Consider the following 230,686-nt stretch of genomic DNA (forward strand, 5'->3'; position numbering starts at 1 on the left):
GAATCCATGTCACTTTGAGTGCCCACACAGATTGTCTGATAAATTGTTAAAGAGCAGTGCAACGCGGCTTTCGCTCAGCGTTGCGAGGTGGCGTATATTACGCTTTCCTCTTTCAGAGTCAACCCTTAATTTCAGGATTCTTTTCTCTTCAACCGAACCGGCCATCTGGTGTGAAGTGATTCACATCCGCCGTGTCGATGGAGGCGCATTATAGGGAGCCCGCCGGGAATGACAAGCGGAAAAATACAATTTTATTTCAACCGCTCATCTTTTATACGCAACGCTTATTTTTGCTGCTTTTTGATGGCTGCCGGCAGGTCTGCCAGGCTATTAAGCACCCAGTCAGCGGCATTTTCCGCATCCGCCGTGACCGGCTTGCCGGTACGCACCAGCACTTTCGTGCCAATATCCGCCGCCAGAGCTGCCTGCATATCTTCAACTTTGTCGCCTACCATATAAGAAGCGGCCATATCTATATTAAGGTAGTCACGCGCGGAGATGAGCATCCCCGGATGCGGCTTACGGCAATCACAGGTCTGACGGTATTCTTCAACGGTGCCCTGCGGGTGATGCGGACAATAGTAGATACCGTCCAGATCGACGCCGCGGTCGGCCAGCGACCAGTCCATCCATTCGGTCAGCGTTTCAAACTGCGCTTCGCTAAACTTACCGCGAGCGATACCGGACTGGTTGGTGACCACCACCAGCGCGAAGCCCATCTCCTTTAATTGACGCATCGCGTCAATTACGCCATCGATAAACTCAAAATTATCGATTTCGTGGACATAGCCGTGATCGACATTAATAGTGCCATCACGGTCGAGAAAAATTGCGGGTACTGACTTTGCCACCGGTTTACTCCTGATAAAGGCTAGTCTGATTAGTATCGCATGTTTCCTGATGCAAGAAAGTGCTCATTATACAGAGCCGGATTGATTTAGACGTCTGGATGCCTTAACATCCATTTCATTGACAGGCATCGCCTGGACACGGCAGAAGAAAATGCCACGGCAAACGGCTAAACGATAATAAATAACTGATGATTAAACTTTCGAATATCACCAAAGTGTTCCAGCAGGGGAACCACACCATACAGGCGCTGAACGACGTCAGCCTGCATGTTCCTGCCGGGCAGATTTACGGCGTTATCGGCGCATCCGGCGCCGGTAAGAGTACACTGATTCGTTGCGTAAACCTCCTCGAGCGCCCCACCCAGGGCAGCGTACAGGTGGGTGGGCAGGAGCTTACCGCGCTTTCTGAAAAAGAGCTCACCCGCGCACGCCGCCAGATAGGCATGATTTTCCAGCACTTTAACCTGCTGTCATCGCGTACCGTTTTCGGCAACGTGGCGCTCCCTCTCGAGCTCGACAATACCCCGCAGGCGGAAATTAAACGCCGCGTGACCGAGCTGCTGGATCTTGTCGGCCTGGCCGATAAGCATGATAGCTACCCGGCTAACCTCTCGGGCGGACAGAAGCAGCGCGTGGCGATTGCCCGCGCTCTGGCCAGTAACCCGAAGGTTCTGCTGTGTGACGAAGCCACCAGCGCCCTTGATCCGGCGACCACCCGCTCCATTCTGGAGCTGCTGAAGGATATCAACCGCCGCCTCGGCCTGACGATTCTGCTGATCACTCACGAAATGGACGTCGTCAAACGCATCTGTGATTGCGTCGCGGTCATCAGCAACGGGCAGCTAATCGAGCAGGATACGGTGAGCGAAGTCTTCTCTCATCCGAAAACCCCGCTGGCACAGCAGTTTATTCAATCAACGCTGCATCTGGATATTCCGGATGACTATCAGGCGCGCCTCAAGCCAACCGCACTCCCGGATAGCGTACCAATGCTACGCATGGAGTTTACCGGCCACTCCGTCGATGCTCCGCTGCTCTCTGAAACCGCCCGTCGCTTTAATGTGAATAACAACATTATCAGCGCGCAGATGGATTACGCCGGCGGCGTGAAGTTCGGCATTATGCTGACCGAGATGCACGGCACGCAGGAAGATACCCAGGCGGCAATCGCCTGGCTGCAGGAAAACCATGTAAAAATAGAGGTACTGGGATATGTCTGAGGCAATGATCTGGCTGCTGTTGCGCGGCGTGTGGGAAACGCTGGCAATGACCTTTGTCTCCGGCTTTTTCGGTTTTGTCCTCGGTCTGCCGGTGGGCGTGCTGCTGTACGTCACCCGCCCAGGACAGATTGCCGCGAACGCGAAGCTCTACCGGACCCTGTCGGCGCTGGTTAATATCTTCCGCTCGATACCTTTTATTATCCTGCTGGTGTGGATGATTCCATTTACCCGCGTGATTGTCGGTACGTCCATCGGCCTGCAGGCAGCCATTGTGCCGCTGACGGTTGGCGCCGCTCCGTTTATCGCCCGCATGGTGGAGAACGCGCTGCTTGAGATCCCAACGGGTCTGATTGAAGCGTCCCGCGCGATGGGGGCCACGCCGATGCAGATCGTACGTAAGGTCCTGCTGCCTGAAGCGCTGCCGGGTCTGGTAAACGCCGCGACGATTACGCTCATTACCCTGGTCGGCTATTCCGCCATGGGCGGCGCGGTCGGCGCCGGTGGTCTGGGGCAGATTGGCTATCAGTACGGCTACATCGGCTACAACGCCACGGTAATGAATACCGTGCTGGTATTACTGGTTATTCTGGTTTATTTAATTCAATTCTCTGGCGACCGTATCGTCCGGGCTGTGACTCACAAATAACATTATCGACACAACATCGTTCAGGGCGCTTCAGCGCAGCCTGAACGACGCGTGTACACACAGACTCTTACAGGAAGGAAATAGCATGGCCTTTAATTTTAAAACCTTTGCGGCAGTAGGTGCGTTGATCGGCTCTCTGGCTCTGGTGGGCTGCGGCCAGGATGAAAAAGATCCGAACCATATTAAAGTCGGCGTCATTGTGGGTGCTGAACAGCAGGTTGCTGAAGTCGCGCAGAAAGTCGCTAAAGAGAAATATGGTCTCGACGTTGAGCTGGTGACTTTCAACGATTACGTTCTGCCGAACGAAGCGCTGAGCAAAGGCGATATCGACGTTAACGCCTTCCAGCACAAACCTTACCTCGATCAGCAAATTAAGGACCGTGGCTACAAGCTGGTTGCCGTCGGTAACTCCTTTGTTTATCCGATTGCCGGCTACTCCAAGAAAATTAAAACCCTCGACGAACTGCAGCCGGGTTCCCAGATTGCCATTCCTAACGACCCGACTAACCTCGGTCGCTCCCTGCTGCTGCTGCAGCAAGCGGGCCTGATCAAGCTGAAAGAAGGCGTTGGCCTGCTGCCGACCGCTCTGGATATTATTGATAACCCGAAAAACCTGAAGATTGTTGAGCTGGAAGCACCGCAGCTGCCGCGCTCCCTCGACGATGCGCAGATTGCCCTGGCGGTTATCAATACCACCTATGCGAGCCAGATTGGCCTGACCCCGGCAAAAGACGGTATTTTTGTCGAAGATAAAGATTCTCCGTACGTAAACCTGATTGTTGCTCGCGAAGACAACAAAGACGCGGAAAATGTTAAGAAATTTGTTCAGGCTTACCAGAGCGATGAAGTTTACGAAGCCGCGAATAAAATCTTTAACGGCGGTGCAGTGAAAGGCTGGTAATCTTTTTTCACCGTAATATCATTCAGGACGGGCTTTATGCCCGTCTTGTCATTTATGCAGGCACCTGATTCAATAGCGCCCTGTTTTATTATTCATTGAGGAAATACTATGCGTGCTTTACCGGTCTGTTTGTTAGCACTCATGTTAAGCGGTTGCTCTATGCTAAGCAGATCTCCCGTCGAACCTGTACAAAGCACGGCAACGGCACCTGTCAAATCGGAACCGGCAAAACCCAAAGCCGTGCGCCCGGCACCGGTAAGAATCTATACCGATGCGTCAGCGCTGGTCGGCAAGCCTTTCCGCGATCTGGGTGAAGTCACCGGTGAGTCATGCCAGGCCTCAAATCAGGATTCGCCGCCGAACATCCCTACCGCGCGTAAGCGTCTGCAAATTAATGCCGCGAAAATGAAAGCTAACGCGGTCCTGCTGCACAGCTGCGAAGTCACCAGCGGCACGCCAGGATGCTATCGCCAGGCCGTTTGCCTTGGCTCTGCGCTTAACGTTTCGGCGCAATGAGTTCTTTTCAGTTTGCGCAGATAGGTGTTATTCGCTCGCCGTATAAAGAAAAATTTGCCGTACCTCGCCAGCCGGGTCTGGTCAAAAACGGCGGCGGCGAACTGCATCTGCTGCCCCCCTATAACCAGGCCGACGCCGTGCGCGGCCTGGGAAACTTCAGCCATCTGTGGGTATTGTTTGTTTTTCATCAAACCATGGCCGGCGGCTGGCGGCCTACCGTGCGCCCTCCCCGCCTTGGCGGCAATGCGCGAATGGGCGTTTTCGCCACGCGCTCAACCTTCCGGCCAAACCCAATCGGCATGTCGCTGGTCGAGCTCAAGGGCGTTAGCTGCCAGAAAGATCGGGTGATACTCCAGCTCGGCAGCCTCGACCTGGTGGACGGTACGCCGGTCGTTGATATCAAACCCTATCTCCCGTTTGCCGAAGCGCTCCCGGATGCCAGCGCCAGCTACGCCCAGCAGGCACCGCTGGCTGAAATGACGGTTAGCTTTACGCCTGAGATAGACACGCAGCTTGCGCTGCTGGAAAAACGCTATCCGCAGCTTAAAGCGTTTATTCGCGAAGTTCTGGCGCAGGACCCGCGCCCGGCCTATCGTAAAGAGGAAGAAGCAGGAAAAACTTATGCCGTCTGGCTGCTCGATTTTAACGTGCGCTGGCGCGTGATTGCGTCTGGTTTTGAAGTCTTTTCTCTGGAACCACGCTAATTTTATTTTCCTCTCTTTTGGCATCTTTGCCACACTGGTAAACTAAACCACTTTTTTTGTTTCAGGCTGGCCCTCCAGCCTGTTCCGATCGTCCAAATGGAACCGTAACAACATGCGTACTAGCCAATATCTGCTCTCCACACAAAAGGAGACACCTGCCGACGCCGAAGTCATCAGCCATCAGCTGATGCTGCGCGCCGGGATGATCCGCAAGCTGGCCTCCGGATTATACATCTGGCTGCCAACCGGCCTGCGCGTTCTGAAAAAAGTCGAAAACATCGTGCGTGAAGAGATGAACAACGCCGGTGCTATCGAGGTGTCTATGCCGGTCGTTCAGCCGGCAGACCTGTGGCAGGAGAGCGGACGCTGGGAGCAATACGGTCCGGAGCTGCTGCGCTTCGTCGATCGCGGCGATCGTCCGTTCGTCCTCGGCCCAACGCATGAAGAGGTGATCACCGACCTGATCCGCAACGAGCTGAACTCTTATAAGCAGCTGCCGCTGAACTTCTTCCAGATTCAGACCAAGTTCCGCGATGAAGTTCGCCCGCGCTTTGGCGTGATGCGTTCGCGCGAGTTCCTGATGAAAGACGCCTACTCTTTCCATACGACTCAGGAATCGCTGCAGGAAACCTACGATGCGATGTATGCCGCCTACAGCAAAATCTTCTCCCGCATGGGTCTCGATTTCCGCGCGGTACAGGCTGACACCGGCTCAATCGGCGGTAGCGCATCGCACGAGTTCCAGGTTCTGGCGCAGAGCGGCGAAGATGACGTGATCTTCTCCGACAGCTCTGACTTTGCCGCCAATATCGAATTTGCCGAAGCCATTGCGCCGAAAGAGCCGCGCGCTGCCGCCGCTCAGGAAATGACGCTGGTCGATACGCCGAACGCAAAAACCATCGCCGAGCTGGTTGAACAGTTCAATCTGCCGGTTGAGAAGACCGTGAAAACGCTGCTGGTTAAAGCGGTGGAAGGCAGCGCTTATCCTCTGGTTGCCCTGCTGGTTCGCGGCGACCACGAGCTGAACGAAGTCAAAGCTGAGAAACTGCCGCAGGTTGCCAGCCCGCTGACTTTCGCCAGCGAAGAAGAGATCCGCGCGATCGTCAAAGCGGGCCCCGGCTCCCTGGGTCCGGTCAACATGCCGGTTCCGGTCGTTATCGACCGTACCGTTGCGGTCATGAGCGATTTCGCCGCTGGCGCTAACGTTGACGGCAAACACTACTTCGGCATCAACTGGGATCGCGATGTCGCCACCCCGGAAGTTGCCGACATCCGTAACGTTGTCGCCGGTGACCCGAGCCCGGATGGTCAGGGTACGCTGCTGATCAAACGCGGCATTGAAGTCGGCCACATCTTCCAGCTGGGCACCAAGTACTCGCAGGCGCTGAACGCGTCGGTGCAGGGTGAAGATGGCCGCAACCAGGTGCTGACGATGGGCTGTTACGGCATCGGGGTAACCCGCGTGGTTGCCGCGGCTATCGAGCAGAACTTTGACGATCGCGGCATCATCTGGCCGGAAGCTATCGCGCCTTTCCAGGTGGCGATTCTGCCGATGAACATGCACAAATCCTACCGCGTGCAGGAGCTGGCTGAGAAGCTGTATAGCGAACTGCGCGCCCAGGGTATTGAAGTCCTGATGGACGACCGTAAAGAGCGTCCGGGCGTGATGTTTGCCGATATGGAGCTGATCGGTATTCCGCACACCATCGTGCTGGGCGACCGCAACCTCGATAACGACGATATCGAATATAAGCATCGTCGCGTCGGTGAAAAACAGCTGATTAAAACTGGCGATATCGTCAATTACCTGGTTAACGCCATTAAAGGTTAATTCCGCGCCTGAATGCAAAAAGGCCTCGCATCTGCGAGGCCTTTTTTTATCGGAGCGATTCTTTTACTGGCTGCAATCTTTGCCGGGAATAAATTTCACGTCCTTATCCGCCATCAGCGTTTTCACCATTTCACCGCTGTCAGGATTAGGCTCGAGGGTAAAGTGCCCTTCCACCACCAGCAGCACCGGACGCGTATCCGTTCCGCGCGCGGCGGCATAATCACGCTCAAGCTGGGCGTTATTGGCAACCGCAATGCGTTTGCCGGTGGCGCAATCGGTAAAGGTCGCCGCATCCGCCATATAGAAATACATCCCGCGCATCGCCATCGGCGTGGTCGGCAGGCTGGCTTTCACCGACTCGAGGGTATAGTTCAGCGTTGACTCAATCGGATTGCCTTCGCGATCGAGCATCTCCAGCTTGTCCCCTTTCGCCCGATAGTAGGATTTCTCCCCTTTGCTATCGGTCAATACCAGCTTATCTGCGGTTCGGGCCCAGGTACCGTACGACGCGAACGATGACGGCTCGCGGGTCACGCCCTGATAGCGTTCATTCATCACCCAGCTGCCGTCTTTTTCGAGAAACAGCGAGGTTTCGATACCTTCGCAATCGGCGCACGGCAATATCCCGCGCCAGCTCTGCTGCATCGGCTTCAGCTCCGTCATCGCCGCCGGCTGCAGCGTCTCAACTTCTGCACGATGATTGCAGCCAAACAGCGCAAAGAGCGAACAGGCCGCCGCCACTGAGAATATGATTTTCTTCACTGTAAATTCCTTATAATCCATGCCACCCGTTCGTCGCATCGCCTACTGACGAACTTTCCCACGCAGCGCTTTGACCGATGACTTTTGCGACTTAGAAGCAAGCCGACGCTCTTTTGATGCTCGGGTCGGCCGCGTTTCCCGGCGACTTTTTTGCGCTACGGTTAATTCTTTTATAAGCGCAATCAGGCGAGCAATCGCGGCTTCGCGATTCATCTCCTGGCTACGGTATTCCTGAGCCTTAATGATAACCACACCGTCGGCAGAAATTAAGTGGTGGCTGGCGCTGAGCAAACGCTCCTTGTAGTACTCAGGCAGGCTTGAAGCCTTAATATCAAAACGCAGGTGGATCGCGGTTGACGCTTTATTCACGTGCTGACCGCCCGCGCCCTGCGCGCGGATCCCCGTGAGGGAGATTTCATCATCCGCAATAGAGACGCTGCGGCTAAGGGTAATCATGCCGACGGCTGCCAGGCCGTTAAATGAATTTCCAGATTATTCTTAGCGTCGGATAACCAGATGCTGCCGTCCTGAATTGTCGCCTGCAATATCATCGTGCGATCGGCAAATGCGCTAAGCTGCGCGAGCTGCGCATCGTCCAGATACCAGACCGTCAGTTTGCTGAACTGCGCCATTTTACTCTTATTCTGCTGCCACCAAACCTCGGCCGCCCGGCTATTGTAGGCAAATAACGCCACTTCCTGCGAACGCGAGCAGGCTTTTTTAATCCGCTTGTCGTCCGGTAATCCGAGCTCAATCCACAGATCGACGCCCAGATGATCGTTGAGCAGCCACAGCTCGGCCTCGTCATCCGAGGAGAGACCGCGGGTAAACTGCAGCCGCTCATCGGCATATTTAATCCATGCCAGCAGGCGCAGCATCATGCGCTCCTGGGTTTCAGACGGATGCTGCGCCAGCGTCAGGCTGGCATCAATAAACCGGTTGCGATCCAAATCGGCTACATTTACCGTCGCTTTATAAATCGTCGCTTTCAGCGCCATGAAAAAACTCCTGAAAAAAATGGCGTACATTGTAGCGAAACTGGCGACAAAAGGCTGTCGACAATCGAGGGGTCCCTTTTCATCCTGCTGATATTGCTTAAATGACTATGGTATAGTCACCTTGCTAAACAGAGTTTATCTTCGTAGGCTTAAACTTGCATCCCACGGTTGAGTCAGAATACTGACAGGAGGGCATGTGGACCAATATTGTGAGTTAATACGCAAGCGGTATGCGGAAATAGCCAGCGGAGACCTGGGGTATATCCCGAATGCGCTGGGTTGCGTGTTGAAAGTATTGAATGAAATTGCGGCGGATGAGGCCCTTTCGGAGTCAGTCAGGGAAAAGGCCGCCTATGCGGCAGCAAACTTACTGGTGAGCGATTATGTCAATGAATGATACTTATCAACCCATCAACTGCGATGATTATGACAATCTCGAACTTGCCTGCCAGCATCATCTGGTGCTGGCGCTGGCGCTCAAAGATGGTGAGCAGCTGCAGGCGAAGGCAAACGATCTTATCTCGCGCAAAAATATCGAGTATCTGGTGGTGGAACTTGGCGAAAATAGTCGCGAGCTACGCCTGGATACCATCGCCAGCTTCAGCCATCCGGAAATTGGTACCGTGGTGGTGAGCGAGTCCTGAATAAAAACGGGTGGCTTAGCCGCCCGTTTTCCTCCATGCCAGCCGTACGCCCTCGCTATCCTGCGCTTCTCCATCACGGGTTATAAACAGCAAATCCGCGGCGGCAATTAGCGTTTCGCCGTAAAACAGCAGCGGCGTGGTATCCCGGCGCCAGGGCGCAACCCCCAGCTCTTGCCAGATTTTCTTCAGCTTGCGCCCGCCGTGGCGCCCGACGATATGCAGATTCCCGCTGGCGCGAAAGCGCACCGTCACCGCTTCGCCGGCGAGGGGAGCGCGCAGTGGCCCTCCGGCAAGCAGCGCCAGCTCCCCCATCCCCTCCGGCAGCCGCAGCGGCTGCCGGCTATCGGGCCATGACAGCACCGCCTCCGCCTGGCCGGGAAGATATTTCACCCACCACAGCCGCTGCCGGTAGCGCCGCACGGTAAAATCGCCGAGACGCAGGCATGGAAACGCATCCTCCCGCGCCTGAGCAACCTCACGCCAGATCCGTTCCGGCATCTCGCGCGATGGCATCGGCGCGTTGTGCCAAGCCAGCCAGCGGCGCAGCAGAGCGGCGCGGCGCCCGGCGCTCACTTCAGCCAGGGGGTCAATCGCTAAGGTACCCTCATCCGCCATCAGCGACGCCAGCTCTTCTGCCAGCATCTCATCCAGCAGGCTCTCCTGCTCAGCGCAGAGGTCCGCGCTGCGGGCTACCGCCTCGGCGAAGTGGGGCCAGCGGGCGCTAAGTCGAGGAATAATCTGCAAGCGCAAAAAGTTGCGATCGTAGGCATCGTCCTGGTTGCTCTCATCTTCAATCCAGCTGAGCTGATGACGAAGCGCCCACTGGCGTAACGCTTCCCGGCGGGTATTGAGCAGCGGGCGCAGCAGCAGGGTATCAGCAAAGGCGGAACAGGCGGCCATCGCCGACAGCCCGGTCGGGCCGCTGCCGCGCTTGAGCGCCAGCAGGAAGGTTTCACACTGATCGTCGAGATGCTGGGCCGTCACCAGCACCTCCCCCGGCTCAAGCGCCGTTCGGAAGGCCTGGTAGCGCGCCTGCCTGGCGTGCGCCTCGACCCCCAGGCCGGCATCCGCCAGCACCACGCGCTCGACCACCAGCGGAACCTGCCACTGCTGGCACAGCTGCTGGCAGTGCGCCACCCAATCGTCGGCATTCGCGCTCAGGCCATGATGAATATGGATAGCGCGCAGCCTTAACGTCGGCTCCCGCTCGCGCCAGCAGACCAGCTGGTGTAGCAGAACCGTTGAATCGAGGCCACCGCTGAAGGCCACTAAAAACTGGCGGTGCGGCTGAAGGTTTTGCGCAATATCTGGGGTCATCTTCATGATAATGCTGGCTGAGGAGAGATAGCCCGGCACGTTACCGGCCAGGGCCATCTCTGGCAAGGGTTACTGCTGATAAATTTCCAGCGGCAGGCCGTCCGGGTCGTTAAAGAAGGTAAAACGCTTATCGGTGAAGGGATCGATACGTATCGCTTCACACTTCACGCCGTGGGCCTCAAGGTGGACCACCGACGCGTCAATATCATCCACGCTGAAGGCCAGGTGACGAAGGCCGCAGGCCTCGGGCCGCGACGGGCGGGACGGAGGAAAAGGGAAGGAGAACAGTTCAATGACGTACTCCCCGTTCAGCGCCAGATCGCCCTTCCACGAGTCGCGCTCTTCGCGGTAGAACTCGCTCTGCAGCGTAAACCCGAGAATATCGCAGTAGAAGGCTTTGCTCTGCGCGTAGCTGCTCGCAATGATGGCAATATGGTGAACCCGTTTTAGACCCAACATGGTATACATCCTCGTATTGATATCAGCCAGGTTACCCGCACCGCCCGCCGCGGCGCAAGCACCTAATCATTTTTTAAGACCCGTACCCGATAGACGCCATCCTCGTCGCGCTTCGCTCCGTGAATGTCGGTTTCAAAGCCCGGATAATGGCGCCCGATGGAGCACAGCATCAGCAGGAAATCGAGCACCGCCCGGCTCTCCTCGGTAATCATCTCCCCGGGCATCAGCAGCGGCACGCCCGGCGGATACGGCAGGATCATGTTAGCGGATATGCGCCCGACCAGATTTTCCAGCTCAATGGTTTCCACCTCACCTTTGATTTGCCGCTGCCAGGCCTGGTGCGGCGTCATCTTCATTTCCGGCAGGACATCGAAGGCGCTCAGCATCAGCTGCGAAAGCTGGTGCTGACGAATCAGGCGATGGATCCCCTGAGCCAGATCCTGAATCCGCATATTGCGGTAGAAATCCGGGTCTTCGGCATAGAGATCCGGGAGCATGTTTTTCACCCGCAGATTAAGATCGTAGGCGCGCTTGAACTCCGTCAGGCCGCGCAGCAGGCCCATCGCCCGGGTCTTGTCGATGCCGATGCTGAAAAGAAACAGCAGGTTGTAGGGCCCGGTTTTTTCCACCACCACGCCGCGCTCATCGAGGAATTTCGCCACCAGCGCGGCCGGGATGCCTTCGTCATCCATATTGCCCTGCTCATCCATACCCGGCGTCAGGATCGTCACCTTAACCGGATCGAGGAACATATGGTCGTCATCGGCATCCTGAAAACCGTGCCAATCCTCGCCGGCGGCGACCGGCCAGCATCGGGTCTCGGCGATATCTTCCGGCTGCCAGATATCAAAGAACCAGCCGTCCGCCTCTTCGCGTAAGCGCTGTACCTCTTTGCGGAAATCCAGCGCCCGCTCTACCGATCGCTGGATCAGACGCTTGCCTGAGTTCCCGCGCAGCATTGCCGCGGCGGTTTCAATCGAGGCGACGATGGGATAGCTCGGCGAGGTAGAGGTATGCATCATAAAGGCTTCATTAAAGGTCTCTTCGTCATAGCTGCCTTTAATATGAATCAGCGAAGCCTGCGACAGCGCCGCCAGCATCTTGTGCGTTGACTGGGTCTCAAAGATAACCTTGCCCGGGACGCGATCGCCGCTCATTCCGCTCTTCCCCTGATAGATCGGGTGGAAATGGGTATAGGGCACCCACGCGGAGTCAAAGTGGATAGAGGGCACGTCGAGCGTCTCTTTTATCCAGGTGGTGTTGTACAGCAGCCCGTCGTAGGTGGAGTTGGTGATCACCGCATGTACCGGCCACTGCGCCCCGCCCGTCGTGCTCACCTTCTGCTGAATGCTGTCGCGGGTAAATTCACGCTTCGGGATGCCGCCGAGGATCCCCAACGCATTACGCGTCGGCTTCAGCCACAGCGGGACGACGTCGCTCATCATCAGCAGATGCGCCAGCGACTTATGGCAGTTGCGATCGATAAGCAGCGTGCTCCCCGCCGGGGCGGAGTACATGCCGACAATTTTGTTCGACGTTGAGGTGCCGTTAGTCACCATGTAGCTCTGTTCCGCCCCAAAGGCGCGGGCGATATACTCTTCGGCCTCCAGGTGCGGGCCGGAGTGATCGAGCAGCGAGCCCAGCTCCGTCACGGAAATGGAGACGTCGGCCTTGAGCGTATTGCCGCCAAAGAAATCATAAAACAGGCAGCCGACCGGGCTTTTCTGGTATGCGCTCCCGCCCATATGCCCCGGCGTGCAGAAGGTATATTTTCCCTCCTGCACATAGTTGAACAGCGCTTTGGTAAACGGCGGCGTGATGTTGTCCAGATACTCGCGGGTGTACTGGCCGATGCGGGTGGCAATCTCCTGCGCCAGGCCGAGAGCATACTCGAAGAACCACAGCGTCATGCGCAGATCCTGGCTGCTGACGTCCATCGTCGAATGCGCGTTGATAAATGCGTACAGCGGCAGATATTCGTTGAGCTGATTAATATCGCTACACAGATCGACGTTATACTCATCCCAGTCAAAAATGACGCCGCAGATGCGCGGGTTGTGTTCGATAAACTGCAGCAGGTCGGCGCTATTTTGCGGCCAGATGGTCTGAAAGCCTTGCTGTTGCAGGGCGACTTCCAGTTCTTTAATCGGTTCGTCTTTGTGATAGACGCCGTGGGGACCCATGATGGCAATGATATTCACGCTTTCCTCCTGGAATTAACCTAAGGCAGGCATCATAGCAATCGCGCCAGCGTATCGCACATAAAAAAGGGCCGGAAAATCCGGCCCTTTTTACGGCATAACGTAAGGAATAATCAGGCGTAGCCGTAGTTCATCAGACGCTGATAGCGACGGTTCAACAGCTCTTCTTTGCTCAGGATATCGAGGTCCGCCAGATCGGCCAGCAACTGCGCTTTCAGGCTTGCGGCGATGGCTTCCGGATTGCGGTGCGCGCCGCCCAGCGGCTCCGGAATAATGGAGTCGATAAGCTTCAGCTCTTTCAGGCGCGGGGCAACGATCCCCATAGCTTCAGCCGCCAGCGGGGCTTTGTCCGCGCTTTTCCACAGAATGGACGCGCAGCCTTCCGGCGAAATAACGGAATAGGTGCTGTACTGCAGCATATTCACTTTGTCGCCGACGCCAATCGCCAGCGCGCCGCCGGAACCGCCTTCGCCGATAACGGTACAGATGACCGGAACGCTCAGACGCGACATTTCACGCAGGTTACGGGCAATCGCTTCCGACTGGCCGCGCTCTTCCGCGCCCACGCCCGGGTAGGCACCAGGGGTGTCGATAAAGGTGATGATCGGCATTTTAAAGCGCTCGGCCATCTCCATCAGACGCAGCGCCTTACGGTAGCCTTCCGGTGCCGGCATGCCAAAGTTGCGACGAATTTTTTCTTTCGTCTCGCGCCCTTTCTGGTGGCCGATAATCATCACCGGACGCCCGTCCAGACGCGCAATACCGCCGACGATAGCTTTATCATCAGCGTAAGCGCGGTCGCCGGCCAGTTCGTCAAACTCGTCGAACGCCAGGCGGACATAATCCAGGGTGTATGGGCGACGTGGATGGCGTGCCAGCTGAGCAACCTGCCATGCGCCGAGATCGGCGAAGATTTTACGCGTCAGCTCTACGCTTTTTTCACGCAGACGATGCACTTCTTCATCGATGTTAATATCGAGTTTCTCATCCTGACGGCTTACTGCAGTCAGGGAATCGATTTTCGCTTCCAGCTCTGCAATCGGCTGTTCAAAATCAAGGAAATTCAGACTCATAGTATTCCTGTATTAGTCAAACTCCAGTTCCACCTGCTCCGAGCCGATAAGGCCACGCAGATCGTTGAGTAAACGATCGCTCGGAGAGACGCGCCATGTTGCGCCGAAGCGCAACCGCGCGCGCGCATCCGCCCTCTGATAATAGAGGTGCACTGGAATAGTTCCCGAACGGTGGGGTTCCAGAGACTGACGGAGTCGGTTTAAAAGCTGGTCATCAATTTGCCTGTCCGTCAGCGAGATAGCAAGCCCGCGAGCATATTTTTCCCGGGCTTCGTCAATGTCCATCACTTCGCGGGCGGTCATTTTAAGCCCCCCGCTGAAGTCATCAAAGCTGACCTGTCCGCTGACGATAAGTATGCGGTCTTTTTCCAGCAATTGCTGATATTTATCCAGGGCGTCGGTGAATAACATCACCTCCAGACGCCCGGAACGGTCATCCAGAGTACAGATGCCAATACGATTGCCGCGCTTGGTGACCATTACCCGCGCAGCAATAACGAGCCCCGCCGCCGTGGTCACTTTACCACGATCGGTCGGATGCATGTCTTTGAGCCTTACGCCGCCTACGTAGCGCTCGATCTCTTTCAAATACTGGTTGATCGGGTGACCGGTCAGATACAGCCCCAGGGTCTCCCTTTCGCCATCAAGCACCACCTGCTCCGGCCACGGCTGGCAGTTAGCATAGGATTGCTCAATTTGCTCCGGCTCTTCCGCCAGCACGCCGAACATGTCAGCCTGGCCAATGGCCTCGGCTTTGGCGTGCTGATCGGCGGCCTTCAGCGCATCGCCCAACGAATTCATCAGCGCCGCGCGATGCGGCCCGAGGCGGTCAAACGCCCCGGACATAATCAGTTTTTCCAGCACCCGGCGATTAAGCTTTTTGGTATCGGTACGGGCACAAAGGTCGAAGAGCTCGCGGAAATAGCCGCCTTCGTTACGCGCTTCGATAATCGCTTCGATCGGACCTTCGCCGACGCCTTTTATTGCCCCGATGCCGTAGACGATTTCGCCATCGTCATTAACGTGGAAATGGTACAGGCCGGAGTTAATGTCCGGCGGCAGGATTTTCAGCCCCATCCGCCAGCACTCATCCACCAGCCCGACAACCTTCTCGGTGTTGTCCATATCCGCCGTCATCACCGCGGCCATAAACTCTGCCGGGTAGTGCGCCTTCAGCCACAGCGTCTGGTAGGAAACCAGCGCATAGGCCGCGGAGTGCGATTTGTTAAATCCGTAACCGGCGAATTTCTCCACCAGGTCGAAGATTTTCATCGCCAGTTCGCCATCAACGCCGTTTTTCTTTGCCCCTTCCTCGAAGGTGCCGCGCTGCTTGGCCATCTCCTCCGGCTTTTTCTTACCCATCGCACGACGCAGCATATCCGCGCCGCCGAGCGTATAGCCAGAAAGCTCCTGCGCGATCTGCATGACCTGTTCCTGGTACAGGATGATGCCGTAGGTCGGCTCAAGTACCGGTTTCAGACACTCATGCTGCCACTGCACGTCCGGATAGGAAATCTCCTCCCGGCCGTGCTTACGGTCGATAAAGTTATCAACCATCCCCGATTGCAGCGGGCCCGGACGGAACAGCGCCACGAGAGCGATCATATCTTCGAAGCAGTCCGGCTGCAGACGTTTGATCAGGTCTTTCATGCCGCGCGATTCAAGCTGGAAAACCGCGGTGGTTTCCGAGCGCTGCAGCATATCAAAGCTTTTCTTATCTTCCAGCGGAATGGCGGCGATATCCAGCGGCTCTTCGCCGTTCTTCTCGCGCCGCTTGTTGATCATCTCCAGCGCCCAGTTGATGATCGTCAGCGTACGCAGGCCGAGGAAGTCAAACTTCACCAGGCCCGCGTATTCCACGTCGTTCTTATCAAACTGGGTCACCGGATGCTGCCCGGCCTCATCGCAGTATAGCGGGGCAAAATCGGTGATTTTGGTCGGGGCGATAACCACCCCGCCCGCGTGCTTGCCGGCGTTACGCGTGACGCCTTCCAGCTTGCGCGCCATATCGATCAGCGCCTTGACCTCTTCGTCAGCTTCGTAGATCTCCGGCAGCTGCGGTTCGGCTTCAAACGCTTTCGCCAGGGTCATACCCGGATCCGGCGGCACCAGCTTTGAGATGCGATCGACAAAGCCATACGGATGGCCCAGCACGCGGCCGACGTCGCGGATAACCGCTTTCGCCGCCATCGTACCGAAGGTAATAATCTGCGATACCGCATCGCGACCGTACATGTCCGCGACGTGTTCGATAACCTGATCGCGCTTCTCCATACAGAAGTCGACGTCAAAGTCGGGCATCGACACGCGCTCCGGGTTCAGGAAGCGTTCGAACAGCAGATCGAACTCCAGCGGATCGAGATCGGTAATTTTCAGCGCATACGCAACCAGCGAGCCGGCGCCGGAGCCGCGGCCTGGGCCGACCGGCACGCCGTTATCCTTCGACCACTGGATAAATTCCATTACGATCAGGAAGTAGCCAGGGAAGCCCATCTGGTTGATAACCTGCAGCTCGATATCCAGACGTTCATCATATTCCGGGCGCTTCTCTTTGCGCTCGGCTTCGTCCGGGAACAGGAACGCCAGGCGCTCTTCCAGACCTTCTTTCGATTTCAATACCAGGAAATCTTCAGTCGTCATTTCACCGGTCGGGAACTGCGGCAGGAAGTATTCACCAAGACGCACGGTGACGTTACAGCGTTTGGCTATTTCTACGCTATTTTCCAGCGCCTCGGGGAGATCGGAGAACAGCTCGCACATCTCATCTTCGCTGCGCATATACTGCTGCGGCGAATAGTTACGCGGGCGCTTCGGATCGTCGAGGGTAAAACCGTCATGGATCGCCACGCGGATTTCATGCGCGTCGAAGTCGCCGGTTTCCAGGAAGCGCACGTCGTTCGTCGCCACCACCGGCAGCCCACGCTCTTCCGCCAGCTGTACGGCGGCGTGCAGATAGGTCTCTTCATCCGCCCGACCGGTGCGGATCAGTTCAAGATAGTAGCGATTGGCGAAATGCTCTTCGTAGAAGGCGACGCACTGTTCAACCAGCGCCGCATTCCCGCGCGTCATGCAGACGCCGACGTCGCCTTTGCGCGCGCCGGAGAGCAGAATCAGCCCTTCCTGATGCTCAACCAGCCAGTCTCTATCGATCCACGGCCCGAGAGCGCCGTAGCCGCGCTGATAGGCGCGGGAAATCAGCAGGGTGAGGTTCTGATAGCCGGCGTTATCGGCCGCCAGTACGGTTAGTTCGGTCAGCTCATCGCCTAGCAGATCGCACTGGACATGAAAATCGGCGCCGACGATCGGTTTGATCCCGGCCCCGTGTCCCGCTCCGTAGAACTTCACCAGCCCGCACAGGTTGGTAAAATCGGTGATCGCCAGCGCCGGCATGCCTAACGCGGCCGCCTTTTTCACCAGCGGCCCGGTTTTCGCCAGCCCATCGATCATGGAATAGTCGCTATGCACCCTGAGGTGTACGAAACGTGGTTCAGCCATCTTCAGATTCCGCGTTACTTGATTGCGTATTGATTCAGGACGCGAGGCCCAGCGCGCGTTTTACCGGGCCGAAACTGCGCCGATGATGCTCTGTTGCGCCATGCTCTATCAGCTTTTCCAGATGGAAAGCGGTGGGATAGCCTTTATGCTGCGCAAAGCCGTATTGAGGAAATTCCAGATCCAGCGTAACCATCTCGGCATCGCGCGTGACTTTAGCCAGAATAGACGCTGCGCTGATTTCCGCCACCCGGCTATCGCCTTTAACAACCGCCAGCGTGGGAACCGGCAGCGACGGACAGCGGTTACCGTCAATCAGCACGAACTCCGGCGCAATGTGTAAACCGGCGACCGCACGCTGCATTGCCAGCATCGTTGCGTGCAGGATATTCAGCTCGTCAATCTCGTACGGTTCCGCGCGGCCAAGGCTCCAGGACAGGGCCTTCTCTTTGATTTCAGCGAACAGCGCCAGGCGACGCTTTTCGCTTAATTTTTTGGAATCATTCAGGCCAGTAATCGGCTTTGCCGGATCGAGGATCACCGCCGCGGTGACGACCGCGCCAACCAGCGGCCCGCGTCCAACTTCATCAACGCCGGCAACGAGGTGGGTATGCGGATAGACAAACTCAATCATTTTACTAACTCCAGTACCGCGTCCGCCGCCTGCTCATCAGCATTACAGCGAATTTGTTGATGCAGCGCGCGGAAGGTGTCGTGCATTTCATGGCTGGTTTTCCCGTCGGCCAGCAGCGGTCGCAGCGCATCGGCAAGCAGCTGCGGCTGACACTCATCCTGCAACAGCTCTTTAACCAGCTCGCGCCCGGCCAGCAGGTTAGGTAGCGAGACGTAATCGGTTTTCACCAGCCGCTTCGCCAGCCAGAAGGTAAAAGGCTTCATGCGGTAGCCAACGACCATCGGGCACTTGGCCAGCATGCACTCCAGCGCCGCCGTCCCGGAGGCGAGCAGCGCGGCATCGCTGGCAATCATCGCATCACGCGCCTGACCATCCAGCAGATGAACCGGGAGATCCGGCGCCGTTTCGGCTTTAATGCGTTCAAACTGTTCGCGCCTTTTGGCGTTCACCAGCGGGACTAATACTTCCAGGCCGGGATAGTGGCCACGCAAAATCTGCGCGGTTTTGAGGAAGTCTGCGCTGAGCATTTCAACCTCTGCCCCGCGGCTCCCCGGCAGCAGCGCCAGGCAGTGCGCGTCCCGGGCGATGCCCAGACGATCGCGCGCGGCGCCTTTATCCGGATCCAGCGGCATCGCATCCGCCATAGTGTGGCCGATAAAACGGCAGGGAACGTTAAATTTATCGTAAAACGCCTTTTCGAAAGGCAGAAATGCCAGCACCAGATCGGTCGATCTGCCAATTTTGAAAACACGTTTTTGTCGCCACGCCCAAACGGATGGGCTGACGTAATGAATCGTCCTGATGCCCTGCTTCTTGAGATTGCCTTCAAGGGTGATATTGAAGTCCGGCGCGTCGATGCCGACAAAAACATCGGGACGCAGCACGCCGAAGCGGCGGGTGAGATCGGCGCGAATATGCAGCAGGCGGCGCAAACGGCCGAGCACCTCAACAATGCCCATCACCGCCAGCTCTTCCATTTCATACCAGGCTTCGCAGCCCTCTGCCTGCATTAGCGGCCCCGCCACGCCAACAAAGCGCGCATCGGGAATACGAGCCTTAAGCGCGCGGATCAGACCTGCACCAAGAATATCGCCGGAGGTTTCTCCGGCGACCAGGGCAATCGTCAGGGGACGCTGTGCAGCCATTAACGAATCAGGCCGCGGGTTGAGCGGGCAAAGAAGTCGGAAAACGGCTGAACTTCAGGATACTGAACCGCCAGCTCGGCGATTTCCGGCTTGGCTTCGTCCAGCGTTTTGCCGCTGCGGTACAGTAGCTTATAGGCGTTACGAATTGCGGTGATCGCTTCGCGGCTGAAGCCGCGGCGTTTCAGCCCTTCGATATTGACGCCGTACGGCGTCGCGTGGTTGCCCTGGGCAATAACGAACGGCGGTACGTCCTGCGCAACGCCGGAGCAGCCGCCAACCATCACGTGGGCACCGATGATGCAGAACTGATGCACTGCGGTCATACCGCCGATGATAACGTAATCATCCAGCGAGACGTGCCCGGCAAGGGTCGCGTTATTGGCCAGAATACAGCGGTCACCGACCGTACAATCATGCGCCACGTGAGCGTTGATCATCAGCAGGTTATCGCTGCCCACCTTCGTTAATCCACCGCCCTGTACTGTACCGCGATGAATGGTGACGCTTTCGCGGATGCGGTTGCGATCGCCAATTTCCACGCGAGTCGGTTCACCAGCATATTTCAGATCCTGGTTAACTTCGCCGATGGAAGCGAACTGATAGATCTCATTATCGCGGCCAATCGTAGTATGACCGTTAACCACAACATGAGATTTCAGTACGGTACCTTCGCCAATCTCGACGTTAGCACCAACAATACAAAACGGACCAATGTGGGCGTTAGCACCGATCACGGCGCCATCTTCCACAATGGCTGAAGGATGAATAAAGGCGGTTTTATCAATCACGTATCAGGCCTCCCGGCTACGCGCACACATCATCGTTGCTTCGCAAACCACTTTTCCGTCCACCAGCGCGACGCCTTTAAAACGGGTCAGGCCGCGGCGGGTTTTCTCAAAAGTGACTTCCATAATCATCTGATCGCCTGGCACTACCGGACGTTTGAAACGCGCTTCATCAATCCCGGCAAAATAGTACAGTTCGCCCGGCTCGAGCTTGCCCACGCTTTTGAATGCCAGAATGCCGGTGGCCTGCGCCATGGCTTCCAGAATCAATACGCCGGGTAAAATCGGTTTACCAGGGAAATGCCCCTGGAAAAACGGCTCGTTAACAGAAACATTTTTTACTGCGCGCAGAAAACGACCTTCTTCAAAATCCAGCACGCGGTCTACCAGCAGGAACGGGTAACGGTGAGGCAGAAGTTCCAGAATCTCTTCAATGTGCAGAGTATGAGTGTCAGTAGTCAAAATACTCTTCCTGTCTAAATATACTAAAAGGCAATAATAACACGGCCTGCGGCAATCTTATGAATGCAACAGGCCGAAAATTTTAACGCGCTATCCGCCAGGCGGCCGCTTTATCAGCTACGTGGCATGATTTCGCGTCTGGCTGGGTGCGCTAATCTTGCTGATTAACCTTGCGCTCAACTGCTTTGAGGCGCTTGCTTATATCATCAATATTCATCACCAGCGCGGCTGTTTTACGCCAAACCTTATTCGGTTGCAGCGGGATACCTGAAGAGTACACGCCAGGTTCTGTAATAGGACGCATAACCATCCCCATCCCCGTGACGGTAACTTTGTCGCAGATTTCCATATGACCGTTGATAACGCTGGCGCCGCCAATCATACAGTAGCGGCCGATTTTCAGGCTACCCGCCATGATCACACCGCCAGCAACGGCGGTATTGTCGCCAATCACGACGTTGTGCGCAATCTGGCACTGGTTGTCGATAATGACGCCATTGCCGATCGAGGTGTCATCCAGCGCACCGCGGTCGATAGTGGTACAGGCGCCGATCTCCACGCGATCGCCGATAATGACGCGACCTAGCTGCGGGATCTTCACCCAGTTACCGCGATCGTTGGCGTAACCGAAACCGTCTGCACCAATCACGGTGCCGGACTGGATCAGGCAATTTTCGCCGATCTCAATCTCGTGATAAACGGTGACGTTGGCCCATAAACGCGAGCCTGCGCCAATTTTGGTCTTTTTACCAACGAAGCATCCGGCGCCGATAACCACGTTATCGCCGAGCTCTACGTCGGATTCGATAACGGCGTTAGGGCCGATCGCTACGTTATTACCCAGCTTCGCCGTGGCATCGATGACCGCGCTGGCCGCGACATTCTGCGCCGGCTGCGGCGTGGTATCAAGTATTTGAGCCATGCGCGCGTAGGTCAGGTAGGGATTACGCACTACCAGCGCGGCGCCGTGGGCAAAAGGTAAATCATCCTGCGTCATGACAACGGCAGAAGCCTGGCAAGCGGCCAGGTGATCACGGTATTTAGGATTTACCATGAACGTAATATGGCCCGCTTTTGCAGTCTGCATGGATGCAACGCCGGTGATGACGATATCGCCATCACCGTGTAATTCTGCATCCAACTGCTGCGCAAGATCAGCCAGTCGAATTGAAGGCATTACTTAGTTAACCTGTTTCAGCACATCAGCGGTGATGTCTTTTACATCGCTGCTGTTGTATGCAACGGCATTAGAATCTACGACCAGATCGATGCTCTGGCTGTTCGCTACGCTTTTCACAGCGGTCTGGATACGGGTAACCAGCTTGCCACGTTCTTCGTTAGAACGACGTGCACGATCCTGCTCAAAAGACTGCGCCTTCTGAGAGAAAGTCTGGCGCTGAGCCATTACGTCTTTTTCCAGCTTGGTACGGTCGGCGCCCGGCTTCATGGACTGCAGACGCTGCATTTTAGACTGCAGGTCACCTTCCATACGCTGCAGCTCGCTCGCGCGGCCTTTGAACTCGTTTTCCAGCGTATTAGAAACGCCTGTTTTCTGGGCAACCTGTTGGAACAGGCTGTTCATGTTTACCATTGCAATTTTATCTGCCGCCTGTGCGGAAGTTACCATTGCTAAACCCAGACCTGCAGCTAATAACCACTTTTTCACAATTAACTCCTTACCATCCCATGAGTACCCAGGGGTACCGTTATTTGCGTGGCCAGGCGACAACCGAGGTTATCGCCTAAAGTCAGCGCGATACTGCACTTACATTCCTTTGTCGCCCTACAGTTACCAGGTTTTACCAATGTTAAACTGGAACTGCTCGGCCTTGTCTCCCTCGTACTTTTTAAACGGTTGGGCGTAGGAGAATACCAACGGCCCCAACGGCGACATCCACTGTACCGCAATACCTGCGGACATACGGATGTTGCTCGGATCGCCATAATCCGGATAGCCACCGTACGCGCTCGAATCCCAGTGCGTATCCCACACGGTACCCATATCCCAGAAGAAGGAGGTACGGACCGAGTTAGCATACTTATCGCTGATAAACGGCGTCGGCGTAATCATCTCCAGGCTGGCGACCGCCATGGCGTTACCGCCCACTGCATCATCAGATTCGCATGGCGCGGATGCGGTGCTCTTACAGTCGTTAGTGTAGCCGCTGTCATCATCATGACGGCTGCTGGCCGGGAAATAGACCGCTTTCGGACCAATGGTGTTCGACTGGAACCCGCGCACGGTGCTTGAACCACCGGCGTAGAAGTTCTCGTAGAACGGCATCTCTTTGCCGCCCAGGCCATCGCCGTAGCCAAAGCGGGTACGTCCCAGAACCACCCACTTGTGATCGTCATCGATCGGCACGTAGGTCGCCGTATCCAGCGTGGCTTTGTAATATTCGTTATCTGAGCCCGGAATGGTCACTTTACCATTCAGGTTAACGCGCGAACCTTCCGTCGGGAAGAAACCGCGGTCCAGCTTGTTGTACGTCCAACCGTAGTTGAAAGTGAAGTCGTTAGCGCTAAAGCCGTTGCTATCGTTCGTCGTACTTGGGTACTGCCCCAGAGAGTTCAGATAACGCCACATCGCTACCTGCGGCTTCATGCTGGACAAGGAGTTATGTACATACCCCAGCCCCGCTCGCAACGTGTTGTATTCATTAACCGGGAAGCCCAGCGTCACGTCCGAACCATAGCTTTTATTGGTATAGTCGGACAGATCCGCATCGCTTGCATCGAAGTCGTTATAGAAGAGACGACCACCGAGGCTGACGCCATCAACGGTGAAATACGGGTTAGTGACCGACAGTTCAGTATAGGTCTGGTAATCGTTTTTGGTGCCGCTAATTCCGACGGAATAGCCGGTACCCAACCAGTTGTCCTGCTGAACGCCCGCCTGGAAGCTCACGCCGCTTTCAGTACCGTAGCCGATACCAAAGTTGAAGCTGCCGGTGTTACGCTCTTTGACCTTATAGACCACGTCTACCTGGTCCGGGCTGCCAGGAACGCGCTGCGTATCGGTATCAACGGTTTCGAAATAGCCTAAACGGTTCAGACGATCTTTACCCTGGTCAACCAGGTCGCTGCCCAGCCACGCTCCTTCCATCTGGCGCATTTCGCGACGCAGAACGGAATCTTTAGAGGTGTCGTTGCCTTCAAAGCGAATTTTACGGACGTAGTAACGGTTCCCCGCATCGACGTTGACGTGCAGCTTCACGGTCTTGTCGGAATCGTTGATTTCCGGCTGCGACTGAACGCGCGGATAGGCGTAACCGTAGCGACCGAGGAGTTTCTTAATGTCATTCTCCATTTTGGTCACTTTGGCGCCGTTATACAGCTCGCCCGGCTCGACTTTGGTCAGCGCTTCGATTTCCGCCGAGTGCCCCGCCAGATCGCCCGTCACCTGCACACCCGATAGCTTGTACTGATCGCCTTCGGTAATGTTCACGGTGATATAGATGCCTTTTTTATCCGGCGTCAGGCTCACCTGAGTGGAGTCGATGTTGAAACGCGCGTAGCCGCGATCCAAGTAGTAGCTGCGCAGAGTTTCGAGATCCCCTGCCAGTTTCTGCTTCTGGTATTTGCGATCGCCGACCACGTTCCACCACGGCACTTCGTCGCGCAGCTGGAAGGTTGAAATCAGTTCATCGGTGCTGAATGCATGGTTACCGACAATGTTGATCTGCTGGATTTTCGCCGAGACGCCTTCCTGGAACACCAGCTTCAGGTCGACGCGGTTACGCGGCAGCGGCGTGACGACAGCTTTTACGCTGGCGCTGTACTTACCGACGCTATAGTAGAAATCTTCCAGCCCTTTCTCGATATCAGCGAGCGTCGTACGGTCAAGGGACTCCCCAACGCGTACGCCGGATGCCTCAAGGTTTTGCTTGAGCATGTCATCCTTCACCGACTTGTTACCGGAGAAAGTGATGCTGGCAATCGTTGGGCGCTCTTTCACCTGCACCAGCAGGGTATCACCATCGCGCAGGACGCGAACGTCCTCAAAGTTGCCGGTGGCAAACAGAGCACGAATGGTGTTACTGATATCATCATCGGTCACCGTATCGCCAGGACGCACTGGCATACTGAGGAGGGCCGCACCAACAGCGACACGCTGCAAGCCTTCGAAATGAATGTCCTTCACCACGAACCCTTCAGCACCGTATACGGTTGCGCTGCTAAACAGCAGCGACGCTATGAGCAACTTTTTCATCGCCATCGTTATTATGCGTTCTTCCTAACAAACTCTCTTACAACCGAGAGAAATCATTGAAAAGTGCAAGCCCCATTAACAACACCAGCAGTATTGAGCCAATGCGATAACTAAAGTCTTGAACTCGCTCGGATACCGGCCCGCCTTTTAGCTTTTCAATCGCTAAAAACAGCAGGTGCCCCCCGTCCAGGACGGGAAGCGGGAACAGGTTGATTATCCCGAGGTTCACGCTTATCAGCGCAAGGAACATCAGATAGTAAATCAACCCAAACTCCGCTGACATTCCAGCCCCCTGGGCGATAGAGATCGGCCCGCTGAGGTTGTTCAGTTTGACATCACCGGTTATCAATTTACCCAGCATCCTGACCGTTAACGACATCAGTTGCCAGGTTTTATCCGTGGCTTCAGCGATGGCGGCAAACGGCCCGTACTGACGAACTGTCTTATATTCATCGGGCAGCGGGATGACCTTAGGCACAACCCCTGCAAATCCCTCAGACTGACCTTTACTACCGGACTTCGAATCTGGTGTCAGCGTCACGGACAGAGGACTCCCCTGTCGTTCGATGTCCAGAACCAGCGCCTTACCGGGATTATCACGCACCAGATTAACAAACGTCATCCACTGCGTTAACGGTTGACCATCGACTTTAACGATCCTGTCGCCCGCTTGCAAACCCGCCTTCTGCGCTGCCGAATTCGATTGTACTTCTGCCAGAGCGGTATCAACCTGCGCGCTCCGGGGCTGAATGCCCAGCGATGTCACCGGATCCTGCTTGTCCGGCTCGAACGCCCAGTGGCGTAAATCGAGGATTTTATCCTGGCGTTGGCTTGTCCCGAAAGGGGCGACCGAAACTATTGTTTGCTGGTCTCCAATCTTCGTTACCAGCGCCATACGCACAGCATCCCAATCAGGCGTTTCGATGCCATCTATCGCTTTAAGTTCCGTTCCTTTTGCAATTTGTGCGTGTGCGGCAATCGAATCGGGTACTATTTCGCCAACAACCGGACGAACGCCAGGGACGCCGATGATAAACACCAGCCAGTAGGCAAAAATGGCAAAAATAAAGTTCGCGATCGGTCCCGCGGCGATTATCGCGGCGCGCTGACCGACGGTTTTGTTATTGAAAGCGCAGTGGCGAATCTCAGGCGCCACCGGCTCGACGCGTTCGTCGAGCATCTTGACGTAACCGCCGAGTGGGATAAGGGCGATAACGAATTCCGTCCCCTGCTTGTCAGAGCGCCGCCATAGCGCTTTGCCAAAGCCGATGGAGAAGCGTTCAACGCGAACGCCGCAGCGACGAGCCACCCAGAAATGGCCAAACTCATGCACGGTGATCAATACGCCCAGCGCAATGATAAAGGCGGCCAAATTCCAGAGAACGCTTAGCATAAAACCTTCCGTCAAATCGTCCTGAAGACCAACAATAGCAGACACGCGAATACCGGTACCGCCGCCGTCAGGCTATCGATACGATCCAGAATTCCGCCGTGTCCGGGAATCAGATGCCCGCTATCCTTGATGCCGGCCTCTCGCTTAAACATACTTTCCGTCAGGTCGCCGAGCACCGAAGCCAGCGCCGCAACGATAGAGCAAATGAGCAGTACCGCCGGCGTAACATCGAGATTCGCCCACAGGCCGTATGCCCAGGAAATAACCGCTGCGGTGACCAGTCCGCCAAAAAAGCCCTGCCAGGTTTTGCCCGGTGAAACCTTCGGCGCCAGCTTATGCTTACCGAACATTTTGCCAAACATATAGGCACCGGAGTCCGCGCCCCAAACCAGAATCATCACGTACAGTAACCACAGCGCGCCGCTGTAATGGTTATCCGCGTAGTGCCAGGCGCGCAGCGTCAGCATGCCCCAGAAGAACGGAATAATGGTCAGAATGCCAAAAACCAGGCGCAGCGTTTTAGAGTTCCGCCAGAAGGCAGCAGAAGCCGGGTAGGAAAGCACCAGCAGCAGGGCCGCAATCCACCAGCCCAGCGATGCCCATAGCGCCCCCTCAACCACCGGCTGATGGACGTCGTAGTGATACTCAGGCATCAGGAAAAGCATCAACGCCAGCAGCAGGCCGCAGAGCAGCGCCAGCCAGACGCGTTGGGTCGTTGAAGTGAAGCCGCTTAGCTGCCCCCACTCCCACGCGGCGAGCATACAAACGACCAGCGTGACGATGGCAAAACCCGCAGGCGGCAACAGGAACAGCGCCGCAATCACCACGGGGATTAAAACAAAAGCCGATATCAGGCGATACTTCAGCAAAAGCGACCCCCATCAGGCATTGCTGCCACCCGGCTCAGTGCCGCCGAAACGACGCTCTCGATTAACAAAGGCATGGAGTGCACCTTCAAAGTCCTGTTCAGCAAAATCGGGCCAAAGAACATCGGTAAAGTAAAGTTCGGCATAGGCAATTTGCCAAATCAAAAAATTACTGATTCGATGCTCTCCCCCGGTCCTAATAACTAAATCTACAGGTGCCAGTTCATGCATACAGACCTGCTGACTTAGCATGTCTTCCGTGATCTGTTCGGGCTGAAGTAACCCGTTTTTTACCTGTTCGGCCAGATTGCGGACGCCCTGAACGATATCCCAGCGTCCACCGTAGTTAGCCGCAATATTCAGCGTTAAGCCCGTGTTGTTCTCAGTGAGCGCTTCCGCTTTGCGGATCCGCTCCTGCAGGCGAGCATTAAAACGCGTGGTTTCGCCGATGATACGCAGGCGAACGTTATGCCGGTGCAGGCTTTTGACTTCGCTATCCAGCGCCCAGACGAACAGCTCCATCAGCGCGCTGACTTCCTGCGCCGGACGGTTCCAGTTCTCGCTGCTGAATGCGTATAACGTCAACGCTTCAATACCATTGTTCGCCGCGAAGGAAACTGCGCGACGGACTGACTTCGCTCCGGCTTTATGGCCGAATGCGCGAATTTTCCCTTGCTGTTTCGCCCAGCGTCCATTGCCATCCATAATGATGGCGACATGACGGCAGCCATGTACAGGTGATATTTCGCTGACAGTTTGATTAGCAGACAACATAACGCGTTTTAAGTCCATAATAAGGATTAGCCACGCCACTAAACGCAAGCAACCGGTCAGCGCTATATACGCATTTTTATCCAGTGCCGAAGCTGCGGCTAATCGCAGAGAACAACCAAAAGCTTTACGCAAAAAAGCCGTGTCATGCCACGGCCACCGCAATCTTAGACAACGATCGGGTGGCGCAGACTATATCACTGAAGCCCAGCGCCCACAAATATCACAACGTATTGCGTCGGTCAGCCCCGCGCCGCCAGATGTTTCAGCTGCTGATGAGCAGCAACTCTCGCCTGAGCATCGATAATCAGAACTTCTTCAATGCTTTGCGGCTCATCCAGCGCCAGCTGCTCCAGCACACCCAGGTTAACCGCCGCAATATCGGTGAAGCGGATCTCCTCGGCGAGGAACGCGGCTACCGAAATTTCATTGGCGGCATTCAGCGCCGTCGTCGCCGCCTGACCGACATCAAATGCCTCCATCGCCAGCTTCAGGCACGGATAGCGTCCGTAATCCGGAGCGGCAAAGCTCAGATTGCTCAGGCGGCAGAAATCCAGCGCTTCAGCCCCGGAGTTCAGACGCTGCGGCCATCCCATGGTGTGGGCGATCGGCGTACGCATATCCGGCTCACCGAGCTGTGCGAGAACGCTGCCATCGCGATAGCGCACCATTGAATGGATAACGGATTGCGGGTGGATCAGCACTTCCATCTGTTGGGCCGAGGCGTTGAACAGCCAGCGGGCTTCGATATACTCCAGTCCCTTATTCATCATAGTGGCGGAATCGACAGAAATTTTGCGTCCCATTGACCAGTTAGGATGGCGGCAGGCCTGATCCGGCGTCATCGCCGCCAGCTCAGAGATTGCTGTTTCCCGGAAAGGACCACCGGAACCGGTCAGCAGAATCGACGAGACGCCGTTCTGCGTTAAGTCAGCGTATCCCAGATTGTGTTGAATTGTTTCCGGCATACTCTGAAAAATAGCGTTATGTTCGCTATCGACGGGCAACAGGCGCGCGCCAGACTGCTGCACGGCGTCCATAAACAGACGACCGCAGGTCACCAGCGCCTCTTTGTTGGCCAGCAGCACCGTTTTACCGGCGCGAATGGCCGCGAGCGTAGGAACCAGACCTGCGGCACCGACAATCGCCGCCATGACCTGGTCAACGTCATCCAGCGCGGCAACTTCCGCCGCGGCTTGCTGGCCGCTCAGGACTTCGGTACGGCTCGCGCTTTCGCGCAGCGCGATACGCAGAGATTCGGCGCTTTTCGCATCATCCATGACCGCGTAGCGGGGGGTGAATTCCAGACATTGTTCAACCATACGGTCGACATTTTTCCCCGCGACCAGCGCGGCGACGGAAAAGCGATCGGGGTTATGGCGCACGACATCCAACGTGCTGCAGCCAATTGAACCGGTCGAACCGAGAACGGTTAAGTGCTTCATGAGGCGTCCAGAAGAAATAAGACAGGATAAAAAGAAAAACGCCGCCAGCAAGCCCTCGCACATCAACAATCAGGAGGCGGGTAGGCGGTATATAGCCTTCAACAAGAGTGCCAAAGGCTACAGAGCCGACCTTTTCAACGCAATCCCTGGAGCTGAGCGTTCGGTCTTCTGTACGGCGTTTCAGACTGTACGCCCGTCCCGTTCATCAAACGGCAATTGAGGACGGACATAACGGCAGGAAATCAGAACTGCATCAGTTCCGCTTCTTTATCTGCCAGCGCCGCATCCACTTTCTTGATGGCGGCGTCAGTCATTTTCTGCACGTCGTCCTGAGAGCGGCGATCGTCATCTTCGCTGATCTCTTTATCTTTCAGCAGCGCTTTTACTTTGTCGTTAGCGTCGCGACGAACGTTACGTACCGACACGCGAGCCTGTTCGGCTTCTGCGCGCACGATCTTGGTCAGATCTTTACGACGTTCTTCGGTCAGCGGAGGCAGCGGAACGCGGATATCGCTACCCGCAGAGCTTGGGTTCAGACCGAGGTCGGAAGCCATGATCGCTTTTTCAACGGCCGGGCTCAGGGAGCGGTCGAACACGTTGATTTTCAGAGTACGGGAGTCTTCTACCGTTACGCTTGCCAGCTGACGCAGCGGCGTAGGCGTGCCGTAATATTGCACGACGATGCCATCCAGCAGGCTGGGGGAAGCACGACCCGTGCGTATTTTGCTGATTTGGTTTTTGAACGCTTCAACGCATTTTTCCATGCGTACTTCAGCATCTTTTCTGATGTCGTTAATCACGTTACTAATCCTTGGAAACTTGTCTCAGGCAGACTAAACGCCGCACAGCTGCTATCAGGTGAGCTAAGTATAGTCCCGTTTAATTCATGACGACGCCCTGGGCGCGTCTGAGTAAAAAACCGCTACTAAGGTAGAGCGGAATCTTACCTGCATTTCTACACAAAATCATTCAAGTTGTATCAAGGCGACAGCTGGGCAAATTCCCCGGCGGCTTACTGAAGTCAGCGGCTGGGGTGAGCAAAGGCAGCCAACGCAGAGACAGCCTGAAAAATGAAGCGTATTACGGAAATTACTCCGTAATTAACGTCCCTTCTTTTTCGCCCATCACCACGCGGCGCAGCGCGCCGGGTTTGTTCATGTTGAATACGCGAATCGGCAATTTATGGTCACGCGCCAGGGTAAAGGCTGCCAGATCCATAACTTTCAGCTCTTTATCGAGCACTTCGCTGTAGCTCAGCTGATCGTACATGGTTGCAGACGGATCTTTAGCCGGGTCGGCGGTAAATACGCCGTCGACTTTGGTCGCTTTCAGCACCACGTCAGCTTCAATTTCAATACCGCGCAGGCAGGCTGCGGAGTCGGTCGTGAAGAACGGGTTGCCGGTGCCGGCAGCCAGAATAACGACGCGATTATTACGCAGCAGGCTGATCGCCTCTGCCCAGCTGTAGTTATCACAAACGCCGTTCAGCGGAATCGCTGACATCAAGCGAGCGTTCACATAGGCGCGATGGAGGGAGTCACGCATTGCAAGGCCGTTCATAACCGTTGCCAGCATGCCCATGTGGTCGCCCACGACGCGGTTCATACCCGCTTTCGCCAGACCAGCACCACGGAACAGGTTACCGCCACCAATCACTACGCCAACCTGAATACCCAGTTCAACCAGTTCTTTGATTTCCTGAGCCATACGGTCAAGTATGCTTGCATCAATACCGAAGCCTTCCGAACCCTGCAGAGCTTCGCCACTTAACTTAAGCAGAATACGTTTGTAGACGGGTTTTGCATTGGTAGCCATGTTTCTTTCCTGAGACTGTCAACGAGTGAGATGAGTTAATTCTGGCGACATTGTATGTCGCTTTTCAGCGCAGCCACTATAAGTGGTTGGCTGAATTTACAAAATGGGCACAAAAAGAAGCCGCCCTCAGGCGGCTCCTTTTAAAAAATTAAGACTGCTTGGACATCGCAGCAACTTCTGCTGCAAAGTCAGTCTCAACTTTTTCGATGCCTTCGCCCACTTCAAAGCGGATGAAGCCAGTCACATCTGCGTTGTGCTCTTTCAGCAGCTGAGCAACAGATTTGCTTGGGTCCATAACGAAAGGCTGGCCAGTCAGAGAAACTTCGCCGGTGAATTTCTTCATGCGGCCTTCAACCATTTTCTCTGCGATTTCTTTCGGCTTACCGGACTGCATCGCGATGTCCAGCTGAACCTGGTACTCTTTCTCTACCACATCAGCAGAAACGTCTTCCGGCTTAACGAATTCTGGCTTGCTTGCAGCGATGTGCATAGCCAGCTGTTTAACCAGCTCCTGGTCTGCGCCTTTAGCGGCAACCAGAACGCCGATACGTGCGCCGTGCTGGTATGAACCCAGAACTTCGCCTTCCAGGGCAGCAACGCGACGGATGTTGATGTTTTCACCGATTTTAGCAACCAGCGCAACGCGCTCTTCTTCGAACTGTGCTTTCAGCACTTCAACATCAGTGATTTTGCCAGCAACCGCTGCGTCCAGTACTTTGTTAGCAAAAGCCTGGAAACCGCCATCTTTCGCTACGAAGTCAGTCTGGCAGTTAACTTCCAGAATGATGCCGTAGGTACCGTCGATCTTGGTGATGATCACGCCGTCAGCAGCAACGTTACCTGCTTTTTTCGCCGCTTTGATCGCGCCGGATTTACGCATGTTTTCGATTGCCAGCTCGATGTCGCCGTTAGCTTCAGTCAGTGCTTTTTTGCAATCCATCATGCCTGCGCCAGTACGTTCGCGCAGCTCTTTTACCAGGGATGCGGTAATTTCAGCCATTCTTTAATCCTCGGGAGAGATATGACCTGCCTGGTTCCAGGAACCAAACAGGTTTAAAAGTGAAAAAGGGGCCAAATATAGGCCCCTATTTATACACGGTACTAAATAAGGGCTAGACCTTATTATTCAGCTTCTACGAAGCTTTCTTCCGCTTGAGAAGCCAGATCCTGAGAACGACCTTCACGCACGGTTGCAGCTACTGCACCCAGGTACAGGCTAACAGCGCGGATTGCATCGTCGTTACCCGGGATAACGAAATCTACGCCGTCCGGATCGGAGTTAGTATCAACGATAGCAAATACCGGGATACCCAGGTTGTTTGCTTCTTTGATAGCGATGTGTTCGTGGTCTGCATCGATAACAAACAGTGCGTCCGGCAGGCCGCCCATGTCTTTGATACCGCCCAGGCTGTTTTCCAGCTTGGCCAGTTCACGAGTACGCATCAGCGCTTCTTTCTTGGTCAGCTTCTCGAAAGTACCGTCCTGGGACTGAGTTTCCAGGTCTTTCAGACGTTTGATGGACTGACGAACGGTTTTCCAGTTAGTCAGCATGCCGCCCAACCAGCGATGGTTCACGAAGAACTGATCGCAGCTGTTAGCAGCGTCTTTTACCGCTTCGCTTGCAGCGCGTTTAGTACCAACGATCAGGATCTTGCCTTTACGAGCAGAGATCTTGTTCAGTTCAGCCAGAGCTTCGTTGAACATCGGTACAGTTTTCTCAAGGTTGATGATGTGAACTTTGTTACGCGCGCCGAAGATGAAAGGCTTCATTTTCGGGTTCCAGTAACGGGTCTGGTGACCAAAGTGAACACCAGCCTTGAGCATGTCGCGCATGGAAACAGTTGCCATGTTTAAAAACCTCTATAGATAAAGTTGGGGTTATGCCTCCACGTATCCCATATTACCGACCCCAAAGGGCACCCCGGAATATGTGTCGATACGTGTGTGTTATATACACAAAGTGAGATTTGTCGCTTCAGTCCATCCTGTGTAGTACGAAATGGAACGGAAGTCCGGCGCGCTTTATACCACAAAACAGGACTGGACACCAACTCTTGTTGACGCTGAGTGCTGTTAATGATTCTCAATTTGGCACCAGGTCGCCCGGACTGTTAACATTGGCGGGACTTACTCTATTATTGTCGAAAAAACCGACACAGCTGGACACAATCCATGGCTATTTCTATCAAGACATCTGAAGACATCGAAAAAATGCGCGTCGCAGGCCGCCTGGCCGCCGAAGTGCTCGAAATGATTGAACCCTATGTAAAACCGGGCGTCAGCACCGGCGAGCTGGACCGCATCTGCAACGATTACATCGTCAATGAACAGAAAGCGATCTCCGCCTGCCTCGGCTACCACGGCTTCCCTAAATCGGTGTGTATCTCGATTAACGAAGTGGTGTGCCACGGTATCCCGGACGATGAAAAACTGCTGAAAGACGGCGATATCGTCAACGTTGACGTCACGGTCATTAAGGATGAGTTCCACGGCGACACCTCCAAAATGTTTATCGTCGGCAAACCGACGATCCTCGGCGAGCGTCTGTGCCGCGTTACTCAGGAAAGCCTCTATCTGGCGCTGAAGATGGTCAAACCCGGCATCAACCTGCGGGCAATCGGTGCGGCCATCCAGAAATTTGTCGAAGCGGAAGGTTTTTCCGTGGTGCGTGAATACTGCGGGCACGGCATTGGCCGCGGCTTCCATGAAGAGCCGCAGGTGCTGCACTACGACTCGGCGGAGACCAACGTGGTGCTCAAGCCGGGCATGACCTTTACCATCGAGCCGATGGTCAACGCCGGTAAGAAAGAGATCCGCAGCATGAAAGACGGCTGGACGGTGAAAACTAAAGACCGGAGCTTGTCTGCCCAGTACGAGCATACTATTGTAGTGACGGATAACGGCTGCGAAATTCTGACGTTACGCAAGGATGACACCATCCCGGCGATAATCTCGCACAGCGAATAACGAAAAGCCGGCGCCCGCCGGCTTTTTTATGACGGGCATCCTGCGGGCCGCCGCGGGCGACGTTAAAAATCGCTCCCGGCGATTTTTTATGACGGGCGTCCTGCCCGTCACCCTTCGGGCCGCCGTGGGCGACGTTAAAAATCGCTCCCGGCGATTTTTTATGGGCGATAGTCTTTTCTTATGGTGACGCGATGAGCAACTCTTTACCTGACACTGTCCCCCCTGCCCTCTCGGGCCAACCTGAGAATCCGGGCGCCTGGCCGCAGGATGATTTGAACTGCGCGGCGATTAAGACCCATCTCGAGCTTTTCCAGCGCTGGCTGGGTGAGGCTTTCGATGCCGGCACCGCCGCTGAGCGGCTGATTGAAGCCCGTACCGAGTTTATCGACCAGCTGCTGCAGCGCCTCTGGGTGGACTACGGCTTCGGGTCGGTTTGCGACATGGCTCTGGTGGCGGTAGGCGGATACGGTCGCGGTGAACTGCACCCGCTCTCCGACGTCGACCTGCTGATCCTAAGCCGAAAAAAACTCTCCGATGAACAGGCGCAGAAGGTAGGCGAGCTGCTGACGCTGCTGTGGGACGTCAAGCTGGAGGTCGGGCACAGCGTTCGCACCCTCGAAGAGTGCCTGCTGGAAGGATTGTCCGATCTTACCGTCGCCACCAACCTGATCGAATCGCGCCTGCTGATTGGCGACGTTGCGCTGTTTCTTGAGCTGCAAAAACACATTTTTAGCGACGGCTTCTGGCCGTCGGAGAAATTCTTTGCCGCCAAGGTAGAGGAACAGAACGAACGCCATCAGCGCTATCACGGCACCAGCTATAACCTTGAGCCGGATGTCAAAAGCAGCCCCGGCGGCCTGCGGGATATTCATACCCTGCAGTGGGTCGCGCGTCGCCACTTCGGCGCCACCTCGATGGATGAAATGGTTGGTTTCGGTTTCCTGACGGAGGCGGAACGCAACGAGCTCAACGAATGCCTGCATCAGCTGTGGCGAATTCGGTTCGCGCTGCACCTGGAGCTAACCCGCTACGATAACCGATTACTCTTCGACCGCCAGCTCAGCGTCGCCCGTCGCTTAGGCTATGAAGGCGAAAGAAACCAGCCCATCGAGCACATGATGAAGGATTTCTTCCGCGTCACCCGCCGGGTAAGCGAGCTGAACCACATGCTGCTGCAGCTGTTTGATGAAGCCATCCTTGCGCTGACCGAAGATGAAAAGCCGCGGCCGATTGACGATGATTTTCAGCTGCGCGGCACGCTGATCGATCTGCGCGACGATACGCTGTTCATCCGCGAGCCGCAGGCTATTCTGCGCATGTTCTATATTATGGTGCGCAACAGCAGCATCACCGGCATCTACTCCACGACGCTGCGCCACCTGCGCCACGCGCGCCGCCATCTGACGCAGCCGCTGTGCTATATCCCGGAAGCGCGAACCATTTTTCTCAGCATGCTGCGCCACCAGGGTGCGGTAAGCCGCGGGCTGCTGCCGATGCATCGCCACAGCGTGCTGTGGGCATACATGCCGCAGTGGTCGCATATCGTCGGCCAGATGCAGTTCGATCTGTTCCACGCCTACACGGTGGACGAGCACACAATCCGCGTGCTGCTGAAGCTGGAGAGTTTTGCCAAAGAGGAAACCCGCAGCCGCCACCCGCTGTGCGTTGAGCTGTGGCCGCGCCTGACCCATCCTGAGCTGATTCTGATTGCCGCCCTGTTCCACGACATTGCTAAAGGCCGCGGCGGCGATCACTCGGTGCTGGGTGCCCAGGACGTCCTGAAGTTTGCCGAACTGCACGGCCTGAACTCGCGAGAAACTCAGATGGTCGCCTGGCTGGTTCGCCATCATCTGTTAATGTCCGTCACCGCCCAGCGCCGTGATATTCAGGATCCCGAGGTCATCAAGCAGTTCGCGGAAGAAGTGCAGACGGAAAACCGCCTGCGCTATCTGGTCTGCCTGACCGTAGCCGACATCTGCGCCACCAACGAAACCTTGTGGAACAGCTGGAAGCAGAGCCTGCTGCGTGAGCTCTATTTTGCGACCGAAAAACAGCTGCGTCGTGGAATGCAAAGCACGCCGGATATGCGCGAACGGGTTCGCCATCATCAGCTGCAGGCGCTGGCGCTGCTGCGGATGGAAAACATTAATGAAGAGGCCCTGCATCAAATCTGGAACCGCTGCCGGGCCAACTACTTCGTGCGCCACACGCCAAATCAGCTCGCCTGGCATGCGCGTAATTTGCTCCGGCACGATCTCAATAAACCGATGATCCTGCTCAGCTCGCAGGCCACGCGCGGCGGCACCGAAATCTTTATCTGGAGCCCGGATCGACCGTATCTGTTCGCCGCCGTCTGCGGTGAACTTGACCGCCGAAATCTGAGCGTTCACGACGCCCAGGTCTTTACCACCCGCGACGGGATGGCGATGGACACCTTTATTGTGCTCGAACCGGACGGCAGCCCGCTGTCCGCCGATCGCCATGAGATGATCCGTCTTGGGCTGGAGCAGACCATTACTCAGCGCAGCTGGCAGCCGCCGGCCCCGCGTCGGCAGGCGGCAAAATTACGCCACTTTTCCGTCGCCACCGAGGTCAATTTCCTGCCCACGCATACCGACCGAAAATCGTTTCTTGAGCTGATTGCGCTCGATCAGCCTGGCCTGCTGGCCCGGGTCGGCCAGGTCTTCGCCGACCTCAATATTTCCCTTCACGGGGCCAGAATTACGACAATTGGTGAGCGAGTAGAAGATTTATTTATAATCGCCACGGCAGACCGGCGTGCGCTTAATAATGCGCTGCAACAAGAAGTACAACAACGGTTGACAGAGGCCCTCAATCCAAACGATAAAGGGTAACGAACTTTTATGTGTAATAGAGAAAGAGTAAACAATGCAGCAATTACAGAATGTTATTGAGTCCGCCTTTGAGCGCCGCGCCGACATCACGCCGGCAAATGTGGATACCGTAACCCGCGAAGCGGTTAACCAGGTCATTTCCCTGCTTGATTCCGGCGCTCTGCGTGTCGCTGAAAAGATCGATGGCCAGTGGGTCACCCACCAGTGGCTGAAGAAAGCGGTTCTGCTCTCTTTCCGTATTAACGATAACCAGGTTATCGACGGTGCGGAAAGCCGCTACTTCGATAAAGTACCGATGAAATTCGCCGACTACGATGAAGCGCGTTTCCAGAAAGAGGGCTTCCGCGTGGTTCCGCCGGCAGCCGTTCGCCAGGGCGCGTTCATTGCCCGCAACACCGTGCTGATGCCGTCCTACGTCAACATCGGCGCCTACGTTGACGAAGGCAGCATGGTTGATACCTGGGCTACCGTCGGCTCCTGCGCGCAGATCGGTAAAAACGTTCACCTCTCCGGCGGCGTGGGTATCGGCGGCGTGCTGGAACCGCTGCAGGCTAACCCAACCATCATCGAAGATAACTGCTTTATCGGCGCGCGTTCTGAAGTTGTCGAAGGCGTTATCGTCGAAGAGGGCTCCGTTATCTCCATGGGCGTGTACCTGGGCCAGAGCACCAAAATCTACGACCGCGAAACCGGCGAAGTGTTCTATGGCCGCGTACCGGCTGGCTCGGTGGTGGTTTCAGGCAACCTGCCGTCGAAAGATGGCAAGTACAGCCTGTACTGCGCGGTGATCGTGAAGAAGGTTGATGCGAAAACTCGCGGCAAGGTCGGCATTAACGAACTGCTGCGTACCATCGACTAAGCAGTATAAAAAGCGGGAGATATCCCGCTTTTTTTATATTTGACGCTGGCGAAGATTGGTTTTTTCGTTAATTATTCAAAGGTTATGATGATATCAAAGGTACCGTTATGTACGATAATCTGAAAAGTCTTGGCATTACCAATCCTGATGAGATCGATCGCTATAGCCTGCGCCAGGAAGCTAACAACGACATTCTGAAAATCTATTTTCAGAAGGACAAAGGCGAGTTCTTCGCCAAAAGCGTTAAGTTTAAGTATCCGCGTCAGCGTAAGACCGTTGTCGCCGATGGCGTAGGCCAGGGCTATAAGGAAGTGCAGGAGATCAGTCCAAACCTGCGCTACGTTATCGATGAACTCGATCAGATCTGCCAGCGCGATCGCACTGAAGTCGATCTGAAGCGTAAGATCCTTGACGATCTGCGTCATCTGGAAAGCGTCGTCACCCATAAGATCAGCGAAATTGAAGCCGATCTGGAAAAACTGACCCGCAACAAGTAAGTCTGCCCCCTTCCCTGGCCGGCGATGCCCGTCGGGGCTATGTGTACAGCCGCCCGGATAAGGCGCTCGCGCCACGATCCGGGATTATTCCCTATCTCTGTTCATCCAGCTGCAGCGCAATATACAGCAGCAGCCGATCGTCAAAACTGCCCAGATCCAGCCCCGTCAGCTCTGAAATACGATTCAGCCGATACTCCAGCGTATTACGATGAATAAACAGCGCCTTCGAGGTCGCCAGCGGCTGAACGTTATGGCGAAACCAGGCCTGCAGCGTGCGTCTCAGCAGGCCGTTATTGTCCATCGCCTTCAGGCGAACCAGCGGACGGGCCAGCTCGTTGGCCTGCCAGCCGCCGCGCAGACTATCGAGCAGCACCGGCAGCATCAAATCCTGATAAAAATAGCTCCGGCTCTCCGGCATGCGCTCCTTGCCGACCATCATGGTGGTGCGAGCGGTACGATACGAGCGCGCAATGCTGCCGGGCCCGGTAAAGAAGTTGCCTAACGCCACGCGGAACCGCAGCTGGCCGTTTTCCTTCATTCTGGCGATAAGCTGGTCGACCCGTTTGCAGTGGTCTTCCGCTTCCCAGCGGCCAAAGGCGTTCAGCGCGGGCTTAAGAACCACCATCTCAGTTAATGAGACAATCGCCACCAGGTTATTACGGTCGGGGGTGGTCAGAGCCGCCTGCAGCTGCTGCAGCTCCGCCATAGCGCTATCCACGCCCAGCTGGCCGCTGTCGACTTCAATCATGGCCACCACCCGCGGCTGATTCAGGTCGATTCCCAGGCGCTGCGCCCATTCGGTTAGCGCCGGGGTGTTCTCTTCCGCCTGAATCAAATTCATCACCAGCTCTTCACGCAGGCGGCTATCCTGAGCCAGCAGGTGCATCAGCCGGGACTGTTCCAGCATCATTTCTGCGGTCATGCACACCAGCTCGCCATACTTGCGCAGCGTTTCTGGCTCTCCGGTCAGGCCGATGACGCCGACGATTTCCCCTTCCAGGCGCAGGGGCAGGTTGATCCCCTGACGTACGCCGTGCAGGTGACGGGCTACCGCATCATCGATATCGACAATACGTCCCTGCGAGAGAACCAGCAGCGCGCCTTCGTGCAATTCACCAATACGCTCGCGATCGCCGCTGCCGATAATGCGCCCACGGGCATCCATTACGTTGATATTGGTATCAATGATGCGCATGGTACGCGCCACAATATCCTGCGCCATTTTGGTATCAAGATGCCAGCCAGCCATGTAACCCTCCCCTGAGCAGGGCATCAGCATAAAAGAGTTAGGTTAGCCGCGCATTGTGCGTATGCACAAAGCACGGGAGAGAAGTATGGAGTTGTGGAAGGAATCACAGAATGAAAGATCGGGCCCGGTGCAGGGTAAAAAAAAGCCCCTTCCCTCAGGCGAGGAGAAGGGGCCGGTTTAGCCGACAGAGATTACTGCATCAACAGGTAGATAGTGCTATCACCGCGCTGAATATTCAGCGCCAGCACCGACGGTTTAGCGTCAAAGATTTTGCGCAGGTCGGCAATATTTTTCACCGGCTGCTGGTTAGCGCCGACGATAATATCGCCTTTCTTCAGGCCAATCTGCGCCGCAGGAGTCCCGGCCTTGACGTTATTGACCGTCACGCCTTTATCCTGGCCCTTGTTGCTCATTTCAGCCCCTTCGATACCGTTGAAGATGGTGCTGGAATCAACCTGAGTCTGGTTGCTCTGCTGCAGTTCGACGGTCGCGGTTACCGGTTTGCCATCGCGCACCAGGCCAAGCTCGACCTTGCTGCCGATAGGCATCGTTCCGACCTGCGCGCGCAGTGCGGCAAAGCTGCTGATCGGTTTACCGTTCAGCGAGGTGATCACGTCCCCGGCTTTGATTCCGGCCTTCGCCGCGGCAGAACCCGGCATCACCTGGCTAACGAAGGCGCCGCGCTGGGCATCGACCTTCATCGCTTTTGCCAGCTCGGAGTTCAGCTCGGTCCCCATGATCCCCAGCTCACCGCGTTTCACCTGGCCATATTTGACCATCTGCTCGGTCAGGTTTTTCACCATATTGCTCGGGATGGCAAAACCGATGCCGATGTTGCCGCCGTCCGGCGCCAGGATCGCGGTATTGATACCAATCAGCTCGCCGTTCAGGTTCACCAGCGCGCCGCCGGAGTTACCGCGGTTAATCGCCGCATCCGTCTGGATAAAGTTTTCGTAGTTTTCCACGTTCAGGCCGCTGCGGCCGAGAGCGGAAACAATACCGGAAGTCACGGTTTCACCCAGGCCAAACGGGTTGCCAATCGCCACGGTGTAGTCGCCTACGCGCAGGGCATCAGAATCAGCCAGCTTGATTGCCGACAGGTTTTTCGGATCCTGAATCTGAATCAGCGCAATATCGGAACGCGGGTCTTTACCCACCACTTTGGCGTCAAACTTGCGGCCGTCGCTGAGCTGAACTTTGATGGTCGTCGCATTGTCCACTACGTGGTTGTTGGTGACGACATAGCCTTTCGCCGCATCAATAATCACCCCGGAGCCCAGCGCCATGAATTTCTGCTGCTGGCCGCCGTCAGCCGGCGCGCCGCCGCCCTGCCCGCCGCCTTGACAGAACGGAGAGCTCTGGAACGGAGAACCGTCCTGGCAGAACGGCGAGTTGTCGCCGAAGAACTGCTGGAAGTTGCGCGGCATCCGCGGAGTATTCACGGTCGTGCTGCCTTCAACGTTAATGCTGACGACCGACGGCATGACTTTTTCCAGCATCGGGGCCAGACTTGGCATCTGCTGCGCATTGGTCGCCGAAGAAGCTGTTTCTGCCGCGCTCGCAGAGAGCGGGGATAACGCCAGACCTAAACTCAGAGCCAGTGCACTCATTGCTAACGTGGTTTTTTTCATATGTCTCAATCTCGATTTTAGATAACGCAGAATTGCTATGTAAGTGACTATCAGAGTCATTTTATCGCGCTAAGTTCCGGAATTAAGCACTGCCAAAAAGTAAAAAATTATTGTCCGTCTTTACAAAACCTGTACCTATTCTACCGCCATCAGCCGCCGATATTCATCCCATGCATACAGGTCCGTCATCCCGCTAATATAGTCCTGGATCAGGCGGCAGCGATAATAGTATTCCATCAGCGGAAACTCTGCGGAATCTCCCGGAATTTTGTTTACCGCCTCAACGTAGGCCAGCCGATGTCGTGTTGAAAGTTTCTGAAATAGTCGCGAAGCGATAGGCAAACTTCTCACTCTCTCTTTTTCTACTAATAAGCTGAATTCCTCCAGCGACAATTTCAGCAGCGGCTGATAGATATCTAACAGGCCGCTAATAACGCGATAGCCCTGCAATTCCAGCTGCTCAACATCCGGATGGCTAAACACATGTTTTATCGCCACGTTTTTATATAGCTCCAGCAGCTGACTGCAGTCGCTATCATCCTCAAGCAGCGCGTGATTAAAATCACCGCTAAAAATCTTCGCGATGTTATCTATAAAACGCCGGGCCGCATATGGCACCAGTTTATTCAGCGTATTCACCCGCAAATACATAAAGAACTGATCTTCCGTGCTCCGGCTTAGAGAATTAGAACGTGATTTTTCCCACGCATTTTCTACGACCTGAGAAAATAGCGAACCTTTTTCATGCTGCCCCCACGCATCGTAAAGGTGCTGATATAGTTGCTCCACGCTGAAAATTCTCTTTTCTACCGCATCTTCCAGATCGGCAACACAATATGAGATATCGTCCGCCGCTTCCATAATCCATGTTAAAGGGAAGCGATTGTAAGGAGCCAGATCAAGTTCTTTACGTAACCTCGCAATATAGCCTTCTTCGGCTAAATAATAACCAGGTTTCTTCATTAAATAGCTGTGGCTGGCGGGCGTTTCGCCGCGCCACCAGGCCGGGCGGGTATATTTAAGAATACAGCCAACCTGCGCCCAGGTAAGATTCATTCGCATTAACGTATGTACTAAACGAATACCCTGGGCGTTTCCCTCAAACCAGCATAGATCCTGGCGGATCTTGCCGCGCAGCGCGTTCAGCGACTCCTCGCCCGGCCGCAGGCGCAGCACCTCCACCGTGCAGGGATCGTTAGGCAGCGGTTCGTTAGCCGCATCGTCGGGCGCCAGGCGCTGGCTGAACCAGTCATTAATTGCCGCCTCGCCAAAATGGCCGAACGGCGGGTTGCCGATGTCGTGCATCAGGCACGCCATCTCGACGATGCTCTCAAACGGTCCGCCGAGTTCATCCAGGCCGTAGGCCGTCAGCAGTTTCTGCTCTTTCAGCCGGCTGAGGACCTCTTTTGCTATGTAGCGCCCGACCTGCTGCACTTCGAGGGAATGGGTTAGCCGGGTACGCACCGCCGCGTTGCGTTCCAGCGGAAAGACCTGGGTTTTCTGCTGTAAACGGCGAATGGCCGGGGAGTTAATAATGCGCCCGCGGTCGCTTTCGAAAATACGCAGGATTTCACGTTCCGTTTCGACGCCCTGCGGCGAGCGATAGCGTCGGTGCCAGTTAATCTTGTTGCGAAAATCAATCTTTGCCATAGCCTCTCCCGCTCGCGAGCAATAACGTTTCCCTTTGAGTGCATGATAGACTATGCAACTAAACCTGACACATCGCGAGTAAATCTATGAAAATCGGCATTATTGGCGCTATGGAAGAAGAAGTTACCCTTCTGCGCGACAAAATCGAAAACCGCCAGACTATCACCCTCGGCGGCAGCGAAATCTACACCGGCCAGCTTCACGGTACCGACATCGCCCTGTTGAAATCGGGGATCGGCAAAGTTGCCGCGGCAATGGGCGCGGCGCTGCTGCTGGAAATCTGCAAGCCGGACGTGATTATCAACACCGGTTCCGCGGGCGGTCTCGAGCCAACGCTAAAAGTCGGCGATATCGTGATCTCCGACGAAACGCGCTACCACGACGCCGATGTGACCGCATTCGGCTACGAATACGGCCAGCTGCCGGGCTGCCCGGCAGGCTTCAAAGCCGACGACAAGCTGATTGCCGCCGCGCAAACCAGCATCGAAGCGCTGAATCTTAACGCGGTACGCGGTCTGATCGTCAGCGGCGACGCTTTCATCAACGGCTCCGTCGGGCTGGCGAAAATCCGCCATAACTTCCCGCAGGCCGTGGCGGTCGAAATGGAAGCCACCGCCATTGCGCACGTTTGCCATAACTTTGGCGTTCCGTTCGTGGTGGTTCGCGCCATCTCCGACGTTGCCGATCAGCAGTCCCATCTGAGCTTCGACGAGTTCCTCGCCGTCGCCGCCAGGCAGTCCACTCTGATGGTGGAAAATCTGGTGCAGAACCTGACGCGTGGCTAAATCGCTAAAACAGGCGCTTGCCGCCCTGCTGCTGCTGGCCCCGGCGTGGCTGTTTGCCGCGCCGCGGGTGATTACGCTATCCCCGGCCAATACCGAGCTGGCGTTTGCGGCCGGCATCACGCCGGTGGGCGTCAGCAGCTATTCCGACTACCCGCCGGAAGCCGCCGGCATCGAGCAGGTTTCCAGCTGGCAGGGGATGAATCTGGAACGCATTGTCGCCCTCAAGCCCGACCTGGTCCTGGCGTGGCGCGGAGGCAACGCCGAGCGCCAGGTTAATCAGCTAAGCGCCCTCGGTATCAAGGTCATCTGGGTCGATACCGCCACCATCGAAGAGATTATCACCACCCTGCGGCAGCTGGCGCAGTGGAGCCCTCAGCCGGAAAAGGCCCGTCAGGCGGCGCAGCAGATGCTGGACGACTATAGCGCGCTGAAAGCCCGCTACGCTCACCTCCCGAAGAAGCGCGTCTTTCTCCAGTTTGGCAGCAACCCTCTTTTTACCAGCAGTCAGGGATCGATTCAGGATCAGGTGCTGACGCTGTGCGGCGGCGAGAATATTTTCGCTGCCAGTAAAGCGCCCTGGCCCCAGGTCAGCCGCGAGCAGGTTCTCGCCAGGCAGCCGCAGGCCATTGTCATTACCGGCGATGCCCGCAAAATTCCCGAAGTCGAACGCTACTGGCATAATCAGTTAAAAATTTCGCTGATTGCGTTGCATAGCGACTGGTTTGAACGCGCGAGCCCACGTATTATCCTCGCCGCAAAACAACTCTGTACTGCGCTCGAGCAGGTAAAATAATCGCCTGTTAAGCAGGCGCTAAGCGGGAACTGACGATGCTAGTCTATTGGCTGGATATTATTGGCACAGCCGTATTTGCGATCTCCGGCGTGTTGCTGGCTGGCAAACTGCGTATGGACCCTTTCGGCGTGCTGGTGCTGGGGGTCGTTACCGCCGTGGGCGGCGGGACGATCCGCGATATGGCGCTCGCCAACGGCCCGGTGTTCTGGGTTAAAGACCCAACGGACCTGGTGGTGGCAATGGTGACCAGCATGCTGACGATCCTGCTGGTACGCCAACCGCGCCGGCTGCCTAAATGGATACTGCCGGTGCTCGACGCCGTCGGCCTGGCGGTATTTGTCGGCATCGGCGTCAATAAGGCCTTTATCGCCCACAGCGGTCCGCTGGTTGCGGTCTGCATGGGGGTAGTTACCGGCGTCGGCGGCGGCATTATTCGCGACGTGCTGGCGCGTGAAATCCCGATGATTTTACGTACCGAAATCTATGCGACGGCCTGCATTGTCGGCGGTATCGTGCACGCAACGGCCTACGATACTTTTCACGTGTCGCTGCAAAATTCGGCGATGATGGGCATGGCCGTGACGCTGCTCATTCGGCTGGCGGCAATCCGCTGGCACCTGAAGCTGCCGACGTTTGCGCTGGATGATAACGGGCGTTAGAAAGCGGCTTCATGGCGTAAACCAGCGTCCTGCAGGCCGCAGTCGGACAAGTTGCGCCGGCTGCGCGGCCCGTCCCTGGGCCTTACTTCGGCGGGATAAATCAGACGCTGAATGAAGATCCACAGCCGCAGGTGCTTTTCGCATTCGGGTTGGTCACGATAAACCGTGAGCCTTCGAGGCCTTCAGTGTAATCGACGGCACCGCCGACCAGATACTGCAGGCTCATTGGATCAACCACCAGGCCTACGCCCTGTTTCTCGATGGTCATATCCCCTTCGTTAACCTGATCGTCGAAGGTGAAGCCGTACTGGAAACCGCTGCAGCCGCCGCCGGTGATATAAACGCGCAGCTTCAGGTTCGGATTGTCTTCATCAGCAATCAGGAATTTTACTTTTTTGGCTGCGGCTTCGGTAAACTCCAGCGGCAACACGACATCATCACTCATTTTATGCTCCCATTGATACTGCCGATCCGGTTAAAGAATAACCGGACCTTTTGAGCCATTATCTAATACCCTGGTAAATCGTTCAAGTATTCTCCCCGGCAACCGCACGCGCTTTTGCCGCCTGTTCAGCGGCCTGTTTCGCCAGCGTTCGTTCAAGGATAGTTGAATACAAGGGCTTACCCCCCAGAAATTGAGCCAGTAGTGTTGCGCCGAGGCAGGTAATAATCATTGGCAAAATGAGCTGATAGTTATCGGTCATCTCCAGCACCAGCACAATTCCGGTCAGCGGCGCGCGCACCGACGCGGCGAGGAGCGCCCCCATTCCGGCGATGGCAAAGGTGCCGGGATCCAGATGATAGGCCGGAAACAGCGGCGTCGCCGCCATACCGAATGCCGTTCCCAGCAAGGTTCCCAGCGCCAGCATGGGCGCAAAAATCCCGCCGGGCGCGCCGGAAGAGAAGCACAGCAGCGTGGTTATCACCCTGGCGATAAAAATAAACAGCAGCAGGCCAACGGAGAAGTTACCCGCCGCGGCAATCGGAATGAGGTTAAACCCGCCTCCCGCCGCCGCGGGCTGAAGCAGCCCGAGAATACCGCAGCCGCCGCCGATTAGGCCGCCAATCAGCACCCATTTTTTGAGATCGCCGCCGTGGAGACGCTGGAACATATCCTGCGTACGCAGCACCAGGGTGTTAAACAGCGGGCCAATCGCGCCGAAAATCATCCCCAGAATCAGATACAGCCACAGGGTATTGACCGGCGCATTGCTCAGCTTACCGACCTCGATAATCGCCCCTTCCCCGTTAAAAATGCGAAATACGATGCTCGACATAATCACGCCGGTAAAAACGGCTTTAATGGAGATCAGGTTGTAGCGAAACTGCGGGCGCATCTCTTCAATAATAAACAGGATCCCCGCCAGCGGCGCGTTGAACGCGGCGGAGAGGCCCGCGGCGGCGCCGGTTGCCAGCAGCGTATGGCGCGCTTCGGGGCTGCGCATGCGGAAAATATCCACCACCATGCGCCCAAGATTCCCGCCGAGCTGCACCATCGGCCCTTCCCGGCCCAGCACCATGCCGGCCCCCAGCGTCCCCATCCCGCCGATAAACTTCACCGGCAGCACCCGCCACCAGCGAACCGGGCGCAGCTCTTCCAGCGCCCCTTCTATTTCGGGGATCCCTGAGCCGCCCGCTTCCGGCGCAAACCGACGCACCAGAAAGTAGCCGACCATCGCCAGCAGCGCGGAGGTGATAAAGGCCAGCGGCCAGACCAGCAGCTCGTGGTCCGCCACCTGCGCCAGGGTTTCGATGCGCAGGTTCTGCACCCAATTGACGCTCTTTTCAAAAGCGACCCCCACCAGCCCGGCCAGGGTTCCGACGACGGCGGCCATTAGCAGCACTGCCAGCGGCGTTTTGTCTCGCTGAACTAAGCGGCGAACCACGTCGCCGCGACGCAAGCGCACGATTTGTTTTGCTTCAAAAGAGGAGGCTTCTGCTTTCATACTCTCGTCGGTTAATAGTCATACAAATAGCACCAAGGGCATTTTAACTGCCAGCCGGCCCCCCGTCGCGGAAAATATTCACCGTTCGCGCTTTGTTTCAATTGGGCAAAACTTTCATAACTATCCTGGAATAACTTAGAATAACCAGCAAAACATTTTTCACGAACCAGGAACCAGGCAATGAGCAAATCTGAAACTCTCTTTAGCGCCGCGCGTGAACTTATCCCCGGCGGCGTTAACTCGCCGGTACGAGCCTTCAGCGGCGTTGGCGGCACGCCGCTGTTTATCGAACGTGCGGACGGCGCCTATCTGTACGACGTCGACGGTAAAGCCTATATCGATTATGTCGGTTCCTGGGGCCCAATGGTACTCGGTCATAACCACCCGGCCATTCGCAATGCGGTGATTGAAGCGGCGCAGCGCGGCCTGAGCTTTGGCGCGCCGACGGAAATGGAAGTGAAAATGGCGGCGCTGGTGACGGAGCTGGTACCGACGATGGATATGGTGCGGATGGTTAACTCCGGCACCGAGGCCACCATGAGCGCCATTCGCCTGGCGCGCGGTTTTACCGGCCGTGACAAAATCATCAAATTTGAAGGCTGCTACCACGGCCACGCCGACTGTCTGCTGGTCAAAGCGGGCTCCGGCGCTCTGACCCTCGGCCAGCCGAATTCTCCGGGCGTGCCGGCCGATTTCGCCAAACACACGCTGACCTGCACCTATAACGACCTGGCTTCGGTCCGTGCCGCGTTCGAGCTGTATCCGCACGACGTTGCCTGCATTATCGTTGAACCGGTAGCCGGAAATATGAACTGCATCCCGCCGCAGCCGGAGTTCCTGCCGGGCCTGCGCGCGCTGTGCGACGAATTTGGCGCCCTGCTGATTATTGATGAAGTGATGACCGGCTTCCGCGTTGCCCTGGCCGGAGCCCAGTCCTACTACGATGTGGTCCCTGACCTGACCTGTCTGGGCAAAATCATCGGCGGCGGCATGCCGGTGGGCGCCTTCGGCGGCCGTCGCGAAGTGATGGATGCGCTGGCGCCGACCGGCCCGGTCTATCAGGCGGGCACCCTGTCCGGCAACCCGATCGCCATGGCGGCGGGCTTCGCCTGCTTAAGCGAAGTGGCGCAGCCGGGAGTTCACGAGACGCTGACGGATTTAACCAACCAGCTGGCCCAGGGGCTGCTGGACGCCGCGCGCGACGCGGGCGTTCCGCTGGTAGTGAATAACGTTGGCGGCATGTTCGGCATCTTCTTTACCGACGCCGAAACCGTCACCTGCTATCAGGACGTGGTGAAGTGCGACGTTGAGCGCTTTAAGCGCTTCTTCCACCTGATGCTGGAAGAGGGCGTTTACCTGGCGCCTTCAGCGTTTGAAGCCGGATTTATGTCCGTTGCCCACAGCGAAGAAGATATCAACCATACCATCGCCGCCGCGCGCAGCGCCTTCGCCAAACTGTAGTCCACGCGCTCCCGGGCGAGCATCACGCCTCGCCCGGAATAACGGCCCATCGCCGCGACAGGCTAGCGGCTCTGCTTCCTCAGCAAATAGATAAAGTACGGCGCGCCGATAAAGGTCGACAGCAGGCCCGCCGGGATCTGATACGGGAACATAATCATTCGCCCGCACCAGTCGGCAAAGACCAGCAGCAGGCCGCCAATCAGCCCGGACATCACCATATGCGGTATCGTACGGCGGAAGCCCATCATGCGCGCAATATGCGGCGCCATCAGACCGACAAAGCTTAACGGGCCGATGGTCAACGTTGCCGTGGCCGTCAGGCAGGCGGCCAGCAGCAGCAGGCCGATGCGCGACGGCGTCAGCGCAACGCCTACCGCACGAGCAGCCTCGCCGCCGAGCGGCAGGATCGTCAGCCAGCGGCGGCACAGCGGCGCCAGGGCCAACAGCACCAGCATCACGCTGCCGCTATACGCCACCATCTCCGGCGTCGCGCCGTAGGTCGACCCGGAGATCCACGTCAGAATCTGCGCCATCCGCGGATCGCCGCTGGCCTGCAGCATCATCAGCAGCATGGTAAACGCGGTGCTCAAGGCCATGCCCGCCAGCAGCATCCGGTGCGGCGAAAAGCCGCCGCGTCCGGCAGCAACCAGAATCACCAGCAGCGTCGCCGCCGCGCCCAGGCTGCCGGCTGGCAGCAGCCAGCCAAAGGCGTTGCCGGGGACGAAGAACAGCATCACAACCACGCCAAACGCCGCGCCGGAGCTGATCCCCAGCACTTCCGGGCTGGCCATCGGGTTGCCGGTCAGGCGCTGAATAATACAGCCCGCCACCGCCAGCATCACCCCGGCGAACAGCGCCGCCAGAATCCGCGGCCAGCGCCACGGCATCAGCTGATCCAGCAGCGTACCGCTGGCCCAGTGCCAGCTCTGGGCGTCGCGGCCAAAGGCCAGCGCCGCCGTCAGCGCCAGCAGCAGAATCAGTAAACCGCCGAGCGCAAACCACTGCACGTTGTGTCGCTCAGCCGGCACCTTATCGCCCGCGTTCATCACCGGAGCGCTAATACTGCGCAGGCGCGGCAGCAGCCACAGCAGCAGCGGCGCGCCGACCAGCGCCGTCACCGATCCGGTTGACACCTCCATCCAGACGCGGGCAAGCCACAGAATGATTTGATCGGAGAGCCAGAGGATCAGCGCGCCAATCAGCGCCGCCAGCAGCAGGCGCGAGAGCAGGCGGCGGGCGCCGAGCATTTTTGCCAGCAGCGGGGCAAACAGGCCGATAAAGCCGATAATCCCCACCGCATTCACCAGCATCGCGCTGAGAACAATAGCCAGCGTCAGCGCCCCAAGACGCGCCAGGGAGAGCGCCAGGCCGAGGTTGCGCGCAACGCCGTCGTCCAGCCCCATCAGGGTGAGAGGTCGCAGCAGCAGCAGCGTCAGCATCGCCCCGCCGAGCAGCTGCGGCCACAGCCGCTGCACCACGCTCCAGTCGGTCTGCGTCAGGGTGCCGGTACTCCACAGGAACATGCTCTGCAGCTGGTCGTGATGGAAAATGACCATCAGCTGATTAAGCGCCCCGCAGTAAAGGCTGACCACCAGGCCGGCGAGAATCAAGGTCACCGGCGACAATCGTTTACCCCAGGAGACGCCAAACACCAGCGCGCCCACCAGGCACGCGCCCGCCAGGGCGGCAAACTGCGATGCCAGCACGCCGTGGATCGCCCACAGCACGGTGACCGTCATCCCCAGCTGGGCGCCGGTCGCGACGCCAAGGGTCGTCGGTTCCGCCAGCGGGTTGCGCAGCACCTGCTGAAACAGGACGCCGACCAGCCCCAGGCCAGCGCCCACCAGCAGCGACACCGCCAGCCTCGGCAGCAGGCTGTAGTGAAACAGCATCTGGGCGATATTATCGATATCCGGCTGCCACAGCGCCTGACGCCACTCGTTCTGCGGCAGCGCGATCCGGAGATTGAAAAGGCTGAGCGCGAAGGCGGCAATCAGCAGTATGGCCAGCAGCAGAGCCGCCAGAGGGGAAATTCGCGATCTCACGCCGGACCTCCCTGAGCGTCGGCCAGCACGCGGGCAAAGTGCATCGCCGATAGCGTAGCACCGTAAAACCACACCGCCGGAACGCGCTGGAAGCGCCCTTCGCGGACAAACGGCATTGCCCGCCACAGCGGGGTGTTCATCAGCTGCGCCATTTCGCTATCGTTGCCGTGGTCAAAGCAGATCACGTCCACATCCCTGTAGGCCGCCAGCCGGTCGATACCGACGGTCACGCTGCCCCAGAAGGTGCTCTCACCGCGCCAGGCATTTTTGATATCAAAGCGTTCGAGGATTTCCTGAAACAGGCAGTTATTACCAAAAACCAGGACATGACGCGGGTCAAGCAGGCTAATCATCAGCAGCGGCCGATCGCCTCGGCGGGCGAAACGCGGGCGCAGTTCGTCCATCAGCGCATCGAACTCCGCCAGATGGCGCTTCGCGGCCTGCTGCTTGCCGATAAGCTCGGCCATCTCATTCAGCGATTGTTGCGCCATCATCAGCGGCCGCTTGCCGTCGCTGAAGGTAAATCCGCGCCCCGGCGCAATACGCGCCAGCTTCTCAGACGACGGGCCATAGCCTGCCGACCAGACGATATATGAAGGTTTCATCTGCGTCAGCAGTTCAAGATTGGGTTCCGTGCGCAGCCCGACGTCAATGACCGAAGCCGGCAGCGCCGGTTCATTAACCCACAGGCGATAGTTCGGGATATCAGCGACGCCATACGGCACGACGCCCAGCGCCAGCAGAAGCTCTACCGGCAGCCACTCCAGCGCCACGATGCGCTGCGGATCGACGGCCGCCGCCCGCGCGCCGCGCATCTGCCACAGCAGCGGCGATAGCGCCATCGCCGTCAGTAAACGCCGACGGGTGATCACGTTGTTTTTATCCATTAATAGACGAAGCTTACCGGCGCACTGCCCGCCGGATGCGGCAGAATTCCCATCGGGATACCGTAAATTTGTTCCAGCGTTTCGCTACGCATCAGCTCAGCCGACGTGCCCTGAGCAATCATCTCGCCGCCGCGAAGGGCCACCAGATAGTCGCAGTAGCGGGCCGCCATATTGATATCATGCAGCACGGCAATCACCGTCAGGCCGCGCTGCTGGCTCAGGCGATGCACCAGCGCCAGCACGTCAACCTGGTGGGCGATATCCAGCGCCGAGGTTGGCTCATCCAGCAGCAGACAGCGGCTGTCCTGGGCCACCAGCATGGCAATCCACGCGCGCTGGCGCTCGCCGCCGGAGAGGCTATCGACCAGCCGATGCGCCAAGGGTTTCAGTCCGACCAGCGCAATGGCCTCCTCGACCTTCTGTCGATCGGTCGCGCCAAAGCGCCCCAGCGCCCCGTGCCACGGATAGCGTCCAATCGCCACCAGCTCACGCACCGTCATCCCCTCTGCCGGGGGCAGCTGCTGCGGCAGATAGGCCACTTTGCGGGCAAACGCCTTGCTGCTCCAGCTATCGAGAGGCTGACCGTCGAGCAGCACCTCGCCGTCTGACGGCGGCTGATGGCGACCGAGCATTTTCAGCAGCGTCGATTTACCGGAACCGTTATGACCAATCAGGCCGGTCACTTTTCCAGCCGGGAAGGTTAACGAAAGCGGATGCAGCAGCGTACGGCCAGGCACGCGAAAGGTAACGCGATTCAACGAAAACGTGGTATCGGATTGCGGAGTGTTTTCCTGCATAGCGGCCAACTTGTTTAACGGCGCGGCGAACCGCGCCCATTGAGTGATTAGAAACGGAAGGTTCCGGTCGCAATGACCTGACGCCCTGCGCCCCAGTAGCACGCATATTCGCTATAGCAGCTGGAAACGTACTCGCGATCGAACAGATTATTGACGTTGATACCCACCGACGAGCCCGGTAAACCAAAGCGCGCCAGATCGTATTTCACCGTCGCATCCATCAACGCGTAGCCCGCTACGCCGAAGGAATCATTTTGCTTCGCATCGGCGGTATCGTTTTTGTAGTAGCTAACCGTAGAGCCAACGTAGCGCGCACCGGCGCCTACCGTCAGGCCGCTCAGCGCGGTTTCGTGGAAGGTGTAATCTGCCCACAGCGACGCCATATTACGCGGAACTTCCGCCGGACGTTTGCCGTTAAATATGGTGTCGTGCTGGTACTCAGCATCGGTGTAGGTATAGGCTGCGGTAAGGTTGATATTGGCGTTCACCGCCGCTTTCGCTTCCAGCTCCACGCCGCGAGCGCGGATCTCGCCGGTTTGAATGCTAAACGTCGTATTACGCGGATCTGCCGTCAGGTTTTTATCCTTGGTCAGCTGGTACACCGCCGCCGTGACCACCACCGGCATATCTTTCGGTACGTATTTCACGCCCGCTTCATACTGCTCGCCGCGCGACGGATCGAACGGTTTGCCGTCCAGGCCCGATCCTGAAACCGGCTCAAACGATTGGCTGTAGCTGAAGTATGGAGAAATACCGTTGTCGAACAGGTAGTTAATACCACCGCGCCAGGTAAACTGCTGGTCGTGATTTTCGGCCAGGGTGTTAGTGGAGCGCGTCAGCGTAGAGGTCGTGGCGTAGTCATAGCGTCCGCCCAGCGTCATCACCCACTTATCCCATTCCATCTGATCCTGGGCATAGAGGCCGGTCTGCTCCATCCGGTTAAGCACCGCGTACGGGAAGTACACCGAGACGTTTGGATTACCGTACTGCGGATTGGACATCCCGATCGGGTCTGCAGAACCATAGTCGGCATTGACGTCGTTACGCATACGCGAATAGTCCACGCCGGTCAGCAGCTTATGGTCGACCGCGCCGGTGGCAAAGTCGGACTGCAGCTGGGTATCAACGGTGAACGTGTTGAGATGTTCATCAGAGCGCACGTAGGCGCGGTTGATTTGTCCCGGCGCCGTGTAACCGTTGCCGTAAACGGAGCGATACAGCGTATTGACGTCGGCGTAGCGCAGGTTCTGGCGAACGGTGAAGGTATCGTCAAACTGGTGTGAGAAGCTGTAGCCCACCATCTGCTGACGGCGCGACATCTTATTGTCCGGCTCACCTTCGTTGAAATCGGTCGGCAGCTTATGTGCCTTGCCGTTGGCGTCATAGTACGGCACCACGGTCCCTTCACGCGGGAGCCAGCCGTAGTAACCCGCATAAGGATCGCTCTGGAAGTTGCTCAGGAAGGTGAAATCGGTTTTATCATCCGGGCGCCAGCTAAAGGACGGCGCCACCGCGTAGCGGGTCGATTTCGCCATCTGCTGCTGCGCGTCCTGGCTGCGGCCCAGGCCGGTCAGGCGATAGGACCATACGCCGCTATCATCAATTGCATCGCTAAAATCAAAACCAGTCTGCCACAGGTTATCGGTACCCATTTTGAACTGAATTTCTCTCAGCGGCTCGGTCGTCGGGCGCTTGCTGACCATGCTGACGATGCCGCCGGGGTTGCTGTTGCCATACAGCACGGAGGTTGGCCCGCGCATCACTTCCACACGCTCCAGGAAGTAAGGGTCCATCGACACTTCAGAGTAGTTATTCCCCTGCAGCTTCATGCCATCCAGATACTGGTTGGTATTGACCGTTGTCGACGTCGTAAAGCCGCGAATCGTCACCACGTCATAGGTCGTCGAGCTGCCGCGAGTGGAGAAAACGCCCGGCGTATAGGCCAGCGCTTCTTTCACCGTTGTCGGCTGCTTCATCTCCATTTCCTGGCGGGTAACCACGGAAATCGACTGCGGCGTTTTTTCAATAGGGGTATCGGTTTTGGTGGCAGTTGCGGAGCGCTTTGCCGCGATAGTCGGGGCCGGTCCCCAGGCATTTTCCTGGCTGACGGGAGCCGCAGTCACGGTAATGGTTTCTTCTTTTTTCGGTTCAACTGCCGCCTGTGCATAGACAGACATGCCGCTAACCGCCGTGGCTACTACGACTGCAATTTTACGCAGTGAGTGATTTGGCTGAGCAGTTTTTAGACGCGCCATTGGTAGATCTCTGATAAAGGTGAATGATAACGTAAACGAGAATTATTATTATGACGGCTGACATAATAGGCGAAACGCGAAATGCAAGGCAAGCGATATGCCATCGCGAAGATATCAAAGGCTGAATAAATAACCAGACGGTAATTGTGGGGTTAAGTGGCTGTTAAGTAATCTACATAAATGAAAAAGCCCCCTGATACTGAAGTATCAGAGGGCCAGTGTTGTAACAACCTGTTCGCACCATCATGCAAGCTGCAGCGAGGCGGCTTGAAGAATCAAGCGGATAGTTAATTGCTGCCGAACATATCCTTAATCCAGCCCGCTACGCCGTCGCTTTTTTCCTGCTTCGGCGGCTGCTGCTGAGTCGCTGGCTGCTGCTGAGGCTGCTGATTAAACGGATTGTTCTGCTGCTGCTGCTCCAGCTGCTGCTGCTGCATCTGTTCACCCTGGCGACAGAGCGCATCCGGCGCGGTGGTCCATACCGGCAGCGTACGCATCCCTCCGCTACAGACGAAGTTGCCGCTGCTGTCTACGCCCATGTCCACCACATCTTCCGGCGCCGTCAGCACCAGCGGCGTTGGCGTCTGGTTGGCCAGATAGCGCTGATAAATAGACATCGCGCCGCTGGCACCGTACAGCTTCGTCGGCTGGTTGTTATCGCGACCAACCCAGGTAATCGTCACCTGGCTTCCGTCAATACCGGCGAACCATGTATCAACGTTGTTGTTGGTGGTCCCGGTTTTACCCGCCAGATGCAGGCCAGGATATTTAGCCCCAAGCTGACGACCGGTCCCGCGCTGCACAACCTGCTGCATGGTCCACAGCGTCATGTATGCGGCCTGCGCAGGAACCGCCCGCTCCGCCTGCGGATAGCTCTGATACAGAACGGTGCCATCTTCGGCGATCACCGAACGCAGCGCCGACAGCGTGGCGCGGTTACCGCCGCTGGCGATGGTCTGGAACGCCTGCGCCACTTCAATCGGCGTCAGGTTCAACGCCCCGAGGATCATCGCCGGTACCGGACTGAGCTGGTCTTTCGGCGCCCCCAGTTTGACCCAGGTATCGATGACCGCCGGCAGGCCCAGCGCCATCCCGAGGTTGACGGTCGGCACGTTCATCGAACGCGTCAGCGCGTCAACCAGCATCACCTGGCCGCTAAAGCGACGATCGTCGTTCTGCGGGGACCAGGTCTGGCCGTTGGAGAGACGGATCGTCACCGGTGCATCGGCAATCGAAGTATTCAGGCGGTACTGGTTCGGCTGGCTTAACGCGGTCAGATAGGTCGCCGGCTTAGCCAGAGAACCAATCGAACGACGGGCCTGCATCGCGCGGTTATAGCCGGCAAACTGCGGCTCCGCGCCGCCGACCATTGCCCGCACCTCGCCGGTATAGCGGTCAACGACCACCATCGCGGTTTCCAGATCCGGCAGCTTACGCTGCTTCTTCAGCGCCGGGATCCCCTCGGTGGCCGCCTTTTCCGCCGCATCCTGGGCAACGGAATCGAAGGTCGTAAAGATCTTCACGCCGGAGAGATCCTTCACCTTATCGCCCAGTTTAGCCTGCAGCTCCTGGCGCACCATCTGCATAAACGCCGGCTGCGGAGAAATTACGCCGCCGCGCGGCTGCACGCCCAGAGGACGGGCGCTCAGCATGTCGTACAGCTCCTGGTCGATGACGTTCTGCTGCTGCAGCAGACGCAGAACCAGGTTACGACGCTCCAGCGACAGCTTCGGATTACGCCACGGGTTATAAATCGATGCGCCTTTTACCATCCCCACCAGCAGAGCCTGCTGGTCAAGGCTCAGCTCTTCCACCGGGCGGCCAAAGTAGTAAAGGCTTGCCAGCGGGAAGCCGCGAATTTCGTTATCGCCGCTTTGACCGAGGTACACCTCGTTCATATACAGCTCAAGGATGCGATCCTTGCTGTAACGGGCATCAACGATCAGCGCCATATAGGCTTCGTTGGCTTTACGCCAGTAGGAGCGCTCGCTGGAGAGGAACAGGTTTTTCACCAGTTGCTGGGTCAGGGTACTGGCGCCCTGCACCGTGCGCCCCGCCGTCAGGTTTGCCAGCACCGCACGACCAATCGAGTACAGGCTGATACCGTCATGCTCGTAGAAGTGGCGGTCTTCGGTCGCCAGCAGGGTATCAACCAGCAGATCCGGGAAGCCGCTGCGCTTAACAAACAGGCGCTGCTCGCCGTTGGCCGACTGCAGCATGGTGATCAGCCGCGGATCGAGGCGGAAGAAGCCAAACTGGCGGTTATTCTCCATGTTCTCGATCGTTTCCAGGCGATCGCCATCAAAGGTCAGGCGCGCGCGCACCTGCCCTTCTTTACTATCCGGGAAATCAAACGGACGGCGGATCATCTCAATGCTGTTGGCCTGCACGGTATATTCGCCCGGGCGCGTCATCGCGCTCACCTGACGATACTGCGTGGCGTTCAGCAGGCGCACCATTTCGTTTTTGCTGACCTGCATATCGGGTTCGAGGTTGACCATCCGGCCATATACCGCCGCCGGAAGCTCCCAAACCTTGCCGTCAATGCGGCTGCGGATCTTCTGATCGAGGTAGACGCCGTAAGCGGCAACCAGCACCGCGACAACAATCCCCAGCTTGACTAACAGCCACAGCCAGGTACGTTTACGCCGGGGCTTCTTACCTTTGCCATTCGCTTTCTTCGGCATCGGCTCTTCGTCCTCATAATCGTCGTCGTAATCATCGTCGTAGTCCTCGTCCCGAACCCGACGACGAGTCACTTTTTGTTTAGCCGGACGCGAGGGTTTACCCTTACGTCCGATAGGCTCGCGGTCATCTCCCGCCATGCTCTTTCTCCGCAACTTTCAGGCGTAAAAGCCTGATTCTCAATGCTTCCCCCTGCCAGAGGAAGAAGATATCTCTCAAATTCACGCCCGTGGGGTCTTATCCTGCAGGCGACCATCTATTGTCTGTACTTCGCGCGCTCAGCGTCTCAGGGCGCAGTTATGATCGATTTGCTCATGAGTTTAGTTAAAAAAATCATAAAACAAATCATAATCTTACATACTTCACCTGCAGAGAATTTTGGGACATAGCACTAATAGTCCAGGGAACACAGGATAGCACTAAACCAGGATATGCTTAACCAGCATTTTACTCCCTCGAGGCGTAACAAAAGGGAAAATATTATGTTTTTTAATAACATAAAAAATGTTCACCGCGTCTCCGTGCGCTTCAGAATTTTCGCCCCTCGCGCCGACGATAAAAACTAAAACTTCCCGGCGCATGAAATATTATATTCGGACTGTGACAATAAATATTTTTCCGGAAGTAAAGATAAACCTTAAACCATCCGCGGATAAAAGTGGGAGCCGCTTAACAATTATATATAATAATATTTACTGATGACACCGTGGAAATATTTGTTAAACTACCCTTCAGTTAACCATTCCAGCTTAATATTATGCGAACTTTCGTTATATTTCCGCTTATCATGATTACCGCTCTTGCAGGGTGCCAGCAGAATCGCTCCTCAACCTTAAGCCCTGCCGTCAGCAGCGAGGCGCAGCTTGAGCAGCTCTCATCCGTGGCCGCAGGCGCCCGCTATCTGAAGAACAGATGCAATCGCAGCGATCTGCCCGCAGACGAAGCCCTTACCCAGGCCGCGTGGAATGTCGGGAAAAAAAGAGGATGGGGAAATATCGATTACGCTACCCTGGCTCAGCGCAGCGCGCAGATGTATCAACAGCTGCAGCAGGACAGTACTCCGGAAACAACCAAATGCAGTCAGTTTAATCGCCAGCTGGCGCCATTTATTGCTGGCTTAGGTCGTCAATAAAATGTCGCAGCCGGTTATTTTGCGTTTTATTGCCCCTGCGGACTATCCGCAATAATACCTCCCGGCCAGTCATCCAGCGCCGCCAGAGTAAACGTATTGCCCTTAAAGCTAAACACGGTTAAATCCTGCTGAATCTGCTCAATCACCAGATTCGGCAGCGGTGATTGCCCTTCCTGCCAGGACTGGCCGTTGATAACAATAGTGCGCTTATCCTCGCGCGAGGCGTAGATATGCGCGCTGTAGCGCAGTGCCGGTAAATAATCCTCCTCTGAACTCTCCTCCTCCACGCTGGCCTGCCCCTTTTCCTTTGTCGGAGCCTTTGCCGGAGCCGGAGTGGGGGCCGATGCAGAATGGCTAAGCGGCACCAGCGCCGCGTGCGCCACCGGCACCATCGACGTTTGCGCGACCGGCGCATTTCGCCACTGCTCGCCGCTAAACCAGCCCAGCGCGATAAATAGCGCGGCGTAGAGCGGGACGGTCAGCCAGGGAACCTGCACCATTCCGCCGACCATCACCGGCGCTCCCGCATCCCGGATGTCCGCCGCGGGCATCGGGCACTCTTCATCATGGCGAATCATCACACCCTCTCTCCTGATACCGGAAAAACCGCAGCCCGGCGCTGAGCGCCGGGCTGCCTGACCCCTTTCATGCGGGTCAGCTAAAGAGACGCTTTACTTACTGCTTACCGGCAGGCCCGCGCCCTGCGCGTCGCCCTGCGGTTTTTCCAGCACCGCAACGGACCAGGCAGGCAGCGTAATCGCGCCGTCGGCAGCGATCTCGACGCCGTTCGCCAGCGACCCCTCTCCCGCCGCCTGCTGAACGGAACTCAGCTGCAGGTTTTCACCATTGAAATCATGGAGGGTCCGGCTCTCAGGCGCCGCGTTGATCGCCACGACCAGGCCATCCACCCGGCCGTCGAGGCTCGCTCCCGCCTGGACGCCATCATCGATGGTCATGATCAGCAGGCCAGCCAGCGCGTCGGCTCCGGTATTGCGGAAATCGACGCGCTTCATCACCGCGCTGCCGTCACCTAAGGTGAAGAGCGGGGATGATTTGCGCAGCTGGGTCAGCTCCTGATAGAACGCGGTCATCTGCTGCAGCTCCGGCTCGCCGGGAGTCGCCACCATCTCCTTAACGCGGGAAATCAGATCGTAATTGCTGCCGTCATCGCTACTGCGCGGCATCCCGACGTTAAAGTTATTGTCCTGCATGGCGTAGTCGACGCGGTTAAACCAGTCGCCGGAGTCATAGGAGTCGCGGGTGAAGGATTTAGAGCGCAGCAGCTCCGAACCCTGCTGATCGAAGGCGATCCCCTGACCCAGCATCACCGTCGCCAGCGATACCGCCTGCATCCGCACGCGGGTATTGAGATCGGCCTCCCGCGCGGCTTTGTAGCTAATCATGTCCCACAGCGTTTGGTTATCGTGCTTCGAGACGTAGTTAACGACCTCCGTTGGGTCAGCCGCATAGCCGCCCGGCGCGCCGTTGTAGTCAATCTCGCTGCCTTTTTTCACCGCGCCGTCTTTATCAACCATCACAAAGTCGGCCAGGTTTCCGGCCATTCCCAGACGCGTCAGATCGGCAAGATGGCGCACCGTATCTTCGTTCTGGCTGGCGATCTCGTTAGGCAATACCCCGGCACCGCTGCCGATCCCCTGGTTCTGACGCAGCGCATCGCCGGAGTCAAACGGACCGCCGCCGCGCACCGAGTCACGCAAACGATCGGAGAACGTCCCGATACCGCTGCCTTTGAGATTGATCTGCGAAGCGATTTCGAAACGGTCGCTCTGCCCGGAATCCCAGCCTTCACCGAAGAAGTAGATATCCGGATTTAGGGCCTTCACCCGCTCCCACGCCGACAGGATCTGCGCTTTCGGGTGATAGCCCATCAGATCGAAACGGAAGGCGTCAATTTTGTAATCGGTGGTCCATACCGCCAGCGAGTCGGCGATAAGCTTGGCGAACATCCGATGCTCCGGCGCGGAGTCCGAGCAGCAGGTCGCCGATTCAACGCTTCCGGTAGTTTCGTTCAGACGCTGATAGTACCAGGGGACGATTTTATCCAGCACCGAAGTCCGGTCAGTTGGCCCGGCGGCATTGGTGTGGTTGTACACCACGTCCATGATCACATTCATTCCCAGATCCTGCTTAATCGCCTGGATCATGGTACGGAACTCTTTGATCCGCGCGGTCCCTTCCGGGTTGGTGGCGTAAGAGCCTTCCGGCACCGTGTAGTGGAACGGATCGTAGCCCCAGTTATAGGAATCGGTCTGCGCGACCAGGCTGTTCAGCGCCTGAACCTGCGGGTTATCCTGGCTATCGCTTTGCTTCAGCTGATTAAGCACCTCTTCCACCGTCGACCCGCTGGCGCAATAAGCGGCAAATTCGCTGCTCTTCACCGCGCTGTTGACTTCGCAGAGGCGGCTGAACGGCTGCTGGATGTCGGCCACTTTGTCGCTGAACTCGTTGACCGTCGCCAGATCGAAGACCGGCAGCAGCTCAACGTGGGTCACTCCGGAAGCGGAGAGCTTTTTCAGATGCTGCACCATGTTGCTGTCCTGAGCGGTGAGCGCCAGATATTTACCGCGCAGCTCGGCCGGAACGGTGCTGTCCCAGGCAGAAAGATCGCGAATATGCGATTCATGAATCGTCATCTTCGCCAGATCGGCTTTGGTTTTCTGCGCATGAGGCATCGCCAGGCTATCCCAGCCGTCGGGCTTGAGCGCGCTGTCGTTCAGATCGACAACCTGGCTGTACTCCGAATTGGTGGAGAGGCTATGGGCGTAAGGGTCGGTCACCTCGTACTGTTCAATCTTGCGCGACTGCGGGTGATAAACCGTCAGCGCATAGCGATAGAAGGCCCCCTCCAGGTCGCTTCCGCCCTGCCATGCCCAGGCGCCCGAGGCCGCGTCGCGGGTCATCGGATGGCTGGCCTGCACCTTTTTATCAGCGCTATACAGCACCAGGTCGACCTGCTGCGCGGTAGGTGCCCAAAGGCGGAAATTAACCCCGCCATCGCTCACCTGCGCCCCGTAGCTGAGGGCTTCCGCCGGCTGCGCATAGACATCGTCCAGCACGCCCGCCGTCTGCACCTGGGTGGCGGAGATCAGAATGCCGTCTTTCTCCGCGGCGATCGCCACCGTCTCGCCCTGCAGCAGTTCATCAACCGGCGCATTATCCGGGAGCTTAAACGCGGCATAGCTGGAGAGCTGCGGGAAGCGCATGCTCACCTGCTGGCTGACGGTGGTGGGGGTCAGGTTCAGATAGCGATCGGTAAATTTCCCTTCGCTATCGGCGGCCACTTTACTGCTGTGGCTGTAGTAAAGGCGGACGATTGGTTTGTCCTGTCCGCCCGGCCACAGCAGAGTGGTCTTGTCAACCCAGTGGGCCTCGGCAAGCGCCACGCCAAACGCGGCGCGAAACGCATCCGCGCGGGTATCATATAGCGAGCCGCTGCCGGCGATAACCGAGACCGTGCGGTCGGTAAAGTCGCCGAACGACACGCGCAGATCGCTATCGATCAGCTTGTTGGTGCCATCTCTGACGATGACGTTAATACAGCCGCTCTCTTTATTGAGCGGAATCACCCAGTACGGGCCGTATTTATCGCTGCCGCTCGGGGTGGTGCTGACGTCATTCCAGTCCGCCACCGGCGCGCTTAACGCATCGCAGGTTTCATTATTCCAGAGATAGAGGTTCCGGGTGCTGTAATCCGCGGCGGTGGTGCCGGTAATGCCAGCAATATCAACCAGATGAATGACCGCCTGCTGAGAGGAAGCCGTGGCAGCTTCACCGGGAACCGCCACATCGGGTAAACGAACAACGACATCCTGATTATCGGGAGTGTCAGGTGAGCCAGAGGAAGAAGATGAAGAACTATTATCGCAGCCGCTAAGTAAAACCAACGAGCCAAGGAATAGGGCATTACAGGTATATCTGAGCATTCGATAGTCCCTAATATGCTTAATAAATTATGAAAGGTAAGAGAAGATGTTTATCTGTAAAGCGCCGGCAATTAGATATTTTTGCTTTCAGCGATTCAATCATCCATTAACAATTAATGGGGGGGCGTAGGCGGCCGGGGGAGTAAAAATAAAAAGGGAATGACGACCCGGATAGCGAAACTCATTATGCTTTGCGGCGACTAACCAAGAATTTCGCAATAAAAGATCTAAATATAAAAAGCCACCCACCAATACAGGTAGGGAAGCGATGCCGCCCCGGGGAAAACAGGATGAGAAAAAGAATTAAAATACCTTTTTCTGTGATGAGGTTAACACTAACAAATAAAACAATAATTAACAATACTCCTCATATTGTGATGTTCGTCATATTATTACTTATCGCTCAGCAGCTCGCCAAATTAAGCTGGCGGATTATATTCCCTGTAGATCCTGCGGCTATGGCGATTAACGCCGCGACGGTTTTCGCTCCCCCGATCGCTATTCGACAAACGGAATTAGCGCCGTTTACGCTATTTGGCAGCGCGGAAAAAACGCCTCCGGCACCGGGCGTATCCACCGACGGTAAGAGCCTGGCCCAGGCGCCGCTTTCCGCCCTGAAGCTGCGGATCACCGGCCTGCTCGTCAGCAGCGATGCCGCGCGGTCGATTGCCATCGTGGCAAAAGGGAATCAACAGGTTAGCCTGGGCGTTGGCGACAGCACGCCGGGTAACGAAGCCAAAATAGTCGCTATTCTCAACGATCGCCTGATCGTTAACTACCGGGGCAGAAACGAAGCGATACCGCTCTTTGACGACGCCGCCGCGGGCGTGAAACCCGCCCTGACGCCGCCCGCGAAAGAGTGGGTTAAACAGCTGCGCGAACAGCCGCAAAATATTCTCAACTATCTCAATATTTCCCCGATTATGGTTAATGAGCAGCTCAGCGGATATCGACTCAATCCGGGAAAAGACCCCACTCTTTTTCGTCAGTCCGGCTTACATGAAAACGATCTGGCGGTCGCCATGAATGGCCTCGATCTTCGCGATCGGCAGCAGGCTCAGCAAGCATTAAAACAGCTCCCCGAGCTCAGCGAAATAATGCTAACCGTCGAACGCGATGGTCAGCGGCAGGATATCTATTTAGCCTTGAGGGATGAATAATTGCGCAGAACCATAAATTTCCGTCTGCTTTTCACGCTGCTGATGATATTCAGCACGCTGTTATTCAAACCCGCCGGCGCAGAAGAATTCTCTGCCAGCTTCAAGGGCACCGATATTCAGGAATTTATTAATACCGTCAGCAAAAACCTCAATAAGACGGTCATTATCGACCCCAGCGTACGCGGCACAATTACCGTTCGCAGCTACGATATGCTCAATGAAGAACAATATTATCAGTTCTTCCTCAGCGTCCTCGACGTCTACGGTTTTGCGGTTATCAATATGAATAATGGCGTACTGAAGGTCGTGCGTTCAAAAGATGCCAAAACCGCGGCGGTCCCGGTCGCCAGCGACGCCTCGCCGGGCGAGGGCGATGAGGTGGTTACCCGGGTGGTACCGCTGACCAACGTGGCCGCCCGCGATCTCGCGCCGCTGCTGCGACAGCTCAATGACAACGCCGGGGCCGGCAGTGTGGTGCACTACGAGCCGTCCAACGTGCTGCTGATGACCGGGCGCGCGGCGGTGATTAAGCGCCTGCTGACCATCGTCGAGCGCGTTGATAACGCCGGCGATCGCAGCGTGGTGACGGTCCCGCTCTCCTGGGCCTCCGCCGCCGACGTGGTCAAGCTGGTGAATGAGCTGAACAAAGACACCAGCAAATCCGCGCTCCCCGGTTCGATGGTGGCGAACGTGGTCGCCGACGAGCGGACCAATTCGGTGCTGGTGAGCGGCGAACCGAACTCCCGCCAGCGCATCATCACCATGATAAGGCAGCTCGACCGCCAGCAGGCGGTACAGGGAAACACCAAGGTTATCTACCTCAAGTATGCCAAAGCCGCCGATCTGGTGGAGGTGCTAACCGGCATCAGCAGCAGCATGCAGAGCGAAAAGCAGAGCGCGAAGCCGGTGGCGGCGCTGGATAAAAACATCATCATCAAAGCCCACGGCCAGACCAACGCGCTGATCGTGACCGCCGCCCCGGACGTCATGAACGACCTCGAGCGGGTCATCGCTCAGCTGGATATTCGCCGTCCGCAGGTGCTGGTTGAAGCCATTATTGCCGAGGTTCAGGACGCCGACGGCCTCAATCTGGGCGTACAGTGGGCCAACAAAAATGCCGGCATGACCCAGTTCAACAACAGCGGGCTGCCGATCTCAACGGCCATTGCCGGCGCCAACCAGTACAACAAAGACGGCACGGTCACCAGCTCGCTCGCCAGCGCGCTAAGCTCCTTTAACGGCATCGCCGCCGGGTTCTATCAGGGGAACTGGGCGATGCTGCTCACCGCCCTCTCCAGCAGCAGCAAAAACGATATTCTCGCCACCCCCAGCATCGTCACCCTCGACAACATGGAGGCGACCTTTAACGTCGGCCAGGAGGTTCCGGTGCTCAGCGGCTCGCAGACCACCTCCGGCGATAACATCTTCAATACCGTCGAACGAAAAACCGTCGGCATTAAGCTGAAGGTCAAGCCGCAGATTAACGAAGGGGACTCGGTGCTGCTGGAAATTGAGCAGGAGGTTTCCAGCGTCGCCGACTCCGCCTCCAGCACCAGCTCGGATTTAGGCGCGACCTTCAACACCCGCACGGTTAACAACGCGGTGCTGGTCGGCAGCGGCGAAACCGTCGTCGTGGGCGGGCTGCTGGACAAAAGCGTCACCGACTCCGCCGACAAGGTCCCGCTGCTCGGCGATATTCCGCTGATTGGCGCCCTGTTCCGCTCCACCAGCAAAAAGGTTTCCAAACGCAACCTGATGCTGTTTATCCGGCCGACCATTATTCGCGATCGCGATGGCTACCGGCAGGCCTCTTCGGGTCAGTACACCGCCTTTAACGACGCACAAACCAAACAGCGCGGCAAAGACGGCACGGAAGCGTCGCTGAACGATGACCTGCTGCATATCTACCCCCAGCAGGATACCGCCGCGTTTCGTCGGATCGGCGCCGCCATCGATGCCTTCAACCTGGGAGGCAAACCTTGACGCCAGCGGCGGAACGCCGCCCGCTGCTGCCTTTCGTCTATGCCCGCGCCCACGGCATTATCCTGCTGAGCGATGGCGCGACCTGCGCCGTCCGCTGCCTCGCCGACGCCCCGACGGCGGCGCTGCTTGAGGCGCGCCGGGTGGCGGATATGCCGATCGAGGTCCAGCGGCTGGCCGCCGATGAGTTCGAGAAGCTGCTGGTGCTCAGCTATCAGCGTGATTCGGCGGAAGCCCGGCGCATGATGGCCGATATCGGCAATGAGCTGGATTTATACACCCTCGCCGACGAGCTGCCCGACACCGACGATCTGCTGGATAGCGAGGACGATGCGCCCATTATCCGCCTGATCAACGCCATGCTGACGGAGGCCATCAAAGAAAAGGCCTCGGATATTCATATCGAAACCTACGAGCGCCACCTGCAGATCCGCTTTCGCGTTGATGGCGTCCTGCGGGAGATCCTCCGCCCGCAGCGTCGGCTTGCGGCCCTGCTTATTTCGCGCATTAAGGTGATGGCCAACCTCGATATCGCGGAAAAGCGCATTCCGCAGGATGGCCGCATGGCGCTGCGTATCGGCGGGCGCGCCGTTGACGTGCGCGTCTCGACGCTGCCCTCCGGCCACGGCGAGCGCGTGGTGCTGCGCCTGCTGGATAAAAACAGCGTCAACCTCGACCTGCTGACCCTCGGCATGCCGCCCGCGCTCCTGCAGCAGGTCGATGAGCTGATGGCCCGCCCGCACGGCATCATTCTGGTCACCGGCCCTACCGGTTCGGGCAAAAGCACCACCCTGTACGCCGCCCTCAGCCGCCTCGACGCTCGCGAGCGCAATATTATGACTATTGAAGATCCCGTCGAATACGAGCTGGAGGGCATCGGCCAGACGCAGGTCAACGCCAGGGTGGAGATGACCTTCGCCCGCGGGCTGCGCGCCATTTTGCGTCAGGACCCTGACGTGGTGCTGGTGGGCGAGATCCGCGACAGCGAGACGGCGCAGATTGCCGTCCAGGCCTCCCTGACCGGGCACCTGGTGCTCTCCACGCTGCATACCAACAGCGCGCTGGGGGCGATCTCGCGCCTGCAGGATATGGGCGTGGAGCCATTTCTGCTGTCAACCTCGCTGCTGGCGGTGATGTCGCAGCGCCTGGTGCGCCGGCTCTGCCCGCACTGCCGTCGGCCGGGGCAGGCGGATGCGGAAACGGCGAAACGGATGGGCGTCCCGACCGGTACCGCCCTGTGGCACGCCGAGGGCTGCGCGGAGTGCGGCTTCACCGGCTATCGCGGGCGCACCGGGATCCACGAGCTGCTGCGGGTCGACGATCGGGTGCGGATGGCAATCCACCGCGGAGAAAACGAATTAACGCTGGGCCAGCGGCTGGGGGCGGACTATATCACCCTCCGCCGCGCCGGACTGGAGAAGGTGCTGAGCGGCATAACCAGCTGGGAAGAGGTGGTCAGGGTGACCGAGCAGCAAACGGCGCAGGGGGAGCAGGATGGCCATTTTTCGCTACCAGGCGCTCGATGAGCGCGGCAGGACGCAGCGCGGCGTACAGCAGGCGGACTCCGCCCGCCACGCCCGCCAGCTGCTGCGGGAAAAGGGCTGGCTGCCCGTTGAGGTCGACGCCGCTGAAGGCCGCGCGCGCGGCGGCGGGCATTCGCTGCTGACGCGGCGCACCGGCGCCGGCGACCTCGCCCTCCTCACCCGCCAGCTGGCAACGCTGGTGGCGGCCGCGATCCCGCTGGAAAAAGCGCTGGACGCGGTGGCGCAGCAGTGTGGAAAAGCGCACCTGAAAACCCTGATGGCCGGCGTGCGCGGCAAGGTGCTGGAAGGTCATACCCTGGCGGAGGCCATGCGCGGCTATCCGGCCTGCTTCGACCGCCTGTACTGCGCGATGGTCGCCGCGGGCGAAACCTCCGGGCACCTTGCCGGCGTGCTTAACCGGCTGGCGGACTATACCGAACAGCGCCAGCAGCTTCGCGCCCGCCTGCTGCAGGCCATGATCTACCCCATCGTGCTGACCCTGGTCGCCATCAGCGTGATCGCTATTCTGCTCTCCACGGTGGTGCCGAAGGTCGTCGATCAGTTTGTTCATCTCAAGCAGGCCCTGCCATTCTCCACCCGCCTGCTGATGACCATGAGCGATATCGTCCGCAGCGCCGGCCCCTGGCTACTGCTGGCGCTGCTGGCGGGCGGGCTGCTGCTGCATTACGCCCTGCGCCAGCCCGCGCGGCGGCTCATCTGGCATAAACAGCTGCTACGCCTGCCGCTGATTGGCCGGGTGGCCCGCAGCATCAACAGCGCTCGCTACGCCCGCACCCTCAGCATTCTTAACGCCAGCGCCGTCCCGCTGCTGCCGTCGATGCGCATCAGCGCGGAGGTGTTAAGCAACACCTGGGCGCGCCGCCAGCTGGAAACCGCCGCCGAGTCGGTGCGCGAAGGGAGCAGCCTGCACCGCGCCCTCGAAACCACCGCCCTTTTCCCGCCGATGATGCGCTACATGGTTGCCAGCGGCGAACAGAGCGGCGAGCTCAACGGCATGCTCGAACGCGCCGCCGATAACCAGGACCGCGAGCTGAGCGCGCAAATTCAGATGGCGCTCAGCCTGTTTGAGCCGCTGCTGGTGGTGGCGATGGCCGGGATGGTGCTGTTTATCGTGCTGGCCATTCTGCAGCCGATCCTGCAGCTCAACACCCTTATGAGTATGTAATTGTCTTAATGGAGAAAAATATGCAACGACAGCGTGGATTCACCCTACTGGAAATTATGGTGGTGATTGTCATCCTCGGTATTCTTGCCAGCCTGGTGGTACCTAACCTGATGGGCAATAAAGAAAAAGCGGACCGGCAAAAGGTGGTCAGCGATCTGGTGGCGCTGGAAGGCGCGCTGGATATGTACAAGCTGGATAACAGCCGCTATCCCAACACCGAGCAGGGGCTCGCGGCGCTGGTCAGCCGTCCCACCGCCGAGCCGCTGGCGCGTAACTATCCGGAAGGCGGCTATATCCGCCGTCTGCCGCAGGACCCGTGGGGCAACGACTATCAGCTGCTCAGCCCGGGCCAGCACGGCCAGGTCGACGTCTTTAGCGTCGGGCCGGACGGCATGCCGGACACCAACGACGATCTCGGCAACTGGAATATCGGGAAAAAATAGTGCAACAGCGCGGCTTCACGCTACTGGAGATGATGCTCATTTTGCTGCTGATGGGCGTTAGCGCGGGCATGGTGATGCTGGCGTTTCCGCCATCGCGCGAGGATGACGCGGCGCAGATCCTCGAGCGCTTCCAGGCACAGCTGAGCTTTGTCCGTGACCGCGGGCTGCAGACCGGCCAGTTCTACGGTATCTCGATTCACCCCGACCGCTGGCAGTTTATGCGGCTGCAGTCCGCAGACGAGAACGGCAGAGCCGGAGAAGCGGACGACGGCGAGGAGAGTCCCCGCTGGCAGCCGCTGCAGATTGGTCGCCTCGCCACCTCGGGCAGCGCCGCCCCGGAACCGCTGGCGCTGAGCTTTCCCGATGGCGCCGCCTGGACGCCTGGCGAACTGCCCGACGTTTTGCTGTTCCCCGGCGGGGAAGTGACGCCCTTTCAGCTGCGCATCGGCAGCGGGCAGGCGCTGAACGTTGATGCTCGCGGCGACATTCAGCCGGCGCAGCGGGAGGAGAGTCCATGAAATCACAATCCGGGATGACGCTTATCGAAGTCATGGTCGCGCTGGTGGTCTTCGCCCTCGCCGGGCTGTCCGTGATGCAGGCAACGCTGCAGCAGACCCGCCACCTCGGGCGAATGGAGGAGAAAACCCTCGCCGGGTGGCTTGCCGACAATCAGCTAATCCAGCTGAAGCTGGAAAACCGCTGGCCGGCGTTGAGCCCCTCGGAAACGACGGTCCAGGCGGCAGGCGGCAGCTGGCACATCCGCTGGCAGGGCGTCGAAACGGAGCTCCCGCAGCTGCGGGCGCTGGACGTCGAGGTCCGCCATGATAAAAGCGATAAGGCTCCGGTCTCTTCGCTGCGCACCTGGGTGACCCGGCCATGAAGAATGGCACCATGCGCGGCTTTACCCTCGTTGAAATGCTGCTGGCGCTGGCGATCCTCGCCGCGCTGAGCGTGGCGGCGATCGGCGTACTGCAAAACGTCATTCGCGCGGATACGCTCACCAAAGAAAAAGCGCAGCAGATCCAGGCGCTGCAGCAGACCTTTAGCCAGATGGCCGCCGACTTCAACCAGATCGTTCCCCGCCGCGGGCGCAACGACGACGCCCTGTTCTCTGCCGGGCGCTTCCTGCTGGGCAGCGACGACTGGGCGATAGCCTTTAGCCGCAGCGGCTGGCCAAACCCGATGGGCATTTTGCCGCGCTCAGAGATCCAGAGCGTCAGCTACCGCCTGCGCCAGCAGCAGCTGGAGCGTCTGAGCTATGACCAGCAGGACCCGCTCACCGGCAGCCGGCCGACGACCTGGGTCCTGCAGCGCGACGTCCAGGCGTTCCGCCTGCGCTTTTACGCCAGCGGCCGCTGGCAGGATCGCTGGGAGTCCGCGCAAAATCTGCCGCAGGCGCTTGAAGTCACCTTAACGCTGAAGGGCTACGGCGACATCACGCGCCTGTTTTTGCTTGCCCCCGGAGACCAGCCGTGAACGGCCGACAGCGCGGCGTCGCGCTGCTGATGGTGCTGCTGATCCTCGCCCTGATGATGGTGCTGGCGAGCGCCATTAGCGAAAGAACGGCGCGGATGTACCAGCAAACGGCCACCACCCTCGATAACCTGCAGGCCAAATGGTACGCGCTGGGCGCGGAGACGATGGTCGCCGCCCTGCTGCAGCGCGACGCGCTTGATTCGCCGAATCAAACCCATCTGGCGCAAAACTGGGCCCAGCAGGGACGCCGCTTTACGCTCGCCGACGGTGAGATTTACGCCACTATTACCGACGACCAGGCCTGTTTCAATCTGAACGCCATCAACCGCACCGCCGCCGATGAAAGCGAAGCGATCCCCGCCGCGGCGCGCGCCTTTACCCGTCTGCTGGAAAAGCTCGGCGCGGAGCCGCTGCGCGCCCTGCAGCTCACCGCCGCCCTGCGCGACTGGATCGATGCGGATAGTCAGCCGCTGCTTAACGGCGCGGAAGACGAGGTCTATATGGCGCAGTCCCCGGGCTACCTGACCGGCAACCAGAATATCCAGGATCTCAGCGAGCTGCGCCTGCTCGCCGGGATGGACCCGGCGCTGTACCAGCGTCTGCTGCCCTACGTCTGCGCCCAGCCGAACGACGCCCTGCAGATCAATATCAATACCCTGAAGCCGGCGCAGGCCGCTCTGCTGGCTGCGCTATTCCCCGCCGATCTCAGCATTCAGCAGGCGCGCCAGCTGCTGAGCGCCCGTCCGGCAAGCGGCTGGAACAGCGTTGCCGCGTTTTTAGCCCAGCAGGCGCTGCAGGACACCGACACCACCGCCGTACGCCCCTGGCTGACGGTCCATAGTGAACGCTTTGTCGCCTCGTTCACCGTGGTCATGGGCAGCGCGCGCTATCAGCAGCGCAGCCTCCTGCAGCTGGAGGGGCGCAGCTTCCGCGTTTTCCAGCGACGTTATGGACTTTACAGAGTGGCCGATGAATAACGATAAAACGCCGCCGCGCGCGGCGCTCATTTTGCGCCTTGGCGCCCCTGACCGGCCGATAGCCTGGCGCCTGTTCTCCCCTGGGCAGCCGGAGAGAGCCGGCGCATGGTCTCCCGGTGACGATGACCCGACGCTGCGCGAGCTGGCGGCGCGCTATCCCGCCTGGGTATTAGTTCCCGCCAGCGACTGCGCTTTTCACCGCGTGACGCTGCCCGCCGGCCTGCGCCAGCGCCCGCAGCAGATCCTGCCCTTCCTGCTCGAAGAGCAGCTGGCAACCGACGTCGAAGAGGTCCATTTTGCGCTGCTCCACCGGCAGAAAAATATCTGCCATGTCGCCGCCCTGCAGCGGCAAAAAATGCGCGAGTGGCTCGTCCGCTGCGACGAGCTGGGGCTGGAGGTCCTCGCCCTGACGCCGGATGTGCTGGCCCTCCCCTTCACTCCGGGCCGCTGGAGCGCGCTGCAGGTCGGCGAACAGTGGCTGATTCGCCACCAGGCCTGGGGCGGGATGGCGGCGGAAGCCGGCTGGCTGGCCGAGCTGCTCTCCCCCGGCGAGGAGCAGCCGCCGATCGACAGCTACTCTCCGCCCCCGCCGATCCCGGCGCCGTGGCGCGAACAGGCGGCTCAGGATTTACTCCAGCTGGCGGCGGCGGATCCGGCGGCGCAGCGCATCTGCTTACGCCAAGGAGACTTTGCGCCGAAGCGCCGCTGGCAGCCCGCCGGGCTGCGCTGGCGTCCGGCGATGGCCGCAGCCGCCGCGCTGGCGCTGCTGTGGGGCACCAACGCCGTGCTCGATCATCTGGCGCTCGGCCAGCGGGCAGCCGCGGCTCAGCAGGCCAGCCAGGGGTTTTATCGCCAGTGGTTTAAAACGGAGACCCGGGTGATTAATCCGCGCCTGCAGATGCAGCAGCATCTGCGCCAGCTTGAGCAGACGGCGGCGCACCCGCCGGCAGTCGTCACCATCGGCCTGGTGCAAAAAATCGTGGCCGAGACCCCGGGCGTTCGCCTGCGGGCATTGGCCTATGATGGCGCGCGCAACGCCCTGCAGCTCGACGTTTCGGCGGTATCGCCCCGGGCGCTGGAGCAGTTCACTCTCCGGGCGCAGCCCCATTTTCGCGTACGAACCGGCGAAATGAAGCCGCGCGCGGATGGTATTGAAGGGCGTCTCTCCCTGGAGGGTAACGATGGATAGCCTGCGTATTTTATGGCAGCAGCGCTCGCAGCGGGAGCAGCGCCTGCTGATGGCGATGGCCATCGCGCTGTTCGTCGGTATCGCGTATTACGCCTTCTGGCAGCCGTGGCTCAACCGCGAACAGCAGTGGCGGCAAACCCTCGTCAAAGAGCAGGCCAGCCTGCGCTGGATGCGGCAGCAGACTCCGCTGCTACAGCAGCTAAGCCGCCAGCAGCCTGGCCCTGCGGCCAGCGGCGAGGAGCCTTCGGCGGTCATCATGCGCGAGGCGGTCCGTCAGAAACTGGCGATCGTCCGACTGCAGCCGCAGGGGATGCGGGTGAGCGTCACCCTCGAAGCCTGCACCTTTCAGGCTCTGATGTCATGGCTGGACGCGCTGGGCCGAGGGGGAATTCACGCCGCCTCGCTGGCCGTCACCGCGCATCCCCAGCGTCCCGGCTGGGTGACGGTGAATACTCTGATCCTCGAGCGTCAGCATGAGAAGTAAAGCCGCCATCGGACTTCTGCTCGGCGCCTGGCTGCTGTGGATGCTGCTCACCGCCCCCGCCAGGCTGCTGACCGCCGCGCTGCCGGCCGGGATCGGCGTCGGCGAGCTTGCCGGCACCGTCTGGCGAGGCGAGGCCAGAGATATTGCCTGGCGCGGAGTCAGCCTCGCCCACCTGCGCTGGCAGCTGGCTTTCTCCGGCGCGCTTCCGGGCTGGCGTATTTCGTTCAGCGATCCCAGCGGGCTGCGCGGCCAGGCCTGGCTCCAGGGGCTGAGCGCGCTGACCCTGCGCGATGGCCGCTTTATCGTCCCCGCCAGTATTGCCGGCCGCGGGCTGGCGCAGGCAGGGGCGGTTGACGCCGGCGGCCTGATTACGGTGGAAATCGCCGAGGCTCGCTTCAGCCATGCCGGCTGCCAGCAGATATCCGAGGGGCGCGCGCGCTGGCAGGATGCGACGCTAAGCTCGCCCGCCAGCTCCCTGACGCTGGCCAGCGTCAGCGGCAAATTCAGCTGTACGCCTGCGGGCGCGCTGGCGATGAACATCAGCCAGGACTCGCATCAGCTGAGCCTAAGCGGACAGGGCACCCTCGCGCCTGACGGCGGCTACGCCTTTCGCGGCACGCTGCAGAGCCGACAGTCAACGCCGACGCTGCTCGCGGCGCTTATCGCCCAGGGCGGCCGCCAGGATGAACATGGACGCACGCCCTGGCAGCTGCAGGGCAAATGGTCGCCACGGGAGAAACCATGACCCTATTTACCGCATTTTCCCAGCAGTTCCCCCTGATATGGGGCTGCTTTTTGTTTATTTTTGGCCTGTGCTTCGGCAGCTTTTTTAACGTCGTGATCTACCGGCTGCCGCTGATGTTAATGGCCGAGGAGGGGCAGGAGCGGCTCAATCTCAGCTTTCCGCCGTCGTTCTGCCCGCAGTGTCGGCAGCCCGTTGCCTGGCGGGATAACGTCCCGCTGTTCAGCTTCCTGCTGCTGAAGGGCCGCTCCCGCTGCTGCGCGCGGCCGATTTCACGCCGCTATCCGCTGACCGAGCTATTCTGCGGGCTGCTGTTTGTTCTCGCCGGGTATCTGCTGACTCCCGGTTTACCGCTGCTGGGCGGGCTGGGGCTGCTTTCCACCCTGCTGGTGCTGGCCATCATCGACGGCAGGACGCAGCTGCTCCCCGATTGCCTGACGCTACCGCTGCTGTGGGCCGGGCTGCTGTTTAATCTCAACGCCGCGTTTGTGCCGCTGACGGATGCGGTTATCGGCGCGGTGGCGGGCTACGTGTCGCTCTGGGCGGTGTACTGGGTATTTCGGCTGCTGACCGGCAAGGAGGCGCTGGGATATGGCGATTTTAAGCTGCTGGCGGCGCTCGGCGCGTGGTCCGGCTGGCAGGCGCTGCCGCATACGCTGCTGCTGGCCTCAGCCAGCGGGCTGATCTGGACCTTACTGCAGCGGCGGCTGACCCGCCAGGCGCTGGATCAGCCGCTGGCCTTCGGCCCCTGGCTGGCGCTGGCCGGCGGCGGCCTGTTTTTATGGGTCCAGGCGTCGTAGGCTGGGCTCAGCGCGAACCCGGCGACGAATACTTTTTGGTGCGGCGGGTCGCAGCGGCGTTTGCCGGATCGTCCGGCCAGACGTGTTTGGGGTAGCGACCCTTCATCTCCTTTTGCACTTCCCGATAGGCTCCCTGCCAGAATGCGCTAAGATCGCGGGTGATCTGCAGCGGGCGCTGGGCGGGCGACAGCAGCTCCAGCACCAGCGCCATGCGGCCCTGGGCAATCATCGGAGTCGTCGCTTCGCCAAACATCTCCTGCATGCGTACCGCCAGAGCCGGCGGGTTTTCCTCATGGTAACGAATGGCGATCCGGCTGCCCGTCGGCACGACGTAGTGCGTTGGCAGCTCGCTATCGAGCTTCTGGCGCAGCGGCCACGGCAGCCAGTTTTGCAGCGCCTGGCGAATATCCAGCGCCCTGAGCGCGCGCAGCGAGTGCACTCCGCTCATTTGCGGCAGCAGCCACTCCTCCAGCGTAGCCAGCAGCGAAGCCTCATCAACCGCCGGCCACGCCTCCTCCGGCAGCCACTGCGCCGCGCAGTGCAGGCGCAGACGGAGCTGCTCCGCCTCCGCCGTCCAGTTCAGCACGCTGAGGCCTTTATCGCGAATGCCGTTGAGCATCGCCCGGTGCAGCTCCTCTTCCGACGGTTTTGCCAGCGGCTGAGTTTTGATCACCAGCTGCCCGATACAGGTGCGTCGCCAGGCCTTCAGCGTTCCCTGCGCCTCATCCCACTCCACGGTATCGGAGCGCTGCGCCAGATCCGGCAGCTGCTCCAGCAGCGCGGTAATATCCAGCGGTTGCGCAAGTAAAATGCGCGCATCCGGCGATGAGCTTCCCTGCAGCAGCAGAGGCGCAATCAGCCACTCATGGCGTCCGAGCGCGTCATCGGCGTTAAGCATCGCCCCCATGCCGTTTGCCAGCTGATAGCGCCCCTCCTGGCCGCGTCGGCGGGCAATCCAGTCGGCAAAGGCCGGCGCCAGCAGCGCCGCCGCGCGCTGCGCGTCCGGATAGCCTCCGCGGCTGCCGAGGCGCTTCAGCAGCTGCTGCGCCCGCTGCTGCCAGCCAGGCTGCTGGCGGGCAAACGCCGAGCCAAGATCGCTATTGCCGCCGCGCGGCGGTTCTTCGAGGATCGCCGCCAGCTTAGCCGCCGTTGCCGCCGCATCGGGAGAGTCCGCCGCGGTCAGCATGGCCGCAAGGCGCGGATCGTTGCCCAGCGCGGCCATTTTACGCCCGCGCGCCGACAGCCTGCCGCCCTCCAGCGCCGAGAGCGCCGTCAGCAGGCGCCGGGCCGCCGCCAGGTTGGCTTCCGGCGGCAGATCCAGCCAGCGGAGTTCGGCGGGATCGTGACATCCCCACTGCAGCAGCTCCAGCAGCAGCGACGACAGATCGCTTTGCAGGATCTCCGGGTCGCTCTGCGCCGCCGCGCGTTCCGCCTGCTCTTTGGCGATCAGATGCTGGCAAATACCGGGCTCCAGACGCCCGGCGCGACCGGCGCGCTGGGTCATGGATGCCTGGCTGATACGCTGAGTTATCAGGCGGGTTAAGCCGGTGCGGGGGTCAAAGCGGGCAACCCGCTCCTGGGCGCTATCCACCACCAGACGGATCCCCTCAATGGTCAGGCTGGTTTCGGCGATATTGGTCGCCAGCACCACCTTGCGCGTTCCCTTCGCCGCCGGCAGAATCGCCTTACGCTGCTCGCTCAGCGGCAGCGCCCCGTACAAGGGACAGATAGCCACATCGTCGGCAACCCGCCCGGCCAGTTGCTCCTGCACCCGCTGAATTTCGCCGACGCCGGGGAGAAACAGCAGCATCGACCCGCTCTCCTGGCGCAGCAGCTCGGCGGCGGCTATCGCCACCGCCTCATCAAAGCGCTGGTGTGCGGCGAGCGCCTGATAGCGCTTCTCCACCGGGAAAGCCCGGCCTGCGGAGGTAATCACCGGCGCCTGCGGCAGCAGCCGCTGCAGGCGATCGTTGTCCAGCGTCGCCGACATAATCAGCAGCTTAAGATCGTCGCGCAGGCCCTGCTGCACGTCGAGCAGCAGGGCGAGGGCCAGATCCGCCTGCAGGCTGCGTTCGTGGAACTCATCGAGGATCACCAGCCCAACGCCCGTCAGCTCGGGATCGTGCTGGAGCGTGCGCGTCAGGATCCCCTCGGTGACCACTTCGATTCGGGTATTCGGCCCGACGCAGGTTTCCGCACGCATCCGGTAGCCCACGGTATCGCCCGGCTTCTCGCCCAGCAGTTCGGCCAGGCGCTGCGCCACGTTGCGCGCCGCCAGCCGGCGCGGTTCCAGCAGGATAATGCGCCCGTCGATATGGCCCGCCGCGAGGATTTGCAGCGGCAGCCAGGTCGATTTACCGGCGCCGGTTGGCGCATTGAGCAACACCTGCGGCGCCTGCTGCAGAGCGGAGAGAAGTTCGGGGAGGACGGCGGCAACCGGCAATGAGGACACGAAAGGCTCCAGGGCTTAACATTCAAGGGCAGGCATTGTAGCATCACGCCAGACTTGTCGTCTTTCGCGTTGCAGATCCGCTGCAGGTTGACATTCATCGCACTGAAATGATTAGCGGGTATTTATCATGTCCGAGCCGAAAAGGCTGTTTTTCGCCCTTGAACTGCCTGAAGAGGTGCAGCGACAGATCGTCGACTGGCGCGCCCTGAGCTTCCCGGATGACGCCGGCAGGCCGGTGGCAAAAGATAATCTGCACCTGACGCTGGCGTTTCTTGGCGAGGTCAGCGCGGATAAGCAGCGCGCGCTGGCGGCGCTGGCGGGACGCATTCGCCAGCCCGGCTTTACGCTGACCCTCGACGATGCCGGACAGTGGCTGCGTTCGCGCGTGGTGTGGCTCGGTACGCGCCAGCCGCCGCGCGGCGTGCTGCAGCTGGCCAGCATGCTGCGCGCGCAGGCGGCCCGCAGCGGCTGCTATCAAAGCCCGCAGCCGTTCCACCCGCATATCACCCTGCTGCGCGACGCCCGCAGCGCGGTCCCCATTCCGCCGCCCGGCTTCAGCTGGACGTTTGCGGTCCGTGAATTTGTACTTTATGAATCCAGCTTTGCCCGCGGACGTACCCGCTATACCGCGCTGGAACGTTATCCCTTCAACAAGGAAAGCTGATGCAGTTCAACCCACCGCTCCAGTCCGCCGTTCTGATTAAACGTTACAAACGATTTCTGGCCGACGTTGTGACTCCCGACGGGCGGGAGCTGACCCTGCACTGCCCGAACACCGGGGCGATGACCGGCTGCGCTACCCCCGGCGATACCGTCTGGTATTCGACCTCTGACAACGTGAAGCGCAAGTATGCCCATACCTGGGAATTAACCGAAACCCAGCAGGGCGCGACAATTTGCGTGAATACTTTACGCGCCAATACGCTGGCGAAAGAGGCGATACTGGCGGGAAATATTCGCGAACTTTCTGGCTATAATACGTTGAAAAGTGAAGTGAAATATGGTGGTGAGAATAGCCGCATCGATATTATGTTACAGGCAGAAGATCGACAAAACTGCTATATTGAAGTGAAATCGGTTACCTTAGCGGAAAAAGAGAGCGGTTATTTCCCCGATGCGGTCACCGAGCGCGGCCAGAAGCACCTGCGGGAGCTGATGGGCGTGGCGGCAGCGGGAGATCGGGCGGTTATTTTGTTCGCCGTGCTGCATTCGGCGATCGACCGTTTTTCTCCCGCTCACCACATTGATGCCAGATACGCACAGCTATTGATTGAAGCGCAAACCAAGGGGGTTGAAATTCTCGCATATAAAGCGGAACTTTCTACCGAGATGATGACTCTGAATAAGCCGATTACCGTGGTGTTAACTCCCGGTAAACAAACGGCTAAATAGTGTCCGGGTCGCGAGCGCAAATACGCTTTTCTTCACAGGGTTGTCAAGTGTAACGTTTAGATAATTGCTATCCGGAAAAGCATCTGCTATTTATAGCGGCCTGATTTTTCCCCCACCATGGGGATCGATAGTGCGTGTTAAGGAGAAGCAACATGCAAGAAGGGCAAAACCGTAAAACATCGTCCCTGAGTATTCTCGCCATCGCTGGGGTGGAGCCGTACCAAGAGAAACCGGGCGAAGAGTATATGAATGAAGCCCAGCTAGCGCACTTCAAGCGTATTCTTGAAGCATGGCGTAATCAACTCAGGGATGAAGTGGATCGCACCGTATCACACATGCAGGATGAAGCAGCTAACTTCCCGGACCCGGTAGATCGTGCTGCTCAGGAAGAAGAATTCAGCCTGGAACTGCGTAACCGCGATCGCGAACGTAAACTCATCAAAAAGATCGAGAAAACACTGAAGAAAGTCGAAGACGAAGATTTCGGCTTTTGTGAATCCTGTGGCGTTGAGATCGGCATTCGCCGTCTGGAAGCGCGTCCGACCGCAGATCTGTGCATCGATTGCAAAACTCTGGCGGAAATTCGCGAAAAACAGATGGCTGGCTAATCCACTTCGCTATCGTATCTCCGGCGGGAGTTTCTCCCGCCTACATGCTCTATAGACCATGAATGACTCACGCTATACAGGCCGCTTTGCCCCCTCACCTTCCGGCGAACTCCATTTCGGTTCCTTGATTGCCGCACTCGGCAGCTATCTACAGGCTCGGGCAAAAAACGGGATCTGGCGCGTACGCATTGAGGATATCGACCCGCCGCGGGAAGTTCCCGGCGCTGCCGATACCATTCTGCGCCAGCTTGAGCACTACGGACTGCACTGGGATGGCGAAGTGCTGTGGCAGTCGCAGCGTCATGAAGCCTACCGCGAGCACCTTGCCTGGCTGCATGAGCAGGGGCTTTGCTATTACTGCACCTGCACCCGCGCGCGTATTCACTCCGTCGGCGGCGTCTATGACGGCCACTGCCGCGACCTGCGGCTGCCGGCTCAGAACGCCGCTCTGCGCATACGCCAAACCCGGCCGGTTCTCGCGTTTTATGACCAGCTGCGCGGCACCATCGTTGCCGACGAGCCGCTGGCGCGCGAAGATTTTATTATCCACCGCCGCGACGGCCTGTTCGCCTATAATCTTGCGGTAGTGGTGGACGATCGTTTCCAGGGAGTGAGCGAGATAGTCCGCGGCGCCGATCTTATTGAGCCCACGGTGCGGCAGATTTCGCTCTACCAGCACTTCGGCTGGCAGGCGCCGGATTATATGCATCTGCCGCTGGCGCTGAACGCCGAGGGGAATAAACTCTCCAAACAAAATCACGCCCCGGCGCTGCCGGAAGGCGATCCGCGTCCCGAAATTATACGGGCGCTAATGTTTCTTAATCAGGATGTTGAGCAGGAATGGCGAGCGTTGAGTATCGATGATTTACTCAAACAGGCGGTAGCGAACTGGAAACCGGAAAAAATCCAGCATTCTCAAATGGCTCCCGCTGAGCTATGATTAGCCGCAATTTTTACTCATCGCCTTACGCATTGCCGCTGCGATAGCCGCATTTGTCCGCCCAGGTGACATAGTTCGCTATGCAACCGGGAGCCCACAAGCCTGTCGCCGTGCTGCAATCTGAAGTCCATAGAGTAGCTTTTTGGTCCTGAAGTCAGTCTGACACTACGAGGTGCAACATTTTTACCCGAGTCGCTAATTTTTGCCGTAAGGTGCTAAGCCGTGAGGAACGCGAGGCAGAAGCCGCCGTCGAACAAACGCATATGACGGTTATCCCGCGTGAACAGCATGCAATTTCCCGCAAAGATATCAGTGATAATGCCCTCAAGGTGCTCTATCGACTGAACAAGGCGGGCTACGAAGCCTATCTCGTCGGCGGTGGCGTACGCGACCTCCTGCTTGGCAAGAAACCGAAAGATTTCGACGTCACCACCAGCGCTACCCCGGATCAGGTACGTAAACTGTTCCGCAACTGCCGCCTGGTCGGCCGCCGTTTCCGTCTGGCTCACGTCATGTTCGGGCCGGAGATTATCGAAGTCGCCACCTTCCGTGGTCACCACGAAGGGCATACGACCGATCGCGTAACCTCGCAGCTCGGCCAGAACGGCATGCTGCTGCGCGATAACATCTTCGGCTCCATCGAAGAAGATGCCCAGCGCCGCGATTTCACCATTAACAGCCTTTACTACAGCGTTGCCGACTTTACCGTGCGCGATTACGTTGGCGGCATGAGGGATCTGCAGGAAGGCGTTATCCGCCTGATTGGCGATCCGGAAACCCGCTACCGCGAAGATCCGGTACGCATGCTGCGCGCGGTGCGCTTTGCCGCCAAGCTCAATATGAGCATCAGCGCAGAAAGCGCCGAGCCGATCCCGCGCCTTGCGGCGCTGCTTCACGACGTCCCTCCGGCGCGTCTGTTTGAAGAAGTGCTGAAGCTGCTGCAGGCGGGCTACGGTTTTGATACCTATATGCTGCTGCGCGAATACAACCTGTTCCAGCCGCTGTTCCCGACCATCACCCGCTACTTTACCGAGCACGGCGATAGTCCGATGGAGCACATCATCACCCAGGTTCTGAAGAACACGGATAACCGCATCCATAACGATATGCGCGTTAATCCGGCGTTCCTGTTTGCGGTGATGTTCTGGTATCCGCTGCTGGAAATGGCGCAGAAAATTACCCAGGAAAGCGGCCTGGCGTACAACGACGCCTTCCTGCTGGCGATGAACGACGTGCTGGACGAAGCCTGCCGTACGCTGGCGATTCCGAAGCGCATCACCACCCTGGTTCGCGACATCTGGCAGCTGCAGCTGCGGATGTCCCGCCGCCAGGGCAAACGCGCGTGGAAGCTGATGGAGCATCCAAAATTCCGCGCCGCGTACGATCTGCTTGAGCTGCGCGCCGGCGCCGAAAAGAACGGCGAGCTGCTGCGCCTGACCAAATGGTGGGGCGAGTTCCAGGTAGCCCCGCCGCCAGATCAAAAAGATATGCTGAACGAACTCGATGAAGAGCCGGCACCGCGCCGCCGTCATCGTCGCCCACGCAAACGCGCCCCGCGCCCGGGCGGCGCATGACGCTCGCCTTTATCGCCCTCGGCAGCAATCTGGCCGCTCCTCTGGAGCAGGTTAATGCTGCCGTCGCTGCGCTGGCGGAGATCCCCAACAGCCGGATCGTCGCCGTCTCCTCTTTCTACCGCACGCCGCCGCTGGGACCGCAGGATCAGCCTGACTACCTTAACGCCGCCGTCGCGCTGGAGACCGGGCTTGCCGCAGAAGAGTTGCTGAATCATACCCAGCGCATCGAGCTGCAGCAGGGTCGCGAACGCAAGGCCGAACGCTGGGGCCCGCGCACGCTCGATCTTGATATCATGCTGTTTGGCGAGCAGGTTATTGACAGCGAACGCCTGACGGTGCCGCATTACGACATGAAAAACCGCGGCTTTATGCTGTGGCCGCTGTTTGAGATTGCCCCTGAACTCCATTTTCCTGACGGCGTCGCGTTACGCACCGTACTGACCCGGCTCGCTGCCGATAAACCCGCCCTCTGGTAGTCCCCGCGGCTTTAAGCAATTACGGCAATCGTGGTCATCGGTTGCCTAAAACCGTTGCCCCCTCCAATGCTGCTGTTAGAATGCCGGTTAATATGACTTTCATCATCAGGAAACGTTATGAAACCAACCACTATCGCCCTGCTGCAGAAATGCAAACAGGAGAAGAAGCGCTTCGCCACGATCACCGCCTACGACTATAGCTTCGCCAGGCTGTTTGCCGATGAAGGCATCAACGTGATGCTGGTTGGCGACTCGCTGGGCATGACGGTACAGGGCCACGACTCCACGCTGCCGGTGACGGTCGAAGACATTGCCTACCACACCCAGGCAGTACGTCGCGGCGCTCCGGCCTGCCTGCTGCTCGCCGACCTGCCGTTTATGGCCTACGCCACGCCGGAACAGACCTTTGCCAATGCCGCCGTGGTGATGCGCGCGGGGGCGAATATGGTCAAAATCGAAGGCGGCGCGTGGCTGGCTGAGACCGTAAAAATGCTGACGGAACGGGCGGTGCCGGTTTGTGGTCACCTTGGCCTGACGCCGCAGTCGGTTAACGTTTTTGGCGGCTATAAGGTTCAGGGACGCGGCGATGCGGCCCAAACGCTGCTTGACGACGCGCTGGCGCTGGAAGCCGCAGGCGCGCAGCTGCTGGTGCTGGAGTGCGTGCCGGTCGCGCTGGCCCAGCGCGTTACCGACGCGTTGACCATCCCGGTGATCGGCATCGGCGCGGGCAACGTTACCGACGGGCAAATCCTCGTTATGCATGACGCCTTCGGCATCACCGGCGGCCATATCCCTAAATTCGCTAAAAATTTCCTCGCCGCAGCAGGCGACATACGCGCGGCGGTACGGCAGTATATTGCCGAAGTGGAGTCCGGCGTCTATCCGGGCGAAGAACACAGTTTCCATTAAGGAGTCTTGTTGTGCTGATTATTGAATCCCTGCCGCTGCTGCGTCAGCATATCCGCCGTTTACGTCAGGAAGGCAAGCGCATTGCGCTGGTCCCCACCATGGGCAACCTGCATGACGGTCATATGAAGCTGGTTGATGAAGCGAAAGCCAGCGCTGACGTCGTGGTGGTCAGCATTTTCGTTAACCCGATGCAGTTCGACCGCCCTGACGATTTGACGCGCTACCCGCGCACGCTGCAGGACGATTGCGAGAAGCTGAACAAACGCAAAGTGGACTTCGTATTCGCACCGGCTCCGGCGGAAATCTATCCGCACGGTACCGAAGGTCAGACCTACGTCGATGTTCCAGGCCTGTCGACCATGCTTGAAGGGGCCAGCCGTCCGGGCCACTTCCGCGGCGTCTCCACCATCGTCAGCAAACTGTTCAACCTGGTGCAGCCGGACGTTGCCTGCTTTGGCGAGAAGGATTTCCAGCAGCTGGCGCTGATCCGCAAGATGGTTGCCGACATGGGTTACGATATCGAGATTATCGGCGTACCGATTATCCGCGCCAAAGATGGCTTAGCGCTCAGTTCACGCAACGGCTACCTTACCGCTGATCAGCGCAAGATCGCCCCAGGGCTGTATAAAGTGCTGAATAGCGTGGCGGAAAAGCTGGCGGCCGGCGATCGTAATCTGGATGAAATGATTACCCTTGCCGGGCAGGAGCTGGACGAAAAGGGCTTCCGCTCCGACGATATTCAGATCCGCGATGCGGATACGCTGCTGGAGCTGACGGAAACCAGCCAACGGGCGGTGATCCTGATGGCAGCATGGCTCGGCCAGGCGCGTCTTATCGACAACAAAATCGTCGAGCTCGGCCTGTAGACAAAGGTTAAAAACCGGGCAATACTGCCCGGCATTTGCTCAAGCGGATGCGATATCCGCTTCGTTTTCGTCAGGTAGATACCCGCAATAGTTCGAGTGCAGCCAGCCTGTATGCCGCTTGAAGTATGACGGGAATAAAGGTAGACACTATGATTCGTAATATGCTGCAGGGCAAACTCCACCGCGTAAAAGTCACTCAGGCCGATCTGCACTATGAAGGCTCCTGCGCTATTGACCAGGATTTCCTTGATGCGTCCGGGATCCTCGAAAATGAGGCGATCCATCTCTGGAACGTGACTAACGGTAACCGCTTCACCACCTACGCCATCGCCGCCGAGCGCGGCTCCAGAATCATTTCCGTTAACGGCGCGGCGGCGCACTGCGCCAGCGTCGGCGATATTCTGATCATCGCCAGCTTCGTCACCATGAGCGATGAAGAAGCCCGCAGCTGGAGGCCAAAGGTCGCCTATTTTGAAGGCGACAACGAAATGAAGCGCCAGGCCAAAGCCATTCCGGTCCAGGTTGCCTGATGCCTTGCGACGCCCTGCTCAGGACGGGCGTCGAGCTATCCCTGCGGCTGGTTGCTGATCAGCCGCGACATCGTCTCCAGCGAATCCGTGCGCAGAATATAGAGCCGCTTCAATAAGAACGGATTATCCCCGGGTTTCACCTTCCCTCTCACCGTGGTCACCGCCATATGAAAACCGGCATCGTTCGCGGCTTTGACCGCCGTGGCGTTATAGCCGCCAAACGGATAGGAGAGATACAGCACGTGCGGATTAAACTGCGTCAAGGCGCGGCGCGAGTGCTCAAAATCAAACAGGATGTTGTGGTAGCTGCGGCTTAGCAGAATCGGATGATGCCAGGCATCAACCCGATGCAGAAAATGGGTATGCGACTGCACGTCAAAGACGTCCTGAATCTGCTTCAGCTCAGAAATACTCATAAACTGCAGCGATTTAGGCGCCCATTTCTGCGGATGGCGCTTAATGCGCGAGGAGATAATAAACGCCGTGGCGTGAAAGCCATACTGCCTGAGGATCGGCCAGGCGTAGCGGTTGACCGATTTCAGGCCGTCATCAAAGGTGATCGCCACCGCACGCGCCGGCAGGTTGATCTTATTGCGCACGTAGCCTTCCAGCTGATACATGGTCAGGGTGGTGTAGCCCTGGTCGCGCAGCCAGGTCATCTGGTTGCTGAAGGCGCGTACGGAGGTGGTGGTCGAGGTATGGCGAAAGCGGGTGTTCTCTTCATCACGCAGGATATGATGATAGGTGAGGATCGGAATGCCGTTATCCTGCTGGGCGTCCAGGCTACTGACCCACGCCAGGCGATTGCCGATACGAATTTGAAACCAGGTCTGATTCAGCCGATCTTTCAGCTTACTGATTATCGGATAGCGCAAATTATTGGCCAGCGTGCCGAACGGCGCGCTGCCGCTGGATGGCGCGTCGTAAACCGGGGTATCTTTCCAGGTGAGCAGGTTTTGATTACTCAGCGGCTTATGCAAATCGCCAAGGCTGTCCTCCACCCGCTGCTTACCCTGCACCGGCTGCAGATGGCCTTTATCGATAAAACCGGTACCAAAGCCGAAGCTAAATTCATAATAATCGGCGGCCGTCGGCACGACGGCAATAATTTGCCCGGCCCGGATATTACCGACGCTGACCACCTGATTGCCGATCTGCGCCCAGATAACCGCGTCTTCAGCGGTTTGCATATAGCGAGCAGGAACGCCCTGTTGGCTTAACAGGCTGGCAGAGGCGCTGAGCGACGTCAGCAGGAGGAGCAGAGCAAAGATTCGGGCAAACATCGACGTCTAACCGCTGGAAAGAAACTGCCGCCATTGTAACAAAAGCGGCATCAATACCAACGCCTAATTGCCGAACGCTTCATGCAGCAGGCGGAAAGGCGGATTCTTTTGCTGCTGGTGCCAGAGGCTGCTGACTACCGGGCCTCCGGCGCTGACTATCGCCTCGCGAAACGCTTCGCTGCTCAGGCTCTCGCGCAGAAGATACATTCTCTCTAACAATGGATAGTCGATTCCGGAGATCACTTCGCAGTGGGTATGCTTATGGCTCATTAGCGCCGCGACCCGATACGGCGCCGCACCGGTTTCATCGGTCAGAAAGATCGCGCCATCGCCGCTATCGGTTGCGTGCAGCGCGTCGCACATCATCCGGCTCAGCATATTGCTGCTGAGATTACGCCAGTAGTTCACCGCCCGACACTGCGTCAGCGGGCCATATTTTTTTTCCAGACGGTCCAGCAGTTCCTGCGCTTTATCGTCATGACAAGCAATTACCCAACCTAACATCGCCTACCTCCTTAGCAGGAGGCTAATTTAACAAGGGGAATGATTGATGTCGGTGATGGCAGTCAAGATTAGCGGATAGCGCTTCGCCTAATCGGTCAGCGAAGCGCCAAATATCGCCCGCTAGCTGCGCAGACCGCGTCCGCGCTGGATCAGAGACCAGCACAGCAGATAGAACGCGACGATAAATACCACCAGTACGCCAAAGGTGGTAATCAGCGGAACATCGTTGATGCCGAGGAAGCCATAACGGAAGCCGCTGATCATGTAGACGATCGGGTTAAGGTGCGACAGCGCCTGCCAGAACGGCGGCAGCAGGGTCAGAGAATAGAAGACCCCGCCGAGATAGGTCAGCGGCGTCAGCACGAAGGTCGGGATCAGGCTGATATCGTCGAAGGTTTTGGCAAATACCGCATTCAGCAGACCCGCCAGCGAGAAGAGGATGGCAGTCAGGATCAGCGTCAGCCCAACGAACAGCCAGGAGTGAACCTGGAACGGGACGAAGAACAGCGAGATCGCGGTGACGAGGATCCCCACAAACAGCCCGCGCGCCACGCCGCCGCCAACGTAGCCGATGATAACCACGTGCGTCGGCACCGGCGCCACCAGCAGCTCCTCAATATTACGCTGGAATTTAGCGCTGAAAAAAGAGGAGGCCACGTTGGCGTAGGCGTTAGTGATCACCGCCATCATAATCAGGCCCGGCACGATAAACTGCATATAGGTGAAGCCGTGCATTTCGCCGATGCGCGAGCCGATCAGGTTGCCAAAAATGACGAAATAGAGCGTCATGGTGATCACCGGCGGCACCAGCGTCTGGATCCAGATACGCATAAAACGGTGGATCTCTTTGGCCCAGATGCTTTTCAGCGCGACCCAGTACAGCTGCATCATGCTGATTCTCCTTTCCTGTCATGTACCAGCGTGACAAACAGCTCTTCCAGGCGGTTGGCTTTGTTACGCATGCTTAAAACCTGAACGCCCTGCGCGCTCAGCTGAGAAAATACGCTGTTGATCCCCTGCTCGCGCAGCACCTCAACTTCCAGGGTTGAGGTGTCCACCAGGCGATAATGATAGCCTTCGAGCACCGGCAGCGGGCTTTTCGGCGCCAGATCGAGAATAAAGGTTTCAGATTTAAGCTTCGCGAGCAGCGCTTTCATGGAAGTATTCTCCACCAGCTCTCCGCGCTGAATAATGCCGATATTGCGGCACAGCATCTCCGCCTCTTCCAGGTAGTGGGTGGTCAGGATAATGGTGGTGCCTTTATCGTTCAAATCCTTGAGGAAACCCCACATCGAGCGGCGAAGTTCGATATCCACGCCCGCCGTCGGCTCATCGAGGATCAGCAATTTCGGCTCGTGCATCAGCGCGCGGGCGATCATCAGCCGGCGCTTCATGCCGCCGGATAGCATCCGCGCACGCTCGCCGCGCTTTTCCCATAAATCGAGCTGTTTCAGGTATTTTTCACTGCGTATAACCGCTTCTTTACGCTCAACGCCGTAGTAGCCCGCCTGATTGACGACGATCTGCTGCACGGTTTCGAAGGGGTTAAAGTTAAATTCCTGCGGCACCAGGCCGAGCTGGCGCTTGGCGTTAACCACATCCTTCTGCAGGTCGTAGCCAAAGACGTTGACCTGACCTGAGGTTTTATTTACCAACGAGCTGATAATGCCAATCGTGGTGGATTTACCCGCGCCGTTAGGGCCCAGCAGCGCATAAAAGTCGCCTGCCTCAACCTGCAGATCGATCCCCCGCAGCGCCTGAACCCCGCCGGGGTAGGTTTTTGTAAGCTGTTTTAATTCCAGAGCAATGGTCATTAAATATCTCTTCTCGTGTCGTGACACGCGATGGGTTGTTTTAAAAAACGTGAGGTTAACCTATATTAGCGCAACGCACTTACCTGGTTATAGGCCGTGAACGTCCATGAACGATATAGATACACTCATCAGCAATAATGCACTATGGTCAAAAATGCTGGTGGAAGAAGATCCCGGTTTTTTTGCAACCTTGTCTCAGGCGCAAAAACCGCGCTTTCTGTGGATTGGATGTTCTGATAGCCGCGTACCCGCTGAACGGTTAACTGGCCTGGAGCCTGGCGAACTGTTTGTGCACCGCAACGTTGCCAATCTGGTGATTCACACCGACCTGAACTGTCTTTCAGTGGTGCAGTACGCCGTTGATGTGCTGGAGGTCGAACATATCATCATCTGCGGCCACTACGGCTGCGGCGGCGTGCAGGCGGCGATTGAAAACACCGAGCTGGGCCTGATCGACAACTGGCTGCTGCATATTCGCGATATCTGGTTTAAACACAGTTCGCTGCTGGGCGAGATGCCCGAAGAGCGTCGCCTTGATACGCTGTGCGAGCTGAACGTGATGGAGCAGGTCTATAACCTGGGTCACTCAACGATTATGCGCTCGGCGTGGAAACGCGGGCAGAAGGTGACGATCCACGGCTGGGCCTACGGTATCCACGACGGCCTGCTGCGCGATCTCGACGTTACCGCCGTCAGTCGCGAAACTCTCGAACAGCGCTACCGTCACGGAATTTCCAACCTCAAAATTAAGCACGTCAATCACAAGTAACTGACGCGCTTTCCGTATCCGGGCAGGCAGCCTGCACTGGACCGGATAAACCCGGCGGCACGCTGCTTAGCCGGGCACCGCAATATTGCTCACCTGCGCCCTACTCGTCCAGCACCACCACTTTGCCCACGTACGGCAGATGGCGATAGCGCTGGGCGTAATCAATACCGTAACCGACAACGAATTCGTCCGGGATAGCAAAGCCGACAAACTCAACCGGTACGCTCACTTCGCGACGGCTCGGCTTATCCAGCAGCGTACAGATGGCCAGCGATTTCGGCTCGCGCAGGCTGAGGATCTCACGCACCTTGGAGAGCGTGTTGCCGGAGTCGATGATGTCTTCCACGATCAGGACATCTTTACCGCGAATGTCTTCATCCAGATCCTTGAGGATTTTAACGTCGCGGGTCGTGGACATGCCGCTGCCGTAGCTGGAAGCGGTCATAAAATCGACTTCATGCGGCACCTGAACTTCGCGGCACAGGTCGGCCATAAACATAAATGAGCCGCGCAGCAGCCCCACCAGCACCATTTCGCTGCCGCTGTCTTTGTAGCATTCGTTGATTTGACGACCCAGTTCGGCGATACGTGCTTTGATCTCGGCTTCCGGGATCATCACTTCTACAGTATGTTTCATAAAACTAACCATTTGATTCTTAAGATAAATCATCAAGGCCGCTGCTCTCACATCGACGTTGACCGGCAAGCTGACCAGTATACCAGTAAAAAGAAATCTGCGGTGCAGGGAATAATAAAAGCCATTTTGTGATTCCGATCACACTTGTTAAATCCTATAATTAATTGCATCTAAAAAATTAACAAACAAAACGAGTAACCTTCTATGGCAGAAACAAAATCTCAACAATCACGGCGACTCGTGACGCTGACTGCTCTCTTTGCAGCGTTCTGTGGTCTCTATCTTTTAGTTGGCGGGGTATGGCTGGCGGCCATCGGCGGCTCCTGGTACTACCCGATTGCCGGTCTGGTTATGCTCGCCGTCACCGTTATGCTGCTGCGCGGTAAGCGTTCAGCGCTTTGGCTGTACGCCGCGCTGCTTCTCGCCACGATGATTTGGGGAGTCTGGGAGGTCGGCTTTGACTTCTGGGCGCTCACCCCGCGTAGCGATATCCTGGTATTCTTCGGCATCTGGCTGATTTTGCCCTTTGTCTGGCGCCGTCTGCCCGTCCCTTCCGCTGGTGCGGTCGCCGGGCTGGTTATCGCCCTGCTGATCAGCGGCGGGATCCTGACCTGGGCCGGATTTAACGATCCGCAGGAAGTGAACGGCACCCTGAGCGCCGACGCCACGCCTGCGGCCCCGATCTCCGCCGTTGCCGACGGCGACTGGCCGGCATATGGCCGTAACCAGGAGGGTCAACGCTATTCGCCGCTGAAGCAAATCAACGCCGATAACGTGAAGAACCTTAAGGAAGCCTGGGTGTTCCGCACCGGCGACCTGAAGCAGCCGAACGATCCGGGTGAGATCACTAACGAAGTGACGCCGATTAAAGTCGGCAACATGCTCTACCTGTGTACCGCCCATCAGCGTTTGTTCGCCCTGGACGCGGCGACCGGGAAAGAGAAGTGGCACTTCGATCCGCAGCTGAACGCGGACCCGTCCTTCCAGCACGTGACCTGCCGCGGCGTCTCTTACCACGAAGCCAAAGCCGACAGCGCGCCGGCTGACGTGGTCGCCAACTGTCCGCGCCGCATCATCCTGCCGGTCAACGATGGTCGCCTGTTCGCCATTAACGCCGACAACGGTCAGCTGTGCGAATCCTTTGCCAATAAAGGGATCCTCAACCTGCAGACCAATATGCCGGTGACCACTCCGGGAATGTACGAACCGACATCCCCGCCGATCGTCACCGATACCACTATTATCATTGCCGGCGCGGTGACCGATAACTTCTCCACCCGCGAGCCGTCGGGCGTCATTCGTGGTTTCGATGTCAATACCGGTAAGCTGCAGTGGGTGTTCGATCCGGGCGCCAAAGACCCGAACGCGATTCCCGATGACCAGCACCACTTTACGCTGAACTCACCTAACTCATGGGCGCCTGCGGCCTATGACGCGAAGCTGGATTTAATCTATCTGCCGATGGGCGTCACCACTCCGGATATTTGGGGCGGTAACCGTACGCCGGAGCAGGAGCGCTTCGCCAGCTCTATCGTCGCGCTGAACGCGACCACCGGTAAACTGGCATGGAGCTACCAGACCGTTCATCACGATCTGTGGGATATGGATATGCCGTCGCAGCCAACCCTCGCAGATATTGACGTCAACGGTAAGACCGTACCGGTTATCTACGCGCCGGCCAAAACCGGCAACATCTTCGTTCTGGACCGTCGTAACGGCGAGCTGGTTGTCCCGGCGCCGGAAAAACCGGTTCCGCAGGGCGCGGCGAAAGGCGATTACGTTACGAAAACGCAGCCGTTCTCCGACCTGAGCTTCCGTCCGAAGAAAGATTTGACCGGTGCGGATATGTGGGGCGCCACCATGTTCGACCAGCTGGTGTGCCGCGTTATCTTCCACCAGCTGCGCTATGAAGGCATCTTCACCCCGCCGTCTGAGCAAGGTACGCTGGTATTCCCGGGTAACCTCGGGATGTTCGAATGGGGCGGTATCTCCGTCGATCCGAACCGTCAGGTGGCGATTGCCAACCCGATGGCGCTGCCGTTCGTCTCTAAGCTGATCCCACGCGGCCCGGGCAACCCAATGGAGCCGCCAAAAGATGCTAAAGGTTCCGGTACCGAGTCCGGCGTTCAGCCGCAGTATGGCGTGCCGTTTGGCGTAACCCTTAACGCGTTCCTGTCACCGTTTGGCCTGCCGTGCAAACAGCCGGCCTGGGGCTATATCTCCGCGCTGGATCTGAAGACCAACGAAGTGGTGTGGAAAAAACGCATCGGGACGCCGCAGGACAGCCTGCCGTTCCCGATGCCTGTCCAGCTGCCGTTTAATCTCGGGATGCCAATGCTGGGCGGCCCAATCTCCACGGCGGGTAACGTGCTGTTTATTGGCGCCACCGCGGATAACTACCTGCGCGCATACAATATGAGCAACGGTGAGAAGCTGTGGCAGGCCCGCCTGCCGGCGGGTGGCCAGGCGACGCCGATGACCTACGAGGTTGATGGCAAGCAGTATGTTGTCATCTCCGCCGGCGGTCACGGTTCGTTCGGGACCAAAATGGGCGACTACATCGTCGCTTACGCCCTGCCGGATGAGGCGAAATAACCGCTGAAGTCAAAGAGCAAAAGGCCCGGTGAGAACCGGGCCTTTTCTTTTGCGGTTTTGCAGGATAGCCTGCGGAGCCAGGCCCTGCGGCCGGGCTAGACCGTAAAGCCGAGCATCATGCCGGTATCCTCATGCTCCAGCAGATGGCAGTGCGCCATATAGGCAAACTCCTTCGGCGCGTCGTGCTCGAACTTCACCAGCACCTCGCTGACGCCGCCATCGACCCGCACGGTATCTTTCCATCCCGTTCGATGCGCGGCGGGCGGCTGGCCGTTTTCCGACAGAATACGGAACTGGGTTCCGTGGATATGGAACGGGTGCAGCATCATGTCGCCTTTGCCGGAAATCACCCAGCGCTCATACTGCCCCTTCGCCGCGGCAAACATCGGCACGTCCATGTCAAAAGCTTTGCCATTGATACGATTGGCGTTATGGAAGTCGAACGCGTTGCCGCCGTGGTTCATCTGCCCCATACCCGCGTGGTCCATTTTACCCATCTCGCCGTGGTTCATATTTCCCATGCCGCCGCTATCCATCATGCTGCCGTGGTGCATGCCTGACATCGCCCCATCGCCGTACTTTTTCGTCAGCGCCTGCATTCCCATCATATCCAGCATCGGGTCCATCGACAGCTGCAGCGTGCGTTGGGTCAGGCCTGCCAGCGGCGGCAGCCCGGGCAGCGCCGCCAGCGCATCCGGCAGCTGGCCGGATGCCTGAATCGTCAACGGCTGGACGTGCAGCACCGGCTGCGGCTTATCGAACGGCGCAATCGCCATTCCCATCTGGCTGACCGGCAGCGTGATCAGATCGAAGGCTTTACCGTCGCTGGTATCCACCAGCACTTCAAAGCGTTCCCCCATCAATATCGGCAGCTCGCTCACTTTGACCGGCTCGGCAAGCAGCCCGCCGTCGCTGGCCACCACGTACATCGGCCGGCCATCGCTGGCGGCGAAATTCAGCGAGCGGGCGTTGCAGCCGTTAAGCAGGCGCAGACGCAGCCAGCCGCGCGGGGCGGCGTGCTCGGGATAGAGCGCCCCGTTGGTCAGCAGCGTATCGCCAAACCAGCCGACGGCGGCGCTGATGATATCAAGCTGATAGTCAATTTCGCCGGCGGCGGTGAAGCGCTTATCCTGCACGATCACCGGCACATCATCGATCCCCCACTGCTTCGGCAGCAGCAGGCGCTCGCTCTCCTCATCGGAAATCAGCACCAGACCCGCCAGGCCCATCGCAACCTGGCGTCCGGTTTTACCATGCTGATGCGGATGGAACCAGCAGGTGGCGGCCCGCTGCGTCGGCGTGAAGCTCACGCTGCGGGAAGCCCCCGGCGCAATGACTCCCTGCGGCCCGCCGTCAACCTCGCCGGGGACCTCCAGCCCGTGCCAGTGCACGGTGGTCTCTTCGGTCAGGCGGTTATGAATATCAACGGTTACCGCCTGCCCTTTTTTGAGGCGCAGCGCAGGGCCCAGCAGATTGCCGTTATAGCCCCAGGTGGTCGCGCTGTGAGGACCAAACTGCGTTTTCCCGGCCTGGATGGTTAACGTGATGCGATTACGCGCGTCGGCGGCGAGCAGGTCTGGTATCGGCAATGCCGGACGAGCGGCGGCAAACGCCGGGCGGCTCCAGAGCGGAAGCGCGCTGAATGCGCCAAGCGCGGCGGTTAATTTGATAAATTCACGACGTTGCATTTCACATCCTTTTATTCTGCTGGTGAACTTTTGAGCTTAAACCCTCCAGCAACGGGAAGGTCAAGCAGAAGAGTAAGAATAAAGCTCGGCGTCATGTAAAGAAGTATGCTAACTTTGTTCGTCCGTGATTCAATGGTAAACAAAATGAAGACGCTTTGCAGAACACTAGTGCTCGGCAGCCTGCTTGCACTATCCGCCAATAGCTACGCGTTAAGCGAGTCGGAAGCGGAAGATATGGCTGATTTAACAGCGGTATTTGTTTTTCTGAAAAACGACTGCGGTTACCAGAACCTGCCTAATACCCAGATCCGTCGCGCGCTGGTCTTCTTTGCTCAACAGAATCAATGGGATCTGAGCAACTACGACAGCTTTAATATGAAAGCGCTCGGCGAAGACAGCTACCGCGATCTCAGCGGCATCAAGATTTCGACCCCAAAAAAATGTAAGGCGCTGGCGCGCGATTCCCTAAGCCTGCTGGCTTACGTTAAATAACGTCGTTAAATAAGCCCGCCGCCAAAAAATATCCGCCCGCTATCGCCTCTATTTTCAGGCGTATTTGCCCGCGCGCGCATGGCTGAAATATCCGCCGTGCATCCTCATCTATAGTTGGCTATGATGTTGCGCTCGTTTTTTACGGGTGTAACAGATGTTAACAAAGGAGGAATCAACCCGTGGCCGATAGCAACCTGTGGCATGAAACACTGCACGACCATTTTGGTCAGTATTTTACCGTTGATAACGTGCTGTATCACGAGAAGACCGATCATCAGGATTTGATCATTTTTGAGAACGCCGCTTTTGGCCGCGTGATGGCGCTGGACGGCGTGGTGCAAACCACCGAGCGCGATGAGTTTATCTATCATGAAATGATGACCCACGTGCCGCTGCTGGCCCACGGCCAGGCGAAGCACGTGCTGATTATCGGCGGCGGCGATGGCGCAATGCTGCGCGAAGTCTCCCGTCATCCCCATATCGAAACTATCACCATGGTTGAGATAGACGCGGGCGTAGTCTCTTTCTGCCGCCAGTACCTGCCAAACCACAATGCCGGCGCCTACGACGATCCGCGCTTTACGCTGGTTATTGATGACGGCGTCAATTTTGTTAACCAGACGACGCAAACGTTTGACGTCATCATCTCCGACTGCACCGACCCAATTGGTCCCGGCGAAAGCCTGTTCACCTCAGCGTTCTATGCGGGCTGTAAGCGCTGCCTGAACCCCGGCGGAATTTTCGTCGCCCAGAACGGCGTGAGCTTTCTGCAGCAGGACGAAGCCGTCGACAGCCACCGCAAGCTGAGCCACTATTTCAGCGACGTCAGCTTCTATCAGGCGGCGGTACCCACCTATTACGGCGGCATTATGACCTTCGCCTGGGCGACGGATAACGACGCGCTGCGCCATCTTTCCGGCGAAATTATCCAGGCACGCTTTCACAAAGCAAACCTGAAGTGCCGTTATTACAACCCGGCAATTCATACGGCGGCATTCGCCCTACCGCAATATCTGCAGGATGCGCTGTCCGTCAGCGATCTTAAGTAAGGGGGTGAACTAAATTGAAAAAACTGAAGCTGCACGGCTTTAACAACCTGACCAAGAGCCTGAGTTTTTGCATTTACGATATCTGCTATGCCAAAACGGCGGCAGAGCGCGACGGCTATATCGCCTATATCGATGAACTCTATAACGCCAACCGCCTGACCGAGATTTTGTCCGAGACGTGCTCGATAATCGGCGCCAACATCCTGAATATCGCGCGCCAGGATTATGAGCCGCAGGGCGCCAGCGTCACCATTCTGGTCAGCGAAGAACCGATTGACCCGCAGCTTATCGATCAAAGCGAGCATCCGGGCCCGCTGCCGGAAACCGTCGTCGCCCATCTTGATAAAAGCCATATCTGCGTCCACACCTACCCGGAAAGCCATCCCGAGGGTGGGCTCTGTACCTTCCGCGCCGATATTGAAGTGTCAACCTGCGGCGTTATTTCGCCGCTGAAGGCGCTGAACTACCTTATTCACCAGCTGGAGTCCGATATCGTCACCATTGACTACCGCGTTCGCGGCTTTACGCGTGATATCAACGGGATGAAGCACTTTATCGATCACGAGATTAACTCAATACAGAACTTTATGTCCGACGACATCAAGGCGCTGTATGACATGGTGGACGTCAACGTGTACCAGGAAAATATCTTCCACAGCAAGATGCTGCTGAAGGAGTTCGACCTGAAGCACTACATGTTCCATACCCGGCCGGAAGATTTAAGCGAAGAGGAGCGCAGGGTCATTACCGACCTGCTGTGGAAAGAGATGCGCGAGATTTACTACGCCCGCAACATTCCGCATATCTAAGAGACGCAGGCAGGGCCGCGGCGGCGGCGCTGCCTGGTTATGCCAGGTGAAGCTGGCACGGCAGGTTGGCGAGCGCCTCCTGTGCCTGGGTCGCCAGGCCGCGATCGGTGACGATATCCGTCAGGCTGGCAAGCGGGGTGACGCAAAACAGCGACCAGGAGCCATACTTGCTGCTGTCCGCTAACAGCACCCGGCGGCTCGCATTCAGCGCCAGATCCTGCTTGAGCCCGGCCTTCTCTTCCGTGGGAGTGGTAATTCCCTTCTCCAGGCTCCACGAATTACAGCTAATAAATGCGATATCCGGGTAGATACCGCGCAGCAGCTTACGACCGTGATCGCCAATGCACGACTGGCTGCTGTCATCGATGCGACCGCCGATAATGGTCACCTCTATCTGCTTAAACTCCGAGAGAAACAGGGCGATGCGTAAATCGGATGTAATCACGCGCAGCGGCAGCGAAGTCAGGTTACGCGCCAGCTCCAGCATCGTCGTCCCGGCATCCAGCACGACCGAATCACCGGCTTTAATCATCGACAGGGCGAGCTGGGCAATCGCGCTCTTTTCCTGGGGATGCAGCAGCTGCTTTTCATTCGTCGTCGGCTGAGCAGGGATAAAGCGGTTAAGCGCCACGCCGCCGTGGCTGCGATTAATCACGCCCTGCTCATCCAGCTTAATCAGATCGCGTCGTATGGTCGCGGGGGAAGCGTCAATAGCGGTAACCAGTTGTTCAACGGTGACCAGATTATGGCCTTTCAGATAGTCCAGAATCTGGTCTAATCGATTTTGTGACTTCATATACCTTTCATCTTTCACGTTGCGAGCCGATAGCCACGCCAGCGCTTAACCGGCGCGGGTAACCGCCTCAGGCACCGCGGACTGCCGCCTGGTGCAACCTGAATGAATCCGGATAACGATCTATAAATTAAGCAAGCTGACTGGCTAGCTGGATAGAGATCGCCATGCTCTCAGACTTAGCTTTACCTGTCCAGGCAATATCAAACGCGGTGCCGTGATCCGCTGAGGTGCGGATAAACGGCAGCCCGGCCGTGATATTGACGCCATCATAGAAGCCAAGCAGCTTCAACGGAATATGCCCCTGATCGTGGTACATCGCCACCACCATATCGTACTGCCCTTCCCAGGCCTGCAGAAAGACGGTATCCGGCGGGCAAGGGCCATAAACGGCCACTCCCCGCTGCTGCATCTGCGCTATCGCCGGGCCGACAATATTAATCTCCTCATCGCCAAAAAGACCGTTTTCACCGGCATGAGGATTAACGCCGGCTACCGCGATACGCGGAGAGCTGAACCCCACGCGCCTTAGGAAAGTGTCGGCGAGCGAGATCACCGTTTTGATACGCTCGCCGTTCAGGGTATCGAGGAATTTACGCAGCGCAATATGCGTCGAAACGTGTATGACCTTCAGCTTGTCGGTATACAGCACCATCGCATAATCGCGACTGTCCGTCAGCCGGGCCAGCAGCTCCGTATGGCCCGGATACATGTGCCCCGCCAGATGAAGCGCCTCTTTATTCAGCGGCGCGGTCGCGATGGCGGAGACCTCTCCCGCCAGCGCCATTTCGGTGGCCCGCTTAACGCAGCGGTAAGCCAGGTCGCCGGCCTGCGCCTGCACTTTTCCCGGTATGAGCATGGCAGGCTCTTTCAGGGGTTCGTCAATGACGTTAACGATCCCCGGCGCAAAGCGCGCCTGGGAAACCTGCTTTATCGGGCGTAATTCTACGAGCGGGGTGACGCCGGACGCCTGCAGACGCTGTAGCGTCTGTAAACATCCCACCACGACTGCCGGCGTGCCGGAAAGCTCGCCTTCGGCCAGAGATTTGATAATGATTTCGGGCCCGATGCCTGCCGGGTCGCCCATCGTGACGGCAATTACGTTATTTGTCACTGTACATCTCCTCAATAAAATAAAGTGCATCCCGAAGCGTGGCTTCACCGCCAAATCCGCCGGCTTTGGTGATCACCGGCAGATCGTCAATTTCGCTGTTAACCAGCGTTCCGCAGGGCACGCAGGGCGCCACCTCGCTGTCGATGCGATAACCCTCAGCGCCGAGCGCTCTCGCCACGGCGATAGCAATATCTCCGCCCGTGAGGAACAGCCCCCCGATTTGCGCTCGGTTGATGATGGCGAGCGTGATATCGCCTAGCGCTGAGCTAATGCTGTCTCCTAGCTGCTGGCGTGAAAGCTGGTAGCGTTCGCACAGCGTCTCAATCATCCCGCGCGCATCGGCGTCGCGGCTGGTTCTCAGCACACAATGCTGGCGATCGCGCAAAACGGCAGTGGACTGGTGGACGATCTTTTCCTTCATGCTATCGCTGTCCGTTTGCAGCAGCGCCTCGACATCAATATCCACAATCCCCAGCGCTCTCTCTTTCGCCGCAAACACAATTTGCTGCCGGGTCGCTTCACTCATCGAACCGGCGACTACCAGCACCGGCAGCTGCTGCCGTGGGCTGAGATAGCAGCCTGCCGGCAGCGCGTTAGCAAAACCCGCCGCGCCAACGAGCAGGTAACGGTCGTGGAGCCCGGCCACCGCCTGGGCCAGCAGGGCTAAATCGCCATCATTTTCGGCATCAACGACCACAATCCCACCATCGCTCTCGCCTAAGCGCTGGAGTTCGGCGCCTGAGCCACCGCCACGTACCGTCGCCAGATCCAGCTCATAAACCGGGCAGGCGGTCTGCAATTCAAGCAATGTCTTGATATGAGAAGAAATAATCGGTGTTTTTGGATCGCTGGCAAATTCTGTTTCGACGAGCGGTACGCCGTGTACCAGACACTGTCCGTTCATCGTCACCCTACCCGCCGCAGGGATCGCTGCCGCCACGATGGCCAGCCTGGCCCCGCAGGCCTGCATTGCCGCTTCGACCTCCGCGCCGACGTTACCGCGGAACGTCGAGTCTATCTTTTTGTATACCAGCGGCGGGTTATCCCGCTCGCGAAACCAGGGCGCGACGGCCGCCCTCACCTTCTCTGCCGCCTCAGCCGGCGCCAACGCCCTGCTTTCGGTATTTATCACCAGGACATCAGCCTTACGTGACGCTTGCTGTCGTTCATCGAGCATGACCTCAGTGCGCGCGCCCTTTTTGGCCAGCTGGACCCCTGTATCATTTGCTCCGGTAAAATCATCTGCGATAACAATCATCTTCATTGCGGTTTCTCCCCGAGGGCGATCTTCGCCTGCTGCTGGTTACGCTTCGCCACCCACGACGTCAGCGCTGGCGTTAAGAGGGCGGTCACAATCACCGACGTGGCCACCAGCGGCGTCGCCACCGCCACGATCGCGCCCAGCGCAGGGTCCGCCTGTGCAATCGCCATCGGCGTGGCGACGGCGTTACCAGCGGTGCTGGAAGCCGCTGCGCCGGCAATACCGGTCCCGCCCAGCAGGCGATCGACTTTAATATTGAAGAAACCGCCCACCAGGGTGGTCAGCGCGCCCAGCAGGATCCCGGCAAGCCCGCCCTTCAACAGCATGGACAGGTCGATTCCGGCGCCTAGCGCAAAAGCAAAGAATGGGATCAGCAGCGGGCCGCCTTTAGTGAGGAATTCGCGCATCTGCGCATCCAGATTGCCGAGCAGCATGCCGATAAGCATGGGGATCAGCACCACCACGATCGACATCAGCGGAATATTAGCCATACCCGCCGCGCCCAGAGCGATCATCGTCAGTATCGGGCCGTCGCTCAGCGACATCAGCGGCGTTGCCCCCACCTCATTCTCGCTGCCAAACTCGCCGGCCAGAGCGGCGTACAGGCCGCCGTTAGTGTTGCTCATCGCGGCAATAATGGCGACGGAGGAGAGTCCCCACAGACCGTCGACGCCAAAAAACGTCTCGACGGTAAATCCAAGCGCTACCGCCACAACGAACTTAGTGAAGGTAATACCGCCGCCAATCAACAGAGATTTAGGGGCGGCTTTTATATGGATACCCGCCCCCATGCAGAGTAAAAACGCCCCGATAAGCGGCGCGGCGCCGTTCTTAAATAATGCCGTGGTAAAGCCCCCCACCTGCAGCGCCTCGGGGGCGAAGGTATTGAGCATAGCCCCCAGCACAAGCGGGACGACCATCATCCCTCCGGGGATTTTTTCTATTGTCGCTTTAATTTTCATACCGCCCTCCGAATTGATTTAATATAATCACATATGATTATATTAAATCAATAAAAAGAAAAATAAGGGTCAGATCGCAGTTCCGGGTCAACGTTAAGCCGTTTAATGATTATTTGATTAAATGTAATCAAGGAGGAGAGTGCGGGCAGCGCCAAAAAGAGCGCTGCCGGGGGGTTAGCGGTCTTGTAAGAAGCGACGGTAGGCGGCAACGACCTGCAAAAAGTCTTCGACGCCGCAGAGGGAGAAGCTCTCCTCGTCGTAGTAGCTCATCCCTTCTTCAATTTCATCGCCGGAGATTTCCAGCTGGTTAGCGCGGATCATCACCTCTTCGCCGTCTAACCATAACGTGTACTCATGCCCGGCACGCTGCCAGGAGCGCTCGCTGCCTTTTACGGTACGCGCGGCCTGTTCCACTTCGTCCAGCAGGGCGAGATTATCCTTCACCTCTTCATTAAACCAGTGCCCCACCACCTCGTGGCCCATCGCCATCCGCACCTTTACCACTCCGGTAATATCGCGCAGAAATTCGTAATCCATAGTCTCTTCCTCTGCAAGGGCAATGCGTCACGCTGCACTGTACCCATAGCGTAATTATCGCAGTACCGGGGAAGAAAAAAAGCCGGGCGGATGAAGGATTGGAAATAAAAATGCCCGGTGATGCAATGTTCACCGGGCACTGGAGAGTTTACAGGCAATTCGTCAGGCGGGCTGACGCGTCACCTTACACCGCCGTCTGGAAAATAACCCCATCCGCTTTATCAGTGTACTGATCCAGCTGGTTGAAGTTCAGGTAGCGGTAGGTATCCGCCGCCGTCTGATCGACCTGCGCAACGAAGGTCTGGTACTCTTCCGGCGTCGGCAGCTTGCCGAGCAGTGAAGCCACGGCCGCCAGCTCAGCAGAAGCCAGGTAGACGTTCGCGCCGGTCCCCAAACGGTTCGGGAAGTTACGGGTTGAGGTAGAAACCACCGTCGCACCGTCGGCTACGCGCGCCTGGTTACCCATGCACAGGGAGCAGCCCGGGATTTCGATACGCGCGCCGCTCTTACCAAATACGCTGTAGTAACCTTCTTCGGTCAGCTGAGCCGCATCCATGCGGGTTGGCGGAGCCACCCACAGGCGGGTCGGCAGCTGGCCTTTATGGCTATCCAGCAGCTTACCTGCCGCGCGGAAGTGGCCGATGTTGGTCATACAGGAGCCGATAAAGACTTCGTCGATCTTCTCCCCCTGAACGTCGGACAGCAGACGAGCATCGTCCGGATCGTTCGGCGCGCAGAGGATCGGCTCTTTGATATCCGCCAGGTCGATGTCGATAACCGCGGCATATTCCGCATCCGCATCGGCTTCAAGCAGCTGAGGGTCCGCCAGCCATTTTTCCATCCCCTGAACGCGACGCTCCAGGGTACGGCGATCGCCGTAACCTTCGGCAATCATCCACTTCAGCAGAACGATGTTGGAGTTCAGATACTCAACGATCGGCTCCTGGCTCAGCTTGATGGTACAACCGGCTGCAGAACGCTCAGCGGAGGCGTCGGTCAGCTCAAACGCCTGCTCAACCTTCAGGTCCGGCAGGCCTTCGATTTCCAGAATGCGTCCGGAGAAGATGTTTTTCTTACCTTTCTTCTCAACGGTCAGCAGGCCCTGCTTGATAGCGTACAGCGGGATGGCGTGAACCAGATCGCGCAGAGTGATCCCCGGCTGCATTTTACCTTTGAAGCGGACCAGTACGGATTCCGGCATATCCAGCGGCATCACGCCGGTTGCGGCGGCAAACGCCACCAGACCAGAGCCCGCCGGGAAGGAGATACCGATCGGGAAACGGGTGTGGGAGTCACCGCCGGTACCGACGGTATCCGGCAGCAGCATACGGTTCAGCCAGGAGTGGATAACGCCATCACCCGGACGCAGGGAGACGCCGCCGCGGTTCATAATGAAGTCCGGCAGAGTATGGTGCGTGGTCACGTCGACCGGCTTCGGATAGGCCGCGGTATGGCAGAAGGACTGCATCACCAGGTCGGCGGAGAAGCCGAGGCACGCCAGGTCTTTCAGCTCATCGCGGGTCATCGGACCGGTGGTATCCTGGGAGCCAACGGAGGTCATCTTCGGCTCGCAGTAGGCGCCAGGACGAACACCGGCTACGCCGCAGGCGCGGCCAACCATTTTTTGCGCCAGCGAGAAGCCGCTGGTGCTTTCGGCAACGTCTTTCGCGTGACGGAAAACGTCGCTATGCGGCAGGCCCAGCGCATCACGCGCGCGGGTAGTCAGGCCACGGCCGATAATCAGCGGAATACGGCCACCGGCGCGGACTTCATCGATCAGCACGTCGGTCTTCAGCTCGAAGGTCGCCAGCAGTTCGTTGGTTTCGTGATGACGCACTTCACCTTTGAACGGGTAAACGTCGATAACGTCGCCCATGTTCAGGTCGTTGACGTCAACTTCAATCGGCAGCGCGCCCGCATCTTCCATAGTGTTGAAGAAAATAGGGGCGATTTTTCCGCCGAGAACCAGGCCACCGCCGCGCTTGTTCGGCACGTTCGGGATATCGTCGCCCATAAACCACAGCACCGAGTTGGTGGCGGATTTACGCGAAGAGCCGGTACCGACAACGTCGCCAACGTAGGCCAGAGGGAAACCTTTTTTCTGCAGCGCTTCAATTTGCTTGATCGGGCCAACCGAGCCCGGCTGATCCGGTTCGATACCTTCACGGGCGTTTTTCAGCATCGCCAGCGCGTGCAGCGGGATATCCGGGCGGGACCAGGCGTCCGGCGCCGGGGAGAGGTCATCGGTGTTGGTTTCACCGGTAACTTTGAAAACGGTCACGGTGATTTTTTCCGCCAGCGGCGGGCGGCTCAGGAACCACTCGCCGTCGGCCCAGGATTGCATCACCTGTTTAGCGTATTCATTACCTGCTTTCGCTTTCTCTTCTACATCATAGAAGTTATCAAACATCAGCAGCGTATGGGACAGCGCTTTCGCGGCAATCGGAGCCAGTTTAGCATCGTCCAGCGCGTCAATCAGCGGATGAATGTTGTAACCGCCCTGCATGGTGCCCAGCAGTTCGACGGCTTTTTCAGGGCTAACCAGTGGGGAGGTCGCTTCACCTTTGGTGATGGCGGCAAGGAATCCGGCTTTAACGTAGGCGGCTTCGTCGACGCCCGGCGGTACGCGGTTAATTAACAGGTCTAACAGGAATTCTTCTTCACCCGCTGGCGGGTTTTTCAGCAGTTCTACCAGCGCGGCCATTTGGGTTGCATCTAAGGGTTTGGCAACAATCCCAACGGCTGCACGCTCAGCTACGTGCTTACGGTATTCTTCTAGCACGACGGTTCTCCTCGCTCTCATTGTAAAATGCGGCAGGCGATTCTCTTCACGCTCCTGTGAGACAGCAGTTTGTAGGGTAAATGCCCGATACCGCGTCGGCAGCATAGCAGGATTTTAGGGAGGTGTTAATCTGTTTACAAAAAAGCAACATTAAAAATTAGCTGAATCGTTAAGGGCAGGATTTTGCAGTCTTTACACCGGTTTCCCGGTATATAAATTTCACGCCGCTGCCGCCGGCTGGGCAATATTCCGGCAAAATCAGCCGCCTCATCCCGTCGTGCGGCTGGCGCGCCCTTTCAGGGGAAAAGGCATAAAACATGCCCGGCGCCTCATCCTGTGCCGGGCATCTGAGAAGCTGAAGCGATTTTAGCCCTGATGCGGCATCAGCTGCGGATAGCCGCTAAATGCCGGCTTAGTGCTGCTCAACGCAGCTTCATCACTCTGGATGCTGCCCGAGTTCGCCGCCCATACGCCTTCACTCGTTTTGCTGATCTGCTGGTGCTGCGTATTCAGGTTCTGCCCCATAGCGGCGATATGCGTATTTTCCGTGCCGCCGCTGTTGTCAGCCCACGGAATGGAAGGATCGGCGGCACAGGCCATACCGGATGCCAGCGTTGCGGCTAACAACGTCGTTGTTAAAAAGCGTTTCATAACCCACCCCACTAATAATTAACCAGCTATAAGTTTACTTCGTAATTATTGTCAAAGTATCTATAACCTGTAGCAGGTTATGAACGCAGACACAGTTCTAAACATCAGGCATAAAAAAAGCGGCTCACAGAGCCGCTTATGCTTTTTGCCGGAAAGAAAAACTTACTTTTTCTTCGCTTTCGCGTTCGGCAGGTCGGTGATGCTACCTTCGAAGACTTCTGCCGCCAGGCCAACGGACTCGTGCAGAGTCGGGTGCGCGTGGATGGTCAGAGCGATGTCTTCTGCGTCACAGCCCATTTCGATAGCCAGACCGATCTCACCCAGCAGCTCGCCGCCGTTGGTGCCGACGATCGCGCCGCCGATAACACGGTGGGTCTCTTTGTCGAAGATCAGTTTAGTCATACCGTCTGCACAATCGGAAGCGATCGCACGGCCGGATGCTGCCCACGGGAAGGTGGCGGTTTCGTAGCTGATGCCTTTTTCTTTCGCTTCTTTCTCGGTCAGACCAACCCAGGCAACTTCTGGTTCGGTATAGGCGATTGACGGGATCACTTTCGGGTCGAAGTAGTGCTTCAGGCCAGAAATAACTTCTGCGGCAACGTGACCTTCGTGAACGCCTTTGTGCGCCAGCATCGGCTGACCCACGATATCGCCGATAGCGAAGATGTGCGGTACGTTGGTACGCAGCTGCTTATCAACGCGGATAAAGCCGCGGTCGTCAACTTCAACGCCGGCTTTGCCTGCATCGAGGTTTTTACCGTTCGGCACGCGGCCGATAGCCACCAGCACGGCGTCGTAACGCTGCGCTTCAGCCGGCGCTTTTTTGCCTTCCATGGAAACATAGATACCGTCTTCTTTTGCTTCAACGGCGGTCACTTTCGTTTCCAGCATCAGGTTGAACTTCTTGCTGATGCGTTTAGTGAAGACTTTCACCACGTCTTTATCGGCAGCCGGGATAACCTGGTCGAACATTTCAACCACGTCAATCTCTGAACCCAGCGCATGGTAAACGGTACCCATTTCCAGACCGATGATACCGCCACCCATAACCAGCAGGCGCTTCGGTACGGATTTCAGTTCGAGGGCGTCGGTGGAGTCCCATACGCGCGGATCTTCATGCGGAATGAACGGCAGTTCGATCGGACGGGAACCCGCCGCGATGATCGCGTTGTCGAAGTTGATAACGGTTTTGCCGTTTTCGCCTTCAACTTCCAGGGTGTTAGCCCCGGTAAATTTACCCAGACCGTTTACCACTTTCACTTTACGGCCTTTGGCCATACCGGCCAGACCGCCGGTCAGTTGGGTGATAACTTTCTCTTTCCAGGTACGAATTTTGTCGATATCGGTTTTCGGCTCGCCGAAAACAATGCCGTGTTCGGCCAGAGCTTTCGCTTCTTCGATAACTTTAGCGACGTGCAGCAGTGCTTTAGAAGGGATACAGCCGACGTTCAGACAAACACCGCCCAGGGTGCTGTAACGTTCGACGATGACGGTTTCCAGACCTAAGTCAGCGCAACGGAAGGCAGCAGAATAACCTGCGGGACCAGCCCCAAGTACCACGACCTGAGTTTTGATTTCAGTACTCATCATGACCTCTGTAGTTAGTATCCGGCGGTCATACCCGTCGTCTTTCAGGCCGCAACGGCGTTAGCTTCACGCCTTCACCCCAGTCACTTACTTGAGTAAGCTCCTGGGGACTCTGGCGCTTGCTGCCTTGCTGCATCCAGAAATCCATAGGGCATGTATATTAATACCCTTATATCCACCGGGACGTTCTATCCGCCTGCATTTTACAAAATTGTTAACAATTTTGAAACAACAAACGGCAAACGATTTTGTCCTTTATTGCCGATAACCTCAAAACGCACGGGAGGTTACCAGAAAAAAGCCGGCCGTCAGGCCGGCTTTTCGCTTACATCACCAGGCGGCGAATATCGCTCAGGGTGTTGTTGATGATGGTAATAAAGCGAGCACCATCAGCACCGTCGATTACGCGGTGGTCGAAGGACAGAGAGATCGGCATCATCAGACGCGGAACGAACTCTTTACCATTCCATACCGGTTCCATCGCGGATTTGGACACACCGAGGATAGCCACTTCCGGCGCGTTCACAATCGGCGCAAAGTGGGTAGTACCCAGGCCGCCGATGCTGGAGATGGTAAAGCAACCGCCCTGCATTTCGCCAGCCGTCAGCTTACCGTCACGCGCTTTCTTAGAGATCACAGTCAGTTCACGGGACAGCTCGGTAATGCTCTTCTTGTTCACGTCTTTGAAGACCGGAACAACCAGACCATTAGGCGTATCAACCGCAACACCGATGTTGATGTACTTTTTCAGCGTCAGACGCTGCGCATCTTCGGACAGGGAGCTGTTGAAGCGAGGCATCTGCTCAAGCGCAGCGGCAACCGCTTTCATGATGAAGACCACCGGAGTGAATTTCACGTCCAGCTTACGCTTCTCAGCTTCCGCGTTCTGCTGCTTACGGAACGCTTCCAGGTCAGTGATGTCGGTTTTGTCGAAGTGCGTAACGTGCGGGATCATCACCCAGTTACGGCTCAGGTTAGCACCAGAGATTTTCTGGATACGGCCCAGCTCGACTTCTTCAACTTCACCAAACTTGCTGAAGTCCACTTTCGGCCACGGCAGCATGCCCGGGATACCGCCGCCGGTAGCGGCAGCAGGCGCTGCTTCAGCGCGTTTAACCGCGTCTTTCACGTAGGCCTGAACGTCTTCGCGCAGGATGCGGCCTTTACGACCGGAGCCTTTCACTTTCGCCAGGTTCACGCCAAATTCGCGCGCCAGGCGGCGGATCAGCGGAGTAGCGTGCACGTAGGCGTCGTTCTCAGCGAACTCAGATTTGCCTTCAGCTTTCGCCGCCGGCGCCGCCGCTTTCGCAGTCGGAGCAGGTGCAGCCGCCGCAGGTGCCGGAGCAGCTGCCGCCGGAGCCGCAGCAGGCGCCGCGCCTTCAACTTCGAAGACCATAATCAGCGAGCCGGTGGAAACTTTATCGCCGGTGCTGATTTTGATCTCTTTCACGGTGCCCGCGAACGGAGCCGGAACTTCCATCGAGGCCTTGTCGCCCTCAACGGTGATCAGTGACTGTTCAGCGGCAACTTTGTCGCCCACTTTAACCATCACTTCGGTCACTTCAACTTCGTCGCCGCCGATATCAGGTACATTCACTTCTTTAGAACCGGAAGCCGCTGGTGCAGCCGCCGCTGCCGGAGCAGCAGCCTGCGCCGGTGCCGCAGCAGGTGCCGCACCCGCCACTTCGAAGACCATAATCAGCGAGCCGGTGGAGACTTTGTCGCCGGCGTTGATTTTGATCTCTTTCACGGTACCCGCGAACGGTGCCGGGACTTCCATCGACGCTTTGTCGCCTTCAACGGTAATCAGGGACTGTTCAGCCGTGACGGTGTCGCCCACTTTAACCATGATCTCGGTGACTTCAACTTCGTCGCCGCCGATATCAGGCACGTGCACGTCTTTCGCCGCGGCCGCAGCCGGTGCAGCGGCCGGAGCTGGCGCTGCTGCTTTCTCTTCCTGCGCAGGTGCAGCGGCTGCTGCACCATCGGCGGAATCGAAAATCATGATAAGTTTACCGGTCTCGGTTTTGTCGCCAACAGAGACTTTGATCTCTTTAACAACGCCAGCCTGCGGAGACGGGACTTCCATAGAGGCTTTGTCGCCCTCTACGGTGATCAGCGACTGTTCAGCTTCAACTTTGTCGCCAACTTTGACCAGGATTTCGGTGATTTCAACTTCATCAGCCCCGATGTCCGGTACATTGATTTCGATAGCCATTATTCTCTTACCTCTTACGCCAGACGCGGGTTAACTTTATCTGCATCGATGTTAAATTTGGCGATTGCTTCAGCCACAACTTTCTTATCGATTTCACCACGTTTAGCCAGTTCGCCCAGCGCCGCAACAACCACGTAGGAAGCATCTACTTCAAAGTGGTGACGCAGGTTTTCACGGCTGTCGGAACGACCGAAGCCGTCGGTACCCAGTACGCGGTAATCATCAGCCGGTACATAGGTACGAACCTGCTCGGCGAACAGTTTCATATAGTCGGTAGAAGCCACGGCCGGTGCGTCGTTCATCACCTGAGCGATGTACGGTACACGCGGGGTTTCCAGCGGGTGCAGCATATTCCAACGCTCACAGTCCTGACCATCGCGCGCCAGCTCAGTGAAGGAAGTTACGCTGTATACGTCAGAACCTACGCCGTAGTCTTTCGCCAGAATCTCTGCTGCTTCACGCACGTGACGCAGGATAGAACCGGAACCCAGCAGCTGAACTTTACCTTTGCTACCTTCGAGAGTGTCGAGTTTGTAGATACCTTTACGGATACCTTCCTCAGCACCTTCCGGCATTGCCGGCATGTGGTAGTTTTCGTTCAGCGTGGTGATGTAGTAGTAAACGTTCTCTTGTTTCTCACCGTACATACGCTCCAGGCCATCGTGCATGATGACGGCAACTTCGTACGCGTAAGACGGATCGTAAGAGATACAGTTCGGGATAGTCAGAGACTGAATATGGCTGTGACCATCTTCGTGCTGCAGACCTTCGCCGTTCAGCGTGGTACGACCGGAAGTCCCACCTACCAGGAAGCCGCGAGCCTGCTGGTCGCCTGCCTGCCAGCACAGGTCGCCGATACGCTGGAACCCGAACATGGAGTAGTAGATGTAGAACGGGATCATCGGCAGGTTGTTGGTGCTGTAAGAGGTCGCAGCAGCCAGCCAGGATGCGCCGGCACCCAGTTCGTTGATACCTTCCTGCAGGATCTGACCTTTCTCGTCTTCTTTATAGTAAGCAACCTGCTCACGGTCCTGCGGGGTGTACTGCTGGCCGTTCGGGCTGTAGATACCAATTTGACGGAACAGGCCTTCCATACCAAAGGTACGCGCTTCATCGGCGATGATCGGCACCAGACGGTCTTTAATAGACTTGTTCTTCAGCATCACGTTCAGGGCGCGAACGAAGGCGATGGTGGTAGAAATTTCTTTGTTCTGCTCTTCCAGCAGCGGACCGAAATCTTCCAGGGTCGGCAGCTCCAGCTTCTCATCGAAGTTAGGCTGACGGCTCGGCAGGTAGCCGTGGAGTTTCTCACGCTGAGCGTGCAGATAGGTATGCTCTTCGGAACCTTCCGGGAAGGTAACGTACGGCAGTTTTTCGATATCAGCATCGGCAACCGGCACGTTGAAACGATCGCGGACGTAGCGTACGCCGTCCATGTTCATTTTCTTAACCTGGTGAGCGATGTTTTTACCTTCAGCGGTATCACCCATGCCGTAACCTTTGATGGTATGGGCCAGGATGACGGTGGCTTTGCCAGTTGTTTCCTGCGCTTTTTTCAGTGCAGCGAAGACTTTCTTCGGATCGTGACCACCGCGGTTCAGGGCCCAGATCTGCTCGTCAGTCCAGTCGGCAACCAGCGCTGCGGTTTCCGGATATTTACCGAAGAAGTGCTCGCGAACGTAGGCACCGTCTTTGGATTTGAAGGTCTGGTAGTCGCCATCAACGGTTTCGTTCATCAGCTGAATCAGCTTACCGCTGGTGTCTTTACGCAGCAGCTCATCCCAGCGACCGCCCCAGATAACCTTGATAACGTTCCAGCCAGCACCGGCAAAAATGCCTTCCAGTTCGTTAATGATTTTGCCGTTACCGGTGACCGGACCGTCCAGACGCTGCAGGTTGCAGTTGATGACGAAGACCAGGTTATCCAGTTTTTCACGGGTCGCGATGGTGATGGCGCCTTTAGATTCCGGCTCGTCCATCTCGCCGTCGCCCAGGAAAGCGTAAACGGTTTGTTTGGAAGTATCTTTCAGGCCACGGTGTTCCAGATATTTCAGGAATTTAGCCTGGTAGATTGCACCGATTGGGCCCAGACCCATTGATACGGTCGGGAACTGCCAGAAGGTCGGCATCAGTTTCGGGTGCGGGTAGGAAGAGAGGCCTTTGCCATGAACTTCCTGACGGAAGTTGTTCATCTGCTCTTCAGTCAGACGACCTTCCAGGAACGCACGTGCGTATACGCCCGGGGAGATGTGGCCCTGGAAGTAAACCAGGTCGCCGCCATCCTGCTCGTTGCGCGCACGGAAGAAGTGGTTGAAGCACACTTCATAGAAGGTCGCGGAGGACTGGAAGGAAGCCATGTGGCCGCCCAGCTCAAGATCCTTTTTCGATGCGCGCAGAACGGTCATGATGGCGTTCCAGCGAATCGCAGAACGAATTCGACGTTCCAGATCCAGATTCCCCGGGTATTCCGGTTCATCTTCAACGGCAATAGTGTTGACGTAACTGCCAGTAGATGTGCCAGCAGCAACCTTCACCCCGCCTTTGCGGGCTTCAGAAAGGAGTTGGTCAATCAGATACTGAGCGCGCTCAACACCTTCTTCACGGATGACCGATTCGATCGCCTGTAGCCAGTCGCGAGTTTCGATCGGATCCACGTCATTTGGTAAACGTTCTGACATGGGGGGTATTCCTTATCTATCTAATCGTTGATTAATCTGGAACCTGTCCCATTGCACTCTTTGTTCTTCATATTTCAGGTTATCTCTTTGTTGGCTACGCTTCCTCACCCCGGTCACATAGTTAGCTATGCTCCCGGGGATTCACGCGCTTGCCGCCGCGATATAACCCGAACTATTTGAACAACCAAAAGCACAATAAGACAGGTTCTGCGTTTAGTTGCCGCGCTCTAAAAAATGGCGCTTAAGAACCGGAGTTCTCATCCTTCCGTTGCTGTAAACGACGCAGTGAGCGTTCTCGACGACTCTCCTCACGGCTACGATCCAGCAAAATTTCCTCAATGAACGCCAGGTGTCGATGCGACGCTTCACGCGCCTGCTCCGGCTCCCCGGCGATTATCGCCTCGAAAATACGAGTGCGATGATTGCTGACCTGCGGGAGCATTTCCCGACGGGCGTACAACAATTCAAAGTTCTGGCGAACGTTTTGCTCCAGCATCGGCTCCATGCAGCGTAGCAGATGCAGCAGCACAACATTATGCGCCGCTTCGGTGACGGCAATTTGATACTGGACGACGGCATCGGATTCGGCGTCAAGATCGCCGGACTGCTGGGCCCGCTCAATGGCCTGATGCAGCTCGCGAATGCGTTCGCGGTCAGCATCATTGCTGCGCAGCGCCGCGTAATAAGCCGCGATGCCTTCAAGCGCGTGACGGGTTTCCAGCAGGTCGAATTGGGATTCAGGGTGATCGGACAGGAGCTCTACCAGCGGGTCGCTGAAGCTCTGCCACAGGCTGCTCTGTACAAAAGTTCCACCGCCCTGGCGACGAAGCAACAGGCCCTTGGCTTCGAGGCGTTGAATCGCCTCACGCAGCGAGGGACGGGAAACGTCGAACTGTTTAGCCAGTTCGCGTTCAGGCGGGAGTTTTTCACCGGGGCGCAACGTCCCCTCAAGGATTAAAAACTCAAGCTGCTGCTCTATCACATCAGATAGTTTTGGTTGGCGGATTTTGCTGTAGGCCATATTCCCTGTCTCTGCCATTAGCCCGTAGTCAATTGGTCTTACCAATTCGCAGTTCGTAGCGGTAAAGTAACAAAGTATTCACCTTCTGTCCATACAGGTTTTGATTGAAATCAGTAAAGCAGGCACATTTTAACAACCTTACAGAAATAACATTTCAGAATTGTAACTTCTCACAAATGATGTCTTTACCACGTTGGAGGTAGCGTTAACTTTTATGAAACGAAAAATACGCCATCTGAACCGATTCAACAGTCAAAAAATCGTTTTTAAATTCACTTTTACTGCGTAATTAGTCATTAAGGGTTAAAGAGGCTAATTGCCGCTCTGTTTACAAATGGTTTCTTTTTGTTCGCTTCGTCATCACCCCTTCATAAAGCAGGTGCATTCGCCCGCACTTATCACTATTCTCCATGATACAAAAGGCCTTTTAGTGATTTTATATTCCGCCTTGCGTAAAGAAATTAATACAGAAACGGAATTTCATAATTACACAACACAATAATGTCGACGCTGAATCACGCAGAACAAGGCTGGCCTTAAACTCTCTGGAATAGAGATAGCTATGCTATCTGGCAGGGACCGACAATAAAGCAACAGCCTGAAGGATGAAGCGTAAACGCAAAATAACCACACACGAGGTTTCATGATGGAAGGTCAACAGCAAGGCGATCGGCTAAAGCGCGGCCTGAAAAACCGCCATATACAGCTTATTGCTCTGGGCGGCGCTATCGGTACCGGCCTGTTTCTGGGCAGCGCATCCGTTATCCAGTCGGCAGGTCCCGGCATTATCCTTGGCTATGCCATCGCCGGTTTTATTGCTTTTCTGATTATGCGCCAGCTCGGTGAGATGGTTGTAGAAGAGCCGGTGGCAGGTTCATTCAGTCATTTCGCCTACAAGTACTGGGGCGGGTTTGCCGGCTTTGCCTCCGGCTGGAACTACTGGGTGCTGTACGTTCTGGTCGCGATGGCCGAGCTGACAGCGGTCGGAAAATACGTCCAGTTCTGGTGGCCGGAGATCCCGACCTGGGTCTCTGCGGCGATCTTCTTCGTTGCCATTAACGCCATCAACCTCACCAACGTGAAGGTATTCGGCGAGATGGAGTTCTGGTTCGCCATTATTAAAGTCGTTGCCGTTGTGGCGATGATTCTGTTCGGCGGCTGGCTGCTGTTCAGCGGCAACGGCGGCCCTCAGGCAACCGTCCGCAACCTGTGGGATCAGGGCGGCTTCCTGCCGCACGGCTTCACCGGGCTGGTCATGATGATGGCCATCATCATGTTCTCGTTTGGCGGACTGGAGCTGGTCGGGATCACCGCGGCAGAAGCGGATAACCCGGAGCAGAGCATTCCCAAAGCCACCAATCAGGTTATCTACCGTATTCTGATTTTCTACGTGGGCTCGCTGGCGGTACTGCTCTCTCTGCTGCCGTGGACGCGCGTAACCGCAGACACCAGCCCGTTTGTGCTGATCTTCCACGAACTGGGAGATACCTTCGTTGCTAACGCGCTCAACGTGGTGGTGCTGACCGCCGCGCTGTCGGTGTATAACAGCTGCGTTTACTGCAACAGCCGAATGCTGTTTGGTCTTGCCCAGCAGGGTAACGCGCCGAAAGCGCTGATGAACGTCGACAAGCGCGGCGTGCCGGTGAACACCATTCTGGTTTCCGCCGTGGTGACCGCGCTGTGCGTGCTGATTAACTATCTCGCGCCGGAATCGGCGTTTGGTCTGCTGATGGCGCTGGTTGTTTCTGCCCTCGTCATTAACTGGGCAATGATCAGCCTGGCGCACATTAAGTTCCGTCGGGCAAAACAGCAGCAGGGCGTGGTTACCCGCTTCCCGGCGCTGTTCTATCCGCTCGGTAACTGGATCTGCCTGCTGTTCATGGTCGCGGTACTGGTCATCATGCTGATCACCCCGGGCATGGCCATCTCCGTCTACCTGATCCCGGTGTGGATTGCCGTTCTCGGCGTCGGCTACCTGTTCAAACAGAGAAGCGCCAGCGCCGTAAAAGCACATTAATACATCGTTAAACTCTGTGCCCGCCGCATCTTAGCGGGCGCAGAGCCCTGTTACCCGCCTCCCCCTTCCCCCTAATCAGTCGTTTTTCCATATCGCCAACCGATACCGCAACGCATTTCACAACACGCTGACCCAATCATGGGCGCGTCTCGCTGCGCAGGGAATGTTCCAGCGCCGCATATTCGCGCTTGCATGCGATAGCCGCTAACCGGCAGGTGGAGAGAAAAAGGGAAGACGTACTGGCGTATCGCGCGGAACGCCACCGAACCCGCGGTACGATCCTAACGGCTGAAGCGCATCGCCTGGCAAGAAAACGGGATGCCTGATTTCGACATCCCGCCTGCGCCGCGCCCGCTGACGGGCGGGGGACTTAAATCAGCGTTCCGTAAATCGTCAGCAGGGCCATAATCACCACCACCACCAGCGACGTTTTCTTGGCCATTGAAACGGCCGCCTTCGGCGTCTCGACCTTATCGACATGCGGCTCACGGGCGAGCGAGAACTGCGCCAGACGCGTCAGTACCTGATACTGCGACGAATGGCGATCGCCCAGCGAGGCGAACCACGCGGGTAGCGCCTTCTCGCCGTGACCAACCAGCGCGTAAACCACGCCTACCAGCCGCACCGGCACCCAGTCCACGACGTGCAAAATGCCATCAATCCCTGACTGCAAACGATGGTGCGGGGTTTGATAGCGGGCCAGCCACGACTGCCATGCACGCAGGACGCTATAGCCAATCAGCGTGATCGGGCCCCACGGCCCGCCGACCACAAACCAGAACAGCGGCGCAAGGTAATAGCGGTAGTTGATCCACAGCAGCGCATTCTGCAGTTCGCTGAGGTATTCACGGTTGTCGCAGCCCGGCGGGACGCCGTGGATAAGCGTCAGCTCGCTGGCCATCGCATCGCAGGCATGCTTATCATTGCGGGAAGCGGCCTTCAGGTAGGCGTGATAGTGCAGGCGGACTTTGCCGGCGCCAATGCACAGCAGACCAAGCAGGATCCAGAACACCAGCAGCGGGACGTTAAACAGCACGCCGTGCAGCAGGCTCTGAATAATGTACACCGCAACCATCGCCACCGCCGCCATCAGCAGCGTGCCGAACAGCGAGAAGTGCTTCACGCGACGGAACAGAACCTCAAGGCGATGATCGAGCTGCCAGTGCTCGCCCAGCTTAAACAGGCGTTCGGCGATGAGAACCAGCAGCGTAGAAAATAACGTCATGGCATCTCCTTATCTGACGAAGCGGTCAACAGACCGCGAAATTTTGCCCAGTCAAACGCCGGGCCGGGATCCGTTTTACGCACCGGCGCGATATCGCTATGGCCGGTCATGTTTTCAGCGATAGCCGGATAGAGCGCGGTCAGCTGCAGCGTAACCGCGGCCAGCTGCTGATACTGCGCATCGGTATAAGCCAGCGTATCCGTTCCTTCCAGCTCAATACCAATAGAGAAGTCGTTGCAGCGCTCACGCCCCTGATAGCAGGATACGCCGGCATGCCACGCGCGCTTATCGAAAGGCACATACTGCACGATTTCACCGTCGCGGCGAATCAGACAATGTGCCGAAACCCGTAGCTGAGCGATCCCGGCAAAAAAAGGATGCGCGTTGGGATCGAGCGTGCCGCTGAACAGAGCGTCAATCCACGGACCGCCAAATTCACCCGGCGGCAGGCTAATATTATGCACCACCAGCAGGGAGGGGGTTTCATCATCCGGGCGGCAATCATGGTGCGGCGAAGGAACCCGACGCGCGCCCACCAGCCATCCTCCGTTCAACTGCATTGCGGAGTCTCCTTTCACTAACGCATGCTCCCGGGCCGCCCATGGCCCAAGGATGCCGATTATCATACACAAATTCGTTCGGGGCCGATCGCCGCGCCTCCACCTCTACAACGCAGGCACGCCAACGCGGCAATAGCCTGAAGGATGAAGAGTATATGGTGTAGAAACGCCGTTCAGGTTAGCATGTTTCCCACTTCTGAATCTTATCTATCTGGAGCTTTATCATGTCGCCTCGTCGCTACAACCCCGACCGCCGCCGTGACGCGCTGCTGGAACGCATTAACCTCGATATTACCGATGCAGTAGCCCAGTCCCTGCGCGAAGATTTAGGCGGCGAAGTTGACGCTAACAACGATATTAGCGCGCAATTATTGCCGGAAAGCGCACGCTCGCACGCGGTTGTCATTACCCGCGAAGACGGCGTGTTCTGCGGCAAACGCTGGGTGGAAGAGGTCTTTATTCAGCTGGCCGGCGACGACGTCAGCGTCACCTGGCTGGTTGAAGATGGCGACGCGGTCAAGGCGGATCAGCCGCTGTTTGAGCTGCAGGGTCCTTCCCGCCTTCTTCTGACCGGCGAGCGTACCGCGCTGAACTTCGTGCAGACCCTATCCGGGGTCGCCAGCGAGGTGCGCCGCTACGTGGATCTGCTGGCGGGCACCAAAACCCAGCTGCTCGATACCCGTAAAACGCTACCCGGCCTGCGCACCGCGCTGAAATACGCCGTACTGTGCGGAGGCGGTGCAAACCATCGCCTGGGGCTGTTCGATGCCTTCCTGATCAAAGAGAACCACATTATTGCCTCCGGCTCCGTGCGCCAGGCCATTGAGAAGGCCTTCTGGCTGCATCCGGACGTGCCGGTAGAAGTTGAGGTTGAATCCCTTGATGAGCTGGATGAAGCCCTGAAAGCCGGAGCTGATATCATCATGCTCGATAACTTCACCCCCGACCTGATGCGCGAAGCGGTGAAGCGTACCAACGGCCAGGCCGCGCTGGAAGTTTCCGGCAACGTCACCTTCGATACTATCCGTGAATTTGCCGAAACCGGCGTCGATTACATCTCCGTTGGCGCCCTGACCAAACACGTCCGCGCGCTCGACCTGTCAATGCGTTTCCGCTAACGCTCCGCCCCGGCATGGATCGCCTGCCGGGGCGCACGCTTTGCGAGGGCGATCTCAGCGTTTTGCCCTCGCCCTGTAACGCGTAAAGAAAGCCTGGGAAGCCGTTTCCTGAGCGCTCATTTATCGCTCGTCATCCTCCCCGCAGACCGCCACAGTGCTCCCGACGATAACAAGGAGCAATCGATGGACAGACAACGTGGCTTTACCCTTATCGAACTCATGGTGGTGATTGGCATTATCGCCATTCTGAGCGCCATCGGTATTCCCGCCTACCAGAACTATCTGCGCAAGGCGGCGCTGACCGATGTCCTGCAAACCTTTATTCCCTACCGCACGGCGGTTGAGCTATGCGCCCTTGAGCACGGCGGCCTGACAAGGTGCGATGGCGGTAGCAACGGCATTCCCTCTCCCGCCACCACGCGCTACGTTTCCGCAATGACCGTGGCTAAAGGCGTCGTCACCCTTAGCGGGCAAGAAAGCCTGAACGGGCTACGCGTCACCATGACGCCCGGCTGGGATACCGCAAATGGTATTACCGGCTGGCAGAGAGAGTGCGACATCGCCAGCGGCAGCGCCCTCAAGCAGGCGTGTGAAGACGTATTCCGCTTTAACTGAGGCCATCGCGATGAAAGCCGAAAAATTGATCGCCCTCTGCCAGCGCTACCACGCCCTGCTGCTTAACAGCGATGAGCAAACCCTCTCCATCGCGGTGGTAGACTCTCCGCCGCCTGAGCTAATGGAAGCGCTGCGCTTCGCCACGCAAAAGCGGATCGATATCGAGTGCTGGAGCCAGGATAAAATGAATCAGCGCCAGCAATCGTCCGGACAGTCTGGGCCATCTCCTGCCAGCAGTGAGGCGCCGACGGGCGTCATCGACCAGGTCAATCAGATTCTGGAGCAGGCGCTGCGCCAGCGCGCATCTGATATCCACGTCGAGCCTGGCGAAAATAACCTGCGCATACGTCTGCGGGTCGATGGGGTGCTCCATCCGCTTGCGCCGCTTGCCGCCGAACTGGCACTGCCGATAACGGCGCGACTTAAGGTGCTCGGGAACCTGGATATTGCCGAACACCGCCTGCCGCAGGACGGCCAGTTTACGCAGACTCTCTCGGGACAATCGGTGTCATTTCGCATCGCCACTCTGCCCTGCCGTTACGGTGAGAAGATCGTCCTGCGCCTGCTGCATCAGGTGGAACAGGCGCTGGACCTCGAGGCGCTCGGCCTCTCCTCAGAGCAGCTTGCCGCCTTTGGCTCCGCGCTCAATCAGCCGCAGGGGCTGCTGCTGGTCACCGGCCCAACCGGCAGCGGTAAGACCATCACGCTCTACAGCGCCCTGCAGAAGAGAAACCGCGATGAGGTTAATATTTGCAGCGTAGAGGACCCGCTGGAAATTCCCATCGCCGGCATGAATCAAACGCAGATCAACCCGCGATCCGGATTAACCTTTAACAGCGTCCTGCGCGCGCTGCTGCGCCAGGACCCGGACATTGTTATGGTTGGCGAAATACGCGATGCGGAAACGGCAGAAATCGCGATCAAAGCGGCGCAAACCGGGCACCTCGTGCTCTCGACGCTGCACACTAACTCGACCAGCGAAACGCTTATTCGCCTGCAGCAAATGGGAATTGCCTGCTGGATGCTCTCATCCGCGCTATCGCTGGTCATTGCTCAGCGCCTGGTGCGCAGGCTCTGCCCACGCTGCCGTCGGGAAGGTGCAGGCGGCATTGACGTGCCGCACAGCCTGTGGCCGCGTCGGCTTCCCCGCTGGCAGGCTACGGGCTGTCGGCACTGCTATCACGGCTACTATGGGCGCCTGGCGCTATTTGAGGTGCTCCCGATAGGCGCCGCGCTGCAGCAGGCTATTTCCCAGGGGATGAGCGCGGTGGAGATTGAATCTCTGGCGCGTGAAGCCGGAATGATGACGCTGTTTGAAAGCGGCTGCCTGGCCATTGAGCAGGGGCTCACCTGTTTTGAAGAGGTGGTCCGCGTGCTGGGGCTCCCCCATGGCGACTGAACGCCTTTGGCACTGGCGCGGGCTTGATCCCGAAGGATCGCCCTGCCAGGGCTCGCTGTGGAAAAGCTCCCGCCTGGAGGTTATTCAGGCGCTGCAGCATGAACGGATTATCCCCCTCGCGCTCCGCCGCTGCGCGGTACGCAGCTCGCTGTGGCACCCGCGCTACAGCGGCCAGATTATCCATCAGCTGGCGACCCTCCTGCAGGCGGGGCTGCCTCTGGCCGAGGGGTTAGAGCTGCTGGCACAGCAGCAGCAGGGCGCGCAGTGGCAGGCGCTTCTGCGAACGCTGGCTCGGGACCTTGCGCAGGGCATCCCGCTTTCCAGCGCGCTGGAAAGATGGCCGCAGGCGTTTCCTCCGCTCTATCTGGCCATGATCCGCACCGGTGAGCTTACCGGTAAACTGGATCTTTGCTGCTTTCATCTGGCTCGCCAGCAGCGGGAGCAGCTGCAGCTGAGCGAAAAGGTCAAAAAGGCGCTGCGCTATCCGCTGGTCATTCTGCTGCTGGCGCTGCTGGTGGTGATGGGCATGCTCACCTTTGTCCTGCCGGAGTTTGCCGCTATCTACCAGACGTTCAACACGCCGCTCCCTCTGTTGACCAAAGTAGTGATAAGCGCCGGAGAAAGCCTCAGCAACCGTTGGCCGCTGCTGCTGTTGATGGCGATATTGCCGTTTCTCCTCAACCAGCTGGCCCAACGTCGCCCTTCCTGGCTACTACGGCGGCAAAAGCTGCTTCACGCTTTGCCGGTAGTCGGAAAGCTGATAGGGGGACAGCGGCTCAGCCAGATATTTACCGTTTTAACCCTCACGCAGAGCGCCGGCATCAGCTTTATGCAGGGCCTGGAAAGCGTAGAAGAGACGTTAAGCTGCCCGCTTTGGCGCCAGAGGATCCATCAGGTTAATACTCAGATTGCCCACGGGACCGCCATCTGGCAGGCGCTGGCGAACAGTGGAGGATTTACCCCGCTATGCCTGCAGCTCATCCGCACCGGGGAGGCTTCAGGATCGCTGGATATCATGCTGGAGAACCTTGCCCGCCATCATAGCGAACGCACGCACCGTCAGGCAGAAGGCCTGGCCACGCTGCTTGAACCGATGCTGCTGCTGATAACCGGCGCCGTTGTTGGCGTACTGGTGGTGGCGATGTATTTACCCATTTTTCATCTGGGCGACGCCATTAGCGGAATGGGGGGATAGCGGCTGGCGCAGGAGGTGCGCCAGCAAAACGGCATTACAGGCTGTTGAACACGCGGTTCTCTTGTTCCTGTACGCGAATAAAGGTTGTGCGTTTGGTCAGCTCTTTCAGACGAGATGCGCCGACATAGGTGCAGGCGGAACGTAGGCCGCCGAGGATATCGCGGGCGGTATTATCAACCGGGCCGCGCAGGGGCAGCTTAACGGTTTTACCTTCCGCAGCGCGGTACTGCGCAACGCCGCCCACATGACGGGTCATGGCGGATTCAGAGCTCATACCGTAGAACAGCATAAACTTCTCGCCGTTCTCTTCAACAACGGTGCCGCCGCTCTCTTCGTGGCCTGCCAGCATACCGCCCAGCATGACGAAATCAGCGCCGCCGCCGAAGGCCTTCGCTACGTCGCCTGGCGTGGTGCACCCGCCATCGCTGACGATCTGACCGCCAAGGCCATGAGCCGCATCGGCGCATTCGATAACCGCAGAGAGCTGCGGGTAGCCAACGCCGGTTTTCACGCGGGTAGTACAAACGGAACCCGGACCGATGCCGACCTTCACGATATCCGCGCCGGACAGAATCAGCTCTTCGCACATTTCGCCGGTCACGACGTTACCCGCACAGATCGTTTTCAGCGGCCAGGCTTCGCGCGCTTTCGCCACGAACTGCACGAAATGCTCGGAATAACCGTTTGCCACGTCAATGCAAACGAAGCCAAGCTGCGGGTTCTGCGTCAGGATCTGTTTGGTTTTTTCGAAGTCGACATCCGAGGTACCGGTAGAAACCATGACGTACTTCAGCACATCGGCAGGAGTGGTCTGCACAAAGTTCCGCCACTCTTCTACGGTGTAGTGTTTATGTACGGCAGTGAGGATCCCGAAAGAAGCCAGCGCTTTTGCCATACTAAACGTACCGACGGTGTCCATATTCGCTGCGATGATCGGCACGCCGGACCAGGAGAGGCCAGAATGTTTAAAAGTGAATTCGCGTTCCAGTTCAACATCAGAACGACTTTTGAGGGTAGAGCGCTTGGGGCGGATAAGAACGTCTTTAAAGCCAAGCTTCAGATCTTCTTCAATACGCATGTGCGAATTCCTGGGGTTAATTGCATTATTGTGAGAGCACAACTCCAGTGACGTTATCATACTCACGAATCATGACTGCGCAAGACTGCGATTTTCACTTTTTTTACGCTACAATCGTACAAATTTACCTGGTGGATTGAGAAAAGCGCGAACGCGATAATCAACGGCCAGAGCGTCATTTTTAACCATTTGATTTATATGTACAAAGCAATCCAGTATCCGTCGTAAAAGTCTCTTTCCGGCTTGAAGCAGCCTGACGGGACACCCACCGCAGAGTCACGGCTCGTGAAGCGCGGGCGCTGCTGAAAAGTCAATGTGTATATGATCAGTTTCAGGAACGGGGTATATGAGGTATACGGTAGCGTTAACGGGCGGCATCGGTAGCGGCAAAAGCACCGTAGCCGATGTATTTTCTCACCTTGGTGTTAACGTTATTGACGCCGACGTTATCGCCCGTCAGGTGGTAGAACCTGGAACTCCCGCGCTACTGGCGATTGCCGCTCGCTTCGGCCAACAAATGATTAACGATGACGGCACGCTGAACCGCCGCAGCCTGCGGGAACACATTTTCGCTCACGCCGAGGATAAAACCTGGCTTAACGCGCTGCTGCACCCGCTCATTCAGCAGGAAACCCGCCGTCAAATGCAGGCGGCGTCCTCTTCTTATGTTCTCTGGGTCGTTCCCCTGCTGGTCGAAAACAACCTCGCTGCCAACGCTGACCGCGTGCTGGTCGTCGATGTCCCAAAAGAGACGCAAATACAGCGAACCATACTGCGCGATCGGGTCAGCCGTGAGCACGCAGAACGTATTCTTGCCGCCCAGGCGACGCGTGAGCAACGCCTCGCCGCTGCGGATGATGTCATTGAAAATATGGGCCCTCCGGATGCCATCGCATCGGATGTCGCCCGCCTGCATGAAAAGTATCTAATGCTGGCATCGCAGGCCGCCTCACAGGAAAAATCGTAATGCATACCCCTGTTCTATTTGAACATCCCCTCAATGAGAAAATGCGCACCTGGCTGCGTATTGAGTTTTTGATTCAACAGCTGTCCGTGCATCCGACGCTCGCCACCTACGCGGACGCGCTCCACTTTTTCCGCAATACGGGCGATCTCCTGGATGTCCTCGAACGCGGCGAGGTGCGCACGGATCTGCTCAAAGAGCTCGAGCGGCAGCAGCGTAAACTGCAGTCCTGGGCAGAAGTGCCAGGCGTCGACCGCGGGCGTATTGACGAATTGCGCCAACAGCTGAAGCAGTCCGGCAGCGCGTTAATGTCTGCCCCGCGCATCGGCCAGTTCCTGCGTGAAGATCGTTTAATTGCGCTGGTTCGCCAGCGTCTGAGCATTCCCGGCGGCTGCTGTAGTTTCGATCTGCCCACGCTGCATATCTGGCTGCATATGCCTCAGGAGTATCGCGACGAGCAGGTTGGCAGATGGTTAGTGAGCCTTCAGCCGCTCACCCAGGCGCTGGTGCTGATCCTCGATTTGATTCGCAACTCCGCGCCCTTTCGCAAGCAGACCAGCCTCAACGGTTTTTATCAGGATAATGGCGATGATGCCGATCTGCTGCGTTTACGCCTCGATCTTGCCAGCCAGCTGTATCCGCAAATTTCTGGCCATAAAAGCCGCTTTGCCATTCGCTTTCTCCCGCTGGACAGCGAACTCGGTATCGTCCCCGAGCGTTTTGATTTTGAACTGGCCTGTTGTTAAGGAGAAAACATGTCGAAAGAGACAATCGTCAACTGCCCGACCTGCGGTAAAAACGTGGTCTGGAATGAGCACAGCCCGTTTCGGCCATTTTGCTCAAAACGCTGTCAGCTCATTGACTTAGGTGAATGGGCGGCGGAAGAAAAACGCATTCCTAGCGCGGGCGACCTGTCCGATACCGATGACTGGAGCGAACAGCAGCAGTAGCGTCTGGCGGCAGAGAAAATCCCGGAGATGACGTTGCGTCTTGTCCGGGCCATTTTCTCAGCGGGCGGACTGCACTAATTTGCTGATAATCGGTTCGTTAGCCGGCGGAAACTCCTCGGCCAGCAGCGCACGCTGGGCAATCCAGCGCCCCGGCTGCCCTTCTTTACCCCAGGGCTCGCCTTCCCAGTCATCAACCAGCCAGAACCATAGCGTGATATGCCGATCGGGGAACTGATACTCCAGCTTATCAAACAGAGTGAACGCGCGTACCGTAATGCCAACCTCTTCCTGCAGCTCACGCGCTAACGCCTGCTCGGCAGACTCTCCCGCTTCAATTTTCCCACCGGGAAACTCGAGCTTATTTGCCATATGCGCATCGGCAGCGCGCTGGGTAATAAAGATTTCACCCTGCGGGTTACGGATGATGCCAACTGAGATTTGCAGTATTTTCATTGCGTTAATTCCATAAAAAAGGCGCAGATATCTGCGCCTTCATTTTTATTCTCTGAGCTTAACTCAGACGACCATGGCACTGCTTATATTTCTTACCGGAACCACACGGGCAAGGATCGTTACGGCCAACCTTACGCTCGCCGGTTTCCTCAGCCAGTGCGGCTGCGGCTACCGTGTCGTCATCCTGATGGCTCAGCTGCTGCATCTGCGCGAGGCGCTCCGCCTCTTCGCGGCGCTGCTGTTCCATCGCTTCAACTTCTTCCGGCATCCGCACCTGAACCTTGCTCAGGGTGCTGATCACTTCATACTTCAGGGATTCAAGCATCGCCGCAAACATCGAGAACGATTCACGCTTGTATTCCTGCTTAGGATCTTTCTGCGCGTAGCCGCGCAGATGGATGCCCTGACGCAGGTAGTCCATTGCCGCCAGATGCTCTTTCCACAGGGAGTCCAGCGTCTGCAGCATTACGCCTTTTTCGAAATGACGCATCATTTCGGTACCCACGACTTCTTCTTTACGCTGATAGGTTTCTACCGCGTTCTGCAGAATACGCTCACGCAGAGTTTCTTCATGCAGTTCAGGCTCTTTGTCCAACCACTCCTTGAGCGGCAGATCGAGATCGAAGTCGTTTTTCAGACGTTCCTGCAGGCCTTCGACATCCCACATTTCCTCCAGAGACTGCGGCGGAATGTGCGCATCGATAGTTGTTTTGAAAACGTCTTCGCGAATGCTGTTGATGGTTTCGCTAACATCAGATACGTCCAGCAGTTCGTTACGCTGGCTGTAGATGGCGCGACGCTGATCGTTAGCCACGTCATCATATTCCAGCAGCTGCTTACGAATATCAAAGTTACGGCTTTCAACCTTGCGCTGCGCGTTGGCGATAGCTTTGGTGACCCACGGGTGCTCAATCGCTTCGCCCGGCTTCATCCCCAGCTTACGCATCATGCCGGACACGCGGTCAGAGGCAAAAATGCGCATCAGGGCATCTTCCATCGACAGATAGAAACGAGAAGAACCGGCATCGCCCTGACGACCTGAACGGCCGCGCAGCTGGTTATCGATACGGCGAGATTCATGGCGCTCGGTACCGATAATGTGTAAACCACCGGAGGCCAGCACCGCTTCGTGACGCACCTGCCAGTCGGCTTTGATTTGAGCGATCTGCTCTGGAGTCGGATCTTCCAGCGCGGCGACTTCCGCCTGCCAGCTGCCGCCCAGCACGATATCCGTACCACGACCGGCCATGTTGGTGGCGATGGTCACCGCGGCCGGGTAGCCGGCTTGAGCCACGATATCCGCTTCACTGGCGTGGAACTTCGCGTTCAGGACATTGTGTTTGATGCCCGCTTTGGTCAGCTCTTGCGAAACCACTTCGGATTTTTCGATAGAAATCGTACCTACCAGAACCGGCTGGCCGGCGGCAGTACGCTCTCTGATATCTTCGATAATCGCCTGAATTTTTTCTGCTTCGGTCATATAGACCAGATCCGCCATATCCTTACGGATCATCGGACGGTTGGTCGGTACGACTACGGTATCCAGCTTATAGATAGAGCTGAATTCGAAAGCTTCGGTATCCGCAGTACCGGTCATCCCCGCCAGCTTCTCGTACAGACGGAAGTAGTTCTGGAAGGTGATGGACGCCAGCGTCTGGTTCTCATTCTGGATATCAACGCCTTCTTTGGCTTCGACGGCCTGGTGCAGACCGTCTGACCAGCGACGACCCTGCATGGTACGACCGGTATGCTCATCGACAATAATGACTTCGCCATCTTTTACGATGTAGTCAACGTCGCGGGTGAACAGCACGTGCGCACGCAGCGCTGCGGTCACGTGGTGCATCAGCATAATGTTAGTCGGTGAATACAGAGATTCGCCTTCGTCCATAATGCCTTCGTTCACCAGCAGCTCTTCAATCAGGACCAGCCCGCGTTCGGTCAGGTTCACCTGACGCGCTTTCTCATCTACCGAGAAGTGGCCTTCACCGGTAAAGGTATCGGAGTCCTCTTTTTCCTGGCGCACCAGATGAGGAATGATCTTGTTCACTTTCTTGTACATTTCCGAGCTGTCTTCAGCCGGGCCGGAAATGATCAGCGGCGTACGCGCTTCATCGATCAGGATGGAGTCCACCTCATCCACCAGCGCATAGTGCAGCTTACGCTGTACGCGCTCTTCCGGACTGAACGCCATGTTATCGCGCAGATAGTCGAAGCCGTATTCGTTGTTGGTACCGTAGGTGATATCGGCGGCGTAAGCTTCACGTTTTGCCGGAGCAGGCAGGCCCGACATATTGATACCAACGGTCATACCGAGGAACTCAAACAGCGGACGGTTGTTTTCAGCATCACGCTGCGCCAGGTAGTCGTTGACGGTCACGACGTGAACGCCTTTACCTGACAGCGCGTTCAGATAGGCCGGGAGGGTAGCGGTCAGCGTTTTACCTTCACCGGTACGCATTTCTGCAATGCAGCGCTCATTGAGCACCATGCCGCCCAGCAGCTGTACGTCAAAGTGACGCATACCGAATACGCGCTTACTGGCTTCACGTACCACGGCAAAGGCTTCCGGGATCAGGCTTTCTACGCTTTCGCCCTTCGCCAGACGCGCGCGGAACTCTTCTGTTTTAGCCTTCAGCTGATCATCAGAGAGCTTCTCCATGTCAGGTTCCATGGAATTAATCAGCGTCACAGCTTTGCGCATGCGGCGCAGTGTACGATCGTTACGGCTACCGAAAACTTTAGTTAATAATTTGATTAGCATAATAAAATCTCAAACGCCCCGCGATGCGGAGTCACAAAAAATAGAATGATCCGTTTTTAGTTCAGCTGAGGCGTTGCGGCCCGGCGCGTATCCCGGTGACCTGGCTAATCCAGGCGGAGACGCAAAAGGCGCGATGGGAGGGGTTGTATGCCGCCTGACGCACAATGACCGGCGGCTTGCTTTCCTGCGTCAGCAGCGCGCTGAGCGTATCGAGCAGGGCCAGATGCTGCGCCTGTAATGGCGAAGATTCTTCCGCAACCGGCAGCGCCTGAGGCGCCATGGCAAATGACAGATGACGAATAACCGTGCGGATGGCGTGCTGATGCCAGTAATCGACGGTAAAGTTTGGCCGGCGGCTGGCATCCAGAAGCGCCAGCTGGGAGAAATTAACTTTATTCGGCGTGTGGCTGCTGGCCGCTGCTTTCGCAGGTGATGCCGTTTCGTGACTATTGCTTAACGCAGGCAGGCCAAAGCTAGCCGCGACCATCCCCAACAGGAGATGCGGCCAGAAATACCGTCTGCCAAACTGTCGCCAGCGCGTCAGCAATCCACTCACGTCCATTACCTTTAGTTGAAGCAACCCCAGGAAATAATTTTGCGCCCAAATATTACCATTAATACCGCGTCACGGCAGCAGGAATGAAAGCTTTGCGGAGGTAAAAGCGGTCAATTAAGCAGCGAACGCGCGGTGTCAGCGATCGTTGAATCGGGGTGAAATGAGAACCGGAAGGTAAAAAAGAAAAACGACTGGCTCCCTGGCCGGAGAGAGTACCAGGTTACCAGTCGATTTTACTGAATGGTCAGGCTTACGCCATAACCATTGATGGTGCGCGGAATGCCAGCGGCATTTCTGCTTCGTCTTCGAAGGTCACATACTCCCAGGCTTCCTGTTTTGCCAGAACGGCCTGCAGCAGTTTGTTATTCAACGCGTGACCTGATTTGAACGCCGTGAATGCGCCGATGATATTGTGACCACACATAAACAGGTCACCAATCGCATCCAGCATTTTGTGGCGGACAAACTCATCTTCAAAGCGTAAGCCGTCTTCGTTCAGTACGCGATAATCGTCAACAACGATGGCACAATCGAAGCTGCCGCCCAGGCACAGGCCGCGGGACTGCAGATATTCGATATCACGCATAAAACCGAAGGTACGCGCACGGCTAATCTGGCGCATAAATGCATCAGCAGAGAAGTTCATCGCATAGCGCTGGTTGCTTGAGTCAATCGCCGGATGGTTAAAATCGATGGTGAAGTCCAACGAAAAACCATTGTACGGCTTAAACTCAGCCCACTTATCGCCATCTTCGACGCGAACGGCCTCTTTAATGCGCACAAATTTCTTGGCGCAGTTCAGCTCATCGATGCCGGCATCCAGCAGCAGATAAACGAACGGAGCAGCACTGCCGTCCATAATCGGGATTTCCGGCGCATCGACTTCAATAACTATGTTGTCAATGCCCAGGCCAGCCAGTGCGGCATTCAGGTGCTCGACTGTTGAAATCCGCACGTCATGCTCGTTCACCAGGCAAGTACAGAGCATGGTATCACGCACAGATTTGGCATCAGCCGGAAAATCAACCGGTGGATTCAAGTCGGTGCGACGATAGATGACCCCGGTATTTGCCGGCGCAGGTCGTAACGTCAGTGTGACTTTCTTGCCGGTATGCAAACCGACGCCAGTCGCCTGAACGATACGTTTAAGAGTCCTTTGTTTGATCATCGTATAATCTCGCCAAGTTACCTATCCAACCGAAGTGTATAACACTTTCGGACGGGCAGTTTAGCACAAAGAGCGCTGATGCCCAACTTCCAGCCAATTCTTAATCAGCTTGCTTGCGCAGGAAGGCCGGGATATCCAGATAATCCGGCTCTTTCGCGGTTTGCGGCGTATTGTCGTTCACCACTTTCGCTGCCGGTTTCTGCTCCTGATTCAATGGCGCCATACCGTGCTGCTGGTAGCGATCCATTACCGGCTGCTGAACCTGCTTGTTGGTTACCAGGGTAATTTCCGGACGTTTGTCCATGCCAATACCGGTAGCAACAACGGTCACGCGCAGCTCATCGTTCATATCCGGATCCAGAGAAGTACCGATAACCACGGTCGCGTTATCCGAGGCGAAAGCACGGATAGTGTTACCTACGGTTTCGAACTCATCCAGACGCAGGTCGAAGCCAGCGGTGATGTTGACCAGAACGCCGCGCGCGCCGGACAGATCGATATCTTCCAGCAGCGGAGAAGAAATCGCCATTTCAGCCGCTTCTTCCGCACGGTCTTCACCGCTCGCCACGCCGGAGCCCATCATCGCATAGCCCATTTCGGACATCACGGTGCGCACATCCGCAAAGTCGACGTTCATCAGACCCGGACGGGTAATCAGCTCGGCGATCCCCTGCACTGCGCCTTTCAGCACGTCGTTTGCTGCGCCGAAGGCGTCCAGCAGCGAAATGCCGCGGCCGAGAACTTTCAGCAGCTTGTCGTTCGGGATAGTGATCAGTGAATCCACGTGCTTAGAGAGCTCGGTGATCCCCTGTTCGGCGAAAGCCATACGCTTCTTGCCTTCAAAATTGAAGGGCTTAGTCACAACCGCGACGGTCAGGATACCCAGATCCTTCGCCACTTCTGCTACCACAGGCGCCGCACCGGTACCGGTACCGCCGCCCATACCAGCCGCGATAAACACCATGTCTGCGCCGTCGAGAGCAGCACGCAGCGCTTCACGGTCTTCATCCGCCGCATTGCGGCCGACTTCCGGGTTGGCGCCTGCGCCCAGCCCCTTGGTAATACCGCTACCAATCTGAATAGTCTGGCCAACAGCCGTTTTACGCAGCGCCTGCGCATCGGTGTTCACCGCGAAGAATTCAACACCTTCAATGCGCTCGCGCACCATGTGCTCTACGGCATTACCGCCGCCGCCACCGACGCCGATGACTTTAATCACCGCGTCGTTGGTTAATTCCATTGGTTCAAACATAGTTTCTCTCCGTCTTGTGCCTGTCGCCTGAGAACGCTAATTTTCTGCGTTCTCTTAAAAAATTAAAACTCTTTTCGCAGCCAGCTATTTAGTCGCTTAATCCACGAGCCAACTGATGCAGTTACGCGTTTTTCCACTTCTGCTTCACCACTAAGATGAGACTCCTTCCCGTAGTGCAGCAACCCAACCGCCGTTGAATAATACGGCTCCTGGGCATAATCCGTTAAACCGGTAATGTTCAGCGGTGCACCGATACGCACCTGCGTATGGAACACCCGCTGCGCACAGGCGGCGAGACCTTCAATTTGCGCCGCGCCGCCGGTTAACACAATCCCCGCAGCCAGATGGTGCTTCACGCCCTGCTGGCGGAGCTGCTCCTGCAGCTGCAGGATCTCTTCATTGACCAGGTTGAGCAGTTCGGTATAACGCGGCTCAATAACCTCTGCCAGCGTCTGACGCTGCAGGCTGCGCGGCGGGCGTCCGCCTACGCTCGGGACTTCGACGTTTTCGTCTTTACCGACGATTGAGCCCAGCGCGCAACCGTGGCGCACCTTGATCGCTTCGGCATCGCTCGGCGGCGTGCCGAAGGCATAGGCGATATCGCTGGTTACCACGTTGCCCGCGTACGGGATCACTTTGGTGTGACGCAGCGCGCCGCCGGTATACACGGCGATATCCATTGTACCACCGCCAATGTCCACAACGCAGACACCAAGCTCACGTTCATCTTCCGTCAACACGGAATAACTGGCCGCTAAACCGGCAAAAATGAGCTGGTCCACTTTCAGACCGCAGCGCTCCACCGCTTTAACAATATTTTTTGCCATATCGTTATGGCAGGTAATCAAATGCACTTTTGCCTGCATACGAACGCCAGACAGGCCAACCGGGTTTTTAATCCCCTCCTGGTAGTCAATGGCGTACTCCTGCGGGATGACATGCAGCACGCGATGCTCATCGCGTACGCGGACCGACTTGGCGGTATGCACCACGTTCTCAACGTCGTCCAGCGTCACCTCTTCTTCTGAAATCGGCACCATCCCAATTTCATTTTGACAGCTAATATGTTTACCTGAAAGCGCCAGGTACACTGACGAAATCTGGCAATCAGCCATCAGTTCGGCCTGGTCAATGGCGCGCTGTACGCATTTCACCACGGATTCCAGGTCGTTAACCCCGCCTTTATCCATACCACGCGATGGGCAACTGCCCACGCCAATGATATTGACCACGCCGTCGGGCAGAACTTCCCCTACTAAAGCGGCAACCTTCGCGGTGCCAATCTCCAGTCCAACTACCAGCTTTCTGTCCGTCGCCTTGATCATTGTTGTTCTGCCTGTGCCTGATTCTGTTGTTGATTAGTTTCCTCAGCGGGAGCAGGCACCCAGCCTACCGCCGCGCCCGAGTCATAGCGCAAATCAACGTAGCTTATCCGTTTGCCATCGGTCTGCGCCTGCTGCTGAAGAACCGGGTAAAGTTCCATAAAGCGCTGAAGACGTTTCATGGTGTCGCCGCGGCCAAGGTTGAGCTTAATATCGTTATTAAGCGTCAGCTGCCAGGAGCGACGCGCGGTCATCGCCGCCACTTTCAACGTGAATTTATCCTTTGCCAGCACCTGCCCCATGTCGCGATATCCTTGCAACACTTCGTTCTCGCTGCCTTCCGGGCCATACAACATCGGTAAATTCTGTTTATTGGTGCGATCCGCCGGGACGCTGAAAGAATTACCTTCTACGTCTACCATATGCTGATCATTCCAACGCGCAATCGGCACATATTCAACCAGATGAATCTTCAATTCGTCCGGCCACTGCTTTCTGACGCTCGCCTGTTTAATCCACGGCAGGCGCTCAATCTGACTTTGGATAATATTCACATCCTGAGTCATAAAGGTTCCAGGAGAACCCAGCGCCAGAATTGCCTGGCGAATATCGTCATTACGCGTGTAGTGACGCTCACCGGTTACCACCATCTTGGACAGCGGTAAACGCTGTGCGTCTTCCATCCAACCCAGAACCATCCACCCGCTGACCAATACGGTACACAGCACCGCCAGCAGGAAGAAAATCCCCGCCAGACGAGTTCCATTACTTCGGCGCGAAGAAGACGTTTCCTCTTCTTCTTCGTGGTTCCGCGTATTCAGCGCAGCCTGCGACATATCACCCCGCCAGGTCCAAAATTCGAACAACAAGCTGTGAGAAGCTCATCCCCGCCTGACGCGCCGCCATCGGCACCAGGCTATGGCTGGTCATGCCAGGGGAAGTATTCGCTTCCAACAGATAAAACTGGCCATCGCTGTCCAGCATCACGTCAATCCGTCCCCAGCCGCTACAGCCAAGAACATTCCAGGCTTTCAGTACCAGGGCCTGAATTTCTGACTCGCGGGCAGGTTCCTCACAACCAGGACAGAAATATTGCGTCTCATCAGAGAGATACTTCGCCTCATAATCATAGAAGGTTCCAGCCACATGGATACGAATTGACGGTAAAATTTCTTCACCGACGATCGCAACGGTGAATTCTGGTCCACTGAGCCATTTCTCAATCAGAACTTCATCATCATGCTGAAAAGCCAGCGCCAATGCATTGTGTAATTCACAACTTTCGCTTACTTTCGACATGCCGACGCTTGAACCTTCACGACTCGGCTTAATAATGAGCGGCAGGCCAAGCGCCGTAATCTGCTGCGCGGCCTCTGCGGTAAGGCCCGCGTTGAACTGTGAACGGGTCAGCGCCACCCACGGAGCAACGGGTAAGCCCGCGCCCTGCCACAGTAATTTACTGCGCACTTTATCCATTGAGATTGCCGAAGCCATCACACCGCTGCCGGTATAAGGCAGTTGAATCAGCTCAAGCAGCCCCTGCAACGTTCCATCTTCCCCACCGCGGCCGTGCAAAGCAATAAACGCTTTCTTAAAACCCAGCTGCTTCAGCTGAGTAATATCGACATCGCGAGGGTCGACGGGATGGGCGTCAACGCCGCCCTCACGCAGGCCGGCAAGCACCGCCGCGCCGGAGTTGAGCGATACCTCTCGCTCGGCGGAGGTCCCGCCGAAAAGAACCGCGATTTTATCAGCCACGGCGCTCCTCCCCCGCTTTTTGCGGCATGAGTTTGATTTCAGCCAGGTGGCGGGCGATTTTCCCTATATTTCCAGCGCCCTGCACCAGCACCAGGTCGTTCCCGGTCAGCACCGAAGCCAGCATCTCTGCCGCCTGGGCCGGGTCGGAAAGCAGAATCGGGTCCACCTTGCCGCGACCGCGAATAGTGCGGCACAGGGAGCGGCTATCCGCCCCCGGGATCGGCGCTTCGCCAGCGGAGTAGACGTCCAGCATCAGTAGCGCATCGACCTGAGTCAGCACGTTGGCAAAATCGTCGTACAGATCGCGCGTACGGGTAAAGCGGTGCGGCTGGAACAGCATCACCAGATTTTTATCCGGCCAGCCGGCGCGAGCCGCTTTAATGGTCGCATCCACTTCCGTCGGGTGATGACCGTAATCATCAATCAGCATCGCGCTGCCGCTTTTACCGTTGACCTCAGCCAGCGGATATTCACCAAGGAAATCAAAGCGACGGCCGGTGCCCTGGAACGCTTCCAGCGCCCGCAGAATCGCGTCGTCTTCAATGCCCTCTTCCGTCGCCACCGCCACGGCAGCCGCCGCATTCAGCGCATTATGGCGGCCCGGCGCGTTTAGCGTGACCTGGATAACCTCTTTGTCCTGGCGCACGAGGCGGAAATGGCCCTGCGCGCCAAGCTGGCGATAGTCTTCAATACGCACGTCGGCATCATCGCTAAAGCCGTAGGTCGTCGTCTGGCGGCCAACGCGCGGCAGCAGCTCACGAATGACCGGGTCGTCCACGCACATCACCGCGCGTCCGTAGAACGGCAGGTTGTGCAGGAAGTTAACGAACGTCTGCTTTAAGTTTTCAAAATCACCGTGGTAGGTATCCATGTGATCGGCTTCGATATTGGTCACAATGGCAACCATCGGCTGCAGATGCAGGAACGAAGCGTCGCTCTCATCCGCTTCCGCAATCAGATAACGGCTATGCCCAAGACGGGCATGAACGCCGGCGGCTTTGACCAACCCACCGTTGACGAAGGTAGGATCGAGGCCAGCCTCGGCATAAATACTGGAGACCATCGCGGTGGTCGTGGTTTTACCGTGCGTGCCGGCGATAGCGATGCCGTGGCGAAAACGCATCAGCTCCGCCAGCATCTCCGCGCGGCGGATAACCGGAATACGCGCTTCATGCGCGGCAACAATCTCCGGATTGTCCGCAGAGATTGCGCTGGAAACCACCACCACGCTGGCATCACGCACGTTTTCAGGGCGATGGTTGAAATAGATCGTGGCGCCAAGTTTAGCCAGCTGTTGCGTAACCGGATTCGGCGCCAGGTCGGAGCCGGAAATCTGGTAGCCTTCGTTGGCCAGAACTTCGGCAATACCGCCCATACCGGCACCGCCAATGCCAACAAAGTGAATGTGCCGGACGCGACGCATCTCGGGCACTATGGAACGCAGTTTTGCCAAATCTTGTGTATTCATTCTTTACGCCATCAACTTCTCTATTCGGGCGGTGGGATTCACCGCGATTAGCGCGCCAGTGCTGCAGCGCTCACTTCTTCCGCTACCCGCTCGGTAGCATCCGGAATCGAGACTCTACGCGCTCGTTCCGCCATATCCAGCAGCGTTTCCCGATCCCAGCCGGCCAGGGTTTGCGCCACGGCGTCAACCGTGAACTGGGGCTGTTCGAGAATTTTCGCGGCTCCCGCTTTCTCCAGCGGCAGCGCGTTCCAGTACTGCTGGCGATCCTTGTGCTGAAACGGCACAAACAGCGCCGGTAATCCTGCGGCGGCAATTTCGCTCACCGTCAGCGCACCGGAGCGACATACCACCACATCGGCCCAGGCATACGCCGCCGCCATATCATCAATAAATTCGGTCACCTTGTGCTGCGGCTGCCCGGCATCGGCGTAAGCCTGCTGTACCGTCTGCTGGCCGCCTTTACCGCTCTGATGCCAGATGGTCACCGCGCCGCCCAGCTTCCCGGCCACCAGCGGCATGGTCTGGTTCAATACGCGCGCGCCCTGCGAGCCGCCAACCACTAAAACGCGGGTCGGCCCCTGACGCCCAAACAGCCGCTGCTCCGGCAGAGGCAGCGCGAGCACATCGGTACGTACCGGGTTGCCCACCACGTCAGCGTGGGGGAACGCGCCGGGAAACGCCTGCATCACTTTCTTCGCAATTTTTGCCAGCCATTTATTGGTCAGGCCGGCAATACCATTCTGTTCGTGCAGCACCACCGGAATACCCAGCGACCACGCCGCCAGCCCGCCGGGGCCGGACACGTATCCGCCCATCCCCAGCACGACGTCCGGCTGGAAACGTTGCATAATCGCGCGCGCCTGACGCCAGGCGTTGAAAATACGTACCGGCGCCAGCAGCTGCGCCTTCAGGCCTTTGCCGCGCAGGCCGGAGATGCGGATAAAATCTATCTCAATACCGTGCTTTGGCACTAAGTCCGCTTCCATACGATCGGCGGTACCCAGCCAGCGAACCTGCCAGCCCTGGTCCATTAAATGGTGCGCGACCGCCAGCCCCGGGAACACATGCCCGCCGGTACCGCCCGCCATCACCATTAACCGCTTTTCCTGACCGCTCATCGAACACCCCGTGTAAACGCCTGCGCTTTTTCCAGACGCGTTTCATAATCAATACGCAACAGCAACATGATGGCCGTCGACATAATCAGCAAGCTGGAACCACCGTAGCTGATAAGCGGCAGCGTCAGGCCCTTGGTCGGCAGCATGCCCGCAGCCGCGCCGACGTTAACCAGCGCCTGGAAGCTAAACCAGATACCGATCGCACAGGCCAGAAAGCCGGAGAAACGGTGGTCAATCTCCAGCGCTTTGCGGCCAATGGACATGGCGCGAAAAGCGACGAAGAATACCATTAAAAGGGCCAGTACCACACCGATATAACCGAGTTCTTCGCCGATGATGGCGAAGATGAAGTCAGTGTGCGCCTCCGGCAAATACTCCAGCTTTTGTACCGAGTTGCCTAAGCCCTGCCCCCACATTTCGCCGCGACCAAAGGCCATCAGCGACTGGGTTAGCTGGTAGCCGCTGCCAAACGGATCCTCCCACGGGTTCCAGAAGGAGGTTACGCGGCGAATACGATACGGTTCGGCGAGGATCAGCAGCACCACCGCCGAGATCCCCATGCCGATAATGGCAATGAACTGCCACAGCTTAGCGCCGGCGAGAAACAGCATCGCCAGGGTCGTGACAAACAGCACAACCACCGTTCCGAGGTCCGGCTGCGCCAGCAGCAGAATCGCCAGCACGAAAATCACGCCCATCGGTTTCAGGAAGCCGCGCAGGTTATTGCGCACCTCATCGCCTTTACGTACCAGGTAGTTGGCGATGTAGCAGAACAGCGACAGCTTGGTAAACTCCGCAGGCTGAATACGCAGCGGGCCCAGCGCAATCCAGCGCGATGCCCCGTTTACCGAACTCCCGACCACCAGCACGATCAGCAGCATCACGATCGAGGCGATCAGCATCGCGGTGCTGTGCCGCTGCCAAAACACCATCGGCAGGCGCAGGGTCACCAGCGCGAGCCCCAGCGCCAGCAGAATGTAGAGTCCGTCGCGCTTGGCAAACAGAAACGGATCGTTCGCCAGACGCTGACCAACCGGCATCGAGGCCGAGGTCACCATGATGAAGCCGACCGCCGCCAGGCCAAACGTCAGCCACAGCAGCATCCGGTCATACATCACCAGGCTGTCGTTATCTTTCTGCCGCGAGCCCATCACCCAGCCCTTCAGCGCGGCAAACAGCCAGGAGAAGATACGCATTCCCGGCAAACGCGGCAGCGTCAGTCGGGGCATTCTCAGGCGCGGGAGGGATAGACGCATCAGCCTAACTCCTTCGCCAGGCGGGTAAAGATATCCCCCCGTTGTTCGAAGTTTTTAAACTGATCGAGGCTGGCGCAGGCCGGTGACAGCAGCACCATATCGCCCGGCTTCAGCAGCGGCGCAATCTGACGCATCGCCTGCTCCATGGTTTCCGTCTGCGTCGCCGCCTCAGGGCGCAGCGCCGCCAGCTGCTCGCCGTCGCGACCGAAGCAGTAGAGGCGGATATTGTCGCCGGCCAGATAACGCTTCAGCGGGTCAAAATCAGCGGATTTGCCGTCACCGCCGAGCAGCAGATACAGCGTACCGTCCAGATGCAGACCGTTCAGCGCCGCTTCGGTGCTGCCAACGTTGGTGGCTTTGGAATCGTTAATCCAGCGCACGCCGTTATGATCCAGCGCCAGCTGGAAGCGGTGCGCCAGACCGGTAAACGTAGTCAGCGCCTTGAGGCTGCTGGCCCGCGGCAGGCCTGCGGCATCCGCCAACGCCAGCGCCGCCAGGGCGTTGCTGTAGTTATGCTGGCCGGAGATGTTCATCTCTTTGACGTTCAGCACTTTCTCACCTTTCACCCGCAGCCAGGTTTCTCCCTGCTGGCGGTTGAGGTGGTAGTCGCCGACGTCCACGCCAAAGCTGATGCAGCGGTCATCGGCGCCGCGCACCGGCATCGTCAATCCGTCATCAGCATTCACGATGCAGCTCTTCGCATTTTCATAAACGCGCAGTTTGGCCGCCCGATACTGCTGCAGGCCTAGCGGATAGCGGTCCATATGATCTTCGGTCACGTTGAGGATCGTCGCGGCAACCGCCCGCAGGCTGGAGGTGGTTTCCAGCTGGAAGCTGGAAAGTTCCAGAACATACAGTTCGCGTTCAGCATCCAGCAGCATCAGGGCCGGCAGGCCAATATTGCCGCCGACGCCGACGTTTACGCCGGCCGCTTTCGCCATCTCACCCACAAGGGTGGTGACGGTGCTTTTACCGTTTGAGCCGGTAATGGCCACAACCGGCGCCTGCGCCTCGCGGCAGAACAGCTCGATATCGCCAACGATTTCCACGCCGGCATCCGCCGCCGCGCTCAGAGAGGGGTGCGCCAGGGCGATACCCGGGCTTGCCACGATCAGATCGGCCGCCAGCAGCCAATCCTCGTTCAGGCCGCCAACGTAGCGCTCCACTTCTTCCGGCAGCTTATCCAGGCCTGAAGGCGCAGCGCGAGTATCCATGACGCGCGGCGTCACGCCGCGGGCCATGAAAAAGTCCACGCAAGACAGGCCGGTCATACCCAGCCCAATAATGACGACTTTCTTACCCTGATAATCTGCCATGATTAACGTACCTTCAGCGTCGCCAGGCCAATCAGCACCAGCATCAGCGAAATAATCCAGAAGCGCACGATCACGCGCGGTTCCGGCCAGCCTTTCAGTTCATAGTGGTGATGAATCGGCGCCATTCGGAAGATGCGCTGGCCGCGCAGCTTGAAGGAGCCGACCTGCAGAATGACCGACAGGGTCTCAACAACAAAAACGCCACCCATAATAACCAGCAGGAATTCCTGACGCAGCAGCACGGCAATGATGCCCAGCGCGCCGCCGAGGGCCAACGAACCCACGTCGCCCATAAAGACCTGAGCCGGATAGGTGTTAAACCACAGGAAGCCAAGGCCCGCGCCAACAATTGCCGTACAGACGATAACCAGTTCGCCGGCATGACGCAGATAGGGAATATGCAGGTAGTTGGCGAAGTTCATGTTGCCCGACGCCCACGCCACCAGCGCGAAACCGGCGGCAACAAATACGGTGGGCATAATCGCCAGACCGTCGAGGCCATCGGTGAGGTTAACCGCGTTGCCGGTACCGACAATCACAAAGTAGGCCAGCAGAATGTACAGCAGCCCCAGCTGCGGCATGATGTCTTTGAAGAACGGCACCACCAGCTGGGTGGCCGGCGTGTCTTTCCCGGCCATATACAGCGCAAAGGCAACCCCCAGCGCAATCACCGACATCCAGAAGTATTTCCAGCGGGCAATCAGGCCCTTGGTGTCTTTGCGTACCACCTTGCGATAGTCATCAACGAAGCCAATGATGCCGTAACCTATCAGCACCGTCAGAACGCACCAGACGTACGGGTTAGAGGGGTAAGCCCACAGCAGGACCGATACCACAATCGCGGTGAGGATCATGATCCCGCCCATGGTCGGCGTACCGCGTTTGCTGAAGTGAGATTGCGGACCGTCGTTGCGGACAACCTGGCCGAAAGCGAGTTTTTGCAGACGAGCGATCATACGCGGGCCCATCCACAAAGAGATGAACAGCGCGGTCAGCAGGCTGACGATGGCGCGAAACGTCAGGTAGGAAAAGACGTTAAAGCCTGAATAATATTTGACCAAATGTTCGGCCAGCCATACTAACATGTTCCATTCTCCTGTAATGCGCGTACTACCTCTTCCATGGCGGCACTACGTGAACCCTTCACTAAAATGGTCAGAATTTTATGCTCTGCGATAAGCTCGCGCAGACGAGTCACCAGCGCGGATTTCTCGCTAAAGTGCTCACCCACGCCGCTGGCGGAGCTGATATCAGCGCTCAGCGCGCCGACGCTCAGTACCCGATCGAGTCCTGCAATCTTCGCCGCTTCGCCAACCTGACGATGGCAGGCGGCGCTTTCCGCGCCGAGCTCGGCCATATCGCCGACCACCAGCACCCGGTAGCCCGGCATTTCAGCCAGTACCTGCACCGCGGCGGTCATTGACCCGACGTTGGCGTTATAGGAATCATCAAGCAGCAGCTGATTTTCCGTAAGCCGGATCGGGAACAGGCGCCCAGGCACCGCGGTAAGCTGAGCCAGCCCGGCTTTCACCGCGGCTAAATCAGCGCCGACCGCCATTGCCAGCGAGGCTGCGGCCAGCGCGTTGGCGATATTATGGCGGCCCGGCAGCGGCAGCAGAACATCCACGCTCCCCGTTGGGGTTTGCAGGGTAAATTCCGTACCGTGGCTGGTGACATGAATATTGGTCGCCGTAAAGTCGCTGTTCGCGGCGTTTGGCGAGAAGCGCCAAACCTTACGATCGCCAATGACGCTCTGCCAGTTCAGCCAGTCGTTATTGTCGGCGTTGAGAATGGCGATGCCGTTTGCCGGCAGGCCGGTAAAGATTTCGCCTTTCGCTTTCGCCACGCCCGCCAGCGAGCCGAAGCCCTCAAGATGCGCGGCGGCCAGGTTGTTCACCAGCGCGGCTTCCGGACGCGTCAGATTAACGGTCCAGGCAATTTCGCCCTGGTGGTTGGCGCCCAGCTCAATCACCGCATACCGGTGCTCATGAGTCAGGCGCAGCAGCGTCATCGGCACGCCAATATCGTTATTCAGGTTGCCGGCGGTATACAGCGTGGTGCCGCACTGTCCGAGGATCGCCGCGGTCATCTCTTTCACCGAGGTTTTTCCGGAGGAGCCGGTCAGCGCGACCACGCGCGCCGGTACCTGCTGGCGAACCCACGCGGCCAGCTCACCGAAAGCCAGGCGAGTATCTTTCACCACCACCTGGGGTAAATCGCACTCCAGCCTGCGGCTGACCAGCAGCGCGCCGGCGCCCGCCTGTTTTGCCTGCGCAGCAAAGTCGTGAGCGTCGAAGCGCTCGCCTTTGAGGGCTACAAACAGGCAGCCCACCGTTATTTTGCGGGTATCCGATGTGACCTCATCAATGGCCAGATCGCTACCGTGCAGTTCGCCGCTGGCGATGTCGGCAAGCTGAGTGAGCGTAAAGCGAATCATGCTACCGTCCCCAGTAAACGCGCGACGGTAACGCGATCGGAGTAGTCCAGGCGGCGGTTGCCGACAATCTGGTAATCCTCGTGGCCTTTACCCGCGACCAGCACCACGTCGCCCTCTTTCGCCTGCATAACGGCATTGGTCACCGCTTCCGCCCGACCTTCCATCACCTTCGCGTGCCCGGCATCAAGCATGCCGGCCAGGATATCGTTGATAATGGCGCGAGGCTCTTCGGTACGCGGGTTATCATCAGTGACAACGGCGATATCGGCGAACTCTTCGGCGATAGCGCCCATCAGCGGACGTTTGCCCTTATCGCGATCGCCGCCGCAGCCAAATACGCACCACAGCTTGCCGTTGCAGTGCAGACGCGCGGCCTGCAGCGCTTTTTCAAGCGCATCAGGCGTATGAGCGTAATCCACCACCACGGTCGCTTTGCCCGGCGCGCTAAAGACTTCCATGCGCCCGCAAACCGGCTGCAGACGAGAGGCCGTTTTCAGCAGCTCGGCCAGCGGATAGCCCAGCGCCAGCAGCGTAGCCAGCGCCAGCAGCAGATTGCTGACGTTAAAGGCGCCCATCAGGCGACTTTCGACTTCGCCCTTGCCCCAGCTGGAGTCAAACTGAATGGTCGCCCCGCTGTCGTGATAGCTCACCGCGGTTGCCTTCAGCCAGCGGCCGTGGCAGTTCGGATTAATATGGTCTTCCATCGATACCGCAACCGCATCCGGCAGCTTCGCCAGCCAGCGGCGGCCCACTTCATCATCGGCGTTGACGATCGCCTGACCGCAGTGGTGGGTGGAGTAGAGCAGCCATTTTGCCGCTTCGTAATGCGCCATATCACCGTGATAGTCCAGGTGATCGCGGCTCAGGTTGGTAAAGACCGAGGCGGCAAACTGCAGCGCGGCTACGCGGTGCTGCACCAGGCCGTGAGAAGAAACTTCCATCGCCGCCAGCGTCGCCCCCTGCCCTGCCAGACCGGACAGCACGTGCTGGACGTCTACCGCAGAGCCGGTGGTGTTTTCCGTCGGGATAACCTTGTCCAGCAGGCCGTTGCCTACCGTACCCATGACCGCGCTGGTTTCGCCGAGCAGCTTGCCCCACTGCGCCAGTAGCTGAGTAGTGGTGGTTTTGCCGTTGGTCCCGGTCACGCCGATCAGGCGCAGCTGCTGAGAGGGCTGATGGTAAAAACGCCCGGCCAGCGCCGACAGGCGCTCGTTGAGCTGGCTAAGATAAATGACCGGCACGCCGTGCATTTCACGGATTTCACCGTCGCCAGCCTCATCTTTGGCCTCAGCTATAATGGCAGCAACACCTTGCGCTATCGCCTGCGGGATATAACGACGCCCGTCCGCCTGATGACCTAATACCGCGATAAAGAGATCCCCGGAAGCAGCCACCCGGCTGTCCAGCGTCATCTCTCGCAGAATTCGCTCCGGCGCATTTGGCACCCACGGAGCGAGAAGGTCGCGCAAATTACGATCTGCCACCTGTTCCCTCGCCTTGATTAATCACAAATTCACTTTTTTCGCCCGTTGCCAGCGCATCCGGTTCGATGTTCATGGTGCGCAGAACGCCGCCCATGATGGCACCGAAGACCGGCGCGGAAACGGCGCCGCCGTAGTATTTACCCGCCTGCGGGTCGTTGATCACCACCACCAGCGCGAAACGCGGGTGGCTGGCGGGCGCAACGCCTGCGGTGTAAGCAATATATTTATTGATGTAGCGGCCGTCCGGCCCCACTTTTTTCGCCGTACCGGTTTTGATCGCGATGCGATAGCCCTTAATCGCCGCCTTCACGCCGCCGCCGCCCGGCAGCGCCACGCTTTCCATCATGTGCACCACGGTACGAACGAGAGGTTCCGGGAAGACTCGCTCGCCCGGAACCGGTGGATCAACTTTAGTAATCGACAGCGGGCGATAAACGCCGTAGCTGCCGATCGTTGCGTAGACTCGCGCTAACTGTAACGGAGTTACCATTAGCCCATAGCCGAAAGAAAAGGTGGCCCTCTCTATGTCAGACCACCGTTGTTTTTGAGGGTATAAGCCACTGCGTTCTCCGACCAACCCCAAATTGGTCGCTTTTCCGAGCCCAAAACGTGAGTAAGTATCTACTAACGCTGAGGACGGCATCGCTAACGCCAGCTTGGAAACACCGACGTTACTCGACTTCTGTAGTACCCCGGTCAGGGTCAATTCGCTATAGCGCGCCACGTCTTTAATTTCGTGGCCGTTAATACGGTAAGGAATGGTGTTCAGCACGGTATTTTCATTGACGATCCCGCGCTGTAGCGCCGTCATCACCACCATCGGCTTCACCGTTGAACCCGGTTCGAAGACGTCGGTGATGGCGCGGTTACGCATGATATCTTTTGCCGTGCCGGAGAAATTATTCGGGTTGTAGGACGGGCTGTTGGCCATCGCCAGCACTTCGCCGGTGCTGACATCAACCAGCACCGCGCTTCCCGACTCCGCCTTGTTAAACGCCACCGCATTGTTGAGTTCGCGATAAACCAGCGCCTGCAGGCGCTCGTCGATGCTCAGCGCGAGGTTATGCGCGGCCTGGCTGTCGGTGGAAGAGATATCCTCAATGACGCGGCCATAGCGGTCTTTACGCACGATACGCTCGCCCGGCTGGCCGGTAAGCCACTTGTCAAAGCTCTTCTCAACGCCCTCAATACCCTGGCTATCGACGTTGGTAAAACCGATAAGGTGAGAGGTGACTTCGCCTGACGGGTAGTAACGGCGCGACTCTTCGCGCAGGTGGATCCCCGGCAGCTTAAGCTTCCTGATGTAATCGGCCATATCAGGATTGACCTGGCGAGCCAGATAGATAAAGCGCATCCGCGGGTTGGTATTGATGCGCGACGCCAGCTGATCCAGCGGCATATTCAGCGCGTCCGCCAGCGCTTTCCAGCGATTGTCGAGAGTGACGCCGCCGGCATCGTGCAGCTCTTTCGGATCGGCCCAGATAGCCTTCACCGGCACGCTCACCGCCAGCGGGCGGCCCGAGCGGTCGGTAATCATCCCGCGCGCGGTAGACACTTCCTGTACGCGCAGGGAGCGCATATCGCCCTGACGCACCAGCATGTCCGGACTGATAACCTGGAGCCACGCCACGCGGCCCAGCAGGAAAGTCAGAGCCAGCAGAATACAGCCGCACAGCAACGCAAAACGCCAACTGATAAAGTTGGCCTGTTCTTCCTGACGTTTTGGTCTTGGCGTTTTCGGCGCTGCTTTCATGCGTCGCAATAATCCTTATTTTTGTACAACGATATTTTCTTGTGATGGATCGACATGTTGCATCTGCAACTTCTCGGTCGCGATCCGCTCAACCCGACTGTGATCGCCCAAGGCGTTCTCTTCGAGGATCAGGTTGCGCCATTCAATATCCAGCGCGTCACGTTCCAGAACCAGCTGTTCGCGCTGGGCGGTTAACAAACGGGTATGGTGCGCCGTCGTGACCACCGTAATTGCCGTAATGATGATGCAAATGAACAGACAGAGTGGCAGCTTCCCAAACCGCAGAAGATCGTCCCCGATAACGCCAGGCAAGGCATGGCGCTCGTTGCTTCCTAACGATCCTTTAACTTTGCTTAAGGCTTCTGTCACTCTGCCGATCATGCGTTCGTCCTCTCTGCAATGCGCAGAACTGAACTACGGGCGCGTGGATTCTCTGCCACCTCTTCTTCGCCCGGCATCAACTTGCCTAATGCTCGCAGCTCACGGCCGCCCAGTTTACTAAGCTGCTCTTCAGTCATCGGTAGCCCTGCCGGAACCTGCGGACCGCGGCTTTGCTCACGCATAAAGCGCTTCACAATACGGTCTTCCAGCGAGTGGAAACTGATGATAGAAAGCCGCCCGCCCGGGGCCAGCACGCTGAGCGAGCTTTTTAGCGCCTGCTCTATCTCCTCCAGTTCACTGTTCACCCAAATGCGCACCGCCTGGAAGGTACGGGTCGCGGGATGTTTGAATTTATCCTTCACCGGAGTCGCCGCCGTCACCACTTCCGCCAGCTCTTTCGTGCGGGTCATGGGCTCAACGCGGTTGCGCTCAACGATGGCGCGCGCGATGCGCTTACCGAAGCGCTCTTCGCCAAAGGTTTTAATAACCCAGGCGATATCGGCCTCTTCGGCCGTCTGCAGCCATTCGGCGGCCGACTGGCCGCGCGTCGGATCCATGCGCATATCCAGCGGGCCGTCGCGCATAAACGAGAAGCCGCGTTCCGCGTCATCAAGCTGAGGTGACGAGACGCCAAGATCGAGAAGAATACCGTCGATCTTGCCCGTCAGTTCGCGCTCACTAACATAATCTGCAAGCGCAGAAAAAGGTCCATGTACGATGGAAAAACGGGGGTCATCGATGGTCTTCGCCACGGCGATCGCCTGCGGATCGCGATCGATTGCCAGCAGGCGGCCTTCCGCTCCCAGCCGGGAGAGGATCAGGCGCGAGTGACCACCGCGACCAAAAGTGCCATCAATGTAGATACCATCCGGGCGAATATTCAGGCCGTTAACGGCTTCATCCAGAAGTACCGAAGTATGTTTAAAATTTTCCATCATTTTATAAAGACAAATCCTGCAGTCGCTCCGGCAGTTCCCCGGTTGCGGACTGCTCAGCGTCGATATCTTCCTTGACCCGTTGATACCAGGTCGTTTCATCCCACAGCTCAAACTTATTGAACTGCCCGACCAGCATCACTTCTTTTGTCAGCCCGGCATGCTGCCGTAACACCGGTGCGATCAATAGCCGCCCGGCATTATCCATCTGACATTCGCTGGCATGTCCCAGAAGCAGACGCTGTACGCGCCGCTCAGCGGGATTCATGCTCGATAAACGCGACAATTTTTGCTCGATGATTTCCCATTCAGGCAAGGGGTAAAGCAGCAGGCACGGGTGATGAATGTCAATGGTGCAAACCAATTGACCGGAAGCGCTCTCAATCAGCCCGTCGCGGTAACGCGTCGGTACGGCCAGACGGCCTTTGCTGTCGAGATTGACTAACGTTGCCCCACGGAACATGCCAGCCTCACCCCTTTTCGCCACTTTACCCCACAAATTCCCACCAGAAGGAGTTTACGGAGCGGAGGAAAAGCTTGTCAAGCCAGCACGAATACCAACGAAGCTTAAAAACCCATTATTTGCAGCCGATATTAGGCCTGATGATAAAATCATCAACAAACGAGGCAAATTAACGTCATGAATACGTGTAAGAAAACAACCAACAAATTCGTAACAGTTAAAAGCAACAAAATATCTTCGGCGGGAAAATATAAAGTGTCAGTTTGCGACGCGAGCGGCATTTTAGGCGATTCTGATGCCCGTTAACAGTGCCGGTTGTCACCGGAGAGGCTCTCTTGTCGCGGGGTGGAGAAGATTGTGGGTATTGTTTGCGATAAAATGAGTGTTAATTCAGCGATTAACTTAGTGAATGTAACAAAATAATACAAATATCGGCGGGGACATCTTTTCTTATACCCAGCAGATGCAAGAAAGGCCCTGCTCCAGAATAAAACAAAATAATACGTAAAGAAGTTTAGGGATTTGTCTGAAAGATATTCAGTTTTGCATTTTTAAGGCAATTTGTATGGATTATCGCCAGACGCGCGTCCGTCTGGCGAGCGGTAGAATTATCCCGGCAGCCTCCTGCCGGAAATATTCAACGACGGTTCAGGCTCCCGCGGCGATACAAATTCCGGCGAATCCGGCTTAGGCCAGGCTTTGGCTTGCGCGGTTCGTCGAGGCTGGCGAGGACAATCTCCAGCACGCGTTCGGCAACATCGCGGTGGCGTTGGGCCACTGCCAGCACCGGACACTGGAGGAAATCCAGCAGTTCGTTATCGCCGAAAGTCGCAATCGCCAGCTCGGAGGGCAGCTTGCCTTCACGACGCAGCGTCACGTCCATCACGCCCTGCAGCAGCGGGAACGAGGTGGTAAACAGCGCCTGCGGCATCGGATTCGTTTCCAGCCACTTCTCGAACAGCTGAGCCGCCGCTTCGCGCTCGTAGCTGTTAGCGTAGAGGTACTGCACCTCACGCGGATCGTCCTGCCACGCGGTCCGGAAGCCCTGCTCGCGCAGGAAGCTCACCGACAGCTCCGGCAGAGCGCCAAGATACAGCACGCTGTCGCCAGGGAATTTACGCAGCTCGGCGCCCAGCATTTCCGCATCGTCCCTATCGGCGCCCACGACGCTGGTGAAGTGTTCACGATCGAGCGCGCGATCGAGCGCAACAATCGGGAAAGGATCGTTGGCCCAGCGCTGATAGAACGGGTGCTCAGGCGGTAATGAGGTCGAAACGATAATGGCATCGACCTGGCGCTGCAGCAGATGCTCAATGCAGCGCATCTCGTTATCTGGCTGATCTTCCGAACAGGCGATCAGCAGCTGATAGCCGCGCTGACGCGCCTGACGCTCCAGGTAGTTAGCAATGCGGGTATAGCTGGTGTTTTCCAGATCCGGAATGACCAGACCAATAGAACGCGTGCGTCCTGCACGCAGGCCGGCAGCGACCGCATTCGGGTGATAGTTGTGTTCACGAACCACAGCCATCACCTTTTCGACCGTTTTATCACTCACGCGGTACTGCTTCGCTTTACCGTTAATCACATAGCTAGCGGTGGTTCGCGAGACACCGGCCAGCCGGGCGATTTCATCCAGTTTCACAATTGCCCCTTGGGTAATTTAGTACAGAACATAACCTTTCTTCAGGTATGGATTCATTTTCATAACATCTAAACGCAGAATAGTTAGCACAGCAACCGGTTTTATCTCCAGTTCCTACCGATTTCGCAAAAAAATAGCCCGACAGTTTGTGCCGGGCTATTTTTACGTCATTTTCAGCGACTCAGCGCATTATTTTATCGCCGCGCGACAGGCCAACGACGCCAGAGCGAGCAACTTCAACTATTCTCGCGACGTCACGCAGCGAGGCGATGAATGCATCCAGCTTATCGCTGGTGCCAACCAGCTGAACGGTGTAGATAGACGGGGTGACATCAATAATCTGCCCGCGGAAGATCTCGGTGTTGCGCTTGACCTCTTCGCGGCCAAAGCCGCTGGCCTGTACCTTCACCAGCATAATCTCGCGCTCAACGTGCGAGTTTTGTCCAAGCTCGCTGACGCGCAGCACGTCCACCAGCTTATGCAGCTGCTTCTCGATCTGCTCAATCGCTTTCTCATCACCCACGGTCTGAATCGTCATCCGCGAGAGCGTCGGGTCATCGGTGGGTGCCACCGTCAGGCTTTCAATGTTATACCCACGCTGCGCAAAGAGACCAATAACGCGCGATAAGGCGCCCGATTCGTTTTCCAGTAATACCGATAATATCCGGCGCATAATCAGGTTCTCTCCGTTTTGCTCAACCACATCTCGTCCATCCCGCCGCCGCGGATCTGCATCGGATACACGTGCTCGCTGCCGTCGACAGTTACATCGACGAAGACCAGACGATTATTACGCACCTGTTCCAGCGCTTCAGCCAGCTTCGGCTCAAGCTCCTGCGGCTCGTTGATGCGAATCCCTACGTGACCATACGCTTCTGCCAGGCGGACAAAATCCGGAAGTGACTCCATGTACGACTGCGAGTGACGGCCGGAGTAAATCATGTCCTGCCACTGCTTCACCATCCCGAGATAGCGGTTATTGAGGTTCAGCACCAGAACCGGCAGTTCATACTGCAGCGCGGTGGACAGCTCCTGGATATTCATCTGAATACTGCCGTCGCCGGTGACGCAAACAACGGTCTCCTCCGGCAGCGCCATCTTCACGCCGAGCGCCGCAGGCAGGCCGAAGCCCATCGTGCCCAGGCCGCCGGAGTTGATCCAGCGTCTTGGCTTATCAAAGGGATAATAGAGCGCGGCGAACATCTGATGCTGGCCAACGTCGGAGGTGACGTAGGCATCCCCGTTGGTCAGACGCCAGATGGTCTCGATTACCGCCTGCGGTTTGATCTTGCCGCTTTGCGTATCGTATTGCAGGCAGTGACGCGCGCGCCACTGCTCGATCTGCCGCCACCAGTCGCGGAGTTCATCCAGCGGCTGCTGCGCCTCTTCCTGCTCCAGCAGATCCAGCATCTGCTCCAGCACCTGACGAGCATCGCCAACGATCGGCACGTCCGCCGGCACCGTTTTCGAAATTGACGTCGGATCGATGTCGATATGCAGCACCGTGGCATTCGGGCAATATTTTGCCAGATTGTTGGTCGTGCGATCGTCAAAGCGGACGCCAACGGCAAAAATCACGTCGGAATTATGCATCGTCATGTTGGCTTCGTAGGTGCCGTGCATACCCAGCATGCCCAGCGCCTGCTGGTGCGTAGCCGGGAAAGCCCCCAGCCCCATCAGCGACGAAACGACCGGCAGATTAAGTTTTTCCACCAGACGATACAGCTGCTCTTCGCATTGGGCGTTAATCGCCCCGCCGCCCACGTACACCACCGGGTGTTTGGCCGCGATCAGCGTCTGCAGAGCGCGTTTAATCTGTCCTTTATGCCCGCTGGTCGTCGGATTATAGGAGCGCATGCTGACCGCATCCGGCCATACGTACGGCAGCTTGTTCGCCGGGTTGAGGATATCTTTCGGCAGATCGACGACAACCGGGCCAGGACGGCCGCTGGCCGCCAGCCAGAAGGCTTTCTTCAGGACGCCGGGGATATCTTCAGTTTGCTTAACCAGGAAGCTGTGCTTTACCACCGGCCGGGAAATACCGACCATGTCGCACTCCTGGAAAGCGTCGTAGCCAATCAGGGAAGTCGCCACCTGCCCGGAGAGGATCACCAGAGGGATAGAGTCCATGTAAGCCGTCGCAATACCGGTAATGGCGTTCGTTGCGCCGGGCCCGGAAGTCACCAGCACGACGCCGACTTCCCCCGTGGCGCGGGCGAGCCCGTCCGCCATATGTACCGCGGCCTGCTCGTGGCGGACCAAAATATGATCGATACCGCCGAGGGTATGTAACGCATCATAGATATCGAGGACCGCCCCCCCGGGATAACCGAATACTTGCTTGACGCCCTGATCGACAAGCGACTGGACGACCATCTCGGCTCCTGACAACATCTCCATGGTTTGCCTCCCGGCTTATTGTTTTTAACGACAGCGGAATTCAATTTCCGCGCGTTCGCACAAATGCGCAGAATCTCGTCTTCGCATTGAGGTGAATTGACTGCCTGCCTTTACCATAACTGGTCGCTAACGGGCAGGCAATTAGCCGCCGCGGGTACGCGAGAAGTATTAAAAGAATAAAAAAGAGGATTTAATAAAAAATCAGGTGGAAAACTTCACCGACAGTAAATGGCGCAAATCATTACTCGGACAAATCGCCGTGCCGCAGGAAATCATCCATTTTTCATCTGAATCTGCGGATAGCCGAGGCCGCCAAACAGAATAAAATTCTGCCTTACTACCCATTAACAGATAAAATCATTAGAAACGAGCCGCCGCGCTAGCCTCGGTCAACGGCAGGCCAGAATATCCCCTTTACCCGCTCACAAAGCAGGAGCCGCGGCTCCCGTTTGTGGTTATGCAGAGACAGGTTAGCGCCGGCAAATACTGACCAGCAGTTCTTCCATCCACTGGTGGCCTTTATCGCGACCAGCGGCTTCGTGCCATGAAAGATAGCAGGTTCGGCTATTAACCTGCATCGGCAGAGTAACCAGCCGCAGGTTAAGCTTATCCGCGAATTCAGCCGCCAGCCAACGCGGCGCAATAGCCACCATTTGTGTTTGCGAAACCACGTTTAATACGCTGACCATCGCATTTCCCTGATAAGCAATTCGCGCCTGTTTATCGAGATTGTCATACCAGGGCTGGCTGAATGAAGCATAGCGATCCAGGGCCACAACCGCATGCTCTTCCCGATAAATGTCGTCTTCCGCCAGCAATTCGCTAATACGCGGATGTTGACGACTGGCGACTAATACCATCTCATCGTTAAACAGCGGTACGCAGGCAAATTCAGGGCGGCGAAACTCTTCATAGCCAACCACAAATTCAATTTCCTGATAACGTAATTGATGGTCAGTATTTTGATTCAGCGCCGATTTAAAAATCAAATGAATATTTGGCGCGGCGGCGCTAACTTTATTGAGGATCGTTGCCGTCAAATAGTTATCCAGCGGGCTGCAAACGCACAGATTAAACACCCGCTCGCTGCTTATTGGCTCAAAGCCGGAGCCCGGCAGTTCGTTCTGCACCAGCTGCAAAGCCTGACGCACCGAGCCAAACAGCTGGAACGCACGCGCCGTTGGCTGAATCCCGCGGCCATAGCGAACGAATAGCTCGTCATTAAACATCACCTTCAGGCGCGATACGGCGTTGCTGACCGCCGGCTGCGACATCCCCAGAGACTGTGCCGCCCGGGTGATATTTTGCTCCTGCATCACCGCATCAAAGACGGTGAGCAGATTGAGATCGACCATTCGTAGCTGAGGTTTTGTCACTTCCACCGCAGGGGCTGTTTGATATTCAATACTTTCAATTATCATATCTAATTTCACCATCAGGCTAAATTCCCTTTGCACAAGTACAGTAATTAATGCCGAAAATATCATTTAGCACGCATATGAAATTTGCAAAAGGGTAAAAATGAATTTTAGGAATATATCAAAGTTATGATTTCGACAAAAATAAGCATGATGAGAAAATGGCCGACTCATTTTAACCATATCGATTACTTGATGGTGTTAAGTTTACTCATAATTTATAAAGATAAACAACGGCAGGAATAGTTAAATTAAATTGAAGCAGCATTAAACTATCGATTAAATATACTATTAAAATTAACATGCCGTTATCATAGATAATTAACCTGAACTCATTTTAATATATTCACAGGGTAAATATCCTCAGTCTTTTCATTAAGATGCCAGCCATTACCGCCCCGGTAACGTGACGCCTTGAATGAAAAGAAATTTATGCGAATGTTTTAAATGGTCTCGCCCCTGCCGCGGCGCCAAAAACGATTGTCGGCAAAAAAGCGCGATCTTCAGCACAATTAGCTAATTCAGTGACAAGGCAAAAAGGCGATTTCCCCCCTCAGGGGTTGACATCAAAAGGCGTATCCAGTAACTCTAAAGGCATATCGATTTCATCTGGAGCATGACGCAATGATTCGCAGCACTCGTTTCACCAGCCTACTACTACTAAACGCATCCAATTTGCGCGGTAGGCTGCTGGGCGACGTTAAGCGTTAGTCATCTTCCAGTAAGACTATAAAACCCGCGCCATTGCGCGGGTTTTTTTATGCTCGTCAGCAAGGCGCCCAGGACACCGATTAAGGATTTAACCATGAGCCAGCAAGTCATTATTTTCGATACTACCTTACGCGACGGGGAACAAGCGTTACAGGCCAGCCTGAGCGTTAAAGAGAAGCTGCAGATTGCCCTGGCCCTTGAGCGTATGGGCGTAGACGTGATGGAAGTCGGCTTCCCTGTCTCATCTCCGGGCGATTTTGAATCCGTACAGACCATCGCGCGTACCATCAAAAACAGCCGCGTTTGCGCCCTGGCTCGCTGCGTAGAGAAAGATATCGATGTCGCGGCCGAGTCATTAAAAATCGCCGAAGCGTTCCGTATTCATACTTTTATCGCCACCTCGCCGATGCACATCGCCACCAAGCTGCGCAGCACCCTCGATGAGGTGATTGAGCGCGCGGTGTATATGATCAAGCGCGCACGCAACTATACCGACGACGTCGAATTCTCCTGTGAAGATGCCGGGCGTACGCCAATTGCTGACCTGTCTCGCGTCGTGGAAGCCGCCATCCGCGCCGGCGCCACCACCATTAACATCCCGGATACCGTCGGCTATACCATGCCGTTCGAATTCTCCAACATCATTACCGGCCTGTACGATCACGTCCCGAACATCGACAAAGCGATCATTTCCGTTCACACCCATGACGATTTGGGCTTAGCCGTCGGCAACGCCATTGCCGCCGTCCACGCCGGCGCGCGCCAGGTTGAAGGCGCCATGAACGGTATCGGCGAACGTGCGGGCAACTGTTCGCTGGAAGAAGTCATCATGGCCATCAAGGTGCGTAAAGACATTATGGACGTACGCACCCGCATTAATCACAGCGAAATCTGGCGCACCAGCCAGACCGTCAGCCAGATTTGCAACATGCCGATCCCGGCGAACAAAGCCATCGTCGGCACCGGCGCTTTCGCCCACTCTTCCGGTATTCACCAGGACGGCGTGCTGAAGAACCGCGAAAACTACGAAATCATGACCCCGGAATCCATCGGCCTGAATCAGGTACAGCTGAACCTGACCTCCCGCTCCGGCCGCGCGGCGGTGAAACACCGCATGGAAGAGATGGGCTACAAGGAAAGCGACTACAACATGGACCACCTGTACGACGCGTTCCTGAAGCTGGCAGACAAAAAAGGTCAGGTCTTCGACTACGACCTGGAAGCGCTGGCCTTTATTAACAAGCAGCAGGAAGAGCCTGAGCATTTCCGCCTGGACTACTTCAGCGTTCAATCCGGTTCCAACGCCATCGCCACCGCCTCCGTCAAGCTGGCCTGCGGCGACGAAGTGAAGTCCGAAGCGGCTAACGGCAACGGCCCGGTCGATGCCGTATATCAGGCAATCAACCGCGTCACGGCGTATGACATCGAGCTGGTTAAGTATGGTTTAAGCGCCAAAGGCCACGGCAAAGATGCGCTGGGCCAGGTTGATATCGTCGTTAACTACAACGGTCGCCGCTTCCACGGCGTCGGGCTGGCGACGGATATCGTAGAGTCCTCGGCGAAGGCGATGGTTCACGTTCTGAACAACATCTGGCGCGCCGCTGAAGTCGAAAAAGAGTTGCAACGCAAAGCTCAAAATAACGAGAACAAGAAGGAAACTGTGTAATGTCGAAGAATTATCATATTGCTGTTTTGCCAGGTGATGGCATTGGCCCGGAAGTCATGAACCAGGCGATGAAAGTACTGGAAGCTGTCCGTAACCGTTTTGATATGCGCATTACCACCAGCCAGTATGACGTTGGCGGCATCGCCATCGACCGCCAGGGCACCCCGCTGCCGCAGGCAACCGTGGACGGCTGCGAGCAGGCGGACGCCATTCTGTTCGGCTCCGTCGGTGGCCCAAAATGGGAGCACCTGCCGCCCGCAGAGCAGCCGGAGCGCGGCGCGCTGCTGCCGCTGCGTAAACATTTCAAGCTGTTCAGCAACCTGCGTCCGGCGAAGCTGTACCAGGGGCTGGAAGAGTTTTGCCCGCTGCGCGCGGATATCGCCGCCAACGGCTTCGACATTCTGTGCGTCCGTGAACTGACCGGCGGCATCTACTTCGGCCAGCCGAAGGGTCGCGAAGGCAGCGGCCATCACGAAAAAGCATTTGATACCGAGGTTTACCACCGCTTTGAAATCGAGCGCATTGCGCACATCGCGTTTGAATCGGCCCGCAAGCGCCGGAGCAAAGTGACCTCTATCGACAAAGCCAACGTGCTGCAGTCCTCCATTTTGTGGCGGGAAATCGTCGGCGAAATCGCCAAAGAGTACCCGGACGTTGAGCTGGCGCACATGTACATCGACAACGCCACCATGCAGCTGATTAAAGACCCGTCCCAGTTCGACGTGCTGCTGTGCTCCAACCTGTTCGGCGACATCCTGTCCGACGAATGCGCGATGATCACTGGCTCAATGGGCATGCTGCCGTCCGCCAGCCTCAATGAACAGGGTTTTGGCCTGTACGAGCCGGCAGGCGGCTCGGCGCCGGATATCGCCGGCAAGAACATCGCCAACCCGATCGCCCAGATCCTGTCGCTGGCGCTGCTGCTGCGCTACAGCCTCGATGCGGACGCTGCGGCAACGGCGATCGAAAGCGCGATCAACCGCGCATTAGAAGAAGGCATCCGTACCGGCGATTTAGCGCGCGGTGCGGCGGCGGTCAGTACCGATGAAATGGGCGATATTATTGCCCGCTACGTCGCTGAAGGGGTGTAATCATGGCGAAGACGTTGTATGAAAAATTGTTTGATGCTCACGTGGTTTATGAAGCGCAAAACGAAACCCCGCTGCTGTACATCGACCGTCATCTGGTACACGAAGTAACCTCCCCGCAGGCGTTTGACGGCCTGCGCGCGCACAACCGCCAGGTGCGCCAGCCGGGAAAAACCTTCGCCACCATGGATCATAACGTTTCGACTCAGACCAAAGACATCAACGCGTCCGGCGAAATGGCGCGTATTCAGATGCAGGAGCTGATTAAGAACTGTAACGAATTCGGCGTTGAGCTGTATGACCTGAACCACCCGTATCAGGGTATCGTCCACGTGATGGGCCCTGAGCAAGGCGTGACCCTGCCGGGGATGACCATCGTTTGCGGCGATTCCCATACCGCGACCCACGGCGCGTTCGGCGCGCTGGCTTTCGGCATCGGGACCTCCGAAGTCGAGCACGTGCTGGCAACTCAGACCCTGAAGCAGGGCCGCGCCAAAACGATGAAGATTGAAGTTCAGGGCCAGGCGGCCCCCGGCATCACCGCTAAAGATATCGTGCTGGCGATCATCGGCAAAACCGGCAGCGCCGGCGGTACGGGCCACGTGGTCGAATTCTGCGGCGAAGCCATTCGCAACCTGAGCATGGAAGGCCGCATGACCCTGTGCAATATGGCCATCGAGATGGGCGCTAAAGCGGGCCTGGTGGCGCCGGACGCGACCACCTTTGATTACGTGAAGGGCCGTCTGCACGCGCCTAAAGGCGAGGACTTTAGCGAAGCGGTCGCTTACTGGGAAACCCTGACCACGGACGCCGATGCCACCTTTGACACCGTCGTCATCTTACAGGCCGCAGAGATTGCTCCGCAGGTCACCTGGGGAACCAACCCAGGCCAGGTTATCTCCGTCACCGACATGATCCCCGATCCGGCCTCTTTCGCCGATCCGGTAGAGCGCGCGAGCGCGGAAAAAGCGCTGGCCTATATGGGCCTGAAGCCGGGCATCCCGCTGACCGAAGTCGCAATTGATAAAGTCTTTATCGGCTCCTGTACCAACTCGCGCATTGAAGACTTACGCGCGGCGGCGGAGATCGCCAAAGGACGTAAAGTGGCGCCAGGCGTGCAGGCATTAGTGGTGCCTGGCTCAGGCCCGGTGAAAGCCCAGGCGGAAGCAGAAGGCCTGGATAAAATCTTTATCGAAGCCGGTTTTGAATGGCGCCTGCCGGGCTGCTCCATGTGTCTGGCGATGAACAACGACCGCCTGAACCCGGGCGAGCGCTGCGCATCCACCAGCAACCGTAACTTTGAAGGCCGTCAGGGCCGCGGCGGACGTACCCACTTAGTCAGCCCGGCAATGGCGGCAGCGGCGGCCGTTAGCGGCCATTTTGCCGACATCCGCGACATCAAATAAGGAGACCATCATGGCAGAGAAATTTACCCAACATACGGGCCTGGTGGTGCCGCTGGATGCCGCAAACGTCGATACCGATGCGATCATTCCCAAGCAGTTCCTGCAGAAAGTCACCCGCACCGGTTTTGGCGCGCATCTGTTCAACGACTGGCGCTTCCTCGATGATCAGGGACAGCAGCCGAATCCGGAATTCGTCCTCAACTTCCCGGAGTACAAGGGCGCCTCGATTCTGCTGGCGCGGGAAAACTTCGGCTGCGGCTCCTCGCGTGAACATGCGCCGTGGGCATTGACCGATTACGGCTTTAAAGTGGTTATCGCCCCCAGCTTTGCCGATATCTTCTACGGCAACAGCTTTAACAACCAGCTGCTGCCGGTCACGCTGAGCGACGAGCAGGTCGACGAGATGTTTAAGCTGGTGCAGGCCAACCCGGGCATTAAGTTCGAGGTGGATCTGGAAGCCGAAGTGGTTAAAGCGGGCGACAGGTCGTACAGCTTTAAAATCGACGCCTTCCGCCGCCACTGCATGCTTAACGGCCTCGATAGCATCGGCCTGACGCTGCAGCACGAAGAGGCGATCTCCGCCTACGAGAATAAGCAGCCGGCCTTTATGAACTAAAGCCGCCAGCGGCTCCCCTGCCCGGTCCACTGACCGGGCATTTTTTTATGCCTTCTCAGCGACAGAAGGCCTCAGGAAATACGCACAGGCGCTGATATGACGACAACCGTTACGGTGAAGAACATCACCTTCCAGGAAGGTTCAACCCACATTTGCGTTCCGCTGATGGGCCAAACCCTCGATGAGCTGAAGGCCCGTGCTCGGGCGCTGGCGGAGGTCGACGCCGATATTATCGAATGGCGTGCCGACGGCTTTGCGCAGGTTGGCGAAAGCGAGCAGGTAATGCTGGCGCTGGCTGACATTCGCCAGATCCTCGCCGATACGCCGCTGCTGTTCACCTTCCGTAGCCAAAAAGAGGGCGGCGAGGCGCAGCTCGACGAGGCGGACTATTTTGCGCTTAACCGTCAGGTCGCGCTCAGCGGGCTGGTCGAGGTGATTGATATTGAGCTCTTCAACGATGAATCGCAGATCCGATCGCTGATCGACGATGCCCATGCCGCCGGCGTTAAGGCGATCGTCAGCAATCATGATTTCCAGAAGACGCCGCCCGAGGAAGAGATTATTCGCCGCCTCTGCCGCATGCAGGAGCTGGGCGCCGACCTGCCGAAAATAGCGGTCATGCCGCAATCTCCGCAGGATGTGCTGACGCTACTCTCCGCCACGCTGTCCATGAAAGAGAAGTACGCTACCCGCCCGATCATCACCATGTCGATGGGCAAAATGGGCGGCATCAGCCGGGTTACCGGGCGACTGTTTGGCTCAGCGATGACGTTCGGCAGCGCGGGCCAGGCCTCCGCGCCGGGGCAAATCGCCATCCGGCAGCTGCGGGAAACGATCGATATCCTCTCCTGAATCCTGCCGCCCGCGGCGCTCCGCGAGCGGGTAACGGGCTAGATATCTTTAACTTTGCAGGTCAAAAACAGGGTGACCAGCGAAATCGCCGCAATCGCCCAGTAAACGCTGGCGTGGCCGTAGCTTTGCGACAGCGCCCCCTGCAGCACGCCGGCCAGGATTACGCCGGTGGAAATACTGTTGGTAAACAGCGTGGTGGCCGCTCCCGCGCGTCCCGGCATCAGGTCCTGGAACCACAGCATGCCGATCCCGGCGACAATACCGATAAAAATCGCGTTAAACAGCTGCAGCGCCAGCAGCGCCGTGCGGTCGTGGAACAGGATCAGCCCGGCGTAGAACAGCACCCCGGCGGCCACGGCGGCGACCATCATGCTACGCTTGCCCCAGCGTTTGACATAGTAGCCCGCAAGGATCATCGCCGGGATCTCCAGCCCGGCCGCGGTGCCCATTAAGATCCCGGCCAGGCTATCCGGCAGGCCGAGATCGCTGCTGATCCACAGCGGCATATCGATGATGTACATGGTGTTGCAGGTCCACATCAGCGTCGAGGCGATAAACAGCATACGCACGTTTTTATCCTGCCAGCCGCCGGCCTGCGCCACCGCGCCTGCCGCCTCCGAAGGCTGCTCCACCCGCGCCACCGACGGCAGCTTACAGGCGATCAGCGCCAGGCTAATCACAAAAATAGCGGCTGCAATGGAGAACATGGTGGTAAAGCCGTAGTTCAGCGCCAGCATAAAGGCCAGCGGCGGGCCGATAACCCACGCCAGCGACAGCTGGGCGCGCATGATTGAACTGAACATCACCACTTCCCGCGCCGAGCTGTCGGCATACTCCCGCGCCAGGGCGAACAGCTGCGGCATCGCGGCATTGGCGATGGATGCCAGCATTACGCCGCAGGTAATCAGGGTTAAGTAGTGGCGATTAAACGCAAACAGCAGCGCGTTGCCCACGGCCATCAGACAGCAGAACATAATCAGCCGGCGGCGGTCGCCCTGGCTATCGGATCGCTTCGCCAGCGCCAGGCTGACCGCGATCCCGGCAATGGCGTTAACGGTATAAAACAGCCCGACCCAGAAAGGCTGCGCACCTACTTCGCGGCTGAGAAACAGGCTGAGCGTCGGGGCCTGCAGCGCGCCGGCAATCCCCATCATAAAAGCGACCAGCATAAAAGCCGCGTAGACGCCGTTAAGCCGCCGCCCCATTGTCATTAACCACAGCATGTCATGTCCTTAGCACGCGAAGAAAACGAAAAAAGCCAGCAGAAGTCATCTGCTGGCGGGTGATTTTATACTCAATCGATTTCAGGTTACAGGCAGGCGGCCATTATGAGCGGACCGCGGCAACGCCGGGAACGTGAAAGACGACAGGTACGCACCAATACTCAGTCACACATGATGTCTGCAAGTTAACGCTCAGAGGTCGGTGACGTAACTCCCCACTGCATCAGCTCGCCGAGTATTTCCTGCTGTCGTCCTGCCATCAGGCGGGCTAGCCATGACGCATCCTGCGTCGCAGAAAAGTAGCGTTGGTAGAACTGCTTAGCGGTTGACCTCATCATATTCATCTCCTCGCTTCATCGGAATCTATTATTGGCCTAATATAGGGATTAATAAATTGCTGAGTTTTCATCAGGAGTTCCCCTTTTATGTCTTCCGCCCGTCTGCAACAACAGTTCATCCGCTTATGGCAATGCTGCGAAGGCAGGTCGCAGGAGACGACGCTCAACGAGCTGGCGGAGATGCTAAGCTGTTCGCGCCGCCATATGAGAACCCTGCTGAACATGATGGAAGAGCGCGGCTGGCTAACCTGGGAGGCGGAAGCGGGACGCGGTAAGCGATCGAAGCTGGCCTTCCTTTACACCGGCCTGGCGCTGCAGCAGCAGCGGGCGGAAGATCTGCTGGAGCAGGATCGCATCGATCAGCTGGTGCAGCTGGTCGGCGATAAGGCCGCCGTGCGCCAGATGCTGGTCTCTCATCTCGGACGGAGCTTTCGCCAGGGGCGGCATATTCTGCGCGTGCTCTACTACCGGCCGATGAAAAATCTGCTCCCCGGCAGCGCTCTGCGCCGTTCGGAAAACCATATCGCCCGGCAAATCTTCAGCGCCCTGACGCGGGTAAATGAGGAAAATGGGGAACTGGAAGCCGATATTGCCCACCACTGGCAGCAGCTATCTCCCACCCACTGGCGCTTCTTTTTGCGTCCCGGCATCCACTTTCACCACGGCCGCGAGCTGGAAATGGAGGATGTGATCGCCTCTTTGCAGCGCAGCAACGCCCTGCCGCTCTACTCCCATATTGAGCGCATCGTCTCGCCTACCGCCTGGACGCTGGATATCCATCTGACCCAGCCGGATCGCTGGCTGCCGTGGCTGCTGGGCCAGGTTTCCGCGGTGATACTGCCGCGCGAATGGCAGTCGATGGAGAACTACTCCGCGATGCCGATCGGTACCGGGCCCTATGCGGTGGCGCGCAATAACCAAAATCAGCTAAAGATCCATGCCTTCGACGACTACTTCGGCTATCGGGCATTAATTGACGAGGTCAACGTCTGGGTGCTGCCGGAGATTGGCGAAGAGTCGAACGGCGGCTTAACCCTGCAGGGCACCACGCAGAGCGAGAAAGCCGTCGAAAGTCGTCTGGAAGAAGGCTGCTACTACCTGCTGTTTGATTCCCGCAGCCCGCTTGGCGCCAATGCAGCCGTACGCCAGTGGCTGAGCTATCTGTTCCAGCCGGCGAACCTGCTCTATCACGCGGGCGAACATTACCAGGGCAACTGGTTCCCGGCCTACGGCCTGCTGCCGCGCTGGCACCACGCGCGCAGCCACGCCTGCGAGAAGCCCGCGGGCCTGGAGTCGGTGACGCTGACCTATTACCAGGACCATATTGAGCATCGCGCGATCGGCGGCATTATGGCGACGCTGTTAGCCGAACATCAGGTCAGGCTGGAGATTCGGGAGCTGGAATACGCGGAATGGCATCGCGGCGAGGTTGTCAGCGATATCTGGCTAAACAGCGCCAACTTTACCCTGCCGATCGACTTTTCCCTGTTCGCCTGGCTTTATGAAGTTCCGCTCATTCGCCACTGCATCCCGATTGACTGGCAGGAGGATGCCGGCCGCTGGCATGCGGGCGAGTTAAACCCCGCAACCTGGAGTCAGCAGCTGCTGGCTAATCAAACGATCGTGCCACTGATCCACCACTGGCTGATGATCCAGGGCCAGCGCAGCATGCGCGGTGTGAGAATGAACACCCTCGGCTGGTTTGATTTTAAATCGGCGTGGTTTGCGCCGCCGGAACCCTAGAGCCTTGCCACCTGGCGCGGAAGCACTTTCGGTCAGCTAACAAAATCATTACACTGGTCGCCGTTCTCAACGGGGTGCTAATAAACATACGCGATATCGTTCAGGCTGCATCAAGGCAGCCTGAACGATGAAGCGTCTGGGCTGAGAAAATACCCGTCGAACCTGATCCGGATAACGCCGGCGAAGGGATTTGAGGCTCACTCAAAATCCTTTGCCACCCCTTTTTTGTGAGGTGCAAAGTGTTGAAAAAATTACTCCCGCTGCTGGTGCTGGTCGCCGCTCCCGCGTTGGCTAAACCCGTTCTCACCGTTTATACCTACGACTCCTTTTCTGCGGACTGGGGCCCAGGCCCGGCCGTCAAAAAGGCTTTTGAAGCCGACTGCGGCTGCGAGCTGAAGTTCGTGGCGCTGGAAGATGGCGTCTCGCTGCTGAATCGCCTGCGCATGGAAGGCAAAAACAGCAAAGCCGACGTGGTCCTCGGACTGGACAACAACCTGCTGGAAGCGGCGGCGCAAAGCAAGCTGTTCGCCAAAAGCAACGTGCCGACCGACGCGCTTACGGTCCCTGGCGGCTGGAACAACGATACCTTCGTACCCTTTGATTACGGCTATTTCGCCTTCGTCTACGATAAAAACAAGCTCAAAAATCCGCCAAAAAGCCTGAAAGAGCTGGTTGAGAGCGATCGGAAATGGCGGGTGATCTACGAAGATCCGCGCACCAGCACGCCGGGCCTCGGCCTGCTGCTGTGGATGCAGAAAGTGTACGGCGACAAATCCCCGCAGGCCTGGGAGAAGCTGGCGGCGAAAACCGTCACCGTGACCAAGGGCTGGAGCGAGGCCTACGGCCTGTTCCTGAAGGGGGAAAGCGATCTGGTGCTGAGCTATACCACCTCTCCGGCTTATCACATTATCGAAGAGAAAAAAGATAACTACGCGGCGGCCGCTTTCAGCGAAGGCCACTACCTGCAGGTCGAAGTGGCGGCCCGCACCGCGGCCAGCAAGCAGCCGGAGCTGGCGGAGAAGTTCCTTAAGTTTATGGTCTCTCCGGGTTTCCAGAATGCGATTCCGGCGGGCAACTGGATGTACCCGGTCACCCAGGTGACGCTCCCTGCCGGCTTTGACGCGCTGGTCAAACCGCAGACCACGCTGGAGTTCACTCCGCAGCAGGTCGCTGGCGAACGACAGAACTGGATTAACGCATGGCAACGCGCCGTCAGCCGCTAACTATCGGCTGGCTGCTGCCGGGCCTGACGGCCGCCGCCGTGCTGGTCGTAGTGGCGCTGGCCGCTTTTCTGGCGCTCTGGAGCAGCGCGCCGGAGGCGGCCTGGCTGGCGATCGTTCGCGACAGCTATCTCTGGCACGTCGTCCGCTTCTCCTTCTGGCAGGCGTTTCTCTCGGCGCTGCTTTCGGTGGTGCCGGCTATTTTTCTTGCCCGCGCCCTTTACCGGCGCCGCTTTCCCGGCCGCACGCTGCTGCTGCGCCTGTGCGCGATGACTCTTATCCTGCCGGTGCTGGTGGCGGTATTTGGCATCCTGAGCGTTTACGGCCGTCAGGGCTGGCTGGCGGCGGCTTTTAGCGCGCTGGGATGGCGGTGGGATTTCTCCCCTTACGGGCTGCAGGGAATTCTGCTGGCGCACGTCTTCTTCAATATGCCGATGGCGACCCGCCTGCTGCTGCAGGCGCTGGAGAATATTCCCGGCGAACAGCGGCAAATTGCGGCCCAGCTTGGCATGCGCGGCTTTCACTTTTTCCGCTTCGTGGAGTGGCCGTGGCTGCGGCGGCAAATTCCTCCGGTGGCGGCGCTTATCTTTATGCTCTGCTTCGCCAGCTTCGCTACCGTACTCTCCCTTGGCGGCGGCCCTCGGGCCACTACCATCGAGCTGGCGATCTACCAGGCGCTGAGCTTTGATTACGACCCGGCTCGCGCGGCGATGCTGGCGCTGATCCAGATGAGCTGCTGCCTCGGGCTGGTGCTGCTCAGCCAGCGCCTGAGCAAGGCCTTGGCGATCGGCGTGACCCACGTTCGCGGCTGGCGCGACCCTGACGATCGCCTGCACAGCCGCCTGACCGATTTCGTGCTCATCGCGATCGCGCTGCTGCTGCTGCTGCCGCCGCTGCTGGCGGTCGTCATCGATGGCCTGAATAACAATCTGCCGCGGGTGCTGTCCCAGCCTGCGCTATGGCAAGCCTTCTCGACCTCCCTGCGCATCGCGCTGGCCGCCGGCATACTCAGCGTTATTCTGACGATGATGCTGCTGTGGAGCAGCCGCGAGCTGCGCATCCGCCGCCGCCCGCTGGCCGGCCAGGCGCTGGAGCTCAGCGGAATGCTGATCCTCGCCATGCCGGGAATTGTGCTCGCGACCGGCTTCTTTTTACTGCTCAATAATAGCGTTGGCCTGCCCGACTCCGCCGACGGCATCGTTATCTTCACCAATGCGCTGATGGCGATCCCCTATGCGCTGAAGGTGCTGGAAAACCCGATGCGCGACGTCGCCGTGCGCTACGGCATGCTCTGCCAATCGCTGGGGATGAGCGGCTTTACCCGCCTGCAGGTCGTAGAGCTTCGCGCCCTGAAGCGCCCGCTGGCCCAGGCGCTGGCCTTTGCCTGCGTGCTTTCGATCGGTGATTTCGGCGTGGTGGCGCTGTTCGGCAACGACGATTTCCGCACCCTACCGTTCTATCTGTATCAGCAGATTGGCGCCTATCGTAGCCAGGACGGTGCCGTTACCGCCCTGCTGCTGCTGGCGCTGTGCTTTGTCCTCTTTACCGTGATTGAGAAGCTACCGGGGCGTGATGTTAAAACTGAATGATGTAACCTGGCTGTACCAGCACCTGCCGATGCGTTTCACCCTCTCCGTACAGCGCGGCGAACGCATTGCGGTACTCGGCCCCAGCGGGGCGGGGAAAAGCACGCTGCTGAATCTGATCGCCGGCTTTTTGCCGCCGGCGAGCGGCAGCATCGTCATCGACGGTCAGCCGCATACCGATACGCCGCCCGCCCGTCGCCCGGTATCAATGCTGTTTCAGGAAAATAACCTCTTTAACCATCTCACCATCCGCCAGAACATCGGCCTTGGCATGCACCCCGGGCTTAAGCTGAGCGCCGGGCAAAACGCCAGTCTGCAGGCTATTGCCGAACAGATGGGCCTTGATTCCCTGCTGGAGAGGCTTCCCGGCGAGCTATCCGGCGGTCAGCGGCAGCGGGCGGCGCTGGCGCGCTGTCTGGTGCGCGAGCAGCCGGTACTGCTGCTGGATGAGCCGTTTTCCGCGCTCGATCCGGCGCTGCGCCAGGAGATGCTGATTTTGGTCGCAGAGGTTTGCCAGCGCCGGAATTTGACGCTGCTGATGGTGTCGCATAGCGTGGAGGATGCGGCCCGCATCGCCCCGCGATCGCTGGTGGTGGCCGACGGGCGTATCGCCTGGGATGGCGCCACCGATGCGCTCTTAAGCGGCAACAGCAGCGCCTCCCATCTGTTAGGGATCAGCGCGCGATAACCTGGTGCAGAATATTGAGATAGACCGGCATCAGCGGGTGGCGAATCGCCACGGTTAACGCCACGCCCGCCAGCGCCAGCGCCAGCGGCGTCAGCCACAGCAGACGCGTACGCGGCAGCAGTCGGGTCAGACGATCGCTTGTTTTCGCGCTACGCCACAGTCGCCAGCATAGCCAACCGGCCAGCCACGCCAGCAGCGCGGCGCTCAGCAGCAGCCACTTAAAGCTGGCGCTGTTCTCATCGGCGGGAATATCAATGGCCGCGCCGGCAAGAATGCCTGGTAAAAAGTAGAGCGGCGGCCACAGCAGACAGCCAATAATATTCGGCAGAATAAACTTCGCGACCGGCAGGTCAAGCATTCCGGCAACCATCGGCACCAGCGGTCTCGTCGGCCCGACGAAGCGCCCGATCAGGATCGTGACCATGCTGTGCTGGTGCAGCGCGTGCTCGGTCTTATCAAGCAGCGCTTTGTTTTTCTTCATAAACGACCAGCGATGCAGCGGTTTTTTAAACCGCCAGCCGAGCCAGAATGAAATCCAGTCACCGAATAAACAGCCGACGATCCCCGCCAGCCACGCCTGCCAGAAGTTAACCTCACCGCTGCCGATCAGCGCGCCCAGCCCGGCCATCATCACCGTACCCGGCAGTATCAGCCCCACCAGCGCCAGCGATTCAAGAAAGGCGACCAGCATCACGGCTATCAGCGAGTAGACCGTGGATTGGGTGATAAAATGTTCCAGCAATGCTTGCATAGTGTGCCCGGTTTAAAAACGAAGCACGGATTCTCCAGAGCCGTCGCGCCTTCGTCAAGCCATCAATTGTCTGAATAGTTTACTGGTTGTGACAATTTTCCGGGGCATCATTTCACTTTATTTACGTTTTATTCACATCCTGCGCGGAATTCGCTCGGGCTGGCGCCGGTGCATTTTTTAAATACCCGCGAGAAATAGAGCTGATCTTCAAAGCCAACGTTGCGTCCCACCGTGGCGATGGGCATTCGCGTGGTGCTCAGCAGCAGCTTGGCCTGGCTGATGCGCTGATCTTCCCGCCACCCCAGCACGCTGATGCCCAGCTGCTGGCGGAACAGGTGCGACAGCCGCGACGGCGACAGACACACGTGCTGGGCGACGCTGGCGATATCAAAATGGCTGTCCGCCAGGTGATCGCTAATGTACTGGCAGGCGTCGCGGACCCGGTTATCCAGCGGCGGGTACAGGGATTCGTTAATGGCCTCCATGCGCCGCAGCAGCAGCTGTTCCAGCAGATTGATCGCCAACAGCTCAGAGTAGCGCCCGGCCCCCTGTCCGGCGTCGACGATCTGGCCGAAAAGCTCGCCAAAGCGCGCCTGCCACTGCTCATCGGGACGGAAAAATCCGGTGTGGGCGAAAATCGTCGGCCAGTTCAGCCATTCGTGCCAGTAGGCCCGCGGGCGGAAGTAGACCCACTGGTGATACCACTCGCGGGCATCAGGGTGGCGGCCGTAGTGATGAATTTCCCCCGGCGGGAAGAGTAAAATATCGCCAGGCCGGCAGACAAACTGTTCGTCCTGGTTGTTGATCACCCCTTCACCGCGAATCGTCAGATTAAGAATAAAACCTTTCATGCCGAGCGGGCGGTCAATAAAGAAATCCAGATAGCTATCCGCATCAATCGGCGTCAGCCCCGTAACCAGGTGGGCGTTAAAAGAGTAGCCCGGTAGCAAAGGATCGTTTTGTGTTTCAGCCATAAACTCAGCTCTCCCGGAGAGGCTCTGGACACCAATTGTCCATATTCGTTATTTTATCCCTAAGCGCGCTTCCCGTAATGGGATGCGGGTTGAAATTCGAATTAAAACCCGCCTGATTTCAGCAAAAATCGACGACACCGCTCAATGTAAGCCATTCCAACGCATAACAAAAGTGTCTATAAATACGGCAGGAAAGTCCACATTGAATATTTGCACGGCGTCACACTTTGCGATGACATAGCAATATAGTCCATAAGATTAGCGAATACGGCCTGACGGTTTTTCCCGAGGATATCTACTGTTTCACCATGAATGGTTTTTAGCATGGAGTAACAGCATGGCAATTGCGATTGGCCTCGATTTTGGTAGTGACTCAGTTCGCGCTCTGGCAGTGGAATGCGCCACCGGCGAAGAGCTCGCCTCCAGCGTAGAGTGGTACCCACGCTGGCAGGAGGGGCTATTTTGCGACGCCCCGAATAATCAGTTCCGCCACCACCCGCGTGATTACATTGAATCAATGGAAGCCGCGCTGAAAAGCGTGCTGGCGCTGCTGAGCCCCGGGCAGCGCGCCGCCGTCGTCGGTATCGGCGTTGACAGCACCGGCTCGACGCCGGCGCCTGTCGATGCCGACGGCAACGTGCTGGCCCTGCGGGAAGAGTTCGCCAACAACCCGAATGCGATGTTCGTGCTGTGGAAAGACCATACCGCGGTAGAAGAGGCGGAAGCCATCACCCGCCTGTGCCACCAGCCGGGCAAAGAGGACTACTCCCGCTACATCGGCGGCATCTACTCCAGCGAATGGTTCTGGGCCAAGATCCTCCATGTCACCCGTCAGGATAGCGCCGTTGCGCAGGCCGCGGCCTCATGGATTGAGCTGTGCGACTGGGTTCCGGCGCTGCTCTCCGCGACCACCCGCCCGCAGGATATTCGTCGCGGCCGCTGCAGCGCCGGGCATAAATCGCTGTGGCACGCCGACTGGGGCGGTCTGCCGCCGGCCAGCTTCTTCGACGAGCTCGACCCCATTATCAATCAGCACCTCAGCTGGCCGCTGTTTAGCGAGACCTGGACCGCCGACGCGGCGGTCGGCACCCTCTGCACCGAATGGGCCCAGCGCCTGGGTCTGCCGGAAACGGTCACCATCTCCGGCGGCGCCTTCGACTGCCATATGGGGGCGGTAGGCGCCGGCGCGCAGCCTAATACGCTGGTTAAAGTCATCGGCACCTCCACCTGCGACATTCTGATCGCCGATAAGCAGAGCGTTGGCGCCCGCACGGTGAAAGGCATCTGCGGCCAGGTCGACGGCAGCGTGGTGCCCGATTTTATCGGTCTGGAGGCCGGGCAGTCGGCCTTTGGCGATATCTACGCCTGGTTTGGCCGCATTCTCGGCTGGCCGCTGGAGCAGTTGGCGCTTGCCCATCCGGAGCTGAAAGAGCAGATCCGCGCCAGCCAGAAACAGCTGCTGCCGGCGCTGACCGAAGCCTGGGCGAAAAATCCCTCGCTCGACCATCTGCCGGTGGTGCTGGACTGGTTCAACGGACGGCGCACCCCAAACGCTAACCAGCGCCTGAAAGGCGTAATAACCGATCTGAATCTCGCCACCGATGCGCCGGCGCTGTTTGGCGGCCTGGTTGCGGCAACCGCCTTCGGCGCCCGCGCCATTATGGAGTGCTTCACCGACCAGGGGATCCCGGTCATCAACGTGATGGCGCTGGGCGGCATCGCGCGCAAAAACCCGGTCATCATGCAGGCCTGCTGCGACGTGCTGAACCGGCCGCTGCAAATTGTCGCCTCCGATCAGTGCTGCGCGCTGGGTGCGGCCATCTTTGCCGCCGTCTCCGCCGGCGTATATAGCGATATTCCAACGGCCCAGCAGCATATGGCAAGCCGGGTGGAAAGCACCCTGCAGCCGCGTCCGGCCCAGGCGCAGCGCTTCGAACACCTCTATCAGCGCTACCGGCAATGGTCAGTCAGCGCTGAACAACAGTATCTCCCTTCGGCTGCACAGGCGGAAAAGGCCTCGCAATCTCAGCCAGCTCTCACCCATTAAGGACACCAAAATGACGATTTTTGCTAACTATGAAGTCTGGTTCGTGATTGGCAGCCAGCATCTGTACGGCGCGGAAGCGCTGCGTCAGGTCACAAAGCATGCCGAGCACGTGGTGAACAGCCTGAACGCCGAGGCAAAACTGCCGTGCCGGCTGGTATTAAAGCCGCTGGGCACCACGCCGGACGAAATCACCCATATCTGCCGCGACGCTAACTATGATGATAAATGCGCCGGCATGGTAGTGTGGCTGCACACCTTCTCTCCGGCCAAGATGTGGATTAACGGCCTGACCATCCTCAATAAACCGCTGCTGCAGTTCCACACCCAGTACAACGCGTCGCTGCCGTGGGACAGCATCGATATGGACTTTATGAACCTCAACCAGACCGCGCACGGCGGCCGCGAGTTCGGCTTTATTGGCGCCCGTATGCGCCAGCAGCATAGCGTGGTGACCGGCCACTGGCAGGATCGGGACGCCCATCAGCGCATCGGCTCATGGATGCGCCAGGCGGTCTCGAAACAGGATACCCGTCATCTGAAAGTCTGCCGTTTTGGCGATAACATGCGCGAAGTCGCGGTCACCGATGGCGATAAGGTCGCCGCGCAGATCAAATTCGGCTTCTCGGTCAATACCTGGCCGGTGGGCGATCTGGTGCAGGTGGTCAACGACGTCAGCGAAGGCGATATCAGCGCCCTGGTTGATGAATATGAAAGCAGCTACCGGCTGACTGCGGCAGCGCAGGTCCGCGGCGATAAGCGGCAGAACGTTCTCGATGCCGCGCGTATCGAGCTGGGAATGCAGCGCTTCCTGCAGCAGGGCGGCTTCCACGCCTTCACCACCACCTTTGAAGATTTACACGGCCTGAAGCAGCTTCCGGGTCTCGCCGTGCAGCGTCTGATGCAGCAGGGCTACGGCTTTGCGGGCGAAGGCGACTGGAAAACCGCCGCCCTGCTTCGCATCATGAAGGTGATGTCAACCGGTCTGCAGGGCGGCACCTCCTTTATGGAGGATTACACCTACCACTTCGACAACGGCAACGATCTGGTACTCGGCTCGCATATGCTGGAGGTCTGCCCAACCATCTCCACGGCGGAAAAACCGATCCTCGACGTTCAGCCGCTGGGCATTGGCGGTAAAGCCGACCCTGCGCGCCTGATCTTCAACACCCAAACCGGCCCGGCGATCGTCGCCAGCCTGATCGATCTCGGCGATCGCTATCGCCTGCTGGTTAACACCATTGAAACGGTGCCTACCCCGCACGCTCTGCCGAAGCTGCCGGTAGCCAACGCGCTGTGGAAAGCGCAGCCGGATCTCCGCACCGCGTCCGAAGCCTGGATCATTGCCGGCGGCGCGCACCATACCGTCTTCAGCCACGCCCTGACTCTCGAAGATATGCGCCAGTTTGCGGAGCTGCAGGATATCGAGCTGACCGTCATTGATAACGAAACCCGCCTGCCTTCCTTCAAAGATGCGCTGCGCTGGAACGAAGTTTATTACGCCGGCAAACGTTAAGAGGTCGCCCCCTCTTCTCCCTCTCCGCCGCTAAGGAGAGGAGAAGAGGGAAACCGTGCTGACCCGCTATTCGGAGTACACAATGTTAGAAGATCTGAAACGTCAGGTTCTGGAAGCCAATCTCGCGCTGCCCAGGCACAACCTGGTGACCTTAACCTGGGGCAACGTCAGCGCCGTCGACCGCGAGCGGGGCCTGCTGGTGATCAAGCCTTCGGGCGTCGACTACAGCGCGATGAGCGCTGAGGATATGGTGGTGGTGAGCCTGGAAACCGGCGAAGTGGTGGAAGGGAAAAAGAAACCCTCGTCGGATACCCCAACCCATCGCCTGCTATATCAGGCCTTCCCGACCCTCGGCGGTATCGTCCATACCCATTCACGCCATGCGACCATCTGGGCGCAGGCAGGCCAGTCAATCCCGGCGACCGGCACCACCCACGCCGATTACTTCTACGGCGCGGTTCCCTGCACCCGCCTGATGACCGACAGCGAAATCAACGGGGAATATGAGTGGGAAACCGGGCGCGTTATCGTCGAAACCTTCCGCGAGAACGCCATCGACCCGGCGCAAATGCCCGGCGTGCTGGTGCATTCCCACGGCCCGTTTGCCTGGGGGAAAAACGCGGAAGATGCGGTGCATAACGCGATTGTGCTGGAAGAGATCGCCTATATGGGGATTTTCTGCCGGCAGCTGGCGCCTCAGCTGCCGGATATGCAGCAAACCCTGCTGGATAAGCACTATTTACGCAAGCACGGCGCGAAGGCCTATTACGGGCAGTAGCGCCGCCGGGATGGGTCAAAATACCTGTATAAAACCCCAGCATCGCGCCGTGAACCAGGCTATACTCAGGCCTGGTTTGACTTGATGAGAGCACGGCGTGACTCAGCCACGAGAAGGTTTCTTACTGACCCGTCACTGGCGGGATACCCCGCAGGGCACGGAGCTGACCTTTTGGCTGGCGACCGACGACGGCCCCCTTCAGGTCACCCTGCCGCCGCAGGAGTCCGTGGCATTTATCCCCGAAGCGCAGCGTGCCCAGGCTGAACGCCTGCTGCAGGGCGAAAACGGCCTGCGCCTCGCCCCCCTCAGCCTAAAAGACTTTCACCGCCAGCCGGTTTTTGGCCTTTACTGCCGCGCCCATCGCCAGCTGATGCGCCTCGAAAAGAAGCTGCGCGAACAGGGCATTACCGTCTACGAAGGCGATATCCGCCCGCCGGAGCGCTATCTGATGGAGCGCTTTATTACCGCGCCGGTTTGGGTCGAGGGCGAAAAACGAGGAGCGCAGCTGCTCAACGCCCGCATGAAGGCCAGCCCGCACTACCGGCCGCCGCTGAAATGGGTATCGCTGGATATCGAAACCAGCCGCCACGGCGAGCTGTACTGCATCGGCCTGGAAGGCTGCGGCCAGCGGGTCGTCTACATGCTCGGGCCAGAGCCGGCGGCCTCTCCCGCCGTCGATTTTCAGCTGGAGTACGTCGCCAGCCGCCCGCAGCTGCTGGAAAAGCTCAACGCCTGGTTTGCCGCCCATGACCCGGACATCCTGATCGGCTGGAACGTGGTGCAGTTCGACCTGCGCGTGCTGCAAAAACACGCCGAGCGCTACCGTATTCCGCTGCTGCTCGGCCGCGGCAACAGCGAGCTGGAGTGGCGCGAGCACGGTTTTAAAAATGGCGTATTCTTCGCCCAGGCCAGCGGGCGGCTGATTATCGACGGCATTGAGGCGCTGAAATCCGCGTTCTGGAGCTTCCCCTCTTTTTCACTTGAGGCGGTAGCGCGCGAGCTGCTGGGTGAAGGCAAAGCCATCGATAATCCCTGGGATCGGATGGACGAAATCGACCGCCGCTTCAGCGAGGATAAGCCGGCGCTGGCAACCTACAATTTGCAGGACTGCGAGCTGGTGACGCGCATCTTCCAGAAAACGGAGATCGTGCCGTTTCTGCTGGAGCGCGCCACGGTTAACGGCCTGCCCGCCGACCGCCACGGCGGGTCGGTGGCCGCCTTCAGCCACCTCTATTTTCCACGCATGCACCGGCTGGGCTACGTTGCGCCCAACCTCGGCGAGGTTCCGCCGCAGGCCAGCCCCGGCGGCTACGTGATGGACTCCCGCCCCGGCCTGTACGATTCGGTGCTGGTGCTGGACTACAAAAGCCTGTATCCCTCGATTATTCGCACCTTCCTGATCGACCCGGTGGGGCTCGTCGAAGGCGGCGCCCTGCCCGATGACGAGCACAGCACCGAAGGCTTTCTCGGCGCGCGCTTCTCCCGCGAGAAGCACTGTCTGCCGGGTATCGTCGGCCAGATTTGGCACGGCCGCGACGACGCCAAGCGGCATAAAAACAAGCCGCTGTCTCAGGCGTTGAAGATCATTATGAACGCCTTTTATGGCGTGCTCGGCACCAGCGCCTGCCGCTTTTTCGACCCGCGGCTGGCCTCGTCAATCACCATGCGCGGCCACGCCATCATGCGCCAGACCAAAGCGCTGATTGAGTCGCAGGGCTATGACGTTATCTATGGCGACACCGATTCCACCTTTGTCTGGCTCAGGCGCGCCCATGATGAACAAGAGGCGGCGAAAATCGGCCGTTCGCTGGTGGCCTATGTCAACGACTGGTGGGCCGCCGAGCTGGGGAAAGCGCGCCTTACCAGCACCCTGGAGCTGGAGTTTGAAACCCACTTCTGCCGCTTTTTAATGCCGACCATCCGCGGGGCCGATACCGGCAGCAAAAAGCGCTACGCCGGAATGATTCAGGAGGCGCAGGAGCAGAGAATGGTCTTTAAAGGGCTGGAGACGGTGCGAACCGACTGGACGCCGCTGGCCCAGCAGTTTCAGCAGGAGCTGTACCTGCGCATTTTCCGCAACCAGCCCTATCGTGACTACGTCCTGGAGACGATTCGTCAGCTGATGAACGGCGAGCTCGACGATCGGCTGATCTACCGTAAGCGGCTGCGCCGACCGCTGGCGGAATATCAGCGCAACGTTCCGCCGCACGTCCGCGCGGCAAGGCTTGCCGACGAGCACAACGTCAGGCTGGGCAGGCCGCAGCAGTACCAGCAGCGCGGCAGCATCAAATATGTCTGGACCACCGGCGGGCCGGAGCCGGTCGATTATCAGCAGTCGCCGCTCGATTACGAGCACTATTTGTCGAAACAATTACAGCCGGTCGCGGAAGGAATACTTCCCTTTGTCGACGATGATTTTGCTACAATAGTGACAGGGCAGCTGGGGCTATTTTGACAGGTGACTATCACCGCAGCATCCAGTACCATAGCGCCCTTTCCACTCCTGGACCCAATTTTGATCTCTCTCCAGCCTATTCGGAGATGATCAACTATTGCCTGCAATTTAAGAACTAAAGAGCCGAACACATATGCCTTTTACACTTGGTCAACGCTGGATTAGCGACACAGAGAGCGAACTGGGATTAGGGACGGTAGTAGCGCTGGATGCGCGCATGGTTACCCTTCTTTTCCCCGCCATCGGTGAAAATCGTCTGTACGCACGCAACGACTCCCCGATCACCCGCGTGATGTTTAATCCGGGCGACACCATCACCAGCCACGAAGGCTGGCAGCTCCAGGTTGACGAAGTTAATGAAGAAAACGGCCTGCTGGCCTATACCGGGACCCGTCTGGATACCGAGGAAGCCAACGTTGTTCTGCGTGAAGTGCTGCTCGACAGCAAGCTGGTTTTCAGCAAGCCGCAGGACCGCCTGTTCGCCGGGCAGATCGACCGTATGGACCGCTTTGCGCTGCGCTACCGCGCGCGTAAATATCAGAGCGAGCAGTACCGGATGCCGTGGAGCGGCCTGCGCGGCCAGCGTACCAGCCTGATCCCGCACCAGCTGCACATCGCCCACGACGTTGGCCGTCGCCACGCCCCGCGCGTGCTGCTGGCGGATGAGGTCGGGCTCGGTAAAACCATCGAAGCCGGGATGATCCTGCATCAGCAGCTGCTGGCCGGCGCCGCCGAGCGCGTGCTGATCGTCGTTCCGGAAACCCTGCAGCACCAGTGGCTGGTCGAAATGCTGCGCCGCTTCAACCTGCGCTTCTCGCTGTTTGACGACGAGCGCTACGCCGAAGCGCAGCACGACGCTTATAATCCGTTTGAAACCGAGCAGCTGGTGATCTGCTCCCTGGATTTTGTGCGCCGCAGCAAGCAGCGCCTTGAGCACCTGTGTGACGCCGAATGGGATCTGATGATCGTCGATGAGGCGCACCATCTGGTGTGGAGCGAAGATGCGCCGAGCCGTGAATACCAGGCCATTGAACAGCTGGCCGAACGCGTGCCGGGGATCCTGCTGCTGACCGCCACGCCGGAGCAGCTGGGGATGGAGAGCCATTTCGCCCGTCTGCGCCTGCTGGACCCAAACCGTTTCCACGACTTCGCCCAGTTCGTTGAAGAGCAGCAGAACTACCGCCCGGTGGCCGACGCCGTCGCCCTGCTGCTGGCAGGCAACAGGCTGAGCGATGCCGATCTGAATATGCTCGGCGAGCTAATCGGCGAGCAGGATATCGAGCCGCTGCTGCAGACCGCCAACAGCGATCGCGACGGAGCCCAGTCCGCGCGTCAGGAGCTGGTCTCCATGCTCATGGACCGCCACGGCACCAGCCGCGTTCTGTTCCGTAACACCCGTAACGGCGTGAAAGGCTTCCCGAAGCGCGAACTGCACACCATTCGCCTGCCGCTGCCGATGCAGTACCAGACGGCCATCAAGGTCTCCGGCATTATGGGCGCGCGTAAAACCGCCGAAGAGCGCGCTCGCGACATGCTCTATCCGGAGCAGATCTATCAGGAGTTTGAAGGCGATAGCGGAACCTGGTGGAACTTCGACCCGCGCGTCGAGTGGCTGATGGGCCACCTGACCAGCCACCGTTCGCAGAAGGTGCTGGTGATCTGCGCGAAAGCCGCCACCGCGCTGCAGCTGGAACAGGTGCTGCGCGAGCGTGAAGGCATTCGCGCCGCGGTCTTCCACGAAGGGATGTCGATCATCGAACGCGACCGCGCCGCCGCGTGGTTTGCCGAAGAGGACACCGGCGCACAGGTGCTGCTGTGTTCTGAAATCGGCTCCGAAGGCCGTAACTTCCAGTTCGCCAGCAACCTGGTGATGTTCGATCTGCCGTTCAACCCGGACCTGCTGGAGCAGCGTATTGGCCGTCTGGACCGTATCGGCCAGGCGCACGATATTCAGATCCACGTACCGTATCTGGAAAAAACCGCCCAGTCGGTGCTGGTCCGCTGGTATCACGAAGGCCTTGATGCCTTCGAGCACACCTGCCCGACCGGCCGCACCGTTTACGACAGCGTCCATGATGAGCTGATTAACTATCTTGCCGCGCCGGAGACGACCGACGGCTTCGACGCGCTGATTAAATCCTGCCGCCAGCAGCACGACGCGCTGAAAGCGCAGCTGGAGCAGGGCCGCGACCGCCTGCTGGAGATTCACTCCAACGGCGGCGAAGGGGCGCAGGCGCTCGCCGAAAGCATTGAAGAACAGGATGACGATACCAGCCTGATCGCCTTTGCCATGAACCTGTTTGATATCGTCGGTATCAACCAGGACGATCGCGGCGAGAACCTGATTGTGCTGACTCCGTCCGATCATATGCTGGTTCCGGACTTCCCGGGCCTGCCGGAAGACGGCTGCACCATCACCTTTGAGCGCGACGTCGCGCTCTCCCGCGAAGACGCGCAGTTCGTCACCTGGGAGCATCCGCTGATTATCAACGGCCTGGACCTGATCCTTTCCGGCGATACCGGCAGCAGCACTATCTCGCTGCTGAAGAACAAGGCGCTGCCGGTCGGGACACTGCTGCTCGAGCTGATTTACGTCGTCGAAGCGCAGGCGCCGAAGCAGCTGCAGCTTAATCGCTTCCTGCCGGCCACGCCGGTACGCATGCTGCTGGATAAGAACGGCAACAACCTCGCCGGCCAGGTGGAGTTCGAGAGCTTCAACCGCCAGCTGAGCGCCGTTAACCGCCATACCGGCAGCAAGCTGGTCAACGCGGTGCAGCAGGACGTTCACGCGATCCTGCAGCTCGGCGAAGCGCAGGTCGCGAAGGCCGCTCAGGCGCTGATCGCAGCGGCGCGCGATGAGGCTAACGACAAGCTGTCGGCGGAGCTGTCGCGTCTGGAAGCCCTTAAAGCGGTTAACCCGAACATCCGCGATGACGAACTGTCGGCAATTGAGAGCAACCGTCAGCAGGTGATGGATGCGCTGGCCCAGGCCGGCTGGCGTCTTGATGCGCTGCGTTTAATCGTCGTCACTCACCAGTAACGGAACGCGAATATGGCGATGGAAAACTACAATCCGCCGCAGGACCCCTGGCTGGTTATCCTCTATCAGGATGAGCACATTATGGTGGTCAACAAGCCGAGCGGCCTGTTGTCCGTGCCGGGGCGGCTGGAGGATCATAAAGACAGCGTGATGACGCGCGTGCAGCGCGACTTTCCGCAGGCCGAGTCGGTTCACCGGCTGGATATGGCCACCAGCGGCGTGATTGTGGTGGCGCTGACCAAAGCGGCAGAGCGCGAGCTGAAGCGTCAGTTTCGCGAGCGTGAGCCGAAGAAGCAGTACGTCGCCCGCGTGTGGGGTCACCCGCAGAAAGCAGAAGGCCTGGTGGATTTGCCGCTGATTTGCGACTGGCCGAACCGGCCAAAGCAGAAGGTGTGCTACGAAACCGGCAAGGCGGCGCAAACCGAGTATGAGGTGCTGGAGTACGCGGATGATAACAGCGCCCGCGTGCGCCTGAAGCCGATTACCGGGCGTTCGCACCAGCTGCGCGTGCATATGCTGGCCCTCGGCCACCCGATTCTCGGCGACCGCTTTTATGCGACGCCGGAAGCGCTGGCTATGGCCCCGCGCCTGCTGCTGCACGCGGAGATGCTGACCATCACCCATCCCGCTTTCGGCAACGCAATGACCTTCCGCGCGCCGGTCGACTTCTGACCGCTGATTCCCCGAGCTATGGCGTAAGCGCCTTACCCGGGCTACCCCGCCCCTCCGCTAAGCGCGGCGAGAGCGGGGTTCCTCACGCTATCATCCGTTAGTCGCGGGCAAACCAGGCGTCAATCATCTGCTCTACGTGAGCGGCCGACTGCTGCGGGTGGCGATCGTTGCTCTCGGCAGCAGACGGGCGGCTCTGCAGGCCGTCCGCCGGGCAAATCACTTCGATATTCCATAAACGCCCCAGCGGATGGGATTGCGTCAGCTCCGTGCAAAGCGCGTTAATTTCACTGGCAGAGTGCTCAACGCACCACAGCGCTTCCGGCCCGGTTGGCAGCCACTGCACCTGGCGGTCCAGCGTTTGCCAGCGGTGTTTCCACAGCAGCTGATCGAAAGCCTGCAGCGCCACGCCCATCATATTGCGATAGCGGATGCTGTCTTTCTCCGCGCCCGGCGTCACCAGGGTGAGCGAAATAACCGGCTGCTGATAATGGGTTAACAACTCGCTCTGACGAGCTTCACGCTGCGCTTTCACCGCCAGCTGGGTTTCTACGCTGGCGCCCGCACGGGCGGGAGTATCCACGGACATTAATTCCTCTCCTTCACTGAATAAAATAACGACGGCAGGGCTGCCGTCGCGATAACGGATTTCGCTGCTGATTGTATCGCTAAATGAACAGAATTTAGGATACAGGACAAAGAAATTTTCTTCGTCCTGTGGAGGGAAATAGCAGTTTTTCCTGTTAGCACAGAACTAAATCACGCCATAAAGTGACTCAGAAACAGCAGGCCCAGAGAGACATTGATCGCTCCACCGATGCGGGTGGCGATTTGGGCGAACGGCATCAGGTTCATTCGGTTGCCGGAGGTCAGAATCGCCACATCGCCGGTTCCTCCCTGGCCGCTCTGGCAGCAGGAGACGATCGCCACATCGATCGGATGCATGCCAATTTTTTTACCGACAAAGAATCCGGTCGCCACCAGCGCGGAGACGGTGCTGATAATCACCAGCAGATTAGTGATAGTAAAGGCGTTAACCAGCTCCTGCCACGGCGTAATGGCGACGCCAACGGCGAACAAAATCGGATAGGTCACCGCCGTGCGGAAGAACTTATACACCACCTGAGAGCCCTCCTGCAGGCGCGGCGATACGCCGTTAGCCAGCTTCAGCAGCACCGCCAGGAACAGCATCCCCACCGGCGCCGGCAGGCCAATCATCTTTTGGCCCAGCATCCCCAGCATATACAGCAGCACCGCCAGCAGCGCCCCGGACGCCAGCGTCGCCACGTCCGTTTTGCCGCCGAAGCTTTCGTCACCGGCGGTTTCACGATGCGTTTCATTGCTGCGGTTCGGCATCAGCTGGCCTTCGCCAGTCAGATGCGGGAAGCGCTTGCCCAGCTGGTTCAGGCTGCCGGAGATGACAATCGCCGTCAGGCTGCCCAGCATAACCATCGGCAGAACGCGGCCTAACGCGACGCCCTGATCCATATGCAGCAGCGCGGCATAGCCAATCGACAGCGGTATCGCCCCTTCCCCTACGCCGCCGGCCATAATCGGCAGGACGATAAAGAAAAATACCTGGAACGGCTCCAGGCCTAATGCCGTCCCGACGCCAACGCCGACCAGCATGCCGACAATTTCACCGCACACCATCGGGAAGAAAATGCGCAGGAATCCCTGAATCAGCGTGGTGCGGTTCATGCTCATTATGCTGCCGACGATAATGCAGCAGATGTAGAGATAGAGAATATTGGTCGACTTGTAGAATTTGGTGGTGGATTCAACCACCACGTCCGGCAGCAGGCCGTAATGGACCAGCGCCGAGGGAATAAAGGTCGCACAGATCGCCGCCGCGCCTAGCTTGCCGAGCACCGGCAGGCGCTTGCCAAACTCGCCGCAGGCAAAGCCAAAAAACGCCAGCGTCGCCACCATCACCACAATGTCGCTCGGCAGCTTGCCGCCCAGACAGTCAAGGGCAATTAAGCCGCCGGCCAGCAGGAACAGAGGCAGCGGGATAATCCCGACTTTTCGGTTATCCATAACGTGCCACCAGCGCTGTTTCAGCGTGGCCTTTGGGGTGTCGATGGGGTCGAGGGTCGCAGAGAATGCATTGTCTGTGGTGCTCATAGGTTTAGCCCTTTAGTTATTATTCATCTTCAGACTAGGGGGGAATAAGCCGACTTAATGTGAGGATCGCCAGATTAAAAATGAAGTTTTAATGGGCACTATGGTTTTTATGGTTTCTATTCCCGGCGTGATATATCTCTGATTTATTAGCGTGGTTTTTATGGTTTTTTGTCGCAAGCGCTATAGATCATTTATAAATAGGCTTCGCGGATCGATCCTGTTCCCTGACCCCGGCGTAAGCGGCCGCTCGTTTCTTACCCGCCTTACTGAGACTCTGTACAAGGCCTATGAAAGTTTCCTTTCAATTTAAGCTGTTTATTTCCCTGGTGGCGTTTTTCTCGATCCTGTTTGCCCTGCTGGGCGTTTATTACTATTTCGATGCCAGCCATCAGCTTTATCAGGAGATGAGCACCCGCGCCAAAATACAGGCCGAAGAGATCGCCCTGATGCCCAATTTACGTCAGCAGGTTGCCCGCAAGGACCCGCAGGCGATCAAAACCTTTATGCAGGAAATAGCCGCCCGCAGCGACGCCAGCTTTATCGTTGTTGGCGACGCGCGGGGCGTGCATCTGTTCCACTCCGTGCACCCGGAATGGGTCGGTACCCGGCTGGTTGGCGGCGATAATCAGGCGGTGCTGGAAGGGCAAACCATTACCACTATCCGCAAAGGCGGGCTCGGGATTTCGCTGCGCAGCAAGGCGCCGGTGCGTAACGAGGCGGGCCAGGTGGTGGGCATCGTTTCCGTCGGCTATCTGACCAGCTACCTCGACAGCATCACGCTGCAAAAAGTCATCAATATCTTCGTCGCCGCCGTGCTGCTGCTGGTTGCGCTATTTATCTTCTCCTGGTACTTCACCCGCAGCATCAAAAAGCAGATCTTCTCCCTGGAGCCGCGGGAAATCGGCCTGCTGGTGCGCCAGCAAAAGGCGATGATGGAATCGATTTATGAAGGGGTCATCGTTATCGATCATACCCGCCGCATCAAGGTCATTAACCGCGCGGCCCGCAGCCTGCTCGGCCTTAGCCAGCCCGCGTACCGGCTGCGCGGGCAGTCCATTGATAGCGTCATCGTTCCGCAGCCGTTTTTCGCCAGCGGCGAGATGCTGGAAAGCGACACGCACGACGAGTTATGCCGCTTCAACCAGCTCACCGTACTTGCCAGCCGGGTGCGCATCATGCTGGAGAATTCGCTGCAGGGCTGGGTGATCACCTTCCGCGATCGCGATGAAATCAACTCGCTTAGCGCCCAGCTCAGCCAGGTGAAACGCTATGTGGATAACCTGCGCATCATGCGCCATGAGCAGCTCAACCGCATGACCACGCTTTCCGGCCTGCTGCATATGGGCCACTACGACGAGGCCATTCGCTATATTCAGGCGCAGTCGGAGCATGCTCAGGAGCTGCTGGACTTTATTTCATCCCGCTTTAGCTCGCCGACGCTCTGCGGCCTGCTGCTGGGCAAGGCCGCCCGGGCGCGCGAGAAAGGCGTCGAGCTGAGCTTCGATCCAGCCTGCCACATCGACCGCCCGCTGCCGTCATTAATCGAATCGGAGCTTATCTCTATCATCGGCAATCTGCTGGATAACGCCATTGAGGCCACCCAGCGCGCCGAATTGCCGCACGAGCCGGTTGAAGTGCTGATCCAGCTCAACGCCCGGGAGCTGATGATTGAAGTGGCCGATCGCGGCGTCGGTATTCGCCCGGAGATCCGCGATCGAATCTTTGAACGCGGCGTCACCACTAAAACCCGTGGCGATCACGGCATCGGACTGTATCTTATTGAACATTATGTCACTCAGGCTGGCGGCACCATCGAGGTCGCCGATAACTCGCCGCGCGGGGCCATCTTTACGCTATTTATTCCCGCCGACGGTCCGGCCCACCCGCCACAAGGGGCAAACTATGCATCATGACCTGGTCGATGTGCTGATCGTCGAAGATGAGAGCGAGCTGGCGCGGCTGCACGCCGAGCTGATTCAAAAACACCCGCGCATGCGGCTGGCGGGAATGGCCGCCTCGCTCACCCAGGCGCGGCAGATGCTCAACGCCAGCCCGCCGCAGCTGGTGCTGCTCGACAACTATTTACCCGACGGAAAGGGGGTGACGCTGATCACCGACCCGCTGCTGGCGAGCGCCAACTGTTCGGTTATTTTTATTACCGCCGCCAGCGATATGGAAACCTGCAGCCTGGCCATTCGCAACGGGGCCTTCGACTACATCCTTAAGCCGGTCTCCTGGAAACGGTTGAGCCAGTCTCTCGAGCGCTTCGTTCAGTTTTACGACCAGCAGCGGGAGTGGAAGATTGTCGATCAGCAAAACGTTGATTCGCTATATCAGCTGCAGGCGAAAAACTATCGCGCCGATAGCGGCAGTAAAGGGATTGAGGAAAAAACGCTGGCGCTGGTGCAGAACCTGTTTACCGGGCGGGAAGAACACTGCTTTTCGGTCGATGAGGTGGTGAACGACGCCGGCCTGAGTAAAACGACCGCCCGCCGCTATCTGGAGCACTGCGTGGAAACGGGCTTTCTGGAAGTGGAAATGCTGTACGGTAAAATTGGCCATCCGCGGCGGATGTACCGCCGCGCCAGGAGCCCGTCCTGATGCCTCACCCCGGCGGGAGAGGCCGGCAAATCAGAAACCGCGCTGCTCTTTGACCAGCTCCCAGGCCTTCTGAATATCCTGAGCCTTCTGCTTCGCCATCTCCATCATTTCCGGCGGCAGGCCCTTCGCCACCAGCTTATCCGGATGGTGCTCGCTCATCAGCTTGCGGTAGGCGCGCTTGACGGTCGCCGCGTCATCGGTCGGCTTCACGCCCAGCACGTTGCAGGCGTCCTCAAGGGTCGGCCCGCGCTGCGCCTGCTGCCAGCCGGCCTGGCCGCGGCCCTGGTTCCCGGAGTGCTGCTGCGAACCGCCGCCGAACTGAGCTCCGCCCTGCATCATCCGCAGGAACTGTTCAAACTGGGCGCGGGAGATCCCCAGCTCGTCGGCAATGACGAACAGAACCTCGCGTTCATTAGGGTGCAATTCGCCGTCGGCGAAGGCCGCCTGCAGCTGAATTTCCAGAAACATCCGAATCAAATCAAAGCGGCCGAAACAGACGCTGCGCAGCTGACGCATTTTCTCGCGCAGCGGATAATCATCTGATTTCCCTACGCGAAAGGCCTGCTGTGCCGCCGTACGCGACTCGCCATGCAAATTCATGCGATCCATCAGGATGCTGGCGACATGAATATCGGCTTCGGTAACGCGACCTTTGGATTTGGTCAGATGGCCCATCACCTCAAAGGTGGTGGAAAAGAACAGCGACTGCCGCTCCTGCTGGTTAGCAAAAACGTTAATCCGCCGACGGCGCGCGCGATCGAATATATGACCGACCAGTAAGCCCAGCACCACGCCCCAGAAACCCGCGCCCATCATCAGCGCAACCGCAACCCCAATTATTTTTCCCAAATACTGCATAGACTCCCCAATCTTTATGCCGCCAGTTAAGCTATATATGACCGCACGTTACAAAGCACTGACGCTTCGGTCAATTGTGGGACATAGCCTATAATTTGCTTTATCATACTCGTCATTCTACACGGTGCCTAACGCTCGGGATTGAAACGGGCAGGATTAACACTAGCGCGATGAAGATGAGTACGTTAGGCTCTGACCGTTTGCAAGCCGCTGCCACAAGATGACGGAACAACAAATACAACGTATGATAAAACGTATTCCCAGCCTCCTGGCCACCATGATCGCCAGCGCCTTGTATAGCCAACAGGGCATCGCCGCCGATCTCGCCACGCAGTGTATGCTTGGCGTCCCAAGCTATAATCGTCCCCTCGTTGAAGGTAAAACTAACGAGCTGCCGGTGACGATCGATGCCGATCATGCGAAGGGCAACTATCCGGATAATGCCACATTCACCGGTAACGTCGATATTAATCAGGGGAATAGCCGTCTTCAGGCGGATGAGGTTCAGCTTCATCAGCAGCAGGCAGCGGGCCAGCCTCAACCCGTGCGCACGGTCGATGCGCTGGGCAACGTTCACTATGACGATAATCAGGTCATCCTGAAAGGCCCGAAAGGCTGGTCAAACCTGAACACCAAAGATACCAATATCTGGGAAGGTGATTACCAGATGGTCGGCCGTCAGGGCCGCGGCAAGGCCGATCTGATGAAACAGCGCGGTGAAAACCGCTACACCATTCTGGAAAACGGCAGCTTTACCTCCTGTCTGCCGGGTTCTGACACCTGGAGCGTCGTCGGAAGCGAAGTTATTCACGACCGCGAAGAGCAGGTTGCGGAAATCTGGAACGCGCGCTTTAAGCTCGGCTCAGTGCCTATTTTCTACAGCCCTTACCTGCAGCTGCCGGTAGGCGATAAGCGTCGTTCCGGCTTCCTGATCCCTAACGCCAAATACAGCACGAAAAATGGCGTGGAGTTCTCTCTTCCTTACTACTGGAATATCGCGCCTAACTTCGACGCCACCCTGACGCCGCACTATATGAGCAAGCGCGGCGGCGTGATGTGGGAAAACGAATTCCGCTATCTGACCAAAGCCGGCGCGGGGCTGTTCGAGTTTGACTACCTGCCGTCCGATAAGATCTACCAGGACGATCACTCCAGCGACAGCAACAGCCGCCGCTGGCTGTTCTACTGGAACCACTCCGGGGTCATCGACCAGGTATGGCGCCTTAACGCCGACTATACCAAGGTCAGCGATCCGGACTACTTTAACGATTTCAGCTCTAAATACGGTTCCAGTACCGACGGTTACGCCACGCAGAAATTCAGCGCCGGCTACGTAAACCAGAACTTCGACGCCACCGTGTCGACCAAACAGTTCCAGGTCTTTAACCGCGATTCGAGCAACTCCTATGCCGCTCAGCCGCAGCTGGACGTTAACTACTACCAGAACGATGTCGGTCCGTTTGATACCCATCTGTACGGACAGGCGGTGCACTTCGTCAATACCAACGGCAACATGCCGGAAGCGACCCGCGTCCACTTCGAGCCGACGATCAATCTGCCGCTGTCTAACGGCTGGGGCAGCATCAATACCGAAACCAAGCTGCTGGCGACCCACTACCAGCAGAGCAACCTCGACGACTACAACGCGGCTAACAATGCGGACTACAAAGAGTCCGTCAACCGCGTGATGCCGCAGTTCAAAATCGACGGCAAAATGGTCTTCGAGCGCGATATGCAGGAGAGCTTTACCCAGACTCTGGAACCGCGCGTGCAGTATCTGTACATCCCGTATCGCGACCAGAGCCATATCGGTTCTTACGACTCCACCCTGCTGCAATCGGACTACAGCGGCCTGTTCCGCGACCGCTCCTACAGCGGTCTGGACCGTATTGCATCCGCAAACCAGGTTACCACCGGCGTCACGTCTCGCGTATATGATGCAGCCGCCGTTGAACGTTTTAATATTTCCGTTGGTCAAATCTATTATTTCACCGAGTCACGTACCGGTGATGACAACATCAACTGGGAGAATAACGACACAAGGGGTTCACTGGTATGGGCCGGAGATACTTACTGGCGCATCGCCGATGACTGGGGTTTACGCGGGGGAATTCAGTACGATACGCGTCTGGATAACGTCGCAACCGGTAACGGCACCGTTGAATACCGTCGCGACGAAAACCGCTTAATCCAACTTAACTATCGTTATGCCAGCCCGGAATACATTCAGGCAACGCTGCCTTCGTATTCAACCGCTGAGCAGTACAAAAACGGTATTTCTCAGGTGGGTATGACCGCCAGCTGGCCGGTTGTCGATCGCTGGTCCGTTGTCGGCGCATACTACTTTGATACCAATACCAAAAAGAGCGCCAACCAGATGTTAGGGGTCCAGTATAACTCCTGCTGCTACGCTATTCGCCTCGGCTATGAACGCAAGATCAACGGCTGGGATAACAACGGCAACGGCGAGAGCAAATACGACAATACCTTTGGCATCAACATTGAGCTACGCGGCCTGAGCTCCAACTACGGTCTCGGCACCCAGCAGATGCTGCGTTCGAACATTCTACCGTACCAGAACTCCCTGTGATGTGGCTGGTTTAAAACGTAATCCGCATTTGCGGTTAATTGAAATGGAAAAAGTATGAAGAACTGGAAAACGCTGCTTCTCGGTATCGCCATGATCGCGAATACCAGTTTCGCTGCCCCACAGGTTGTCGATAAAGTAGCGGCTGTCGTCAATAATGGCGTTGTTCTTGAAAGCGACGTCAATGGCCTGATGCAATCGGTTAAGCTTAACGCCGGCCAGGCCGGTCAGCAGCTGCCGGATGATGCCACCTTACGTCATCAGATCCTCGAAAGACTGATTATGGACCAGATTGTTTTGCAGATGGGCCAGAAGATGGGCGTGAAAATCTCTGACGACCAGGTCGATCAGGCGATTGCCAACATCGCGAAGCAGAACAATATGAGCATGGATCAGATGCGTAGCCGTCTGGCCTATGATGGTCTGAACTACGCCACCTACCGCAATCAGATCCGCAAAGAGATGCTGATTTCAGAAGTGCGTAATAACGAAGTGCGCCGTCGCATTACCGTGCTGCCGCAGGAAGTTGAATCTCTGGCGAAACAGATTGGCGATCAGAACGATGCCAGCACCGAGCTAAACCTGAGCCACATCCTGATTCCGCTGCCGGAAAACCCAACCTCCGACCAGGTTGCCGCCGCGCAGGATCAGGCGAACGCTATCGTTGAGCAGGCCCGCAGCGGTGCCGACTTCGGCAAGCTGGCTATCAGCTACTCTGCCGACCAGCAGGCGCTGAAAGGCGGCCAGATGGGCTGGGGTCGTATTCAGGAGCTGCCGGGGATCTTCGCCCAGGCGCTGAGTACCGCGAAGAAAGGCGACATCGTCGGCCCGATCCGTTCTGGCGTTGGCTTCCATATCCTGAAAATCAACGATATGCGCGGCGAAAGCAAGAATATCTCCGTTACCGAAGTCCACGCCCGCCACATTCTGCTGAAGTCATCGCCAATCATGAACGATGCCCAGGCTAAGGCGAAGCTGGAGCAGATTGCAGCCGACATTAAGAGCGGAAAAACCACCTTCGCTAAAGCAGCGAAAGAGTTTTCTGAAGATCCCGGCTCAGCTAACCAGGGCGGCGATTTAGGTTGGGCAACCACCGATATCTTCGATCCGGCGTTCCGCGATGCGCTGATGCACATGAGCAAAGGCCAGACCAGCGCTCCGGTGCACTCCTCCTTCGGCTGGCACCTGATTGAGCTGCTGGACACCCGCCAGGTTGACAGAACCGACGCGGCGCAGAAAGATCGCGCCTACCGGATGCTGATGAACCGTAAGTTCTCGGAAGAAGCGGCGACCTGGATGCAGGAACAGCGCGCCAGCGCTTACGTCAAAGTTCTGAGTAACTAATTTACCGCCCGATACGCCAGCCGTTCCACGCGTATCGGGCGGCAAGCGCATAGCGCCCCCAGGCTGACCGATGAGCCGCCGGGGCGATGCCGCTGACCGTAACGTTGCCTGCGACGGCCCAAAACGGGCGAAGCTCATGGATGAACCGCTAACGGCGTAGCCAACCAGGAAATAGCCTGAAGGATGAAGCGTATGAATCGTGTTGTCATCACTCCCGGGGAACCTGCCGGGATTGGCCCTGACCTCGTCGCGCAGCTTGCGCAGAGAGACTGGCCGGTTGAACTGGTGGTTTGCGCCGATGGCGCACTGTTATCTGACCGAGCCCAACGGCTCGGTCTTCCTTTATTACTTCAGCCCTACGATCCGTCCCGCCCCGCCGCCCCGCAGCGCGCCGGCACCCTGACCCTGCTTCCCGTCACGCTAAACGCCCCGGTAACGCCCGGCGTGCTGGACGTGCGCAACGGCAGCTACGTGGTGGAAACCCTGGCGCGCGCCTGCGACGGCTGCCTGAACGGCGAGTTTGCGGCATTAATCACCGGGCCGGCCCATAAAGGCAATATCAACGACGCCGGGATCGCCTTCACCGGGCATACCGAATTCTTCGAAGAGCGCTCGCAGGCCAGTAAAGTGGTGATGATGCTGGCCACGGAAGAGCTTCGCGTCGCGCTGGCGACCACCCATCTGCCGCTGAAAGCGATCAGTGACGCCATTACCCCCGACCTGCTGCGTGAAGTCATCACCATCCTTGACCACGATCTGCGGCACAAGTTTGGTATTGCCCACCCGCATGTGCTGGTGTGCGGTCTGAACCCGCACGCGGGAGAAGGCGGCCATATGGGTACGGAAGAGATCGATACCATCATTCCGGTGCTGGAAGAGATGCGCGCTCGGGGGATGAATCTCAGCGGGCCGCTGCCTGCTGATACCCTTTTTCAGCCCAAATATCTCGACCATGCCGACGCGGTGCTCGCGATGTACCACGATCAGGGCCTTCCCGTGCTAAAATACCAGGGCTTCGGCCGTGGCGTGAACATTACGCTCGGTTTACCTTTTATTCGAACCTCCGTTGACCACGGTACCGCGCTAGAACTGGCGGGCCTGGGGAAAGCGGATGTCGGCAGTTTTATCACGGCGCTTAATCTCGCCATTAAAATGATTGTTAATACGCAATGAATAATCGAGTCCATCAGGGCCACTTAGCCCGTAAACGCTTCGGGCAAAACTTTCTCAACGATCGATTCGTGATCGACAGTATTGTCTCAGCCATTAACCCACAGAAAGGTCAGGCGATTGTCGAAATCGGCCCGGGCCTGGCAGCGCTGACCGAACCGGTTGGTGAACGTCTGGACGAGCTCACCGTTATCGAGCTGGACCGCGACCTGGCCGCCCGCCTGAAAACGCACCCGTTCTTAGGGCCAAAGCTGACCATTTATCAGCAGGATGCCATGACCATGAACTTCGGCGAGCTGTCGCAGAACATGGGTCAGCCGCTGCGCGTGTTCGGCAACCTGCCTTACAACATCTCCACGCCGCTGATGTTCCATCTGTTCAGCTATACTGATGCCATTGCCGACATGCACTTTATGCTGCAAAAAGAGGTCGTCAATCGCCTGGTTGCCGGTCCGAACAGTAAGGCGTATGGTCGACTGAGCGTGATGGCGCAATATTACTGCCAGATCATTCCGGTGCTTGAAGTCCCGCCGACCGCCTTTACGCCGCCGCCTAAAGTCGATTCCGCCGTGGTTCGCCTGGTGCCCTATCGCACGCTGCCGCATCCGGTCAAAGAGGTTCGCGTACTGAGCCGAATCACCACCGAAGCGTTCAACCAGCGCCGGAAAACGATTCGCAATAGCCTCGGCAATCTGTTCAGCGTTGAAGTGCTGACCGAGCTGGGCATCGACCCGGCGAAACGCGCAGAGAATATTTCCGTGGCGCAGTATTGTCAGCTAGCTAACTGGTTAACTGAAAACTCGCCCACCAAGGAGAGCTAACCATGATCAATTCGCCCCGAGTTTGTGTACAGGTACAGAGCGTCTATATCGAATCGCAGTCTTCTCCGGAAAACGATCGTTACGTCTTCGCTTATACCGTCACCATCCGCAATCTGGGGCGGAGTCAGGTTCAGCTTCTTGGCCGCTACTGGCTTATCACCAACGGTCACGGTCGTGAGACTGAGGTTCAGGGTGAAGGGGTTGTCGGCGAGCAGCCGCATATTCCCGCTGGCGGGGAGTTTCAATACACCAGCGGCGCGGTTATTGAAACGCCGCTGGGCACCATGCAGGGACATTACGCCATGATCGACGTGAACGGTGCGCCGTTCTCCGTCGACATCCCTGTTTTCCGTCTCGCAGTACCAACGCTCATTCACTAAAACCATGTCTACATACCTTATTGGCGACGTTCACGGTTGCTACGATGAACTGATCGCATTATTAAAGCAGGTTGCGTTTACCCCTGGCAGCGATACGCTATGGCTTACCGGTGATTTAGTCGCCCGCGGCCCGGGCTCGCTGGAGGTTTTACGCTACGTAAAATCCCTTGGCGATAGCGTGCGTATTGTCCTTGGCAATCACGATCTCCATCTGCTGGCCGTCTTCGCCGGCATTAGCCGCAACAAGCCAAAAGATCGCCTGAAGTCACTGCTGGAAGCGCCGGATGCCGATGAGCTTCTCAACTGGCTGCGTCGCCAGCCGCTGATGCAGATTGATGAAGAGAAAAAGCTGGTGATGGCCCATGCCGGCATCACGCCGCAGTGGGATCTGCCAACGGCGCAGCAGTGCGCGCGCGATGTTGAAGCGGTGCTCTCCAGCGACTCCTATCCGTTCTTCCTCGACGCCATGTATGGCGACATGCCCAACAACTGGAGCAGCGAGCTGAGCGGCCTTGCGCGACTGCGCTTTATCTCCAACGCCTTTACCCGCATGCGCTACTGCTTCCCGAACGGGCAGCTGGATATGTATGCCAAAGAAGCGCCGGAGGACGCCCCGGCGCCCCTGAAGCCGTGGTTTACCATCCCCGGTCCGGTGGCGAACGAGTACAGCATTGCTTTTGGCCACTGGGCTTCGCTGGAGGGACGCGGAACGCCTGAAGGCATTTATGCCCTGGATACCGGCTGCTGCTGGGGGGGAGATCTCACCTGCCTGCGCTGGGAAGACAAGGCGTACTTCACCCAGCCGTCGAACCGGCAGAAGGATCTGCATGAAGGTGAGGCGGTCGCCTCCTGAGAAAGATCCCGGATAGCTGCGCGTTATCCGGGTTATCTGAGAAGCCCTGTTCCCGGAAGCTTAGCGCCACCGGGGACAGGCTTAGCGGCGTTCCAGAACTTCGAAGCAGTAGCTATGCGAGTTCTGCGCATCGGCGTCGTGGAATTCGCTGAATACCGATTCCCACTGGTCCGGATCGTAATCCGGGAAGTGGGTGTCACCTTCCACTTCAGCATCAATATGCGTCAAATAGAGCTTATGGGCTTTCGGCAGGAACTGCTCGTACACGCGGCCGCCGCCGATCACCATCATCTCTTCAACGTCGCCGCAGGCGGCAATCGCTTCATCAACCGATTTAACCCACTGCACGCGATCGTCACTCCCGGGCTGGCTGCTGATCACGATATTTTTACGTCCAGGCAGCGGACGACCAATAGATTCCCAGGTCAGACGCCCCATAATCACCGGCTTGTTTAACGTATTACGTTTAAACCAGGCGAGATCGGCAGGCAGGTTCCATGGCATGGCGTTTTCCATACCAATGACGCGATCCACCGCTAACGCCGCAATCAGACTGATCATTGAATATTTCCCAAATACAAAAAATTGCCGCCACTATACGGAAAGCATAATACTTCGTCGACTGGACGGAGAGTAAAGAATACGAAAATTTTCGGATTTGCCGGCGAGCCCACGTCAGCCTCGTGAGCCGCCAGATGAGAACGGCGCGCGATGCCTTAAGCTGAAGGCTTATTCTCCGGCTCGTCGGCAATATCCCCCGTATGCCTGCCCTCTTCCGTACCCTGCCAGCCGTGGCGCTGGACCAGCGACAGATGGGTGCGGTCTTCGTTGATGATGCCGGTCAGCATATCGCTGGTGCGCTTAAAGACCGCCACGCGGGAAGCCGGGTCGTTTTCCGCCATCTCCACCATCTCTTCCACCATTTTGATATTGAAACGGCGGAACAGATCGGCGCGCTCGCGCGCCTCATAGGCGCCCAGGCCCAGCGCCTCCAGCGCCATGCGCCCGGACTTCAGCGCAGCTTCAAAGGTTTCACGCTCGGGCGCCTCGACCCCGGCCTGGCGCAGCTGAATATAGTGATCGATATCGCGGGCCCGCGAGATAATTTGCAGATGCGGGAAGTGCTCTTTCGCCAGCTCAACCAGCTGCAGGCTGGTCTGCGGATCGTCGATAGCGTTTATCAGCACTTCCGCTTTTCCCGCTCCCGCCGACTCCAGCAGATCGGCCCGCGTCGCGTCGCCGTAGAACACCTTCATATCAAATTTACGCAGCGCCTCAACGTGGTCAGGATCGTGGTCGAGGATGACCATCTTCACCCCGCCGGAGAGCAGCACGCGGCCGGCGATCTGCCCGTAGCGGCCAAAACCGGCGACAATCACCCGCGGCTGCTCTTCATCAATCTCATCGGCCTCGCGCGCCTGCCCGGAGGATGATTTTTCCAGCCGGGTCAGCAGCACCAGCAGGATCGGCGTCGCCGCCATCGACAGCGCCACCGCCAGGGTCAGCGCCCTGGCCCACTCGCTATCCAGCACCTCGGCCATTTGCGCGGCGCCGAATACCACAAAGGCAAACTCGCTCCCCTGCCCCAGCAGCACCGCAAACCAGCGGCGCTGGGCGCGCGGTACGCCGAGAGGTTTCGCAATCAGCCACAGCATGACGCCTTTGATGACCAGGAATCCGGCCAGCAGAATCAAAATGCGCAGCGGATGAGTCACCAGGGTGCCAAAATCCACCGACATCCCGACGCCAATAAAGAACAGCCCCAGCAGCAGCCCCTTGAACGGTTCAATATCGCTTTCCAGCGCGTGGCGGTACTCCGAGCTGGCCAACAGCACCCCGGCAAGGAAGGCGCCCATCGCCATCGATAGCCCGACCTCTTCCAGCAGCAGCCCAAAACCAAAGACCAGGAACAGGGCAACGGCGCTGAACACCTCCCGCAGGCCGGAGCGGGCAACGAAGCGCAGCACCGGCCGGGTCAGGTAGCGACCGAGCACCACTACCAGCGCCAGCGCGCCCGCCACCTTCAGCGCCGACAGGGCAAACGCCCACAGCGTGGTGGAGCCGCCGCTGCTGGCCAGCAGCGGGATCATCGCCACCAGCGGGATGGCCGCGATATCCTGAAACAGCAGCACCGCAAAGGCGCTACGCCCCATTTGCGAAACCGTCAGGTTGCGTTCATTCATGGCCTGCATCGCGATCGCCGTAGACGACAGCGCCAGCGTCATGCCGATAAGCTCAGCCACCTGCCAGCGCATTCCCAGCAGCATGCAGAACAGGCCAATCAGCGCCCCGCAGGCCACCATCTGCAGCGCACCGCCGCCAAATACCGAGGCCCGCAGCTTCCACAGGCGCTGCGGGTCGAGCTCAAGGCCGATCACGAACAGCATCAGCACCACGCCGATTTCGGCGAAGTGGAGGATCGTCCCGGCGTCGGTCACCAGCTTCAGCCCCCACGGACCGATAATACAGCCGGCGATCAAATACCCCAGCACCGAGCCGAGGCCAAAGCGGACGGCAATCGGTACGATCAGCGCGGCGGACCCGAGATAGATCAGCGCCTGTATCAGCGTATGGCTATCCATTGTGCGCCTCCTGCCATTCGATTAAGCGTTGTCGATAGCGGCGCGCCTGCGCCTGGAGGGTTTCGTCGTCGCAGATAAAGGTGCAGTGCATCGCAAACGGCGGCAGCCACTTCATCCCGCAGTACAGTCCGGTAGCCTGCAGCGGCTGGGCCAGCACCTCAAAACCGGGGAAGGAGCCAATATCGAAGTGGCTTTCGCCGCCGCCGGTGGTAACCGCCCACATCAGCGATTTACCGTGCAGGGCGATGCCGTTATGGCCGTAGGCCCAGCCGTGCGACAGCACCTTGTCCAGCCACAGCTTCAGCAGAGGCGGAACGCTGTACCACTGTAAGGGATGCTGCCAGATAACCAGATCCGCGCGGGCCAGCGCCGCCTGTTCGGCGGCGACGTCGATATTAAAATCGGGGTAAAGTTGATAAAGGGAGCGTATCTCTACGCCATCCAGCGTCCCTGCCTGCTCAAGCATCCGCTTATTCGCATGCGAGTGATGCGGATAGGGATGGGCATAAATTATCAGAATCATTGATTAGCCTGCGTTAACTCTTGTTGTAATCAGCAAGAGTGTAGTCAGTTAATCGAAGCGCTTACAATGATAACTGTGATTTATGTCGCCTTATCCTACGCGTTCCGCGGCTGCTTGCTGACGCTGACATCGGGCTCGCTGCCCGCAAGGTCGCAGCGTTTCGGCAGCAGGAAGGTCATGGTTCCGGCAATGATTAACGATCCGGCAAGCGCGCAGACCGCCACGTTTTGTCCGTACAGATAGATCATCACGCCTACCAGATAGGGGCCGCAGAAACCGCCGAGATTCCCGAGGCCGTTAATCACCCCGCGCGCGCTGCCGGCCACTTCCGCTGAGGCAATCCGCCCCGGCATCGACCAGAACGGACTGGTTGCCGATTTCAGGAAGAAGCCGCAAATCACCAGCGCAATATAGGCCGCCACCACGTGTTCGCGCAGCACCACCGACGCTACCAGCGCGGCGGCAAAGCTGTAGAGCGAGAAGCGGACCCACAGCCGACGCTTGCCGCTGCGATCGCTAAATAATGAAATTACGTAGATCCCGGCGAGGGTAGCGACGAACGGCAGCACCGCCAGCAGGCCAACGCTGGCCATGTTACCGCCGGTCAGTCCTTTAAGAATGGTCGGCAGCCACAGGGTATAGCCGTAATCGCCGGTCTGGTAAAAGAAGTTGAGGATCACCAGCTTCATCAGCCCGGAATTGCGGAAGACGTCTTTTACCGGCGCGTTGCTCACCGCATCTTCCGCCAGTTTGGCCGCCCGCTCCGCGGCGAGGGTGGTGACCAGATAGTTGCGCTCCTTCTCCGGCAGCCAGCGGGCCTCTTCCGGGCGGTCGCTAATCATGTACCACCACACCGCCAGCACCACCAGCGACAGCAGCCCTTCGATAATAAACAGCCAGCGCCAGTCGAGCGCGGCGATAATGGCGCCGGAGACCGGGGCGGTCAGCATGCCGCCCAGCGGGGCAAACATCATGACAAAGGCGTTGGCCCGGCCCAGCTCTTTTTCCGGGAACCAGTTGCTGACCATCGTCAGGACCACCGGCAGCATCCCACCTTCGGAAACGCCGAGAATAAAGCGCAGAACCAGCAGCTGATATTCGTGGGTGACAAAGCCGGTCGCCACCGATACTATCGCCCAGGCTACCAGCGACCAGGCAATAAAACGTTTTCCGCTGCCGTTTACCGCAATCCGCCCACCGGGTATTTGCAGAAATAAATAGCCAATAAAAAATATACCGCTGGCAACACCGGCCATCTGGCTGGTAATACCTAAATCCTCTTCCATGCCACCGGGTAAAGCAAAACTAATATTAACCCGATCCATAAACGAAATAATACAGGCGATCAGCACCGGCGTAATAATACGCAGCCAGCGGGTGCCGGGAATTTTATCATTCATATTTCGCACTCTCTATGCAGAGGTTATCGTTGTAATTTAAGAACCTGTCCCACCAGGTTCTCATTGGCGTTGGGTACAGAAATAAGAGCGGTAATTAATTAATAGCGTTGGGCAGCGGGTTCCCGGAAAAATAAGCGGCGACGTTAGCAAACACCACATCACTCATTTTCTGTCGGGTTTCATGGGTTGCGCTGGCAACGTGCGGTTGCAGGACCACATTATCGAGCGCAATCAGCTCGGCGGGAACCCGCGGTTCGTCTTCAAAGACGTCGAGAGCGGCCCCGGCGATAACACCGTTTTGTAACGCCTGAATCAGCGCCTTTTCGTCGACCAGCGACCCGCGGGCGATGTTGATAAGCCACGCCTGTTTTGGCATCACGTTAAAGACGGAGGCATCGATCAGCCCGCGGTTGGCTTCACCGCCGGAGGCGGCAATCACCAAAAAATCGCTTTCATGGGCCAGGGTATGCAGATCGGCGCACCACTGATAATCGAGCCCGGCCACCTGCTTACGGTCGGTATAGAGCACCTGCATATCAAAGCCACGGGCGCGGCGGGCGATGGCCTGGCCAATATTGCCCATCCCCAGCAGGCCGATGCGCTTGCCGCTGACCTGAGTTGCCAGCGGCAGGCCGCCGTTCAGCCAGCGGCCTTCCCGCACAAAGCGGTCGCCCTGACACAGCTGGCGCGAACCGGCCAGCAGCAGCCCCATCGCCAGGTCAGCGACATCGTTGGTCAACACGCCGGAAGTGATGGAGACGGCGATCTGCCGGGAGCGGGCATACTCTAAATCCACCGCATCGGTACCGACGCCGAAGATAGCGATCAGGCCAGCGTGCGGCAGCAGCTCCAGCACGCTGTTCTGCACGCCGACGTCTCCACGGGTCACGACGGCCGCAACGTTCTCTCCCTGCTCGCGCAAAAAGGCGATCGGATCGTCCTGCTCGTACAGGCGCAATAGCGGGAATTCGGCGGCCAGCTGCTCCTGTAAGGTCTCAATAACGGGGGCCACTAAAAGGACGGCTCGGGTAATAGCACTATTCATCGGATCACCTGTTTGAAGTTTCATAACGACTGTAGCCACTATCAAACGGTTTTTTGTCGCGGCGTTTTGCGATCTGCATCACGCTGAATCGTGTTAAAAATAGCTGTTACACCGTCCGTGATCGATAAGACAAAACCCGCGGATTGCGGGCCTGGGGCGGATCGTACCTTAACCTTCTGCTAACACGGCGCTATCGTCACGCCAGCGGCGCTATATGGTTTCCCCCATCGACAGGCGATAGTGCAGATCGACCTTTTCAATGGTTGGCAGTCCTTTGATTTTTTTAATTAATATCTCTGTTGCGACCTTGCCCATTTCAAAGCGTGGCGTCAGGACGCTCGCCAGGCGCGGCGAGATAATCTGGCCGATTTCCAGGCCATGAAAACCGGCTATAGCCAGCTCTTCAGGCACGCTGATACCAGATGCCAGGCACTCCTGTAACACGCCAACCGCCAGATCGTCATTGGTGCACAGAATGCCGTCCATGCGGGCATACATCTGGCGCGCCAGGGTCATCATCCCGGTACCGATCGATACCGACGACACCTTGTTCGGCGCGATACGTCCCACCGCCAGCCCGGCATTTTCCATCGCCTGGCAGTAGCCGGCGTAGCGCTGCTCGTCGCGCACGTCGGACATCGCGCCAAAATAGACGATCTGCCGTTTACCGCTCGCCAGCAGCATATTGGTCATATCGAAACCGGCTTTGAAGTTGTCAAAGCCCACGTTGATACGCCCCGGATTCTCCGCCAGCCCCATCACCTCCGCGACGGGGATTTTCGCCGCATTGAGGTACTTATCGGCCCGCAGGGTGTGGGCAGATTCGGTCAGCAGCAGGCCTTTGACGTTAAAGGCCAGCACGGCGGCAATCTGCTCCTCTTCACGCTGGCGGTCATAATCATAGTTCACCACCAGCGTCTGATAGCCGTGGGCGGCGGTAACCGATTCGATACCGGCCAGCAGGTCGGCAAAGATTTGGTTATGAAAGGAGGGGATCAGTACGCCAATGCGCGGCACGACGACGCCGATCATCGCCGGATTATCGGGATCGGGCTCATAGCCAATTTCCGCAATCACGCTGGCGATGCGCTCTGCCGTCTCCGGTTTGACTTTATCCGGCGTACGTAAATAGCGGCTGACGGTCATTTTGGTTACGCCAGCCAGCGCTGCAATATCATTGAGCGTTATGCGTTGTGCTTTCATCTACCTGCCCGTCAAATACGTCCACTGCATCAGGTTATTATGCCTGCCGATGAACAAAAAGAGAATCGAACCTCACTATCGTTAACCCCTTGAGTAACGGTAATTTACGCCCGGCTTCACGTTTAATGTAACCCCTTTTCGTAACACCGTTTTGAGTGATCTCCATCACGGTTTTACCCGGCAAAAATCCGTGAGATAGAGCACAGGTTCTTCCGCTTCACCTTTTTGTGGATCAGGAATAAAAGCGCACACCGTCATTTATATTCAGCCGTTAATCAGGATATCAAGATGAAAGATCTTTTCAGCTTACAAGGCAAACGCATTTTAATTACTGGCGCCGGGCAAGGTATTGGTTTTGTCATGGCGCAGGGCCTTGCACAATATGGCGCAGAAATTATTATCAACGATATTTCTGCCAGCCGTGCAGATGATGCGGTCATGAAATTACGTGACGAAGGCGCCATCGCTCATGCGGCGGTATTTAATGTTACCGATGCTGATTCCGTCGAGCAGGCAATTAGTCACATCGAAGAGGAAATTGGTGCCATCGACGTATTATTTAATAATGCGGGCATTCAGCGTCGCCATCCGTTTACCGAATTTCCGGTACAGGAATGGAACGATGTTATTTCCGTGAACCAAACCGCGGTATTCCTCGTCTCCCAGGCCGTGGCGAAACGAATGGTCGCTCGCCAGCGCGGAAAAATCGTCAATATCTGTTCAATGCAGAGCGAGCTTGGCCGCGACACCATTACGCCGTACGCCGCCGCCAAAGGCGCGGTAAAAATGCTGACCCGCGGCATGTGCGTCGAGCTGGCCCGCTATAACATCCAGGTCAACGGCATCGCGCCGGGCTACTTTAAAACCGCCATGACCCAGGCGCTGGTTGATGATAAAGCCTTCACCGACTGGCTGTGCAAACGCACGCCGGCCGCCCGCTGGGGCGATCCGCAGGAGCTGGTTGGCGCAGCGGTGTTCCTGTCGTCTAAAGCCTCTGATTTCGTCAACGGTCATCTGCTGTTCGTCGATGGCGGCATGCTGGTTGCTGTCTAAGTAAGGAGCGCATTATGGCAGGGCAATGCATTATTTTGATGGGTGTCTCAGGCACCGGAAAGACCACCGTCGGCCAGGCGTTAGCCCAGGCGCTCGGCGCGAAATTTATCGATGGAGACGATCTTCATCCACGGCAGAACATCGTCAAAATGGCCGCCAGCCAGCCGCTCAATGACGAAGATCGCGGACCGTGGCTGGAACGGATTGCGGACGTGATTTTTAGCCTTGAGCAGAAGAATGAGTCGGGCGTGCTGGTGTGCTCGGCGCTGAAGAAGCGCTACCGCGATCGGCTGCGCGAGGGCAGCGGCAATCTGCGCTTTCTGTGGCTGACCGGCGATTACGAATGCATTCTGCAGCGGATGCAGCAGCGTAAGGGGCATTTTATGCCGGAGGCGCTGCTGCGCAGCCAGTTTGCCGCGCTGGAGACGCCGGACGCCAGCGAGAGCGATATTTTAGCCGTTGATATTGCCCCCGACGTCGCCAGCATCGTGGCGCAGTCATTACATTTACTAGAGCATAAATCACTACAGGGAATGCCGGCATGATTATTGATACCTTAACCGCTGCGGCAAAAAATACGTTCTATCCGTCGGTTATTCGTCAGGCGCTGCAGGCTGTCGTCCAGCAGGACCCGCACTCGCTGCCGCCGGGGAAATATACGGTCGATGGCGATAACCTGTTTTTCACCGTGGTCGAAGGCCAGACGCGCCCGCTGGCGGAACAGCGCCCGGAGTACCATCGTCAGTACATCGATATTCATATCGTGCTGGCAGGGACTGAGATTATTGGCGCCGGAAATAAAGGGCTGACAATCACCGCGGACGGGCCGTTTAAGGACGCCCATGATATTGGCTTTTGCACAGAAATTAGCAGCGAAACGCTGATTCACTTACATCCTGAGGAGCTGGCGATTCTGTTTCCCGGCGAGCTTCATCGGCCGATGGGCGCCACGGATGCCGGCGCGCCGCTGCGTAAAATTATCGTCAAAATAGACCACGCCCTGCTGTAAAACCGGTAACGATAACCGGCCCCGCATTCACCCTCGCGGGGCCCTGGATAACGATTAGTTATCCAGCTCGTCCATCGATTTCACCTGATCGCGATTGATCTGCTCGGTGCGGCCGGTTGCGGCATTTTTGTAAGAGACCATGCCGGTATCGCTATCCACCTGCGGCTTGCCGTCCGTCACGATGGTTCTGCCATCGGTGGTTTTCAGCGACTGATTTGATGAGCACCCCGCCACAAACAACACTGCCGTCGCTGCCAGCGCGGATGCCACCAGAATTTTGTTCCGCATTGTATCCTCCTGTTTTTTCGTCAATGAGTATTGTTATCGTGCTAATTATAGTTAGCCCGAGCAGGGGGGAAGTTAAAAGCAGAACTCTCCGAAGATGACCAACATAAAAAAACGGGCCGACGATAACGTCAGCCCGTTTGGTTCCGCAGCCGGCAGCGCCGGAACGGCTTATTTTTTGATTTGCGCGTGCATTTCCTGAACCGAGGTCACCTTCTCCATAGCGTTGGCGTTCAGCGCCATCGCCGTGGCGAAGCCGCCGTTCAGGGTGGTGTCGTAATGCACCTTGTACTGCAGGGCGCTGCGGCGAATCAGCTTGGAGTCTTCAATCGCCTGGCGGCCTTCGGTGGTGTTGATGATGTAGGTGTATTCGCCGTTCTTGATACGGTCCTGAATATGCGGACGACCTTCATGCACCTTGTTCACCAGGCGCGGATTGATACCGGCTTCGCCGAGAACAATCGCGGTACCGTGGGTGGCATCCAGCTCGAAGCCGAACTTCAGCAGCTTAGCCGCGAGGTCCACCACGCGCTCTTTGTCGCCTTCACGCACGGAGAGCAGCGCGCGGCCATGTTTTTTCATCGTCGAGCTGCTGCCCAGCTGCGCCTTGGCGAAGGCTTCCGCAAAGGTGCGGCCGACGCCCATCACTTCCCCGGTAGAGCGCATTTCAGGCCCTAACAGCGGGTCAACGCCCGGGAACTTGTTGAACGGCAGCACCACTTCTTTTACCGAGTAATACGGCGGGATAATCTCTTTGGTCACGCCCTGCTGCGCCAGCGTTTGGCCGGCCATGACGCGTGCCGCCACTTTAGCCAGCGGAACGCCGGTGGCTTTGGAGACAAACGGTACGGTACGCGCGGCGCGCGGGTTCACTTCAATCAAATACACTTCGTTGTTTTTGACCGCGAACTGCACGTTCATCAACCCGCGTACCTGCAGCTCGAAGGCCAGCTTCTGCACCTGCTCGCGCATCACGTTCTGAATGTCCTGGCTCAGGGTGTAGGCTGGCAGAGAGCACGCGGAGTCGCCGGAGTGAACGCCGGCCTGCTCGATGTGCTCCATAATGCCGCCAATCAGCACCATCTCGCCGTCGCAGATAGCGTCAACGTCAACTTCTACCGCATCGTCAAGGAAACGGTCCAGCAGCACCGGCGCGTCGTTAGAGACGCTTACCGCGGTCTGGAAGTAGCGACGCAGGTCAACCTCGTCGTAGACGATTTCCATCGCCCGACCGCCGAGAACGTAGGACGGACGCACCACCAGCGGGTAGCCAATCTCTTTGGCCTTCTCAACGGCCATCTCAATCGCGGTCACGGTGGCGTTCGCCGGCTGTTTCAGCTTCAGACGGTCAACCGCCTGCTGGAAACGCTCGCGGTCTTCCGCACGGTCAATCGCGTCCGGGCTGGTGCCGATAACCGGCACGCCGGCCGCTTCCAGCGCGCGCGCCAGCTTCAGCGGAGTCTGGCCGCCGTACTGAACGATAACGCCCTTCGGCTTCTCGATACGCACGATTTCCAGCACGTCTTCGAGGGTGACCGGCTCAAAGTACAGGCGGTCGGAGGTGTCGTAGTCGGTGGACACGGTTTCCGGGTTACAGTTAACCATAATGGTTTCGTAACCATCTTCGCGCAGCGCCAGCGAGGCGTGCACGCAGCAGTAATCGAATTCGATACCCTGACCGATACGGTTCGGGCCGCCGCCAAGCACCATAATTTTATCGCGGTCAACCGACGGGTTCGCTTCACACTCGTCTTCATAGGTTGAGTACATGTAGGCGGTATCCGTTGCGAACTCCGCCGCGCAGGTATCCACGCGCTTGTAGACCGGGTGCAGGTTGTACTGGTCGCGCAGCTTGCGGATTTCCGCCTCGCGAACGCCCGCCAGCTTAGCCAGACGCGCGTCGGCAAAGCCTTTACGCTTAAGCATCCGCAGGAAGTCAGCGTCAAGGCCGTTGATGCCGGCCTCCTCCACTTTCTCTTCCAGGCGCACCAGCTCTTCAATCTGCACCAGGAACCAGCGATCGATGTTGGTCAGGTTGAAGACGCCGTCAACGGACAGGCCCGCGCGGAAGGCGTCGGCGATGTACCAGATACGCTCGGCGCCGGCGTCTTTCAGCTCGCGGCGAATTTTGGTCAGCGCTTCCGGGTCGTCGAGGCTCACTTTAGGGTCAAAGCCGGTTGCGCCCACTTCCAGGCCGCGCAGCGCTTTCTGCAGCGACTCCTGCTGGGTGCGGCCAATCGCCATCACTTCGCCGACCGATTTCATCTGCGTGGTCAGGCGGTCGTTAGCGCCGACGAACTTCTCGAAGTTGAAGCGCGGGATCTTGGTGACGACGTAGTCGATAGAGGGTTCGAACGATGCCGGGGTACGGCCGCCGGTAATGTCGTTCATCAGCTCATCAAGGGTGTAGCCCACCGCCAGCTTCGCCGCCACTTTGGCAATCGGGAAGCCGGTCGCTTTCGAAGCCAGCGCCGAAGAGCGTGATACGCGCGGGTTCATTTCGATAACAATCAGGCGACCGTCTTTCGGGTTCACCGAGAACTGGACGTTGGAACCGCCGGTTTCAACGCCGATTTCGCGCAGCACCGCCATCGAGGCGTTACGCATCACCTGGTACTCTTTATCGGTCAGGGTTTGCGCCGGGGCCACGGTGATGGAGTCACCGGTATGGATGCCCATCGCGTCGAAGTTTTCGATGGAGCAGACGATGATGCAGTTGTCGTTCTTATCGCGCACCACTTCCATCTCGTACTCTTTCCAGCCGATCAGCGATTCATCGATCAGCAGTTCGTTGGTCGGAGAGAGATCCAGGCCGCGGGTACAAATTTCTTCAAACTCTTCGCGGTTATAGGCGATACCGCCGCCGGTTCCGCCCATGGTGAAGGAGGGACGGATGATGCACGGATAGCCCACGTCAGCGGCAACCGCCAGCGCTTCTTCCATCGTGTGCGCGATACCGGAACGTGCGGTGTCGAGGCCAATTTTCTTCATCGCCACGTCGAAGCGACGACGGTCTTCCGCTTTATCAATCGCGTCGGCGGTGGCGCCAATCATGGTGACGCCAAACTCTTCCAGCACGCCCTGACGTTCCAGCTCCAGCGCGCAGTTCAGCGCCGTCTGGCCGCCCATGGTCGGCAGTACCGCATCCGGACGCTCTTTTTCGATGATTTTGCGTACCACTTCCCAGTGGATCGGCTCAATATAGGTGGCATCGGCCATTTCCGGGTCGGTCATGATGGTGGCTGGGTTAGAGTTCACCAGAATGACGCGGTAACCCTCTTCGCGCAGGGCTTTACAGGCCTGGGCGCCAGAGTAGTCAAATTCACAAGCCTGGCCGATAACGATCGGGCCAGCGCCAAGAATCAGGATGCTTTTTATATCTGTACGTTTTGGCATGGCTTTTTTCTCCTGATTATTTCGCGGACTGGCGGTACTGCTCAATTAACTCGATGAAATGGTCGAACAACGGCGCGGCATCGTGCGGGCCTGGGCTCGCCTCCGGGTGTCCCTGGAAGCTGAAGGCCGGCTTATCGGTGCGGTGAATGCCCTGCAGCGTACCGTCGAACAGGGACTTGTGGGTCACCCGCAGGTTAGCCGGCATGGAGGCTTCGTCTACTGCAAAACCGTGGTTCTGCGCGGTAATCATCACCACGTTGTTATCAATATCTTTAACCGGGTGGTTGCCGCCGTGGTGGCCGAACTTCATCTTAACGGTCTTCGCTCCGCTCGCCAGCGCCAGCAGCTGATGGCCGAGGCAGATGCCGAATACCGGAATATCGGTGGTGAGGAATTTCTCAATTGCCTCAATCGCATAGTCGCACGGCGCCGGGTCGCCTGGGCCGTTGGAGAGGAAGATGCCGTCTGGATTCAGTTTCAGAACCTCTTCTGCAGAGGTTTTTGCCGGCACGACCGTCAGGCGGCAGCCGCGATCCACCAGCATGCGCAGGATGTTGCGCTTAGCGCCGAAATCGTAGGCCACCACGTGGAACGGCAGCTCGCTTTCCGCCTTCGCTTCCGGCAGGTCGCCCTCCAGAGTCCAGCTCCCCTGCGTCCAGCTGTAGGTTTCTGAGGTGGTGACTTCCTTCGCCAGGTCCATCCCGTTGAGGCCTGGGAATGCTTTTGCCTTTTCCAGCGCCAGCTGCGCGTCGAGGCTATCGCCAACGATGATGCAGCCGTTCTGCGCGCCTTTTTCACGCAGCAGGCGGGTCAGCTTACGGGTATCGATATCGGCAATCGCCACGATGTTATGGCGCTTGAGGTAAGAAGAGAGGTCTTCGGTATTACGGAAGTTGCTGGCAATCAGCGGCAGGTCGCGAATAACCAGACCCTGAGCATGCACCTGGGAAGACTCTTCGTCGGCGGCGTTGGTGCCGACATTACCGATATGGGGATAAGTAAGGGTGACAATTTGGCGAGAATAGGAAGGATCAGTGAGGATTTCTTGATAACCGGTCATTGAAGTATTGAAAACGACTTCCCCAACCGCCGTGCCCGTTGCCCCGATGGCCCGACCGTGAAACTGGGTTCCGTCTTCCAGAACCAATAGCGCTGACTTAATCAAAACACCCTCCAGAGAATATTCACTCACTTTATTTGCATATTAATGCATTCGCGTAGCATGAATCAATGCAAATTTGCTTACCTATGGATTTCTGGCAAACGGCGGCATTCTGGAGAGATGTCGGGGAAAAGTCAACTTAAAGCGCATATTTTTAATATCATTTTACGCCACTGGCTCATTAGCGCTGCTTTAGCGGCTAAAAAGATCAACAAACTAGCCTTAGAAAACGCTTGCGCAGCGTCTGGATTGTAAAACATTGCCCATCAACATGAAAAAGTAGACCAGATGGTCAAAATTCACATAAAAGTAACAGTTAAAGGCAGGATAATCGCAGATTATAGCGATCTTAATCAAAAAGACAGAAAAATCCGTAAAAAATAAAAAGGGCAATAAAACATTGCCCTCTGCAATCAATTACTTATTGAATGCCATAACCACATCACGATGGGTAATAAACCTTATAAAGAGTTCAGTTCAAGGACGTCACGCATATCAAAGAGACCGCTTTTCTTGCCTTTCAGCCATAATGCCGAGCGAACCGCGCCGTTGGCAAAGGTCATCCGGCTTGATGCCTTATGGCTGATCTCAATACGTTCGCCAATATCGGCGAACATCGCCGTATGTTCGCCGACGATATCCCCCGCGCGCACCGTGGCAAAGCCGATCGTTCCCGGAACGCGTTCGCCGGTGTAGCCTTCACGACTGTAGACCGCGCAATCTTTCAGATCTTTGTTCAGCGCACCGGCAATCGCCTCGCCCATCGCCAGCGCGGTCCCCGACGGGGCATCCACTTTATGCCGATGGTGCGCTTCAATAATTTCAATATCAGTGTAGTCGCCCATCACCTTCGCCGCCTTTTCCAGCAGCTTGAGCAGTACGTTGACGCCGACGCTGAAATTGGCCGCAAAGACGATAGCAATCTCCTGCGCCGCATCGCGAATGGCCTGTTTCCCCGCGTCATCAAAACCGGTGGTGCCGATCACCATCCCTTTACCGTGCTCGCGGCAGAATGCGAGGTGGGTCAGCGTCCCTTCCGGGCGGGTGAAATCGATCAGCACATCAAAATCATCTTTGACCGCCGCCAGGCTGCTTTGCACCGTGACGCCCATGTTGCCTGCGCCCGCCAGTTCGCCGGCGTCGCTGCCGATCAGGGAGGAGCCATCGCGCTCCAGCGCCGCGCCAAGCGCCACGCCGTCCATCTGCTGTACCGCCTGAATTAACTGGCGTCCCATCCGGCCGCCCGCGCCCGCGATGGCCACGCGGATTTGTGCATCATGCATAGCTATTCTCTTTTGTTAACTTTACGTAAATTGTTTTCAGAGTAACCAGCCCATCGATGGGCCGCTACTCAAAAACGCCGATAATTAGAAATTTATGACAAACCGCGGTCGATATCAGTAAAAACTATATGTTTGTCATCGTACGAAGGAGAGATATCGTCGCGCTAAAGCGCCGCTTCGCCAGCAGATAGCGCGCGAAACACGCCGCTAACGGCCTGATATCGCTGACTCTTCCCGGCGAAATCCGCATGATTCACGGATGACCAGCGCCGGCGGCAGGATAATCCGTTTCGGCGGCTCATCATTACCCTGAATACGGCTATACAACAGCTCCCCCGCTTTACGGCCGATCTCTTTCGCCGCCACCGATACGGTGGTCAGCGCCGGCTGTACCAGCGCCGCTTCGGTAATATCATCGAAGCCCACCAGCGCGAAATCCCGCCCCGGTTCACGGCCCGTTTTGCGCAGCGCCTGCATCACCCCCAGCGCCACGATATCCTGATAGCAGACCGCCGCCGTAATCTCCGGATAGCGGGACAGCAGATCCTCCGCCACCTTCGCACCGTCAATCTGGCTGGCCTGCGCGGTAACAATCCACTGCGGATTGGGCGAGATCCCGCTTTCCAGCAGCGTGCTGGTAAAGCCGCCAATGCGCTGCGCCCGGGTGCCTGAACTCGGGCTACCGCCGATAAAGGCAATATTCTGGTGGCCCATTTTCAGCAAATGCCGCGTCGCCATCTGGGTGCCAAGGAAGTTGTCGGTGCCGACGAAATCAAAATCCGGATCGCTGAGCGGGCGAACCACCATAATGGCCGGAATATTGCGCCGTTTCAGGGCTTCAAAAAATGAGGTCGGCGTTGCCCGCGCGGCGCACAGCACCATGCCGCAGGCGTTATTACGCATCAGCGAATCGACAAATTTTTGCTGGCGTTCCCCCGACTCTTCGCTGTTAGCCAGAAACAGCAGCAGGTCGTGCCGCTCCATTTCATGGCTCAGGCCCGCCGTCATCTCGCCATAAAAGGGGTTAGTAATATCGTGCAGCAGCAGCCCGACCTGATTACTGCTGCGGTTGCGCAGATTGGCGGCGGTCTGGTTGTAGACATAACCCGCGTCATCCAGCGCCTTGAGTACCCTTTCGCGCGTGGCCTGTGAAATCCGCCCCCGGTTACGCAGCACCATCGAAACGGTCGCCGTCGATACCCCTGCTCTTTCCGCCACCTGCGCCAGCGTCACTGTCGTCATCACCCCTCCCGTTTATTCGCCACAGGTTAATCGAATAACCTGTATTTTGTATTTTTCCCTGTGACTGCCTTCACATTAAAGGCCATTTCGCCCCCTGACTTGTCGATTATGGCGGGTTAATCGCGTTAACCACACTGCCAAAACAAGGTTAATCGATTAATCTTCATTTAGCCAATATGGAGAGTGAAAATGCAAACGACCTATAACAAATACCCTGAGGTTGCGATTCGGGGCTATGACGACCACGCCTGGCAGGGCTGGGAGTCCATCCGTACCGCGCTTAGCGCCAGGACGTCGGCGGCCGCGAGAACCGTGCTGGTTGTCGATTGCTATCCGGGCGTGCGGCTGGAAGAGCTGGAACAGCATCTGCTGCCGGGGCTCTGCGGCGCGCTGACGCTTAACGTAGAGTCCGCTCGCCGCGACGAGCAGGCAATCCACGCCCTGCTGGCGCGCAATCTTACCGACGACCGCGTGTTCGGCGTGCTTTCCTGTCACCATCTTGACGAATTTTTTGCCCCCGAAAAGCTGAATAGCCTGCGCCAGCAGATCGCGGCCGTCAGCGAGGGCGTCGTGGTCATCTATGGGCCCGGCGCGGCGCTGGTTCATCCCGGCGATCTGCTGGTGTACGCCGACATGCCGCGCTGGGAGATCCAGCAGCGCATGCGCCATAGCGGCCTGGGGAACTGGGGGGCGGATAATCAGGATGAAGATATCCTCCGCCGCTACAAGCGCGCCTTTTTCATTGAATGGCGCGTCTTCGATCGGCATAAGGTGCCGCTGCTCAAACGCGCCGATTTTTTGCTTGATACCACGGTAAAAAATGCCCCGGCTCTGGTCAGCGGCGAAGCGCTGCGCGCCGGGCTACAGCAGACCACCACCCAGCCGTTCCGCGTCGCCCCTTTCTTCGATCCCGGCGTCTGGGGCGGGCAGTGGATGAAGCAACGATTCGATCTCGATCCTACGGCCGCCAACTACGCGTGGTGTTTTGATTGCGTGCCCGAGGAAAACAGCCTGTTACTGCGTTTTGGTGACGTACGGATCGAGATCCCCTCCCAGGACCTGGTGCTGCTGCACCCACGCGCGCTGCTGGGTGAAAAGGTACACGCCCGCTTCGGCGCCGAGTTCCCGATCCGGTTTGATTTTCTCGACACCATCGGCGGGCAAAACCTGAGTTTCCAGGTTCATCCGATAACCGAATATATCCAGCAGCAGTTTGGTATGCACTACACCCAGGATGAGAGCTACTACATCCTCGAGGCGGAGCCGGAAGCCGTCGTCTACCTGGGGACTCAGACGGGGATCAAACCGCAGGAAATGCTTGCCGATCTGCAGGCCGCCGGCCGCGGCGAAAAGGCCTTCGACGATCGGCGCTTCGTTAACCAAATCCCGGCGCGTAAGCACGATCACTTTCTTATCCCTGCCGGTACGGTGCACTGTTCAGGACGCGGCACAATGGTGCTCGAAATCAGCGCGACGCCGTATATTTTCACCTTCAAGCTCTGGGACTGGGGGCGTTTAGGTTTAGACGGATTGCCTCGCCCGGTGCATCTGCAGCACGGCGAACAGGTTATTGACTGGCAGCGCGATACGCAGTGGGTCAACGACAACCTGGTTAACCGCATTGAGCCCATTGCCGAAGGTGAAGGCTGGCGGGAGGAGCGGACGGGAATGCACGAGCGCGAGTTTATCGAAACCCGCCGCCACTGGTTCAGCGCGCCGGTCACGCACCATACCCACGGCGGGGTTAACGTTCTGAACCTGGTAGAGGGAGCAGAAGCCGTGGTCGACAGCCCGAGCGGCGCCTTTGCCCCCTTCACCGTGCACTACGCCGAGACCTTTATCATTCCGGCCGCCGTCGGGGAGTACCGTATTTCGCCGGCGGGTCAAGGCAGCGGACAGCAGCTGGCCACCATCAAAGCCTGGGTAAGAGGATAAGGTCATGATTAACGTTATTGTTGCCACTCACGGCCCGCTGGCTGACGCCCTGCTGGCCAGCGGGCGGATGGTTTACGGCGAGCTGCCGTATATCTCAACCGTCACCCTCGACGAGCAGGCGGGCATCGAAGGCTTTAAGCAGGATTTTGCCCGCGCGCTGGACGGCGTCGGGCAGCAGGCCGACGGCGTACTGGTGCTGTGCGATATGCAAAGCGGAACGCCGTGGAACGTCGCCTGCCTGCACGCTTTCTCTGCGCAGACAACGCCCCCCGTCGCCGTACTGGCGGGGGTGAATTTCCCGATGCTGCTGCAGTGTGAAGAGATTCTCCACCTGACGGATGTCCACGCCGCTGCCGAACGGCTGCTGGCGTTAACCGTACCAACCCTGATTAAAGCCTCCCCGGTTTTAGCCGTTCAGCCAGATGATTTTTAGAGGAAAACGCTTATGAGTATCTCTTTTGTACGTATTGACGACCGGGTGATCCATGGGCAGCTCGTGACGCGCTGGGCCAAAGAGCTGCCCTGCGACGGTATCGTGGCGATTGACGACGCCGTCGCGGCCGACCCGCTCCTCTCATCGGTGATGAAAGGCGCCGTGCAGGACCTCAAGGTCTGGCTGTTCGACACCGCCACGGCCATTGAAAAGTTACCCAAAGTCATCGCCAGCGAGAAACGCTATTTCGTGATAGGCAAATCCCCGGTCACCTTACAGCGCCTGGAAGCGGCGGGGATCAGCCTGAAAAATACCAACGGTAAAATCAACGTTGGCCCGATGAGCGCCCGCGCCGATACCACCACCATTGGGCCGAATCAGTCGGTTAACGCCGCCGAGATCGCCGCCTTTGACTGGCTGGTGCAGCGCGGGCATCACGTTGAATTCCGTCTGGTGCCGGATGCCAGCTGCTACAGCTGGCAGGACGCGCGGCAGAAGCTGAAATAAGGAGCGGATGATGATTATCGAAGCTACGCTGATTGGCATTCTTTGCTATCTGGGGGCCCTCAGCAGCCCCTGGCTTTTAGGCCTGACCGGCGGCTGGTATCTGATTACCCGGCCGCTGGTCTCCGGCATGCTGGTCGGCCTGATTTTAGGCGACCTGAAGACCGGGATCGTGATAGGCGTTGCGGTCCAGGCGGTGTATATCGCCATGGTGACGCCGGGCGGCTCAATGCCCGCCGACCTCAACTTCGTCGCCTGGCCGGCGATTGCGCTGGGTATTTTGTCGGGTAAAGGACCGGAAGTCGCGGTGGCGCTGGCGGCGACTATCGGTATCGCCGGCACGATTTTGTTCAATGCGATGATGGTGCTGAACTCCTTCTGGAACCACCGCGCCGACGTGGCGCTGGAGCGCGGCGATGAGCGCGGTATTTATCTGAACAGCGCGATCTGGCCGCAGGTCAGTAACTTCATTCTGCGTTTTGTTCCCACCTTTATTGCGGTCTATTTTGGCGCCCAGTACATCAGCGGCTTTATGGACAGCCTGCCGAAAATCGTGCTCGCGACGATGAACGTGCTGGGCGGCATTCTGCCGGCGGTGGGGATCGCGATTCTGCTTAAACAGATCATCAAGAACTACACCATGCTGATCTATTTTCTCGTCGGGTTCGTCTGCATCGTCTTTTTAAAGCTCAACATGGTCGCGCTGGTGATCGTGGGCTCGCTGCTGGCGCTGATCCACTACAACTATAAGCCGGAACCGCAGCAGGCCGCGGGCAGCAAGCCGGCCGTCGATGATGAGGATGAATTCTGATGGAAGAACGTACCCTGAACCGTAAAGATCTTCGCCGCTGCTGGCGGGCGTGGATGATGCACAACCTCTCGTCGATGAGCTTTGAGCGCCTGGAGTCGTTCGGCTTCTGCCTGAGCATGCTGCCGGTGGCGAAAAAGCTCTATCCGGACGCGGCCCAGCGCACTGAAATGCTGCGCCGCCACGCCTCCTTCTACAATACCGAGCCGCAGATCGGCGCGATCGTTAACGGGATGGTGCTCGGACTGGAAGAGAAAAAAGCCAACGGCGAGCCCATCGACGGTGAGACGATCAACACCCTGAAGGTTGGCCTGATGGGGCCGATCGCCGGGATCGGCGACTCGATGATCCCGGGAATGCTGATCCCTATTCTGCTGAGTATCGGCATGGCGCTGGCGGCGGGCGGCAACGTCCTCGGGCCGCTGTTTTATATCGTCGCCTGGCTGGCGATTATTATCCCCGGCTCGTGGTTCCTGTTTTTAAAAGGCTACAAAATGGGCTCCGGCTCGGTGGAGATGCTGGTCAGCAGCCGCTCCACCCGCCTGCGCGAGGCCCTGTCGCTGCTCGGCGTCTTCGTGATGGGCGGCGTCGCGGCGAGCTACGTGAAGCTGGGAACCGGGCTGGAGTTCATTACCCGCGACGGCGTCAATATCCACGTGCAGCAGATGCTGGACGGCATATTCCCGCAGCTCCTGCCGCTGGTGGTGGTGCTGGGGACCTGGTATTTAATGGCGAAGCGCGGCGTTTCGCCGGTGAAGGCGATGGTCATGCTGCTGGTGCTGGCTGCGGCAGGCGTCGCCAGCGGCCTGTTTGCCGGCTAGCCGCGAACACGGCCCCGGTTTGCAGGCCGGGGTCGCCGCCTGTAGCGCCAATATCTGAACCGGGGCATCGCGCCCCGGTTTTTTATGGATGAAAGTTGTGCCACAGCTCCGCCGTCCTGTCGGGACTGGAGATAAACTGCAGGCGGGCGGGATCGTCGATAAATTGCTGATAAATCGGCGCTGAGGTGATGCCAAACTCCACGTACCGGCGCGGCGTAATCGCCTGCAGGCGGCCGGGAAGATAGCGTGAATTATGCTGCCAGATGACGTGGTTATCCTGCAGCAGCGGGTACCACGCCAGCCCCTTATGCGCCCGCACGGCATCATATTCAAAGCCGTACTCCCGATCGCACCAGGCGCCGAAGGTCAGCGGCACCTCGGGATCGGCGGAAATTGTCGCGTGCCCCCACCCCGGCGGCACCAGCACCTTATCACCGGGTTCGGCAATCACCGCAAAGCAGCGGCCCGGGTCGTCCTCCACCCGCTCCTGCATATAGATAATCGCCCTCCCCTGCCAGATTTCATACAGCTCCGGCGGCGACCAACCGCTGTGCTGGCTGACACGATGAATATGGCCCTGGCTGCGCACCGGCTCTTCCCCCAGCCTTCCGGCGGCGTAGGTCACGACGCCAAACAGCAGCATGCGCTTTTTCAGCTCATCGCGATCCTGCATGCGCGCCACGTCCATCGCGATCGCATAGACCTCATCCGGCCCTTCACAGTGCGGATCGCGCAGCGAGGCGCGGATCTCATCGAGGCGACGGATCTCCGGCATCGGCCCGGTCACGTCATTGCCGTAGCTAAAACCAGGAGGGTTCTGGTGAATCGTCATATCCAGGCCCCAGGCGCGGGCGGAGTCAGCCATTCTGCACCTCCTTTGCCTGAATCGTCTGGTTCTCCTCCACGACCCGCAGCCTGAAGCCGCTGCCCAGCGCCGCGTAGTCATGCCCCGCTGCGGCAGGCCAGACCGCCAGCGCCGACAGAATATCGCTGCCGGTGTTAATTAACCGGTGGGCGGTATAGCCGGGGATAACGTGCACCGAGCCGGCGAATACCTTCTCCAGACGGGTTTCCCGGCGCTCGTTTTGCAGCAGCAGCAGGCCGCCGCCGCGCAGGCCGAAGTAGACTTCGCCCTGCTCGCGGCGGGCGTGAAAGTGCCCGCGGGTCATAAAAAATTCATCCCCGACTTTGCCGGGTTGGAGATGGGTTACGCCGGTATAGAGCTCGCCCGGTGCGGAGGAGGTATCCAGTATTTCAACTTCGTACACCACGCGATCGCCCGCCATCGTCAGACGGGTTCGCTCATCGGCAAAAACGCCGACCAGATCCTGAATACGCGTCGACTTGCGCAGCAGCGGGCCGTCGGAAAACAGGCCGCTGGCCCACGCCACCTGCGGTGGCTGGAAAAAGAAAGGATTCATATTTGTCTCCGGCCCAAGGAGAACAGCACAATCAGCTTAGCAGATTAATCGATTAACCCAAGGGCGAGCGGATGACTTTGTAGCGGATGTCACAGCCGGCACCGCAAATGTACCTTCACGCCAGCGTGTAGCTCACGATCAGCTGGCCCTTTTTCATTTTCACCTGAGTTATCACCACCTCGCCCAGCTCAGAGAGGCTGGCAACGTGGGTACCGCCGCAGGGATAGGCAGGCAGTGAACCAAACCCCACCCTGCGCAGCCCGTCGGCCACGGAGATATGGCGCGGCAGGTTTTCCGCCCGCCAGCCGGCAACCTTTGCCTGCAGAGCGCCGGCCTCCGGCAGGGCCGCGTTAGCGCCTGAAGTGAAGGTAATCCGCCCCTCTCCGGGCCAGTGATGGGCTTTCGTCGGCTGCCAGCCGCACTGCTCTCCCGCCAGGCCAATCAGGTGGCCTGCGGAGTGCAGGCGGGCATGCTGATGCCGCGCTGCGGCATCAATCCGCATCGCCACCTCGCCCAGGGCCAGCGGCTGCGGGACAAGGTGCAGAATGCTGTCGCCAAACGCCGTCACGCCGTCAACGGCGATCTCCGCTATCCAGCCGCGATCCGCCGGCTGCCCGCCGCCCTGCGGATGAAACAGCGTCCGGTCCAGCTCGATTGCGTAGCGGCCATCGGCCTGCGCCGCGCAGCTCACCACCCGCGCGCGCCCTTCGGTGGCATCGCTGGTGTAATAAAGACGTTCAGTCATGGTTGTTCTCCTCTCTTTGCGCACAGTATATTGATAATACGCACAGAGATAATCCCGTCATCCGTCAATGCACCTTTGCTTAGAGGGCACAAATGAATTTAAGCTTACTTCCCGATTTAGCCCTCTTCGTGCAAATCGTCGAGCAGGGCAGCTTTTCCGCGGTCGCCCGGCTTTCGGGAACCACGCCCTCCGCGGTCAGCCGCAGCGTCTCGCGCCTTGAACAAGAGATGGGCAGCAAGCTGCTGCACCGCTCCACTCGCAAACTCCGCCTGAGCGATGCCGGAAAGACGGTTTACGCCCATGCGCTGGAGATGCTGGAAGCCGCGCGCCTGGCGATGGATGCCGCTAGCAGCACTCAGCAGGTGGCGCAAGGCAAGCTGACGCTCAGCGTGCCGAAGGCCGTCGGGCGGTTTGTTATCCATCCGCTGATGACGGAGTTTCTGACCCGCTTTCCGCAGGTCGATGTCTGCCTGCGTCTCGAAGATCGCTATCTTGACCTGATTGATGATGGTATCGATCTGGCGCTGCGTATCACCCATTCGCCTTCGCCGGGGCTCCACGGCAAGCCGCTGATGCCGGTCAGCCACGTGATCTGCGCCACCCCGCACTATTTACAGCAGCACGGCGCGCCGCAAAATCCGCAGGATCTGCGCGACCATAGCTGCATCAGCCTCGGCGAAACGCCCGCCGATGCGCGCTGGAAATTTCGTCGTGAAGGAAAAACAGAGACCGTTCAGACCCGAGGACGCTACGCCGCCAACCACACCGCCGTGCGGCTGGATGCGGTGAAGCAGAATTTAGGCATTGGCAGCCTGCCGCTGTTTACCGCCCGCGAAGCGCTGGAGCGCGGGGAGATCGTGCAGGTGCTGGCTGAGTGGGAATTTATCAGCAGCTATTCCGGCCAGCTTTGGCTGCTGTGGGCGGGAAATAAGCATATGCCCGCCAGAATGCGGGCCATGATTGACTATCTCAGCGAGAAAATTTATCGCCGCTAAACGGCCTATGGCGCCAGCGCCAGAACTTCTGCTACCCAGCGCTGAAAGCCTGCCACGTCCAGATCCAGCGCCACGCTGGCGTTAGCCGGCTGGCCAAGGCGGCCTTCGATATCCACGACCGTGGCGCCCGCCGTCCAGCTCCCCTGCGTTTCGACCGCCACAAAGCACGATTTAAGGGTAAACAGCTCGGGGCGAACCAGCCAGGCGATGGCGCACAGGTCATGCATGCGCAGCCCGCTCTCCATGCTGCCGCTGCGGTAGTGGCTGAACAGCGCGTGGAGCATTTTCCCGGTCCTGTTCAGCGTCGGCAGCGTGGCGAGGTACTCCGGCGCGAGCATAGCCTGATTCGTGACGTCCAGTCCGCACATCACAATCTCCAGCCCGCTCTGAAACACTTTGGCCGCGGCTTCCGGATCGATGGCAATGTTGAACTCCGCATTGGGGGTGAAGTTACCTCGCCCGGCGGACCCGCCCATAATGACCAGACAACGAATGTTAAACCGACACTCCGGATACTGCGTCAGCAGCAGCGCAATGTTGGTCAGCGGGCCAATCGCCACCAGCGTCATCGGCTCCGGGGCATGCATCAGCGCATCGCGAATGGCCTGAAACGCCGGTTTCGGCAGCGGCTGGCAGCGATGCTCGACAAACTCATACCCCTCCATTCCCGACTCACCGTGCACGGAGGCCGCATCGCGCAGCGGGCGCAGCAGGGGCATTGAGGCTCCCTGGGCCAGCGGTACGTCGGCGTTCCAGAAATGCAGCAGCTGCAGCGCATTGCGGGTGGTTTTTTCTACCGACACGTTGCCGGCCACCGTGGTCATCAGCTGCAGATCCAGCTCGGGCGCGAACAGCGCCGCGGCGATCGCCGCCGCATCATCAATGCCGGGATCGGTATCAAGAACGATCGGTAAGCGCATAAACTCTCCAAAAAAAATGCCAGACGTTAAGTCTGGCATCTTCGCATACTGACGGCGCAAAGAACTTATTCTACTTCACGGACATCGACCCGCAGCTCTTTGGGAACTTCAAATACGATATTCTCTTCGCGTCCTTCCAGCGGCACCGCTTCACCGCCGCCCAGCTCCTGCAGGCGAGCGATCACGTTCTGTACCAGGACATCCGGCGCCGATGCGCCGGCGGTCACGCCTACGCATTTGGCAGCTTTGACCCACGGCTCCTGGATATCGGTCGCATCATCGATCAGATACGCCGCTTTCCCCATGCGCTGTGCGAGTTCGGCCAGACGGTTGGAGTTGGAGGAGTTCTTCGACCCCACCACCAGCACCACGTCCGCCTGCTCCGCCAGCGCGCGTACCGCCTCCTGGCGATTGGTGGTGGCGTAGCAAATATCATCTTTACGCGGCCCGACAATTTTCGGGAAGCGCTCGCGCAGGGCGTCAATGACGTCAGAGGTGTCATCAACGGAGAGCGTGGTCTGGGTCATGAACGACAGCCTGGCGTCGTTTTTCACCTCCAGCGTCCAGACGTCGTCCGGCGACTCCACCAGATACATGCCCCCCTGCGGGTTGCTGTACTGGCCCATCGTCCCCTCAACTTCCGGGTGGCCGGCGTGACCGATCAGAATCGACTCTTCGCCGCGGCGGCTGGCGCGAGCCACTTCCATATGGACCTTAGTCACCAGCGGACAGGTGGCATCGAAAACCGTCAGATCGCGGTTTTTCGCTTCGTTGCGTACCGCCTGCGAGACGCCGTGAGCGGAGAAAATCAGGATCGCGCCGTCCGGCACTTCACCGATTTGCTCGATAAAAATAGCGCCGCGCTTGCGCAGGCTATCGACCACATAGCGGTTATGCACCACCTCATGACGAACATAGATCGGCGCGCCGTACAGCGTCAGCGCGTTTTCGACAATGCTGATAGCGCGGTCAACGCCGGCGCAGAAGCCGCGCGGGTTAGCCAACAGGATCTGCATTTTACTCCTCCAGCGCCGGATCGACTTCCAGCACTTCAATATCAAAATGAACGGTGCGCCCGGCCAGCGGATGGTTGAAATCAACGGTGATGGAATCGCCGTTAACTTCCCGAATCACGCCGGGCATTTCGCTGCCATCCATTGCGGTAAAGAGCATAATTGCGCCGATTTCCGGTTCGCCCGCATCGATAAATTCGCGGCGGGAGAAGTACTGAATCAGGTCCGGGCTGGGTACGCCAAACGCGGCATCAGGCTCAAGGGAGAAGTTGGTTTTATCCCCCGCCTTCAGCCCCAGAAGGTGCTGTTCGAGCCCCTCGGAGAGCGAAGCATCGCCGAGACGGAACAGCGCCGGCTTGCCGTTATTGCGCGTAGACTCCGCGGTGGAGCCATCATCAAGTTTCAGCGTGAAGTGCACCAGCACTCCGCTGTTGCTCTGTACAGAGTTTGACATGCAGGTTTGCTCTAAGTTGGTTCTGCGTTTCCCCCGCGCGGCGGCGGGGTACGCTTATAATGTAGGCCGGGCCGGCGTAAACGCCACCCGGCAAGGATTACGCGGTTTTCTTCGCAGCGCCGGGCAAAAAGCCCTCCAGCACAATCAGCGCCGCGCCGATACAAATGGCGGTATCGGCCAGGTTGAAGGTGGCGAAATGCCACTCACCGACGTAGAAATCAATCATATCGACGACAAAACCATGCCACAGCCGGTCAAACAGGTTGCCTAACGCCCCGCCAATAATCAGCGCGTAGGCGATGTTATTCAGCTTCTGCGTCGCCTTCGAGCGGTACATCAGCACCGTCAGAATCACGCAGATGCCGAGGGCGATCCCCGCAAAGAACCAGCGCTGCCAGCCGCCGCTATCGGCGAGGAAGCTAAAGGCCGCGCCGTAGTTGCGCGCATAGTGCAGGTTCAGCGATGGGAACAGCGCTACCGTATCCCCCAGAGCGAAGTTCTGGAGGATCAGGAATTTGCTGCCCAGATCGATAATCAGCACGGCTACGACGACCCAAAGCCAGCGTAGCCCGGTCGAACAAACAGATTTACTCATCAGGCAAACTTACGTTGTTCGCCGTCACCGGCGACGTTGCTGACACAGCGACCGCAGATTTCCGCGTGTTCCGCCACCTTGCCGACGTCGCTGGTGTAGTGCCAGCAGCGTGGGCACTTATCGCCTTCCGCTTTGCTCAGCACAACCTTCAGCCCCTTCAGCAGCTCGCTCTGCCAGGCATCAGCCGGCGCCTGCGCATAGTCGGCAACGTTCGCCCCGGAGGTTAACAGGACAAAGCGTAATTCATCGCTCAGCGCATTCAGCTTCGCCGCCAGCTCGCTATCCGCATACAGCGTGACCGCCGCCTCAAGAGAGCCGCCCACCAGCTTGTCTGCGCGAGCCTGCTCGATAACCTTGTTGACTTCGCCGCGCACTTTCAGCAGTTCGTCCCAGAAGCCGTCGTTCATCGCTTCGTCGTCAGCCAGGCCAAACAGGCCTTCATACCACTCGCCGGTGAAGACGTATTTCTCGCGGGAACCCGGCAGGTAGCCCCAGATTTCGTCGGCGGTGAAGGACATGATCGGCGCCATCCAGCGCACCAGCGCTTCCACGATGTGGAACAGCGCGGTCTGGCAGCTGCGACGCGCCACGCTGTCCGCTTTCGCGGTGTACTGGCGGTCTTTAATGATGTCGAGGTAGAACGAACCCATCTCGATGGAGCAGAAGCGCATCAGGCGCTGCACCACTTCGTGGAAATCGTAGGACTCGTAGGCTTTGAGGATATCTTCCTGCGCCGCTTTCGCGCAGCTCACCGCCCAGCGATCCAGAACCACCATCTCTTCCGGTTTCACCATGTCGGTCAGCGGGTCGAAACCGTTAAGGTTCGCCAGCAGGAAGCGCGCGGTGTTGCGGATACGACGATAGCTGTCGGCGGCGCGTTTGAGGATCTCATCGGAGACCGCCATTTCGCCGGTATAGTCGGTGGAAGCCACCCACAGACGCAGGATATCCGCGCCCAGCTTGTTCATCACGTCCTGCGGAGAGACGGTATTGCCGATGGATTTGGACATCTTGCGGCCCTGGCCATCAACGGTAAAGCCGTGGGTCAGCACCTGACGATACGGCGCTTTGCCCTTCATCGCCGTGGAGATCATCAGCGAGGACATGAACCAGCCGCGGTGCTGGTCGGAACCTTCCAGATACATATCGGCGGCGTGACCGGAAAACTCCGGACGCACGTCAACCACCGAGGAGTGGGTAGAGCCGGAGTCGAACCACACGTCGAGGGTATCCGGCACTTTCTCGTAGCTGTCGGCATCGGCACCGAGGATGTCGCGGGAGTCGAGATCCCACCACGCCTGAATACCGTCAACCTCAACGCGCTTCGCCACTTCTTCCATCAGCTCCAGGGTGCGCGGATGCAGCTCCTGGGTCTCTTTATGCACGAACAGGGACATCGGAACGCCCCAGGTACGCTGACGGGAAATGCACCAGTCAGGACGGTTGGCAACCATCGATTCGATACGCGCCTGGCCCCAGTCCGGGATCCACTGCACGCCTTTAATCTCTTTCAGCGACTGCGCGCGCAGGCCTTTCTGATCCATGCTGACGAACCACTGCGGCGTGGCGCGGAAGATGATCGGCGACTTGTGGCGCCAGCAGCACGGATAGCTGTGCTGCATTTTTTCAACGTGCAGCAGCGCGCCGCTGTCACGCAGCAGCTCAACGATGATGTCGTTAGCTTTGAAGACGTTGATACCGTCCAGCGACGGATAGGTTCCTGGCAGGTAGGCGCCGTCCGGACCCACCGGATTGGCGATTTCCAGACCATATTTCTGGCTGATGGTGTAGTCGTCAGGGCCGTGACCGCCGGCGGTATGCACCGCGCCGGTACCCGCATCGAGGGTAACGTGGTCGCCGAGGATCGCCGGAACGTCGAAGTCGAGGAACGGATGCTTAAAGCGCATCAGCTCCAGCTCAGCGCCGTTGACCACCGCAAGGATGGTGTAATCCGCGATGCCCGTACGCTTCATCACGCTTTCAACCAGGTCTTTCGCCAGGATCAGCGCCTGGCCTTCAACCTGCACCAGCGCATAGTCGAATTCCGGCGACAGGGAGATGGCGCGGTTAGCCGGCAGGGTCCACGGCGTGGTGGTCCAGATAACCAGGGAAACCGGGCCGCTGACGTCGGCAACACCGAATTTCGCCAGCACCGCCGCTTTATCGACCGCGTGGAACGCCACGTCGATAGACGGGGAGGTTTTGTCGTAATACTCAACTTCCGCTTCCGCCAGCGCGGAACGGCAGTCTACGCACCAGTGCACCGGCTTCGCGCCTTTGTGCAGGTGGCCGTTGCCGATGATTTTACCCAGCGCGCGGATGATATTGGCTTCGGTTTTGAAATCCATGGTCAGATACGGACGCGACCAGTCGCCCAGCACGCCAAGACGGATAAAGTCTTTACGCTGGCCGTCAACCTGGGTCGCGGCGTATTCGCGGCACTTAGCGCGGAACTCGGCAGCGGTGAACTTCTCGCCCGGTTTGCCGTATTCCTGCTCCACTTTCAGCTCGATCGGCAGACCGTGGCAGTCCCAACCCGGAACGTAGGGAGAATCATAGCCCGTCAGCCCTTTGGACTTAACGATAATGTCTTTCAGAATCTTGTTAACCGAGTGACCAATATGAATGCTGCCATTCGCATAAGGAGGGCCATCATGCAGAATGAAGGTTTTTTTGCCTTTTTTCGCCGCACGGATGATGCCGTACAGATCATCATCGGTCCAACGCGCCAGCATTCCCGGTTCGCGTTTGGCGAGATCGCCACGCATCGGGAACCCTGTTTCCGGCAAATTCAGGGTGGATTTATAGTCACTCATCAGATTCTCGGTTCCGTATTTCGGTTTGATAAACACCAACAGGTTTATGCCTGGCTGGTCAGCCCAAAAAGCTCGCGGGCCGTTAACTCATCACGTGCAATTTGCGCCTTCAGCTCATCGAGCGACGCAAATCGCTGTTCGTTACGTATTTTTTTACGCAGTATTACATCTATATGGCGACCGTAGAGGTCCATTACAACGTCCAACAGATGTACTTCCAGCTGTTGACGGACGCCGGCGACCGTTGGGCGAGTGCCAATATTGGCGACACCCGGCAAAGGTTTGTCGCCAAGCCCCGTCACTTCTACCGCATAGACCCCTTTAACCGGGGAAACCTGACGACGCAGCGGTAAATTCGCCGTCGGGAAGCCAATGGTGCGCCCCAGCTCATCGCCGTGCACCACGCGCCCGGAGATGGTAAACGGATGGCCCAGCAGGGTTTCTGCCAGGGCAAGATCGTCATCCGCCAGCGCCTGCCGCACCGCGGTGCTGCTGATGCGTACGCCGCCTTCACAGAAAGTCTGGGTGCTGGTTATGTCAAACCCAAACTCCACTCCGGCTTTCTGTAATAACAAGAAATCCCCCTGACGACCAGCGCCAAAGCGGAAATCATCGCCCACGGCAAGGAACTGCACGCCCAGGCGGCGGACCAGCAGTTCGCTGATAAAGTCCTGAGCGGTCAGGGCGGCAAAGCGTCGGTCGAACCGCACGCACAGCACGTAGTCGACGCCGCTTTCAGCCAAATAGCGCAGCTTTTCACGCAGGCGCGTCAGGCGTGCGGGCGCCTTATCGGCGGCAAACAGCTCCAGCGGCTGCGGTTCGAAAATCATCACCACCACCGGTAAGCCACGCTGGCGGCCCTCTGCGCGCAAGCGCTGCAGCAGCGCCTGATGCCCGCGATGCACACCGTCAAAATTACCAATGGTCAGCACGCACCCGCGCGGGGCCTGGCTGAGATTATGTATGCCGCGTATCAGCTTCATGTCTGGCTCAAAACAGTGAAAATCGTCCGAGTATACCTTGTACAACTGGCGACGTTAACCAGCGATTGCACCTCTTCGTTGAAAGATCCCGAGAATTCATCAACTCAGCGCTGGAATGCGGGGAAAACTACGCGGGCCCGTCGATTTTTATGGTGGAAAGGCTGTATTCGCCAGCAACAAGCTGGTAGAATCTTGCGCCATCACTACGTAATAAAGCGTCGTTGTTTTAAGCGCCGCTTATTTGCACAAATCCATTGACAAAAGAAGGCTAAACGGGCATTCTCCTCGGCCTTTGAATTGTCCATATAGAACACATTTGGGAGTTGGACCTTGGCTAATATCAAATCAGCTAAGAAGCGCGCCGTTCAGTCTGAAAAGGCCCGCAAGCACAACGCTAGCCGTCGCTCTATGATGCGTACTTTCATCAAGAAAGTATACGCAGCTATTGAAGCTGGCGACAAAGCTACTGCACTGAAAGCATTTAACGAAATGCAACCAATCGTGGACCGTCAGGCTGCTAAAGGTCTGATCCACAAAAACAAAGCTGCGCGTCATAAAGCAAACCTGACCGCTCAGATCAACAAACTGGCTTAATAGCCTGCTTGTTATCGCTTTGTAGAAAAACCCGCGAAAGCGGGTTTTTTTATGCCTGAAATCTGCCGCCCGTCAGCGCTGCGGCGAGGTAAAGAGCGCCGAGTAGTCGCGGTTGCAGATACGCTGTACCGCCGGATGCTGGATCATGCGCTCGGCAAAGATGGCGTGATACTCCTCCATCACGTTCTCCATCCGGCCAATCTCAATGATCGACTCGTCATGGTAGAAATCATGCGCGTATAGCGTCGGGGCGACAAAAATCGCATTGTGCGCCGCACCGAACGCCTTCATCAGCGCCGCGTCATCAAACTCCCCGAGGATCTCAACCTTGAGCCCCTGCGAATTAAACCAGTTCAGCAGCTTGCGGCCTAGCATCGAACGTCTGCCGGGGATCAGCAGGCGACGCTCCTCAAGGCAGGCGGGAAACGGTTTCTCCGGCGGCGGATTCATACACCAGAAGCTCACGCTGCATTCGCCGATGCGCACCGAAAACAGCCCCTCCTGCTGGGTTGAGTCGATGGGGCAATCGGAGATAATCATATCGAGCTTATGCTGGCTCAGCTGCTCCAGCAGCATCTCGTGGGTCGATTCAAAGCAGCGCAGGTGGATCTGCTCATCCTCAACCACCGCCGCATCCAGCACGCCGCTCACCAGCCGCTTCGAGAGCGCATCCGCCACGCCAACGTCGAACAGCAGATTGGACTCCTTGCGATAGTTGACGATATCCAGCATCTCCTGGCTTAGCGTAAACATGCGGTCGGCATAGCGGAACACCAGCTCACCCAGCTCGCTCGGCTCCAGCCCCCTGCCCTTACGCTTAAACAGCTTGCCCTGCAGGCGCTCTTCAAGCGCTTTAATTTGTCCGGTTATGGTCTGCGGCGTCAGAAATAGCGCTTCCGCCGCCCCGACAACGGAGCCTTCCTTGTACACGTGCCAGAAGTAGTACAGATGGTTGTAATTAATATGCGACATGCTTCTCTCCCTGATAATGTCCTGGAGAGCCTCTGCGGGCTCTCCGAAAGTGTTACGCCGCTATGCGCTTACGCAGCAGCATATATCCGCTGACGGCCGATAGTACCGAGCCGGTCAGAATGCCAAGCTTGGCCCAGTTGATTAATCCGGGGTCAGTGCTGGCAAACGCCAGGCTGGCGATAAAAATCGACATGGTAAAGCCAATCCCGCAGAGCACGCCGACCGCCATAATCTGCTGGAAGCTGGCCCCTTTCGGCAGCGAAGCCCACTTCAGCTTCAGCGCCAGCCAGCAGAACAGGCCGATCCCCAGCGGCTTGCCAATAAACAGCCCGGCAATAATCCCCAGCGGCAGCAGCGACGTCAGCCCCTCAAGCGTCACTCCTTGCAGCGAGACGCCCGCATTAGCAAAGGCAAAAAGCGGCAGGATAAGCCAGGCAACCCACGGGTGCAGAACGTGCTCAAGCTGCTGCGCCGGCGATTTTCCATCCTGCTCCTTCAGCGGGATCATAAAGCCGACAATGACTCCCGCTAAGGTGGCGTGAACCCCGGATTTCAGCACCGCGGTCCACAGCACCGCCCCGACCAGAATATAGATACCGGTGCGCCGCACCCCGCTCAGGTTCAGCAGCGCCAGCACGCCAATGGCTCCCGCCGCCACGGCGAGAGACAGCATGGAAAGGTCGCTGGTGTAGAACAGCGCGATAATGACGATCGCCCCCAGGTCATCGATAATGGCCAGCGCCATCAGGAAAATCTTCAGCGCCACAGGCACGCGGCTGCCCAGCAGCGCCAGCACGCCCAGCGCAAACGCAATATCGGTTGCCGCCGGGATCGCCCAGCCCCCTCTGGCAATCGGGTCCTGAGCGTTAAACGCAAGGTAGATCAGCGCCGGGACGATCATCCCACCTAAGGCGGCCAGCACCGGGAATACCGCCTGACGACGGCTGGCCAGCGCCCCCTGCATCATCTCGCGCTTTACTTCGAGGCCAATCAGCAGGAAGAAGACGGCCATCAGCGCATCGTTAATCCACAGCAGCATGTTCTTGTTGATTTCTAACGCACCGACGCGCAGCTGAACCGGCATTGTCAAAAAGGCGTGATACAGGCCGCTGGTGGCGTCGGTATTTGCCAACAGTATCGCCAGCGCGGCGGCAAAAATGAGGATTATGCCCCCGGAAGCATCGCTACTTAAAAAACGCTGCAGATGTTTCACTTTTTATTCTCTCTATCAGGATTATTCATCGTTTAAACTATTTTAATCGCCATAACAGATCGAAAAAATAAGATTATTATTGCCCTTTCAATCGGTTTTTACGAACTAAAAAGAGAAGGATCAGAAAGATGTCCGATCGAGAGGTTCAGGCATCATTAACGGATAGACGGCGAGAAATAAAAAAGCCACTTTGCGATAAAGTGGCTTTTTACACGGCACGATGATTAGCGCGTCAAATCATCGAAGAATTTCTTCACGCCGTCAAAGAAGCTTTTGGAGCGCGGGCTGTTGTTCTCACCCGTCGGGCCGCCGAAGCTTTCCTGAAGTTCTTTCAACAGCTGCCGCTGCCTGTCGTTGAGGCCAACCGGCGTTTCAACAACCACACGGCACAGCAGATCGCCCTGCGCGCCGCCGCGTACGGACTTCACGCCTTTACCGCGCATGCGGAACAGCTTGCCGGTCTGCGTTTCGCCAGGCACCTTCAGGTTCACGCGGCCGTCCAGCGTCGGGACTTCGATCTCGCCGCCCAGCGCCGCCATGGTGAAGTTAATCGGCACTTCGCAGTACAGGTTGTTACCTTCACGCTCAAAGATGGCGTGCTGCTTCACCTGGACCTGAACGTACAGATCGCCGGCTGGAGCACCGTGCTCGCCGGCTTCACCTTCGCCAGACAGACGAATGCGATCGCCGGTATCTACGCCTGCCGGGATTTTAACCGACAGCGTTTTGGTTTTCTCTACGCGACCGTGACCGTGACATTTATTGCACGGGTCTTTAATCAGCGTTCCGCGGCCCTGACAGTGCGGACAGGTCTGCTGAACGGCGAAGAAGCCCTGGCGCATCTGCACCTGGCCGGCACCGTGACAGGTCGGACAGGTCTGCGGCTTGCTGCCCGATTTAGCGCCGCTGCCGTGGCAAACGTCGCACTCTTCCAGCGTCGGGATACGGATCTCTTTCGTTACGCCGCGAACCGCTTCTTCCAGCGTCAGATCCATGTTGTAGCGCAGGTCAGCCCCGCGCGACGCGCGCTGACGACCGCGGCCACCGCCGAAGATGTCGCCGAAAACATCGCCAAAGATATCGCTGAAATCCGCGCCGCCGCCGAAACCACCGCCGCCGCCCATGCCGCCCTGCTCAAACGCGGCGTGGCCGTACTGATCGTAGGCCGCACGCTTCTGGTCATCCGTCAGGATTTCGTAGGCTTCTTTGATTTCTTTAAATTTAGCTTCGGCCTCTTTATCACCCTGGTTGCGGTCCGGGTGATATTTCATGGCCAGGCGCTTGTACGCCTTTTTGATTTCACGCTCTTCCGCTGTTTTGGAAACGCCTAAAATCTCGTAATAATCTTGCTTTGCCATTGGTGTTTTTCAGCCCCTTAACATGCGTGCACGGGCGGAGAGGAAACCTCTTCGCCCGTGCCAGTGTTTTACCCGTTCAAAGGGCGATTATTTTTTGTCTTTCACTTCTTCAAACTCAGCGTCAACGACATCATCGTCTTTCGCATTGCTTTCGGAAGCTTCAGCGCCGCCAGCCTGCTGCTGAGCATGCTGCTGCTGGGCAATTTCCATCAGCTTCTGAGAAGCCTGAGCCAGCGCCTGCATTTTCGCTTCGATATCGGCTTTGTCTTCACCTTTCAGGGAAGTTTCCAGCGCGGTCAGCGCAGACTCGATAGCGGTTTTGTCGTCAGCCGGCAGCTTGTCGCCCGCTTCTTCAACCTGCTTACGCGTGCTGTGCAGCAGATGGTCGCCCTGGTTGCGGGTCTGAACCAGCTCTTCGAACTTACGGTCAGATTCCGCGTTCGCTTCTGCTTCACGGACCATTTTGGCGATTTCTTCTTCGTTCAGGCCGGAAGACGCTTTAATGGTAATTTTCTGCTCTTTACCGCTGTTCTTATCTTTCGCGGAGACGTGCAGGATACCATCGGCATCGATATCGAAGGTCACTTCGATCTGCGGCATGCCGCGCGGCGCCGGGTTGATGCCGTCGAGGTTGAACTGACCCAGTGATTTGTTATCGGAAGCGCGTTTACGCTCGCCCTGAATCACGTGGATAGTTACCGCAGACTGATTATCTTCCGCAGTCGAGAACACCTGGCTGTGCTTGGTCGGGATAGTGGTGTTCTTGTTGATAAGCGCAGTCATCACGCCGCCCATAGTTTCGATACCCAGCGACAGCGGGGTAACGTCCAGCAGCAGAACGTCTTTAACTTCGCCAGTCAGTACGCCGCCCTGTACCGCTGCGCCGATAGCAACAGCTTCATCCGGGTTAACGTCTTTACGCGGCTCTTTACCAAAGAACTCGGCAACTTTCTTCTGCACCATCGGCATACGAGTCTGACCACCGACCAGGATAACGTCCTGGACGTCGGATACGGACAGGCCAGCATCCTGCAGCGCAACTTTCAGCGGCTCGATAGAACGGTTAACCAGGTCTTCCACCAGGCTTTCCAGTTTCGCACGGGTCACTTTAATGTTCATGTGTTTCGGACCGGTCGCATCTGCGGTGATGTACGGCAGATTCACGTCGGTCTGCTGAGCGGAAGAAAGCTCGATTTTCGCTTTTTCTGCCGCTTCTTTCAGGCGCTGCATTGCCAGAGGGTCGTTACGCAGGTCAATGCCCTGATCTTTCTTAAACTCGTCAACGAGGTAGTTGATCATACGGCTATCAAAGTCTTCGCCGCCCAGGTGGGTATCACCGTTGGTTGCCAGAACTTCAAAGGTTTTCTCGCCGTCAACTTCGTCGATTTCGATAATAGAGATATCGAAGGTACCGCCACCCAGGTCGTAAACCGCGATAGTACGGTTGCCGACTTCTTTATCCAGACCGTAGGCCAGCGCAGCGGCGGTTGGTTCGTTGATGATACGCTTAACTTCCAGACCCGCGATACGACCGGCGTCTTTCGTAGCCTGACGCTGAGCATCGTTGAAGTATGCAGGTACGGTGATAACGGCTTCAGTTACCGGCTCACCCAGGTAATCTTCAGCAGTTTTCTTCATTTTTTTCAGCACTTCAGCAGAAATCTGCGGCGGTGCGGTGCGGGTACCTTTCACATCAAGCCATGCGTCGCCATTGTCTGCGGCAACAATTTTGTACGGCATGATAGAAACGTCACGCTGAACTTCTTCATCCTGGAAGCGGCGACCAATCAGGCGTTTAATCGCAAACAGGGTGTTTTGCGGGTTTGTCACTGCCTGACGTTTAGCCGGCTGACCAACCAGAGTTTCACCATCCTGGGTATAAGCAATGATAGAAGGCGTGGTGCGATCGCCTTCGGCGTTTTCCAGCACGCGAGCAGTAGTGCCGTCCATAATCGCTACACAAGAGTTGGTAGTACCCAGGTCGATACCAATAATTTTACCCATCTAAACGTCTCCACTAAAAATTCGATCAACATGTGGTTGTGAACCTGTAATAAGGGCGAAACGTGCGGTTTCAACTGCCCAACATCTTTTTTTTTCAGGTTCATTCACTGCGGTTGACTACAAGATGGGGTCGTCCACCGCTTCATCAAGGGGGGAGGCAAAAAAATTTTTATCTTCATCGCCCCACGAAGCCGGGCAGCGACGAGGAGGTTTCCCCGATATGGCGCGAAAAAGCGCGCTTCATATCGTTCATCCGCGATGGCCCCTTAAATGAATGATGATTAAAGCCATACGCTTGCTGCAGAGGGTTCGCCCCGACTTTGAGGGGCCTGAAGCCACACGGATCATAGCCTTACGACCATCATCCCCCGCCCGGCTTCAGGCAAATGCCCGGCATCGTTCGGCCAGAGTGTAAAATTGGTGAAAAATACCTCGCCAGATCATAGACAGCCTGCCGACTCCTCATTATTATGCCGCGCCCCACCGCTGCGTGGCGGGGTAATGCTTCCCTTTCTAATCATTATTCTGAGGAATTATGGGCAACACTAAGTTGGCTAATCCGGCACCGCTGGGCCTTATGGGCTTCGGCATGACCACTGTTCTGCTTAACCTGGCGAATAGCGGCCTGTTCGCGTTTGATGTAGCTATCCTGGCGATGGGCATTTTTTACGGCGGCATTGCGCAAATTTTCGCAGGACTGCTGGAATTCAAAAAAGGTAACACCTTTGGTTTAACCGCTTTTACGTCCTACGGCGCCTTCTGGCTGACGTTGGTCGCCATTCTTCTCATGCCGAAAATGGGCCTGGCGGAGGCGCCAAATGCGCACTTCCTGGGCATGTATCTCGGACTGTGGGGAGTTTTCACGCTGTTTATGTTCTTCGGTACCCTGAAAGCCGCACGGATGCTGCAGTTCGTTTTCCTCAGCCTGACCGTACTGTTTGCCCTGCTGGCAATTGGTCACCTGGCCGACAACGAAGGCATCGTTAAAATCGCGGGCTGGATTGGCTTAGTCTGCGGCGGCAGCGCCATTTATCTGGCGATGGGTGAAGTGCTCAACGAGCAGTTTGGTCGCACCATTCTGCCGATCGGCGCGCCTCATTGATAGACAATACCCTCGCCTGACGGCGAGGGTATTCAGCAGCCACGCTATGGCAGGCGCTGCAGTTCGCCCCTCGCGGCGACGGTATACTCCCCCAGCCCCTGACGCAGCCAAATTCCCAGCCCCAGCCCCATCAGCGAAAGCGCCAGCACGTACCACGCCGGAGCCATCGGCGATACGCCCATCAGCATAGTAACGGCAATCGGCGTCAGGCCGCCGAAAATAGCGTAGGACACGTTGTACGAGAATGAAATTCCGGTAAAACGCACCTCCGCCGGAAAGGCGCGGACCATCACATAAGGCACCGCCCCGACCACGCCAACGCACAGCCCTACGGTGCCGTACAGCAGGAAAAGCTGTTCAGGCGAGGTGCCGGAAAGGTGATAGAACGCCCAGCTGGACACCGCCAGCAGAAGGCTGCCGACAATAAAAGTCCGGCTGGCGCCAAAGCGATCTGCCGCCAGGCCTGCCAGCAGGCAGCCGACACACAGCATAATCGTCGCAATGCTGTTCGCCTGCAGAGTCACCGCCGGAGCAAAGCCGTAATGCTTTTGCAGCCATACCGGCGACATCAAAATGACCACCACCACGCCTGCGGATAATAGCCAGGTCAGCAGCATTGAGACCACCACGGCCTTCTGATGCTTCAGCACCACGGCTTTAACCGGCAGCTCCTGGGCTAATGCTTTACGCTGCTGCATCTCAAGGAATATTGGCGTTTCCTGCAGCCAGCGGCGCAAATACATCGCCACCAGGCCGAACACGCCGCCCAGCAGGAAAGGAATACGCCAGCCGCCGTCATGGATGCCCTGCGGCGTCAGGCTGGTATTAATCAGCGTCGCCACCACCGATCCCAGCAGGATCCCCACCGTTAAGCCCGCCGTTAGCGTGCCGCAGGCGATACCGATTTTTTTCTCCGGCACGTGCTCCGCAACAAAGACCCAGGCGCCGGGAACTTCACCACCAATCGCCGCGCCCTGCAGCACGCGCATCAGCAGCAGCAGCAGCGGGGCAACGATCCCCATCGATTCATAGGTCGGCAGCAGGCCGATCGCCAGCGTCGGCAGCGCCATCAGCAAAATGCTCAAGGTAAACATTTTCTTGCGCCCGACCAGATCGCCAAAGTGGGCCATGATAATGCCGCCGAGCGGGCGCGCCAGATAGCCGGCGGCGAAAATGCCGAAGGTCTGCACCTGGCGCAGCCATTCCGGAATATCCGCCGGGAAGAACAGCTCGCCGACGACGGCGGCAAAGAAGACGAAGATAATGAAGTCGTAAAACTCCAGCGCCCCGCCAAGGGCAGCCAGCGTCAGAGTTTTATAGTCTTGTCGATTCAGAGATCGGGTATGTTGTGACATAACGAGCTATTCATCCAGAGGTATGTAGGTGTTATCACGCAGTGTGTAAAGTAAAAAACACTATATCGTAAATAAAACGGCACACCACCAACATTGCAGGTTATGTCAGGAAAGCATCAAATTCAGGATAAACTTTCGCGCCTCGCGCTTTTTGGGCGAAAAGCCGCTACCACTTCCGGCGCAGTCTCAACATAAGGCCCTTCAAGCAGCTGTATACAATACGGTACACTTGCAAAGACGCCGTGCACCAGCACCTGACCATCGGCATCTTTGACCCCTTCAAGGGTTTCCTGAATAGCCTTCGGCTGGCCGGGCAGATTGAGGATCAGCGCCTGTTTGCGGATCACGCCAACCTGGCGGGAAAGAATAGCCGTCGGGACGAAGTGCAGGCTCACCTGACGCATCTGCTCGCCAAAGCCCGGCATAACGCGATCGGCAATCGCCAGCGTCGCATCCGGCGTCACGTCTCGTCGCGCGGGGCCGGTACCGCCGGTAGTTAACACCAGATGGCACCCCATTTCGTCAACCAGCTCGCACAGCGTTTGCTCGATAATCACCTGTTCATCGGGGATCAAGCGGGTCTGGAGCTCAAAAGGGGTCGTCAGCGCACGCGCCAGCCACTCTTCAAGTGCCGGGATGCCTTTATCCTGATAAACGCCGCTGGAGGCGCGATCGGAGATGGAAACTAAGCCGATTCGTAAGGTATTCATCGTTATTCCGTTCAAATAGTGCAATTAGACGGAATGATACACGCTGGAGGGAAATACAGACAGGGTTCAAAAGAAGTAGCGTGACCGGGAGCCCGGCCACGCGCAATGATTACAGCAGGTCGCCGATCATTTTTTCCAGTTTTTCCTGGTCGATAGCAAACTTACGGATACCTTCCGCCAGTTTGTCTACCGCCATCGGGTCCTGGTTATGCTGCCACAGGAACTGAGATTCGGTGATGCGTTCCGGGCGGGCTTTAACTTCGCCGCTGAAGGTCAGCTTACGTTCGATAGCGCCTTCGCTTTCCGCCAGCTCTTTCAGCAGCGTCGGAGCAATGGTCAGACGGTCGCAGCCGGCCAGCTCGAGGATTTCACCGACGTTACGGAAGCTTGCGCCCATCACCACGGTTTCATAACCGTGCTGCTTGTAGTACTCGTAGATTTCGCTAACGGAAACCACGCCCGGATCTTCCGCCGGCGCATACTCTTTCTTATCAGTGTTCGCTTTGTACCAGTCGAGAATACGGCCTACGAACGGAGAGATCAGGAATACGCCCGCTTCCGCACAAGCGCGAGCCTGAGCGAAGGAGAACAGCAGGGTCAGGTTACAGTTGATGCCTTCTTTTTCCAGCTGCTCGGCGGCGCAGATGCCCTGCCAGGTAGAAGCCAGTTTGATCAGAATGCGATCGTTGCCGATGCCCGCATCGTTGTACAGCTTGATGATGCGTTTAGCTTTAGCGATGGATGCCGTGGTGTCATAGGAGAGACGTGCATCAACTTCAGTAGAAATACGGCCAGGAATCAGCTTAAGGATTTCGAGACCAATATTCACCGCCAGCTTATCGGAAGCGTCGATAATCTGCTGCGCGCGATCGCTGCTCTGAGCGCGGGCCCAGACGATAGCGTCATCAATCAGCTTACGGTACTCAGGGATCTGAGCCGCGCCAAGAATCAAAGAAGGGTTAGTCGTGGCATCCTGAGGCTGATACAGCTTCATTGCCGCAATATCTCCGGTATCAGCTACGACAGTGGTGTACTGACGCAGAGAAGTCAATTTATCCGTCATGATAGTGTTCTCTTAAACAGCAGTTAAGGGGATGTAACCGGTCTGCCAAGATGATAACACGCTGCATGGTCAGCGCAACTGCGGACCATGCAAGACCGCAGAGTGTGATAAACTGAACGAATTAATTCTCTGAATGTTAAAGGATTGTCACTAAAATGGTAACGCTTACACGAGCTTACCAACATGGACAAGAGGATGCTTAATGCCTGACTTTTTCTCATTTATCAATGAAATACTCTGGGGCTCGGTAATGATCTATCTGTTACTGGGTGCCGGCGTATGGTTTACCTGGCGGACGAAATGTATTCAGTTCCGTTATGTTCGCCAGTTTGGAAAAAGTTTGCGCAAAAGCCTTCTGCCCCAGCCCGACGGCTTAACCTCTTTTCAGGCCCTGTGCACCAGCCTGGCCGCCCGCATCGGTAGCGGTAACCTGGCCGGCGTGGCGCTGGCGATCACCGCCGGCGGGCCGGGCGCCATATTCTGGATGTGGGTCTCTGCGCTGCTCGGTATGGCCAGCAGCTTCGCCGAATGCTCCCTTGCCCAGCTCTACAAAGAACGCGATGCGCAGGGGCAATTTCGCGGCGGCCCGGCGTGGTATATGACCCGAGGCTTAGGGATGCGCTGGATGGGCGTGCTGTTTTCAATCCTGCTGCTGCTCGCCTATGGCGTCATTTTTAACACCGTTCAGGCCAACTCGGTGGCGCATGCGATGGCCTATGCGTTCGATCTGCCCGGCGTTATCACCGGCGGCGTGCTGGCCGTGATCACCCTGCTGGTTATCGTTCGCGGCTTGCGCAACGTGGCAAAGATCCTGCAATGGTTCGTCCCGCTGATGGCCGTGCTGTGGGTCGCCGCCAGCCTGCTAATCGGCCTGTGGCACATCACCGCCCTGCCGGCAATTTTTAATACCATTTTCCGCTGCGCATTCGGCTGGCAGGAAGCCGCCGCCGGCGCGGTGGGTTATACCATCAGCCAGGCATTGACCAGCGGTTTTCAGCGCGGGATGTTCTCTAACGAAGCGGGAATGGGCTCAACGCCTAACGCCGCCGCAGCCGCCGCCTCCTGGCCTCCTCACCCGGCGGCTCAGGGGATAGTCCAGATGCTTGGCGTTTTTATCGATACCGTGGTTATCTGCACCGCCAGCGCGGTGATTATCATGCTGGCGCCGCGCGGAGGCGGAGAGGACGCCGCTAACGGTATCCAGGCCATTCAGTATGCGATGAACGGGCTCGTCGGCGGCTGGGGCGCCAGCTTTGTCGCCGTCATCGTGCTGCTTTTTGCCTTTAGCTCCATCGTGGCAAACTACATTTACGCTGAAAATAACCTTATTTTTCTGCGTTTTAATAGCCCAACCTGCATCTGGGCGCTGCGGATTATCACCATCCTGATGGTCTTAACGGGAACGATGATGAGCCTCCCCGTCGTCTGGCGACTGGCGGATATTATTATGGCGCTGATGGCCATTACCAACCTGACGGCAATCCTCCTGCTGTCGCCCACTGTGCGGATCCTTGCCAGCGACTATCTCCACCAGCGGCGGCTGGGAGTGCAGCCCACGTTCGATGCCGCACGCTACCCGGAAATTCGTCAGCAGCTGGCGCCGGGAACCTGGGACGGACCGCCGCGCGAATAGCGCAGCAATCGCAGCCATCGATCCCTCCGCGGTCTTTTTTTGCTAAAATCGCGGAAAATCTCCTGCAAGGACTGGATATGCTGATTCTGATTTCACCTGCTAAAACGCTCGATTATCAAAGCCCGCTGGCGACGACGCGCTACACCCAGCCTGAGCTGCTGGAGTATTCTCAACAGCTTATCGGCGTGGCGCGCCAGCTTTCGGCGCCGCAGATAGGCAAGCTGATGGGCATCAGCGATAAGCTGGCGGATCTGAACGCAACCCGTTTTCACGACTGGCATCCCGAGTTCACGC

203 protein-coding genes and 1 riboswitch (1 of these 204 cut by a window edge) are annotated in these 230,686 nt (G+C 57.8%); of the genes, 89 read left to right on the forward strand and 114 right to left on the reverse strand.

Going from position 1 to position 230,686, the window contains the following annotated elements; genetic code table 11:
- Nucleotides 1-284: 284 nt before the first annotated feature.
- The gene (gmhB, locus tag QFI97_RS00275) at nt 285-851 is read right to left on the reverse strand and encodes a D-glycero-beta-D-manno-heptose 1,7-bisphosphate 7-phosphatase (protein ID WP_095103611.1); all 567 of its coding nucleotides are present in this window, start codon (nt 849-851) and stop codon (nt 285-287) included.
- A 188-nt stretch (nt 852-1,039) separates the two neighbouring features.
- On the opposite strand from gmhB, the gene metN reads away from it, so the two are divergent.
- From metN to proS, 6 genes are all read left to right on the forward strand, one after another.
- Nucleotides 1,040-2,071 (forward strand): methionine ABC transporter ATP-binding protein MetN, encoded by a 1,032-nt coding sequence (metN, locus tag QFI97_RS00280; protein WP_331834603.1) that lies wholly within the window; start codon nt 1,040-1,042, stop codon nt 2,069-2,071.
- On the forward strand, nt 2,064-2,717 hold the full coding sequence (locus tag QFI97_RS00285; RefSeq protein ID WP_041144154.1) for a methionine ABC transporter permease MetI: 654 nt from the start codon (nt 2,064-2,066) through the stop codon (nt 2,715-2,717). The genes metN and QFI97_RS00285 overlap by 8 nt, the downstream gene beginning before the upstream one ends.
- Nucleotides 2,718-2,802: 85 nt before the next feature.
- On the forward strand, nt 2,803-3,618 hold the full coding sequence (locus QFI97_RS00290) for a MetQ/NlpA family lipoprotein (protein WP_095103613.1): 816 nt from the start codon (nt 2,803-2,805) through the stop codon (nt 3,616-3,618).
- 108 nt (nt 3,619-3,726) lie between these two features.
- Nucleotides 3,727-4,134, forward strand: a complete 408-nt coding sequence (gene rcsF, locus QFI97_RS00295; RefSeq protein WP_095103614.1) for an envelope stress sensor lipoprotein RcsF — start codon at nt 3,727-3,729, stop codon at nt 4,132-4,134.
- Complete coding sequence (gene tsaA, locus QFI97_RS00300) at nt 4,131-4,838, forward strand: tRNA (N6-threonylcarbamoyladenosine(37)-N6)-methyltransferase TrmO (protein WP_346430365.1); 708 nt, start codon at nt 4,131-4,133, stop codon at nt 4,836-4,838. The genes rcsF and tsaA overlap by 4 nt, the downstream gene beginning before the upstream one ends.
- A gap of 112 nt (nt 4,839-4,950) precedes the next feature.
- Nucleotides 4,951-6,669, forward strand: coding sequence for a proline--tRNA ligase (proS, locus tag QFI97_RS00305; protein ID WP_315300030.1), 1,719 nt, complete (start codon nt 4,951-4,953; stop codon nt 6,667-6,669).
- 63 nt (nt 6,670-6,732) lie between these two features.
- Here the strand turns inward: proS and nlpE are convergent, their stop codons facing one another.
- The 3 genes from nlpE to QFI97_RS00320 are packed head-to-tail and all read right to left on the reverse strand — an operon-like array spanning nt 6,733 to nt 8,429.
- Nucleotides 6,733-7,431: an envelope stress response activation lipoprotein NlpE gene (nlpE, locus tag QFI97_RS00310; RefSeq protein WP_095103618.1), complete on the reverse strand. Its 699-nt coding sequence runs from the start codon at nt 7,429-7,431 to the stop codon at nt 6,733-6,735.
- 42 nt (nt 7,432-7,473) lie between these two features.
- Nucleotides 7,474-7,887: an alternative ribosome rescue aminoacyl-tRNA hydrolase ArfB gene (gene arfB, locus QFI97_RS00315; protein WP_095103620.1), complete on the reverse strand. Its 414-nt coding sequence runs from the start codon at nt 7,885-7,887 to the stop codon at nt 7,474-7,476.
- Entirely contained in the window at nt 7,884-8,429 is a 546-nt protein-coding gene (locus QFI97_RS00320) for a YaeQ family protein (protein WP_095103621.1), read from the reverse strand. The genes arfB and QFI97_RS00320 overlap by 4 nt, the downstream gene beginning before the upstream one ends.
- A 196-nt stretch (nt 8,430-8,625) precedes the next feature.
- Here QFI97_RS00320 and QFI97_RS00325 point away from each other — a divergent pair, with 196 nt between their 5' ends.
- A complete protein-coding gene (locus QFI97_RS00325; protein ID WP_041144146.1) occupies nt 8,626-8,826 on the forward strand; it encodes a YaeP family protein in 201 nt (66 codons plus the stop codon).
- Complete coding sequence (rof, locus tag QFI97_RS00330) at nt 8,813-9,073, forward strand: Rho-binding antiterminator (protein WP_095103622.1); 261 nt, start codon at nt 8,813-8,815, stop codon at nt 9,071-9,073. Before QFI97_RS00325 ends, rof begins: the two co-directional genes overlap by 14 nt.
- A gap of 15 nt (nt 9,074-9,088) precedes the next feature.
- Here the strand turns inward: rof and tilS are convergent, their stop codons facing one another.
- From tilS to rpsB, 20 genes are all read right to left on the reverse strand, one after another.
- Nucleotides 9,089-10,396 (reverse strand): tRNA lysidine(34) synthetase TilS, encoded by a 1,308-nt coding sequence (tilS, locus tag QFI97_RS00335; protein ID WP_438943417.1) that lies wholly within the window; start codon nt 10,394-10,396, stop codon nt 9,089-9,091.
- A gap of 63 nt (nt 10,397-10,459) precedes the next feature.
- A complete protein-coding gene (locus QFI97_RS00340; RefSeq protein WP_346430366.1) occupies nt 10,460-10,849 on the reverse strand; it encodes a VOC family protein in 390 nt (129 codons plus the stop codon).
- A 62-nt stretch (nt 10,850-10,911) separates the two neighbouring features.
- The gene (locus QFI97_RS00345; protein ID WP_095103625.1) at nt 10,912-13,050 is read right to left on the reverse strand and encodes a lysine decarboxylase LdcC; all 2,139 of its coding nucleotides are present in this window, start codon (nt 13,048-13,050) and stop codon (nt 10,912-10,914) included.
- A gap of 113 nt (nt 13,051-13,163) precedes the next feature.
- Nucleotides 13,164-14,123, reverse strand: coding sequence for an acetyl-CoA carboxylase carboxyl transferase subunit alpha (gene accA, locus QFI97_RS00350; RefSeq protein ID WP_095103626.1), 960 nt, complete (start codon nt 14,121-14,123; stop codon nt 13,164-13,166).
- 12 nt (nt 14,124-14,135) lie between these two features.
- Nucleotides 14,136-17,618 (reverse strand): DNA polymerase III subunit alpha, encoded by a 3,483-nt coding sequence (gene dnaE / locus QFI97_RS00355; protein ID WP_331834602.1) that lies wholly within the window; start codon nt 17,616-17,618, stop codon nt 14,136-14,138.
- A gap of 34 nt (nt 17,619-17,652) precedes the next feature.
- A complete protein-coding gene (rnhB, locus tag QFI97_RS00360) occupies nt 17,653-18,249 on the reverse strand; it encodes a ribonuclease HII (protein WP_346430367.1) in 597 nt (198 codons plus the stop codon).
- Entirely contained in the window at nt 18,246-19,394 is a 1,149-nt protein-coding gene (lpxB, locus tag QFI97_RS00365) for a lipid-A-disaccharide synthase (RefSeq protein ID WP_346430368.1), read from the reverse strand. Before lpxB ends, rnhB begins: the two co-directional genes overlap by 4 nt.
- Nucleotides 19,394-20,182: an acyl-ACP--UDP-N-acetylglucosamine O-acyltransferase gene (lpxA, locus tag QFI97_RS00370; protein ID WP_095103632.1), complete on the reverse strand. Its 789-nt coding sequence runs from the start codon at nt 20,180-20,182 to the stop codon at nt 19,394-19,396. Before lpxA ends, lpxB begins: the two co-directional genes overlap by 1 nt.
- A gap of 3 nt (nt 20,183-20,185) precedes the next feature.
- Complete coding sequence (gene fabZ, locus QFI97_RS00375; protein ID WP_004145858.1) at nt 20,186-20,641, reverse strand: 3-hydroxyacyl-ACP dehydratase FabZ; 456 nt, start codon at nt 20,639-20,641, stop codon at nt 20,186-20,188.
- A gap of 151 nt (nt 20,642-20,792) precedes the next feature.
- Nucleotides 20,793-21,818, reverse strand: coding sequence for a UDP-3-O-(3-hydroxymyristoyl)glucosamine N-acyltransferase (gene lpxD, locus QFI97_RS00380; protein WP_331834600.1), 1,026 nt, complete (start codon nt 21,816-21,818; stop codon nt 20,793-20,795).
- A gap of 3 nt (nt 21,819-21,821) precedes the next feature.
- Nucleotides 21,822-22,307, reverse strand: a complete 486-nt coding sequence (skp, locus tag QFI97_RS00385) for a molecular chaperone Skp (RefSeq protein ID WP_095103634.1) — start codon at nt 22,305-22,307, stop codon at nt 21,822-21,824.
- Between the two features lie 123 nt (nt 22,308-22,430).
- The gene (gene bamA / locus QFI97_RS00390; protein WP_095103640.1) at nt 22,431-24,860 is read right to left on the reverse strand and encodes an outer membrane protein assembly factor BamA; all 2,430 of its coding nucleotides are present in this window, start codon (nt 24,858-24,860) and stop codon (nt 22,431-22,433) included.
- 31 nt (nt 24,861-24,891) lie between these two features.
- Nucleotides 24,892-26,247 (reverse strand): sigma E protease regulator RseP, encoded by a 1,356-nt coding sequence (gene rseP / locus QFI97_RS00395; RefSeq protein ID WP_346430470.1) that lies wholly within the window; start codon nt 26,245-26,247, stop codon nt 24,892-24,894.
- Between the two features lie 11 nt (nt 26,248-26,258).
- Nucleotides 26,259-27,116, reverse strand: coding sequence for a phosphatidate cytidylyltransferase (gene cdsA, locus QFI97_RS00400; RefSeq protein WP_346430369.1), 858 nt, complete (start codon nt 27,114-27,116; stop codon nt 26,259-26,261).
- 12 nt (nt 27,117-27,128) lie between these two features.
- Nucleotides 27,129-27,887, reverse strand: coding sequence for a (2E,6E)-farnesyl-diphosphate-specific ditrans,polycis-undecaprenyl-diphosphate synthase (gene ispU / locus QFI97_RS00405; protein ID WP_095104095.1), 759 nt, complete (start codon nt 27,885-27,887; stop codon nt 27,129-27,131).
- A gap of 239 nt (nt 27,888-28,126) precedes the next feature.
- The gene (gene ispC, locus QFI97_RS00410; RefSeq protein WP_095103649.1) at nt 28,127-29,329 is read right to left on the reverse strand and encodes a 1-deoxy-D-xylulose-5-phosphate reductoisomerase; all 1,203 of its coding nucleotides are present in this window, start codon (nt 29,327-29,329) and stop codon (nt 28,127-28,129) included.
- Between the two features lie 242 nt (nt 29,330-29,571).
- The gene (frr, locus tag QFI97_RS00415; RefSeq protein WP_041144131.1) at nt 29,572-30,129 is read right to left on the reverse strand and encodes a ribosome recycling factor; all 558 of its coding nucleotides are present in this window, start codon (nt 30,127-30,129) and stop codon (nt 29,572-29,574) included.
- A 289-nt stretch (nt 30,130-30,418) separates the two neighbouring features.
- The gene (gene pyrH / locus QFI97_RS00420; protein WP_041144130.1) at nt 30,419-31,144 is read right to left on the reverse strand and encodes a UMP kinase; all 726 of its coding nucleotides are present in this window, start codon (nt 31,142-31,144) and stop codon (nt 30,419-30,421) included.
- 148 nt (nt 31,145-31,292) lie between these two features.
- Entirely contained in the window at nt 31,293-32,144 is an 852-nt protein-coding gene (gene tsf, locus QFI97_RS00425) for a translation elongation factor Ts (RefSeq protein WP_346430370.1), read from the reverse strand.
- 122 nt (nt 32,145-32,266) lie between these two features.
- Complete coding sequence (rpsB, locus tag QFI97_RS00430; protein ID WP_041144128.1) at nt 32,267-32,992, reverse strand: 30S ribosomal protein S2; 726 nt, start codon at nt 32,990-32,992, stop codon at nt 32,267-32,269.
- A 324-nt stretch (nt 32,993-33,316) separates the two neighbouring features.
- Here rpsB and map point away from each other — a divergent pair, with 324 nt between their 5' ends.
- The 4 genes from map (at nt 33,317) to QFI97_RS00450 (ending at nt 38,322) form a co-directional block, all read left to right on the forward strand.
- On the forward strand, nt 33,317-34,111 hold the full coding sequence (gene map, locus QFI97_RS00435) for a type I methionyl aminopeptidase (protein WP_095103659.1): 795 nt from the start codon (nt 33,317-33,319) through the stop codon (nt 34,109-34,111).
- A 191-nt stretch (nt 34,112-34,302) separates the two neighbouring features.
- Nucleotides 34,303-36,966 carry a bifunctional uridylyltransferase/uridylyl-removing protein GlnD gene (glnD, locus tag QFI97_RS00440; RefSeq protein ID WP_095103661.1) on the forward strand — a complete coding sequence of 888 codons (2,664 nt, stop codon included), beginning with the start codon at nt 34,303-34,305 and terminating at the stop codon, nt 36,964-36,966.
- 34 nt (nt 36,967-37,000) lie between these two features.
- Complete coding sequence (gene dapD, locus QFI97_RS00445; RefSeq protein ID WP_004872026.1) at nt 37,001-37,825, forward strand: 2,3,4,5-tetrahydropyridine-2,6-dicarboxylate N-succinyltransferase; 825 nt, start codon at nt 37,001-37,003, stop codon at nt 37,823-37,825.
- Nucleotides 37,826-37,932: 107 nt separating this feature from the next.
- Nucleotides 37,933-38,322, forward strand: a complete 390-nt coding sequence (locus QFI97_RS00450) for a DUF3461 family protein (RefSeq protein WP_004858100.1) — start codon at nt 37,933-37,935, stop codon at nt 38,320-38,322.
- 91 nt (nt 38,323-38,413) lie between these two features.
- Here the strand turns inward: QFI97_RS00450 and QFI97_RS00455 are convergent, their stop codons facing one another.
- From QFI97_RS00455 to dgt, 3 genes are all read right to left on the reverse strand, one after another.
- Nucleotides 38,414-39,571 carry a CdaR family transcriptional regulator gene (locus tag QFI97_RS00455; protein ID WP_346430371.1) on the reverse strand — a complete coding sequence of 386 codons (1,158 nt, stop codon included), beginning with the start codon at nt 39,569-39,571 and terminating at the stop codon, nt 38,414-38,416.
- Between the two features lie 191 nt (nt 39,572-39,762).
- Entirely contained in the window at nt 39,763-41,202 is a 1,440-nt protein-coding gene (gene degP, locus QFI97_RS00460) for a serine endoprotease DegP (protein WP_133600603.1), read from the reverse strand.
- Between the two features lie 135 nt (nt 41,203-41,337).
- On the reverse strand, nt 41,338-42,852 hold the full coding sequence (gene dgt, locus QFI97_RS00465; protein WP_346430372.1) for a dGTPase: 1,515 nt from the start codon (nt 42,850-42,852) through the stop codon (nt 41,338-41,340).
- 86 nt (nt 42,853-42,938) lie between these two features.
- Between dgt and mtnN the strand changes: the two genes are divergently transcribed.
- From mtnN to QFI97_RS00480, 3 genes are read left to right on the forward strand one after another with little or no spacing between them, the layout of a single operon-like run.
- Entirely contained in the window at nt 42,939-43,637 is a 699-nt protein-coding gene (gene mtnN / locus QFI97_RS00470) for a 5'-methylthioadenosine/S-adenosylhomocysteine nucleosidase (RefSeq protein ID WP_095103666.1), read from the forward strand.
- The gene (gene btuF / locus QFI97_RS00475; RefSeq protein ID WP_095103668.1) at nt 43,630-44,430 is read left to right on the forward strand and encodes a vitamin B12 ABC transporter substrate-binding protein BtuF; all 801 of its coding nucleotides are present in this window, start codon (nt 43,630-43,632) and stop codon (nt 44,428-44,430) included. The genes mtnN and btuF overlap by 8 nt, the downstream gene beginning before the upstream one ends.
- A 35-nt stretch (nt 44,431-44,465) precedes the next feature.
- Nucleotides 44,466-45,089: a TRIC cation channel family protein gene (locus tag QFI97_RS00480; protein ID WP_095103669.1), complete on the forward strand. Its 624-nt coding sequence runs from the start codon at nt 44,466-44,468 to the stop codon at nt 45,087-45,089.
- A gap of 100 nt (nt 45,090-45,189) precedes the next feature.
- Here the strand turns inward: QFI97_RS00480 and erpA are convergent, their stop codons facing one another.
- A complete protein-coding gene (erpA, locus tag QFI97_RS00485; RefSeq protein ID WP_095103670.1) occupies nt 45,190-45,534 on the reverse strand; it encodes an iron-sulfur cluster insertion protein ErpA in 345 nt (114 codons plus the stop codon).
- Between the two features lie 82 nt (nt 45,535-45,616).
- The gene (gene clcA, locus QFI97_RS00490) at nt 45,617-47,035 is read right to left on the reverse strand and encodes a H(+)/Cl(-) exchange transporter ClcA (RefSeq protein WP_346430373.1); all 1,419 of its coding nucleotides are present in this window, start codon (nt 47,033-47,035) and stop codon (nt 45,617-45,619) included.
- Between the two features lie 180 nt (nt 47,036-47,215).
- Between clcA and hemL the strand changes: the two genes are divergently transcribed.
- Nucleotides 47,216-48,496 (forward strand): glutamate-1-semialdehyde 2,1-aminomutase, encoded by a 1,281-nt coding sequence (gene hemL, locus QFI97_RS00495; protein ID WP_095103673.1) that lies wholly within the window; start codon nt 47,216-47,218, stop codon nt 48,494-48,496.
- A 62-nt stretch (nt 48,497-48,558) separates the two neighbouring features.
- Here the strand turns inward: hemL and fhuB are convergent, their stop codons facing one another.
- The 5 genes from fhuB to mrcB all read right to left on the reverse strand — a co-directional run bounded on the left by fhuB (nt 48,559) and on the right by mrcB (nt 57,305).
- Nucleotides 48,559-50,541, reverse strand: coding sequence for a Fe(3+)-hydroxamate ABC transporter permease FhuB (gene fhuB / locus QFI97_RS00500; RefSeq protein ID WP_346430374.1), 1,983 nt, complete (start codon nt 50,539-50,541; stop codon nt 48,559-48,561).
- The gene (gene fhuD, locus QFI97_RS00505; protein ID WP_346430375.1) at nt 50,538-51,428 is read right to left on the reverse strand and encodes a Fe(3+)-hydroxamate ABC transporter substrate-binding protein FhuD; all 891 of its coding nucleotides are present in this window, start codon (nt 51,426-51,428) and stop codon (nt 50,538-50,540) included. Before fhuD ends, fhuB begins: the two co-directional genes overlap by 4 nt.
- Complete coding sequence (fhuC, locus tag QFI97_RS00510; RefSeq protein ID WP_346430376.1) at nt 51,428-52,225, reverse strand: Fe3+-hydroxamate ABC transporter ATP-binding protein FhuC; 798 nt, start codon at nt 52,223-52,225, stop codon at nt 51,428-51,430. Before fhuC ends, fhuD begins: the two co-directional genes overlap by 1 nt.
- A gap of 47 nt (nt 52,226-52,272) precedes the next feature.
- The gene (gene fhuA, locus QFI97_RS00515; protein ID WP_346430377.1) at nt 52,273-54,480 is read right to left on the reverse strand and encodes a ferrichrome porin FhuA; all 2,208 of its coding nucleotides are present in this window, start codon (nt 54,478-54,480) and stop codon (nt 52,273-52,275) included.
- A gap of 287 nt (nt 54,481-54,767) precedes the next feature.
- Complete coding sequence (gene mrcB / locus QFI97_RS00520; protein WP_346430378.1) at nt 54,768-57,305, reverse strand: bifunctional glycosyl transferase/transpeptidase; 2,538 nt, start codon at nt 57,303-57,305, stop codon at nt 54,768-54,770.
- 617 nt (nt 57,306-57,922) lie between these two features.
- On the opposite strand from mrcB, the gene gspS reads away from it, so the two are divergent.
- Entirely contained in the window at nt 57,923-58,297 is a 375-nt protein-coding gene (gene gspS / locus QFI97_RS00525; RefSeq protein ID WP_346430379.1) for a type II secretion system pilot lipoprotein GspS, read from the forward strand.
- A 26-nt stretch (nt 58,298-58,323) separates the two neighbouring features.
- On the opposite strand, the gene gspB is transcribed toward gspS, so the two are convergent.
- Together gspB and pulA are read right to left on the reverse strand one after the other, a co-directional pair.
- A complete protein-coding gene (gspB, locus tag QFI97_RS00530; protein ID WP_428983839.1) occupies nt 58,324-58,878 on the reverse strand; it encodes a type II secretion system assembly factor GspB in 555 nt (184 codons plus the stop codon).
- 90 nt (nt 58,879-58,968) lie between these two features.
- A complete protein-coding gene (pulA, locus tag QFI97_RS00535; protein WP_346430380.1) occupies nt 58,969-62,241 on the reverse strand; it encodes a pullulanase-type alpha-1,6-glucosidase in 3,273 nt (1,090 codons plus the stop codon).
- Between the two features lie 308 nt (nt 62,242-62,549).
- Between pulA and gspC the strand changes: the two genes are divergently transcribed.
- Genes gspC through QFI97_RS00600 form a run of 13 tightly spaced genes read left to right on the forward strand, consistent with a single transcriptional unit; the run spans nt 62,550 to nt 74,201 of the window.
- Nucleotides 62,550-63,401, forward strand: coding sequence for a type II secretion system protein GspC (gene gspC, locus QFI97_RS00540; RefSeq protein WP_346430471.1), 852 nt, complete (start codon nt 62,550-62,552; stop codon nt 63,399-63,401).
- A 42-nt stretch (nt 63,402-63,443) separates the two neighbouring features.
- Nucleotides 63,444-65,384, forward strand: a complete 1,941-nt coding sequence (pulD, locus tag QFI97_RS00545) for a GspD family T2SS secretin variant PulD (RefSeq protein ID WP_331834606.1) — start codon at nt 63,444-63,446, stop codon at nt 65,382-65,384.
- Nucleotides 65,381-66,907 (forward strand): type II secretion system ATPase GspE, encoded by a 1,527-nt coding sequence (gspE, locus tag QFI97_RS00550; protein WP_346430381.1) that lies wholly within the window; start codon nt 65,381-65,383, stop codon nt 66,905-66,907. The genes pulD and gspE (QFI97_RS00550) overlap by 4 nt, the downstream gene beginning before the upstream one ends.
- Nucleotides 66,876-68,090, forward strand: coding sequence for a type II secretion system inner membrane protein GspF (gene gspF / locus QFI97_RS00555; protein WP_346430382.1), 1,215 nt, complete (start codon nt 66,876-66,878; stop codon nt 68,088-68,090). The genes gspE (QFI97_RS00550) and gspF overlap by 32 nt, the downstream gene beginning before the upstream one ends.
- A 20-nt stretch (nt 68,091-68,110) precedes the next feature.
- Nucleotides 68,111-68,533, forward strand: a complete 423-nt coding sequence (gene gspG / locus QFI97_RS00560) for a type II secretion system major pseudopilin GspG (protein WP_095103692.1) — start codon at nt 68,111-68,113, stop codon at nt 68,531-68,533.
- Nucleotides 68,533-69,051: a type II secretion system minor pseudopilin GspH gene (gene gspH, locus QFI97_RS00565; RefSeq protein WP_346430383.1), complete on the forward strand. Its 519-nt coding sequence runs from the start codon at nt 68,533-68,535 to the stop codon at nt 69,049-69,051. Before gspG ends, gspH begins: the two co-directional genes overlap by 1 nt.
- A complete protein-coding gene (gspI, locus tag QFI97_RS00570; protein ID WP_095103696.1) occupies nt 69,048-69,413 on the forward strand; it encodes a type II secretion system minor pseudopilin GspI in 366 nt (121 codons plus the stop codon). Before gspH ends, gspI begins: the two co-directional genes overlap by 4 nt.
- 11 nt (nt 69,414-69,424) lie before the next feature.
- On the forward strand, nt 69,425-70,009 hold the full coding sequence (gene gspJ, locus QFI97_RS00575; protein ID WP_095104101.1) for a type II secretion system minor pseudopilin GspJ: 585 nt from the start codon (nt 69,425-69,427) through the stop codon (nt 70,007-70,009).
- The gene (gspK, locus tag QFI97_RS00580; protein WP_346430384.1) at nt 70,006-70,986 is read left to right on the forward strand and encodes a type II secretion system minor pseudopilin GspK; all 981 of its coding nucleotides are present in this window, start codon (nt 70,006-70,008) and stop codon (nt 70,984-70,986) included. The genes gspJ and gspK overlap by 4 nt, the downstream gene beginning before the upstream one ends.
- Nucleotides 70,979-72,175 carry a type II secretion system protein GspL gene (gene gspL / locus QFI97_RS00585; protein WP_346430385.1) on the forward strand — a complete coding sequence of 399 codons (1,197 nt, stop codon included), beginning with the start codon at nt 70,979-70,981 and terminating at the stop codon, nt 72,173-72,175. Before gspK ends, gspL begins: the two co-directional genes overlap by 8 nt.
- On the forward strand, nt 72,168-72,659 hold the full coding sequence (locus QFI97_RS00590; RefSeq protein WP_346430386.1) for a type II secretion system protein M: 492 nt from the start codon (nt 72,168-72,170) through the stop codon (nt 72,657-72,659). The genes gspL and QFI97_RS00590 overlap by 8 nt, the downstream gene beginning before the upstream one ends.
- On the forward strand, nt 72,649-73,404 hold the full coding sequence (locus QFI97_RS00595; RefSeq protein ID WP_346430387.1) for a type II secretion system protein N: 756 nt from the start codon (nt 72,649-72,651) through the stop codon (nt 73,402-73,404). Before QFI97_RS00590 ends, QFI97_RS00595 begins: the two co-directional genes overlap by 11 nt.
- Nucleotides 73,401-74,201, forward strand: a complete 801-nt coding sequence (locus QFI97_RS00600) for a prepilin peptidase (RefSeq protein ID WP_346430388.1) — start codon at nt 73,401-73,403, stop codon at nt 74,199-74,201. The genes QFI97_RS00595 and QFI97_RS00600 overlap by 4 nt, the downstream gene beginning before the upstream one ends.
- A gap of 7 nt (nt 74,202-74,208) precedes the next feature.
- Here the strand turns inward: QFI97_RS00600 and hrpB are convergent, their stop codons facing one another.
- Nucleotides 74,209-76,653 (reverse strand): ATP-dependent helicase HrpB, encoded by a 2,445-nt coding sequence (gene hrpB, locus QFI97_RS00605; RefSeq protein ID WP_346430389.1) that lies wholly within the window; start codon nt 76,651-76,653, stop codon nt 74,209-74,211.
- Between the two features lie 127 nt (nt 76,654-76,780).
- Here hrpB and thpR point away from each other — a divergent pair, with 127 nt between their 5' ends.
- The 9 genes from thpR to panD all read left to right on the forward strand — a co-directional run bounded on the left by thpR (nt 76,781) and on the right by panD (nt 83,948).
- Complete coding sequence (gene thpR / locus QFI97_RS00610) at nt 76,781-77,317, forward strand: RNA 2',3'-cyclic phosphodiesterase (RefSeq protein ID WP_095103708.1); 537 nt, start codon at nt 76,781-76,783, stop codon at nt 77,315-77,317.
- Nucleotides 77,317-78,045 (forward strand): DNA/RNA nuclease SfsA, encoded by a 729-nt coding sequence (gene sfsA, locus QFI97_RS00615; protein ID WP_095103709.1) that lies wholly within the window; start codon nt 77,317-77,319, stop codon nt 78,043-78,045. The genes thpR and sfsA overlap by 1 nt, the downstream gene beginning before the upstream one ends.
- 152 nt (nt 78,046-78,197) lie before the next feature.
- A complete protein-coding gene (dksA, locus tag QFI97_RS00620) occupies nt 78,198-78,653 on the forward strand; it encodes an RNA polymerase-binding protein DksA (protein WP_004858018.1) in 456 nt (151 codons plus the stop codon).
- Nucleotides 78,654-78,711: 58 nt separating this feature from the next.
- Nucleotides 78,712-79,593, forward strand: a complete 882-nt coding sequence (gene gluQRS / locus QFI97_RS00625; RefSeq protein WP_095103710.1) for a tRNA glutamyl-Q(34) synthetase GluQRS — start codon at nt 78,712-78,714, stop codon at nt 79,591-79,593.
- A gap of 179 nt (nt 79,594-79,772) precedes the next feature.
- Nucleotides 79,773-81,167, forward strand: coding sequence for a polynucleotide adenylyltransferase PcnB (gene pcnB, locus QFI97_RS00630; RefSeq protein ID WP_095103712.1), 1,395 nt, complete (start codon nt 79,773-79,775; stop codon nt 81,165-81,167).
- Complete coding sequence (gene folK, locus QFI97_RS00635; protein WP_095103713.1) at nt 81,164-81,643, forward strand: 2-amino-4-hydroxy-6-hydroxymethyldihydropteridine diphosphokinase; 480 nt, start codon at nt 81,164-81,166, stop codon at nt 81,641-81,643. Before pcnB ends, folK begins: the two co-directional genes overlap by 4 nt.
- Before the next feature lie 117 nt (nt 81,644-81,760).
- The gene (panB, locus tag QFI97_RS00640; RefSeq protein WP_331834579.1) at nt 81,761-82,552 is read left to right on the forward strand and encodes a 3-methyl-2-oxobutanoate hydroxymethyltransferase; all 792 of its coding nucleotides are present in this window, start codon (nt 81,761-81,763) and stop codon (nt 82,550-82,552) included.
- 11 nt (nt 82,553-82,563) lie between these two features.
- The gene (panC, locus tag QFI97_RS00645) at nt 82,564-83,418 is read left to right on the forward strand and encodes a pantoate--beta-alanine ligase (protein WP_041144089.1); all 855 of its coding nucleotides are present in this window, start codon (nt 82,564-82,566) and stop codon (nt 83,416-83,418) included.
- 149 nt (nt 83,419-83,567) lie between these two features.
- On the forward strand, nt 83,568-83,948 hold the full coding sequence (gene panD / locus QFI97_RS00650; RefSeq protein ID WP_095103716.1) for an aspartate 1-decarboxylase: 381 nt from the start codon (nt 83,568-83,570) through the stop codon (nt 83,946-83,948).
- Nucleotides 83,949-83,983: 35 nt separating this feature from the next.
- On the opposite strand, the gene QFI97_RS00655 is transcribed toward panD, so the two are convergent.
- From QFI97_RS00655 to QFI97_RS00670, 4 genes are all read right to left on the reverse strand, one after another.
- Entirely contained in the window at nt 83,984-85,231 is a 1,248-nt protein-coding gene (locus QFI97_RS00655) for a polysaccharide deacetylase family protein (RefSeq protein ID WP_331834578.1), read from the reverse strand.
- A gap of 63 nt (nt 85,232-85,294) precedes the next feature.
- Nucleotides 85,295-85,735, reverse strand: coding sequence for a PTS sugar transporter subunit IIA (locus QFI97_RS00660; protein WP_095103721.1), 441 nt, complete (start codon nt 85,733-85,735; stop codon nt 85,295-85,297).
- Nucleotides 85,736-85,855: 120 nt separating this feature from the next.
- Nucleotides 85,856-86,626 (reverse strand): ABC transporter permease, encoded by a 771-nt coding sequence (locus QFI97_RS00665; protein WP_045859825.1) that lies wholly within the window; start codon nt 86,624-86,626, stop codon nt 85,856-85,858.
- Complete coding sequence (locus QFI97_RS00670) at nt 86,623-87,549, reverse strand: ABC transporter ATP-binding protein (RefSeq protein ID WP_095103723.1); 927 nt, start codon at nt 87,547-87,549, stop codon at nt 86,623-86,625. The genes QFI97_RS00665 and QFI97_RS00670 overlap by 4 nt, the downstream gene beginning before the upstream one ends.
- A gap of 106 nt (nt 87,550-87,655) precedes the next feature.
- On the opposite strand from QFI97_RS00670, the gene can reads away from it, so the two are divergent.
- The gene (gene can, locus QFI97_RS00675; protein WP_045859826.1) at nt 87,656-88,318 is read left to right on the forward strand and encodes a carbonate dehydratase; all 663 of its coding nucleotides are present in this window, start codon (nt 87,656-87,658) and stop codon (nt 88,316-88,318) included.
- Between the two features lie 100 nt (nt 88,319-88,418).
- Here the strand turns inward: can and hpt are convergent, their stop codons facing one another.
- Nucleotides 88,419-88,955, reverse strand: coding sequence for a hypoxanthine phosphoribosyltransferase (gene hpt, locus QFI97_RS00680; protein WP_346430390.1), 537 nt, complete (start codon nt 88,953-88,955; stop codon nt 88,419-88,421).
- A 204-nt stretch (nt 88,956-89,159) separates the two neighbouring features.
- Here hpt and QFI97_RS00690 point away from each other — a divergent pair, with 204 nt between their 5' ends.
- On the forward strand, nt 89,160-91,550 hold the full coding sequence (locus tag QFI97_RS00690) for a glucose/quinate/shikimate family membrane-bound PQQ-dependent dehydrogenase (RefSeq protein ID WP_095103724.1): 2,391 nt from the start codon (nt 89,160-89,162) through the stop codon (nt 91,548-91,550).
- A gap of 95 nt (nt 91,551-91,645) precedes the next feature.
- On the opposite strand, the gene cueO is transcribed toward QFI97_RS00690, so the two are convergent.
- A complete protein-coding gene (gene cueO / locus QFI97_RS00695) occupies nt 91,646-93,238 on the reverse strand; it encodes a multicopper oxidase CueO (protein ID WP_095103725.1) in 1,593 nt (530 codons plus the stop codon).
- Between the two features lie 144 nt (nt 93,239-93,382).
- Here cueO and QFI97_RS00700 point away from each other — a divergent pair, with 144 nt between their 5' ends.
- The 3 genes from QFI97_RS00700 to speD all read left to right on the forward strand — a co-directional run bounded on the left by QFI97_RS00700 (nt 93,383) and on the right by speD (nt 95,588).
- A complete protein-coding gene (locus QFI97_RS00700) occupies nt 93,383-93,730 on the forward strand; it encodes a YacC family pilotin-like protein (protein ID WP_095104103.1) in 348 nt (115 codons plus the stop codon).
- 179 nt (nt 93,731-93,909) lie between these two features.
- The gene (gene speE, locus QFI97_RS00705) at nt 93,910-94,779 is read left to right on the forward strand and encodes a polyamine aminopropyltransferase (RefSeq protein WP_095103727.1); all 870 of its coding nucleotides are present in this window, start codon (nt 93,910-93,912) and stop codon (nt 94,777-94,779) included.
- A 14-nt stretch (nt 94,780-94,793) separates the two neighbouring features.
- Complete coding sequence (speD, locus tag QFI97_RS00710) at nt 94,794-95,588, forward strand: adenosylmethionine decarboxylase (RefSeq protein WP_095103728.1); 795 nt, start codon at nt 94,794-94,796, stop codon at nt 95,586-95,588.
- Nucleotides 95,589-95,625: 37 nt separating this feature from the next.
- On the opposite strand, the gene QFI97_RS00715 is transcribed toward speD, so the two are convergent.
- From QFI97_RS00715 to pdhR, 11 genes are all read right to left on the reverse strand, one after another.
- Nucleotides 95,626-96,384, reverse strand: coding sequence for a DeoR/GlpR family DNA-binding transcription regulator (locus tag QFI97_RS00715; protein WP_346430391.1), 759 nt, complete (start codon nt 96,382-96,384; stop codon nt 95,626-95,628).
- Between the two features lie 127 nt (nt 96,385-96,511).
- Entirely contained in the window at nt 96,512-97,525 is a 1,014-nt protein-coding gene (locus QFI97_RS00720; protein WP_346430472.1) for a D-threonate 4-phosphate dehydrogenase, read from the reverse strand.
- Nucleotides 97,485-98,759 (reverse strand): D-threonate kinase, encoded by a 1,275-nt coding sequence (gene dtnK, locus QFI97_RS00725; protein WP_095103732.1) that lies wholly within the window; start codon nt 98,757-98,759, stop codon nt 97,485-97,487. Before dtnK ends, QFI97_RS00720 begins: the two co-directional genes overlap by 41 nt.
- Nucleotides 98,756-99,718 (reverse strand): 2-keto-3-deoxygluconate permease, encoded by a 963-nt coding sequence (locus QFI97_RS00730; protein ID WP_095103733.1) that lies wholly within the window; start codon nt 99,716-99,718, stop codon nt 98,756-98,758. Before QFI97_RS00730 ends, dtnK begins: the two co-directional genes overlap by 4 nt.
- Before the next feature lie 174 nt (nt 99,719-99,892).
- Nucleotides 99,893-100,255, reverse strand: coding sequence for a protein YacL (yacL, locus tag QFI97_RS00735; protein ID WP_095103735.1), 363 nt, complete (start codon nt 100,253-100,255; stop codon nt 99,893-99,895).
- 184 nt (nt 100,256-100,439) lie between these two features.
- A complete protein-coding gene (acnB, locus tag QFI97_RS00740) occupies nt 100,440-103,037 on the reverse strand; it encodes a bifunctional aconitate hydratase 2/2-methylisocitrate dehydratase (RefSeq protein ID WP_346430392.1) in 2,598 nt (865 codons plus the stop codon).
- 366 nt (nt 103,038-103,403) lie between these two features.
- Nucleotides 103,404-103,688, reverse strand: a complete 285-nt coding sequence (locus QFI97_RS00745; RefSeq protein ID WP_095103737.1) for a hypothetical protein — start codon at nt 103,686-103,688, stop codon at nt 103,404-103,406.
- 162 nt (nt 103,689-103,850) lie between these two features.
- On the reverse strand, nt 103,851-105,275 hold the full coding sequence (lpdA, locus tag QFI97_RS00750; protein ID WP_095103739.1) for a dihydrolipoyl dehydrogenase: 1,425 nt from the start codon (nt 105,273-105,275) through the stop codon (nt 103,851-103,853).
- 325 nt (nt 105,276-105,600) lie between these two features.
- Complete coding sequence (gene aceF / locus QFI97_RS00755; protein WP_346430393.1) at nt 105,601-107,493, reverse strand: pyruvate dehydrogenase complex dihydrolipoyllysine-residue acetyltransferase; 1,893 nt, start codon at nt 107,491-107,493, stop codon at nt 105,601-105,603.
- Between the two features lie 14 nt (nt 107,494-107,507).
- A complete protein-coding gene (gene aceE, locus QFI97_RS00760; RefSeq protein WP_095103744.1) occupies nt 107,508-110,171 on the reverse strand; it encodes a pyruvate dehydrogenase (acetyl-transferring), homodimeric type in 2,664 nt (887 codons plus the stop codon).
- A gap of 241 nt (nt 110,172-110,412) precedes the next feature.
- Nucleotides 110,413-111,192, reverse strand: coding sequence for a pyruvate dehydrogenase complex transcriptional repressor PdhR (gene pdhR / locus QFI97_RS00765; protein WP_041144071.1), 780 nt, complete (start codon nt 111,190-111,192; stop codon nt 110,413-110,415).
- Between the two features lie 643 nt (nt 111,193-111,835).
- On the opposite strand from pdhR, the gene aroP reads away from it, so the two are divergent.
- Nucleotides 111,836-113,209 carry an aromatic amino acid transporter AroP gene (aroP, locus tag QFI97_RS00770; RefSeq protein ID WP_095103746.1) on the forward strand — a complete coding sequence of 458 codons (1,374 nt, stop codon included), beginning with the start codon at nt 111,836-111,838 and terminating at the stop codon, nt 113,207-113,209.
- Nucleotides 113,210-113,579: 370 nt separating this feature from the next.
- Here the strand turns inward: aroP and ampE are convergent, their stop codons facing one another.
- Nucleotides 113,580-114,434 carry a beta-lactamase regulator AmpE gene (gene ampE, locus QFI97_RS00775; protein WP_095103748.1) on the reverse strand — a complete coding sequence of 285 codons (855 nt, stop codon included), beginning with the start codon at nt 114,432-114,434 and terminating at the stop codon, nt 113,580-113,582.
- Nucleotides 114,431-114,994: a 1,6-anhydro-N-acetylmuramyl-L-alanine amidase AmpD gene (gene ampD, locus QFI97_RS00780; protein ID WP_346430394.1), complete on the reverse strand. Its 564-nt coding sequence runs from the start codon at nt 114,992-114,994 to the stop codon at nt 114,431-114,433. Before ampD ends, ampE begins: the two co-directional genes overlap by 4 nt.
- Nucleotides 114,995-115,218: 224 nt before the next feature.
- Between ampD and nadC the strand changes: the two genes are divergently transcribed.
- The 4 genes from nadC (at nt 115,219) to hofC (ending at nt 119,321) form a co-directional block, all read left to right on the forward strand.
- On the forward strand, nt 115,219-116,112 hold the full coding sequence (gene nadC / locus QFI97_RS00785) for a carboxylating nicotinate-nucleotide diphosphorylase (RefSeq protein WP_331834567.1): 894 nt from the start codon (nt 115,219-115,221) through the stop codon (nt 116,110-116,112).
- Between the two features lie 183 nt (nt 116,113-116,295).
- A complete protein-coding gene (gene ppdD / locus QFI97_RS00790; protein ID WP_346430395.1) occupies nt 116,296-116,727 on the forward strand; it encodes a prepilin peptidase-dependent pilin in 432 nt (143 codons plus the stop codon).
- Between the two features lie 10 nt (nt 116,728-116,737).
- Nucleotides 116,738-118,126, forward strand: coding sequence for a type II secretion system protein GspE (gene gspE / locus QFI97_RS00795; protein WP_346430396.1), 1,389 nt, complete (start codon nt 116,738-116,740; stop codon nt 118,124-118,126).
- Entirely contained in the window at nt 118,116-119,321 is a 1,206-nt protein-coding gene (hofC, locus tag QFI97_RS00800; RefSeq protein WP_346430397.1) for a protein transport protein HofC, read from the forward strand. Before gspE (QFI97_RS00795) ends, hofC begins: the two co-directional genes overlap by 11 nt.
- 34 nt (nt 119,322-119,355) lie before the next feature.
- Here hofC and QFI97_RS00805 read toward each other — a convergent pair whose 3' ends face one another.
- On the reverse strand, nt 119,356-120,399 hold the full coding sequence (locus QFI97_RS00805) for a GMP reductase (RefSeq protein WP_095103760.1): 1,044 nt from the start codon (nt 120,397-120,399) through the stop codon (nt 119,356-119,358).
- 346 nt (nt 120,400-120,745) lie between these two features.
- Here QFI97_RS00805 and coaE point away from each other — a divergent pair, with 346 nt between their 5' ends.
- Genes coaE through yacG form a run of 3 tightly spaced genes read left to right on the forward strand, consistent with a single transcriptional unit; the run spans nt 120,746 to nt 122,313 of the window.
- Nucleotides 120,746-121,366, forward strand: a complete 621-nt coding sequence (gene coaE, locus QFI97_RS00810) for a dephospho-CoA kinase (RefSeq protein WP_346430398.1) — start codon at nt 120,746-120,748, stop codon at nt 121,364-121,366.
- Complete coding sequence (gene zapD / locus QFI97_RS00815) at nt 121,366-122,109, forward strand: cell division protein ZapD (RefSeq protein WP_095103763.1); 744 nt, start codon at nt 121,366-121,368, stop codon at nt 122,107-122,109. The genes coaE and zapD overlap by 1 nt, the downstream gene beginning before the upstream one ends.
- A gap of 9 nt (nt 122,110-122,118) precedes the next feature.
- Nucleotides 122,119-122,313, forward strand: a complete 195-nt coding sequence (gene yacG / locus QFI97_RS00820; protein ID WP_041144058.1) for a DNA gyrase inhibitor YacG — start codon at nt 122,119-122,121, stop codon at nt 122,311-122,313.
- A gap of 57 nt (nt 122,314-122,370) precedes the next feature.
- On the opposite strand, the gene mutT is transcribed toward yacG, so the two are convergent.
- The 23 genes from mutT to leuO all read right to left on the reverse strand — a co-directional run bounded on the left by mutT (nt 122,371) and on the right by leuO (nt 149,678).
- Nucleotides 122,371-122,766: an 8-oxo-dGTP diphosphatase MutT gene (mutT, locus tag QFI97_RS00825; RefSeq protein ID WP_346430399.1), complete on the reverse strand. Its 396-nt coding sequence runs from the start codon at nt 122,764-122,766 to the stop codon at nt 122,371-122,373.
- 58 nt (nt 122,767-122,824) lie between these two features.
- Entirely contained in the window at nt 122,825-125,530 is a 2,706-nt protein-coding gene (secA, locus tag QFI97_RS00830) for a preprotein translocase subunit SecA (protein WP_095103765.1), read from the reverse strand.
- A gap of 61 nt (nt 125,531-125,591) precedes the next feature.
- Nucleotides 125,592-126,086 (reverse strand): secA translation cis-regulator SecM, encoded by a 495-nt coding sequence (gene secM, locus QFI97_RS00835; protein WP_331834562.1) that lies wholly within the window; start codon nt 126,084-126,086, stop codon nt 125,592-125,594.
- A 250-nt stretch (nt 126,087-126,336) separates the two neighbouring features.
- A complete protein-coding gene (lpxC, locus tag QFI97_RS00840) occupies nt 126,337-127,254 on the reverse strand; it encodes a UDP-3-O-acyl-N-acetylglucosamine deacetylase (protein WP_095103768.1) in 918 nt (305 codons plus the stop codon).
- A 100-nt stretch (nt 127,255-127,354) separates the two neighbouring features.
- A complete protein-coding gene (gene ftsZ / locus QFI97_RS00845) occupies nt 127,355-128,506 on the reverse strand; it encodes a cell division protein FtsZ (RefSeq protein ID WP_041144053.1) in 1,152 nt (383 codons plus the stop codon).
- Nucleotides 128,507-128,568: 62 nt separating this feature from the next.
- Nucleotides 128,569-129,831 carry a cell division protein FtsA gene (gene ftsA, locus QFI97_RS00850; RefSeq protein ID WP_004857881.1) on the reverse strand — a complete coding sequence of 421 codons (1,263 nt, stop codon included), beginning with the start codon at nt 129,829-129,831 and terminating at the stop codon, nt 128,569-128,571.
- Nucleotides 129,828-130,664 (reverse strand): cell division protein FtsQ, encoded by an 837-nt coding sequence (gene ftsQ, locus QFI97_RS00855; protein WP_095103769.1) that lies wholly within the window; start codon nt 130,662-130,664, stop codon nt 129,828-129,830. The genes ftsA and ftsQ overlap by 4 nt, the downstream gene beginning before the upstream one ends.
- 1 nt (nt 130,665) lies before the next feature.
- On the reverse strand, nt 130,666-131,586 hold the full coding sequence (locus QFI97_RS00860) for a D-alanine--D-alanine ligase (protein WP_095103770.1): 921 nt from the start codon (nt 131,584-131,586) through the stop codon (nt 130,666-130,668).
- Nucleotides 131,579-133,054 carry a UDP-N-acetylmuramate--L-alanine ligase gene (gene murC, locus QFI97_RS00865; RefSeq protein ID WP_095103772.1) on the reverse strand — a complete coding sequence of 492 codons (1,476 nt, stop codon included), beginning with the start codon at nt 133,052-133,054 and terminating at the stop codon, nt 131,579-131,581. The genes QFI97_RS00860 and murC overlap by 8 nt, the downstream gene beginning before the upstream one ends.
- 47 nt (nt 133,055-133,101) lie before the next feature.
- Complete coding sequence (gene murG / locus QFI97_RS00870; RefSeq protein ID WP_095103773.1) at nt 133,102-134,172, reverse strand: undecaprenyldiphospho-muramoylpentapeptide beta-N-acetylglucosaminyltransferase; 1,071 nt, start codon at nt 134,170-134,172, stop codon at nt 133,102-133,104.
- Nucleotides 134,169-135,428, reverse strand: coding sequence for a cell division protein FtsW (gene ftsW, locus QFI97_RS00875; protein ID WP_095103774.1), 1,260 nt, complete (start codon nt 135,426-135,428; stop codon nt 134,169-134,171). Before ftsW ends, murG begins: the two co-directional genes overlap by 4 nt.
- On the reverse strand, nt 135,428-136,744 hold the full coding sequence (murD, locus tag QFI97_RS00880; RefSeq protein WP_346430400.1) for a UDP-N-acetylmuramoyl-L-alanine--D-glutamate ligase: 1,317 nt from the start codon (nt 136,742-136,744) through the stop codon (nt 135,428-135,430). The genes ftsW and murD overlap by 1 nt, the downstream gene beginning before the upstream one ends.
- 2 nt (nt 136,745-136,746) lie before the next feature.
- The gene (gene mraY / locus QFI97_RS00885) at nt 136,747-137,829 is read right to left on the reverse strand and encodes a phospho-N-acetylmuramoyl-pentapeptide-transferase (protein ID WP_095103777.1); all 1,083 of its coding nucleotides are present in this window, start codon (nt 137,827-137,829) and stop codon (nt 136,747-136,749) included.
- Nucleotides 137,823-139,181 (reverse strand): UDP-N-acetylmuramoyl-tripeptide--D-alanyl-D-alanine ligase, encoded by a 1,359-nt coding sequence (murF, locus tag QFI97_RS00890; protein WP_346430401.1) that lies wholly within the window; start codon nt 139,179-139,181, stop codon nt 137,823-137,825. Before murF ends, mraY begins: the two co-directional genes overlap by 7 nt.
- Nucleotides 139,178-140,665: a UDP-N-acetylmuramoyl-L-alanyl-D-glutamate--2,6-diaminopimelate ligase gene (murE, locus tag QFI97_RS00895; protein WP_331834559.1), complete on the reverse strand. Its 1,488-nt coding sequence runs from the start codon at nt 140,663-140,665 to the stop codon at nt 139,178-139,180. The genes murF and murE overlap by 4 nt, the downstream gene beginning before the upstream one ends.
- Nucleotides 140,652-142,418, reverse strand: coding sequence for a peptidoglycan glycosyltransferase FtsI (locus QFI97_RS00900; protein WP_041144043.1), 1,767 nt, complete (start codon nt 142,416-142,418; stop codon nt 140,652-140,654). The genes murE and QFI97_RS00900 overlap by 14 nt, the downstream gene beginning before the upstream one ends.
- A gap of 15 nt (nt 142,419-142,433) precedes the next feature.
- The gene (ftsL, locus tag QFI97_RS00905; RefSeq protein ID WP_004857854.1) at nt 142,434-142,799 is read right to left on the reverse strand and encodes a cell division protein FtsL; all 366 of its coding nucleotides are present in this window, start codon (nt 142,797-142,799) and stop codon (nt 142,434-142,436) included.
- Complete coding sequence (gene rsmH / locus QFI97_RS00910) at nt 142,796-143,737, reverse strand: 16S rRNA (cytosine(1402)-N(4))-methyltransferase RsmH (protein ID WP_095103780.1); 942 nt, start codon at nt 143,735-143,737, stop codon at nt 142,796-142,798. Before rsmH ends, ftsL begins: the two co-directional genes overlap by 4 nt.
- Before the next feature lies 1 nt (nt 143,738).
- A complete protein-coding gene (gene mraZ / locus QFI97_RS00915; RefSeq protein ID WP_041144041.1) occupies nt 143,739-144,197 on the reverse strand; it encodes a division/cell wall cluster transcriptional repressor MraZ in 459 nt (152 codons plus the stop codon).
- A 637-nt stretch (nt 144,198-144,834) separates the two neighbouring features.
- Nucleotides 144,835-145,839: a catabolite repressor/activator gene (cra, locus tag QFI97_RS00920; protein ID WP_095103783.1), complete on the reverse strand. Its 1,005-nt coding sequence runs from the start codon at nt 145,837-145,839 to the stop codon at nt 144,835-144,837.
- A 181-nt stretch (nt 145,840-146,020) separates the two neighbouring features.
- Entirely contained in the window at nt 146,021-146,512 is a 492-nt protein-coding gene (ilvN, locus tag QFI97_RS00925) for an acetolactate synthase small subunit (RefSeq protein ID WP_041144039.1), read from the reverse strand.
- Nucleotides 146,513-146,514: 2 nt separating this feature from the next.
- A complete protein-coding gene (gene ilvI, locus QFI97_RS00930) occupies nt 146,515-148,239 on the reverse strand; it encodes an acetolactate synthase 3 large subunit (RefSeq protein ID WP_095103784.1) in 1,725 nt (574 codons plus the stop codon).
- Nucleotides 148,240-148,709: 470 nt separating this feature from the next.
- Nucleotides 148,710-149,678: a transcriptional regulator LeuO gene (leuO, locus tag QFI97_RS00935; RefSeq protein ID WP_331834604.1), complete on the reverse strand. Its 969-nt coding sequence runs from the start codon at nt 149,676-149,678 to the stop codon at nt 148,710-148,712.
- Between the two features lie 603 nt (nt 149,679-150,281).
- Between leuO and leuL the strand changes: the two genes are divergently transcribed.
- The 6 genes from leuL (at nt 150,282) to aroD (ending at nt 155,996) form a co-directional block, all read left to right on the forward strand.
- Entirely contained in the window at nt 150,282-150,368 is an 87-nt protein-coding gene (gene leuL, locus QFI97_RS00940; protein WP_115193567.1) for a leu operon leader peptide, read from the forward strand.
- Between the two features lie 94 nt (nt 150,369-150,462).
- Nucleotides 150,463-152,034 (forward strand): 2-isopropylmalate synthase, encoded by a 1,572-nt coding sequence (gene leuA / locus QFI97_RS00945; protein ID WP_095103785.1) that lies wholly within the window; start codon nt 150,463-150,465, stop codon nt 152,032-152,034.
- Nucleotides 152,034-153,125, forward strand: a complete 1,092-nt coding sequence (gene leuB / locus QFI97_RS00950; protein WP_041144036.1) for a 3-isopropylmalate dehydrogenase — start codon at nt 152,034-152,036, stop codon at nt 153,123-153,125. Before leuA ends, leuB begins: the two co-directional genes overlap by 1 nt.
- A 2-nt stretch (nt 153,126-153,127) precedes the next feature.
- Complete coding sequence (gene leuC / locus QFI97_RS00955; protein ID WP_331834557.1) at nt 153,128-154,528, forward strand: 3-isopropylmalate dehydratase large subunit; 1,401 nt, start codon at nt 153,128-153,130, stop codon at nt 154,526-154,528.
- A gap of 10 nt (nt 154,529-154,538) precedes the next feature.
- Entirely contained in the window at nt 154,539-155,144 is a 606-nt protein-coding gene (gene leuD, locus QFI97_RS00960) for a 3-isopropylmalate dehydratase small subunit (RefSeq protein WP_095103788.1), read from the forward strand.
- Between the two features lie 96 nt (nt 155,145-155,240).
- Nucleotides 155,241-155,996, forward strand: coding sequence for a type I 3-dehydroquinate dehydratase (gene aroD / locus QFI97_RS00965; RefSeq protein WP_346430402.1), 756 nt, complete (start codon nt 155,241-155,243; stop codon nt 155,994-155,996).
- Nucleotides 155,997-156,034: 38 nt separating this feature from the next.
- On the opposite strand, the gene QFI97_RS00970 is transcribed toward aroD, so the two are convergent.
- Nucleotides 156,035-157,219, reverse strand: coding sequence for a sugar efflux transporter (locus QFI97_RS00970; protein ID WP_095103791.1), 1,185 nt, complete (start codon nt 157,217-157,219; stop codon nt 156,035-156,037).
- Between the two features lie 185 nt (nt 157,220-157,404).
- The gene (gene sgrT, locus QFI97_RS00975) at nt 157,405-157,557 is read right to left on the reverse strand and encodes a glucose uptake inhibitor SgrT (RefSeq protein ID WP_095103793.1); all 153 of its coding nucleotides are present in this window, start codon (nt 157,555-157,557) and stop codon (nt 157,405-157,407) included.
- Between the two features lie 87 nt (nt 157,558-157,644).
- Between sgrT and sgrR the strand changes: the two genes are divergently transcribed.
- The 4 genes from sgrR to thiQ all read left to right on the forward strand — a co-directional run bounded on the left by sgrR (nt 157,645) and on the right by thiQ (nt 162,794).
- Complete coding sequence (sgrR, locus tag QFI97_RS00980) at nt 157,645-159,300, forward strand: HTH-type transcriptional regulator SgrR (RefSeq protein WP_095103795.1); 1,656 nt, start codon at nt 157,645-157,647, stop codon at nt 159,298-159,300.
- 60 nt (nt 159,301-159,360) lie between these two features.
- Nucleotides 159,361-159,507: riboswitch (TPP riboswitch) on the forward strand.
- A gap of 32 nt (nt 159,508-159,539) precedes the next feature.
- Nucleotides 159,540-160,523, forward strand: a complete 984-nt coding sequence (thiB, locus tag QFI97_RS00985; protein WP_095103797.1) for a thiamine ABC transporter substrate binding subunit — start codon at nt 159,540-159,542, stop codon at nt 160,521-160,523.
- Nucleotides 160,499-162,109, forward strand: coding sequence for a thiamine/thiamine pyrophosphate ABC transporter permease ThiP (thiP, locus tag QFI97_RS00990; protein ID WP_346430403.1), 1,611 nt, complete (start codon nt 160,499-160,501; stop codon nt 162,107-162,109). Before thiB ends, thiP begins: the two co-directional genes overlap by 25 nt.
- A complete protein-coding gene (thiQ, locus tag QFI97_RS00995) occupies nt 162,093-162,794 on the forward strand; it encodes a thiamine ABC transporter ATP-binding protein ThiQ (protein WP_346430404.1) in 702 nt (233 codons plus the stop codon). The genes thiP and thiQ overlap by 17 nt, the downstream gene beginning before the upstream one ends.
- Here the strand turns inward: thiQ and QFI97_RS01000 are convergent.
- Nucleotides 162,781-163,545 carry a DedA family protein gene (locus QFI97_RS01000; protein ID WP_095103803.1) on the reverse strand — a complete coding sequence of 255 codons (765 nt, stop codon included), beginning with the start codon at nt 163,543-163,545 and terminating at the stop codon, nt 162,781-162,783. The genes thiQ and QFI97_RS01000 overlap by 14 nt on opposite strands.
- A gap of 128 nt (nt 163,546-163,673) precedes the next feature.
- Entirely contained in the window at nt 163,674-164,519 is an 846-nt protein-coding gene (gene araC, locus QFI97_RS01005; RefSeq protein ID WP_095103805.1) for an arabinose operon transcriptional regulator AraC, read from the reverse strand.
- Between the two features lie 337 nt (nt 164,520-164,856).
- On the opposite strand from araC, the gene araB reads away from it, so the two are divergent.
- The 6 genes from araB to rluA all read left to right on the forward strand — a co-directional run bounded on the left by araB (nt 164,857) and on the right by rluA (nt 175,024).
- Nucleotides 164,857-166,566 carry a ribulokinase gene (gene araB, locus QFI97_RS01010; RefSeq protein ID WP_346430405.1) on the forward strand — a complete coding sequence of 570 codons (1,710 nt, stop codon included), beginning with the start codon at nt 164,857-164,859 and terminating at the stop codon, nt 166,564-166,566.
- Nucleotides 166,567-166,576: 10 nt separating this feature from the next.
- On the forward strand, nt 166,577-168,079 hold the full coding sequence (gene araA / locus QFI97_RS01015) for an L-arabinose isomerase (protein WP_346430406.1): 1,503 nt from the start codon (nt 166,577-166,579) through the stop codon (nt 168,077-168,079).
- An 82-nt stretch (nt 168,080-168,161) separates the two neighbouring features.
- Nucleotides 168,162-168,857, forward strand: a complete 696-nt coding sequence (gene araD, locus QFI97_RS01020; protein WP_095104107.1) for an L-ribulose-5-phosphate 4-epimerase — start codon at nt 168,162-168,164, stop codon at nt 168,855-168,857.
- A gap of 97 nt (nt 168,858-168,954) precedes the next feature.
- Nucleotides 168,955-171,312, forward strand: a complete 2,358-nt coding sequence (polB, locus tag QFI97_RS01025) for a DNA polymerase II (protein WP_346430407.1) — start codon at nt 168,955-168,957, stop codon at nt 171,310-171,312.
- 133 nt (nt 171,313-171,445) lie between these two features.
- The gene (rapA, locus tag QFI97_RS01030; RefSeq protein ID WP_095103813.1) at nt 171,446-174,352 is read left to right on the forward strand and encodes an RNA polymerase-associated protein RapA; all 2,907 of its coding nucleotides are present in this window, start codon (nt 171,446-171,448) and stop codon (nt 174,350-174,352) included.
- 12 nt (nt 174,353-174,364) lie between these two features.
- Nucleotides 174,365-175,024 carry a bifunctional tRNA pseudouridine(32) synthase/23S rRNA pseudouridine(746) synthase RluA gene (gene rluA / locus QFI97_RS01035; protein ID WP_331834548.1) on the forward strand — a complete coding sequence of 220 codons (660 nt, stop codon included), beginning with the start codon at nt 174,365-174,367 and terminating at the stop codon, nt 175,022-175,024.
- A 97-nt stretch (nt 175,025-175,121) separates the two neighbouring features.
- Here rluA and QFI97_RS01040 read toward each other — a convergent pair whose 3' ends face one another.
- Both QFI97_RS01040 and QFI97_RS01045 read right to left on the reverse strand, forming a co-directional pair.
- Nucleotides 175,122-175,610, reverse strand: a complete 489-nt coding sequence (locus QFI97_RS01040; protein ID WP_095103817.1) for a citrate lyase holo-[acyl-carrier protein] synthase — start codon at nt 175,608-175,610, stop codon at nt 175,122-175,124.
- 170 nt (nt 175,611-175,780) lie between these two features.
- Nucleotides 175,781-177,148, reverse strand: coding sequence for a 2-hydroxycarboxylate transporter family protein (locus tag QFI97_RS01045; RefSeq protein WP_095103819.1), 1,368 nt, complete (start codon nt 177,146-177,148; stop codon nt 175,781-175,783).
- Between the two features lie 287 nt (nt 177,149-177,435).
- On the opposite strand from QFI97_RS01045, the gene QFI97_RS01050 reads away from it, so the two are divergent.
- Both QFI97_RS01050 and QFI97_RS01055 read left to right on the forward strand, forming a co-directional pair.
- Complete coding sequence (locus QFI97_RS01050) at nt 177,436-179,061, forward strand: ATP-binding protein (RefSeq protein WP_331834546.1); 1,626 nt, start codon at nt 177,436-177,438, stop codon at nt 179,059-179,061.
- Nucleotides 179,051-179,749: a response regulator gene (locus QFI97_RS01055; protein WP_095103823.1), complete on the forward strand. Its 699-nt coding sequence runs from the start codon at nt 179,051-179,053 to the stop codon at nt 179,747-179,749. The genes QFI97_RS01050 and QFI97_RS01055 overlap by 11 nt, the downstream gene beginning before the upstream one ends.
- 30 nt (nt 179,750-179,779) lie before the next feature.
- Here the strand turns inward: QFI97_RS01055 and djlA are convergent, their stop codons facing one another.
- Nucleotides 179,780-180,607, reverse strand: coding sequence for a co-chaperone DjlA (gene djlA, locus QFI97_RS01060; RefSeq protein ID WP_331834545.1), 828 nt, complete (start codon nt 180,605-180,607; stop codon nt 179,780-179,782).
- Between the two features lie 244 nt (nt 180,608-180,851).
- Here djlA and lptD point away from each other — a divergent pair, with 244 nt between their 5' ends.
- The 6 genes from lptD to apaH all read left to right on the forward strand — a co-directional run bounded on the left by lptD (nt 180,852) and on the right by apaH (nt 187,762).
- The gene (lptD, locus tag QFI97_RS01065; RefSeq protein WP_346430408.1) at nt 180,852-183,197 is read left to right on the forward strand and encodes an LPS assembly protein LptD; all 2,346 of its coding nucleotides are present in this window, start codon (nt 180,852-180,854) and stop codon (nt 183,195-183,197) included.
- Nucleotides 183,198-183,251: 54 nt separating this feature from the next.
- On the forward strand, nt 183,252-184,538 hold the full coding sequence (surA, locus tag QFI97_RS01070) for a peptidylprolyl isomerase SurA (protein ID WP_095103829.1): 1,287 nt from the start codon (nt 183,252-183,254) through the stop codon (nt 184,536-184,538).
- Between the two features lie 183 nt (nt 184,539-184,721).
- Nucleotides 184,722-185,711 carry a 4-hydroxythreonine-4-phosphate dehydrogenase PdxA gene (pdxA, locus tag QFI97_RS01075; protein WP_346430409.1) on the forward strand — a complete coding sequence of 330 codons (990 nt, stop codon included), beginning with the start codon at nt 184,722-184,724 and terminating at the stop codon, nt 185,709-185,711.
- A complete protein-coding gene (rsmA, locus tag QFI97_RS01080) occupies nt 185,708-186,529 on the forward strand; it encodes a 16S rRNA (adenine(1518)-N(6)/adenine(1519)-N(6))-dimethyltransferase RsmA (protein ID WP_041144011.1) in 822 nt (273 codons plus the stop codon). The genes pdxA and rsmA overlap by 4 nt, the downstream gene beginning before the upstream one ends.
- A gap of 2 nt (nt 186,530-186,531) precedes the next feature.
- On the forward strand, nt 186,532-186,909 hold the full coding sequence (gene apaG, locus QFI97_RS01085; RefSeq protein WP_041144010.1) for a Co2+/Mg2+ efflux facilitator ApaG/CorD: 378 nt from the start codon (nt 186,532-186,534) through the stop codon (nt 186,907-186,909).
- 4 nt (nt 186,910-186,913) lie between these two features.
- The gene (apaH, locus tag QFI97_RS01090) at nt 186,914-187,762 is read left to right on the forward strand and encodes a bis(5'-nucleosyl)-tetraphosphatase (symmetrical) ApaH (protein ID WP_095103833.1); all 849 of its coding nucleotides are present in this window, start codon (nt 186,914-186,916) and stop codon (nt 187,760-187,762) included.
- An 81-nt stretch (nt 187,763-187,843) separates the two neighbouring features.
- Here apaH and folA read toward each other — a convergent pair whose 3' ends face one another.
- The 6 genes from folA to QFI97_RS01120 all read right to left on the reverse strand — a co-directional run bounded on the left by folA (nt 187,844) and on the right by QFI97_RS01120 (nt 194,515).
- Nucleotides 187,844-188,323: a type 3 dihydrofolate reductase gene (gene folA, locus QFI97_RS01095; RefSeq protein ID WP_095103835.1), complete on the reverse strand. Its 480-nt coding sequence runs from the start codon at nt 188,321-188,323 to the stop codon at nt 187,844-187,846.
- Between the two features lie 155 nt (nt 188,324-188,478).
- Entirely contained in the window at nt 188,479-190,344 is a 1,866-nt protein-coding gene (gene kefC / locus QFI97_RS01100) for a glutathione-regulated potassium-efflux system protein KefC (protein ID WP_346430410.1), read from the reverse strand.
- Nucleotides 190,337-190,867 carry a glutathione-regulated potassium-efflux system oxidoreductase KefF gene (gene kefF, locus QFI97_RS01105; protein ID WP_346430411.1) on the reverse strand — a complete coding sequence of 177 codons (531 nt, stop codon included), beginning with the start codon at nt 190,865-190,867 and terminating at the stop codon, nt 190,337-190,339. The genes kefC and kefF overlap by 8 nt, the downstream gene beginning before the upstream one ends.
- Before the next feature lie 95 nt (nt 190,868-190,962).
- The gene (locus QFI97_RS01110) at nt 190,963-192,267 is read right to left on the reverse strand and encodes an MFS transporter (RefSeq protein WP_095103841.1); all 1,305 of its coding nucleotides are present in this window, start codon (nt 192,265-192,267) and stop codon (nt 190,963-190,965) included.
- 94 nt (nt 192,268-192,361) lie between these two features.
- Nucleotides 192,362-193,312, reverse strand: coding sequence for a 2-hydroxyacid dehydrogenase (locus QFI97_RS01115; protein ID WP_331834541.1), 951 nt, complete (start codon nt 193,310-193,312; stop codon nt 192,362-192,364).
- 210 nt (nt 193,313-193,522) lie between these two features.
- Nucleotides 193,523-194,515 (reverse strand): LacI family DNA-binding transcriptional regulator, encoded by a 993-nt coding sequence (locus tag QFI97_RS01120; RefSeq protein ID WP_095103845.1) that lies wholly within the window; start codon nt 194,513-194,515, stop codon nt 193,523-193,525.
- A 288-nt stretch (nt 194,516-194,803) separates the two neighbouring features.
- On the opposite strand from QFI97_RS01120, the gene idnO reads away from it, so the two are divergent.
- Genes idnO through QFI97_RS01135 form a run of 3 tightly spaced genes read left to right on the forward strand, consistent with a single transcriptional unit; the run spans nt 194,804 to nt 196,577 of the window.
- Nucleotides 194,804-195,568, forward strand: coding sequence for a gluconate 5-dehydrogenase (gene idnO, locus QFI97_RS01125; protein ID WP_095103847.1), 765 nt, complete (start codon nt 194,804-194,806; stop codon nt 195,566-195,568).
- Nucleotides 195,569-195,582: 14 nt separating this feature from the next.
- Nucleotides 195,583-196,113, forward strand: coding sequence for a gluconokinase (locus tag QFI97_RS01130; RefSeq protein WP_346430412.1), 531 nt, complete (start codon nt 195,583-195,585; stop codon nt 196,111-196,113).
- The gene (locus QFI97_RS01135; RefSeq protein ID WP_095103851.1) at nt 196,110-196,577 is read left to right on the forward strand and encodes a NanQ anomerase/TabA/YiaL family protein; all 468 of its coding nucleotides are present in this window, start codon (nt 196,110-196,112) and stop codon (nt 196,575-196,577) included. Before QFI97_RS01130 ends, QFI97_RS01135 begins: the two co-directional genes overlap by 4 nt.
- A 54-nt stretch (nt 196,578-196,631) precedes the next feature.
- Here QFI97_RS01135 and QFI97_RS01140 read toward each other — a convergent pair whose 3' ends face one another.
- From QFI97_RS01140 to QFI97_RS01160, 5 genes are all read right to left on the reverse strand, one after another.
- Complete coding sequence (locus QFI97_RS01140) at nt 196,632-196,865, reverse strand: YgdI/YgdR family lipoprotein (protein ID WP_041143999.1); 234 nt, start codon at nt 196,863-196,865, stop codon at nt 196,632-196,634.
- 168 nt (nt 196,866-197,033) lie between these two features.
- Entirely contained in the window at nt 197,034-200,258 is a 3,225-nt protein-coding gene (carB, locus tag QFI97_RS01145) for a carbamoyl-phosphate synthase large subunit (protein WP_095103853.1), read from the reverse strand.
- Nucleotides 200,259-200,274: 16 nt separating this feature from the next.
- On the reverse strand, nt 200,275-201,423 hold the full coding sequence (gene carA / locus QFI97_RS01150) for a glutamine-hydrolyzing carbamoyl-phosphate synthase small subunit (RefSeq protein WP_095103855.1): 1,149 nt from the start codon (nt 201,421-201,423) through the stop codon (nt 200,275-200,277).
- A gap of 458 nt (nt 201,424-201,881) precedes the next feature.
- A complete protein-coding gene (dapB, locus tag QFI97_RS01155) occupies nt 201,882-202,703 on the reverse strand; it encodes a 4-hydroxy-tetrahydrodipicolinate reductase (protein ID WP_346430413.1) in 822 nt (273 codons plus the stop codon).
- A gap of 207 nt (nt 202,704-202,910) precedes the next feature.
- Nucleotides 202,911-203,945 (reverse strand): LacI family DNA-binding transcriptional regulator, encoded by a 1,035-nt coding sequence (locus QFI97_RS01160; RefSeq protein WP_346430414.1) that lies wholly within the window; start codon nt 203,943-203,945, stop codon nt 202,911-202,913.
- A gap of 189 nt (nt 203,946-204,134) precedes the next feature.
- Between QFI97_RS01160 and QFI97_RS01165 the strand changes: the two genes are divergently transcribed.
- The 5 genes from QFI97_RS01165 to QFI97_RS01185 are packed head-to-tail and all read left to right on the forward strand — an operon-like array spanning nt 204,135 to nt 208,446.
- Nucleotides 204,135-205,880: a class I mannose-6-phosphate isomerase gene (locus QFI97_RS01165; RefSeq protein WP_346430415.1), complete on the forward strand. Its 1,746-nt coding sequence runs from the start codon at nt 204,135-204,137 to the stop codon at nt 205,878-205,880.
- 4 nt (nt 205,881-205,884) lie between these two features.
- Nucleotides 205,885-206,313 carry a PTS sugar transporter subunit IIA gene (locus tag QFI97_RS01170; protein WP_346430416.1) on the forward strand — a complete coding sequence of 143 codons (429 nt, stop codon included), beginning with the start codon at nt 205,885-205,887 and terminating at the stop codon, nt 206,311-206,313.
- Nucleotides 206,314-206,325: 12 nt separating this feature from the next.
- Nucleotides 206,326-206,820: a PTS sugar transporter subunit IIB gene (locus tag QFI97_RS01175; protein WP_346430417.1), complete on the forward strand. Its 495-nt coding sequence runs from the start codon at nt 206,326-206,328 to the stop codon at nt 206,818-206,820.
- Between the two features lie 10 nt (nt 206,821-206,830).
- The gene (locus QFI97_RS01180) at nt 206,831-207,628 is read left to right on the forward strand and encodes a PTS mannose/fructose/sorbose/N-acetylgalactosamine transporter subunit IIC (protein WP_095103867.1); all 798 of its coding nucleotides are present in this window, start codon (nt 206,831-206,833) and stop codon (nt 207,626-207,628) included.
- Nucleotides 207,628-208,446, forward strand: coding sequence for a PTS system mannose/fructose/sorbose family transporter subunit IID (locus QFI97_RS01185; protein WP_095103869.1), 819 nt, complete (start codon nt 207,628-207,630; stop codon nt 208,444-208,446). Before QFI97_RS01180 ends, QFI97_RS01185 begins: the two co-directional genes overlap by 1 nt.
- An 82-nt stretch (nt 208,447-208,528) precedes the next feature.
- Here the strand turns inward: QFI97_RS01185 and QFI97_RS01190 are convergent, their stop codons facing one another.
- The 3 genes from QFI97_RS01190 to QFI97_RS01200 form a co-directional block, all read right to left on the reverse strand.
- On the reverse strand, nt 208,529-209,311 hold the full coding sequence (locus tag QFI97_RS01190; RefSeq protein WP_331834532.1) for a glucose-6-phosphate isomerase family protein: 783 nt from the start codon (nt 209,309-209,311) through the stop codon (nt 208,529-208,531).
- Complete coding sequence (locus QFI97_RS01195; protein WP_346430418.1) at nt 209,304-209,867, reverse strand: glucose-6-phosphate isomerase family protein; 564 nt, start codon at nt 209,865-209,867, stop codon at nt 209,304-209,306. The genes QFI97_RS01190 and QFI97_RS01195 overlap by 8 nt, the downstream gene beginning before the upstream one ends.
- Before the next feature lie 115 nt (nt 209,868-209,982).
- Nucleotides 209,983-210,612 carry an alanyl-tRNA editing protein gene (locus QFI97_RS01200; protein WP_346430419.1) on the reverse strand — a complete coding sequence of 210 codons (630 nt, stop codon included), beginning with the start codon at nt 210,610-210,612 and terminating at the stop codon, nt 209,983-209,985.
- A 92-nt stretch (nt 210,613-210,704) separates the two neighbouring features.
- Here QFI97_RS01200 and QFI97_RS01205 point away from each other — a divergent pair, with 92 nt between their 5' ends.
- Nucleotides 210,705-211,607 carry a LysR family transcriptional regulator gene (locus tag QFI97_RS01205; protein ID WP_346430420.1) on the forward strand — a complete coding sequence of 301 codons (903 nt, stop codon included), beginning with the start codon at nt 210,705-210,707 and terminating at the stop codon, nt 211,605-211,607.
- 5 nt (nt 211,608-211,612) lie between these two features.
- On the opposite strand, the gene rihC is transcribed toward QFI97_RS01205, so the two are convergent.
- The 6 genes from rihC to ribF all read right to left on the reverse strand — a co-directional run bounded on the left by rihC (nt 211,613) and on the right by ribF (nt 218,388).
- The gene (rihC, locus tag QFI97_RS01210; protein WP_346430421.1) at nt 211,613-212,527 is read right to left on the reverse strand and encodes a ribonucleoside hydrolase RihC; all 915 of its coding nucleotides are present in this window, start codon (nt 212,525-212,527) and stop codon (nt 211,613-211,615) included.
- Nucleotides 212,528-212,592: 65 nt separating this feature from the next.
- Complete coding sequence (ispH, locus tag QFI97_RS01215; RefSeq protein ID WP_346430422.1) at nt 212,593-213,543, reverse strand: 4-hydroxy-3-methylbut-2-enyl diphosphate reductase; 951 nt, start codon at nt 213,541-213,543, stop codon at nt 212,593-212,595.
- Between the two features lies 1 nt (nt 213,544).
- The gene (gene fkpB / locus QFI97_RS01220; RefSeq protein WP_045860016.1) at nt 213,545-213,994 is read right to left on the reverse strand and encodes an FKBP-type peptidyl-prolyl cis-trans isomerase; all 450 of its coding nucleotides are present in this window, start codon (nt 213,992-213,994) and stop codon (nt 213,545-213,547) included.
- 97 nt (nt 213,995-214,091) lie between these two features.
- Nucleotides 214,092-214,589 carry a signal peptidase II gene (gene lspA / locus QFI97_RS01225; RefSeq protein WP_041143982.1) on the reverse strand — a complete coding sequence of 166 codons (498 nt, stop codon included), beginning with the start codon at nt 214,587-214,589 and terminating at the stop codon, nt 214,092-214,094.
- Nucleotides 214,589-217,405, reverse strand: coding sequence for an isoleucine--tRNA ligase (ileS, locus tag QFI97_RS01230; protein ID WP_346430423.1), 2,817 nt, complete (start codon nt 217,403-217,405; stop codon nt 214,589-214,591). The genes lspA and ileS overlap by 1 nt, the downstream gene beginning before the upstream one ends.
- 44 nt (nt 217,406-217,449) lie before the next feature.
- The gene (ribF, locus tag QFI97_RS01235; RefSeq protein ID WP_095103883.1) at nt 217,450-218,388 is read right to left on the reverse strand and encodes a bifunctional riboflavin kinase/FAD synthetase; all 939 of its coding nucleotides are present in this window, start codon (nt 218,386-218,388) and stop codon (nt 217,450-217,452) included.
- Between the two features lie 330 nt (nt 218,389-218,718).
- On the opposite strand from ribF, the gene rpsT reads away from it, so the two are divergent.
- The gene (gene rpsT, locus QFI97_RS01240; RefSeq protein WP_003018940.1) at nt 218,719-218,982 is read left to right on the forward strand and encodes a 30S ribosomal protein S20; all 264 of its coding nucleotides are present in this window, start codon (nt 218,719-218,721) and stop codon (nt 218,980-218,982) included.
- 72 nt (nt 218,983-219,054) lie between these two features.
- On the opposite strand, the gene nhaR is transcribed toward rpsT, so the two are convergent.
- From nhaR to dnaK, 4 genes are all read right to left on the reverse strand, one after another.
- Complete coding sequence (nhaR, locus tag QFI97_RS01245; RefSeq protein WP_095103885.1) at nt 219,055-219,954, reverse strand: transcriptional activator NhaR; 900 nt, start codon at nt 219,952-219,954, stop codon at nt 219,055-219,057.
- Between the two features lie 52 nt (nt 219,955-220,006).
- Nucleotides 220,007-221,167, reverse strand: coding sequence for a Na+/H+ antiporter NhaA (gene nhaA / locus QFI97_RS01250; protein ID WP_346430424.1), 1,161 nt, complete (start codon nt 221,165-221,167; stop codon nt 220,007-220,009).
- 224 nt (nt 221,168-221,391) lie between these two features.
- Nucleotides 221,392-222,525 carry a molecular chaperone DnaJ gene (gene dnaJ / locus QFI97_RS01255; RefSeq protein ID WP_346430425.1) on the reverse strand — a complete coding sequence of 378 codons (1,134 nt, stop codon included), beginning with the start codon at nt 222,523-222,525 and terminating at the stop codon, nt 221,392-221,394.
- An 87-nt stretch (nt 222,526-222,612) separates the two neighbouring features.
- A complete protein-coding gene (gene dnaK, locus QFI97_RS01260; protein ID WP_041143977.1) occupies nt 222,613-224,529 on the reverse strand; it encodes a molecular chaperone DnaK in 1,917 nt (638 codons plus the stop codon).
- Nucleotides 224,530-225,064: 535 nt separating this feature from the next.
- Here dnaK and satP point away from each other — a divergent pair.
- A complete protein-coding gene (gene satP, locus QFI97_RS01265) occupies nt 225,065-225,631 on the forward strand; it encodes an acetate uptake transporter (protein ID WP_095103891.1) in 567 nt (188 codons plus the stop codon).
- Nucleotides 225,632-225,675: 44 nt separating this feature from the next.
- On the opposite strand, the gene QFI97_RS01270 is transcribed toward satP, so the two are convergent.
- From QFI97_RS01270 to tal, 3 genes are all read right to left on the reverse strand, one after another.
- The gene (locus tag QFI97_RS01270) at nt 225,676-226,986 is read right to left on the reverse strand and encodes an MFS transporter (RefSeq protein WP_346430426.1); all 1,311 of its coding nucleotides are present in this window, start codon (nt 226,984-226,986) and stop codon (nt 225,676-225,678) included.
- Between the two features lie 122 nt (nt 226,987-227,108).
- Nucleotides 227,109-227,696 carry a molybdopterin adenylyltransferase gene (gene mog, locus QFI97_RS01275; RefSeq protein WP_095103895.1) on the reverse strand — a complete coding sequence of 196 codons (588 nt, stop codon included), beginning with the start codon at nt 227,694-227,696 and terminating at the stop codon, nt 227,109-227,111.
- Nucleotides 227,697-227,805: 109 nt separating this feature from the next.
- Nucleotides 227,806-228,759: a transaldolase gene (tal, locus tag QFI97_RS01280; protein ID WP_095103897.1), complete on the reverse strand. Its 954-nt coding sequence runs from the start codon at nt 228,757-228,759 to the stop codon at nt 227,806-227,808.
- 202 nt (nt 228,760-228,961) lie between these two features.
- On the opposite strand from tal, the gene QFI97_RS01285 reads away from it, so the two are divergent.
- Together QFI97_RS01285 and yaaA are read left to right on the forward strand one after the other, a co-directional pair.
- Nucleotides 228,962-230,392, forward strand: coding sequence for an alanine/glycine:cation symporter family protein (locus QFI97_RS01285; RefSeq protein WP_346430427.1), 1,431 nt, complete (start codon nt 228,962-228,964; stop codon nt 230,390-230,392).
- 77 nt (nt 230,393-230,469) lie between these two features.
- Nucleotides 230,470-230,686 carry the beginning of a peroxide stress protein YaaA gene (gene yaaA, locus QFI97_RS01290; protein ID WP_095103901.1) on the forward strand. Its footprint extends 557 nt past the window's final position, so the window shows 217 of its 774 coding nt (coding positions 1-217); it begins with the start codon at nt 230,470-230,472; its stop codon lies off the right edge, out of view.

This window comes from Klebsiella scottii (genome assembly GCF_036561945.1).
Lineage (GTDB): Bacteria > Pseudomonadota > Gammaproteobacteria > Enterobacterales > Enterobacteriaceae > Klebsiella > Klebsiella scottii.

What these genes read in the sequence shown, in the direction of transcription:
- gspS (WP_346430379.1), top strand. Translation starts at nt 57,923, where the DNA reads ATGCGAACTTTCGTTATATTTCCGCTTATCATGATTACCGCTCTTGCA.
- tsaA (WP_346430365.1), top strand. Translation starts at nt 4,131, where the DNA reads ATGAGTTCTTTTCAGTTTGCGCAGATAGGTGTTATTCGCTCGCCGTAT.
- araB (WP_346430405.1), top strand. Translation starts at nt 164,857, where the DNA reads ATGGCAATTGCGATTGGCCTCGATTTTGGTAGTGACTCAGTTCGCGCT.
- sgrR (WP_095103795.1), top strand. Translation starts at nt 157,645, where the DNA reads ATGTCTTCCGCCCGTCTGCAACAACAGTTCATCCGCTTATGGCAATGC.
- idnO (WP_095103847.1), top strand. Translation starts at nt 194,804, where the DNA reads ATGAAAGATCTTTTCAGCTTACAAGGCAAACGCATTTTAATTACTGGC.
- QFI97_RS00670 (WP_095103723.1), bottom strand. Translation starts at nt 87,549, where the DNA reads ATGACCATTGCTCTGGAATTAAAACAGCTTACAAAAACCTACCCCGGC.
- QFI97_RS01165 (WP_346430415.1), top strand. Translation starts at nt 204,135, where the DNA reads ATGCAAACGACCTATAACAAATACCCTGAGGTTGCGATTCGGGGCTAT.
- ileS (WP_346430423.1), bottom strand. Translation starts at nt 217,405, where the DNA reads ATGAGTGACTATAAATCCACCCTGAATTTGCCGGAAACAGGGTTCCCG.
- ampD (WP_346430394.1), bottom strand. Translation starts at nt 114,994, where the DNA reads ATGCAGTTGAACGGAGGATGGCTGGTGGGCGCGCGTCGGGTTCCTTCG.
- nhaR (WP_095103885.1), bottom strand. Translation starts at nt 219,954, where the DNA reads ATGTCGCATATTAATTACAACCATCTGTACTACTTCTGGCACGTGTAC.
- QFI97_RS01175 (WP_346430417.1), top strand. Translation starts at nt 206,326, where the DNA reads ATGAGTATCTCTTTTGTACGTATTGACGACCGGGTGATCCATGGGCAG.
- mraZ (WP_041144041.1), bottom strand. Translation starts at nt 144,197, where the DNA reads ATGTTCCGTGGGGCAACGTTAGTCAATCTCGACAGCAAAGGCCGTCTG.
- satP (WP_095103891.1), top strand. Translation starts at nt 225,065, where the DNA reads ATGGGCAACACTAAGTTGGCTAATCCGGCACCGCTGGGCCTTATGGGC.
- lpxB (WP_346430368.1), bottom strand. Translation starts at nt 19,394, where the DNA reads ATGGCTGCACAGCGTCCCCTGACGATTGCCCTGGTCGCCGGAGAAACC.
- metN (WP_331834603.1), top strand. Translation starts at nt 1,040, where the DNA reads ATGATTAAACTTTCGAATATCACCAAAGTGTTCCAGCAGGGGAACCAC.
- lpdA (WP_095103739.1), bottom strand. Translation starts at nt 105,275, where the DNA reads ATGAGTACTGAAATCAAAACTCAGGTCGTGGTACTTGGGGCTGGTCCC.
- ispH (WP_346430422.1), bottom strand. Translation starts at nt 213,543, where the DNA reads ATGCAGATCCTGTTGGCTAACCCGCGCGGCTTCTGCGCCGGCGTTGAC.
- ispU (WP_095104095.1), bottom strand. Translation starts at nt 27,887, where the DNA reads ATGTTGTCTGCTAATCAAACTGTCAGCGAAATATCACCTGTACATGGC.
- murD (WP_346430400.1), bottom strand. Translation starts at nt 136,744, where the DNA reads ATGGCAGATTATCAGGGTAAGAAAGTCGTCATTATTGGGCTGGGTATG.
- gluQRS (WP_095103710.1), top strand. Translation starts at nt 78,712, where the DNA reads ATGAATGACTCACGCTATACAGGCCGCTTTGCCCCCTCACCTTCCGGC.
- QFI97_RS00320 (WP_095103621.1), bottom strand. Translation starts at nt 8,429, where the DNA reads ATGGCGCTGAAAGCGACGATTTATAAAGCGACGGTAAATGTAGCCGAT.
- murC (WP_095103772.1), bottom strand. Translation starts at nt 133,054, where the DNA reads ATGAATACACAAGATTTGGCAAAACTGCGTTCCATAGTGCCCGAGATG.
- aceF (WP_346430393.1), bottom strand. Translation starts at nt 107,493, where the DNA reads ATGGCTATCGAAATCAATGTACCGGACATCGGGGCTGATGAAGTTGAA.
- gspI (WP_095103696.1), top strand. Translation starts at nt 69,048, where the DNA reads ATGAAATCACAATCCGGGATGACGCTTATCGAAGTCATGGTCGCGCTG.
- fhuC (WP_346430376.1), bottom strand. Translation starts at nt 52,225, where the DNA reads ATGCAGGAAAACACTCCGCAATCCGATACCACGTTTTCGTTGAATCGC.
- thiQ (WP_346430404.1), top strand. Translation starts at nt 162,093, where the DNA reads ATGTTAAAACTGAATGATGTAACCTGGCTGTACCAGCACCTGCCGATG.
- QFI97_RS01200 (WP_346430419.1), bottom strand. Translation starts at nt 210,612, where the DNA reads ATGACTGAACGTCTTTATTACACCAGCGATGCCACCGAAGGGCGCGCG.
- pulA (WP_346430380.1), bottom strand. Translation starts at nt 62,241, where the DNA reads ATGCTCAGATATACCTGTAATGCCCTATTCCTTGGCTCGTTGGTTTTA.
- QFI97_RS00805 (WP_095103760.1), bottom strand. Translation starts at nt 120,399, where the DNA reads ATGCGTATTGAAGAAGATCTGAAGCTTGGCTTTAAAGACGTTCTTATC.
- rsmH (WP_095103780.1), bottom strand. Translation starts at nt 143,737, where the DNA reads ATGATGGAAAATTTTAAACATACTTCGGTACTTCTGGATGAAGCCGTT.
- ftsQ (WP_095103769.1), bottom strand. Translation starts at nt 130,664, where the DNA reads ATGTCGCAGGCTGCGCTGAATACGCGGAACCACGAAGAAGAAGAGGAA.
- ftsL (WP_004857854.1), bottom strand. Translation starts at nt 142,799, where the DNA reads ATGATCGGCAGAGTGACAGAAGCCTTAAGCAAAGTTAAAGGATCGTTA.
- QFI97_RS00285 (WP_041144154.1), top strand. Translation starts at nt 2,064, where the DNA reads ATGTCTGAGGCAATGATCTGGCTGCTGTTGCGCGGCGTGTGGGAAACG.
- QFI97_RS01285 (WP_346430427.1), top strand. Translation starts at nt 228,962, where the DNA reads ATGCCTGACTTTTTCTCATTTATCAATGAAATACTCTGGGGCTCGGTA.
- degP (WP_133600603.1), bottom strand. Translation starts at nt 41,202, where the DNA reads ATGAAAAAAACCACGTTAGCAATGAGTGCACTGGCTCTGAGTTTAGGT.
- accA (WP_095103626.1), bottom strand. Translation starts at nt 14,123, where the DNA reads ATGAGTCTGAATTTCCTTGATTTTGAACAGCCGATTGCAGAGCTGGAA.
- QFI97_RS00690 (WP_095103724.1), top strand. Translation starts at nt 89,160, where the DNA reads ATGGCAGAAACAAAATCTCAACAATCACGGCGACTCGTGACGCTGACT.
- yacG (WP_041144058.1), top strand. Translation starts at nt 122,119, where the DNA reads ATGTCGAAAGAGACAATCGTCAACTGCCCGACCTGCGGTAAAAACGTG.
- rpsB (WP_041144128.1), bottom strand. Translation starts at nt 32,992, where the DNA reads ATGGCAACTGTTTCCATGCGCGACATGCTCAAGGCTGGTGTTCACTTT.
- QFI97_RS00340 (WP_346430366.1), bottom strand. Translation starts at nt 10,849, where the DNA reads ATGTTGGGTCTAAAACGGGTTCACCATATTGCCATCATTGCGAGCAGC.
- QFI97_RS01000 (WP_095103803.1), bottom strand. Translation starts at nt 163,545, where the DNA reads ATGCAAGCATTGCTGGAACATTTTATCACCCAATCCACGGTCTACTCG.
- leuB (WP_041144036.1), top strand. Translation starts at nt 152,034, where the DNA reads ATGTCGAAGAATTATCATATTGCTGTTTTGCCAGGTGATGGCATTGGC.
- tilS (WP_438943417.1), bottom strand. Translation starts at nt 10,396, where the DNA reads ATGAAGATGACCCCAGATATTGCGCAAAACCTTCAGCCGCACCGCCAG.
- fkpB (WP_045860016.1), bottom strand. Translation starts at nt 213,994, where the DNA reads ATGTCAAACTCTGTACAGAGCAACAGCGGAGTGCTGGTGCACTTCACG.
- QFI97_RS01170 (WP_346430416.1), top strand. Translation starts at nt 205,885, where the DNA reads ATGATTAACGTTATTGTTGCCACTCACGGCCCGCTGGCTGACGCCCTG.
- QFI97_RS00600 (WP_346430388.1), top strand. Translation starts at nt 73,401, where the DNA reads ATGACCCTATTTACCGCATTTTCCCAGCAGTTCCCCCTGATATGGGGC.
- murG (WP_095103773.1), bottom strand. Translation starts at nt 134,172, where the DNA reads ATGAGCGGTCAGGAAAAGCGGTTAATGGTGATGGCGGGCGGTACCGGC.
- tal (WP_095103897.1), bottom strand. Translation starts at nt 228,759, where the DNA reads ATGACGGATAAATTGACTTCTCTGCGTCAGTACACCACTGTCGTAGCT.
- hofC (WP_346430397.1), top strand. Translation starts at nt 118,116, where the DNA reads ATGGCGACTGAACGCCTTTGGCACTGGCGCGGGCTTGATCCCGAAGGA.
- ftsZ (WP_041144053.1), bottom strand. Translation starts at nt 128,506, where the DNA reads ATGTTTGAACCAATGGAATTAACCAACGACGCGGTGATTAAAGTCATC.
- lspA (WP_041143982.1), bottom strand. Translation starts at nt 214,589, where the DNA reads ATGAGTAAATCTGTTTGTTCGACCGGGCTACGCTGGCTTTGGGTCGTC.
- mog (WP_095103895.1), bottom strand. Translation starts at nt 227,696, where the DNA reads ATGAATACCTTACGAATCGGCTTAGTTTCCATCTCCGATCGCGCCTCC.
- fhuA (WP_346430377.1), bottom strand. Translation starts at nt 54,480, where the DNA reads ATGGCGCGTCTAAAAACTGCTCAGCCAAATCACTCACTGCGTAAAATT.
- leuL (WP_115193567.1), top strand. Translation starts at nt 150,282, where the DNA reads ATGATTCGCAGCACTCGTTTCACCAGCCTACTACTACTAAACGCATCC.
- QFI97_RS01045 (WP_095103819.1), bottom strand. Translation starts at nt 177,148, where the DNA reads ATGAGCACCACAGACAATGCATTCTCTGCGACCCTCGACCCCATCGAC.
- pulD (WP_331834606.1), top strand. Translation starts at nt 63,444, where the DNA reads ATGATATTCAGCACGCTGTTATTCAAACCCGCCGGCGCAGAAGAATTC.
- glnD (WP_095103661.1), top strand. Translation starts at nt 34,303, where the DNA reads ATGAGCAACTCTTTACCTGACACTGTCCCCCCTGCCCTCTCGGGCCAA.
- erpA (WP_095103670.1), bottom strand. Translation starts at nt 45,534, where the DNA reads ATGAGTGATGATGTCGTGTTGCCGCTGGAGTTTACCGAAGCCGCAGCC.
- thiP (WP_346430403.1), top strand. Translation starts at nt 160,499, where the DNA reads ATGGCAACGCGCCGTCAGCCGCTAACTATCGGCTGGCTGCTGCCGGGC.
- surA (WP_095103829.1), top strand. Translation starts at nt 183,252, where the DNA reads ATGAAGAACTGGAAAACGCTGCTTCTCGGTATCGCCATGATCGCGAAT.
- coaE (WP_346430398.1), top strand. Translation starts at nt 120,746, where the DNA reads ATGAGGTATACGGTAGCGTTAACGGGCGGCATCGGTAGCGGCAAAAGC.
- araD (WP_095104107.1), top strand. Translation starts at nt 168,162, where the DNA reads ATGTTAGAAGATCTGAAACGTCAGGTTCTGGAAGCCAATCTCGCGCTG.
- rsmA (WP_041144011.1), top strand. Translation starts at nt 185,708, where the DNA reads ATGAATAATCGAGTCCATCAGGGCCACTTAGCCCGTAAACGCTTCGGG.
- QFI97_RS01195 (WP_346430418.1), bottom strand. Translation starts at nt 209,867, where the DNA reads ATGAATCCTTTCTTTTTCCAGCCACCGCAGGTGGCGTGGGCCAGCGGC.
- sgrT (WP_095103793.1), bottom strand. Translation starts at nt 157,557, where the DNA reads ATGATGAGGTCAACCGCTAAGCAGTTCTACCAACGCTACTTTTCTGCG.
- rseP (WP_346430470.1), bottom strand. Translation starts at nt 26,247, where the DNA reads ATGCTAAGCGTTCTCTGGAATTTGGCCGCCTTTATCATTGCGCTGGGC.
- QFI97_RS00660 (WP_095103721.1), bottom strand. Translation starts at nt 85,735, where the DNA reads ATGTTAGGTTGGGTAATTGCTTGTCATGACGATAAAGCGCAGGAACTG.
- arfB (WP_095103620.1), bottom strand. Translation starts at nt 7,887, where the DNA reads ATGATTACCCTTAGCCGCAGCGTCTCTATTGCGGATGATGAAATCTCC.
- kefC (WP_346430410.1), bottom strand. Translation starts at nt 190,344, where the DNA reads ATGGATAGCCATACGCTGATACAGGCGCTGATCTATCTCGGGTCCGCC.
- QFI97_RS01190 (WP_331834532.1), bottom strand. Translation starts at nt 209,311, where the DNA reads ATGGCTGACTCCGCCCGCGCCTGGGGCCTGGATATGACGATTCACCAG.
- rluA (WP_331834548.1), top strand. Translation starts at nt 174,365, where the DNA reads ATGGCGATGGAAAACTACAATCCGCCGCAGGACCCCTGGCTGGTTATC.
- panB (WP_331834579.1), top strand. Translation starts at nt 81,761, where the DNA reads ATGAAACCAACCACTATCGCCCTGCTGCAGAAATGCAAACAGGAGAAG.
- panD (WP_095103716.1), top strand. Translation starts at nt 83,568, where the DNA reads ATGATTCGTAATATGCTGCAGGGCAAACTCCACCGCGTAAAAGTCACT.
- rof (WP_095103622.1), top strand. Translation starts at nt 8,813, where the DNA reads ATGTCAATGAATGATACTTATCAACCCATCAACTGCGATGATTATGAC.
- dnaJ (WP_346430425.1), bottom strand. Translation starts at nt 222,525, where the DNA reads ATGGCAAAGCAAGATTATTACGAGATTTTAGGCGTTTCCAAAACAGCG.
- QFI97_RS00290 (WP_095103613.1), top strand. Translation starts at nt 2,803, where the DNA reads ATGGCCTTTAATTTTAAAACCTTTGCGGCAGTAGGTGCGTTGATCGGC.
- proS (WP_315300030.1), top strand. Translation starts at nt 4,951, where the DNA reads ATGCGTACTAGCCAATATCTGCTCTCCACACAAAAGGAGACACCTGCC.
- QFI97_RS00665 (WP_045859825.1), bottom strand. Translation starts at nt 86,626, where the DNA reads ATGATGCAGCTGTACTGGGTCGCGCTGAAAAGCATCTGGGCCAAAGAG.
- lpxD (WP_331834600.1), bottom strand. Translation starts at nt 21,818, where the DNA reads ATGCCTTCAATTCGACTGGCTGATCTTGCGCAGCAGTTGGATGCAGAA.
- tsf (WP_346430370.1), bottom strand. Translation starts at nt 32,144, where the DNA reads ATGGCTGAAATTACCGCATCCCTGGTAAAAGAGCTGCGCGAACGTACT.
- pdxA (WP_346430409.1), top strand. Translation starts at nt 184,722, where the DNA reads ATGAAGCGTATGAATCGTGTTGTCATCACTCCCGGGGAACCTGCCGGG.
- zapD (WP_095103763.1), top strand. Translation starts at nt 121,366, where the DNA reads ATGCATACCCCTGTTCTATTTGAACATCCCCTCAATGAGAAAATGCGC.
- dnaK (WP_041143977.1), bottom strand. Translation starts at nt 224,529, where the DNA reads ATGGGTAAAATTATTGGTATCGACCTGGGTACTACCAACTCTTGTGTA.
- QFI97_RS01185 (WP_095103869.1), top strand. Translation starts at nt 207,628, where the DNA reads ATGGAAGAACGTACCCTGAACCGTAAAGATCTTCGCCGCTGCTGGCGG.
- QFI97_RS01160 (WP_346430414.1), bottom strand. Translation starts at nt 203,945, where the DNA reads ATGACGACAGTGACGCTGGCGCAGGTGGCGGAAAGAGCAGGGGTATCG.
- folA (WP_095103835.1), bottom strand. Translation starts at nt 188,323, where the DNA reads ATGATCAGTCTGATTGCGGCGTTAGCGGTGGATCGCGTCATTGGTATG.
- gspE (WP_346430396.1), top strand. Translation starts at nt 116,738, where the DNA reads ATGAAAGCCGAAAAATTGATCGCCCTCTGCCAGCGCTACCACGCCCTG.
- QFI97_RS01115 (WP_331834541.1), bottom strand. Translation starts at nt 193,312, where the DNA reads ATGAATAGTGCTATTACCCGAGCCGTCCTTTTAGTGGCCCCCGTTATT.
- ftsW (WP_095103774.1), bottom strand. Translation starts at nt 135,428, where the DNA reads ATGCGTCTATCCCTCCCGCGCCTGAGAATGCCCCGACTGACGCTGCCG.
- ampE (WP_095103748.1), bottom strand. Translation starts at nt 114,434, where the DNA reads ATGACGTTATTTTCTACGCTGCTGGTTCTCATCGCCGAACGCCTGTTT.
- QFI97_RS00900 (WP_041144043.1), bottom strand. Translation starts at nt 142,418, where the DNA reads ATGAAAGCAGCGCCGAAAACGCCAAGACCAAAACGTCAGGAAGAACAG.
- secA (WP_095103765.1), bottom strand. Translation starts at nt 125,530, where the DNA reads ATGCTAATCAAATTATTAACTAAAGTTTTCGGTAGCCGTAACGATCGT.
- QFI97_RS00595 (WP_346430387.1), top strand. Translation starts at nt 72,649, where the DNA reads ATGAGAAGTAAAGCCGCCATCGGACTTCTGCTCGGCGCCTGGCTGCTG.
- ppdD (WP_346430395.1), top strand. Translation starts at nt 116,296, where the DNA reads ATGGACAGACAACGTGGCTTTACCCTTATCGAACTCATGGTGGTGATT.
- thpR (WP_095103708.1), top strand. Translation starts at nt 76,781, where the DNA reads ATGTCCGAGCCGAAAAGGCTGTTTTTCGCCCTTGAACTGCCTGAAGAG.
- can (WP_045859826.1), top strand. Translation starts at nt 87,656, where the DNA reads ATGAACGATATAGATACACTCATCAGCAATAATGCACTATGGTCAAAA.
- QFI97_RS00720 (WP_346430472.1), bottom strand. Translation starts at nt 97,525, where the DNA reads ATGCACTTTATTTTATTGAGGAGATGTACAGTGACAAATAACGTAATT.
- QFI97_RS01135 (WP_095103851.1), top strand. Translation starts at nt 196,110, where the DNA reads ATGATTATTGATACCTTAACCGCTGCGGCAAAAAATACGTTCTATCCG.
- gspL (WP_346430385.1), top strand. Translation starts at nt 70,979, where the DNA reads ATGAATAACGATAAAACGCCGCCGCGCGCGGCGCTCATTTTGCGCCTT.
- QFI97_RS00745 (WP_095103737.1), bottom strand. Translation starts at nt 103,688, where the DNA reads ATGAAACGCTTTTTAACAACGACGTTGTTAGCCGCAACGCTGGCATCC.
- folK (WP_095103713.1), top strand. Translation starts at nt 81,164, where the DNA reads ATGACGCTCGCCTTTATCGCCCTCGGCAGCAATCTGGCCGCTCCTCTG.
- QFI97_RS01040 (WP_095103817.1), bottom strand. Translation starts at nt 175,610, where the DNA reads ATGTCCGTGGATACTCCCGCCCGTGCGGGCGCCAGCGTAGAAACCCAG.
- murF (WP_346430401.1), bottom strand. Translation starts at nt 139,181, where the DNA reads ATGATTCGCTTTACGCTCACTCAGCTTGCCGACATCGCCAGCGGCGAA.
- QFI97_RS00655 (WP_331834578.1), bottom strand. Translation starts at nt 85,231, where the DNA reads ATGTTTGCCCGAATCTTTGCTCTGCTCCTCCTGCTGACGTCGCTCAGC.
- sfsA (WP_095103709.1), top strand. Translation starts at nt 77,317, where the DNA reads ATGCAGTTCAACCCACCGCTCCAGTCCGCCGTTCTGATTAAACGTTAC.
- dnaE (WP_331834602.1), bottom strand. Translation starts at nt 17,618, where the DNA reads ATGGCTGAACCACGTTTCGTACACCTCAGGGTGCATAGCGACTATTCC.
- leuD (WP_095103788.1), top strand. Translation starts at nt 154,539, where the DNA reads ATGGCAGAGAAATTTACCCAACATACGGGCCTGGTGGTGCCGCTGGAT.
- QFI97_RS01180 (WP_095103867.1), top strand. Translation starts at nt 206,831, where the DNA reads ATGATTATCGAAGCTACGCTGATTGGCATTCTTTGCTATCTGGGGGCC.
- QFI97_RS00590 (WP_346430386.1), top strand. Translation starts at nt 72,168, where the DNA reads ATGGATAGCCTGCGTATTTTATGGCAGCAGCGCTCGCAGCGGGAGCAG.
- QFI97_RS01140 (WP_041143999.1), bottom strand. Translation starts at nt 196,865, where the DNA reads ATGCGGAACAAAATTCTGGTGGCATCCGCGCTGGCAGCGACGGCAGTG.
- rapA (WP_095103813.1), top strand. Translation starts at nt 171,446, where the DNA reads ATGCCTTTTACACTTGGTCAACGCTGGATTAGCGACACAGAGAGCGAA.
- mutT (WP_346430399.1), bottom strand. Translation starts at nt 122,766, where the DNA reads ATGAAAATACTGCAAATCTCAGTTGGCATCATCCGTAACCCGCAGGGT.
- mraY (WP_095103777.1), bottom strand. Translation starts at nt 137,829, where the DNA reads ATGTTAGTATGGCTGGCCGAACATTTGGTCAAATATTATTCAGGCTTT.
- araC (WP_095103805.1), bottom strand. Translation starts at nt 164,519, where the DNA reads ATGGCTGAAACACAAAACGATCCTTTGCTACCGGGCTACTCTTTTAAC.
- QFI97_RS00700 (WP_095104103.1), top strand. Translation starts at nt 93,383, where the DNA reads ATGAAGACGCTTTGCAGAACACTAGTGCTCGGCAGCCTGCTTGCACTA.
- ispC (WP_095103649.1), bottom strand. Translation starts at nt 29,329, where the DNA reads ATGAAGCACTTAACCGTTCTCGGTTCGACCGGTTCAATTGGCTGCAGC.
- gspF (WP_346430382.1), top strand. Translation starts at nt 66,876, where the DNA reads ATGGCCATTTTTCGCTACCAGGCGCTCGATGAGCGCGGCAGGACGCAG.
- rcsF (WP_095103614.1), top strand. Translation starts at nt 3,727, where the DNA reads ATGCGTGCTTTACCGGTCTGTTTGTTAGCACTCATGTTAAGCGGTTGC.
- djlA (WP_331834545.1), bottom strand. Translation starts at nt 180,607, where the DNA reads ATGCAGTATTTGGGAAAAATAATTGGGGTTGCGGTTGCGCTGATGATG.
- rihC (WP_346430421.1), bottom strand. Translation starts at nt 212,527, where the DNA reads ATGCGCTTACCGATCGTTCTTGATACCGATCCCGGCATTGATGATGCG.
- map (WP_095103659.1), top strand. Translation starts at nt 33,317, where the DNA reads ATGGCTATTTCTATCAAGACATCTGAAGACATCGAAAAAATGCGCGTC.
- dapD (WP_004872026.1), top strand. Translation starts at nt 37,001, where the DNA reads ATGCAGCAATTACAGAATGTTATTGAGTCCGCCTTTGAGCGCCGCGCC.
- carB (WP_095103853.1), bottom strand. Translation starts at nt 200,258, where the DNA reads ATGCCAAAACGTACAGATATAAAAAGCATCCTGATTCTTGGCGCTGGC.
- QFI97_RS01110 (WP_095103841.1), bottom strand. Translation starts at nt 192,267, where the DNA reads ATGAATGATAAAATTCCCGGCACCCGCTGGCTGCGTATTATTACGCCG.
- dksA (WP_004858018.1), top strand. Translation starts at nt 78,198, where the DNA reads ATGCAAGAAGGGCAAAACCGTAAAACATCGTCCCTGAGTATTCTCGCC.
- QFI97_RS00455 (WP_346430371.1), bottom strand. Translation starts at nt 39,571, where the DNA reads ATGGCTGGCTGGCATCTTGATACCAAAATGGCGCAGGATATTGTGGCG.
- clcA (WP_346430373.1), bottom strand. Translation starts at nt 47,035, where the DNA reads ATGAAAGCAGAAGCCTCCTCTTTTGAAGCAAAACAAATCGTGCGCTTG.
- dtnK (WP_095103732.1), bottom strand. Translation starts at nt 98,759, where the DNA reads ATGAAGATGATTGTTATCGCAGATGATTTTACCGGAGCAAATGATACA.
- pdhR (WP_041144071.1), bottom strand. Translation starts at nt 111,192, where the DNA reads ATGGCCTACAGCAAAATCCGCCAACCAAAACTATCTGATGTGATAGAG.
- bamA (WP_095103640.1), bottom strand. Translation starts at nt 24,860, where the DNA reads ATGGCGATGAAAAAGTTGCTCATAGCGTCGCTGCTGTTTAGCAGCGCA.
- QFI97_RS00970 (WP_095103791.1), bottom strand. Translation starts at nt 157,219, where the DNA reads ATGCTGTGGTTAATGACAATGGGGCGGCGGCTTAACGGCGTCTACGCG.
- QFI97_RS00450 (WP_004858100.1), top strand. Translation starts at nt 37,933, where the DNA reads ATGTACGATAATCTGAAAAGTCTTGGCATTACCAATCCTGATGAGATC.
- mtnN (WP_095103666.1), top strand. Translation starts at nt 42,939, where the DNA reads ATGAAAATCGGCATTATTGGCGCTATGGAAGAAGAAGTTACCCTTCTG.
- QFI97_RS01055 (WP_095103823.1), top strand. Translation starts at nt 179,051, where the DNA reads ATGCATCATGACCTGGTCGATGTGCTGATCGTCGAAGATGAGAGCGAG.
- araA (WP_346430406.1), top strand. Translation starts at nt 166,577, where the DNA reads ATGACGATTTTTGCTAACTATGAAGTCTGGTTCGTGATTGGCAGCCAG.
- apaG (WP_041144010.1), top strand. Translation starts at nt 186,532, where the DNA reads ATGATCAATTCGCCCCGAGTTTGTGTACAGGTACAGAGCGTCTATATC.
- QFI97_RS01120 (WP_095103845.1), bottom strand. Translation starts at nt 194,515, where the DNA reads ATGAAAGCACAACGCATAACGCTCAATGATATTGCAGCGCTGGCTGGC.
- kefF (WP_346430411.1), bottom strand. Translation starts at nt 190,867, where the DNA reads ATGATTCTGATAATTTATGCCCATCCCTATCCGCATCACTCGCATGCG.
- lpxC (WP_095103768.1), bottom strand. Translation starts at nt 127,254, where the DNA reads ATGATCAAACAAAGGACTCTTAAACGTATCGTTCAGGCGACTGGCGTC.
- rnhB (WP_346430367.1), bottom strand. Translation starts at nt 18,249, where the DNA reads ATGATTGAGTTTGTCTATCCGCATACCCACCTCGTTGCCGGCGTTGAT.
- dapB (WP_346430413.1), bottom strand. Translation starts at nt 202,703, where the DNA reads ATGCATGATGCACAAATCCGCGTGGCCATCGCGGGCGCGGGCGGCCGG.
- ftsA (WP_004857881.1), bottom strand. Translation starts at nt 129,831, where the DNA reads ATGATCAAGGCGACGGACAGAAAGCTGGTAGTTGGACTGGAGATTGGC.
- aceE (WP_095103744.1), bottom strand. Translation starts at nt 110,171, where the DNA reads ATGTCAGAACGTTTACCAAATGACGTGGATCCGATCGAAACTCGCGAC.
- gspG (WP_095103692.1), top strand. Translation starts at nt 68,111, where the DNA reads ATGCAACGACAGCGTGGATTCACCCTACTGGAAATTATGGTGGTGATT.
- leuC (WP_331834557.1), top strand. Translation starts at nt 153,128, where the DNA reads ATGGCGAAGACGTTGTATGAAAAATTGTTTGATGCTCACGTGGTTTAT.
- QFI97_RS01050 (WP_331834546.1), top strand. Translation starts at nt 177,436, where the DNA reads ATGAAAGTTTCCTTTCAATTTAAGCTGTTTATTTCCCTGGTGGCGTTT.
- cueO (WP_095103725.1), bottom strand. Translation starts at nt 93,238, where the DNA reads ATGCAACGTCGTGAATTTATCAAATTAACCGCCGCGCTTGGCGCATTC.
- lptD (WP_346430408.1), top strand. Translation starts at nt 180,852, where the DNA reads ATGATAAAACGTATTCCCAGCCTCCTGGCCACCATGATCGCCAGCGCC.
- nadC (WP_331834567.1), top strand. Translation starts at nt 115,219, where the DNA reads ATGTCGCCTCGTCGCTACAACCCCGACCGCCGCCGTGACGCGCTGCTG.
- QFI97_RS01270 (WP_346430426.1), bottom strand. Translation starts at nt 226,986, where the DNA reads ATGTCACAACATACCCGATCTCTGAATCGACAAGACTATAAAACTCTG.
- fhuD (WP_346430375.1), bottom strand. Translation starts at nt 51,428, where the DNA reads ATGGATAAAAACAACGTGATCACCCGTCGGCGTTTACTGACGGCGATG.
- ilvI (WP_095103784.1), bottom strand. Translation starts at nt 148,239, where the DNA reads ATGGAGATGTTGTCAGGAGCCGAGATGGTCGTCCAGTCGCTTGTCGAT.
- QFI97_RS00480 (WP_095103669.1), top strand. Translation starts at nt 44,466, where the DNA reads ATGCTAGTCTATTGGCTGGATATTATTGGCACAGCCGTATTTGCGATC.
- ilvN (WP_041144039.1), bottom strand. Translation starts at nt 146,512, where the DNA reads ATGCGCCGGATATTATCGGTATTACTGGAAAACGAATCGGGCGCCTTA.
- leuA (WP_095103785.1), top strand. Translation starts at nt 150,463, where the DNA reads ATGAGCCAGCAAGTCATTATTTTCGATACTACCTTACGCGACGGGGAA.
- hpt (WP_346430390.1), bottom strand. Translation starts at nt 88,955, where the DNA reads ATGAAACATACTGTAGAAGTGATGATCCCGGAAGCCGAGATCAAAGCA.
- ribF (WP_095103883.1), bottom strand. Translation starts at nt 218,388, where the DNA reads ATGAAGCTGATACGCGGCATACATAATCTCAGCCAGGCCCCGCGCGGG.
- mrcB (WP_346430378.1), bottom strand. Translation starts at nt 57,305, where the DNA reads ATGGCGGGAGATGACCGCGAGCCTATCGGACGTAAGGGTAAACCCTCG.
- QFI97_RS00730 (WP_095103733.1), bottom strand. Translation starts at nt 99,718, where the DNA reads ATGAAAATTAAAGCGACAATAGAAAAAATCCCCGGAGGGATGATGGTC.
- yacL (WP_095103735.1), bottom strand. Translation starts at nt 100,255, where the DNA reads ATGGATTACGAATTTCTGCGCGATATTACCGGAGTGGTAAAGGTGCGG.
- QFI97_RS01205 (WP_346430420.1), top strand. Translation starts at nt 210,705, where the DNA reads ATGAATTTAAGCTTACTTCCCGATTTAGCCCTCTTCGTGCAAATCGTC.
- apaH (WP_095103833.1), top strand. Translation starts at nt 186,914, where the DNA reads ATGTCTACATACCTTATTGGCGACGTTCACGGTTGCTACGATGAACTG.
- hemL (WP_095103673.1), top strand. Translation starts at nt 47,216, where the DNA reads ATGAGCAAATCTGAAACTCTCTTTAGCGCCGCGCGTGAACTTATCCCC.
- dgt (WP_346430372.1), bottom strand. Translation starts at nt 42,852, where the DNA reads ATGGCAAAGATTGATTTTCGCAACAAGATTAACTGGCACCGACGCTAT.
- pyrH (WP_041144130.1), bottom strand. Translation starts at nt 31,144, where the DNA reads ATGGCTACCAATGCAAAACCCGTCTACAAACGTATTCTGCTTAAGTTA.
- aroD (WP_346430402.1), top strand. Translation starts at nt 155,241, where the DNA reads ATGACGACAACCGTTACGGTGAAGAACATCACCTTCCAGGAAGGTTCA.
- gspJ (WP_095104101.1), top strand. Translation starts at nt 69,425, where the DNA reads ATGCGCGGCTTTACCCTCGTTGAAATGCTGCTGGCGCTGGCGATCCTC.
- QFI97_RS00715 (WP_346430391.1), bottom strand. Translation starts at nt 96,384, where the DNA reads ATGAAGTCACAAAATCGATTAGACCAGATTCTGGACTATCTGAAAGGC.
- QFI97_RS01130 (WP_346430412.1), top strand. Translation starts at nt 195,583, where the DNA reads ATGGCAGGGCAATGCATTATTTTGATGGGTGTCTCAGGCACCGGAAAG.
- aroP (WP_095103746.1), top strand. Translation starts at nt 111,836, where the DNA reads ATGATGGAAGGTCAACAGCAAGGCGATCGGCTAAAGCGCGGCCTGAAA.